Raw genomic sequence first — 230686 nt, 5'->3', positions numbered from 1 at the left:
GGGTGCACCTACCGCGAGGAGTTTGAGCAGGAGCTTCGCGTCTGCGGGGTCAGCCCCGAGGTCGACCTGGAGTTCTTCAGCATCGAGGCGATCAAAAACTGCGTCATGCTGGGCCTCGGCCTCTCGCTCGTCCCCCTTGTCTCCGTTCAGCGCGAGCTGGCGGAGGGCAAGCTTTGTTGTCTGCAATGGGACGACCGCTCGCAGCGGATGACGACCCAAGTTGTCTATCATCGCAAAAAATGGGCGACTCCCGCGCTCAAGGAATGGCTCGCTCTACTCAGCCGCTATGCGGAAGGATGGAGGGAAGAAGGCCAGCGGGAAGAAAGGTGGTTGGAAGAAGCGAGGAACGGACGCAACAGCAGCCTTGCATAACCAGCTAAAAAAGAGGAGACATCGCCATCCATCGGCAATGTCTCCTTCGCTTATGGGGTATCTTTTGCGATGCGGACGCGACCCCCTTCATTACCGGGACTTCCTTCTGGGGACCGCGCGGAATCTGGCCTCAATCTCCCGCATTTGTGGCGTCACCCGATAGACATCCTCCAGGTCTGACTCTTCCAGGACCGACCAGTATTTCACCGTATTGCGATGGATCTTGTACTCATGCTCCAGATGGGCGACGATTCTTGGCCACTCGTCCTTTTCTTTATCTGTTTTCTTCATCCGCAGCCATTCCTCGTAGGAAGAAACGATGATGATCATCAAGGTGAATTTTTCGTCGACGGTCAGCTCTTCTTGCTCGTACACTCGTAAGAACTCATCCAGGCGGTTCTCATCTGCGGCGACATACTCCCAATCCGCTCCGATCTGGTTGGCGATGTCAGAAAACACGATCAGCCGCTCCAGTCCTAAGCGGGCCTCGTAGCTTGTGTAACGGGGATATTTCATCCGGGACCTCACCTTCACCTTTTCGGCACTTCATTCTTCTAGATTATAACAACCGCCCCGCTAACGGAAGACGTTCCCACTCTTTCGAAAGAAGAGACGTTCCTTTACCCTCGTTCCGGTCGCTCTTCTCGCCAGATCAACCCGCACAGCAGCTCGAACAGATCGAGAAAATGGCGGGGGTTTTTGCCGGTAAGCTGCTCGATGCGGTTCAAGCGGTAATTCAAGGTATTGCGATGGATATTCAACCGCTGTACCGTGCGGTTGTGATCGCCGTTCTCTGTGAGATAGGCGCGGAGGGTGTCAACGAGCCCTGCCTTCTCTCCTGCTTGCTCCAGTAGTGCGATCAGCCCGGAGGAAGCATCCTGGCTCTTCGAGGTGAGGTGCACCAGAAACTTGAGCGATTCATAGGCATACACCCGCGCATCCGGGTCAAGCCCCGATCCGGTCGCGATGGCCAGCTCGGCGTGATGAAGCGATGCGGCGGCCATTTCTTCTTCAGAGCCGATGCCCAAGCGCAGCACATCGGGGCATTCGATCAGCCGCTCGACCAGTTTACGACTGACCGAGGGGTCCGTGAGGAACAGAAACGCTCTCTGTTCCATGAGAACCCACCATTGGGATAGCACACCGACGATGCGCTGCAAGTCCTTCCCGCCCAGGTTCCCTTCCACCGCAATCACTTGCACGGTCCGTGTCAGGTCGATGTGGTAGCGCAGCGCTCGTTGGCGGAACTCTTCGTCATATGGGGTGCTTCGCGCCGACAGCTCCTGGAAGAAGAGCGCCCGCTGCGCTCGCTCGTCCTGGTCCCGCTGGTTCTGCTTTTCCTGCTCGATCAGCAGCACCGCCGCAGCCCGGACAAGCTTGCTGAACGGCCGTACCACCTCAGGGTCTCCGGTAATGCCGACTACCCCGATCACCCGTTCTCCGAACCGGATCGGCTCATTCACCCCCGGCTTCATGCCCTCCGCTTCGGCTCCCACCTCGAAAAGGGTTCCCGATTCAATCGCCTTCTGCGCTCCTCGATGCAAGGTGCCGATCCGGCCGGAATCCCCGCTGCCGATGATCACACCGCGCTCATCCATCACGTTGATATTGAAGGGGATGACCTTCATCATCTCCTCCGCAATCCGTCTTCCCAGTGCCCTCGACAGCTTCATGGCAATGCCTCCTCCATCCGAATAGCCAAAACAGGGCGGCCGGATCGGCTCGCCCCTGTTTGGTTTCCTTCCTATTGCTCTACTCTTCGTTCCAAGCCTTTCACGCTATCCATACGATGGATCGCTTGCAGATAACGGACGGCATTTTCTGCCGTGCGCTCCAGGTTCAGCGCTCCGTTCTTAAGTGCATCCTCCAGCGGGCTGGCTCCTTGCAGAATGCCGAAGATGGCATCGATACCAAGCGGGTACAGCACATCCGTCTGCTCCCCGATCCGGCCGGCAAAGGCGATGACGGGTTTTCCGTGTTTCTTCGCAACCTGGGCAACCCCCAGCGGCGTCTTGCCGTATTGGGTTTGGAAGTCGATGCTGCCCTCCCCGGTCCAGACGAGGTCCGCCTGCTTCACCTTTTCCTCCAAGCCGGCATAACGAATGACCAGCTCAATCCCCTTGCTGAGTGTTCCGTTCAGGAAAACCAGAAGGCCCGCACCGAGTCCGCCTGCGGCGCCTGCACCCGGATAATCCGCAATGTCGCGGCCTAGCGTACGGCGAATGACATCCGCATAATGCCGCAGGTTCTCATCCAACTGCTTGACCATCTCCGGGGTCGCTCCTTTTTGCGGGCCGAAGACGGAGGAAGCCCCGGTGGGACCGACGAGCGGATTGGTCACGTCGCAGGCGACCTCCACTTGCACCTCCGCAAGCCGCGGATCAAGCCCGCTGAGATCGAGCCTAGCCAGCCGATGCAGCTCGCCGCCGCCGAAGCCGAGCTCACGTCCGTTCTCATCGAGCAGCTTTCCGCCGAGTGCTTGCAGCATCCCCGCCCCGCCATCGTTGGTCGCGCTGCCGCCTATGCCGATGAGGAGCTTTTGGACTCCTCGGTCGAGGCAGGCTGCGATCAACTGGCCGGTGCCGTACGTCGTGGTGATGAGCGGGTTGCGTTCCTCGCGGCTGACAAGCTGAATGCCGCTGGCACTCGCCATTTCGAGCACGCCGGTCAGGCCGTCTCCCGTTACTCCATATTGGGCGGTAACGGTGTTGCCAAGCGGGCCGAGAACCTCGACGGAATAAACCTGGCCGTCTGTTGCGTCCACGATGGACTGCATGGTGCCTTCTCCTCCGTCTGCCATGGGGACATGGAGACAGCGGATCTCGGCGTTGGTTTTATGAATTCCCCGCTCCATCGCGTTGCATGCTTCTTTGGCCGTCATGCTTTCCTTGAAGGAATCCGGCGCGAGCAGGATTGTCAGTGGCTGGTTCATGTGAATCCTTCCTTCCGTATCGCTATCTCATTTGAACTAGAGAATCTCACAGAGAACGCACTGCGAGAAGAGTTTGAACCTCCGGTCGCTGTTGTTTTTCAATTTCTGGATTGTATTTTTCTTAGTAGGGTTGAAATTGAAAAACAAAGGTGAACGCTATCGCTCCTCCAGTTTCAACCTTTCTCTTCGTGCTTCTCTGTTGTTCTTTCGTTCAACTTATATAAATCATTTCTGAGGCTTTAGAACAGGTATCCGTAAAAGATCGTGGCGGCAATCGCCATCGACAGGCCGACGATGCTCTCGTAGGGAATGAGGCTCATCCGGTTTTTGATGTTCATCTTAACGGATTCCGCCGTTACATGGAAGAAGTTACCGTGCGGCAGGTGGTCGATGACCACCGCACCTGTGTGGACCATGACGGCCGCATTCAAGGGAGCCGTGCCCATGGAGAGAATGGCAGGACCGAAGGACCCGGCCGCGACGATAGAAGCCGTCGAGGTCGAAGCGGTAGCCGCCCCCATCAGTATCCCGGCAATCGGCGCAAGCAGCGTACCCGATATTCCAGCCGATTGAATGACGTCGACGACCGCAGTGCTGAGGTCCGACTTGGAGATGATGCCGGCGATGGCGCCTGCTCCGATCAGGATGATGGCCGTGCTGGTCATCTTGTTCAAGCCCGAGGTCGTATACGGGATGATCTTCTTCGCCTGCTTCATGGCAATCAAGCCAACGATCCCGGCAAGCGGCAGGATGATCATCGAGTCAATCTTGAATTTCATCAGCAGCGGAATGTTCAGAATGTTGCCAATTGGGTTGATGGCCAACAGCACGACGGCAACGATCGGGGCCACCATGGACCGGGCGAAGCTGGGGTTCTCCTTCGTCGACCCTCCGCCTGCAGGGACATCGCCCTCTTCAATCTTCACGCCGCGGTGGCTGAGCATCCGGGCGACGATGACGGTTACGATCAACCCGACAATGGCGGGAAGGAAGCCGGCGATCATGACTTGCGCCAGATCCACGTCAAAGCCCTTGGCTACCGCAATGGTATTGGGGTTCGGAGACATGACGTTCCCCGCTTTGCCGCCGCCAACCAGCGCGAGCAGGAGCGCGGTCTTGGACAGTCCGATCTTCTTCCCGACCGACAACGCGATCGGGGCAACAATGATGATGGCAACGGTGATAAACACGCCGACCGCCGTAATGATCATCGTAGCCAGGGCGATGGAGAAGAGCGCCATCCGGTCCCCCAGCTTTTTGACGATGGTCTCGGCGATGCGCTCGGCGGCTCCCGACTCGATCAGGATCCCGGCGAGCACCCCGGCCGCCAGCACGCGCACGACCGCGCCCATGACGCTGTTCGTGCCTTGAATGATATACTGGACGGTCGTATCGAGCGAAGCTCCTCCGAGCAGTCCACCGATGATAGCGCCTCCAAACAGAGCATAAACCGGGTTGACTTTACGAAAGATCAATACAATCGCGACGATGAGGCCGATGACGGCGCCAATCCAGTGAATGACAGGTCCTTCCATGGTGCATCCTCCTAAGGGTGTTTGAGCAAGATGTGGTTTTGATAACGCTTCCATCCTTAGTATAGCGGACGTCCCCAGCTGCTCCTATTGACGAGGTAACGGATTGTTTTGTTCATTCGCACAAGAGGAAGCTCTTCTTTTCCGCATTCTTCTACTATGTCCATTCCTCCCCGTTCTTCCCATTCCAACATTTCACACTTCGATTCGTTCCCTCGACAACCCTCCACTAGAACACCAGCCTTTTATAGGAAGGTACTATGATAAAATGAACGATATGGGCGGTGAAAATATGAGGACCTACAGGACCTCTCAGGTGGCGAAGAAGATTCAAGTTCATCCGAACACGGTACGGCTATATGAGGAGCTTGGGCTTATTCCGAAGCCGGAGCGAAGGGCAAATGGGTATCGCGTGTTTACCGATTTTCATGTGGAGCAAATCCGGCTTGTGAGAATGGCGTTGAAGGTGGAGGTTCTGCAGAGTGGTCTGCGAAAACATGCAATATCCATCAGTAAAACCGCGGCCGCCGGAAAATTCGACGAGGCGATCCGCCTGACCGAATCCTATTTGCAGCAGATTCGAAAGGAGCAGAGAAACGCCGAAGAAGCCCTCGGCATTGCCGAAAGGCTGCTAGCTGGCGAACCTCAAGAAGGGGGAGCAGCCGTCTTCACCCGAAAGGAAGCAGCCGATTCTCTACAGGTCACGATGGATGCTTTACGAAATTGGGAAATGAACGGCCTGATCACCTTGAAACGAAGGCTAAACGGCTACCGGGTTTATACCGATCCCGATATGCAACGGCTGAAAATCATCCGCTCCCTGCGTTGCGCGAATTACTCCCTTTCCGCCATTTTGCGAATGCTGATTGCTTCCTCTGCCAACCCTGACGCGAACATCCGGCAAGTGATCGACACGCCAAAAGAAGGCGACGATATCATTTCCGTCTGCGATCAGCTCCTTACCTCTCTGCGGGAAGCCGAAGAAAATGCGAAGGCCATGCTCGTCCAGTTGGAGAACATGGTGGAGCAATTTGCCCCGAACCCTCAGGTGGGGTACTGAACTGCATAGCTCACCTTTCATTGCTTCATGCCGCTTTACTGATCGCCCAAAAAAAGGGCTATCCTATCCTTTATTGCTTTATCAATGGTATTTCTAGTTCTTATCTCCATTAATAAATCAAGATAGGAATCTTTATTCACTAACTTGGGGTCATTCATTATCCTATTCATCAACCAAACGGTGTGCAAAGTTGGCTTTCTTTTAACGGATTGAACCAATCGTTCCTCATACCCATTCTTATAAAACGTCTCCAAGAAATGCGTTAATGGGCCCGGTTGTCCAAAATCAGCCTCTGGACATTCTTCCATCAATTGAAGAATGGGCTCAACAAAATAAAAGGGAGTCTTGGATTCCTTTATCCTATCCACTACATCATACGCAACACGAATAAAATGATCTTCGCCAACTGCTTCCTTTAACGTCTCGATAACTTCCCGTTCCTTCTTCATCATAACCTTCATTCCCTCTCATTTTTGTGTGTTACACCGAAAACAATTGAGGAACGCCAGTCCAAGTTAACTCTGGCATCTCAAGAAGTCGATTCAGGAAAAGATAGATCTGCTGATGATCTCCCCAGGTTCCAGACTCAGGCATACCCGTAGAAATCGTTACATGATAAATGCCATCCTCTAGTAAAAGCTGCTGCTCGATCGGAATATCATTACTCCATTCCATCAGCCAAAATAAATCAATGACGGATAGCTTGCCTCCCTGAACAACAATCGCCAACCTTATCGAAATGGGATACTCCCGTTCAATAGCTTCACTTGGATAACCTGACCTAAACTTGAGAGAATAACTTCCGCTAGATCCCGTATTAAACCCTATTACATCTCCCTTTTTTATGTGTTTTGCTACTTGTTCGGGTGATGAAAATTCCTTGCTATAATAATCCTCTCCCTCTTCTATGTCTTGTACAGCACCATCGGAATAAAGAACAATTCCCATTCCGTCAATAACCAAATCCATATCATGGCTTATCTCGTTTTGCTTCTTCATACTCATCCTTTCCTTTCTCTTGGGGGATGTATGGGTCATCCTATTTCCTTCCGAACCCTCCACTATGACACCAGACTTTGTGCGGGTGTTATTCTTTTTTTGACTTGAACAAGGGAGGGGCTCCACTGCGTGGAAACGACCATTAAGGTAGAAAACCTATGCAAAACCTATGGCCCCCTGAGTGCGGTTGAGAATGTAACGTTCTCCATTCGCCGCGGGGAAGTATTTGGACTGTTGGGCGCAAACGGTGCGGGCAAGAGTACCACGATCGAATGCATCCTGGGCACCGCCAGGCAAGACAGCGGAACGGTGTCCCTGTTGGGGATGAACCCCCAGACAGATCGAAAAAGGCTCTTTGAGCGGGTTGGGGTTCAATTTCAGGAAGCCAGCTATCAGGACAAAATCAAGGTGGCGGAGCTTTGTGAGGCAACGGCGTCGCTCTACAAAACGTGTCTGGACCCCCGCACTCTTCTTGACCAATTTGGTCTTTCCGATAAGGGGAAGAGCCTGGTCAGCGAGCTGTCCGGCGGCCAAAAGCAGCGGCTTTTTATCGTGCTGGCTCTGATTCCCGATCCTGAGGTTGTCTTTCTCGATGAACTGACCACCGGGTTGGATGCGAAGGCAAGACGAGAGGTATGGAAAATCCTTTCCGAATTAAAGGCAAACGGAAAGACCATCCTGATGACCTCTCATTTTATGGACGAGGTGGAGGTTCTCTGTGACAACATCATGATCTTGAAGAATGGAAAAAGCATCTTTAGCGGAACTGTACAAGCCGCGATTGCAGCCAGCCCTTATGAAAAGCTGGAGGATGCCTATCTTTGGTACACCGAGGAGGAGAACGTGCATGAGCATGCGAGCCTTTAAAACGTTGCTGAAAACCGAAAGCAAGCTGTCACTTCGCGGCATGGATATGTTCATCTTCGCCATCTGCATGCCGATTGTGGTCATTGTCATTGTAGGGGCTATTTATGGGACGAAGCCTGCCTTCGAGGGTGCCGAATACAGCTTCCTGGACCAGTCCTTCGGCGCCATAGCAACCATCGCCATTTGCGCCGGAGGGGTGATGGGACTCCCCTTGGTGGTGTCCGATTATCGTAGCCGAAAAATTCTGAAGCGGTTTAAGGTAACCCCTACCAGTCCAGCCTTGATTCTCGCGGTACAGGTTGTCATCTACGCCTTGTATTCGCTGGTTTCCCTTCTGTTAGTGTACACGACAGCTGCCCTCTTTTTTGATTATCACATGCAGGGCTCCTGGTTCTCCTTCTTAGGGGCATACCTGCTGGTCATGCTGTCCATGTTCAGCATAGGGATCTTGGTGGGAGGACTGGCGCCAAACACGAAAATGGCAAGTGCCTGGGCCAGCTTGCTGTACTTTCCGATGCTATTATTCTCGGGCGCTACTCTTCCCTATGAAGTCATGCCCGTTGCCCTGCAACAAGCAGCGAATGTTCTGCCTCTGACCCAAGGGATAAAACTGTTGAAAGCAGCCACGCTCGGCTTGCCATTAGACTCCGTTTTTGTTGCGGTTATCGTCACCGTCGCCATCGCGGCGGTTGGAATCGGGATTTCCCTTCGTTATTTCAAATGGGAATAGCCCTGCAACGTCCGTCTTTATTCGCTTAGCGCGTGAAGCGCATCCAGCGCCTCTGCTTCCGTGGCGTAAAAGAAAACCTGCTTGCCCTTATTGGATTCATACAAAAAGTCGCGCAGGCTCTTGCTGTCGTAGTGGTGATATTCGCCCACGACGGCGGCGCGCATGTGATAGGTGACGAACTTCTGCAGAATCTCACCGGCGATCCCGGTCTTGAGCTCAAAGAAGTCTTCGGTCAGCTGCTCCTTACGCAGCAGCAGCTTGCTGAAGCCCTGAAAACGAACGTTTGCGATCAGATCGAGCGCATCTCGTACCGTCTCGATGCGGGCATCGGTTGAGGAGACGAGAGCAACTCGGGAAGCTTGCCTTTCATTTACGGGAAACGACAAGGAGAACACAATCCTTTCTTGACTTTCTATTTCTAGGATAATCAGCATTGCTGCAGATGTCGAACGGTTTCTTCGTCATGGCCGGCCGCTAGCTGCGGCTCCCCACGGTAAAGGAGATGGCGGTCCCTGCCCCCGGCCGGCTGACGATGTGGAGCCCTTTCCCCCAACGCTTCTTCAGCCTTCGGTCTGTGTTCAACAGCCCCACCCCTCCGGTGCTTCGGCCCGGCTTGCCCTCGAGCAAGCGTTGAATGACCGCCTCTTCCATGCCGAGTCCATTGTCTTCGATGGTGATCTCCAACCCCTCTCCTCGACGGGCGGTGCGGACGCGTACCATCCCGCCCCGGGTTCGCTGGGCGGCACCGTGCCGAACCGCATTTTCAACGAGCGGCTGAATGCTGAGCAGAGGAACCAGAACCCCGCCGTCCTCCTCCAGCTCCCACACTACCTGGAGCCGGTCCTCGAATCTCTCCTGCTCGATGGCCAGGTAGGTGCGCACCATGCTCAGCTCCTCCTCCAGAGGAATCAGCTCGTCTTTGCCCTGGTAGCGAAAGCGATCGTGTAAGTAGTCGCTGAATGAGCCGAGCAGACGACGCATGCGTTCCGGGTCCACTTCGCTCAGAATGGAGATGGCACTCAAGGTATTGAAGAGGAAGTGCGGCTGAATCTGCGCCTGCAACCAAGCGGCCTCCAGGCGCAGCTGCTCCTGGGCCGACTGCTTTACCTCGGTCAACGCTCGAACCCGGGAACGCAGCTCCTGAGGTTCAACCGGCTTCGTGACGTAATCATTGGCTCCTGCGCGGAAGCCGGTTGCGCGGTCCTCCGCTCGACTTCTCGCCGTTAAGAGAAGGATGGGAAGCACCGCCATGGGGTACTGCTCTCGTACGATTCGGGTTAGCTCGTATCCCGACATTTGCGGCATCATGACATCGCTCAGAAGGAGATCAAACTCGTGTCCAGCAAGCTCGGCAAGCGCTTGCTCTCCGCTTGTCACCAACGTGACCTCATAGCCCTCACCTGCCAGAATAGTCTCGAGTACCGACAAATTCACAGGGTCGTCGTCTACCACCAGGAGACGAGGGGGCGTTGTCCCTTTAAGAACCTCCGTTATCGGCGGTTCCTCTTCACGTTCCCTTGAGGACACTGCCGTAAGGCTGCCGGGTACCTTCTCATGGAAAGGCACCTCCTCCTCCGCACGTGCCTCCGGCTGCACAGGACTCTCCGCAACGACAGACACCGGAAGCGAAAAGCGGAACTCGCTGCCTTGCCCTACAGAGGAGCGGGCTTCCAGCTTCCCGTCATGCAGCTTCACCAGCATGTCGCAGATGCCCAGCCCGAGGCCAAGCCCCCCTTCGGTCCGATACCCATTTGCCTGTCCTTGCTCGTAGGGGGCAAACACCCGCTGGAGTGTCTCTTCCTCCATTCCGATCCCGGTGTCGGCAATCGCGATCCACACCCGATCCTCCTCCTGCTTGGCACGCAGGGTGATCGTTCCTTCATCGGTAAATTTGATCGCATTGTGGACCAGATTGAAGAGAATCTGAGTAAGACGTTCTTCATCCGCGTAGACAGCCGGCAAATCCTCCGGCAGGTCAAACACGATGCGAACCGGCTTCCCTGCGACCAGGAAGCGGAGCATGTCGACGACTCCCGCCGCAATCGGTGCGATCCGAACAGGCCTGCGCTGCAGCCGTGGGATTCCCTCCCGGAGGCTCATCAGGTCGAGCAGGTCATTCAGAAGCAGCGTCATCCGGCGTCCAATGGCCAATACCGTCTGCATATCCTGCTCGCTCTGATGGGTCAGCCCCTGCTCGCGTTCAAGGACCGCTTGCGACAAGCTGAGCATGCTGTGCAGAGGGTTCCTCAGCTCGTGTGAGGTGTTGGCGAGAAACTCATCTTTCCTCCGGTCTTCCTGCTTCATCTTTTCCAAGAGGCTCCGATTGTTCAGATGCACCTGCAGGTAATGCCAGAACCAGAGGGCGGAGAGACAGCCCGTAGCCAGAACAAGGTCGAACGGGTAATAAGGGGTCTTCCATCCTTCCACCAACCCAATGGCCCACCAGATAAAATGGTTCAACAGCGCAATGCAGGCAAACCCGAGCAGGAGGTTTTCACGCACGTTCGACCTGACGGTGCGGATCATCGATCCCATTAAGGAAAACACAGCGATCATGAGCGGGAGGACCATCCCTGCCATCAACCGGATCACCGATTCCACCGGTACAAAAATCAATACGATTCCAAATACCGAACAAGCGACTTGAATGAACAAGAACGCCTTCCTTTTCCAGCCGGTCGTCTGTCCGACAATCACTTGAAGCAAAGAAACGGTAACCGCCACAAGCGACAGGTTGACAACGCGAAATCCCGCTGTATACGTAAGAGGAATCCACTCATTCAACAGCTTCTCATCGCTTCCCATAAGGTTCGCAGCGGTTGCCGTCAGAGCGATCAAGGAAAAGTTGAGCAAGCGCTTGTCTCGATTGCCGATGGCGTACAAGATGACCGCATAGATTGCCTGTAAGAGAAACAGGATGGCGATAAATTGCTGAAGATTGTTGGACAGCAGGGTCTCTCGATAGACCGCCTGCTCCGAACCAAACTTTAGGGACCGGATGATTCCTCCACCCCGAATGTCGGTAAAGTTCGCCGCTTGAACGATAATGTCGATCTCGCCGTTCTCATCTGCGGCAAACGAAACGGTACGAGGCAGGTTAGCGGGCCGGGTTGTTTCTTTCGTCTCACCGGGCTGTCCCAGCTTCGCCAAGAGCCGTCCGTTGACATAGACCTCGTAGGAACTGCGAATACTCGCGATTCGCATGGAATAGGTAAGCTCCTGCTTCGGGTCCACAAGCACCTTGAGTCGGTAGGAGCCGTATCCCATCACGCCTTCCCCATCCCCCAGCCCCTTCATCCCGCTCCCCGGCACCTGTTGAAACAGCACCTCAGCAGAAGGTACTGACACAGCCGCCCTCGGCCCTGTAATCCACTTGCTTGGATAAGCGGCCCATTCACCGTCCAAAACGAGAGGGCGCCCTTTGGCCAGATCCATTCCTCTCAAATCCAACGTCCCTTGAACAGCAAAGGGCTGGCTTGGATTCCGAAAGACGTCCAACCACAACAACCGGAAGCCTGCAAGGGCCCCAGCAAACACAAGAAAGAGAATGAGATTTTTCCAACTCGTCTTGCCTTTAAAGGAAGGGACCCGCCGGGTCCGTACGTGTTCTTGCTTATTCGGTTGTAGAACTCGATCCATACGTTTCATTGATTCTCCCACGTGCGCGATTCTTCTTTTTCTCTCACTCTATCACATGATTGGTTCCATTTTCCATGCCCGACCTTGATGAAAAAGGATGCTGCTCCATCAAATGGACACAGCCCATCAGAATAAATTCATATACAGAAATTTGCCGTTGGATGTGATGAGGATTATGGTATAATGCCTCGTAGCAATTCACTTTAGGAAGAAGGCATGCCTATTTCGCAAGTACCCCTTCCCTATTAATGAAGGAACCTACACCGCCGCTTCGAACCATCTAACGAGCTGGCACTTCGACGCCGAGACAGACTGTTCATTCCAGAGTTTGATGACTCCCGTACCAACTTAACAAGAAGCAGGTGACAACATGTTTCAATTTAAATGGCTTTGGCAAAACCTGAAGGGGGACCGGTTCCGCTATGTTCTGGCCCTCGTCCTCTCTGTGGTGTGCTCCGCGCTCACCATCGTCAACCCTTATATCGGCCAACGCATCGTCGATACGTTCATTACAGGCAAGGACGCCGCTGTCAACTTGGCCACCGATCGCAACCTGTTGATCTGGCTTTGTTTAGCCATGGTCGGTTTTTCGCTTTTCCGTACAGGGTTGTCCTATTTGACTTCCATGCAATATGAAATTTCCTCGCAAAACATGCTCTATCGTGTCCGTGTATTCTTGTACAACAAGATTCAAGGGCAAGACATGCATTATTACGATCATAACCGTACCGGTGACTTGATGACCAAGATGACCGGGGACCTGGATATGGTCCGCCACTCGCTTGCGTGGATTATCAAGACGATCATCGAATCGCTTGTTGTGTTCATCGCATCGGTGGTCTACTTCTTTACCATTGACGTGAAGCTGACGCTGTGGCTGCTCATCCTGTCGCCGCCGATCTTTATCGTCGCTTTCATCTTCGCGCGTCGCGTCCGCCCGATGTACATCGACTTGCGGGAGCGGCTGTCTCAGCTCAACACGATTACCCAGGAGAACATCGCCGGTAACCGTGTGGTCAAGGCCTTTGCTCGTGAGGATTTCGAAATCGAGAAGTTTGGCGAGAAGAATGTCAACTATTCGAAGGCCAACAAAACCGCCGCGCTCGTCTGGCTTGATTACTTTCCTTATCTGGAAACGTTTGCTCAGGCGTTCGGCGTGATTCTCCTGCTCGTCGGCGGCTTCTATGTGATGGACGGCCGGATCACGTTCGGGGAGTTCTCCGCCTTCTCCGCCTTGATCTGGGGCCTCGCGAACCCGATGCGGAACATCGGGATCATCATCAACGACCTGCAGCGCTTCTTCGCCAGCCTGACGAAGATCGTGGAAGTCTATTACGCTCAGCCTGAAATCGTCAATGAGCACAACCCGATCGTAAAGCGCCGTTACCAAGGTGAAATCGAGTTCGATCATGTCAGCTTCAAGTACGACAACGTGACCGTGCTCGAAGACATTCACTTCAAGGTTCGTCCGGGTGAAACGATCGCCATCATGGGCTCGACCGGCTCTGGCAAGACGACGCTGATCAACCTGATCCCGCGCTTCTACGACGTCTCCAAGGGCCGCGTACTGGTCGACGGCAAGGATGTCCGCAAGCTGGAGCTTGACGAACTGCGCGGCAACATCGGCATCGCGACCCAGGACGTGCTCCTCTTCTCGGACACCATCGACGGCAACATCGCCTTCGGCGATCCGGAGATGCCTGAGGAGGAAGCGGTTAAATTCGCCGAGCTGGCGGCCGCTCACGACTTCATCAGCAAGATGCCGGAAGGCTACAACACCATCGTCGGGGAACGCGGAGTCGGCCTGTCCGGCGGCCAGAAGCAGCGGATCGCGCTCGCTCGGGCGATGGCAATTCAGCCGCCCATCCTCATTCTCGATGACACGACCTCTGCGGTCGACCTGGAGACCGAGGAGCACATTCAGAAGAGCCTGCGCGAGCTCGACTTCGCTTGCACGAAGATCATCATCGCCCAGCGCGTCTCCACGACGGCTCAAGCGGACCGCATCCTCATTCTGGAGGACGGCAAGGTGATCGAGGAAGGCACTCACGCCGAGCTTCTGGCACGCCGAGGCTACTACTATGACGTCTTCATGCTGCAAAATGAAGGCATTGGAAGGCAGGTGAGCGCCCATGGCCCGCAATAAATTCGACGTCGACGAGAACCTGGAATCGCCGTTTGACATTACCCACTTCAGACGGGCGCTGGTTTACATTCGCAAGCAAAAGAATCCGATGATTCTCGCCTTCGTGCTCAGCGCACTGTCGGCGGGCATCGGCCTGACGGCTCCGCTCATCATGCAGCATGTGGTGGACATCACGATTCCGGCCAAGGATCGAGGATCTCTCGTCTTCTGGTCTGGACTCATGCTCGTCACCATCGTGGTGAGTGTTATTCTGGCAACCATCCGCTCGCGAATCATGACCCGGGTCGGGCAGGATATCATCTTTGAAATTCGAACCGACCTGTTCAAGCATCTGCAACAGCTGCCGTTCCAGTATTACGATGATCGCCCGCAAGGGAAAATCCTCATCCGGGTTGTCAACTACGTAAACTCGGTATCGGATGTACTTTCGAACGGGATCATCAACTTCATCCTGGAAATTCTCAACCTGATCTTCATCGCGGCGTTCATGTTCGCCTTGAATGTGAAGCTCTCCTTGCTCATCCTGGCAGGCTTGCCGGTCTTCCTCGGCATCATGCTGCTGATTAAGACCAAGCAGCGCCGTGCCTGGCAGGCGGTATCGAACAAGAACTCGAACCTGAATGCCTACCTGCAGGAAAGCATCAGCGGCATCCGGGTTACTCAGATCTTCACGAGCGAGAAGCGGAATGAAGGGATCTTTACGCGTCTCTCCACGAATTTCCGCCAAGAGTGGCTGCGTGCGGTCAACCTCAACCTGCTCATTCCGTTCTCGGTCGACAACCTGGCAACGATGGTCACCACGTCCATCTACCTGGTTGGTCTCCTCGCTCTCGGGCCGGAGACCGTTACCTTCGGGGTCATCCTCGCGATGAGCGGATATGCCTGGCGGTTCTGGCAGCCGATTCTCAACCTGTCGAACCTGTACAACAGCTTCATCAACTCGGTCGCGTACCTGGAGCGGATCTTCGAAACCCTCGACGAGCCGGTCACGGTCAGCGATAAGCCGAATGCCAAGGAGCTGCCGCCCATTGAAGGAAAGGTCAAGTTTGACGACGTGACCTTCGCTTATGACCCGGGTGTCAACATCCTGGAAAACCTGTCCTTCGACGTGAAGGCCGGGGAAAGCATCGCCCTCGTCGGCCCGACCGGCGCCGGGAAGACGACCGTTGTCAACCTGATCTCCCGCTTCTACAACATCACCGGCGGGCAGATCACCATCGACGGCCACGACATCTCGGACGTCACGCTTCGTTCCTTGCGCAGTCAAATGGGGATCATGCTGCAGGACAGCTTCATCTTCTCCGGCACGATTCTGGATAACATCCGCTACGGCAAGCTCGACGCTACCGAAGAGGAGATCATCGCCGCCGCGAAGACCGTATGCGCCGATGAATTCATCCGGGAATTCGAGGACGGGTACCTGACCGAGGTCAACGAACGCGGCTCCAAGCTGTCGCAAGGCCAGCGGCAGCTCATCTCGTTCGCCCGGACTCTGCTCGCCAATCCGCGCATCCTCATTCTCGATGAGGCGACCTCGTCGATTGATGCGAAGACGGAGCGTCTCCTCCAGCAAGGGCTCAACGAGCTGCTGAAGGGCCGTACCTCGTTCATCATCGCTCACCGTCTGTCGACGGTGAAAAACTGCGACCGCATCATGTACGTCTCCAACAAGGGCGTAGCCGAGAGCGGCTCCCATGACGAGCTCATGGCGCAGAAGGGCCTGTATTACCGCCTCTATTCGGCACAGAAGATGGAGGCGTAATCCAGCCGCCTGTTTAACGGAGAAGCCGTCAGTCCCGATCATCGGGCTGACGGCTTCTTTTTTGTAGGATGGCAGACGGTACGCCCCGTTAGGCATGAATTGACAGCGTTCTCCTCTCCATAGATAATGAAAGAACCAAAGACGAGAGTCCCTACCCAAAGGAGGAGTGCGCATGGCAGGCTTTTTCAGCAAGCTGAAGGACGGAGTAGCCAAGACCGCCGACAAAGCCCAACTCACCCTGGAGGTGACCAAGCTGTCATCCCAGATCAATGGCATAAAGAAAGACATCGACGCCCTCTATACCCAGATCGGAGAGCAGGTCTACCAGGCCTATGCCCAAGGAGATTTATCCTTGGCAGAAGCGGAGATCGTCCGACACGGACAAGCGATCGGGCAGCATCAGGACACGATCACCGAGCTGGAAGCCAAGATCCGCGAGCTGCGCAACGAGAAAACCTGTCCCGACTGCTCGACCGTGGTCGCGGCCGACATCCGCTTCTGCTCCTCCTGCGGACACAAGTTTGATTTTACTCCTCCGCCAGCGGCGGTCGAACCGGGAGCCGAAGCCCCAGTTGAGGGAAGTCAGGAGCAGGTGCTGATCCTGGAGCCGGAGTTGGAGGCGGAGCTGGCGTCTGAGGAAGAACGGATTAGGGCAGACGAGCCCTGTGCCTCCTGCGGGGAGCCGGTTGCCCCAGGCGTTCGCTACTGCACCCATTGCGGTCATGACCAGCAAGCTGTTGAATAACAAAAACAACCGGAGCGCGTCCCGCTGACGCTGCTCCGGTTTTCCTATGACAGGCACCTTACAGCCTCAACCACAAAGCGGGACGGACACCGCCTGTACATTTGCCATCGCTGAGGTTGCCTTTCAAAATATTGTTGCCTTGGATGCCGATATTCCCATCCGTCCCGAAGATGTACACGGCTTTTACATTAACGCGGCCGGGAGACCGAAGCCACCACCACCAGCACCACTCTTTACCCAGAAGCTTTGCTAGTCGCTTGCTGTTGTTTTCATCTTTGCGTTCAAACCAATATCTTTGATTTTTTCCTGGGTTGTGCAGTTTTGAACGGCTGTCACCGAAATAGGTGCATACTTCCTCAAGGCTTAATAAAAAGACACGGTCCTGCGTATCGGCTCCGCCCTTTGAACCATACCATGGGTTGTCCGAATTCTGATTTACTACCGGATTGATTCTTGATTGATCCGCTGCGTTGAATTTGTCGTAAAATTCACCATTAAGATATTTTCTTAACGCGCAGTCGGCCCATGTTATCTCTTTATAGGCATCATGATAAGGGCGCTGTTCGATAATTTCTTCGGTTATAATCAAAGCCGTATTGTTTTGTATGGCAAGCACACGCCAATCATAACCGCCGAATGATAATAGAGAGTCGATCTTACTATCTTCCATGTAAGCCCCTCTTTCTATAAAATTACCCATGGATCTATTTTACCATTTGGAATACCTATTTAAAAGAACATTTGTTTGCATTTCTATCCACTTACATCCCGATCTGTTACTCTCCCTGTCATTAACAGGAGCTTTCGTCGCGGGCTTCTACAAAACAAAAGAAGACCTCAACCCCCACATTATCGTGAAGGTTGAGGCCTTTTTACGAACCTTATAGATTTGTCATCCTTGTAAGCTTCCGCAATTCTCGTTAGCCGTTTACCGGGTCTCCGTACACGAGGCCGCGTGTTCCCGTAGCGACATAAATGCGCCCAAACACGCGAGGGTCGCCCGAAATAGAGCGGATGTCTCCGTACTGGTGCTGGTCGTCGTTGATGCGAATCCAGTTCACGCCGCCGTCATGCGAGCGGAAGAAGCCGTATTCACCCTGGATCGTTCCACTCGTGAACAGCGTCTGCACGTCGCTGCCGTCCTGCGGCTTGCCGAGGCCGACGCGCTTGATGAAGTCGCCCGGCTTGGATACCCGTTCGCCTGCCAGCGCATTCTGGCTGACGTCATACGTTACCCGCCAGAGGCCGCCCTCCTGCATCGCGAACCAGATGACGCCTTCCCTGCCCGGCTCGACGCGAATCTCATAATGCTGCTCGCTGTCGATCCCCGCGAGGTCAACCTTCGGGAAGCCCTCCGGCGCCTCGATGGCGTGGAAGGTTTCGCCCCGGTCCACGCTCACATAGAAGCCTTGGCCCTCGGTATAGTCGCTGAAGCCGTAAAACACGTTCGGGTTTACGCGGTCCGCCATCACCTTGAACGGCAGTGTCGGGAGCGCGTCTTCTGGAAGACGTTCCCCGTTTCGGTCGTGCAGGAGAGAACGTCCCCACGTCTTGCCCTCATCGTGCGTATAAACCGCACGGGATGCATAGACGGGCAGGCCAAGCACCCACAGAATCGTCTTGCCGTCGGCGGATACCGCCGTCCAGCCAGACGTTACGTTCGGGCGATCCATCTCCTTCAGCCATTCGTCGACGGATGCGCTCAGCCCGGTCGGGTCCGGGAGCTTCGTCCAGGTGCGCCCCTGATCCCGGGACAGGATCAGTCCGCCCTTGGTGAAGCCTCTCCAGTTGCCGCGAGGCGTGGTGACGAGCAGATTCGGATCGCTGTCCGGATAATCCGCATTCATGCAGGTGATCCAGCGGTCGCCTCTCTCGTTGGCGAAGCTGTTTTCCACCGGCTGATCCAGATCCGTGAAGACGATGCCGCCGTAATCGCCGATGATGTCGATCACCTTCACATCGCCTGCGGGCGGCGAGTAGACGTTCAAGTGAACCGTCTCCTCGACTCCCTCATTGAAGTTGGTCCAGGTGACCGGCTCGCCTTGATCGGCACGAGTGAGGTCGCGGCTGACGAAGATGCCTGCCCCCGTGTTGAAGATCGCCATATCGCGATTGAAAGGGTTGATCTTCAGGTCGGACATCCAGTGGATGAGGGAGTCCCGGCCGTTGTACTCGGGCTTCTGGAAGGCAGTGGTCCAGTCGATGTTGCCGATGGAGAGACCCGACATAATCGGCTGCCACGTCACTCCGTAGTCCGTCGAGCGGTAGATCGTATCCGGCGCGGCCGTGATCGTCGAACAGATCAACGTCCCCGGCACCTGCGGATCGATCCCGATTCCGCTGATGCCATACCCCAGGCGGCGCCCGGGTGCTTCGGCATCATGGAAGCTCGGGTTGATGATGTTCGGCGGCGTGATATCGAGGGCTTCGGTCACACGACCGCTCTCGTCCAGCTCGTAGCGGATGAGCGCTCCATCATAGCACAGGCCGGTGTCGCAGCCGTACGTGTGCCAACCGGACCAGCCGATGTTGTACGCGGCGTAGGAAATGAACAGGTACCGGCCGACGAAGGCTGCACGCTGCCCGACATAGCCGGGATAATCCTTCGAGCCGCCGATGATCGGAGCCGGCTCGCCTTCAATCGGAGCAAAGGTCGTACCGGCATCATGGCTGATGTAGACGCTTGGACCGCGGACATCATCGCCTGGAGAGCCTTCGCGGCCGCTCGTGGCGACAACGATACGCTGAGCAGGACGTCCCGGTCCGCCGCTTGCCGGATCGATCTCGACGAAGGAGATGTTCGTCTCGTTCGACTTGCCGGGAGCCGCGACGGTCAATCGGGTCCAGGTACGGCATTGATCCTCCGTCTTCCAAAGCCCGTCCTCCATCGTTCCCATGTAGAGCGTGTTCGAATCGTACGGGTCCACCACCAGACGTTCCCCTGTCGAACGACCTGCCGCATTGCCGTGCATCGTAGCCGTATAACCCAACTCATCGATAACAGGCGGATCGAAATAAACATACGTCTTGCCGTAATCGTCCGAGAAGGCGATCTTATGGTCCGGGTATAGCCCGACCATCGTATAGAGGTAGCTGGGATGATTCGGATCGAGCGCGATGGACAGGGGGTAGGTTTCCCATACCCCCGGGTCCGTCACGTGATCGACCAGAGACACCCAGCGTTCCTCAGCAAAATCATACCGGTACGTTCCTCCGATGTCGGTCCGGCAGTACAGAACGTCCGGAGCGGACGGGTGAAACAGGAAGCCGGTGACGAAGCCGCCTCCCGGCACCGAGAGGGATTGAAAGCGATAAGGTTCGCGTGGATTGCTCATGGTTGCCTCCTGACTTGCGTTCTTCTTAATAGATCGGCAGGTTCTTGTCCGCTCTTACGAACAGCGGGATTTCATGCAGCGGGGCTTCGACCGTAATCGTCTGTCCACCCTCCAGCACTTCGTTCGTCTTGGCGTTCTTCCAGGTCTCGCCCGCCGGCAGATAAACCTCCCGGCTGCGTTGACCGAGCTCGAAGATCGGAGCGACCAGAATATCGGGTCCGAACATGTATTGGGTTTCCGTTTTCCAGCATGCAGCATCCTGCGGGAATTCGTAGAACATCGTCCGCATGACCGGCGTGCCCTTCTCATGGGCTTCTGCCATGCAGGCACGCACATAGGGGCGCAAGCGCTCGCGCATGAGGATGAAGGACTTCATTACTTCGTAGTTTTCTTCGCCATAGCTCCAAATTTCGTTGTCGCTGCCCGTGAACATTTGGGTGATGCCATCGATCACGGCTTGCTCCGGTTGGATATGCGGAACGCGTTCGCCGTGCAGACGGAGAACCGGCGTGAAGACGCCGAAGGCGAACCAGCGAACCAGCAGCTCCTGGAAGTTCGCATCATGGACGTTACCGCCGAGGAAGCCGCCGATGTCGGTCGTCCACCACGGAATGCCGGCGATGCCCATGTTCAGCCCGATCTGGAGCTGCTCGCGCATGCCGCGGAATGTCGAGGAGATATCTCCCGACCAGATCAATGCGCCATAGCGCTGGCTGCCTGCCCAAGCGGCACGAACGAGGTTACAGATGCCGTCTTGGCCTTCCGCTGTCATGCCGTCATAGTAGCCGCGGGCATATTCAAGCGGGTAGATGTTCGTACATTGCAGGGCTGGACCTTGATAGTATCGGTAGTTGTCGAAATCGTACGGCCCGTATTCCGGCTCGGCTTCGTCCAGCCAGAAGATGCGGACGCCCTTGTCGTAATAGTTCTTCTTGCTAGCCTGCCAAACGTATTCACGGGCGCCCGGATGCGTCGCATCGAAGAAGACGGTCTCGCCCATCCAGTTCATGTTGATGTTCATGCCCCGGTCGGCGTTGACGAGGAAGCCTTGCTCGGCCATCGGACCGTAGTTCTCGGAGCGGCTGTCAATCGTCGGCCATACCGAAACCATAACCTCGATGCCCAGCTCGCGGAGCTCGGTGATCATGGCTTCGGGGTCCGGCCAGTCCCGCGGCTCGAACTTGAAATCGCCTTGCTTCGTCCAGTGGAAGAAGTCGATGACGATTACGTCCAGCGGAATGCCGCGGCGCTTGTATTCGCGCGCCACCGTGAGCAGCTCCTCCTGCGTGCGGTAGCGGAGCTTGCACTGCCAGAAGCCGAGACCGAATTCCGGCATCATCGGCGCTTTGCCGACAGCATTCGCGTATTGCTCTTCAATTTGAGCCGGCGTCTTGCCTGCCGTGATGAAATAGTCGAGCTTCTTCGTGCTCTCGGCTACCCATTCCGTGCGGTTCGTACCGAAGGTGACCGTACCGATCGCCGGGTTGTTCCAGAGCAAGCCGTATCCGCGGCTCGACAGCATGAATGGAACACTCGTCTGCGAGTTACGGTGGGCGAGTTCCAGCACGGAGCCCTTCTTGTCCAAAATGCCTTCCTGATATTGCCCGAGCCCGAAGATCTGCTCGCCTTCGAACGCTTCAAAGCGCAGGGTGAGGCGATAATCGCTCGTACCGGTAAGCGGTTTCATTTCGCGCCCTTCTACGCGAATCGGCACGCAATAGCGGTCGATCCGGTTCCGATCGCGCCAATATTCTTCGGTAAGCAGCTCTCCGTCGCTATTCTTGAAGGATAACCAGCCCTCTGCGTTGAAAGAGGCAATGATCTCCCCGTTCTGGATCGATGCGATCTGAGCCTTCTTCAAGTATTGCTCGCGTTCCGCTTCGGAAATCCACGGCTCGATCAGCTCGACATCCTCAATCGTGATCTTCGCTTCCGTTGCTTGCGGTGCATCCTGGAGCGCCCAGTCGTTTGCATCCATGTGTGCTTCCTTGGTCATGCGGACACGCAGGGAGTTATCGCCCCACGGCTCGATCCAGATGGTCTCAACGCCCGCTCTTGCGATCAGGCGGCTGCCTTCTTGTGAAAATTTCATTTGTGCTCCTCCTCTTTTTCCATAGGGTCTAAAATTGGTATAATCGAAGGGATCTACTTGTATTATATTTTTTAAAACCCTTGGTTTCTTTAAGTAAATTGCCGATGACTAACACAATATTCCCCTTATGGAGCAAGAGGCGACCGCTATGAAGCCGAAGCATCACCTGAAAGAAAAAGCCGTGCACGGAACCGCCCTGCTGCCTGTCGCCATCCACCGTCTGAGCTACCCCTCGCAGGTGGATACGTTCTTTTACCTTCATTGGCATTATGAATTCGAATTCGTCTTCGTGCTGGAGGGAGGAATCGTCTACACCTTGGACGAGGAAGAAATCGCAGTGCGCGCCGGCGAAGGCCTATTCATCCCCTCCAATCGGCTACATGCCGCCCGCTCCCTGGACGGTTTGCCGTGTGAGGCGTGCGTTGTGGTGTTTCATCCGAATCTGTTCGGCGATCCCAAGCAAGGGACAGCGTTCTCCCGGTTTGTTCAGCCGGTGCTGTCGGGCGAGTTGGAGCTCCCCAAGCGGATCACGGGGGAAGAGGAGTGGCAGCGCATCGTGTATGCCCGTTTGCTGGAGCTGGACGCTCTCCGGGATCAGCCTCTATCGGAGGTGGAGCTGCTCATCCGCGGCAAGCTGTTTGATCTGTGGCATCACAGCTTTCAGCATGCCGTCCCCGCTCTCACGAAGGGGCGGGACAGCCTGCCTTACAAAACGAGGAGAATGCAGCCTGTCCTGACGTACATTCAGGCCAACTACCGGGAGGAAATTACCCTCAAGGCGCTGGCAGACCTGCTCCCGATGAGCGTAGGCCAATTCTGCAACGCCTTCAAGGAAGTCATGAACCTGACGCCCATCGCCTATGTCATTCGATACCGCATCCTCCAAAGCTGCTCGCTCCTGATCGAAACCGACTGGAAAATTGCCGACATCGCCCGAAACGTGGGCTTCAACAACATCAGCTATTTCAACCGGGAGTTCGCCAAGGCCATCGGCTGTTCTCCGGGAAAGTACCGTAGCGAAGCGTAACCCTCGCCATTGCCCCAGATCGACAACGGGAAAGGAGACCGAACCCATGAAGCTGCAGCAGTTGAAGTATTTCATCGAAGTCGTGAACGCCGGTTCGATCAATGAGGCCGCGAAGCGCCTCTACATCACCCAGCCCAGCCTGTCGAATGCCATGAAGGAGTTGGAAAAGGAGGTCGGCATCGAGCTGTTTCTCCGAACGCCGAAGGGCATCACCCTCTCCGTCGACGGAGCCGAGTTTCTGGGGTATGCCCGTCAAGTCGTGGAGCAGGCGGCTCTTCTGGAGCAGCGCTACCTGAACAAGAAGCCTTCCCGGCAGCTGTGCTCCATCTCCACCCAGCACTATGCCTTCGCCGTGAATGCCTTCGTCAACCTCATCAAGCAGAGCGGTGCGGAGGAATACGAGTTTACCCTGCGCGAGACGCGTACACACGAGATCATCGAGGACGTCCGCAATCTGCGGAGCGAGATCGGTGTGCTGTACCTGAACCCTTTTAACCGCAAAGTGATCGAGAAGCTGTTTCGGGAAAATCACCTGGATTTTCACCCGCTCTTCACGGCGAGCCCGCATATCTTCATCAGCGCAAGCAACCCGCTCGCGAAGCGAAAGTCCGTTTCACTGGAGGATTTGGAGGACTATCCGTACCTTTCCTTCGAGCAGGGGGAGCACAATTCGTTTTACTTTTCCGAGGAAATATTAAGCACCGTGTTTCGCAAAAAGAGCATCCACGTCAGCGACCGCGCCACCCTCTTTAACCTGCTGATCGGGCTGAACGGCTACACGATCTCCACGGGCATATTGAGCTCCGATCTGAACGGAGACCAGATCATTCCCGTTCCGCTCGATGTAGACGAGCCCATTGAGGTCGGTTGGATCGCCAACCATCAGGTCCAGCTCAGCCAGCAAGCGGCCCGCTACGTAGAGGAATTGAAGGCGGTTATTCAGGAGTACGGCTTGTAAATGAGGCCTGCGAGCGCAGCCGAAAGCTTACCTTCCCCATCGATATAGTCAAAGTCTATATCTCTCTATAAGAGATAAGTGTTACTCTATATGATAAATCTCACGTTATACTGATCCTACCTGAAAGAGACCGAAGGAGGATCATCCCATGAGCAACCAAGCGCAAACAAGCAACACCCCAAAACCATTCAAAAAAGCTCCCTTCCGCTACGACGTGGTCGGAAGCTACCTTCGCCCGCAAGCCCTCAAGGAAGCACGGGAGGCTTTTACCGCCGGGAATTTATCACAAGATGAGCTGACGAAGATCGAGGACACGGAAATTCGCAAGCTCGTCGAGAAGCAAAAGAAAATCGGCCTGAAGGCCATTACGGACGGCGAGTTCCGCCGCAGCTACTGGCATCTGGACTTCTTCTGGGGCTTTGAGGGCATCGAGCATGTGCTGATGGACCGGGGCTACCTCTTTCACGGAGAAGAAACGCGAGCTGACTCGGCCCGACTCTCCGGGAAGATTCGTGTCGGAAGCGAGCACCCATTCCTCGCTCACTACCGCTTCCTGAAGGAGGCGGCGGGAGACGATGTGCTCGCGAAGCAGACGATTCCTGCGCCAGCCCAACTGCTCGCCGAGCTCGTCCGCGACGTGAATGCCAAGGAAGTCGAGCGTCTCTATCCCGACCGCGAGGAGCTGTACCGCGACATCGCCGCCGCCTATCGCAGCGTCATCCTCTCCTTCTACGAAGCAGGCTGCCGCAACGTCCAGTTGGACGATTGCACGTGGGGGATGCTGTGCGACGAGTCCTTCTGGTCCGCGATGGCGGGCGAGGGCTACGATCCCGCGCAGCTTCAAACGCTGTACCTGCGCCTGAACAATGACGCCATCGCCGATCTTCCCGAAGACCTGGTTGTGACCACCCACGTATGCCGAGGCAATTACCATTCGACCTGGGCCACTTCCGGCGGTTATCAGCCGGTAGCCGAAACGCTTCTGGGCAAGGAGAACGTATCCGCCTACTTCCTCGAGTACGATACGGATCGTGCCGGCGACTTCACCCCGCTCGCCAAGGTGTCCGGGGACAAGCAGGTGGTGCTTGGTCTCATCTCCTCCAAAACCGGGGAGCTGGAAAGCAAGGAGCAGATCATCGCCCGCATCAAGGAAGCGGAGCAGTACGTTCCGGCAGATCGGCTCTGCTTGAGCCCGCAATGCGGATTCGCCTCTACGGAGGAAGGGAATATCCTGACCGAGGAAGAGCAGTGGAAGAAGATCGCCCTCGTCAAAGAAATCGCTGAAGAGGTTTGGGGTGAAGAATCTTAACAAAGCGGGCAAACCTGTTTGCTTCCTGAAAACGGCGTCCCATTCTTGACCCAATAACAGACTCCAACCTATTGATCCATACGGGCTTTCTTCACTAATGAGAGTGGGCCTGGTGGGCAAATGAGTTGGAGTCTTTTTGTTGGTTACCTCATTCGAATAGAACCCCCGTGATAACATACATATGTGTCTGCGTCATAAGCCAACAGCCTCGCAAGCGATTCCTCGGCCTTCGGCAAATCAAGGGCAAATTGCGGATTCGCTACGGCAAGCTCGCCGTTCTCAATGACGGCGGCATCTCCCGTGAGGAGGACTCGCTGCTCCGTCAAATACAAAGAGAAATGCCCGGGCGTATGGCCGGGAGTGGCGATCACTTCACAGCCGCCGCCCCAGGACAATCGTTCCCCACCGCGTAGAATCCGATCGACAGGAACAGCCTCCATCCCTCTCAGCATCTCAATAAAAGCCAGCCCTCCCTCTTGCTCGGAAGCGGGCAGGCGATGCTGCATCTCCAAAGCCTGAACGAGGCGCGCCGAAGGCTGCTCGCCCGTCACATAAGGAGTCTCTCCCTCGCTTGTTACGACCAGAAGGGAGGGGTATTTCCGTTTAAACGAAGCGGCCGCTCCCATGTGATCGTAGTCGTGGTGAGTAAGGACGAGCTGCGTGAGCTGGTCACCGGTGAAGCCGATCACCGCCATCGCTGCTTCGATTCGCTCCAGATCACCGGGATAGCCGCAATCCACGAGCACCAGATCCCGCTCATCCTTAAGCAAAACCGGATGAAGAACCGTTATGCTGTCTCCATACGGAATTTCAATAGATAATACGTAATAGGCGTGCATCTCTTATCCCTCCAATACCCACCATTATAGTCGATGGAGCCCAGTCGAACGATGGGCTGGTTTCCGTTCAACCATTCTTTCCCTTGTCGGTTCCGCTTCCAAGGCGTATTCTGCAGGAGGAACAGGGAAGGTTCCGAACAACTTTTCCCTTGCCCGACAACAATCCGCTTAAGGTGGTAAAACCATGAATCCTCTTTTATCCGAACGCCTTGTTATCCGCCGCTTCGAACCAACCGATTGGCGTGACTTATATGAGTATCTATCCGACCCGGAGGTTCTCCTCTACGAGCCCTATGAAGTGTTTACAGAAGAGCAGGCCAAGGAAGAAGCCATTCGCCGTTCTCAACTCGACACCTTTCCTGCGGTATGCCTCAAGGAAAGCGGCAAGGTCATCGGCAACCTGTATTTCGCGAAGGGTGAGTTTGGCACTTGGGAAGTGGGCTACGTCTTCAATCGCTTCTATCAGGGGAAAGGGTATGCAACCGAAAGTGCGAGGATGCTTGTCGACTATGTGTTCACCGAATTTGGGGCACGCCGAATCGTCGCGAAGTGCGACCCGTTAAATGAACGTTCCTGGAGATTGCTCGAGCGCTTGAAGATGAGGAGAGAAGGACATCATTTGCAAAACGTATCTTTCAAAACGGACGCTGAGGGAACCCCCATCTGGAAGGACACCTTCGTATACGCCATTTTGCAAACGGAATGGTCTGCTGAGCACGAATCCACTTCGGGCTCTCTGTAAGACCCATTCGAGCGAGCTCGATCTGCTACCGCTGCAAGTCCGTCAGCTGCTTCCACTTCACTCCTAATGCGGGGGGCTGGTAATGGATCATCTGGGCGATCAGTTCGTCGGGGTTGTCCGCTACACAGAAGAGCTTCAGATGGCTTTCCTTCATAAAACCCTCCTGCACCGTATGCGTAAGCATCGTGATCAGCGGAGTAAAGAAGCCGCTCACGTTCAGGAGGCCCACCGGCTTCGCATGGATGCCGAGCTGGGCCCAGCTCAGCATTTCAAACAGTTCCTCGTAGGTTCCCACTCCGCCGGGAAGGGCGATGAAGCCGTCTGCCAATTCGGCCATCCGCTTTTTGCGGGAAGGCATGTCTTCGGTTTCGTGGAACGTGCTCAGACCGGGATGTGCTGCTTCCTTTGGAAACAACCCTTTCGGCATGACACCGATAACGTCTCCCTTTCCATCCAATACGGCATTCGCAACTTCCCCCATCAAGCCCAGTCGGGACCCTCCGTAGACCAGCCCGATCCCCCGCGTGGCGAGCGCTCGTCCAAGCCGGTTGGCTCCTTCTTGATAATCGGTCCGATTCCCATAATTGGAACCGGAATATACAGCAATTCGATTCATGTTGTTCCTCCTGTTCGTTTCATCATCCCGGTTATTTGTTTTGACCCGAATCCCATTTCTCATCATAATGAAAGGACAGCTATAAGAAAACAAAGGATTCGGCATAGGGGGTATATTGAATTTTCATATGTCCATTCATTTAGAGCTCTATCGGATTTTCTATCTGACGGCCAAATCGGGCAGCCTGTCCAAAGCCGCCAAGCTGCTTTATACCTCTCAGCCGTCGGTCAGCCACTCCATCAAGCTTCTGGAGGAGAAGCTTGGCGGCCAGTTGTTCTATCGATTGGCACGCGGTGTGTCGCTAACTCCGGAAGGACGAGTCCTGTATGAATACATTGAACAAGGCTACGGCCTGATGATGACCGGCGAACAGCGATTCTCCGAGTTGAAGCAGATGAGCGCAGGACAGCTTCGCATCTCCGTCTGCGGTGCCGTATGCAAGTACGACCTGCTCGAAGGAATCCGCCGCTATGCGGAGCTCTACCCCGGCGTTCGACTCAACATCAAGGACGAATCGAGCACCGAGATCGCTCGCCTGCTGGCGGTAGGCGAGAGCGACATCGGCGTAGTCAACCTGCATCAGCTCGACGAAGATTCTTTCACTTTATGGAGACAGCTGACGCTTCAGGATTGCTTCGTTGTCGGAGAACGGTATCGCGACAGCATCAAGGCCCCTTTATCACCACAGAAATTGACGACTCAGTACCCCCTCATCCTCCTGCAAAAAGGAGGGAGCACCCGAGACTACATCGACCGCTACTTTCACTCTCATCAGGTAGAGCTCATCCCTCATCTGGAAGTGAGTCATCTCGATCTCATGGTCGAGTTAGCGGTTCAGGGACTCGGAGCGGCATGCGTGGCTAGGAGCTATGTGGAACGCGAGCTCCAAAGTGGACAACTCCACGAGCTTCCCCTTCAAGCCCCCATTCCCGTGAGGCACCTTGGCCTTGTCACGAAGAACGGAATGCCCTTATCCACTGCCGCACAACGATTTCTAGACTTATTTGAAAGGTGAACCCCCATGAAGCGAATCGAAATCTCCTTCCCGTCCGATAGGGTTCCGTCGGCAATTCGTCCCTTTTTCCATCAGGCCCTCGTGTATGACAGCAGTTGCTCCGAAGCGGCCCGAACCCTCTACCTGGCGGGACGGGAGAAGGCATTCCTCAAGATCGCAAGCAAAGGGTCTCTGGAACGCGAAAGCAAGATGACTGCTTTTCTCCATAAACATACCCTCGCTCCGCAGGTTCTTGCTTATTTGTCGGAGGGAGACCATGATTATCTGGTTACCGAAGCCATCGAGGGAGAAGACGGCACCGCTCCTCACCATTTGGCTGAGCCGCATAAGCTGGCAAGCACCTTCGGGGAGAGCTTGCGCAGGCTTCATTCGCTCCCGGTGGCCGGATGCCCTTACCCGGATCGATCCCGGGAGCTTGCGCAGGAGGACATGAAAAAAGGCGTGGACCTTTCTCCCCTGCAGGAGCTTGGTTACACGCCCGTCGATTCGGTTGTTCTGCATGGAGATTACTGCTTGCCCAATCTGCTCATGAATCATTTTACGCTGCAAGGATTCATTGACGTAGGGGACGGAGGAATTGGAGATCAGCACTACGATCTATACTCGGGGATTTGGACACTCCAATACAATTTGCACACCGATGCTTATCGGGATCACTTCCTGGATGCTTATGGGCGAGATGCAATCTCTGAGAGAGGGCTGTCGTATTTCACTGACTGGGCAGCGTTGCTTTCTTCCTAGAAGCTGCGCTTCCTCAATTCGTCTTTTTCGCTGCGGTTTTGCGGGTTCCTTTTCCACGGGATGCCGCAGGGGGCTTCTGCTCTTCTTCCCTCCGCAGCTCTTGTTGTCGCAGCTTCTCCACCTCTTTCTCCTCGTGTTTCCGACGAAGGAGAGTGTTGGCATATTCGGAGGCAAGCGGATCATCCAAGCGAAGATAATGCTCGAAGGCATCGGGATAAACGAACGCCTTCTGCCCGACTGGAGCCGCAAATTCAATGACCATACGCGCATCTTCAACCGTTATAATCTGACCGTTCCCAAATGCAGGGTGCTCCACCTTTTGATTGATCAGCTTCATCCTGATGACCATCCCTTCGATGAGGTTTACCTATTCAATGTCATATATAGGTATTGATATTTCCTCCCTACTATATCATATGCTTGTCAACCCCCTGCATACTTGGAAGGGCTAGTCAACTTTATTATTTGAACGAAGAGGTAAGCTAAAGAAAAGGAATGGGGGACAGAGTCGCACAGGCTCCCTCCACCCGCTACCTTGTGGAGATCGCCTTCTTCCACTTTCTCAGCTTGGCGCGAAAGTTCTTGAACGGGGCGACGGAGTTGATGTGAATCCACCTCGCCATCGGCCAGTTCTCCTTCGTTCCAGTCCACTGGCGGTGGCCTTGCCGGAACAGTTCATCCTCGCTCAAGGTGTCGATCCACTCGCACCACCGTTGCTCTGCCTCGCGAAATTGCGCTCTCAGCTCATCCAGGGAGAATGCAGCGTATCGTTCGGTAAAGGACTGCGTGAGCGCCCCGAGCTGGTTCCACTTGAAGCCGGGAGCGGGCATCACCACCGGGCTCCCGGCCTGCTCGTCGGCGTCCCAGCCCTGAACAAGGGCAAGCCAGCCGAGCTGGTAGCTAATGATCTCAGCCGGGGTTTTATCCACCTCCGGCACCTGCAGGTCCTTCTGCTCATTGTCGATCCCCTCAAACTCGGCATCCAGAAGACGGTACTGCTCGTGAATGGCCTCCAGCAGTTCTTTTTTGGACGAATACTCATAACTGGCCATGGGTTCCCTCTCTTTCGAATTTGCTGTACGCTCTCTTTGTACCTTTGTACCACAAATCAGGGACAACCGCTTGTCCGGTTTGGAAAAAGAAAGAAGGCACGAATCCTTATCGATTCGTACCTGTTTCCCGGTTCTATACACTTGCTCCCGTCCTGTTACTCCGCCGCGCTTCCCTTGCCCGGGATAATCTTCACGGCATCGTACATGTGAACACTCACGCTCAGGATGGAATCATCCGCCGGCTTTTCCTTCTTCTCACGGTGCCCCTGGATATGGACATCGCTCTTCTCCCAATTCTTCCACGCCTCAATCGATTCCCAGCGGATCATCATCACCACTTCTTCTTCGTCCTTCTTCTTCCGGTTGACGAGAATCGTACGGTCAATCAGTCCTTCCATTCCATCGACGGCCATGCTGCCGGAAAACCTCTCGATGACCTTCTCGGCGTAGCCGGCCTTTACAGTAACGGTTCTCGTTTGAATCATCATGCGATTGTCCTCCTACTCGGAACTTTGTGTGATAACTATTCTCATTCCAATAATACCCGTTGGGAGGGCCTGTCTTCAAGCTTCCGGTCGCCCCATCGCCTCAGGCTTCCGGCTCAGCTCATCCTCTCAAACTTCTGGCTCATCCGCTGAGGGCTTCGGGTCAACCATTCCTTGCAGGTCGCTGCGGAGACGGTCCATCAGGTCGCGGAACTGCACTGCTTGCTCCGAATCTGCCTGCTGCTGCGACACCTTGGCTGCCTTCGCCAGCAGGAAGACCACGTCTTGCCATTCGTGCATCAGCTCCCGCAGCTCCCGCTTGCCGCCATGACCGCCCGGAGGGCGCTCGCCGTGCCGATGCTCCCCGTGTCCCTCTCCTCTGCTGGGAAATGGCCTCCGGTTCTCCTGGAGATACCGCCGTCCTTCTTCGGTAATGGAGTACAGCTTCTTGCCATCTTCCTCTTCCGAGACGATCAGGTTGGTTTCTTCGAGAAACTGCAAGTTCGGGTAGACGGAGCCTGGACTTGGCGTATAGAGTCCTCCGGTACTCTCCTCCATCGCCTTGATCAACTGGTAGCCATGCATGGACGAGCCGTTCAACAGCTCCAGCAGGGCAAACTTAAACTCTCCCCGTCCAAAGAAACGCTGCCGACCGCCTCCATGTCTTCCTCCTCCATGTCCCTCTCCTCCATGCTGACCGCCTCCATGACCGTGGGGCATTTCATGCATGTGGTGGAAAAAGCGATGCTGACCGTGAATCCCTCTGCACGGCTCATGAAAATAACCATTTTGTGAATCCTTCATCTGGCTTCACTCCTTATTACGATATATCGTTAACGATACAATCACTATAATACGATATATCGTTATCGTCAAGCCGCTTCCTCAACCGCCCAAAACAAAAAGAGCGCCGGACCAAAAGGCCCAGCGCCCTCATCTGCTTCTTCCTGATTACGGCTTAAAGATTTTGATGCTCTTCAGAATGTCGCGGAACGTGTCCTGGTTCTTCTCGAACAGGTCGGCATCCTCGAAGCGTACCGTCGCCCCGTAGAAGCCGGGAGCGATGGATTGGTCCAGGATGAGCTGCCAGGTATGGTTCGCCGCATCCTTGTAGAGCGTCCCTTTGATGCCCTGGGCAGTCGTGAACGCTTCTTTCTCCAGCGTCTCCTCTGGAGGAGAAAGTGTGCTGTATTGATTAAATACATACACCTTGTTCTGTTCACTGCCCTTCAATCTCAGCTCAACCCCCTCATCCGGGGTAGCTTCTCGATCCGCAGTAGCGGCTACTCTAGGCTGCTCCACTGCCTTCCAGTCCTCGGGGACGTTGACCTCAAATTTCGATTCCTTGGTGGTAAACTTCGCAGTTTCTCCCTTATCTCTCGGATAAAAGACCACCACCAGGATGGCAATGAGCGCCACAGCAACCGCCGTAAACAATACTCTTTTTCCGGTTAACGACATTCGAGTTCCCTCCTTGTTGTCCCTTTCGCTTCGTACCTCTTATTTCTTCGTATACGGCATGTATCCGTCCGACCCCATCGATTCGTAGGTCCAGGTGGTGTAAACCGCCAGATTCGGGGTTTGCTCATAGGCGTATACCTTCGAGTTCGTGGTGTCGTTGGAGGCGATCAGGAAGGTATGCCCGCTCTTCACCACGGCATCGCCGGCAGCCAACTTCTTGTAGGCAGCCTTCAGATCAGCCTTCGTCGGGGTCGAGCTGTTGTAGGTGCCAACCTTCGCATAGGTACCATCCTGAATCCCGCTTACGAAACCCGAGGTGGTCTGACGGGAGATGCCCCAAGCAAAGCTCACAAAGCCAGAGCAATCATTCCCATACCGGGGCATGATGATATCGAAGCGGGTATAATTCGTGTAAAAGTCCGTAGCCGACATGGCCTTGGTGAAGCCGTCCTTATCCTTCTGGTTCTCGGTTTGGGAATACGGCATCCCGGTGTATTTCGTATTGGCTTTGAAGGTGGTATTGTTTTTCCACCCGCGCACGTCCTTGGTCGGCGTCCATGTCATGTTGACCATGCCTTTGGCTTTGTCGACGACCGTCGTGCGATCGCTTGCGGAGAAGCCGAACGGGGAGATCGTGCCCACCTTCGTTGCTTCCAGCGTTTCCACTTCCTTCTGGAGATCCAGCGTCTTCGCTACCGACACCTCAATGACTTCCTTGATGCCGCCGTATTCGACCGTTACCGTCGCCTTACCTGCGCCTATGGCAAGGAGCCGGCCGGCATCAGCGAAAACCACATCAGTGTTATCGCTCGACCATACAGCCTTTTGACCCAGGTTGATGAAACTGCCCTCCGCGAGTTCTCCTACTGCATCCACAAAGACGGATTCGCCGTTATGCTCCAGGGCCACTTCCTTTTGCGACAGGACGAGGGAGTTGATCTTCTCGGGCACCGTGATTTCGGGCAGTCCGTAAGCTTCGGTATTGTAATCCCGGGAAGAGCTGCCGAACAACTCCTCCGCACTGCTCTTCGTGACCGGATCAGCAGCCAGTACTTGACCGGAAGTCGAAAACAAAGCCGCTACCAGTACGACGCTCAACATCGAACCCCAACGTTTTTTCATAGTAAAATCCCTCTCTCCATAAATGGTATGATTCCTAGTACTTCGTTTCGGATGATGTTGCCGTCACCGTTTCGATCACCCGTCCGCCGCTCTTGACGGCCACGGTTGTGACCACTCGGTACGTGTAGCCGGAGCTCACATAGGTCTCCTTCTCGAAGCTGTGCGATCCTTTGCCGGTGAAATCCTTGCTCCAGCTCTTCACCGCCGACCAGCCCTTCCCGGATGAACGCTGAAGCTCGATGGTCATCTGAGAGTCATAAGCGCCCGAGACATACACGTCCCCGCTCGCATAGGTTTGACCCCCGCTGCCCACTAAGAGAGATGCCCCTACAATCGAAACATACTGATAGCAAGGTGACACCTTGCCGTTGTCAGCCGAAGCTGCATGGCCAATTCCAGGAAAGGCAGCAGATATTGTGAATAAAAGCACAAGTACAAACAGCCATGAAGTCCGCTTCGGTTTGCTCAACCCGAATCCTCCCTTCCTCCCGTTTTGGGCTTTCTCACTGTATAAGACGATGATCCATTCCATTTACAACATGTTCTGGAAAAATTATTCGATTTTCTCAACACTCTCTGCTAGTTGGACGAACTCTTCCTCCGATAAACCCGTTTCCTCGCCCATAAGCAGAAACAGCTGGTCCCGCTTCTGCCAGACGACCGTGAGCTTCTCCCCTTTGCGCACGAACATGCCCTTCTCCCCCTGTACGAGAATAGCGGCAACGTCATCTGCATCCTCCGAATCAACGTGAACACCGCTCGTTCCGAGTTTCTGCTGGAACAGCAAGGAGCCCCCGTCGTCCCGGGTATATTCGATCTCCTTCATCGTCTGGTAATGAGTAACCCGGACCATTCGGTACCCGGTCGGCACCTCAGTCGGGACATACGCGTCCGTCCCCGCAAGCGATTGAAGGGAGGCCGTCTGCGGTTCTGCCGTCTGCTGCTCCAAACGAAATTCGGTATAGCTCTCCTTCATCTGTACAAAAAAGGCATACATGCGCACCCGGACCGCTTCCACGCTAACGGCGGATACGGTCAGGAGCACGAGGAGGAGAGGCAATGCCAGCGCCGCCTTTCGGGGCTTGATCCGCAGCATGCCCATCCATCCCAGCACCCGATAACCCCAAATGCGGCGCTGAAGGCGAAGCTGGAACCGTTTCATCTCTTCCTCGGTTGGCTGATACAGCGGATTGTCCCGCAGTTCCTCGTTCTCTTTCCGAAAGGCACGGCCCTCCTGCTCCAGATAAGAAGACAACGCCAGCTTCAACTGGATCTCCTCATACTCCTCCTTGAGAGACTTTGGATCCATGGGATGATGCGGCTTGCTCACGATGTTCTCTCCTCTCCCCCGATAATAGAACGCAGGCCCGGCGTTTGGCCCGCGTCAAATAAGACGGGACATGCCGGACCGGAATATCCAGGTACCGGGCAATCTCCCGATCCTTCCATTCCAGATGGTACTTGCAGATCAGCAGTTGCCGGTCTCGATCCGACAGGAGGCGCAACGCCTGCCCGAGCTCCTCTCCGTTCTCCTTGTTCAAGATACTCGGTTCCGGCAGCGCCCACGCGGTCTCAAGCCGAGCGGCTGCTGTCTCCTCCTGAACGGTTGGTAGCTTTCGTCTGTCCCGGATCCGTTTGCGGAGGGAATCCACGCAAGTGTTCCTCACGGTGTAGACGACGTAGGCCGTCCGTCTACCGTCATCCAAAGAGCGCAGAAGGGGAATCTTGGGGATCAGCTTCATGCAGGCATCCTGAATCAGGTCATCCACAATCCGATAATCCTGCGTCACTTCATAGGCTTTCTTTTTCATTAACGGATAATAGTCTTGGTACAAGTCGGCCATAAAGCGCCGATCCTCCTCATCACCGATGAGGGATAGGATGATCACGAGCATGGCGAACCTCCATTTGTGCCAGAGGAAGCACGAATCCCCTGTAAGTGGGAAACTGATTATGGATAATTATAGTGGAAATGTTATTATCCTTGCTATGAGAAAAGGTTCAAATTTGAAATTCGTGAGGGGGTTCTTCGGTAGGAGTATAGCTTTTTCCTATACTTCACTATATTTATTAAGTGTTACTCTATAGATTTGAGGCCGTGCTATAGTGAGAAAAACTTACCTGCTCAGGAGGAATCCATGAAGACTTCCGTAATTGGTTATCCCCGAATCGGTGCCGCGCGCGAATTGAAGTTCTGGACGGAGGCCTACTTCAAAGGCCAGCTGACGGAGCCCGAGCTGAAGGAGAATGCCCGTCTTCTTCGGCGCACACACTGGAAAAGGCTGCAAGAAGCCGGCATCGAGCTCATTCCTTCTCATGACTTTTCTTTCTACGACGGCATGCTCGATACCGCTGTGCTTCTCGGTGCCGTTCCTTCGCGTTATCGGGAGCTGGGACAGGGCGAGCTGGCTACCTATTTTGCGATGGCAAGAGGCTATCAGGGAGCACAAGGGGATGTTCGGGCGCTGTCCATGCGCAAATGGTTCAATACCAACTACCATTACATCGTGCCCGAGCTGACAGACGACCTCACCCTCGCGTTAAGCGGAAGCAAGCCCTTCGACGATTTCCTGGAAGCTCAGGCGGAGGGAGTCCTGACGAAGCCGGTTGTGATCGGTCCGTTTACATTCTTGAAGCTGTCGACGTTCAAGGGCAGCAAGAAGCCGGAAGACTATACTTCCGAGCTGATCGAAGCCTACGCTCAGTTGCTCAGCCGGTTCGGCGAGATCGGCGCAGAGTGGCTTCAGTTGGACGAGCCCTCCCTCGTGACCGACCTGACTGAGTCGGATCTCGCCTTGTTTACGAAGCTGTACTCCTCTCTATTAAGCCGAAAAGGCTCGGTAAAGGTGCTGCTGCAAACGTATTTTGGCGACATTCGGGATGGCTACACGGAAGTGGTGTCCCTGCCTTTTGACGGAATCGGGCTGGATTTTGTTGAGGGGAAGGAAACCGCCGCTCTTGTCAAAAAGCACGGATTCCCGAGGAGCAAAGTTTTGTTCGCTGGTGTTGTGAATGGCAAGAACATCTGGCGCAACGATTATTCACATACCTTGCAAGTCTTGTCCTCTCTGCGAGAGGCTGCGGATCAGATCGTGATCAGCACCTCGTGCTCTCTGCTCCACGTTCCTTACACGGTGCAGGCGGAACCGCAGCTAGAGGAGGACGCTCGGCGCCTTCTGGCGTTTGCGGATGAGAAGCTGCAGGAGCTGTCCGAACTGCGTGTGTTGGGAGAAGACGCTGACCATTCGCAAAATCCGCTTCTTTTGGCCAACGTTCGTCTTCATCAGGAGAAGAAAAACAAGACAAAGGACCGGGTTCAAGCGCGGGTTCGCGACTTGTCGCCGGGCGACTTCACTCGATCCCCGTCGTTTGAAGAACGGTCGAAGGTTCAGAAGAAGCACTTGCAGCTCCCTCTGCTGCCGACTACAACCATCGGCTCTTTCCCTCAAACAAGAGAGGTGAAGCTCAACCGCTCCCGATGGAAAAAAGGCGAGCTCACCACAGAGCAGTATCAGGCGAACCTGCGAGCCATGATCGCAGACTGCATCCGTCAGCAGGAGCGATTGGGCCTGGATGTATTGGTACACGGGGAGTATGAGCGAAACGACATGGTGGAGTATTTCGGGGAAAACCTGTCCGGCTTTCTCTTCACGAAGCAAGCCTGGGTGCAATCGTATGGGACTCGCTGTGTTAAGCCGCCTATCCTTTATGCCGATATCGAACGCACCGCTCGCATCTCCGTCGACATCTCCGCCTACGCTCAAAGCCTGACCGAGAAGCCGGTGAAGGGAATGCTTACCGGTCCGGTCACGATCCTGAATTGGTCCTTCCCGCGGGAGGACATCAGCACCAGGGAGATCGCTCTGCAAATCGCCCTCGCCATCCGCGATGAAGTGCTCGATCTGGAGGCCGCCGGGCTTCGGATGATTCAAGTGGACGAAGCCGCACTCAAGGAGAAGCTCCCCTTGCGCAAGTCGGATTGGCACGAGGATTACCTCGATTGGGCCATTCCTGCCTTCCGCTTGGTGCACAGCGGGGTAAAGCCCGAGACGCAAATCCACACCCACATGTGCTACAGCGAATTTCAGGAGATGCTGGCGAGCATTGATGCAATGGATGCGGATGTGATTTCGTTTGAGGCTTCCCGCTCCCACCTGGCGATTGTCGACGCCATCCAGGACAACGGCTTCCGGACGGCGGTCGGTCCGGGTGTCTACGACATTCACTCCCCGCGAATCCCTTCTCAGGAAGAGATCGTGTCGACTCTCCAGTCCATGCTGGAGAAGATCGCTCCCGACAAATGCTGGGTCAACCCGGATTGCGGACTCAAGACGCGCAATCCGGAAGAGGTGGAACAAAGCCTTACCGTTCTCGTGCAAGCCGCCAAGCAAGTTCGAGCCGAACTGCACTAGAACATATCTTCAAGCCTATGTATGGCCGAGTTGCTTTCATGCAAAAACCCGCAAGCAGGGGACAGCCCCAATGCTTGTGGGTTTCCTTTATGTTATATCCTTTTCCATGTCTCGGAGGTCGAGTTCTCATTGGGCAGCCATGCCTGGAATTCCCGCTCCCCTTCCGGTTCGTTCACCTCAAAGGTATACCAAGCGTTCCTGACCGGGGAACCAAAGCAAACCTGCAGCTTGAGGTCCGTCACATCGAACAGAATGGACCACAGCGTGCCGAGTCCGTCCTCGTAATGATGACAGGTTAACCCATTGGGCATCGGCGATGCCAACAGCTGGATCAGCTCCGGCTTCCCGGCACGGCCGGTGTTGAGAAGCCGGGTGATCGCATTCAGGCGATCCACCGATTGCTTCATCCGATTCTTCACATGAGCCTGCATCTCCGGCAGCGTGTAATGGTTGGTAGAGGCAACGAAGCCTCGCCCTGTTCCGGAAGAAATCACCTGAATCCCCTTTGCCTCATTGCAAATCTCCAGGAGAGCCGCCTCCCCGCTCCGGTCCGCCACGATCAGATTGCAATTGGAGGAGAGCGGAAGCTCGCGAACAAGGTCGACGGCCTCCCGAACCGACTGGCAACGATCCAGCAAGAACCGAATCACGATCCAGAACTTCAGTCCGTCTGCCTTCGACCATTCAAGGGGAGTGCCGTTCGACATGGTCACGGTAAGTCCCTTCTCGTTCATCCCGTCATACCGGCCGAAGAGAAACATGCCGAAGCCGGTATGAGCGTAGGCCCCGTCAGCCTTCACCGTGAAGAGGTCCTTCTCTTCCTTCACGTCGTATTCATAGTTGCGTCCAACATAGAGATGACCATCGGCCGTCTGCGAAGGAAGCACGGCAAAATGCCCGCAGCCGCCGTTCTTCGCATGGGAGAGCAGGTAATAGCCTAACTCTTCCGGCGAACGGCGGAAATACTCTGCAAAGCCCCGCAGCTCTTCGTTCAAACTCGGGGAGTAACGATCGATAAGTGCCATCGTCTCTCGAATCGCTTCTCGATCTGCCGGGTCCCCCTCCTCTTTGCGAAAGATCATATGGATTTCATCGGAGTAATGGGTCTCGGCAAACCGGGCAAGCTTTTGGCCTACCTCATAGGCCGATCCGGCGAAGGAAGCGTGTCGATAGGTCGCCATCTGCTCATTTTGCTGCATACAAAAGCCCCTTTCGTGATGGGTGATTTCCCCATTATAGGTTCACGAGAGAGGCTCTGTATTGACGTTCCTTGCGATATTTTCACAGCCGCCCAGACCATAGAAGTCATGGGGTACGGGCTCTATCCGATGCGAACAGGATGGCGCAGGATCGTCTTCATCTTGGCCCTGTCCGCCTTGCGCGGATCCGATAAGTAGAGCTCATGATGCCGCCGCGTATCCGATAGATCGGACAGCAGTCCCTGTTCCTCGGCATAGCGATTCATCTTCTCCTGCGTTTCAGGCTCCTCGTCGAAGCTGCCGATATGAAGGCATTGGACACACAAGCCCTCGGTAAAGGTGACTAACCTGGCCTTTGCTCCATCCAGCTCCGGCTTCTTCTTCTGCGCCAGTTGGACCGCACGATCAAAGACCTCTTCATTCACGAAGTCCGGCTGGCGGATCATGGAGGTCCAGCAATACTTGGACTTGTCCGTGAAATCCAAACTCGTGCTATCCTCCAGCCACCACAGCCCTTCCAGCGGCGGGACGACATAATCAAAGTACCCAAGGGGGGCCGTTCCATGCCTGGGAGCCATTTTAATGGAATAGGACAGGGTATACAAAAGCTCTACCGCCTTCGAATACTCCCCATCCGGATCATTGGGATTGCCGTGTCCGTCGATTTGAATAAACTTCATCGGAGGCACGTGAATTCGATGCGGTCCCGCCTTCGGCTGGTACAAGTCCTTGAACACCTTTTTGTAATCGAGCTTCTCCATGCTAGGGATCTCCTCTCCTGAACTCTGCGAGGTCAGTATAGCATGAGGAATATGCCAACTGAATGTCCTATTTGACGGGCTCGTTTCAACAAAAAGGGGGAAAGGGACTAGAGCGTTTCTTTAAAGACATACTCAATCGGCTGGTCTTGCAGCTCCATGCTCATCGACTCCGGAATGGCCTGCCGATAAGCGGGATCATTCGTGTAGAAGGTATACCCGTTTCCGGTGATCCCCAAATCCAGAAAGTAGATGAATTCCCCTTGGGTACGCAGCATGATTTCCGCGCCTGTATCTGACATATACCCGCAGAAGTTTTGCTGTCCGTCGACATAGGTTTTCCCCATATCGATCACGAACCCCATCTCGTTGTAAACACTCTCTCCCAGCAGGCTGAGCATTCTCGCTTCCTGCTCCTTGGACCCCAGCACCTCTTCCTTGGACGGACCTCCAATGAACACGGGATCTCCCGTGACATAGGTTCCGGCAAGGGTCACATCCGCTCCAAGCCCAAGAGAATGGGAATCCCCCTCCGTCACCAGCTCAATGCTTTGATCTTCCTGGAGCAGAAAACGAACCGTTGCCCCCTCGTTGGAGTCGGATGGCGCGATGACATACTCCCCGACCTTATCGGACAGGAGCTTAGCCGTCCCCTCCAAGGTCCCGGAGTTCGCATGATAGGAAGACGATATCTTAAAATCAAAGGAATCTGCCTGCTGGTTCGTGATGGTCAGCCCTGCATTCTCGGCCCGCGTGACCTTGGTCCGGTCTCGCTCACCCTCAAAGGAAAGCTTCTTCTCTTCCTTCGGAGAGGGACTGGGAGAAGCTTCCGCTCCCGTATCGGTCGAGGGTCCCCCGCTCGGGGCTACGGAAGAAGCTTCCGTCGGGCTTTCCTTCGGTGACACCGACTCGGCGCTCTTCTTCTGACAGGCCGTAGTCATCACCAGGGCTGTCACAATCGTCAAAACGAATAAACTTTTCTTAAAAGGTTTCAATCCAAGAACTCTCCTTCGCGAAATGTCGTTTCTTTCCACGAAAGAAGAAGTTCGACAAGAATATTCAATTTCCTCCATTTTCCTTGGCGTGCACCCCGAAGAGCAAGAATAATCAAATGGACACGCTGCCAACTGAGCTATAATAGCGGTGACAGGAGGTGAGGAACCCCTTGATGGAGAATCCGCGCGGACGAACCATTCATATGGCCCTGCAATATATTGAAGATCACTTGCATGAGGAGTTGAGCGTGGAGGCCGTTGCAAGCGCCGTCTCTACGTCCAAATATCATTTTCACCGTTTGTTCCATGCCTCCATTGGAACACCGCTCGGGACCTATATCCGAAATCGGAGATTAGCGAATGCCGCGAGCGAGTTGATTACAACCGAACGAAGAATTCTGGAGATCGCGTTGGAGCACCAATTTGACTCTCAGGAAGCCTTCACCCGGGCTTTCCGCAAGCAATACCACATGACGCCGGGCCTTTATCGATCCTTCATGACCACACTCATACAGAAGAGGGAGCTGACTCGCCACATGGACAAGATGACAAAAGAACCAAAAGGCTGGATGCTGACTGGAACTCATCCATCGGATTACGAGATGGGCATCGATATGAAGATCACCCACCAAGGCAAGGCCTCGGGAACCTTGCGCGGGACGAAGGACCATGCCGGAGGGTTTGCCACCATGATGCAGATCATCCAGGCCAGCCGCTATCGAGGACAACGCCTGCAGTATTCCGGCTTCCTGAAAACCGAGGACGTCGAGCACATGTGCGGCCTGTGGATGCGGGTGGATGGCAAGGACCAGGAGATTCTGCAGTTCGACAACATGAGCAATCGCCCGGTTTCGGGAACGACACCGTGGCGTCACTACCAGGTGGTGCTGGACGTGCCGCATCATGGGGAAGCCATCTCCTTCGGGGTGCTGCTGGCCGGCAAGGGGCAGGTGTGGGCGGACAGCCTTCGCTTCGATGTCGTGGATGACAAGGTTCCGACCACGAATCTGGATGACACCGTGAACCTCCCGGAATTCCCTGTCAACCTCAGCTTTGACGAACTGGAATAACCCGCCAGGTACAGACAATAGAAAAAGCAGCCGACGATATCGGCTGCTGAGGAGGGCTTCTCGGTGTTTCTCATTCTGAAAGAAATCATCATGACCGCCGTACAATTCATCACCGACTTTGTTTCCCTTCGCCTGGATGCCTATCTCTATCTGTGGTTTGCCGCACTGTTCGCAGCGAGCTTCGTCACCACCTTGATCCAGAGAAAGGAAGGGTCGGTCTCCTATCGTCCGGTTGAATGCGTGGGAATCAACCTGCTGGCCATCGTGCTCTATCTGGTCCTTGGAACGCTGCTGGCGAAATCGGTTGCACGCTTGGAGGACACGCTCTCAGGGAACGAGGACAACCTCATGTTCTACCGAATCTCGTTCCTGCTCTCATCGGTTGCAATAGGCGTTGACATTGTTCTTGACCGCTTGAAAAAGAAGCGCTCCTTCTCCTACACGCTGGAGTTTTTTGCAGGAAGCACCGTTTGCTTTCTCGCCTTTCAAATCATGAAGCTGGCGGCCTTCCTCGACCCCTCCCTGCCTCTCTCCTATGTAGTTCTGCTGTCGATCTCGGCCGGCATTTACACCATCAGCATGAAGTATTTACTGGAACACGGGGTGAAAGAGGAGCACGAACATCGCAGGGAGCAACGGGAAAATCCAGCCCGTTAGTAGAAGCGGCCCTGCCGCACGAAGCTATTCAACGGACAGAAGAATCTCCCGCATGGATGCTCCCAAGATCGGACTTTCAACAGCCGGAACTTCCGCTCTAGGCGAGCTGTCCGCCTAAGAATCGCAATCTGCCCTAAATACAAAGGAGAAGGCCGATATGTTCAAAGCAACAAAAAAAGGTGAGACTCTCGTCTACTGACGGAAAGTCTCACCGTTTTGTTTCTTAGCCTTCCACGATCGCTTCGATGGCCGATCGAAGCCCGCTTGCGATGTCGTCCAGCGCCATGCTCGCCTTGCCCGGCTTGTCCACCACCTGCTGCGGGATGAACGGGACATGGATGAACCCGCCCCGTACATCGGGATACCGTTTCTCGATGTGATAGAGAAGGCCATACATCGTGTTGTTGCAGACGTAGGTTCCAGCGCTGTTCGAGAGGAACGCCGGCAAGCCGTTATCTTTGATGCGCTGAACCATCTTCTTCACAGGCAAGTTGGAAAAGTAAGCCGCTGCGCCGTCTTCATAGATCGGAACATCCTCCGGACGGTTGCCTTCATTGTCAGCAATGGAGGCATCCAACAAGTTGATCGCCACCCTCTCAATCGCAATGCCATTGTAGCCGCCCGCTTGCCCGACGCAGATCACCACATCCGGCTGTTCCTCTTCCACATGCTGGATCAGCTTCACGACCGACTTGTGAAACACGACGGGGAGGGGCAGCTTTCGGATCTCCGCACCGGCAATCGAGTCATCCAAGCGCTTGACCGCTTCCAGCGAAGGGTTGATGCCTTCTCCGTTAAAGGGTTCAAATCCGGTGACCAGAATCTTCATGAGCTTGTTTCCTCTTCTTCCTCCCAAATGGCAAACTCTCCATACCCGAGGAACTCGCGAGTCTCCAAAATCTCACTGCCTCTGATGACGATCTCGATCCCATCCTCATAATCCCAGTCCATTCCGGCGTATAAGGCAGCGCCGAGAACAGGGTCTTGTCGGTTGTAAGGATTCCGATAAAGGTAGATATCGCTAATGGAGAGAAACGGCAGAATTGCTCTTCCCTTCGCTTCGGCGATCCCCTCCGCCCGCCTCATTTCCGGGTAAATCTCGTTTACAATCTCGTCCTTCCAGGTGCAAAGCTTTCCGCACAAGTCGTCGATCGCTTCCGCTGGCAATTGGTTTAATCCCGACCCAATATAGGCCTCTGCTTCTTCCAGGGTCATTTCTTCCTCGCGGAAATGGTACTGCACCCGATCCCCCGTTGGGGCAAATGGACCAAAGCCCAAAGTGGCTTCGCCGTTTGAAGCGTATCCGTCCTCTTCCTTCCCTACCTGTTCCAGTCGAAACGATCCGTTCATGCAGTCAGCTCCTCTATCGTTCCCTTATTCGCAGTACTCATTGATTGGATCAGCTCGATTTATCCCTAGAGTACGAGTTTTCTCGCTGCCTGTCGATCATTATCTTCCGACTCCAAGGGGTGATGATCAGCTCCGGCGGCCCTCTACCTCGTAGACCTTCGTGGCAATGTTGGCGCTGAACTCACTGTCATGCTCCACAAAGAGAATCGTCGGCGCATACTCCAGCAGAAGCTCCTCGATCTGCATGCGGGAAATGACATCGATGAAATTAAGCGGTTCGTCCCAGATGTACAGATGGGCCTTCTCGCAGAGGCTTCTGGCGATCAGGACCTTTTTCTTTTGGCCGCCGCTGTACGCCGCCATATCCTTCTCGAATTGAGTTCGGGAGAAATCCAGCTTCCGAAGGATCGTTTTGAACAAGCTTTCGTCTATTCCGCACTCGGCCGCGTATTCGGTCAGGCTTCCCTGCAAATGCGAGGTATCCTGGGATACGTACGAGATTTGAAGCTGGCTGCCCTTCCGGAAGGTGCCCGTATAGGTGATCTCCTCGCCGAGAATCAGCTTCAGGATGCTGGATTTGCCTGAACCGTTTCGGCCCAGAAGCGCCACCCGTTCCCCCTGCTCAATCGCAAAGCTGACCTTCTCGCAAACCGTGGTGCCCCCATAGGAGATCGCAACATCTTCGAGCTCCACGAGAGCGCTTTTGTGATAGGGGAGCGGGGAAAGGCTCAGGCTTTCGGAGGTCTCGATATTTTTGAGCAGCTTGCTCTTCTCCTCAATCGCCGATTGCTGCCTTCGCTCCAGCGACTTGGACCGCTTCATCATTTTCGCTGCCTTGTGACCAACATAGCCTTTGTCGAGCTTGCTTCCCGAGTTTGTCGTACCGTTCTTCGTTCTCTCTACCTCATGCGACCAGGCGCCTGTTCGTTTGGCGGATTCAGACAAGCGAGAGATGTCCTTCTTGAGCTTCTCGTTCTCTGCCAGCTCGAAGCGGTCCTGCCTCGACTTGTTCTCCCACCAATCGGAGAAATTCCCCTTCGTGACCTCAATCGTGGTCTTGTTGATGGAGAGCACGTGATCCACGCAGCGGTCGAGGAACGAGCGGTCGTGCGACACGAGAATGTAGCCGCTCTTGGAGCGGAGATAGGTGCTGACCAGCTTGCGCGCTTCCATATCGAGGTGGTTGGTCGGCTCGTCAATCAGCAGAAACCGGTTTTCCTTCAAAAACAAGGCGGCCAGCAGCACCTTCGTCTGCTCTCCATTGGACAGCGTCGAGAAGGGCCGCTCCAGTACCTCCTCGGGCACCCGCAGGTAGGAAAGCTCGCGCACCAGCTCCCAATCCACAATATCCGGGTCAATGTCGCGAATGATCGCCAGGGTGTCCCGGTCCTTGTCCTCCACCTGGAATGGAAAATAGTCAAAGCCCACATTGGCGGAGATGGTTCCGCTGTATTCGTAGCGGCCGAGCAGCAGCCGAAGAAAGGTCGTCTTTCCTCTGCCGTTCCTCCCCGTGAAGCCCAGCTTCCAATCGGTATCCAACTGAAAGCTGACGTTCTCGAAGATCGGATCGTAGCTGCCGTCATAGCTGAAGGTCAGGTTGTTTACGCTTATCATAGCCATGAGAATTCCCTCCTAAAAAAGGGAAGGAGCCGCAAGAAGGACTTCTTCTCGCAGCTCCTGAATACGCCGAAGCCAGACCCGTGAAGGGCATGACCCAGGCTGTCCGTTTGGGCTGAAAAGAGAATCCATAACCTTCTTGCTTGCATAATAAAACAGGCGGCTCCATCCGCTTTTGTTGTCTTATTAAGCTAGAGCGCGGGTTTGAAAACACGCGCACCTACATCAGCAAGAACGTTACTTCTTCATCTTTCCAACTCCCATCAAATTCGTTGTTAGCACTATACCATAAGGCGATTCCAAACTCAACGTAAGGAATCGTTATAACCATTGTGGCCGACTGCGCCCTCGCCTCAATCCTTGTTGAATTCATGCTCCAGCCATCACACTTGTGCAAGCTAGATCTGGAGTCTTTCCAGACCTTCCTGCAAATGCTCCAAAAAACGGCTCAGGGCAGGCGAAGGCAGCTTGCCCGTCTTCATCGCAATGCCTAGTCTTCGGTAGGCGGGAACGCTAAGCTCCTTTCGAATGACGCGGTAAGGCGTGCGGTGCAGAAGAAGCTCGGGCAGGATGCTGATCCCGAGGCCGCTTTCGACCATGGAGATGATCGCATAGTCGTCCTTAGCGCTAAACCGCACCTTGGGCTGAATGCGATGCAGCTCGAACAGATCGGTAATCTCGTTCGTTGTTCCCTCATCCAGCAGGATGAACGGCTCTTCGGCAAGCTTTTCCACCGGGAAGAAGTTGCAGTCAGCCAGCGGATGATCCTCCGGCAGGATAACGAGCAGCCGATCCTGCTTCAGATAGCGGGTATCCAAACCCGGCCTAGCCGGAAGCCGGAGAAACCCGCAATCCGCCAGCCCCTCCTCGATCCAGTTTTCAATCTGGTCATAATCTCCGTGCAGCAGCTTGAATTCGATGTTCGGATACTCCGCGTGGAACGTCTTGATCAGCGTCGGCAGCCAGTGCACCGCTACGCTCGTGAACATGCCGATGCGGATCAGTCCGGCCTGCAGCCCATGCAGCCGCCGGATCTCTTCCTCCAGTTCGCGTTCCGCATTGCACACGCGGCGAATAGAAGGCAATAGCTGCATCCCGTCCGAGGTGAGGCGAATGCCGGAGCGATCGCGAACGAGCAACTGCAGCTGCCACTCCTTCTCCAGCGCATTGAGCATATGGCTGATGCCCGATTGCGTATAGCCGAGCGCCGCCGCTGCTTTGGTAAGACTGCCCAGCTCTACGGTTCTCAGCAGGGCTTCATACTTGGGATTGGACATATGGACTCCCTTTCGTTCATGACCCCATCTGCATGAGAATTTATCATGTTGATCATGAAAAACATGCGCTTTTCGAATTGATGCTTTTATTGTTTACTATTCTGGTGCACTTGGCAAGACCTGCCTGCAACCGACGAATGAATGGAGCCGCCTGTCATGTCTCAGAAGAAAGCTGATATCCTCCTTGCCTTGATCTCCATGGCCTGGGGCTCGTCCTATCTCCTCATGAAGCTCGGCCTCGGCCACATGGGGCCGTTCACCCTCATCGCGCTCCGCTTCGGGATCGCCTTCCTCCTGACGGCGCTGCTCTTTCGAAGGCGCGTCATGCATGCCGATTGGCGGACGATTCGCTATGGAGCCTTGCTAGGCCTGCTCCTGTTCGGCCTCTTCGCCTTCCTGATGTTCGGCCTGCGTTCGACCTCCGCCTCCATGGCGGGCTTCCTCACCAGCGCCACCGTTGTCTTTGTCCCCCTGCTCCAGACGCTGATCACCCGCCGCAAGCCCGAGCTCCCCGTTGCGGGGGGAGCCACCCTGGCTCTCGTCGGAATCGGGCTGCTCTCGCTGAATGGACGCCTGACGCTTACAGGCGGCGCTGTGTTGTGCTTGGCCGGCGCCTTCGCTTACGCCTGGCAAATCATCGTCACCAACCGCTTGACTCATAAAGCCGACGGGCTGCTCCTCGGCATCTTCCAGCTCGGCTTTGCTGCGCTGTATGGATGGATCGGTAGCCTGCTCTTTGAGCATCCCGCTCTCCCCGCAAGCCGCGAGGAATGGCTGGCTGTGCTGGGGCTGGCCATCATCTGCAGCGCCTTCGGCTTCGTGCTTCAGCCGGTCGCACAGAAGCACACCACGCCCGAACGCACCAGCCTGCTGTTTGCGCTGGAGCCGGTGTTCACCGCCCTGTTCGCCTGGTTCTTCCTGCAGGAGAGGCTGCAGGGGAGGGGCTATCTGGGCGCCGCGCTCATTCTGGCCGGAGTGGTCATCTCCGGCATCAAGCGGAAGCCGCAGGCCGCGTTCGATGGCCCCACGCCAAAGTCTCACCTGCCTTTTCTCACGCGGGTGGCCTCTCCTCGGCACAAGCCGTTCGTTCCCGCAGCCGCACAAGGAAAGAAGCCCTGAGCGCACCGCCCAGGGCTTAAGGTTTCGTGAACCGGACAGAATGCTGTCCGGTTCTTTGGTTTATGCTGATCGAGTAAGGAGGAATGCTCGATGAGCGACGCCATGAAGGACATCTACACCCCTGCATTTATCCAAGGCTTTGGGAAACAGGTACACACTGCGTACCCCAGCTTCTCTGTCGATGCCTTTACCGCCGATGTATTTGCGCCCCCCTGGGACGAGCTCCCGCTGCGTGCCCGCATGCACCGGATTGCCGAGCAACTGAAAGCTCACTTGCCCGGTCCGTATGAGGAAGCGCTGACTGTTTTGATTTCGCTTGAGGAAGCCTGCACCGGGTTTCCCTATTTGTTCTTTCCCGACTTTGTTGCAACGTACGGCAGAAGCGAGGAGCATTGGGAGCTCTCCATGCACGCATTGGAGCGATTCACCCAGCGATCCTCGGCAGAGTTCGCCATCCGCCCCTTCTTGCTTCAGGACCCGGAGCGTGTCATGAGCCGAATGCAGCAATGGGCGATCCATCCGAATGAGCACGTCCGGCGCTTGGCCAGCGAGGGCTGCCGCCCGCGACTGCCGTGGGGAGTCTCCCTGCCGTTGTTCAAGAAGGACCCCGCTCCGGTTCTCTGCGTGCTGGAGCACCTCAAGGCGGATCCCTCTCTCTATGTTCGCAAGAGTGTCGCCAATAACCTGAACGACATCGCCAAGGATCATCCCGCCCTCGTGTTGTCCGTGGCCAAGGAGTGGAAGGGCCAGCATCCCCATACAAACTGGATCATCCGGCACGGCTGCCGCTCCCTTATTCGCAAAGCAATCCCGGAAGCGCTGGCTCTCTTCGGCTATACGGAGACAACACCGGGGGAGAGCCTGGTGCGAAACGCCTCCCTCACGGTGCAACCGGAGCAGCTGCACATAGGAGACCGCTGCGAGCTGCACTATTTCCTCAACCTGAATAAGGCCGATGCCGTCCAAATGCGGCTGGAGTATGGCATCGACTTTATCAAGCACAACGGCAAGCCCTCCCGCAAGCTTTTCCTGCTCTCGGATCGAACCGCAGCAGGAGACGCGCATGTATCCGGGAAGCGAGCCCACAGCTTTGCCGATCTGACGACCCGCAAGCACTATCCGGGCCTGCACCGTATCGTTCTTCTGCTGAACGGCCAGGAAATCGCCCACACGCAGCTAACCCTTTTGAAGCCCTAAAGATCACGAAAGCCTCCTCTCCGATAGGTGTATCCAGCACGGACTTTTCCGCAGGTTGGATCGCACATGCTTGCCGGATGTAGGAGGCTTTGGTTTGTTTCCCGGTGCGAAGGCTAGAGCCGCCGCGAATAGATAACCCAGGAGATGAAGTAGGTCAGCACCATCAGGATCAGAACCGCAAAGAGAGTAAAGGCCACGGCTGCATGGAAAAAGACGGCGATCCCTCCGGCAAGCCCGACCATCCCCAGGATCAAGGAAAAAGAGAAGGATAGGGATCGAAAGGAAATCAGTCGGCTGCGTTCGTCATTTTCTTCAATGTAGAGCTTCTTTAATGCCGCCTCATTCTTTAATGCTTTGGCATATTGGACAATGAAACCGAGCATAGCGGCGAATATACCGAGAAAGACACCGATTTGCATCCCCTTGATCATGCCTTTGAAAAAACTCCCCATTTCATCTGTACCGCTCACTTCGCCGACCGAATGCTGCCACAGCGCAATAGATACGGTCAGAAGGGCGGACACCACCAGCAAAATCGAAAAAGCCTTCATTCGAAATCGAATCCGTTTTTCAAAGCTTTCCATGTTTAAAACGCCTCCTCCGATAAGTCAAACACCTCTTCAATCGTCAGGTGAAAATACTTGGCTATGCGGTAAGCTAGCACAAGCGAGGCCGTATACTTGCCCGTCTCAATGGAAGTGATGGTCTGCCGCGTAACCCCAACGGCCTGGGCCAACTCCTCTTGCGACAGCTTGTTGGCTTTTCGCAGCTCGGGTATTCGGGTATTCACTCGTTCTCCCCCTTCGAAAGCAAAGTTAACTTTGCAATTTTAGTATAGTATGCTTTGCAAAAAATGTAAAGCTTACTTAGCAAAAAAGCGACTGTCAAATAGGATCATTGTCATTAACAAAACAAAAACCCTTTCCTGAAGGAGAGGGTTTCGGTCTATTCAAGATTGTCTTTGATTAGGATGAGGCCGCTATTCCTCCCAGGTCTGTGACCACCCGCAGGAACTCAGCTTGCAGTACGTTTCAATCTCTGCGATAACCCGTTCCGCTTCTTCCTCCGACCGGGGATTCGTTAGGTGGACACTCTTCACGCTGCTGTTCTCCAGGTCCTTCACGTTCGTCAAATTGACGACATCAATGTTTACTTCCTTCACCTGAGCACATCGCTTGACCAACGCCATATCGCCCATGGGATAGGTAAGCTCCTGCAGCTTGCTCAGGCCGCAAACCAGCTCAAGCTGGGATTCATCCACCGCTTTGCGATCCGTGGAGAAGACCCTCAATTTGGTCAGGCTGCGCAGGAACCCCAAATGGGAGATCGGGACATTTTTAAGCTCCAGCTCGGTTAACTTGGTGAGACGAGAGAGGTAATCGAGGGTTCCCACTTCCATTTTGTCCAGACTCAGCTCGGTCAAGTTCGTCAGGTTTCCGATGGAGTCGAGGTTCTGTATGGACCCTTTGTACAACCGAAGCTTCTTTAATGATTTGAGCTTCTCTAGAGCCTCGACATCCTGAAGAGAAAGACCAACCAGTGTCAGCTCCTTCACGCTTCCCGCTTCTTGCAAATAAGGCAGATCCGTCTCCTGGAAGGCTTTGCTTCCAATAATGACCTTAGCCAAGGAGGAGACTTCCCTCAGTGGTTCAAAGCTGGCAATATTGTTCGCATGAATGATCAGTTCCTTGAGATTCCCCATGTGCTTCAGCGGCTCAAGGGAAACCTCATCGAACTTTTCCCCCTCATTAGCCTTGATGAAGACCATTCTGGTTTTGGCTAAGGTTTGGGTCGAGATTCGGTCCTCTACCAGCTCATCCTTGAAGTATTCCGCCCAGAATCCATGGAGAGCAATAGAATCGGCGTACGCATCACCAGCTGTTCCGGTCAAGGCAAGGACATCACCGAATAAGTGCCCGCTCTTCCAGCTGATTACCCGTTCCCCTTCCTCTGCATCCTCTTCCTCATCCAGCACGAGCTGTCCCTTCGCAAACCCGTTCACAACAAAGTCCAAGAACCCGCTAAGACTTTCAGCAAGGACATAGGAAATGTCGGAGTCGTGGTCAATGGTAATGATTTGCCCGTAGCTTCCTGCCGGCCCTGGCATCAAATCCATGACCAGGAAGGATCCTCCACCATCATCTGCAAAGGGAATCCATCCACTGCGGTAAGGCCCTTCGAGAATCTGATCCTTCTGGTTGGATAGGATGGAATAGGCCGAGCTTTGCAGCCCCTTCCAATTGCGATGAATGGATTCGAGTGTCATCCATCCGAAGCCCGCCATAACACCGCAGAGTGAATCCCCTTCGCCATTATGCGCCAGATACAAGGTTCGGAACTCCTCCGGGAGCTTCACCCCGGCTTGTCTCTCCCATTCATCCAGCTCCTTGGCTTCGACGCCTGGAGGGAGCAACTCTTCGATATCCGGAACATAAGCCTTTAAATGGTTGATCCATGTGCTTGCGGCATCCATCACGTTATCCTCCTTGTCTTCTTCCTGGCTCCTTCTTCATTTAGGAAAGAGGCCCTTCCTCGTTGATTATCCCCCCGAAAAAATCACTCGTGTCTACCTTTTTTTACAAGGGATTACATCTCTCTTTGGTAGAAAAAGAGCATCATTTCTGAAAAGAAGGGGCCACGGATCAGAGAACCAGGGAAGTCAGCCGAGACCCCCTCGTTGATCGAGCGGGTCTCTTAGCGCTTGGTATATCGCATGATGACAATTCCATCCTGCACGAAAACCTCTTCCGTCCGCAAGGGGATCGTGGGGTTGCCCCCGAGGAACAACGGCCTTCCCTGCCCGAGCACAATGGGAATGAAGCCGATGATGTATTCGTCGATCGCATTCGCTTTGACAAATGCATCAATGACCACTCCGCCGCCAAACAGGTAGATTGTTCGGCCCTGCTGCTTCTCTTCCTGGATGAGACGGACGATATCGCCTTGAATGAACGTCAGGTTTCCTTTGCTCTCCAATGCTTCCGAAGTGGCGACATAAACCTTCTTGTGCGCGTACTCCTTGTGCATTCCCTGCTCATAGCAGCGCTTGCCCATCACCACAACATCCACGCTGTCCACAAATTGCTCAAACACGAGCTGCTTCTCTGTGTCCAGGCTCGAATCGCCATGGCCGACGATCCACTCGTAGCTTCCATCCTCGCTTGCGATGTACCCGTCCAGGCTGACCGCCAAATTCAAAATGATTTTCCCGCTCATTCGCTCTTCTCCTTTCAACGTTCTAATGCCAAATGAAGAATTGGATAAGGCCGTCCCGCACCGTCGGTCGGTGATTCCCTGACGATGGCAAAGCCGTTTTTTTGGTAAAAGGCCAACGCCTTCGGATTGTCCTTGTTCACATCCACGCTCTTCACCCCGAATGTAGCCAGGAGCTGTTGCATGATCTGCTTGCCGTACCCTTTGCCAATGGATTCGGGGTCAAGGAACAGCATCTCCAGGTGTCCTTCGTGTATGGCGGAAAAGCCTAGCATGGCCCCGTGGAGATACCAGAGCTGAACCTCCAGCTGCGGGAAGTAGGAGGGGATTTCGAGGCGGATGGCCTCCCGAGCTTCCGCGCTCAGAAAGGAATGAGTCGCGATCACCGAGCGCTCCCAGAGCTGGAGCATCTCGTCGTAGTCGCTCGGAGCTGCCTGCCTGCATTCAATAGGGAATGTCTGGGTCATGAGTCTCCTCCTTCTCATTCCTGCGTTGGGGCCAGGGACGGAAACCCGGCTCGGCTCCACAGCCATAACGGAGTATGTACATCAATTGGAGCAAGTCCGGTGCCGCTGAGGGCATGCGCCCATGCTTCCGCTGCCCTCCTGCGGTCATCTGCCGAGCCATTCAGGACATCGGCGGTGCAGAGTCCCAATTGGACGGTGGCTTTCAGAATGTGCGTATCGGGAGCAACGGTGATCAGCTCGCGCGACTTCCACTTCACCCCGGCATAGGTCTCCATGACATATAGCCAGTAGTTAAAGATCTTCGGCCCGGATAGATAGGGGAAGCTTGCTTTCTGCGAACCCTGCATTCGGTCCTTCAAAACGGCAATGTCCCCATCCGCCGCTTCCAGCATTCCCGCCACATCGCCAGCCGCAGAAGCCTGGACAATCCCCTCGGCGACCCTTCTCCAACTATCCGGGTGGCGATTGGGCTGCAGCGCAACCCGATGCCGGAGCAAAGACGACCGCAGCTCCTCTAGTCCTGCTGCGGATGCCGTTCTCGGTGTGAATACCCAGCGAATCTCCTCGTCCTGATAGGCTTGAGCCACCGCCCTCCACAAAGCATAGGCGTCTCTTTGATAGTTTAAAGCCATAGCCAACGTCAGCACATTCGACAGGTCCTTCTCCGGGACAATCCCTCGAAGAGCATCCTCGGGCATGACTTCTCCCCCAAGGTACCCCTGCTTGTGCAAGTGAAGCAATGCCTGGACCTTATCTAAAAAAATCGTACTTGCCATACGTTCCCCTCTGCTTCAGACGGATGCTGAGTCCAGCATCCATTTTGATGATATCAACGTATCATCCAGCTTTCGTCATAGCAAGCAAGAACGATTTTTCAACATATTTCTCCAATATCTGACATATTTTCGACTTTTTTCGTTGATTCTGTAGACCAATTGGTATATTGTAGGAGTTGCAATATACAAACTTATCCAGAATGGAGAGATCATTGATGTCTGCACAGCATTACAAAGTTACACTGAATTCTTCCGAAAAAGTGATTATTTCCTATGCTTCCGGTTTTATCAAGGTGGAGGACGCCCAGGATATCATCGATCAACTGAAGGCTGCATTCAAGAAAGTGAACACGAACGAGTATGCCCTCATCATAAACGGCAAGGATGCCAAGACGGTTTCGGCTGATGTTGTTCCGTTGATGCAAGAGGTGCTGGAGCTTTACTCCAATACCCCATTTAAAGCAAAGTACATGGTAGAGCTGAATTCCGGTATTCAAGCCAATCAAGTAAAGCGCGTCGGCGGGGAAATGACGAACGGCATGATCTCGATCGGTTCCGAAGAAGAAGCCATTGCTGATTTCAAAAAAATGTAATCTCTAGCTTTACTGGCCGCTGACGGTTTTCTGACAGCGGCTTTTCCTTGTTCGGCGCATGTTTCATGCAATGACACCCCCTGGTCATGAGCTGGAGTCCCATACGGGCTCTGCTATCATTTCCAAGGGGTGTCTTTTTCGCTCACTCTTTTATTTTCCTAGAAGCTTTCCATCGAACTTATACAGGAAGGTCGAGATGATGTAGCCGGCTCCTGCAGAGCAGAACACGACCGTGTCCCCGTCTTTGATTTTGCCGTCTGCAATTGCATGCTGGAGACCAAAGAGCGGGCTGGTATGACCGGTATAGCCATACTTGTTGCCGACAAACGTATACAACCGGGGATCGTCCTCCAGCCCCAGGTTCGCCATTACTTCACGAATGGCTGTGATGGAGAACTGGGAGAAGATGAAATGATCGACCTGATGTTGAGTGATGCCGTTGCGCTGGGTCATTTCCCGAATAAGGATGTTCCACTTCTCCGGAAGGAAACCGAAATCAACCGGTTCCCAGCCGCCTTTTCGCTTCGGTAAAGGCAGGGATTCGTCATGAATGCGAGATAAGCCGCTGTCCGGCATCGTCGTCATGCGATAGAAGCTGGTATCGGAGTAATACTCCGAGTCTAGCACGCCTACCGGGGTTTCGGACTCGACCAGCTCCAAAACAACGGCTGCGCTGGAATCTCCCCAAGCTCCATAATACAATTCGTCATCCTTGTTGCTCCAAGGAGAGATCAGAATGCTGCTCACCAGCAGGGCGTAACGGACTTTCTTATGTACCATATAGCGATAGATCTGATCAATCGCCGTGATGATGCCGGTGCAGTTGGCGTTAAAATCATAGACAATGTGTGCGTTGTTCGTTCCTACTTCCCGACTGATCAAGAGAGCGTTCGTCGGAATCAAATATTCCGGCGTGTCTGATGCGAACACAATCATTCCTACTTGCAAGGGATCCAGATTCGCGTGCTCCAAGGCCCGCTTGGCGGCAATGGCACCCATGGTAATGCCCGTCTCTTCCGGATCGGCATAGTAGCGCTCTTCTCTGCCCAAATGAGCATACAAGCTCTCTACATCCTTGCCATGCTTCCGGAAATGCTCGAAAATCACATCGTTGTTCAGCTTGTTCTTCGGGTGGTAATTGCCAAGTCCAGAGATTCTCACATACGATTGCCGCATCTGCATTCTCCCTCCACGTCATCCTGCTGTTCCTCATTTCGGCATTTGCGAAATGATTACCAGCAGTGTAGCAAGAATTTACTGGAAAACGTAGAGTAACAATTTGTAATTATAGTAATGTTTGCACATTATCGAAAATTAATTCCCTAAAAGGGCCGTTTTCGGTCTCGAACCTTGCTTTTCCCATTACAGAGGTCCTGCTTCCAGAGTCCCTTATCTTTCTATTTCTCATCTCCTCCAGAGGCTTTTGTCCGATATATAGCCGAAACTTTCCTGATTATTCGACATTATCCATACGGTTCAGGCTTATTCTAGCTTCTCTGTGAACATGGTAAACTAATGGAAGAATACGGGTAAGAAGATATCAAGCCCAACGAAATCATCCCGGAATGGAAGGGTCCCTCTATGCGCGACAAAGTTATGATCATTGAGGATGAACGAAAAATTGCCGAAGCCATCGCGTATGCCTTAACGAGAGAAGGCTACCAGGTCGAGGTCGTCACACATGGGGAATCGGCGATCAAGCGAATAGCGGAATTCATTCCCCATGCCATCATTCTGGATGTGATGCTTCCCGGCATGGATGGGTATGAAATTCTGAAGCGGCTTCAAGACAAAAAACGAACCGGCGTCATCATGCTGACCGCCAAAGAGGACATCGTCAACAAGGTACTGGGGCTTGAGCTTGGCGCGGATGATTACATGACCAAGCCCTTTGACATGAGGGAGCTGCTGGCGCGCCTAAAGTCGCTTCTACGAAGGATGCAAGCGGCCGGCGAGCAGGAAGAGCCGAAGGAACTGGTTTTCGGTGATCTTGTCATGCAGGTTAGCAGGAGGACGGCTTATGCCGGGGACCGAAGGCTGGAGCTGACCAACAAAGAATATGACCTGCTGGTCCAACTGCTGTCCAGCCCGGACCGGGTGTATACACGGGACCAGCTGCTCAATCTCGTGTGGGGAATGGATTACATCGGGGGAACGCGCACCGTCGACATCCACATCCAACGGGTACGCAAAAAACTGGGGGATGACTACAGCGAGCTCATTCAGACCGTTCACGGGGTCGGCTACAAGGTCCTGGGAGGCTACCGTGAAAATCAGTATTAAACTGAAGTTCAGTATCTTCCTCGGGCTTCTGCTGCTCTTGACGGTCTATCTCCTGAGTTTGCTCGTCTTGGAGGGCATTCGGAAGAATCAGGACGAGCAGCTGGAGCAGGAGTTCGCCCAGCAGGCCGCCACCGCCAATACCTACTTTATTCAGACGCTGCTCAGCGAGCCCAACAAGGTGCCGGAGAGTTTTCTCCTGTCCAAGGGCAAGGAGTTCGCGCAGCAACTGGAGCTCATTACCGGCCAATCCATTGTTCTGTATGATCGGCAGGGAACCGTCCTTACCAAGGACGCCTCTTACACTGTATCGGACGGCATGAAGAAGACACTGCCCTTCGCCCAGCAGAACCAAGAGGCCTATCTAACCGAAAAGGATTCCTTGTATTACATGGCCCCCTTGCGAACCGGAACCGAGCAGGTCGGTGTCATCCAGTTCTACTCCTCCCTTGCAGCCGACCAAGCCTTTTATAATCAGATCAAGCAAGGCTTTCTCACCGTAGGTGCCGGCATCTTCGTGATTAGCTTTCTACTGGCCTACGCTTATTTCCATTCCTTCGCTCGCGGGGTCATCCGCCTGAAGGAAGCAGCGGAGCGAATTCGACAAGGGAATTACGCGAGAACAGCCCCGCTCTCTCGAAGGGATGAGCTTGGCGAGCTGAGTGCAGGAATTGAAGCCATGCGGGAACAAATCAGAGAAACGATCCAGCAGCAGAAGGAATTCATCGGCAATGTCTCCCACGAATTTAAAACACCGTTAACCTCGATCCGGGCTTATCTGGATTTACTGGAGATGTATCCGGATGACAACACATTGCTGGAGACGGCAAAAGGGACGATCGCCAGCGAAACGCAACGGCTCTATGAAATGGTCGAGAAGGTGTTGAGCTTGTCTGCCCTGGAGAAATACGAGTTTGAGCTCATCAAGGAGACGGTAGAGGTCCGGCAAGTCCTTCTCCCGGTGCTTGCCAGTCTGCAAGGAAAGCTGGAGAAGTTCGGGCTTCGCCTGAACACGGACCTGATGGAAGCCTATGTTGAAGCAGATAAGGACTCGCTGACCATAGTCTTCGTCAATCTATTGGATAACGCGATCAAATACAACACTCCGCAGGGGCATATCACCGTCACCTGCTCCATCCAAGAGAACTGCGTCTGGATCGACGTTGCCAATACCGGTACTCCCATCCCGGAGGAGGTTCAAGCGCACATCTTCGATCCCTTCTACACCGGAGACAAAAATCGGGCTCGGGAACATGGCGGCACGGGGCTCGGGTTGGCCCTGGCCCGGAAGTATATCGAGGTGCAAGGAGGAAGCCTATCGCTCGTGAAATCCGATGCCTGGGGCTCTCTCTTCCGAATCTCGATGCCTGCCTCCCCCGCCCCTTCCAACCGTCAAGCCGATTTATCGAGAGATAAGAATTTACATTTTTGAAACATGAGTTTGCAGCTTGGGAACAAAACCTTGCTATCGTTAGGGAAGAAACCAAGGAGGCGATTCGAATGAGAGTCAAACGCACCATGAGTCTGGCAGCCATTCCCGTGCTCGTCCTCTCCCTTAGCGCATGCAATCCGGCGCAGGAAAACCGAACCGTCATCAAGGACTCCGGGGGCACGATAACGGTCGTGGAGAGTCCTGCCCCGAAGGCAGGCAGTCCCGAGTTATCGGTGGAGAGAATGGAACGGCTGGATCAGGTCGAAATCACCGATTGGCTGGATGAGGACACGGTCATAGTCTCGAAGGAAAATGACGCGCTGGAGAAAATCAGCTTGGCCGAATTGTCGGAATTCCACCCAAAAAGCTTGTATTCCTACAACCTGTCGACCAAGCAATACAGGCTGCTGAAGGAAAAGAAAGGTACCTTCTTGGGCGGGGCGGTTCTATCCCCGGATAAGAAGCACCTGCTGTATCACGATTACACGTTAGGAGATCCAATCTATTCCGTGCTCAATCTGAACGACCTCACTTCCTTTGCTATCACAGGCGAGCCGGTCGCCGGGGCGATCAGTGCACATTGGGCGGACAGCAAGACGGTGATCGGCGTGGCGTACAGCCAAGGAGCCTACCTCGCGCAAACATCAGGCGAGCTCAGCCTGTTGCCGGAGCTGAATGAGGAAGGTTTGTTCATCGTTCGCAAGGGGAAGGAGAACGTCTATTACAACACCACTTCCGACGAGACCCTGCGAAGGGTTAACCTGGCTACAGGGCAAAAGACCAGCTTGAACATCGGGCAAGTGAGAAACGCAATCCCCTCGCCGGATGGAACGCAGCTGCTGGTCCTTCAATATGAGGGGTCCCAGGCCACCTTGACACTTATGGACGAGAATGGACAGAACCATAAGAAGATTGCCCAAGGCACCGAGCTGGACGGAGCCGCCTGGTCGCCGGATCAACGATTGGTCGCCTATACACGAAGTTCCGATTCAGGCGGCACCTCTGGAAAGGGCTTATACGTCTATGACAGGCTGACCGCCAAATCAATTCAAATCGCCGTCGGCCTCGATCATGCCCTGACCGCCTGGAGCCCCTCCAGCAAAGCCCTCGTCTATACGGAGAGCAAGGACAATCGCTCCAGCAGTACGCTTGTCTATTTGAAGGATTCCCTGAAAAAGTAGTCTCGATCTAAATCTCATAGTCTCGCATGGTGGCGGCCACTAGTTCAACCCTGTCTTCAATACCGGTTCCTGTATATTTAGCAAGCCGCCTCTCGTCTCGTATGTTGCCGTCGCGCATGAACAGAATCCGCTCCGCCCGGGCGGCCACCTTGGCATCGTGAGTCACGAGCAGGATGGCCGTCCCTTCTTCGTTGATCGCGGTCAGCATGTCCATAATCTCCTGTGCGGCTTTCGAGTTCAAGGCTCCCGTCGGCTCATCCCCGAAGATGATCTTCGGATCGCACATTAAAGCGCGGCAGATTCCCACTCGCTGGAGCTGGCCGCCCGATGCTTGTGTAACATCCCGCTTTTCCAGCTCCGCGATGCCCGCCCGCTTCATGAGTCCTTTCGCTTTTTCCGCAATTTGCGCGGCATGCTTTCGGTTATCTCTCATCGAGGGAAGCATGATGTTATCCAGGAGATTCAGATTCTTCAGCAGCGTGGGCTGTTGGAAGACAAAGCCCATGCTCGTTCTTCGCAGATCGGACAGCTCCTGCTCCTTGAGCGTTGACAAGTTCCTGCCGGTAAAGACAACTCTCCCGCCGTCAACCCCGTCCATTCCGCTCAGAGCAAACAATAGGGTCGACTTTCCCGAGCCCGAAGGTCCCATGATAGCGACAAATTCGCCCTCACCGATCTGAACAGACACTCCGTCAAGAACCTTGACCTGCTCGCTCCCATTCCCGAAGGATTTCATTATCTTTTCACCGATCACGATCTTCTCCATGGGTGGTTACTCCTTTATCGCTTCTGCTATTTTCGTATGACTCACGTTCGAGGTACCGATTCGGGTCGCAAGCAGGACTGTGCCGATCATTAGCAACGGATAGAGCCCATACGCCGTTAGCGGATGAATGGCGAATGCAAATGACGTCGCTCCAAAGGAGGAGATCATGGCTCCGGCAAGTCCCTCTCCGAGCGTATTGGCGAGAAGGGTCCCCAGCACAATCCCCACCAGCAGAACGAAGATCGACCGGCTTGCATACTGAACCCGAATATCCGAGCTGGTAAACCCGAGTGCCTTCATAACGGCGATAGAGGTTCGGTCCTTGGCCACAAGCATATTCATGAACAACACGGTAATTAGAGCCATCACAGCGAGCGCAACGGCAAGCGCGACACGGGAAGCCAAGTCGATCGCATTCATGGTGGAGCCGAAGGTTTGGGTCTTGTATTCTTCAACCGGAGAGACCTTCACGAATGGATAGGTCGCGGCATAAGCGGAAACCTTGCTCTCCGCAAGCGTAGGGTCCGCAAGCTCCGCGTAAACCACGCTCCACATCGTATCCGCGGAAGGAGCAGGGAATGCTGCCTTCGCCGTCTTGCCTCCGTTGGTGATGTCGGAATAGATCCCGCAGACCGTGAAGATGCTCTCCTTATCATCGATTAGGAGGGTCATGGAATCTCCGACTTTCTTCTCCAACTCCTGGGCATTCATCGCGGAAAGGGCCACTTCGTTGCCTGCCGCAGGCGCTCTCCCCCCGGAGTAGGCGACAGGGAACACCGAGTGATCGCCCAGCTCGATTTTGATGCGCTCCTCGGAGCCATCTTCCTTCACGGTTAAAAATGATTTCGTCGTAAGCACGGCATGTCGGGTGACCGAGCGGTCGCTCTCCAGCGCCTTCGCGAGGACAGCGGCCTTCTCGGAAATATGATCCGTCTGCTGAATATCGAAACGAAGGTCACTCATTCCTATTCCCATGTAAGAGATAAAGCTCTTGGAGGAAATGGTGTTCGAGAGGTTATGCGGAACCAGCATGATGAATGTCGAAAGGACCAGCACGGCCAACAAGGTCGTATATAGTCGCTTCCTTGCGAGAACCTCCTTGATTCCGAGAAACACATTGGTGTTGATAGACTTGCTCCGGCTAAGGCGAACTTGCTTGGCGCCTGCCGACTTCTCCTGTCTCTCTCCAAACCGGACGGCCTCCGCCGCAGATATCTTCCGAAAGCGGTTCAGCACATGGCGAACATAAGCCATCATCATAAGGAAAACGAGCAGAACACCCAGCACCCCGACCAGCAGGGCCAAGGAAGTGTTCTCGCCTTCTCCCATGGAAAGCCGGATGTTTTCGAGCAGCGCCCCTCTGAATGCGAAGGAGAGAGCGAACCCGACAAGGCTGCCTGCCCCGGCAAGCACCGCGTATTTGGCCAGATACAAGGCTTTGATATCCGACACCCGAAGCCCGATGGCCTTCATCACGCCGATCTCCCGATAATCTTCTTCGATTCTGGCGAGGAGTGTCAGGCGGATGCACAGAAAGGCGATGGAGACGACAAGCACGCTGATGAGCAGGATCACCGCGATCATGAGCCCATCGGAGATGGCGTTAAGCATTCGGAAGAGGGGATAGGTGACGGCGGGGCCGCCCGCTTCCAGTCCCGCCGAAGTATATGCCGCCTGGAAGGCACTGAGCCGGGACAAGTCCTTCAATCGGAATTCGATCAGATATTCGGTGCTTCCGAATGCCTGCATCTTGGCGTAGTCTTGCTCGTTCACCAGAAATCTCTTGGACGAGGCGAGCAGGGAGTTCATCTGGGCATCGCGAAGGAATCCGGCCACTCGGAATTCGTTACCGGCGATCACCGCCAGGTCCCCAACCTGTACCCGCCCATCCTTTCGATAACTCACGGGAACATAGAGTTCCCCCTTAGCCGGTTCAATCACTTGCCCATTCAGATCAAGGAGAAAGTCGAATTGCTTATTCTGCGTGCTCAACCCGTTGTCCTGAACGCTGTCCGCATACGACCTTCCGTTGATAATGAGCTGCGACCCATCCAGGTTTAAAAAGTCCACCACTTGCATCGCTTCAACATCGCCTTGCTGCCGGGCAAAGGCTTCGAGCCTTGCCCGATCCACCGTACCCGAATGCATCTGCATAAAATGGGGAGCCTTCGCCTTCGTCATCAACGTCTCAATCGAGCCCGCCAGGTTCACCATAAGCAGGGCCGCGAGGGAGAGGAGCAGGGCGGCAGCGGCCACAAAGAACAGAGTGGTGAACGAGACGGCCTTGCTCTTCCGAATGTCATTGCGGATGATTCGATATCGCATAAGCGCCCCCTTTGGTTTCCAACTGTCGGACCGACTTCGCCATCGAGAGCACGACGGCTGTCACGCAGATCATGAGGCCCATGAGGAAGATGAGGAAGCCTGTTCCTCTGCCGCTGCCGGTGCCGATGATCCGCCCCACGCTGTCCGCGAAGGCCCCGCCCGTAACCAATAACGGAGTAAAGACGTAATCGGCAAGCACCCCGGATAGGGCATAGGCGGCCACAAAGCCCAACTGCGAGAGGACCCCGATGAGCCCCCAAGCCCTCCCCTGAACCGAATTGTCGATGTTGGTGCGAATCAGGTAATCCAGACAGGTGTTGGTGATGGGAAGCATGGCGAAGAACAGGAAGCCCGATGCGGCGATCATGACCATATTTTCACGGAGTCCGAACAGCGCCATGAAAATCCCGATGAAGAACATGGAGAGGGACAGCAGCTTCACATAGCCCCTTTTGATGGGGATCATGCCCATCAGCATGCTGGTGACCAGCATCCCCGATGCGGAGATGGTTTCAATCATGCCCAAACCCGCACTATCCGAAAAGGCGAGGATCAGCGGGGTGCACAAGGTCTCAATGAAGCCGAGGAAAAAGGTCAGAACCGATGTCAGGATAACCAGAACCAGCACGCCCCGTTTCCCCGAAATAGAAGCCCAGCCTTCCTTGAATTCATGGTGAAACGATTTTGTCTGTTCAACCTTCTTGGACGCCAGCCCTTTTCTCACCGCGAGGGTGGAGGCCAGGGTTACCACCAGCGTTCCGATATCGAGCAGCAGGAGCAGCTTCACATCCGAAACCGTTAGCAGGAAGCCAGCGATAATCGGCGAGATCAAAAATTTGGCGGACCCGGCGATCTGAACAAATCCGCTTGCTTTCGTATATTGCTCCTCGGTCAGCAAATCCGTAATCGTGGCTTTGTAGGCGGGGTCCAGGAGCGACGAGAACACCGAGCTGATGGCTACGCCTGCGCAGATCTGCCACAGCTGCGCCTCTCCGCGAAGCATGCAGAACAGGATGAAGACGAGCCCGACCGCCGACAGGCTGTCACCCAGGATCATGAGCAGCCTGCGGTCATAGCGGTCTGCCAGCACTCCGGAGACGGCGCTCAGAAGGAGGCCCGGCATGAAGGCAAGCAGGGTGACGAGCGCCATAGCTGAAGCCTTCCCCGTCTGTTGAAACACATAGATTCCGAGTCCAAACGAGGTGAGTCCGCTACCGATGGCGGAGATGAACTGACCGGACCACAGGAGCATAAATTTCGAGAAGGAATTCCCGGGCTTATTCATGGTGTTCCCCGTTTCCGCCGTCAAACATCTGCATTAGGTGGAGCAAGCTCCCGCTTTCGACGCCGAGCAGCCTTTCGATGTTGAAGGCAAACGCCTGCAAGCGGGATAGGCGTCCCTCTTCGGTCATCTCGATCATGTCCTGATCGAAGATCGTATTCAGGTAGATCACCACCATCTCCATCACTTCAAACGGATACGGGGTATGGAACAGTCCCTCCTCGATTCCTTCGCGAATGATTTCTCCCAGGATCGGGGGAACCCCTCTCACAATGACCTTCTGAATCTTCTGATGCATGAGCGCGTTCTGCGGCTTGTGAATGTGATCCATGACCTCCTGAGAGCCTTCCCCGCTGATGTTCAAGGCCATGACAACCCGCATGATGCGCTCGTAGACGGGAATGCTCTTATCGGCGGCAACCTCCTGCGCTGCACCAAGGAGACGGACGTTGTATCGCTCGATCAGCGCGTCCATAATGTCTTCCTTCGATTTGAAGTGATAGTACAGCGTGCCCCGGGCAATCCCGACCTTCTCCAGAATGTCGTTGGTGCTGGTGCCGTCAAAGCCCTTTTGGCCGAACAATTGATCCGCCGCATCCAGAATTTCGTTTCGACGCTCTTCCGCTTCTTTTACAATTCTCATAGGGGTCATCCTTTGTTTTGTTATAGACCGACTGTCTGTCGGTAAGATCATAGCACACCGTTGCGTGGTTCGCAATAGTCCCCCCTTCCGTTCGTTTTCCTTGTTCACTCGTAAAAAAATCCCCCAGACCGTAGTCTGAGGGATTGGCGGTTATGGATGACGATGCGGACACTCTCGTTTTCCCGAAGCGCTAGAGGTACCGGCTTCTCTTGGAGAGATACTTCTCTACGTCATCGTAGAGGCCGGTCTGATTGGAGTATTTCAGGTAGTTCTTGATCGTCTTCAACCACTCGATCGTAGACGGTCGGGTGGCTTCGACGGCGCGAAGCAGGTCCTTTGTGCTGATCGGCCGCTCGATCTCCGTCTTCATGATTTCCGTAATCACGTATTCCGTAGCGGTCTCGATCAGGTTCTCCAGATCCGCTCCCGAGTACAGCTCCGTCTTTTCGGCAATGGTGTCGTAATCGATGGTCTCTTGAGGCCGACCCGCCATCTTCAACTGCAGAATGGCAACACGAGCCTTTTTGTCTGGGGGAGGAACAAACAGCACCTTGTCAAATCTCCCCGGGCGTTTAAAGGCCGGGTCCACATCCCACGGCATGTTGGTCGCCCCGATGATGAGCATGTTTTGCGTATTGGTATCGATGCCTTCAATCTCCGTCAAGAACTGATCGATAATGGGACGCATATGCTCCGATGCGAGCTTGGCCCGGTTAAATCCGATCGTGTCGATCTCATCGAAAAAAAGCACACAGGGGCTCTTGGCTCGGGCATTCTGGAAAATGTCCTTGATGTTCTGGGAGCTCACCCCGAGGTAAGGGTCCAGGATATCGGTGATATGAACGGCCTGAAACCTCGCCCTGCACTCGCCTGCCGTAGCCTTGGCCATGAAGGTTTTACCGCATCCCGGAGGCCCGTACATGAGGATGCCTCCACCCGTCTTTTTCTTGAACTTGCTGAACAAGCTTTGGCTGCTGAAGGGCTTGATGATCTTCATTCGGATGACATCCTTCAAGTCCTCATAGCCGCCAACCTGCTCGAAGGTGACCGTCTGCTGCTCGCGGGTCTCGGACAGAACATCGGCTCCCCCCTTACCCCCATGCACAACGCGAAGACGGACGACCTTCTCCTCATCGTCCTCATCGTCTGCCGGCTCCTCATCTTCCTCGCACTCTTCATACTCTTCTTCGTACTCTTCTTCTTCGTACTCTTCTTCTTCGTCCATCAACTCTTCTTCCGTCAGCTCGTTCTCCGGCAGCTCTTCTTCGGTCTTCGCCTTGTTCGGCGGGCTTCCTTTCCCCTGCGTTAGCCGAGACAGCTGTTCAAACACCTTCTCTTTAAAATCGCTTCCGCAGTGAGTCAAGGCGTTGGAAAAAGCATACAGGGCATCGCTGTCGCGGCCCGCCTCAACATATTCCACTCCGAGCAGGTACCACGCCAGCCCATTTTCCGGATCATTCTTGAGCATCGCTTGCATGACTTCGATTTTGTCCATAGCGCACTCCATCTCGTTAAAATCAAAGGATGAGGATCAGAACAGCTGCGAGAAGCAGCAGGAAGGCCAGCGGCACCGTGAAGAGGACGCTCGTTTCCCTTGTAAGTCCGGCCCCTTTAAACAAGACCCATTTCAGCTTAATCGCACTCCGAACCCCGAACAGCCTCACCTGCAGCTGGCGCCGGATGATCCTCTTCCAACGATAGTAGAAGCGCGGCTTTCGAGTGATTCTGTCCAGCATCTTCAAGATATACTTGTTGGTCGGATCGAGCTGGAAGGCCTGCCTCAGATTCTCCTCCGCGCTTTTGTAATCATACTTGTAGTAATCCAGCATCCCTGCCTTGAGAAAACGGTCCGTCTCATCGTTGGATTTGGAGAAATAGGCATCCACCACCTTGGAGCGAATCCCGTTCGAATCATCCATCCCCAGGTAGTAATAGAACTTATAGTGCAAGGCGTTGAGGTTCTCCGGATCGAATACCAATGCCTGGTTGATGAGTTCAAGCGCACGGTGGTTGTTGCCGGTAAGCATATGATAATATCCGTAAAAGGCCAGGAATTCCGCATTCTGCGGATCGAGATCGAGTGCTGCGAGAAGCGCTGCTTCTGCCGCCTCGAACCGGTCCATCTGCAGCTGGATTTGCCCGAGCAGGAAATAACATTCGTCGGGGCGGTAACCGCCAGCCAGGGCGGTTTTGCACGCATCGAGTGCCTCTTCGCCCTGATCCAATTCATAGTGGCAGAGAGCCGCCAGATAGATCAGGTAGGCATCGGAGGGGGTCTTCTCTAACGCTTTGAACAGAAGCTCAAGCGCATGCGAGTACCGCTCCATCTCGATATAATTATTAATAATCAAGAGTTCTCTTTGATACTCCATTGAGCTCATGAACGCACACCTTCTACAACAAGATCAGGAAACCAGCTTGTTCGCTTTTTTAACAAATCGGCCCTGCGGGTAAAGGTTCACATATCTCTCCATCCATTGCTTGGAGCCGTCCTTCTTGAAGAGAATCTCGCACACTTCCCAGATGTTGTCCTCTGTCATATCGTGGTCCTCGTCGTTTTCCTTGGCCTGAGTGTACCGTTCAAGGGCTGTTTCATAATGGCCCAGAAAAAATTCGGACACCCCGATATGCCAGTAGCAGTTGCCTACGTTTTCTGGGTAGTTCACCATGATCTCTTCATAGGCGCGAATGCTTCCTTCAAAATCCTTGTTTAAGAACAAATCCATGGCTTTGCGAGTCTCCAGACTGAAATCATCCAGCTTTATCCCCTTCATCATTTCATCGCGCACCCGCTTGGTCTCTTCAAAGTTCAGATCCCCATCTTCGGTAATAAGGCCGTAAACCGCATTGTCTCTTATCTCCAGAACGTTCTTGCTAGGCTCGTTGTCCTTCTCGGCCATACCGAGCACGATCAAGCCGATCAGCAAGACGGCGGCCAACAAGACAATCCCAAGCACCATTTTGCCTTGGTACAAGGAATAACCAGCGAATAACGAGATAGCCAACAAGACAAGACCGATTGCTTTTTTCTTCATTTCTGACTCCTCCAACCTTATGTAATTTCTCCCAAACGTAAGACATAATAAGAGTAAATCCTATAAAATTCGTCACATTCTTCACTCCTTTACATAAAAAAGAAACCTGGAACCAGTAGGTCCCAGGGATTTAGTGGAAGGAATCTCGTTTCACTCGCTTACGAGAGCATAAGCCGATATTTTACGGATGCGATACGTGATCAGCATCGAGGTGAAATAGGATAGAAGAATAAGTGCTGCGCCAAACAAGGCAACCCAGGAGGGCAGGATGACGTAATTCGCCTTCATGATCCCCATGGCTCGCTGTGCAACAGACATCACGGCGTTGGTCTGGGTAATCCCAATCGCGCTGCCGACCAGGACCCCGATCAGAATCGGCGGCAGGAAGCCGAGCGAAAGCTGGTTCATCAGCTGAAGGGTGGTAAACCCGATGGCCTTCTGGATGCCGAGCTCTCGTTTCTTGCGAATAATCGAAGAGTGGATCACGAAGTACAGAACCAGCATGACCACCACGATGGTGATAACCAGCATGGCCGTCCCAACCTTGGAGACAATCGAGACATACATCCCCATGCCCTGCTCCATCGATTTATCCATATCCACGGCCTGGACGAGGGAACTGCCATACTCATGCTCCAGCTTGCTCACAAATTGATCCGCAGGGCTTCCCGGCTTCAAATAGATTTGCAGGCTCTGCTGTTTGTAATCGGCATGGAGCGGGAGCAAGCCGTCTGTCCGGAGCGAGGCGTTCATCCCCCCCATATTCGATCCCTGCGACAAGCCGGTGACCCGATACTCACCTTGCTTGTCGCCCATCCGGATCATCACCCGATCTCCAATCGTCTTGTCCAGCTTCTCCGCGAGCACGCCGGCCAGAACAACTTCATTGCCATGAAGCGGGTAGCGTCCCTTGTAGACGGTATTGGTCTCTTTTGCAGAATAATCATCCATGACAAAAGTCGCGACATCCGTATCCTCGATTTTTATCGTGGTCTGGTCAATAAACTGCGCCTTGCGAACCTCGCTCATGCTCCTGACGCTCTCCACAAAGCTGGAGTGATCTCCATCCGGCTTCAGGACCGCAACCGCATTTGAAATCTCGATTCCGGGAGTCTCGGCGAATGCCTTCGTATCCACCGTCGTGTTGTAAAACATCACAAGACCGAAGGTGCTGGCGAACGAAACCGCCGCTACGATAACCCCGATCATGAGGCTCTGCTTGCTGTTCTGCAGCATGGATTTCAACCCGAGCACGAAAGGCAGCCGACCGCGAGTGCGATGAAGCGGCATATGATTGCGTTTGAAGCTGTGGGTCACGATCCCGCCCCTTAAGGCAACAATGGGGCTCAGCCGGCGAAGCTGCCTGGACGTCAGGAAGGAAACCAGCATCACCACCATCAGCAAGCCGCACAGAACGATACTGCTAACCCCGCTGTCAAAGCCTTGTACCCACACCAGGCCGGATTGATGGGCAAACACATTGGAGATCATGGGCGTAGCGGCATAGGAAATCGAGATGCCGACTACACTTCCGACAAGAGCAATGAGCGAGTACTGCATAACAATCGACCCCATGATTTGTCGGCTGGTATAACCAACGGCCTTTAAGGACCCGATCTTGGTCATGTCCTCTTCGATACTGTTCCCGATGCGGAATCGAACCACGATCAGGCATACCAAGGCGATAATCGCAGCAAATGCCATCATCATGACCGAAACCATGCTGGACATAAGCGTGCGGGACAATTGAACCAGCTTTAACTCCATGCTGAACAAGGTACCGGTTCCGTCTCGTTGGGAAGAAGCTGCCGAATCATCCTTCGGAAGGAGTTCCCGGATCCCTGCCTCCACGTCGTTATCGGACTTTGCCAGATTGACGAAAAGGACGGTCGCCCCATAGGAAGCCCCCAGCTGCTTTTTTAAGCTCTCGTAGGTTTCATGAGGCAGATAAGCCCCCAAATTTCCGGTATCCAACGAGCTGAAGAAGGCATCCTCCGTGAACCCTTTTATCGTAAAGGTAAAGCGCGTATCCTTGATGGTCAGCTCAAAGGGATCGTTTAGCTTATAGCCGCCATCTACATTCATTACATAAGGCAGGTAGATCGACATGGAATCAGGCGGCAGCTGTTCTCCGATCCATTTCCATTTCGAATGCTCTCGCGGGCTATCCGCATCGTAGAGAAGAAAACGAGCCTCCCGCTTTTCCTCATGATAGGGCATAGACCCATTGGCCCACAGCGCCTCTGCCTTTTGCACATTCTGCACGTTCGGGTTCGTCTTCAGGTACGAGTCAATCTCTTCGCTGTACATCCGGTTCGGAATAATATAGTAAGCATCAGAGGTTTGAAGCTCTCGGGTGATCTTATCAAAAAAGCCTCCAAAGTTCGCAAACACCAAGGACCCCGCGTTCAAGAGCAGCGCAGCGATGAGAAACATGAGGAACAGGGAGACCGTATGCCCTTTGCTTTTTCGGATATTGGCAAAGCTGAGCATGGTTAGCTTCCGCATCCTTACCACCCCATTTCCATGAGGAACGCCTGCAGCTTGCCGTGCCGTTCCCGGTCCCCGCTTACGTAGGGACCCAATTCACAAACCCCATGAATGACACCGTCCCGCATATACAAAATCCGGTTCCCCCTTCTGGCCGACTTCAAATCGTGGGTAACCATGACGATGCTTTGCCCCTTGTTGTTCAGCTCGGTCAGAACATCCAGAACCGCTTTCCCTGCCGCGGAATTAAGAGCACCTGTCGGCTCGTCGGCAAACACTACCTTCGGCTGGTTGATTAAGGCACGCACAATCGCCGCACGCTGCGCTTCCCCGCCGGATAGCTGGGTGGGAAACTTGGACCAGATCTCCTCGGTTAATCCGACCTGCGTCAGCAGCTCTTTGGCCCGTGCCGTGATGGCTTTTCGGTCCTTGCTGATGAGGAGCCCTGCTGCGAGTATGTTATCCAGGATGCTCATATTATCGAGCAAGAACATTTGCTGAAACACGAACCCGCAATTCAATCGGCGAAAGACCGCCAGTTTGTCGTTGGACAGCTTGGAGATTTCCTGCTCGAAAAAGGCAATGGAGCCCAGCGTCGGTTTGTCCATGCCGGACAAGGCGTACAAGAGCGTCGATTTTCCCGCACCGGACGAACCCATGATGATGGTGAAATCCCCGGCTCCAATCTCCATATCCAGGTTTTTGAGAACATGCTGCTGAACGCCTCCACTGGAGAACGATTTGCTGAGCTTGTTGGTTTTGATGATCACTTTCCTCATCACGAGGCCCCCTCATTAATCAAAAATAAGACTGCTCTGCCCTCCTGCCGTGCTGCAGGCTTACCAGGCTTTTCACAGTCTTATCGTACCTTACCGATTCTTAACGGGTCCTTAATCCATTCTTAGCTAACTCTTAAATCTTTACGCGAGCAGCAAGCGGACCGTCACCACAAAACCACCCTCGACATTCCTGCAGTCGATCTCCCCGGCCATTTTGCTCATCAGGTAATGGGAGATGTGCAGGCCAAGGCCGGTCCCGCTCTTCCCCGCAGCGTTCTGAGCGCGGTAGTATTTGTGAAAGAGAAGCGGAAGCTCATCCGAGGAGACCCCCTGCCCCTGATCTTCAAACGCCAGCTCCAAATAAGGCCCTATGATGCACGCAGATACGGTAATGGGAGTCCCCGCGTATTTATAGGAATTGCTGATGACATTGTCCACAACCTGGAGAAAACGCAGCCGATCGATCCGTACCACGCATTCCGGAATGCGGGCGATCACGGCCTTGTTCTGGTAATCCACTTGCTGGATGACGTGGGCTACGACCGCGCTCGACTCTTCCGTTACGGTGACGGTCAATTGCTGCAGCTCTTCCAGGGTAGCCGTAAAGAGATTGGTAACCAGCGAGTTGATTTGATCGGCCTTGGAATTGATCACCGCCAACTGGTTCTTGTCCTCTTCCACGGCATGGATCATCATCACCTCTGAGACGGCTTTGATGGAGGCAATCGGTGTTTTGATGTCGTGGCTGAGCGAGGCGACCAGTTCCTTCTTGCTCTGATTGGCCATTCGCTCGCTCTCGCGCGCTTTCGCCAGTTCTTCCCTCATGAGGTCAAAGCTTTCGGCAAACGCGCCAAACCCGTTGCCCTTGTCCATTTCCAGCGGCATGTCCAGCTTCCCCTCTGCAACATGACGGGCGAACGCCTGCAGGTTGCGAAAGGGGCGAAAGATGGAGCGGTCGATATAGAGCGCATAAAGCAGACAGAACATCGTAATCGAAATGAGGCTGACCCCCAAAAACAGGAGAAAGTCGCTGCGGTATTGACCCCAAAGCTCACGCGTATGGTTGAAGAGAATCAACTTTCCAAGAACCTTCCCGTCCAGCGTGATGTCTACCATCGTATCCCGATTGCGGATAGCGGAATCCATGTCCTCGTTTAAGCCCTTCCGGGTTGCCGCAAGAAATTGCTCCCCGCTGTCCAAGACCACATAATCCAACCCATATTGCCCGCCGGGCAGCTGACCTGGATCGAGATGATCCCACTGCTTGATCAGCGATTGGGTAATATCATTCACGGCAACCAAGTCCATTCCGGCCTCTTCCGTGCCGCGAAACGCGTAGAGGATCACCCCAATGCCCAGAAAAAGAAGAACGATCGCCCCAATCGCGCCTTTCTTGATCTTCATCGGCTCTCCTTAGTCGGCTTCGAAGACATAGCCGGTTCCCCATAGGGTCTTGATAAAGCGCGGTTCATTCGGCTGTTCTTCAATCTTCTCTCGCAGCTTGCGAATGTGGACATTCAAGGTTCCATCCGTCGTAATGGCATCCTTCCATACGTTGGCGAACAATTCCTCTTTGGGCAGGGGGCGATTCTTGTTTTGGATGAGATAGGCCAGCAGCTTGTATTCCATTGCCTTGAGCTTGATTTCGCTGCCGTCGTTCATCAGCTTCTCCGTGACGAGGTCCAGCCTGAAGCTTCCAAACCGCAGCGCTTCCTCATCGCCTCGATATCGCTTTAAGACTGCTTTGACTTTGGCCAAAAGAATGCTAAGGGCGTACGGCTTCTGGATATAGTCATCTCCCCCGATAGTGAGGGCAAGCAGCACGTCATCGTCGCTCGTTCGCGCGCTGATAAACAGGATCGGAATATTGGTCGTCTTTCTCAGCCGTTTGCAGATCTCAAAGCCGGAGGATTGCTGCCCCAGGTTGATGTCGAGCAGGATCAGATCCGCTTTGTTCTGGGCAAGAAAGTCGAAGCAAGCTTGTTCATCGGCAGCCCAATGGGTTTTTAGCCCGAACATATGAAAATACTTACAAGTGCTTTGTGATAGCGCTTCTTCATCATCCACGATCAAGCAATCATAGGTTGCCATTGATTTTCCTCCACTACCAACTTCAGGATCAGACCTATTATAGCATGTAGAACATAGCGAATAGACCCGATCAAAAGAAAGAGCATCCCTCCGAGCGGAAAGCGCTCGAAAGAGATGCTCGATTGAGGAATCGTCATGCTTCTTCACGTAACGATCTTCTCTTACGTTGCAGTCAATGCGTCAACATCATCTTTAAAGGCCTCTTGGTATTGCTTAAATGCCCCGGTTTCAAAGGTATAGTTCTCGTCATCCGCCTTCGGAGGATTATCCTGCAATTGCTTATACAGAGTATCGATTTCGCTTGAGAGCTTGCTCCAAACCTTCTTCAAATCGTCGTACTTGGCATCCAGTCCCTCGATATAGGCCGTATACTCGGCTTTTTTCTCTACCGATTTACCCAGACGCTCCATCATGAAATTGAAATCAAGCTTCTCCCCTGTGCTGTCATTGCCGCTTCCGGCATACCAGCCGACATTGACGAAGCCGTCATTCCAAATTTCCCCCGTGACATAATTGCTGATATCGTGGAGCTTGGATTCAACGGAATCTTTCTCTCCCTGCTTGGAATCCGTCCCCTGGTTCAAGGATTCGGCAATCGAATTGGCAAGAGCTTCTTTGATTTTTTCCTCATCGCTCTTTTCTTTGCCCCCGCAGCCTGACAGAACAACCAATACCCCCAACACTACCGCTAACATGGAAACCAGTTTCTTGCGATTCAACATTCCAGAACTCTCCTTTAGTAGGGTTTCATTGCCTTTTCAATTATAGACACAAATCCTACCATTTTGAAGAACTAATTTGTTTTTCATTTCACTCCTGACCATCCATTCTTCAGATTGGTCTGGTACGGCGGAGACTTATCCGCTTGCGTCATCTTCAACAAAAGTGTTTCCAGACTCTCTTCGCTAAACGATGCCAGGTGCACCGCAAGGATGGATTCCTCGCAATCGGGATCCGCTAATTCAAAGACTATCAGAATATCACGGTTCAGGTAAATCTTCCAGGCTAGAATGGTTGCCTCCTCCACCACTTCCTCAAAATCCTCACGAAGGCTCCAAACCCGACTATAGTCCGATCGATTCCAATCGCTTTCCTCAACGAAAGCCCAATAAGGAAGCTTGCCTTCCAGTGCAATCTGGATGAACACCTTGCTTTGAAGGAAATTGCGAAGCGAGCGGTTTTCCAAGTGCCAGCCAGGAGTCCCCCATACCCATATAAAGACAGGCGGATCTTCCTGCGTTAGGTCACGCAGACGAATCCCGCAATAGATCACAGATTCTGCACATTGATAAAAGACAAGATACTCTTTCTCGTCCTCCGCAAAGTCTTCATCTGGAAGAAAGAGGTCAGCCAGCATGAGCGGTTCATATTGATTACGACCATCTGGCGTAAGGTAGGGACATTGGCCGAAGGATCGATAATAGCTTCTAAGCGAAGGCGGAAAGGAAACCCCCAGCCTCCTTTCGTGTATCACAATGTCCTCCTCGGAATATCCGGAAGTCTCTCGATCCCTTCCTAATAAGAAGCTGGCAAGTGCATGGAATTCATTCAAATGAAACACTCCCGACCTATGCATTCTCAACCAACGTTTTTAGCACCGCACATACTTGCGCTTAAAGCCGATCCGCCCTTTGTCTACCGCATTACGAATGGTCTCCTTTGCTTGCAGAGGCTTCGCTTTGGGCTTGTCCCGCTGGACTTCCACCGGCCCTACCTCCTCCGCCGTTCTCACCGCCTGCTCATGCAGCGGCATATAGGAGATGGCGACGGTGTAGAGGAATTGGTTCATGGCGATCTTGGCGCGTTCCGGAGCAGAGTGGATCGTCTGCTTGACCTTCTCCAGCATACCGGTAAGCTTGTCCGAGGAAAATTCGATGTCCGGGCGGCTTCCCAACAACCAGCAATAACAGCTCCACCCCGCCGACATTCTGAGCTCTTCGCCGCTCGCGATCCATTTATCGGCTACAGCCTGCGCAATATCCGTCTCGGCCAACGTTACGGCGACAACAAAATCGGAGACCATATAGAAATAAGCGGCGTCCATCCATCGATCAAAATCGGCCTCTGTCATCGCCTTGGGGTCCGCGATCACTCCAGCAAAGTACATCGCATCGTAATTTCCGGTGTTGTATAGCTGCTCGGCGAGAGATTGGTCCTTCTTGATCTTCCGGGCGATCGGCTTCATCTCCCCGGTTGCCACGCCAAATAGAGGCTCGTGCGCCCCGTTGGACAAATACATCTTCTTCAGCCGTTCTTTGCCGAGCGCCTCCAACTGCTGCATAACCTCTTCGAAATTCATGGAGTCCCTCCCTCGATGCATGGTAATTGCCATCATTTTATCACATTATGTTCTGCGGCATACCCGAAGAGCCCATGGCAGAGGAAAACCCCTCCTGTCGAGAGGAAGGGCTTTAAGTGTTTCAGACAGTTGATTCCTCAGCGAGCTTCTTCAAAGAAACGGAGGATACATCCGTCTATCGTGATCACCTGACATTCCTTGGCTCCCCAATGTTGGGTCTCGATGTTGGAGATTTGACTCCAGCGACTTTTGACATAGTCGTGAAACGCCTCGATCCCATCAATCATGATAAACCCCACAACTCCCTGCCGCGGTTCGCCCGTGAACAAATGAAAGCCTCGGAATGGGGTCAAATGGGCAACAGCCACTTCATCGGGATAATCAAACACACACCCGTAATCTCCGCTTCCGTCAGCGTTTCGGGATACAACATCTCCGTACCATCCGAGAACTTCCTCAAACCAATGCACAGTCGCGTCCATGTCCAATGTGAAATAGACCGCACCGTTCTCTCTTACCACATAACCTCGTTCACTGAATTTGCTCATTCGACTCAACGCCTCTTTCGTCCAGGATTCGAAGGTCATTCGCGGGTAGACAGCAAGGGGAACGCCCGCTTCCCGGGCAGACGAAGGAGACAAGCCATACTGTTTGCCGAAGGCACGTGAAAATGCGGCGGGAGATTCATATCCATATTTCATAGCAATGTCGATCACTTTTATGGGAGTAGCAAGTAGATCGTGTGCTGCGCAAGAAAGCCTTCGCTTTCGGATATATTCGCCGAGTGAAACGTGAGTGAGAAAGGAGAACATTCGTTGAAACTCCCAAGACGAACATTCTGCATGCTGCGCCACCTTAGCAAAATCCATCGACTCCATCAAATGGGCCTCGATATATTCGACGGCTTGCTCCATCCCTCTTTGCCAATCCATCTCATCACCTCCTGAACCCATTATAGGAAGAGCACGTAAATCTCTCGCTTCATCTTGTGCATTTTTCTGCAAAGGATTCTATCAATAGAACAACTCCATGCTATTCTTGTATAGCGCCAGTTCCTCTATCTCGGGATTCAGCCGTTCGGCTGCCAGGAGGATCTGTTCCAACTGATCATTGTCCCGTGTATAGTATTGGAGAAGAACCGACCCCAGGTTGTTCGCCTCCAAAAGACCCTCTTCGCGAATATCCTCCAGACATTGCAAAGCCATCTCCTGGACTTGATCCCCATAATCATCTTGATCATACGGCAGCTTTTTCAAGAGGGAATTGAGCAAGGAAAAGGCATCCTCCGCAAGATTCCATATCCCGCATTCCTCCACGATGTATCGCCCGCTTTCTTCCCCTCCGGTTTTGGCATAGTCCTCTTCGGTTGAGAGCACAGTCCAAAAGCAAGAAGAAGCTCCATCCTGTTCGAAGGCCAGCGTGAACTGGTAGGCGGTTTCGTTGGCGTAATGCTTCCTTGCATATTCCAAGGCCACGCGCAGCGCTGCCCGAAGATTCAGAGCAAATGCGGCATATTTGGGCTTCAGCTTTTGTCTCTTCCCGGGTTTTGCCACCAACGTTTTCTGATCCTTCTGTAGCGAATAATCTTCTGAGTACCTTTGGTAGGTGGCCATTTCGGCTTGATCGGGTACTCGAAGGTCGTAATCCTTCATGTCGAGTCCCTGCTGCTCGGCAACCTTCGTCAGATAGTCAGCCACATCCGGCTTATTCTGTTTTTCCGCCAGCGAGTGGGGATGGACGCTCGTCTTCCACCCTTGGTACTCGTAGTAAACATCGATCCGCGCACCGGCATTCACCAATGCTTTTACCAACTCACAGGTAATCGCGTCTTTGCTGAATCGAATGGCCGTCTCCAACAGGCACCCTTTTTTATCACGAACAACGGCTTCGGGATACTGCCTCAATAGATAATCGGCGACCTCAACATTGCTACCCGCAATCGCGATTCCTACCGCCGGGAGTTTCATGTCGTTGTAAGAGGTCTTTACATACCTCAAGGGGTCTGCGCCCGCTCGGATCATCGCTTGGATCATCTCGACCGATCCTTTTTCACATGCATAATGAAGAGCCGTTCCATTTCCAAACAGCCTTTCCTGAAGGGCAGAGCGGGCATGGCTCGCGAAATACGTCACCATCGCCACGTTCTTTTTACGTAGAGCTTGGATGATCACGTTGCTAAAGAACCACAATTCGCCTTTCGATAAGGGGCGGTTCTTCTCCTCTTCGGAGACTGATGCAGGGGGAATCGAGATTCCTTGTTGACGGCTTGCTCGCGCAATCTCGGCATAGATCCGATCGGCTTCTTCTTGCCAGGGGCTACCCGTAAAGAAATCGCGAACCAATTCCGCATATGACAAAGCATTTTGCACCTTCTCAAAAAACGGAGATTCATACGGAACAGACAGATCCAATCCCTTTTCGGTCAAAACCTGAACCAGCTCCGCATTCAGCGTGAGGATGGCATAGAAATAAGGATTGGTAAGAAAGGAGTCCGTCCGGAAATACGACATCCGCTTTGCCATTTCCACCGGCAGGTTTTCCCGCCCCGGATTCAGGATCGCATAGCAAAAAGCCGGCACCTGCACCGTTTCATCCAGGTCATTGAAGTCCGCGCCCTTCTCAATCGCATAGCCGATCATATCCGGACTCACTCCATAAATGTCGACCAGCTTGCCGATTACATTCTTATCCCTCTCTGACTTGGGCTTCGAATAATAGGGCAGTTTGAATAGCTCGGGGCATTTCTTCAACAGCTCATCCAAATCATCTTTCTTCTTCTCATCGACCGCATCCCAGGCGGCGTAATAGAAATCCTTTAGCTCTTTCTTGGTGTAGGGAAGCGTTGTTAGATTCAGGTCTTTGGCCACGAAACGACTCTCCTTTGACTACCATTTCATTCCTAATTATGAATATAGCACAAAAAAACCCGATTGCATCTTTTCCCTCAAAGGGAGAAAGGAGACAACCGAGTCCATGTTCGGCAAGACCATGCTATTGCCATGAAACAGAATTTTTAATAAATTTCTTAACCGCTTCACCTGCTGCATGCGGAAGCTGCATCCATACATAGGCGTGGATGGAGTTCGGAATCGGCTCTACTTCAAAGGAATCCAGTAGACGGGTGAATGCAGCAAAACTCGTTTTCACTCTCTCATCGTTTCGCTCTTCTTCGCTTGGGAGAAATAGAATGGGACAGGTGATTTTCTTATAATAGTCTTCAAATTTCACATCCCAGTATTGCTGAATGTATTCCGTCCGGACACGGTTTAAATAGCAGTAGGTATACGTGCCGTCCGTCTGCTGTTGAAGATTGTTTTCAAAGAAGGCATGGAAAGAGTCGTTCCATATTCCCAATTGTGTCAACTTTTCACGTTCTTCTTCGATATACGCTTCTCTCTTCGTGTAAATGCGTTCTTCTCTCTTTGCCAGCTCCGTACGCATGGCTTCTTTTTTGTGCTCGATTTCTTCCTCCGAGCCATTAAATAAGCCGTACTCTCCAAACTCATTATAGAGAGCTCCTTCACATACCAGCGATTCAACGAGCTCTGGATGAGCGGCTGCTAAACTTAGCCCAATCTCAGCCCCCATCGAGCTGCCTACGATATGACATTCCTTTATGTCGAAGTGCTTCAACAATAGGAAAAGATCATTTGCCATCTCGTCGATATGATAGCCGGTTAAAGGCTTATCCGATTTGCCGTGCCCTCTGAGATCCGGAACAATGAGGCTGTATTCCTTCTCGAATTGGGGTAAAATGCCCTCCCACATCTTCATGTTTCCTCCACTAAAGTGAAGAAAGAGGACAACGGGGTTATCGTTTAGTAAATAGCGTACATTCATCCTCATATTGCCTAGCTGAATCATCTTCTCGATCATAATGCCCCTCCATTCCAACTTCTTGATTCCTAAAGAGTAGAGGTAGCGCCTGACCTTTACAATGGTGAGTATGGGTATAATCATGAATTCTGTAGGATGCGTTATAAAGCTTTGATAATGGGCCGCTCCTCATTCAAGAAACCTTAGCTTCGTTCACGAAACTCTTGCGGGGTCATGTTCGAGAAGGCTTTGAATCGCTTGATGAAATGCGGCACCGCTTGATAACCGACAATCTGGGCGATCTCATAGATCCTCTTATCGCTGTTGCGGAGTAGATACGAAGCCATCTCCATCTTATACCGCAGGATGTAGTCGCTCAGATTGCTTCCTGTTCCCGCCCGGTATACCCTCGACAGGTAGGCAGGATGCAAACCAATATGCGCGGCGATTGTCTGCAGCGACAGCTGGTCGTTCATGTTCGCTTCGATGTATTTCTGAACCCGGTCGACCAACCCGGTACGCTTCTCGGAGGATTCCTCCGTTTGCTCCCGAAGGCTTCGGAGCATGAAGAAGGCCCACTTCTCCAATTGCTTGAGGCAAGGGGCCGCCGGCATCAGACCGAACGAAGGCGCGCCGAACTCGCTGAGCAGCTTCCCTCTCTTATGCGCCATATACTGATAGGCACCCGCTATGGCGAAATACGCTTCATTCGCATGCTCGGGGGGGTAGTTTACGCTTTTCAGTTCCGCAAAGATCTCGTTCAGCTTCTCCTCCGCTTGCGTCCAGTTGCCCGTATCGAGCAAATGAATCAAGAGCGGCGGCCGGTACAAGGACGTCAGCGTCCCAACCCGAACCGGTTCCGGTTTCCCTGCGATCCGCAAAAAGGTACCCTGCTGCGCCTCTTCGATCCCCCTCATACCGTCGATGACGGATCGATATAAGGCGGGAACGCCTTCCGGGAAGTACGCCCCGTTCTCAGCCAGTGCGATGGATACTTTGCCGTTCAATAGGGACTCTGCCTTCCTCTTTAACGCCGCTGCGCGGACTTCCAATGCATTCTGGAGGGTCGGCCCGTTCTCATCGGCTTCCTCCTTCGAGGAGACAAGAAAGACCAGATATTCATTATGATCGCGGCAGAACCATACATGAAAAGCGTCCCGAAGCCACTCCTCCGCCATATTCGTAACCGCGTATTCGACCAGCTCTTTATCCAATTTCTCATAGTCTTGAAGCTTGCCCTCCAGCCGCACGAGGAACAAGCCCACCTCCTGTTGGGGGGAGAATGGCAGGCCGAGCAGAAACAGCTTGCGCTCCAACTCCGTATTCGAGATTCCTTTCCCGTACAGCAGACGGTTCAGCAGCTCCCCTTGCAGGGCAGGCAGGCTTTCCCGGAAGGCGTATCCGTCTCGCTGCTGCTGTTGCTGCTGTTTTTTCTCCGCTGCGATTTCTTCCACAAGCTTGCCCAATGTCTCCCGCATCTGATCCGGGTTGACCGGCTTCATCAAATAGCCGGATGTATTGTAAGGGACGACGCTCTTCGCGTATTCAAAATCAGCGTAGCCCGAAATGACGACGATTTTGACCTGGCGCCCCAGATCGCGGATGGCTCGAATCAGCTCAATGCCGCTCATCTCGGGCATGCGGATATCTGTGATGACGATGTGAATGGTCTGTTCCTCGTAGAGCTGCAACGCTTCCTTGCCGGAATAGGCTTTATGAATGCGGCCGATCCCGAGCTCCTCCTTCGGAATCGTCGCGGCGAAGCTGTCCACCTGGGAGGGGATATCATCCACGATCAGAACATCCAACATCGTCCATCGCCTCCATCTCCATGATCAAGCCCACGCGAAGTCCACCCAAAGCGGAAGGGTCCACGACAAGTCCCGAGGACGACCCAAAGTAATGCTTAAGTCGCTGATGGACGTTTCGCATCCCGAGGCTGCGGTTTACCGTGCCCTGCGCCTCCAAGGAATGCCTCAGGTCATCTAATTCATCCTCGTGCATCCCGACGCCATTATCATCAATGAAGAGCTCCCAGCCCGCCTCCGTCCGCCTGCCGGTGATGACGATTTCAAACCTGCCCATCTTGCCTTCCATCCCATGGACGATTGCATTCTCGACGAGCGGCTGGATCAGCAGCCGCGGCAGAACCATCGCCATCAGGTCGTCATCGATCTGTTCGCGAAACGACAGGCGTTCCGATTGCATTCGGTGAATCTCCAGGTAGTTGCGAATCAGTTCCATCTCTTCGGACAAGGAGGTCAATTGCTGCTCCGTCCGGGTTGTATACCGATAGTAGTAGCTTAAGTGCTGGGTAAAGGCGACGATCACTTCGGTCCGCTCCAACTGCGCCATGCTTTGGATAAAAGCGAAATTGTTATAGAGGAAATGCGGGTTGATCTGCGCCTGCAAGTGCTTGAGCGAGGATTCTTTGGCATGCAGCTGCTCGGCGTAGACCTTGTTGATCAAGGTTTGGATATCCTCGGACATCAGGTTGAACTGCTCGATCAAATAATGAAACTCGTTGTGCGGTCCGCGTTTGATCCGATGGTCGTACACGCCTCGCCGCAGCAGCCTTACCGCCCGGATGAGGTCGTTGATCGGTTTCTGCACATTGCGGTACAGCAGGCCTGCCGAGGCAATCCCCATCAACAGCAGCAGCAAGCTGGCAGCATAGAACTTCCGCTTGCTGTGCTCGATCGGCTCCAGCACCTTTTTCATGGGCTGGAAGTCAATCAAGTACCATCCGAGGGAGGTGGACTTCACATAATTGACGAGATACGGTTCATTTTGAAAGGTGATCTTGACCGCGCCTTCGCTCTTGTCCTGCGTCTTGATGAGGTCGAATTGCTCCGTCATCTCCCGCACCTGCTCCAAATCGAGCCCCCGCGGCAGGATGGGCTCATCGCCCGGATGATAGAGGAAGGGCTGCCCCACGCTGCCGTTCATGAGCCTCTCCAACATTTTCTCAAGATTATGAGAGGAGAACGAGACTTCCACAAATAAGTTCGGGTCCGCCTCTTTCAAAGGCAGCTCGAAGGGCATGGTTAAATCCCGTACGAATGCCTTCTCCGGTCCCCGGTCAGATACGATCATGCGGTAATCCCAAACCCGCTGGCTCGCATTCCGAAAGTAGTCGGCATCGTATACTTGCTTCAAGTTTGTTGAGACGGCAACCCCTGAATGCGGCGAATAGATGGTAAAATCGTTCACCCATTCGAAGGAGGTGGATTGCATGCTTACCTTTTGCAGCAGAAGCCTCTTGGACGACAGCAAGGCATAATCCGGTTCGGATGATGGCCGAAGCTGCAGCTGCAGGGCATCCGGATCGGTGGCAATGACGAAGGCGGCTCTCCACAGCCGGTCCGCCTCGACATCCACCTGCTCCACAAAAAACCGGAGCCGATTCAAGTTGATCTGAAGCAATTCCTGCTCCACCACCGCCGTGCTGGTCTTATTGGAGGAATTGTATACCACGATAATCGGAATGAGCATGAGGACGATGACGATCATGACCTTGGTGAAGATGTTGAGTTTGCCAGCCGTTCCTCGTCTGACGATAACCATTCGAGCTCACCCGTTCGATCCGTGATTGATGCCGAGTGAATTCCGTTAGCGCCTATTTGCAAACCCGCTTTAGGTTTTCACCGAGCCGAGAACAATTCCTTTTACGAAATACTTTTGCAGGAAGGGATAGACGAACAGTATGGGCAAGGCTCCAATAAAGATTTGAGCAGACTTGACTGTGCGATTAGAAAAATTATCTATGCTTTCCAATGTTACACCGATTCTGGACAGATTGTCACTCACAATCATCGAATGCAAATAGGTAGCGAGCGGGTACTTGTTCGGATTGGACATGTAGATCATGCCGTCAAACCAAGAATTCCAATGGAACACCATCGTAAACAGCGACAGTGTCGCAATAGACGGCATTGATACGGGCAGGTAGACACTCCATAGCACCCTCAGATGGCCCGCCCCGTCGATAAGAGCCGCCTCCTCCAGTTCCAGCGGAACCGTCCGAAAGAAATTGAGCATCAGGATCATGTTCCATACACTAACGGCTGGAGGCAAAATCAAGGCCCACATCGTATCGATCATGTGCAGCTTGCTTATCAGAATATACGAGGGAATGAGCCCCCCTGAGAACAGCATCGTAAAGACGAAGACCCAAATGTAGATTTGACGCCCCGGAAACCGGTGGCTCGTCTTCGATAGGCTGTAAGCGGCCATCGTGATGACCGCCATGGAGATCACCGTACCGAGCACCGTCCGCTCTGCGCCAAGCCTCAAGGAATGCAGGAATGCGGTGTTGCCGATCGTCTTCGCATATGCATCTGTCGTAAAGCCGACCGGCCAGAAATTGACGAGATTGGCCGTAGCCGCCGCACGCGAGCTGAAGGACAGCGCAAGCACGTGAAGAAGAGGAAGAATGCAGACAAGCGACAGGACAGTAAGAAAGATCGTGTTCCCAAACGTAAAGATGGTATAGCCCTTCGAACGATAGCGCATGGTCGACCCCCCTTAAAAAATCCGGTAATTCGCAAGCTTGAACGCCATTCGGTAACTGATCACGATCAAGACAAAGCCGATCGCTGATTTGAACAGCCCGACCGCCGTTCCGAAGCTGAATTGTCCGCTGTTCAAGCCAACCCGATAGACAAAGGTATCGATGATATCCCCATGCGAGTACACCAGCGGATTGTACAAGTTCAGGATTTGGTCGAAGCCGGCGTCCAGGATTCGTCCGAGAGACAGCGTAGCGACAACGATGACGATGGGCATCATGAGGGGAATGGAGATCGAGATCACCTGCTGCCAGCGGGAAGCCCCGTCGATTTCAGCCGCTTCGTATAAGGCCGGGTTGATTCCCACCAGCGTGGCCAGGAAGATGATCGCGGAGAAGCCAAATTCCTTCCACACGTCGCTCAGAACGACCGTAATTCGGAACCATTGGCCGTCCCCCAGGAAGAAGATGCTGGGGATGCCGAACCCATTTAGAGCCCGGTTGACGATTCCGCCTTCCGTTGACAAGATATCGATCAGGATGCCGCCCAGGATGACCCATGACAGAAAGTGCGGCAAATAGACAAGCGTCTGTACCACTCTCTTGAAATACGTTTTGTGCACTTCATTCAGGAGCAGAGCGAATACGATCGGGATCACCAGGTTCATGATCAGTTTGAATCCGGCAATGATCAGCGTGTTCCAGATGACCTGCTTGCCGTCCGGGTAAGTGAACAAATACCGGAAATGATCGAACCCGACCCAAGGCGACCCCTTGATCCCGAGCCACGGCTCATAATCTTGAAACGCAATGACAGCCCCGAACATCGGAATATATTGAAACACGATGCTAAAGAGCAAAGCCGGCAGCAGCAACACATGAAACGGCCACGTTTTTCGCCAATAGGCGGCCATGAGCGCTCCCTTCCTTTCCTTGGAAAAATAGAGGAGGAGCAAGCCAAGGCTGCGCTCCTCCGTTTGCATGTTCATTCTTCTTCAACTGCAGCTGTTAATGGCAAGCGTTATTGGTTCTTCGCATACCAGTCGTTGACTTCGTCTGTGATCTTCTGGCCGCCGTTATCCAGCCATTGCTTGACGAACTCGTCGAAGTATTCGATTGGCTTCTCCCCGTAGATGATCTTCAGGTAGCTCTCGGTAGCGAGCTTCTTCAGCAGCTCACCCTTCGATTTCATCGTCGGTGTCATCGGACCGGTGTAATAGTTTTTGCCTTCGTTGACGGTTTGATTGATTCGGACACCTGCCGCATCGAGCTGCCTCTTCTTCATCTGTTTGACATCCGTTTCAATGGAGGTAACCGGTTCCGCATTCGGATCGGCCAGGAACTTTTTGACCGCTTCCACGTTGGAATGCGGAATGCTCGTAAAGTTGCCGAGAATATTCGTCATCATGAAGCGAATGTCCAGGGTAGCGCCGTCCTTAAGCGGCCATTGATCGGCCGGAACGCCTGCTGCCTCGAAGTTGCTCTTGATGATTTTTCCATCCTGTTTCACGTAATCGTAGCCTTCATGATACCCGTCCTTCCAACGCGGATCGAAGTAGGGGTCTCCGGCTTGCTCCAATTTCTTGGCGAAAATCTTGTTAAAGTAGGCGAACCAGGCTTCGATCTGATCGAAGTCCTTGTTGAATACCGTGAAGCCTTGAACAATGGGCTTCTCTGCACGGCCCACCAATCCGGTCGGACCGGTCGGAAGCGGATACGGCTCAAAATCGGCCTTCGGGTTATTCTTGGTCGCATCGCCTAGCGGCCAGTCGCCCATCCAGAACGGGCCGAACATGATGCCGGCTTTGCCGCTCGCCGTCAGCTCGGCGGCTTTGGCGGGGTCCTTAATGCCGGCTTCCGTATCGATGTAGCCCTTGCTCATCCAGTCCCTCATCTTTTGCAAATACAGCTTCGCATCCGGATGGATAGCGCCATAGCTGAGCTTGCCGTCCGCTCCCTTGTTCCAGAACAGGCTCACGTCATACGTATTGATCATTTGATCCGTAAGAGCGGAGACGATGGCATCCGTCTGCCCCATCCAGGTCCACGGGCCTTCCTTAAGCGGCACAGCCAGGCCAATCGTGTCCTTTACCCCGTTCTGATCGGGATCGTTATCCGTGAACTGCTTGAGAACGTTTTCAAATTCGTCCAGTGTCTTCGGCGGCTGAAGGTTCAGATTGTCCAGCCAGTCCTTACGAATCCACATCACGGTGCCTTCGTCACCCATGAAGAAGGCCGGCACACCGTAGATCTTGCCGTCTTTTTTGACTTCGCCCAGCGCATACCCGTACTTCTCCAGGAGCTTCTTGTACTCGGGATGCGCATACTTCTCGATGGCTTCGTCGAGCGGCATCAGCTTGTTGGCGGCGAGCAGGCTTTGCAGCGGGTCCCCGCTTGCTGCGAAGGCATCCGGCAGCTTCGCCCCGCTGGAGAGCAGGAGGCGCAGCTTCGTTTGGTAATCCTCCGGTTTGGTCACAATGAAATCGAATTTCACGTTGATGCCCATGTTTTCTTTCATCCAGCGGGTGTTCGCGTTGTCCTCCATCGATTCCCCGGCCTTAAACGCGTTGCCGCGGGAGGTCCCATCGTCGACAATAGCCGTCGTAATGGTAACGGGAGGATCAAACTTCTTGTTCCACAGCTCTGTTGCTTCTCCCGTCTTTTGGGTTTCGGATGGGCTGCTGCTGGTTGTAGCGGCCGGGCTTGCTTTCTGATCATTGCTCTTGTTGCAAGCGCTTAACGTCGGCAGCGCTCCAATAACAATGCAAAGTGTTAGTAATCTTGCAGCCTTCGCATAACGACTCATAAAATACCCCTCTCTTTGGCATTGGCGGTACAATCAAAATTATAGAAACTCCGAGGGAGTGCGTATATATTCCATTTTTAACGTCATATCGCAAAACGCACATTTGCTTCCACGAACCAGGCAAATGAAAGAACGCAAAAAGCCCGAGCTCAGAAAGCTCAGGCTTTTGCACTGCTGATCGGATTTCGACTGCAGCTCATCGTTTCTGCAAATACTCATCTGTTATCATCCGGCAGGGATCCTTGGCGTCATACTCCGTATTGATCAAATACTCAATAAACAAATCCTCCACTTCCATGCTGTCTATGGATGCGTAATAGCCAAATACCTCCTCAATCAACCCTCTCCAATTCGGATCGTGCAGGATTCGTCTGGCCAGCTTGAGCGCTCTCTCCGGCTCTTGCAGCTGCAGCTTCTTAAAAATCATCTCCAGCTCGAATTCGGCATCCTCGTCCCGCCTGCCCATCACATCCTCAATTTGTTCATTCGAGGTATCATCTGCCATATCCGAAAACGCAATGGATAGATAGTCCGGGTAGTTTCGTCTGCCGAAATCATAAGGTGGGGGAGTCGCCTCCTGCTGCCATGCCTTCTTGCAATCACGAAGGAAATCCTCCACCTCCTGAGCCTCAAGCTGGGGTTTGACGGAGTTGCTCGTCTTCTCCAAATAAGCCGCAATCCTCTCCGGTCTTTGAAACAGGTCGAGGGAGTAGAGTTTTCCGCCGGCATAGAGTCTGTTCGGTCTCTTGTCCAGGTCATAGCCCAAGCCCGTCACTTTAATAATCGTTAAGCAGTCGATTGTCTTGTTTTCCAGATAGGCGGCTGTTGCTCGGTGATGTCCGTCCAGCAGGGTACTCATGAATCCATCGTAGTAATAGGCGAGTCCGGTCATGACTTTTCCATTCCGAATCAACTCTCGGTAATAGGCAACTCGATCTTGATTCAAGCCTTGAAGGCTCTGGGAGGGAAGCAGAAATCGAGGTGTACCGGGATAAGAATGAAGCTTGTAATAAACTTCGGCTGCTGCTATATACGGCTTCTTGGAACTCGTTAAGTTCCAGAAAAACCGATCTGTTCCATCCGTTGGAATCGTCTCGATGCGGGTTAACAAGTAGTACCCGTCTTCCAGGATCGACAGCATCGGCTTCATCGGGTCAAAAGCTTCCCGAATGTCGCTCCCCAGATCTTGTGTGCCTTTGATGGTGTCGATCAGGCTCCGGGTAACGTTCTCCTTGCCCAACCCGATACTTAGAACCTTGGCACAGGTGGGGCAGTACATTTCATCTCCATAGCTGTTGATTAACGGCTTGTTATCCAATAGCAGAAATTCGCAGGGCTCCCCGTTCTTGTCCCTCCCATAACGAATGGACAACTTTCCCAATCCTTTATTCACACGGAATAAAAGAGCGTCCTTCCCCCATGGTTGGTTTACGCCAGGAATGAAATCTTCGTACTCGATCGGTTCTGCAAAAAAATTGAGTTTCATAAGATCCCTCCTCCAGTTGGTCTTATTATCTCGAATGAAGCAGCTCCTGAGAAGGGCACAAGTATGGCGAGGAAGGGCTGTATACCAACGAACGCTCTGGTGAAGTGTTCGACCTTCCACGAATAAGAGGCGCAGCCATTCGTTCGGCTGCGCCCCCCCTTTCCACCCTCATTCCGTCGCTGTCCAAAGGTCCAGCGCCAAGGAACGAATCACTCCATGCGGATGATTCCGATAAGCTCGGAGCCGATTTGCGCACTCGGCATTCCAGCCTCGTTCTTCTCCGGCCGCTTGAAGCACAGTAAGCCCGATGGCTGTCGCCTCGTAACTCTCGCTGGCTTCCAATGTGTCCACAACAATCAACAGGTTGTTCGGCTCCCAATAGCCCTTGCTGTTCCTCAGATTGTCCATCACTTGTCTGGAGGCAGCGGACAGAAGATAAGGCTGCTGCTTCAAGCATCGGGCCACACGGGTCAAATCATCAGCAGCGGCTCCTGGGTGATTCCAATCGATAATAGCGATCTGCAAGGAGATGACCAGTTGCTGCAAGGTCTCCTGAGGAGCAAGAACGTCCATTAGCTCCCGGAACAAGGGAGCGAGAGGGAGCCGCGTGGTCAGGGGAAGCGAGGCCAGTCGCCCAATCAGCACCGCCAACCGCTGCCGGTGCGGTAGATCCCGCTCAGGGGAAGCATTCCATTCTGCTTTTATGGAGGCGTCCGCCAAATCACGGACGATATCCACAACCCGTGCACTTCCCTTGCCATCTCGTACCGCTTCGAGAAGTGCGTTCATGGCGCTACGCCAGCGGACACCGTCCTCCAGATTTAGAATCGCCTCTCCGGCTGCGGCCGCCACGATCTCCTCCTGTCCCACCGTCCATTGACCCAGTGATTGGAAAGCGGTGTGTCCCACTGTCGCGTCTGCATGGCCGGCGACGGCAAGAAGGAGGGTCAGATAGCGAGCTCGAAACTCCATGGGAAGCTCTGCTGGCCGTTGAGCCAGCAAGCTGACGGCGATATCGCGCTGCGGAGAAGCGGCCATGGCACTCAAGATCATCCAACTGCGTTCATCGTTCAGCAGTTGCTTCGCGGCATGTCCGATGGCGATGACGACGTCCTTATGGGCTTGCGGCTTCTCAAACTCCTTCAACAGAAGCTCCATGCTCTGAGGGCTTCGATAAGCTCCCAGAAGCCGAATGGCTTCCTTGCGCACCGTGATCTTTAGCTTGTCCCGAGATAGAAGCGTCTGAAGCTGGTTGACCACTAGGAGCGGACTTATCCTGCGGATACAGCGCGGAACCGAGTACATGGCTACACGAGCCCGGTCGCCCTCCACATGCTCCAGAAGAAGGGGAAGTGCCTTCTCCGGCGATTCGGTTAACGACAGAGCATGCAGCGCAGCTTCGGCCATATACACATCCTTATCGCCAAGCAACTCCGTCACCCGTTCCGGCCAAAACTCAGGCATTCGTGCCATCGCACGAATCGCCATGGAACGTTCATGCTGGCTGCGCTTGGCGTCAAAGGCGACCCGTTCCAGCAAAGCGCGAAATGCCTTTTGCTGACGCGGCAGCCAGCGGTGAAACCCATCCAAAGCCGGAAGGAGATAGATGGTTTTGCCCGACAGGAATTTGCCTTTGATCACAGTGCCTGCCAGGAAGGGATCCAAGTCTTCCTGCCGTTTTCGGTGCAGATGATCAAACACTTCCCTTACGGTAATAAACGACTTATCTTGAGACAGCAATTCGCGTACTCTAGCGTCGCGTGTCTGAGGCGAAGCAAGCCAGTATCGAGCAGCCTGAGCAGCGGTAGAAGCGGACTTCACCTCTGTTGCCTCCTGCAGCATGCTTTGCAGCTTCCTCAGCGAGTACCCCCGTTTGCCGAACCAGGCTGCGAATTGCAGCATGAGGTTGTAATTCTCTCTTTTTGCTTCTTCTTTCAGAAAGGGAGCCAGCCTATCAAATAGCAGCGCTTCCATTCCAGAAGGCAGATGCAGGCTAGAGAAAGACGGCAGCACCAGTTGGCCGTTCTGCTTCATCAGCTTTGTGAGCGTGCGCAGAGCAAAGGCAAAGAGCTCGTCCTGGGGCTGGGAAGCATGCTCGCGCATCAAGCCGAAGGCCCATCGTTCGACTTGCATTCGAGTCGAATAAGAAGTGTCCCGCGCTTCTACTACGCTGTCTATCAGCAGTTCCAGATCGGAAAGCTGCTCCGCCTGGTAGAGGAAGGCCGGGCTATTGGCCAATTCGGTGAACACGGCACACCGTACCGGGTCCTGATCGTTCTTGATCCTCTTCAAGAACGCGACGGTCGTCTGCATTCCCCGCCTTGACAGTGCCGTACACTTCACCAGCTGGGCCAAAGCCGCAGCCCGTTCATCCGCAATGGAAGCAGCGGTCGCCTGCTCCAATGGCTCTCGGGCATGCTCGACCAGCCGACGCGCGGTGATGCGGAGTGTCCTCTCCCGACTATCCTTGATTTCGCGAAGGCCCAGCATCCGGTTCGCTTCCTTGTCGCGCAAGGCATGGGGCAGCTCATCAAGCAACTGCTCAGGGAAGACGCGTGCGGCGCGGGCATCCTCATCGTAAGCGGCTTCAAACAATTCGCATCGTTGGGAAGGTGCCAAGCGATGAAGCATCTTGGCGAGGTGATGCGGCTGATCGGCAAGCAGGACCGCTATAGCGGTCCACTGCTCCAGGGTGAAATAGCGTCTCTTCTTCAGAACACTTTCCGGCACGCCCTGCTGGATCAAGTCCCCCCGCGCTTCTTCCCGCGTAAGCAACCGATAGACGGCATTCGCATCGAAGCGGATTAAGCAGCCCAAGTTCTGCCTCAGCACAGGATGCAGGTAATCCTTCGGGCCGTGCTGCAAGGCGCAGGTGAGCACCACCTCTGGCTTCAGTCGGCTAAGCGCATCCATAGCAGACGAGAAGCGCCACCATACCCGATTCTTCTCGCGAATAGGTTCATTCTCCAGGGCCGTTTGGAAATAGGCGCCCATCACCTCCGGATGACGTTTGGCGACGTCGTTCCAATTGGAGACCGCGTAGCCGATCACCTCCAGCCACTCTCGAACCATCGCTTCCCCGCAGGCAGATAGAAGAATAGCGGCTTCTTTCGCTCCCCATCGGGTGTACACCGTAGGCAGCAGGCGCTCTGCCACTTCTTGGCGATTGTGAATGGACAGGCTGCGAAGGAAGTGAACCCGCCCCTCCGGTGATAGGCTCTCCCGTTGCAGCTCTTTCTCGATTACTTCAGTGGAAGCGGCCCCGGCGAGCAGACCCGCCGCCCGCTTCCGAACACCAACAGCCGAATGCTGGAGTGCCGCCTGTATCAGAGGCACGTCGCGAGTCGCCTCCGCACCGGTCAACGCCAGCTGCGCTTCATAGGAGCCGCCCTCCAGCAAGGAGGAGAGCAGGCGGGAATACGCGGCGGCATCCTTGTTTTCCCGGCCCAGCAGGGCGACTTCCTTCATCCGATCGGAGTAACCTAGTGAATCCAATGCTTTCAGCAGTTGAGTTTTATCCAGATGTTTCGGATGGAACATGACAAACAAGCTCCCCTTCCCATGATCACTCTTGAATGAAGACATACGTGTGATCCGTGGACCGTTCTTCATCAAAGCGGAAATTCAACCGATGAAACGCCTGAATCCCCTCTACAAAGTCGATTTGGTGCTCCGCCATGAAGCGGACCATCTCGCCTCGGGCCATCTTGGCTAAGGTTCCTTTTTCTACAACCTTGCCGTCCACATCCTGCCCGAACACGCATGTGACAAAGCGAGTCTCCTTACTCAGGTAAGGAGAAATGCTCTTACTGTATTCCTTGGAGGCTAAATTCAGAATGCAGCGGCTCTCCGACTCCAGCTGATCCGTAAGCTTCCGGTTCCAGAACGGATAGAGCGAACAGAAATCTGGCCCCTCCAGCTTCGCCTGCATCTCCAGCCGGTAGGGGACAACGCCGTCAAAAGGCCGCAGCATCCCGTAAAATCCAGACAAGATGCGCAAATGCTCCTCAAGGTACTCCAGCTCCTGCTGTTCAAACACGCCTGGCGCTAGGTGCTGGTATTGAAGACCTTCATAGGCAAAGAGAGCCGGTGTGACTTGGCGGGTTAAGTTCATCTTCCGAAACCGCTCCACGTTCAGCGTGGCGATGGCATCGTTGCACTTCCATAACGACTTGGCTTCCTCATAGCTTAGCTTTTGGATTAGGGCCAAGAGCGTTTCCGACTCGCGGATAAATTGCGGCAATTGGCGGCTGCCCAAAAAATCGTTGTCGGACTTCATTTTTTTGGCAGGTGAAATCAGTACCCTCATGATCTTCCTCTTCCTCAATCAACCTGTTCGCGTTAGACGCGGAGCATACCGCGGAAACCTCTCGCCCCATAGTAAGATTCCGCCCCGTTGTGATACAGGAAGACGGTATCGTAGCGTCGATCGCAAAAGAGAGCTCCCCCAAGCTCCCGAATGCGGGCAGGCGTCTGCACCCAACTGGAGGTCTTCAGATCGAATGCTCCGATGGCTTGCAGGCTCCGGTATTGCTCTTCCGTTAGGAGCTCCACGCCCATGGCTTCTGCCATCCCGACGGCGCTATTTTGCGGCTTGTGTTCCTTGCGGGACTCCAATGCTTCCGGGTCGTAGCACACGCTCCTTCGCCCCTTCGGACTCTCCGCTGAGCAGTCACAGAAGAGATACTCGCCCGTCTCCGCGTTCAAATCCACCACGTCCGGTTCGCCGCCTGTTCGCTCCATCTCCTGCAGCGACCACAGCTTCTCGTCATGTGCCTCGAGCCTTGCTTGTACGTCCGTCCAGTTCAGCTCTGGATGACGCGGCTGGTTTTTCTCGAATCGAGTTTTTAACGTGGCAAGGAGTTCTTCCCGCTGGTCCGGCAGAAGAGCTTTTGAAGGTTCGATGTTAGCGTTTGTCATGGTCCACGGCTCCCTTTTCGTAATTTTTAGGTGTCAAAATGATTAAATGTAGTGGAGTCCAGCACTTTATGCTGGACAAACCCTCGTCGATCCTTGAAGTAGGAGTAGGTTTGTTCCTATTGTACCATAGAGGCAGGAAGCAGAAGGAATTCACCCATGGCTGCATCACGCCCGGATCAGTTCTGCCGAGAGGTCATGATACCTTTTGTTTGAAGGAGTGGGCGTAGCCTGAATGACCGTGACGATCTTTTGCTGCGGATAGACGTTCAGCTCCTGCCCGCCACATAGAGGCAGTCTTTGGCATTTACCCCTTTGGCCAGCTCCTTCGCCAGCTTGATGCGTTGGCTTTCCCCGCCCGAAATGGTGGGGGTTTTTTGACCCAGCGTAAGATACCCCATCCCCACGCGCTGCAAGGTGGTCAGCATGGAACCAATCTGCTTGTCCTTTCCTTGGAAAAAGGCAGTCGCCTCGTCTACGGTCATGGCAAGAATATCTCGAATGGTTTGGCCGTCTACCTTCACCTGCATCGCTTCCGCTGTAAATCCGGAACCGCCGCAGCTGTCGCATTCCACATCCACATATTGGCCGAAGCCAACCGGATAATGGACGACTCCTTCTCCTTTACAGAAGATGCAGCCGCCTTCTGCGTTCACCGAGAATCGCCCGGCGGGAAGCCCGCTTTCTTTGGCGTAGAGCGCGCGGACTCGGTCAAACATGCCCGTATACGTAGCCGGACAGGACAATCGGCTGCCGCCGATCGGTTTTTGGTCGATAACCAGGCACTTGTTCAGGTACTCCGTACCATAAAGCCGGACACCCGAATCCTCCTCATCATCCCCATCCTCCTCGTCGTCCTTCTCTTTGGGGTGGAGCACTTCCTTTAGCTTCGGGACAAGCGTGTCCGAAAGGAGGCTGGATTTCCCACTGCCCGAAACTCCGGCAATCCCAACCATGACACCTAAAGGAAATTCAACGGTTACCTGTTGAAGGTTGTGCCGGGTCGCATTCTCGATTCGAAGCTTCTTCGCATTCACGACCGGTCGAAATTCTGTGCGAATGTCCCGTTCGCTCTCACTTGTTAAATAGGGTGCCGTCTTGGAAGCTCGACACCCCAAAAACTCTTCCGGTCCCAAATCAATGAGATAGTCCGCACAGCGCATGAAGGTGGCATCATGCTCAACCGCCACAACCGTGTTTCCGCGTTTCACAAGACCTTTTATGATATCCATTAGCTTTTGCTTTTCGATTTCATGCAAGCCGATAGTAGGCTCATCAAACACAAAAATCATGGAATCCATATCGGCAATAATGGTGCTGGCGAGAAAAAGACGCTGCAGTTCACCACCGGACAAGGTGGGAATGGGGCGGGCCAAAGCCAAATGATGCAGCCCCACATCCATCAGACAGTCCAGCTTCGTCATGACTTCGGTAAGCAGTTGGGAAGGCTTTATCTCAGCACTCTTCAAAAACTCGCCCAACTCGCTGATGGGCATCTGCTCCAGCTCAGAGATGGTTCTCCCTGCGATCCAGGTATGGGCTGCCTGTTCCCCAAGCCCGCTCCCGTTGCATTTCGGGCAAGATCCCTTATGCAGGATCCCCGCTTGGGACAACAGCCAACGCTGCCTGCCGCTGATATCCTTGTTCTTCCCGATGGATAACAGCCAGGGAACGATCCCGCCCAATCACCGAAACCCCGCTCCCCAGGCATTGGACGCACATGCCCTTGGCCGAATTTCTCTGAAACATTTCCATCGCGAGCGGAATGCCGTCCTCATACTCGGGAGCACGTTCTCCATACTGTGCAAACAAGATAGCCAGCAAGCTCCCGAGTTTGGTGCGAGTGCCCACGGTGCTGCGCGGATTGGACTGCCGAATCATTCGCTGTTCCACCGCTACCGTTGGGGAAAGCCCCGTCATCCTGTCGAAGGTCGGGATGCTGTCCACCAGAAACGACGTGCCGGAAAACATGAGATAGCGGCGTTTGCCCTCCTCATACAGGGTGTCAAAGGCAAGGCTGGACTTCCCGCTTCCGGACACACCGGTAATAACCGTCAGTTTGTTTCTCGGTATTTTTACATTGATTTCTTTCAAATTATGGATTCGAGCGCCATGGATTTCGATAAACTCAAGGAGGGGAGCGAACCATTCAAAGGTGCAAAAAACGCCGTCATATAAGCGTGTATCGATCTTTTCGAGAAAGAGATCCTCGTTGATGGAATATAATTTCGAACTAGCTTGAAACGCACGAATCGCTTTATATAGATCACGGGCCACCTCCGCGTTGATCTCCCGGTAATGATGTCGCCCGATGTAATGAAATCGGATGCAGAGAGGTAACTCCAGCTTTTCTTCAACAAATCCATCTTGTTCCCCTCTATTTTATGGGTCAGCCCATAAAAGACTCCATCGTCCTTGGCATGAAGAAGTTGGGGACGGTGAGTATCCCAAAATTCCAAGGCTGCTGCCGGAGCAAGCCTTCGCGCATTCCGATAGGGGATCGCATATTGCCTTCCCGCCAGAAATAACGGCGGCATGTACACAACCTCCGGCTCAAACAGCAAGCCGTTCGAATAACAGCCCAATCCCTTCACGTTCAACGCAGGAATGATTTGAGGGGCACCGGATTTTTTCGGTAATCACCGGGGGTGAGGCCAAATTCATTCTTAAACGCTCTGCTAAAGCTCTGCTCGTGCTCAAACTGACAGCGCAGCGCGATCAGCAAAATGCTGCTGTCCGAGTTTAGTATCTGCTCAGCCGCATAAGCTAATCGTCTGGAGCGAATGTAGGTCGCGAGAGGCAAATCAAACGCAAATTTAAAGAGCCTTTGCGGGTGGGCTTTCGACAGGCCCAGGCAGGCGGATAGGGAAGCAATGGAGCTCTCGGAGTCGGCCGAGATGTCGATTTCGATCTTCTGGATCAGGTTGTGAAGGAACTCAGCATCCATCGGGTTATCATTCCTAATCAGGAAGTAGGTTTGCTCACAGCTTCTCTACGGTTTCCTTAAAGCACGCGAGTCTGTTTTCATAGAGAAGCGGATCTGTTTCATAATTCAAATGATCCAGACCGATCCATACATGAAAGGTGTTTTCGAATGTGTGGAAATCGCCAATGGAATGATCGGTTCGGTAGTGCTCCATAAATGCATTCTTGAACGCTGTATACTCTGCATCGTTGTAGTAAAATTTCATCCAGTACGTCATTCTGGATAGATCCGCAATCCAGTTATAAGACATGGCGTCATCCCAATCAATTAGCGTAAGGCCTCCCTGAGGATCAATCATGACGTTCTTGGTGGACAAGTCGCCATGATTTAATACGGCGGGAAGGCTTTCGCATAACCGAAGCCGGTCCATAACCGGTTTCTTGATCTCCTGCAAGTGGCTCTCTTCAAACAGCCTCTTGCTGATCAAATCACTCGAAATTTCGTCGTATTTCTCCTCCATAAATTCAATGAAGGAGCCGCAGCTTGCAATGCCACTGCCTATGTAGCCATAGTTTTCGATTGGGATCCGATGTACCCTTGAAACCAAGCGTGCGAACTGCTTATAAAATTCCTTTCCCGATTCCAAGTCAAAGTTCCGATGATCCGCTGTAACGCCTGGCAGACATTCCTCGAGCAAATATCCGTTCTCAAAATAAGGATCGCATCGATCAAAGGTGATCAGCTTGGCGCAATCGATCTGATGCTCAATCAGCTTCCGATTGACGAAAAGAAGCTTTTCATCCTCGGGCCACGATCTTTGCTTGTATTGTTTGAAAATATACGGCTTGGTTCCCACGAGGAGCTTATAGACGTAGTTATTCGGGACGTTTTCCATTTTTTCGATCTTATCCACTTTGGCATGCAAGAGTTCCTCCACTTTCTCTCTGATGCGAGTGGTCCGTTGTTCTTCCATATTCCTCCTTGTCCTCCCTTATCATTGACGTTACTGAATGATGATTCCCATAAGCCCTACAAAAACGGGAGCTTGATGACTAGCAATCAGACAACCATCTAAATCCTCCGCATCCACACTCAACGTATCAAAGTGACAATCGCTCAGATCGACTCCCTTTAGCTTCGCCCCGTTTAGAAAAGCTTGATCCAGATTACAACGGGTAAAGGCTATCTTTTGAAAAGCAGCCGTGTAAAAGTCAGCGCTGATGAAAGAGCAATCTTCAAAGCTTGCCTGCTTAAAAGACGCGTAACGAAAATTCGAATAATCCGCGATACAAGTTAGAAAGCGGACATGTTGGAATCTGCTTTTGGAGAAGTCGGTTCCAATGAGTTTGCAGTTTCTAAATTCAACACGATGAATAAAGGAAGAGGAAAAGGTTACATTTGAAAAATCGCACTTCTCGAAAACAACATCGGTACACTCCATTTGCTCCAACGAGGATTCCGAAATGGTTACATTTCGAAATACCATTTTCTCAAAGGAAACCCTGACCGCTTCCTGATACTCCAGTGCACAATGTTCCATGACCCCATTGCTGATTTCATCTTTGGATTCCAAGGAGTCAATCGTCGTTGCTTCTAACAGCTCAACTGAACATTTAGGCTGTTCTATTTTCAAGTCCATCGTTTCCTCCAGGTTACGGGTATCTCGTATTCTAATTATACGACAAAGCAGGGTCTGATGTTTTTAAGGCCGTGAAGAGGGTTTTGGAAGGTTTTGCCGAATCCTTCTCTCTACCTATAAAATCACAGCAGGAGGGAATTCATAAACGTGCAACGAGATACTAGAACGACTGGCAATCCGCCCAACAGAGCAACGTCAGTCAATCCGTCCAATAGGGCAACACCTGCTCAAGCGGCAAACCGAACCGCGAACAGTCCATCCCGAGTAGGGAGCCCTGTCAGCCCTTCAGGCGGGACAGGACGTCCGTCGAATCCTGCAGGCCATCCCAATACGGTGGTTTGCCGAAAATGCAAATCCCCGCAGATTGTTGCCAATAAAAGAGGGTACAGCTTTGCGAAAATGTTCAAAACGCTGGGTTGGATGGCCTTATTTCCTATCCTTCTATTGGTGGGCGGGGTGCTTGTGACTTCACTTTTCTTGACGAATGTGAAAGTGGGCAGCGGCGGAAGTGGCATGAGTGGTAATTCGCTTGATGGTCTGGTCGCTATCATTGGAGTCATTTGTTGGATTTCCATCAGTTTGTCATTGCCCGTGAGTATTCTGGTCGGCTTTGCCGGGAGAAGTGAACTCGTCAACGGTTGCATGAACTGCGGTTTCAAATGGAGACCCGGAAAACGAAAGTAAATAGAGCAGGCCTTCTACGAAAGGGTAGAAGGCCTTTTTTATCATCACGCTTGGGGATGGGTCAATTGGAAATGGTCGGCTAGAGCTTGCAAGACCTCCTCACGAGTATCAGAGATCGTATCTTGGCGAACAAATGTAAAGAATCCGCTCTCGGTAAACTCGTCGATCTGATTGCCTTGAGAACTCTATTTGCACATTGCCACTCTCCGTTTCCAACGAATCATTCCAGTTTTTTTCTCATCACGATTTGACCGTCCTGCTTGGTCACCTCGATAAATCCAGCCTTCTCATACAGCCGAATCGGGCCATTGAAATCGTAATCCACCCGTTCCTCTTGCACCTGGGCATACGCTTCCACCGCTGTAAAGCCCTCCGCTCTTGCATCAGCGCAAACCTTCTCCAGGAAAGCAGCAGCGACACCCTTCCCGCGATAATCCGGTGCGATGGCAAAACAAACGATCGACACGGTCTTGCCACCATTGCTTTGGCGAGCCGACTCAGGAATCCAGTTGGCATAGCGGTCCCTGTCTCCCGCATTGCACCATCCGATGGCTTCATCTCCGTCAAACGCCAAGTAGCCGTGTATCTTCCCTTCGGCTAATAAGTCTACCGCGTACCGACGGAGGGTTCCCTTCACATCGTTTCCAAACTCACTTATCATCTGCTGCTCGGTCGAAGGGTCCATACTCGGCCCTGTGCAGTAGCAGGGGCCGCAAGGGTTGTTGTCTTCAAACGCACGATGGTCAAAGAAATCGAGATAGTCCGATGTTAAGTCAGCCGTTAAAGGCTTGATAACCAAATTCATAGCGAATCGTCCCTTCCACATTTTATGCCAAATCTATCACAGATCCTGCGACAACCCTATGGCATTGTTCACATAAAATATGTTGATAATAGAAAAAGAAAGCGATATTCATAGAAAGTAGCAGGTCATTTTTCTAAGATCGGAGGAAACGGAAATGTACGCAGAAACAGAACGTTTGCTCGTCCGCGACTTTGGTTTAGAGGACGTGGAAGCTTTGGCCAAAATCAAATACGATCCGCAGGTGGTGGAGTATCTCCCGGGCTTCATTAAGCGAGACGCGAGTCATCAAGAGATTAAGGAAGCCATTGCGTACTATGATCGCGTAAAGGGGACAGGGAATTACGAGGAGGAGGTTCTTTATGCGATCGTTCTTAAGGAAAGCCAGGAGATCATCGGCGTGATCACGATATCCGACTCTTCCTTCTTGTATGAACTCCAGGTTGGGTGGGTGGTACGAGGGGAACACTGCGGAAGAGGCTACGCTTCAGAGGCAACGATCGCGTTGACCGACTATCTGTTCCATTCCGGTCACTATGACTATCTCATTGCCGTTATGGATGTCGACAATCCGGCATCCTATCAAACCGCTTTGAAAAGCGGATTTTTGCTGTTCGAGAAAAGAACGGTGTATGATTACAAATACGGAAGATACTGCGACGACTATTATTACTTTCGAAAATTCAATCCGAACTCAAAGGTAAAATATCGATTTTATGGTGAATTAGAGTATGATGGTCGACACTCATAAATGGAGGTACTCCTTTTGGAGCACCTCTCATTTTCACAATGTACTGCGTCGTAGTTCATAGAAGTACTGCACGATGGGATGCTTTCCTTTCATCTTCTCGGACATGTTTAAAATTCGTTTTTTTCCCATTCTCCTGTCCACGATAGCGAGAATATTCAATAAGATCTCCTTGCTCTCGAAGTTTTCCTCCAAAGACGTAGATAAAAACTTAGTTGCGACAACGGTAAAATTGGATCTGCTTAAGGATGCCTGTGCGGACAAGAGTTCCTTCGCAAGCTCGGTTATCTTCCTATTTCTTGCAATCACGGATAACCGATCTTCCGGTACGGTTCCCTTGGTCTCTTTTCGGATCGCTTCCAGTTCCTCCTTGCTGATGGGGACCTGGATATCCGGGTCATTCTTAACTTCCTGTTCCGTCTGATACCAGCGGATGGGGTTCGTTCGATCATTCATATTGAGTATGTTCTTCTTATCTACAACAAGATAACAATTCCCTGCTTTATCGGATAAATAGCGGTAGCTGGTTGCTCCGTATTCGACTCTACCCTGTAAGGAAGGACTGAGAAAACTCTCCAGCTGCTGCTTCAATTTGCTCCAAGACATGGTTCCTCCTACTTCTCAAGGCCTTCTCCCGAATTGACGGCTGTCAGGCCTTCCATACTAATTATTTTTATTCTGTCTTAGTGTTTCCAATCTTTTTGCCCGCCTAACCGCTTCTTGTAAAAACTCCTTCGCCGTTAAAGCCTCGTAATCCCAATTCATGGCTTCTATCGCGGTTGCTCCCGTGTAATTCGTTGCTGCAATGTTCTTCATGGTGGTAGACCAATCAATCGATCCGTCGAAGGGTAATCCGTGTTGAGCATGGCTTCCGTTATCATCATGCAAATGCAGGGCCATCAAACGGGACCCGTACAGGGATAACAAATCTTGGTCCGGATAGTAGTGGTCGTGATGTCCACTATCGTAACAGAACCCGATCCGCTTGGAATCTACTTGCTCCAGTACATAGGCCAAATTGGTGAGGTTCCATAAGTTCTCCAGCGCGACCTTCACGCCAAGTCGCTCCGCCATATCCGCCATTGTCTTGATACGGTCTAGCCCTATTGCCGTATGCGGATGGTTCTCATCGGGCAGATGCACCACCATCGTCGAAATCTCAAATTCCGCGCAATCTGCAATACCTTGCAGATAACAATCGGCTAAGGCTTCCCCGTCCAGATTGTCCAGCCAGAGGTCATTTTGGTTCTGGACCGGCGCATGGATATTCTCAATAAAGAGCCCCGCTTCTCGCGCCATTTGCGGCCCGTTGCGGTAATCGCCTCGACCGGAATGGTCACGACCGAAGCCATCGCTCCACCACAGCATAACACCATCAAATCCGACTTCTTTTATTGCTTGGTAACGCTCCTTTATGGGTAGTTCATAGCCAAACCAATCATAAATGGTAATCATAGTCCGCTCCCATTCGCCCTATTGAAATTTTTGAGATACCATGTGGGTACAGGGTTATGCATATTGTTAAACCATTTCAATACTTCCTGGGTAAGCTTCAAAGTAACCGTACGTCCAAAATCTGAGTTGGCCGCCCAAGATGAAAGTAAAGCATTGTGGACGATCCTTCAAGAAATGGCGGCTTTCCTCGACATAAGCGAAAAAATGAGCGTCGCCGTCAATACGCAAGCCACACTTGTTATATTCCCATAGTTTCCTATCTATTTCACGGTTAAATTTTTCTGCCCATTCCTCTTGTGGTTCTGCTACGGGAATCGTATGTATCTTTTTCGCAATTTCACCTGACTGCAGCCCCAACGTATATTGCTCCGTTTTAGAAAGCAAGGTTTCCGACGACAAGGGCAATATGGTTTCTAAATCTACACCGTCAATCCAGCTTTGGATGGAATAAACGCCATCTTCGCAAGTACCGAACTCTATAGGAAGGCACATGGGAATATCCAATGCGGCAATCTGTTCCATTACAGAGAAGAGCCTTCTTTTGGTTTCATACTGAGAAGAAGGCGAAATACGGAGCAGATAATTTGTTCCGCCCGTTGTTGTGACGCAATATTTTGATCTTCCGACCAGCCTTTTGTGATCGGTTCCTTTTTCATAATAGATTCGTATACGATTCCAGTCGACATAGCCTTCTCCTCCAGAATGTGGCGCTGAACGGCCGTCCCGCATTGAAACTCACCTACATCTTTCACGTATATCCCTAATATTACTAGCGAAGAGGTCACGTATATGTCCGTTTTGAAAAAACGAAAGTGGATGTTAGGGTTGTCTGCCTTAGTCCTTATCGTTGTCGTTGCCATTACCATTTTCCTGAATATCATCATTCATTCGAATGTACCCAAACTTGCAGATGGAAGCATTGAGCAGCGGTATGCACAGCAAGGAAGGTATCCGGTAAAAATTGAAGAGGTTAAGGGCACGCACGGAGAAGCGTTATTTCGAATATACTACCCAGCCTTTCAAGGAGACGAGTCCTATCCTATTATATCTTGGGGAAATGGAACAGGGGCCACGCCGGATCGATATCATGAGCTCCTCACTCATCTTGCTAGCTGGGGATTCATTGTTATTGATTCCTATAGCACGACAACAGGAACAGGCCAAGAAATCGTGGATGCGATTGAGTATTTGAATAATGAAAACCAACTGGCAAATAGCTTGTTTTATCAAAAGGTGCAAATGGAGCAAATTGGAGTAGCCGGACATTCACAGGGGTCTACCGGGGTTATTAATGCTCATACCAACTATACAAGCGGATCGTTGATAAAAACCATTGTATCCATCGCTCTCCCGGATTTGAAGTATGCGGATCCAGAAGATGTGTATGATACAGCACGTATTGCCGTTCCTTTCCTTATTATGGGCGGTACACGGGATTTTCTAATCTCGCCGGTCTCAACGAATAAAGTAGCCTTGCACAATACGAACGCAAGTACGCCCGTAATGATGGGGATGGCAAAAGGGGCGGCTCATACAGCGATTGAAGGCAATGGAGGCAATCATAGAGGGTATTTGACAGCTTGGATGAGGTACTGGCTGTTGGATGATCAGGAAGCCATGAAGGCCTTTCATGGGGATGCTTCCGAAATGATGCATAATCCAAATTGGGTGGATGTTATCCAAGCAAATATGGATAGGTAATAAATCGTTTACTCCGTGACTCTCTTCAACTCAAATTGCGTTGCTTCCAGCATCAAGATCAGTCTATCATGATTCACATCCATGAAGCTCACAGGGATCGCAAGTCCGGTAGAAGAGTCGGAGACGCCTAGTATTCTTACCTCATCATTCATGCTTAGACTTGGCATATCGATTTTGTCGACTCGATAAAAGGAGTCCTTGTTATAATGGATTTCTCTAATGGAATAGAGCGGAGCTTTTAATTCATATTGATAAACCGGATAGTGTTCAAATCCTTTTGATGAATAAGAGTCTTTCGTGATTACAATTTCATTCCCAATGACGTTCTGTCCGGTTGGATATTCAGACGCATCATTATAAGAGTTTGCAAAGCCTAACAGCTTCTCAACCTTCCAGGTTCCATAGAAAAACGACTCCGTGTCCTTATCCAAATCCATGCTCCCTACATAAGGTTCCGTCGTATTCCTCGGAATAAGATCCTCTTCTATTCCGGCCTCCATGGATGGTTCAACCGTAGGGGGACTCGTTGAAGCTGCAGCATCTTGATGCTTTGATCCCGATGCAGGACTACACCCAACCAAACTGACGCACAAGATCGAAATGATCAAAATTGTTTTGATCTTCATGATTCACCCTCCAAGAAGAAGTCAATTTCCGGTATTTGCTAACACAAGAATGGACGGATTCCCCGTCTCTTTCGTTGCAAGAAAAAAGATGACTCCTGTGTATACAGGGATCATCTTCTCACCATTCCTTATTCTTCCACACCATCATTTCCCGAAGACAACTGGGCAATTATTTCACGGGATACCAACACGAGACGATGCTATTCATTTCCGCTTCGACCTTCGGGTCCGGCTTCCCGATTTTGCCGTCCGGCGAAACCTCGAATTCCCCGGAAATGGCTCCGTTCCATGTGTATCCTAGTTTCATCCCTATCCGGTGGCTGTCAAATGCTTCTCCCCTCGTATGCTCTAAAATCAACCATTTTGCCGTGTCTATCGTTCTTATGTACAGATCATGTTTCATAAATGCCTGTAGATCCGTTATATCGGATTCCATAAGGCAAAACGAACGCCGCCAGCCGCCTCTTATCTGGGAATCCATATCCATCGAACCAAAACACAGAATCGGCGCTCCGCACTTTCTATATTTATTCAGAATAGCCAGACGCCCGTCGGTCTTTAGCTCGTTCTCAAATTCTTCAGGGTTGTTATCCTGAGTCATAATTTTCGTAAATCCTAAGATCTTGAACTTGTTTTTGGTCACAATGCTCGCATGATACCCGCATTTCTCTTTACTTCCGGGAATTTCAACGGGTATATCTTCCGAAGGCACATAGGGTTTAATCGGCGTCAAATAATCAATCTGTATTTCAAAGCCGGGGTTCTGGAAATTGTAGAAGTTCAGTACCTCTTCCAAGTCGAGCCACATGCCGCCGAAGCTGTCGATTTCATTCATTGGCGGTTCACAACGCGCCAAGTTCCCCTCATAATCGACTTGATAGTTGTGGCTCTCATTGACCCAATCCTGCAGGCCAAGCACTTCGTATCCGTGATCCCCAAGAACATAAGCGGCGTATTGCCCTCCATGGAACTTTTTCTTGACGAGCGGATCGGGGAGCACCCATTCATCCGGAATGGATACCCATATCTCATAGCCAAAGCTTGTCCCCGTCGCGTTACTGTAGTCGATCTTGAAAAGCCGCAAATCGGGCTTATGCCTTACCAAATCGCTTTTCTTCACGAAATCGGTTATCGCCTGCCATGCCTTTTCTTCCGCTTTCTCTCCGGAAAAATAAGCGGATGCTACAGTCATCGGCGGAAGATACACGACCCGTACATCTTTCAGCTTGTTTAATACCTCCGTTGCTTTGTTCAAATCGTTCAGGGTCATGCTTTCTTTTACGTTTCTTTGGATCAAGGAGAGGGATCCAGCCAAATGAGCAATCGAATCATCACCTAAAAAATCAAGCTTCAGGTGAAGATCGGCGGCATGTTCAAGCTCTCGAATAAATTCGGCCAATATCTTTCTAATGGTCGATAGAGCGGTCAATTCGCTGTCCAGCTCCGATATATTTTTCTTAAAAATATCAATGACGGTTACCGCATCCAGGCTGTTCATAATCACGCAGATCTGCTTGACCGGAATTTGCAATTTTCGCAGAATGACAATCTGCTGCACGCGTTTTAGTGCAGCCTCATCGTAAAGCCTGTAAGCGTTATCCTTCTTTCTGATGCTTTGGATAAGTCCGACTTGTTCGTAATAACGCAGCATCCTTGGGGAAATATCATACCCTTTTGATACTTGACTGATCGTTTGTAATTCCATGTACAACCTCCTTTTTCCAACACTTTACAACGACTATAACAGTTGCCATCGTGTCAATGTCAAGAAGGACTATAGAAAAAATACTCTCTCTCGTTATTTTCTTCATCCAGGCAGCTCAAGAAATGGGGTCAATCTTCCCAGTAGAATAACGCATCGAATACCCGATACCCCTCATTAGTTACTACCGTTCTAATTTTCGTTTCAAATGATAATGGTTCCTTTACGAACCTCTTAGTCAACACCTCAATCTTATACTTTGCAAGCTTCTCCTTAATAAATGTTAATTCTTCCTCCCATCTTCCTGATGGGGGATCACCAACTGAAGATGCACTTAACATGCCATAGCTTCCATGTCCGTTACCTATCGTTTTTTGATTTGGCCCGACGATAGCAACGGGAGCGTGCTTGCATAAGTCGCAGTAATTCACGACTTGCTTATTGATCATCTGAAAGTATCATAGCGATCCCTTCTTTTTTAGTATTTTGTTCAGGAGTTATCCTCCAATAAGAGGATGGCTTCTCCTTGCTGTTGCCTTATTCGAATGTTTTCTCTGCCCCAAGCGCACATCACATCAACGATCTGATTGGCCGTAATTCCATACTCGGTAAGGCTGTATTCGACCTTCGGCGGCATCTGCTGATGGACGTAACGCCTAACGAGCCCATCCTTTTCAAGCTCGCGAAGCTGCTGGATCAAGACCTTCTGGGAAATCCCCTGGATGCTGTGCTGCAATTCGCTTGTCCTCTTCGTACCGGTCATCAACATGCATATGATCAGCGCCTTCCACTTTCCACCGATGATCTCCAGAGTCGCCTCAATACCGAGATTATAGTGCTTCATAAGGATTCACCTCGTCCCCAATGATCTCGTCAAAACATCCTAATTCTTCATTGTGGCATGGAATTCGATGCCAATCCAGTACGCACTTTGAAGTAACCTTCTGACTTATTTGTGTGTATTTTCATTCCTTCCAGCCTACAGCATAATAAGGAGCGGAGGAGAACCATGGCTCTCCCATTGAAGATACACGTTAGCTATTGGGTTTGGGAAGGGAGATTTCTAATGAAAACACTTGTGATTCTGGCACACCCGCATCTGGATGCTTCGAGAGTAAACCGGAGATGGAAAGAGGAGCTCCTGAACTATCCAGACGAGATTACCCTGCATGAGCTTTACCATGAGTATCCTACTTGGACGATTGATGTTTCGAAAGAGCAAGCCTTAGTTGAAGCCTACGACCATGTGATCTTTCAATTCCCGTTGTATTGGTACAGTTATCCGCCTTTGTTGAAAAAGTGGTTTGACGATGTCTTTGCTTACGGATGGGCTTATGGGTCAACTGGTGACAAGCTAAAAGGGAAGAAGATGGGACTGGCGATGTCCATCGGCGACAAGAAAGAAAATTATCAGCCCGAGGGCTCGGTTTCTTTTACGGTGGAGGAAGTGATCGCGCCTTTCAAGGCGAGCCTGAGGCACGTGGGCGCTGAGGCACTCCCCTATTTTGCAGTCTTTGGGGCCTCCTTTCAGGCCAGCGATGAGAAGATTGATCAAAGTGCGATCTCTTATATTGACCATCTCTTTAGGTACAAAAAGTAACAGGGCTTTCTTGCAGCAATTAACCGGTTCTGCAAGGTATTTTGGAGCAAGCGGTGCTATACTTCCTTTGAGGTGGTAGAAATGGAATGGTTGGACAAAATGAACGAGGCGATCACCTACATAGAGGACCACATAAAGGAAAAGGTAGACCTTTCGAGAGCCGCGCAGATTGCTTGCTGCTCCTTATCCCGCTTTCAACGAATGTTTACGTTTGTAACCGATGTCTCAATTGCCGAGTACATCCGATGCAGAAAAATGTCATTAGCAGCAGGAGATCTGCTGGGTAGTGACATCAAAGTTATGGAGCTTTCCATGAAATACGGCTATGAATCCCCGGAGGCTTTTACCCGTGCATTCCAAGCGTTTCATGGTTTCTCGCCTACAACCGTTCGGAAGCTTGGTACTTATACCCACTACCCGCGCCTTTCTTTCAAGATCACGATAAATGGGGGAAATGTTCAAATGGGGACCAAACCGTTGGTACGGATGGAGGAGCATAGCGGGGGCCGCGTTGTCTCTTTTTTTGTTGACTGTCGTGGGCCTGAGGAAGCGGCTTGGAATTTGCTTCGGGAGTGGGCCGTTGCTCAATTAAGCGATTATCCAGCACGGAGATACATGGGATGTGCACCTAAGGGACATCACCCCAAAGGGCAAGAACATCGGTCCGATGAAGGTCCCGGATCTCACGAGTATATGGCGCAGATGTTCCTATTGGAGGATGAGGGGAAAAGCGATACCTTCTTGGGAGCCCCTGTATGCGATGCACCGAAAGGACTATTTCTCGTGGGTGATGTGGTAATGAATGAATTCCAACCTGACGGTTCGATCGACATTGGGGCATCCATGCAGAGAGCCTTTGGGGTAATGGCGGAATGCCTAACCGATATGGGCGGGTACGAATTTGACCTAAAGGAAAGGCCCTACTTCGAGGAGCATGTGTTTTCAAAGGAATGGTTCAGCGGGGAAGGCGATTTGGCTGGATTCAAGCTGTGGCTGCCAATCAAGAAGGATCTTCAAAGAAATGATTAACCCAGGTATAGCACTCCTCTAGTTCTTCGTCCGAAACGAGATCAGACCGATGCTCGAACATGATCTTTACGCTCTTATTCTCTTGGATGATAATGTGCAAATACTCTTCAATGGGTGCCCAACCCTCACTTGGCGTTTGACTGGGCAGCACGGGATATCGACTTTTTACAATATGATTACCCTCCGTTATTTGGACGTTGGACAAGTGAATCGTATCTGCAAACCTTGCATATTTCTTGATTGCGAATTTGGAATCAAAGGATGGATCCACTTGATCCTGCAAAAACAACCTCGCTGTATCAAGGCAAAGCCTAATGTCGCTGTATTTCTCCAGCAATTGTTCAAGGAAATCATCGTTGTAGAGATACCGATTCAAGGCATCTAACTCTAAGATAGGGGTAAAATGGTACTCTCGCCCTTTTTGGGAAAGCCACGCAAATAAGCGTTCACTGGCTTCCTTGAAGTCCTGGAAGGAACATGACGATTCATACTCATACTCACTTCTATCTTCAAAACGCCAACTGCTCCAATCAACCCGAAATAATCTAACTCCTGTTGAATAAGATCATAGGCTTGCAATCTGACCGCACGATCACTGGACAGAAAAAGCGCATCCCTAATCCTTGAAATTCCGGCTCGTAAAGGGAAATGCACTCCTATTTGAAAACCTACTTGTGTTGCTTCTTGTACCAAATTCGCAAGATCCTGCTCATGACGAAACAAGCAGGCTTCAATCCCATAAAACCCTTCCCTGAAGTCTCTGTTGTACTTCTTATAGTCGAAGCTTCCGTATTGACCGATGATAAATCGATTCATAGGTAACCCCAACTCCTTTGCTTCATCCAGTCCTCGAAAAGGTCCTCTTTCATTATCAAAACACCGTGTTTCAACTTCGTTGTAGAAAACGCACTGCCAATTTTACTTTCAAATCGACGAAACGCTTCAGATCCTACAATGCTAAATGGTTCCGTCGATGGCTGCTGGCCATTCGACACGATCTTTAAAGGCACAGCTTCCCCTAACTCATGATAGGTTTGAACGGTGTTAACCACAAATGAGTCCGCGAGCTTCACAGAAAGGTTCAGGAGAGGGAGTACCTTCGAATTGTCGTATTTCAATAATTTACGATCCAAGAAAAGATCAGCTTCCGGGACAATCAAATGCAAACCAATTTCGTCGGATTGATACATCCAAAATAGGCGGAGATGACGGTATAAATCAGAATCCAGAAGAACCTGCTTATAATCATGCTTGACATGCTGGTCATATCCTAGTTCGAATTTCTTAGCAAGGAGAGAGGCATTCCAACGAATGATCTCTTCTAACGTATTCTTTTCCGACATCCAATAACCTGTTTTAAAAGGGAAGCAGCTAAATACGACGCTATAGATCTCGCTTACAAAGTCCTGTGTGAACGTCGAATAGGGAAAAGAAAACTCAACTGAAAGATATGCTGGCATCGAAGGCCCTCCTTTTGCAAACTTGCTCATCTCGCAAATTGGTTCCAATAAAACTTCGATTAAACTCTATTATCAATTAAATTGCAGACATCATCGCTGCCCACTTATTACGAAATATTGAAAATTATATGAATTGCCACATTAAGTAGAAATACATAAGAAAAAGCCCACACGATATCCTCGTATGAGCCCTCTGACAATGTAAATAAATGTGGCTCTAAATCACTTATACTGTCATTGGACTGAATTCATTAACTCGTAGAAGTATTTAGGTTCATGCGTTTTATTAAGACGATACCAAGCATCTAATGTTTTGGGAGAACCCACATCTAGCGCTTTTAAAACATGAACAGAAAATTCTAATGGAGCTACTCCGGATGCGGTGATCAAATTCCCATCGGTGACAGCAGATTCCACTTTGTAATAGTCTTCGCCCGTGTAAGAAGGGCAAATCATTTTCAGGTAGGCCAGATCATTGCTTGTGTGCCAACGTGAATCTAACAATCCTGCTTGAGCAAGTCCCAAGGTAGCACCGCAAATGGCTCCAACGACGATCCCTTCCTTTACATACCTCTCGGCCATTTTTAATATGGGCACGTGAACAGCTTCTGTCCATGTAGTTCCACCAGGTAAAATCAGTGCATCTACGCCTTCCATGCTACACTCATCCACTTTCTGGTCAGGCATGATTTTCAATCCGCCCATAGTCGTGACTGGGGACTTTTCTAGTCCAACGGTGACGATTTTTACTGGAGCCAACCCCGGTCTAAAGTATCTTCCAGAGTTCAATTCGGCGGTTACATAACCGATCTCCCAATCGGACATGGTATCAAACACATAAAGATAGACGGTACTATTCATGTTTAGGTCTCCTCATCAAGTTCATTAAGTATTAGCAACCCTTTATCTGTCTGTCATGAGTAGCTATTCGTATAATAAAACAACTTTACTGACAACGGCTGTCAGTGAAGTTGTTACCCTTGATAATATTCCATTAACTCTGAGGCAACCTCCACAAGTTTAAGCTTTAGATTCTGTGGCTCTATCACTTGAATGGATTTCCCATAGGGAAGGATTATATTCGGAACATATGTATACAAGGATTCTTCCTCAAGTAAAAAAACAGCTTGCGTCGATGTCCGCTCCTGCAAATGATGTTCCAAAAACCAGTGGATGCATAAATCATCCAACGCCTCTGCCCTGCCACCAACAATGAAAGAAATGAATCCGGATTTATCTACTGCATCTGGTAACAGATTATTCATAAAGAACGCACGCGCTGAAAATTCATGGGGACGCCTAAATGAGAATGGCGTGCGTGTGATGGTCAGAATTCGTTCTACCCGAAAGCTGCGGATCTCATTCCGCAGGTGGCAATATGCAATCGTGTACCACTTGTTGTTCCAATTAACCACGCCATAGGGGTCTATTACCCTATTGGGGGACTGCTCTTCATGACGGGTACGATATGAAATTTCGACAGACCCTTCATTTGCTACCGCGTGCTCCAATTCCTGCAATACCGGCTGAACCGCGGGGTATCCCCTGCGGTTTATTACTTCAAATCCGGCTAACTGATGGCTTAGTATCCGTTCCTGCTCCTGATTTGAATACATTTTCAACTTGGATGTTGCCTTCTCTAATGCCTCACTCAAAGGATATCCGGCTTCTTGTGCAAATCGGGCAGCATGAAGCAGTGTCTTTTTTTCATCCATACTAAATAGCAGAGGAGATTTGATAAAATGGTGCAGCAGGCTATACCCGCCATTGTGCCCTGTGTCGGATATGATCGGGACACCACTGGCACATAATGCATCCATATACCGATAAACGGTTCTTATATTGATCTCTAACTTTTCCGATAGTTGCTTCGCAGTCCATTTCTCCCCCGAATTCAACATCCATAGAATAGTTAGTAGATTATCATTTTTTGACATACCATAACCCTCACGTTACTTAGATTCATAATACTCGGCTTTCATGCGAAGCCATTTCATGATTACCTTCTTAAATACATCTGTCTCCACCACACATTCTGAATCTGCACTGTGTGGATCTATAATCCTCACGGATTCCTTTTGGTAATGAAATAACAGGGGCACCCTTCCCATCTACTCGTTAAAAGTTCAAAACGGATTCATCTGGAATCATTTCATGATCCCTCCTTACAGTAACAATCAAACACTGGAATAATGGATTAAATCAAGTTCTAGATCGTTTCGCTTAAATCCATTTTCCTCTATATGGGTTTGGTTCAATCCAAGTTTCATCAATACAGCTGCACTTGCTGGATTTTCAGCTACAGCTTCTGCTTTAATAATAGCATTAGGGTATTCATTCAAGACATAATGCATGATTGCACTCGCTGCTTCGCTTGCATAACCACAGCCCCAGTGAACTCGAGATATTTGATAATAGAGCCCATAAACAAAATTACTTTTATCCATACAAATGCAACCAACCATACCAATCGCTTTTTTATTTTGCAGAATAACAAATCGGTCCATGAAATCTTTGTCTGTCCGATTTATCTGATGTTCAATGAAGTTAATACATTCGTCAATAGTGGTCAATAGAGGTGTAAATGTGTATTTTATTACTTCAAAATCGCTCCATAGTTCAAAGAAATCGTTTGCATAGTTAACATCAAACCCAACCAACTCAAGCCGTTTTGTTTTCAGCATACTACACCTCCAATACTGTGTATTCCTGTTGAAGATAAAAATAAGCGGTGCGTACTTAGAATTGTACACAACCGCTTATCCTTAAGTGTCTTGATAGATATGGATGTTTCAGTTCTTCAACCTTGGGAAACTCTAGTGCGGAAAACATCTAAAGGTTATGGAATTACCATCTGGATCAATAAATGTCATATTCTTTGCTCCCCATGGTCTGAGCGTTGGTGGCTCTGCTATCCTTATCCCAAGTTTCTTTAATCGTTCAAACTCCACATCCACATCATCGACGGTAAAGGCTAGACAGATATTCTGAAAATTTTCTCTTCTTTCTTTTCCGTCATTGTATATTGTTAAAGTCGTCTCTTCGGAAATGATGAATTGGTGTATCTCGTCATCACTACCATTATCAATTTCAAATAGTTCCTTATAAAACTTTGCCAATCGAAGAACATCATTGGTCATCAAACATACTTCACCTATTTTCAATTTTTCACCTTCGAACTAAATAGTTGATTACCCTTACCATCTTTCCTCGCCATCAAGATGACACACTCTCTTAAACGCCTGTATACGCTACTCCATCAATCATCAGAAGGCAATCAGAGTCATAAAACTCGGTTGTTGTTGTCATTCTAGCTGGAAAAGAATCTGTAGCAAAGTAATCTGAAAAGACCTTCTCCATTTCGGGTAAGTCCTTAATGTTTTTTAAGTATACGTGTACCTTTACAACCCTTTCCAACGAAACATCACATTTTTGAAGAGTTTCTTTTAGTCCTGAGAAGGTACTATGTATTTGTTCAGTAAACGTTTTGCCAAACCCACGGTGTAGACCAAGGAATATGTAATCACCTGCTGCAACTGCTTGGGAATAGCTATATTGGGTAGGGATTCTCTTTACCATTTTGTAGTCTCCTTTTCATATAATTTTCTACTACTAGTATAGAACAATTGTTCCCATATGTAAAGTTTCCCATAATTGTTAGCGCACCATTCCCGCTACATAACTCACATGTGGCTATAGAATCAGTTCTTATGGATACAGACCAACCTCTTCGACAGGGATATGGTCTTGAATGCCCCCGAGTGTCCGATCCCTCCAAATCCCGCTCCCTTGTGAAGACAAAAAAATACCCTCTCGATGAAGAGAGGGCAATCCCACATTAACTTCTCATTCGTTATTTCCGTTCTGGAGTTGTCAAGAAAAGTGAAGCTTTCCATTCTTGCGTTGTCATAGCAGCGCCCGGTGCCGCTCATACTCTGAATGGCACCGCGTTTAGCCAGACATGCTCGGAATGCCTGACTTGTGAATTGGCTGCCACGATCGCTGTGATAAATCATGCCGCGCGCGTCTCTTGCCTTGCACGCGTTCTCAAAGGCTTGGATCCAGAGCTCCTTGCGCATGTTGTCGTCCATGGCAAGGCCGACGATCTCTCCGTTGTAACAATCCAGCACCGCGGACAGATAGAGCTTGCCGTCTAAGCAAGGGATCTCCGTGATATCCGATAGCCACTTCTGGTTCGGTGCAGAGGCGCTAAAGTCTCGTTGGATCAGGTTCTCGCTCTTTTGAGCTGCAGCATCCTCGCGTGTAATACCGTTTGAATGCCGGTTCACTTTCTTCAGCAGGCCGTGCTTCTTCATGATGCGGTAGACGGTGCTGTAGCTGGTCGTAATCTTTATTTGTGACAGCGCCAGCAAAATACGCTGGACACCGTAGTTGTTGTTGTCTTCATATTCTTCAATAATTTCTTTGATTTTGACCAGAAGGCGTTGTTTCCGCTCCCCTTTGGGTGTGGGCTTCAAGCTACGATAGTAGCCTGATTCGCTGACAGCAAGTACTTCGCACATCTCCTTGACGGTCCATCGATCCCGTCGTTCACCGATGTAAGCATAGAGATGGCATGCCTTTACCGCTTCCGGTCTTTTGCGAAAAAACCGAGTGCGTCCTTGAGAATTTCATTTGCGCGCCGCAATTCGTTGTTCTCTCTTTCCAATTCGATTTCACGCGCAGTCTTATTGGCAGATGCATAAGCGTATCCGCTTCCGATATGTGCTCCCTCGCCGTGCAGAGTTCTGCGTCTCCTCCAGTCCTGCAAGGTATGGTAGGCTACGCCTAACTGGACGGCGGCTTTCTTTGGTCCCATCTCATCGCTCAATCTTACTGCTTCTTCTTTAAATGATTTGTCATACCGATTCATTGTCTCCCGTCCCCTCGTTTGAATTCATTTTATTTCATACGAGGGTGTTTTTCGACTGTATTTTTATCGTAGCACTCCAGGTGAACCTTTTGCTTTTACTTTCCATTCACAGTAGGATTTCTCATCCAATCTTCAATTGTATCCCTTATCTCATACCGATTTTTGGAATATATCTCTCGAATAACTTCCCAAGACTCATTAACTTGTACCAGTCTATATTGACCAGTGATTTGACCGTCTGGATACCAGCCTAAGTCAATAATAATTTTTTCACTCTTTGGTATTACCCAACCCCCATCTACAATATTCATCATTTCGATTTGTAAAATATCTTCGGTGAAATACTGCCAGTTTTCAATAAATCCATCTCCTGTCTTACAGACTATTGGTTCTACATCTACAAATTTATTGAAGCAAATAGCAAATCCCATTGGTATTCTGAGTGGTATTAGAGACATTTCATTACCTACCTCAATTCTGGATAATAGGTTTCTATGGCTAAAAACCCCTGCTCATATTAAGCCATTCTTCGTTATTCCAAAGTACAGACAGTGCACCCACAGGTTGTATTTGTAACTGAGGGTCACTAGAATGCAAAAAAGCCATCAGCTTCTTTTGATTTTCAACAAGTAATCACCAAGAATTATTTTGGATAATGTCCAGCACGTGGAACGCTATATCTTTATCCCGTTCATTGAATTTATCGAAGTTCTTGAAGACAAGTACCAAGCCTTCGCCACTAGGAACTATATCGGAAAGACAATCGTTAAAAGCATCTAGGCTTTTCCCGTAGAAATCTGGGAACTCTAGAGTATTACCTATTTCCAAAAGACAGTTGTTCTTATCCCAAGATTCACAGTCAAGGAGATATACGTCAAAACCTTCTGCTCTTATATTTTCAATGTATTTTTCTTATATGCTTTGTCTCCAAAACATAACGATAGAACCATTCATCATCAACGTCTTCCATAATACTTCTCGTTCCATCTCTCTCCTCCCAAACAGCTTTCGTCAGAACAATGACCTAAACCCATTGTACCATATGTTGGTATTTCGCTTTTCGTATCGATAATATTTTATGTCTAGCTGTAAACCACCCCCGAGTGTCCTATGGCATCCAACTCCCGCTCCCTTGTGAAGACAAAAAAATACCCTCTCGATGAAGAGAGGGCAATCCCACATTAACTTCTCATTCGTTATTTCCGTTCCAAACTAACAGTGACCAGTACTCCACATGACTGATCTAAGGGGACATATTTTCATCAATGGTTAATTTGATTTAGAAGAAGATTGACGAAAAGGGGTAAGAAACGCCTTGGGAATATCGGTTTCGAAACGCAATGTCTGACCTGTTGTAGGATGGATAAAAGCTAACACTTGAGCATGAAGACCAAGTCGTTTCATTGCATTTGACTTCGAGCCATATTTTTTATCCCCTACAATGGGATGTCCTATGTCTTGCATGTGGACTCGTATTTGATTTTTTCGCCCGGTTTCAAGTCGGACCTCCGATAAGGTAAAGTTGCTATTGGATTGTATGACTTTATAATGCGTCACAGCGTGTTGACCGTCATTCGGACGATGACTGGAATACATTTTCAGGGTGCTGCTTTCTTTCAGCCAAGAAGAAATGGTGCCTTCCGTTTTCTTGATCTTTCCTTCAACCAATGCAACGTATGTACGTTCCTTTACGGTGTCGTGCCAGGAATTCTGAAGCAATTGCTGAATCCTCTCGCTCTTGGCGAACATCATCACACCGGAAGTATCTCGATCCAGACGATGGACGACAAAAACCCTGCTTCTAGGATCTTTAGCTCGAACATGAGCCATTAGCTGCCGGTAGGCTGTCAGATCGTTTTCTTGAGGGGAAGCGATCGACAGCAAACCGGCATTCTTGTGAATGACGATGATATCCTCGTCCTCATGCAGGATAGATAGCCCGACGAACGGAGATTCTTCAACAGCCTTATCCTTTCGAATGGTAACCGTTTGTCCAGGAACAAGGGGACAATTGTATTCTGTCACTACCCGATCGTTGACCGTTACTTGCCCGCGGGCTAATATGGCCTTAACGGAGTTTCGACCGAGTTTGGATTGTTTCTGCAATAAAAAAAGCAGCAGTTCCGTCGGTTCTTTGACCGTATATTGACTGATATTGGGACGATTGACTTTCGAGTTGTTCGTTTTTTTCTTATGCATCATCAGGACCTCCTGCTTCAGTTGACTAGTGAACAGTACTCAACCTGGCTCGTTTGCGGGAACATATCCACGGGCTGCACCGACTCGATCCGGTACCCGCTCGGCCGCCTCCGCCTTCACTTCCTCCGGCAGCGCCCGCAGGCTTCTGTTCGTGCCGTTCGTTCATGATCATGCTCCGCCTGTTTGGTGTCGAATTTACTATAGCACGTGCGTATCCGGGATGCCAGAATGGAGGAGCCCTCTCGGAATGGATGAACCAAGAGAACACACTTCAATAATCTAGTCCAAATTCCCCACGTCCAAACGAAATGACTAAAATCGTCAGTTGTTCCTGCCGATAACCATACTAGAGTCTAGCTTGCCTTGAGAAGCGCATCACATACGGATCCGGAAGAGGAGGAATCCTGCGGGGGAAGCCAATCCCGCTCCATACCCAATTCTCTCTTAGTAGGGCCTAATGCCCATAACGTCGAAAGGATGCCGCCCATGTCGCAGAAAACCACCTTCAACTTCACCCGCGTCACCACCATCAATTACTTTATCCTTCTCGGATGCTCCCTGTTCTTTGCCCTGGAAGCCCCCTTCATGCACGGACGAGAAGTCGGACTTCGCATCTCGATGATCATGGCGCTCACCTGCTTGATCGGGACGCTTGTCTACTTTGGCTTCCGCTTTAAGCTATTGCCGGATGTCGTGGCCGGGACGCTCATTCCCCTTGCACCCACAGCCATTGCCATCGTACTGCTCTTCGTCGAGCAAGGAACCCCGCGCTATTACCTCGCCTTCCCCGCCGCCCTTGTTTCATCGGCGCTTTACTTCCGACGGGACATTTTGTTCGCTTATACCGTATGCTTGAATGCCGCGCTCATCGCCTGCTATGTCATCGATCCGACCGCCATGATGGGACCGGACCATGCCACCACCGATTTCGTGATGCGGCTTGCCCTCCTGAACGGAACCGCTGTCTACTTGACCTACCTGACCCAATCCGGGAAGCGGTTAATTGAGGAGAGCAAAAAACGGGAAGAGGAAGCCGGCAAGCTCTACGCTTCTCTTGAACAAGCCATGGACGAAATCCGTACGCGCACCGACCAATTGAACGCCAGTGTCAGCACCAGCAACGCGAACATTACTGGAACGAGAGAGGTCAGCGAATCCGTTGTCGTTGCCGTTCAAGAGATTGCCCGCGGCGTCGAACAGGAAGCGGGAAGCCTGAACCACATCAACGCCTCCATCGTCGAGGTGGATCAACTCGTGCGAGGCATCCACGACTCCTCTCAATTAACCCGCAACGATTCGCAAAAGATGAACGACCTCGTCGGGCAAGGAACCGTCGCCGCATCGAGCCTGTCGGAACAGATCACGGTGGTGCAGGGGGCTATTGAATCCGCTCTGAATACGGTGACCCAGTTGAATAATCGCATGAACGAGATCACGACGATCCTGCTCTCCATCTCCTCCATCTCCAACCAGACGAATCTCCTCTCGTTGAACGCTGCGATTGAGTCCGCTCGCGCCGGAGAGGCTGGAAAAGGCTTTGCCGTCGTCGCTTCGGAGATTCGCAAGCTCGCGAATCAAACGGGCGAAATGACCGAGCGGATTCAGGACATCGTCCGCGAAATGGTAACCGTCAGCCAGGATGCCCTCACCGATGTGCAAAAGGGCTACGCCGCCTCGGAGCAAGGAGCCGCCCTTACCGTCAACTTCCGTGATGGCTTCCGCGTCATCGAAACGAACTTCACGGAGATTTATGGGCGCATCCGCAAGGAGGCGGAGCTGATCGACGAGATGAACCGCCAGTTCGTCACCATTCGCGACCAGGTAGGCGAGATCGCCAGCATTACCGAGGAGCATTCCGCGACCACCGAGGAAGTGCTCTCGTCCATCGAGGAGCAGAATAGCCGCATCATCAGCTTGGACCGTGAAATGGCCGAGATCCGCGTTGTCTCCGAGAAGCTGGGAGACATGGCGCGTCTGGCAGGCTGATCCGAGCAATGCGAGTTTCGCGGACCGGCTGCCGTCCGGTCCGTCTCGAAAGCCGCGGCTGCACCCGGTGCATCGCCGCCAGCATCCAACGCAAAGGAAGCCGTTGCCCCTCCTTGGGAGGAGAGCAACGGCTTCTTTGTGCGTATGCGGCGGCTGACCGCCAGCAGCGCGCAAGATATGCGGCCGCGGTTAGCGCTTCGCCTGTGGACGCGGGCCGCGCGAAGCGCCGGGCGCAGTCGGCTTCGGGTCCGGCCAGATCGACGACCGATCGCGAGCCGGGGCGGCGTCACCGCGGGGCCGCTCACGGCGCGGCTGCTCGCTTTGCGCGCGTCCCGCGCCAGCGGGCCGGTCAGGCCGCGACGTGCCGCCGGATGGCCGCTTGTTCGCGGAAGCGCCGCCGGGCGCTCCTGCGGGCCGGCCGCTCCGGGCGGACGCCGGCTTTCCGGCTGCCTGCCGGGGGGCGCCTTGTCCACCGCGACCGCCTCGGCCGCCGCCCTTCGGAGCCTCCGCCGGAGCAGGCGTCAGGTTCACCATCGGGTACGGATGATCCGTTACCTCGGGGATCACCTTGCCAATCAGCTTTTGAATATCCTTCACGTAGGGAATTTCCTCCGCCTCGCAGAAGGAAATCGCCACGCCGCTGTTCCCTGCGCGTCCCGTCCGTCCAATGCGGTGGACATACGTCTCGGGGATGTTCGGCAGGTTGTAGTTGATAACATACGCCAGCTCTTCGATGTCGATGCCGCGGGCAGCGATGTCGGTCGCGACCAGCACCCGCGTGGCGCCGTTCTTAAAGTTCTGAAGCGCCGCCTGGCGGGCGTTCTGCGACTTGTTGCCGTGAATGGCTTGGGCGGTGATGCCCGCTTTTCCAAGATCGCGGGCAACCCGATCCGCTCCATGCTTCGTACGCGTGAAGACGAGCACCGAATTTATGGAGCGATCATCAAGCAGGAGCTTCAACAGCTTGGTTTTGTTCTCCTTGTCGACGCGGTAGAGCCGCTGCTCAATCACGTCCACTGTCGAGGAGACTGGGTGAATTTCAATCTTCACCGGGTTCACGAGCAGCGATTTGACCAGATTCGAGATCTCCAGCGGCATCGTAGCCGAGAAGAACAGCGTCTGCCGCTTTGCCGGAAGCTTTGCGATGACCCGCTTCACGTCATGGATGAAGCCCATGTCGAGCATGCGATCCGCTTCATCGAGCACGAGAATCTCAATGTGCGACAGGTCCACATGCTTTTGGTTGACGAGATCGAGGAGCCGTCCCGGCGTAGCGATCAGGATGTCGGTTCCGCGCTTCAAGGCGTCCTCTTGCGGCTTTTGGGATACCCCTCCGACCACGACGACGGATTTCAGCCGCAGGTGCTTCGAATACACCTTCACGTTGTCGGCGATCTGGATCGCCAGTTCCCGTGTAGGGGTCAGAATAAGAGAGCGGATCCGTCGGGTCGGCCCATGGCCTCCCGTGGAACGCTCGCTTAACAGATGGAGAATCGGCAGCGCGAACGCAGCGGTCTTCCCGGTGCCGGTTTGAGCGCAGCCGAGCAGATCGCGGCCTGCGAGGACGGCCGGAATGGCTTGTTCTTGAATAGGCGTCGGCGCGGTGTAGCCCGCGTGATCCAGTGCCTTGAGGATGGGCGATAGAAGGTGCAGGTCTTGAAACGTCATGAGTCTCTCCTTTTTGTAAACCACACATTCCCCTGCCGTCATGGACAAGGGACATATAAGGATACCACACTTCCCCCGGCGGATGGAAGAAGCTTGAAGCCGAACCGGCCCCTGTCCGCAAAAAAAGACCAACCAAACCCGAAACGCGCAAGCCTTGCACGCTCCCGATTCAATCGGTCTTTCTCCATTCATGGGGCAAGCTTTAGACGACTAGCGCGTCCGGACTTCCTTCCAGGTAGCCTCAAGCCAGCTGTCAAACTCCTCGCCCTTTTCCCCTTCATAGGCGTCGTACAGGTCGATCCGCATGCCCTTGAGCTTCGTCTTGAAGTCCTCGTAGCTGTGGCCTTCCGGCAAGCTCTTCTTGATGCGAACCAGGGTCTTCATCAGCCCGTCGATCAGATCGCCCTTATGGGGCTCCGGCGGGGTGACCTCTTGACCCAGCTTCTTCAACGAGAAGTAAGCCGCTTCGCGAACCTTATATACAACGTCGTTCTTCATCCGGTACGTCAACAAGCCGATGACCTTCGGGTGAGGGTGGTTTGCCAGCTCCTCCACCGTGCTCAGCCGTTCTCTCCAGCTTGATGTCCGTCCGGCTGCCGCCTTCAGCTTCTCAAATTGTTCGGGCAGTGCTTTGTTCCCTTCTTGCTCCAAACCTGACCCACTCCGTTCTGCATTAGTCCGTTAGAAAGAAGAAAGCCATCCGCAGACGGCGCTCCTTACCGGGTATTCCCTAAATAGGGTAATCCCAACTCGTTCTCACTATACCATGGAAAAGAACATTTGGTAAGATCCCCTACCGCGTGTTTGCAACCACGCTTTATCGGAACGTCTCCCGAGGCAATGCTTCTTTCTCCTCTTCCTTTTCCTCATCCTTCTCCGGGAGGATCGGGGCATTTAGAAAGCGATACGTCTTGTCGTAGACGTCCCCCGTTCCAACGATGACGATGCGGTCTCCTGCTTGCAGTTGGGCATACGGGCCGGGGGAAATGATCACCCCGTTGTCTCGACGAAGCGCGATGATCGTCGCTCCCGTGCTCTGCCAGAGGCGAATATCAGCAATGGTCTTACCGATAACGTGGGACCCTTGCTCCACCTCAACCTCCACCGGGTTATACGGGGTAAGGTTTCGCAACCGATCCGAATAGTTGATTACCTGTGCGATGAGCGTGTCGAACTTGGCATCCGTCTCTTTCTTTTCCCGCAGCAGCTGTTCCAGCTCCTGCTTCAACGAGTAAGCCGAGCCCACGTAAGCGTTGTACTGATTAAGATACTGGACAGCCTTTTCCCGGGATTCAATGGTGATCTCCTTGCCTTGGGAGACGTTCAGAATCCCTGCGTCACGGAGCAGCGAGACGGACTTGCGGATCGTCTCCGACGAAACGTGATATTGGCTGGTCAGCAGGCTACGGCCGGACAGCTTGGCCTTCTCCGGAAACTCCTGATTGGCGATGCGCTGGGCCAAATCAAGCGCGATCGATTGGTAGATGGGCAGGTCACTCATGAAGATGTCTCCTCCAGGGAAGCCGGTTTCGTGAGTTCGCCAGCGGCTTCTCCATCCGGTTTATGGTTCCATTGTAAACCATTCGGCCCCCGAAGGTCATCCACTCGTAAAGTTACAGACTGGCCGCTTCCGCAGGATGCTGACCCTGCTTCATCTGCCGATAGGCGCGAACGATGTCGGCATGCAGCGGGTGCTCCTTGGCAATACCGGTTACCTCGGTCAGCACGCGCTCCACTCCTTTTGCGGCAAGCTGAGTTTGCAACTGGACCGCTTCGTGGTCGTCCTGGGCGTCAAAGCACAGCGCAGCAGCGATGGTGCGGACAAGGCCGGGCACGGCATACCCGCTTCGATAGGCTTGAACAGCCGGATACGTGAGGCGGTCGCGCGGAGCCAGCTTACGAAGGGGAGATCGGCCGACGCGAAGGGTCGAGTCCGTCAGCTCGGGGTTGCGGAAGCGCTCCAGCACCTTCTTGATGTAAGTCTCGTGCTTTTGCGCATTCCATCCGTATTTGGCAGTCAAGTACCGGCCGGTTTCCTGCAGCGTCTCATAGACCTGCAAAAGGATTTCGGGCTGGGCCATCGCTTCCTGAATGGTGCGGCAGCCTCGTTGGTACCCGAGATAAGCGGCGCAGGCATGACCCGTATTGACCGTGAAGAGCTTGCGCTCCAGATAGGGCTCCAGCGATTCCGCATAAACGGCTCCGTCGATACGAGGGAAATCATCCAGAAGGGCGGATGAATCGATCACCCATTCGAAGAAGGGCTCAACTGTGACCGCCAGCGAGTTGCCGGGATGGCTTTGGCGAGGCACGATCCGGTCCACCGCCGTGTTCGGAAAGGCTACATACCGGTTCGCTTTGGCATGAAGGCCCGGGCGCAGGTGATCGAAGACAAGCCCCCGGAGTCGAGAGCTGGCGCCCTCCCCGTTCTCGCAGGCCATAATATGCAGCGGTCGAGGATGGGCAGCCAGACGAAGCTCGATTCCTTGGGCGATGGAGGACGCGATCTCCTCCAGAGCACGGAGTCCGACAGCCGTGGTGACAAGGTCTGCCTGGGCGATCGCTCCGGCGACCTTTTGCGGCTCCATGTTGTTGACGGCGGTCACCTTGCTTACCATCGATTTCTCCTGCTTCCGGTTTGCCAAGACGACGGGGTACGCTCCATTTTTGCGGAGCAGCGACTCCTTCCTGACGTTCCGAACGACAAAGCATACCTCGTATCCCGACGCGGACAGCATCGGCCCGATGAACCCTCGCCCGATATTTCCCGCTCCAAAATGCACAGCTTTCATCCAAACTCCTCCTCTCCCTGCTTGCGTGTTAATCAGGTTGAACGAAGACTCCCATCAGATCGAGCGTTGGATCGGCTCGGCCATGCTCTTCACGACATCGGCAAAAGGAAGCTTACCCAGGTCTTCCACTCGCCAGCGCGAATCCTCAAATTCGAGCAGCGACGTGATGCGGTTCGGGGTGATAACACAATCGATGCCCGCCGCGACTGCCGCACGCATGCCGTTGGGGGAATCCTCGATGGCGACGGCCTCCTTGGCGGTTACACCCAATCCCTCCAGTGCTTTCAGGTAGAGAGCCGGGTCCGGCTTCACCTGATCCACATCGTTTGCCGTGCGAATGCAATCGAAGAACTCGTAGAGGCCAAGCTGCTTCAGATGCCGCTCCACCCATTCGCGGTCCGAGCTCGAAGCGAGTCCCAGCTTCAGCCCCGCTTCCCGCGCCTGCTTCAGGTATTCCCGCACGCCGGGACGAAGCTGTTCTTCCTTCATCAATTCTGTATGGCGGGCTCGAACAGCCTTTCTCAGCTCATCACTATCCACGCTCAGGTTATGGTGAGTGTTCAAGTGGGTGTACGGATTGAAGGTGTGCAGGCTTGTGCCGATGCAGCCCGAGTACAGCTCTACGCTGAGGTCTACCCCATGGGCCTTGTAGCTATCTCGAAAAGCAATGTACCAAGCCGTCTCCGTATCGATAATCGTTCCGTCAAAATCGAAAATGATCGCCTTCAGCATGTTCATTCTCCTCTCCCGTTTTCGGTTATGAAATCCATTATATGCATTTCAAAGTCAACTAACAACCCGAAAAATATGACATGTTGTTAGTTAAGGCGCTTACACCCGGTATGTAACCGTTCGCAGTTTGAGAACAGGCAAGGGATTTCGGTTTTTTAATAAAAAAACTCAACCCGAGCCATGAGCAGCTACAAGTTGAGCAAGTAAAAGTGATCTATTCGATGGTGTGTGTTTGCGCGGCCAGCAGCGTTTCCACTTGTTCGGAGGGAAGAGGGCGGCTGAACAGATAGCCCTGGATCGTCTCACAGCCGAGTTCGCTCAGACGATCCCCTTGTTCCTTCCACTCGACACCTTCGGCCACCAGCCCCATGCCGATCCGTTTGCCGATCTGGATGATCTGCTCGACCAGAATGGATTGATTTCGATCGGTCAAGAGGGTGTCGATGAAGGATTTGTCGATCTTTAGTGTGGTGATCGGCAGATGAGTCAGGTAGCTTAACGAGGAATACCCGGTTCCGAAATCATCAAGCGCAATCCGGATGTTGGCCTTACGCAGCACGTTCAGCTTCGCGACGACCGCATCGTAGGATTCCATGAAGAGGGACTCGGTCAGCTCCAGCTCCAAGCATTCTGGAGGTAGCCGATATTCGAGCAAGGTCTCCATCACCTGCTGGCAAAAGTCAGGCTGCATGAGCTGCAGGAGGGAGATGTTCACCGACATGGTGACGTCCACATGTCCGAGATCGCGGAGCCGTTTCAGCTCCCGGCAGGCTCCCCGCAATACCCAAGCCCCGAGGGGGATGATGAGATGGGAGTCTTCGGCGATTTCGATGAACTTTCCCGGCGAGATTTCTCCAAGTGCGGCGCTCTTCCAGCGCATCAACGCTTCCAGACCGGTCACCCGGTTGGCCTTCATATTGAACTGCGGCTGGTAGACGAGGTAGAACTCATCCTTGTCCTTCGCCTCATGCAGGTGTTTCTCGATGATCATTCGCTCCCGGTAGCGCCGAGTCATGCCCTCATCATAGAGTACATAGGTCCCTTTTCCCGATTCCTTCGCCCGGTACATGGCGATCTCCGAGAGCTGAACCAGCTCCATGACGTCCCGTTCATGAGAGGGGTAGAGGCTGATGCCGATGCTGAACCCGATATGGTATTCGCTCCTATCGAGCGGAAGCGCCTTGCGAAATTCCAGCAGGATCATGTTGGCCAGCCGCTCCGCCTCATCGGCATAACCGAGGTCGGAGAACAGGAAGACAAATTCGTCCCCGCCAAATTGGTACAGCTCCCCGCGGTGCCCGATCAATTGCTGCAGCCTCTCACTTGCGCCAACGATGAGCGCGTTGCCGATTTCATGTCCCATGGTGTCGTTTATGTATTTGAAATTGTCGATATCCAGAAAGAGCAAAGCCCCGTAGCAGCCTTCCGCAAGCCCTTGCTTGGAGCGATCGAACAGCGCCTGCTTGTTCGGAAGTCCAGTCATGGAGTCGTGGTAGGCCAGAAATTCCAGCTTGTTCTCATTCTCGTGAATCCGATGCTGCTGGTCCTCCAACTGCTCGTACTGGATGCGCAGCTCCTCTTCGGTCGCGATGATCTCCTCATACGCCTGCTCCAATTCCTCATGGGCGAGGACCGCTGAACGATAGGCAGCCAGCCGCTGCTCATCTGTCTTCTTGATGCCGTTCAGCGTTCGGCGAATGAGCACGAAGAGCAGCCCGGCTGTCAAAAAGACAAAGAGCCAGCCCTTGGCGACACTTAGAAATTGAAGCCTTCGTTTGTCATCGACCAACATCACCAGAAATCGATCCGATAATAAAATCCAAAGCACGCCGATGATCGAATAGACCCCCGCGATGCGGAGCGCGCTGATATTGGGGTTAACCGATTGAACGTAATCCTCCTGATTCGGAAGGTGTTTCAAGATGCCGGTGCGGCCGAACATCGTTCGTGATGGTGAAAAATCGTTCCTCTTGCTTCTGTGCCGCATATGCCATCTCCTCATTAGGCCGTACCTGTCTATGTCTTCCTTCCTATCTTAGCCTGCCGGCAAGAGGACTGACAACCAAACTTTTCATAACAGTTTTCACAAAAATAATGGCGATGTTCGAACTCGATTCAAGAAAAGAAGCGACCTCCTCCGGAATGAGTCCGGTAGAGATCGCATCTTGTCATCCGGGTGTCCTTTGTCGGCGAACCGTCCATGGATTCCTCCGCCCACGCCATTTTAATCCGGGTGTGTCTCCTGAAACCAGCCCTTGCGGCCGCAGTGCGGACAAGAGAGCCGCTTCCCTTTCTTCCCTCCATTTAAAGAGAACAGGTCTCGCCGGAAGCCAATCTCAAATTTACAGCCGCAGGCAGGGCAGCGGTAGGCGTTCACCGCGGAGTGATAATAGGCAAGGCCGACGACCATGCCAATCCCAACGGCCAGCAGAAGATAAGGAAGACTCCCTCCATAGGAAACGGCCATGGGGAAGACCCCTGCTGCAAAGAGAAGAAAGCCCCCCAGGAACAAGAGTGTCATTCGGTCTGTCCTGCGATGCCGTTCCTTCCTCTTGATGAGTGCTTCCAGCTCTTCGAGAGTGTCCACCTCGATGCGTCCGGACTCCTCATGTGCTTGCAGAATCGCTTCGATCCGTTCGCGTTTGATTCGGATGTCCTCCTGCTCCTCCTCCAACCGCCCCAGTTGCCGCCGAAGCAGCTCTTGAAGCGGCCCCTGCCCGTTCCCGTCATTCGCCGGCATCAGCTTTCGAATCTCCTCCAGCGACAGCCCAAGCACCCGGTAGAGTCCGATCGTTCGAAGACGAAGCAGGTCCTCCTCCGAGTACATTCTCCTTCCACCTTCGGTTCGTCCGGATGCCTGCAGGATTCCTTCCTTGTCGTAATACTGGACGGTGCGAATGCTTACGTTGGCGCCTTTGGCCAGCTCACCGGTGGAATATGTGGTTCCCATCCCCATCACCTCGGCTCCATTGTGCCTGATGACGCTGCGTCACGAGCAAGCCCTTTTCAATAAAAAATGGCAGGCATGTACGCAATCTCTTCCGATACCGGAGACGTCTGCCCCCGCCGAAGAGCATACAGCCGCTCGTTAGCCCGCTTCCATTCATCGGTAACCTCAGCATACTCTTTGCTGCAAATATCCACCAGGCCGATGTTGTAATTCTCCCCGTCGAATCGCCCCAGGTACGGCTGGTCGTGGTACTGGAAGTAGTGGACGCCTACGCAGCAAGGAAGCGCAGCGGCTTCTTCGACATAACGGCGGATCGCGCGCCCGCGGTTCACCTGGTCGGCTGCGCCTCGAATCCCTGTGGCGGGAAGCCCGCGGTCGATGGCGCCAAAGTGAAACTCTCCGACCATCACGGGGAGGCCGACTTGATCGTAGACCTTTTGCACGGAGGAGACACAGGTTTTCTCGTAGCAGTTGATCGAGAAGATATCGAAATACGAGCTCCCGCTATAGAGAGCCGGACTGGAGATGTAGGCATACCGGATCCCGAGATTCAGGTGATGCGGATCAACCTTGCGCAGGGCGAGCGCCGGAATCTTGATGTACTCCTCGATCATCCGATGGGAGAACGCCTCCAAATCCGCCATGGCCTGCTCGGACACCTCCGGGAATTGCCCCAGCTCGAACAGCTCCTCCAACCGAGAAACGCCCGTGCCCCACGCCTCATTCAACAATGCCGGAGTCGGGTAGCGCTCCTTCAAGAAGTCGAGCAGGACGGTACGGGAGACTAGCTCGGCGGGGTTCCGCAGCAGCTCATAGCCCAGGTTCAGCCCGTCTACGAAAGCCCAGTTGGGTTCATTGGACATGAAATAGCCTATCAGGTAGCGATCATCGCAGTGCGGCTCCAACTGACAGGCGTAGGCTTCCGCTTGCTCGGCGTACTCCGCGGCAAATACATCGGGAAAATCCCGATAAATCCGATGAGAGGTGGTTGGATAGTCATCCAGCATGGCGACATACGGAAGCTTGGCTTGGCGGGCAAAGGTCAGGTCGCTCCACGCTGCCACCGTGTTCACCCTCCAATCCAGCAGGCGATGCTTGGTTATCGTGGACCAGGCCTCGTACCAGTCGTCTCCGAAAGCATGCATCAGGTTCTCCACGAGGAAGTCGCGCATTTGCCCGTCTCCGTCGGTTGGGCCCTTCGCGTTTGGATTCACGCAGTCCACCCCGCTGCTGAAGAAGGCATGGCCGTCCGGCGTTACCAGGATGTGCGCCCCGCGCTCGTCCCGATCAAGCCGGAAGAAGCCCGTCGCTTCATAGTCCTGCTCAGGTGCTCCCTGATAGGAATCCATAGCCGCCGCAAGCGCTCGTTCCGCTTCCTCGCGAAGGGACAACAGCATCCGGCTGCATTCCTCGCGGCTTGCTGTTTTGCCGAGCCAGTTCCTGCGTGCATCCTGACCGAGCTCATCGAGCAGCGATGCCGTATGGAGCTCAACGTTCGGCTCCTCATTCGCCAGTCGGACATCCCGGATGAAGAGTCGGGTTTTCTTGTGGGAAGGCGGCAAGCTGATACCCATCGCCTTCAAGCGATCGAGGTTGACGGCGTTTCCCTTGATGACCGTCTTCAAAATCCCGGGGCGACGCGGGCCGAACAAGGTTTGCCCGTCCAGGAACCGGATCGGCACACACACCGTGGTGGACACCCGGGGAAGGATGCCGACGGCGACGAACAGATCGCTTTTCTTCTCCGTATGCTCCTGCCAAAATCCCACTTCCAGACAGACCGAGTACTCTTCCCGATTCTCCACCTCGATGAGCAGATAGGTGTGCTTCCTCCATTCCTCACTGCCCTTCAACGGATACAACAGACTGCCTCCGCCTTCGGCGAATTCCACTTCGGTTCCGGTAAGCACACAGCCCTTCGGCTGCGGATTCTCCAAACGGATTCCCATGCTTCGCTTCCCCTCTCTTTTGGTGGCTTGTAAGGTAACCGGTCCCTGGATTGCATTCTCTCTTCCACTCGTCGCTCACTCTTTTGTAACCGGTTACATTTAAGTATAAAATGATTTCTTCCCTTGTCAACGAGAGATGTCTGCTCAAGTACCCGCCAAGGTGTCTACCCCGCTCGCGCTTGACGAGGACTCAAGCTTAGCGGCATCATGGAGGAAACAACCCAAAGATGAGGTGCTAGTCATGAGACAACCCCGCATCGCCGTCGTCGGCAGCCTGAACATGGACCTGGTGGTCACCGCTCCGCGGATGCCCCAGGCAGGCGAAACCTTAACCGGCGAGTCGATTCATACCATATCCGGCGGAAAAGGCGCCAATCAAGCAGTTGCCTGCGCGCGCCTCGGAGCCCAGGTCGACATGATCGGCGCGGTGGGCGATGACGCCTTCGGCCGCTCCCTCCTAAGCGAGCTCGAAGCGAACGGCGTTTCGACCGAAGCGGTAGCCCGCTTGTCGAATACCCCCACCGGCATCGCCTCGATCTTGCATACGGCAGAAGACAACAGCATCGTCATCGTGCCCGGAGCAAATGGCTGCGTCACGGCCAGTCTGGTCGAAGCGGCGGCGGAACGCATCCGCCAAGCAGACGTCCTGCTCGTCCAACTGGAAATTCCGCTGGATGCGGTTGAGGCCAGCCTTCGTATCGCCCGCGCGAACTGGGTGCGTACGATCCTGAATCCTGCGCCAGCCCGCAGCCTGCCGGACTCCATCCTTTACCTCGCCGATTATTTCACACCGAACGAGACCGAGTTCGCCTTTTTCCGTGAAGCAAGCGGCCTTGCGCCTGCATCCGACAGCGACTGGGAGCAGGCTCTAGCCGGTTGGTGGCAGCGTTATGGTCACCAGGTCATCCTCACGCGCGGCCGGGAAGGAGCCTCTACCCTCATCGGCGATCAGCCGGTGACGGTAGCAGCACCTGCCGTCCAAGCCGTGGACACGACTGGCGCGGGCGATTGCCTGAACGGCGCCTTCGGCTTCGGCCTCGCATCCGGCTGGAGCCTCGAACAGGCTCTCGCCTTTGCTGTGAAGTCCGCGTCCCTCTCCGTCACCCGCTTCGGCGCCCAAGCGGGCATGCCCACCTTGCGGGAAGTAGAGGAGGCGTAATTCCCTCTTCCTGAGACGATCCGCCACCGGAGCCGTATCCGGCAGCGGATCGTTTTGGGTTATGGAGATTTCCTTTCCGGTAGCGCTTCCATTCTTCGAAGATAAGTTCCGCTCCATCTGCTATAATGGCTATACCACCCATTATGAGGACAGCGAGAGGAGCAAGCCCATGCAGCTATCCGTGTTTTACCACCATCTGCAAGAAGCCGCCGAACAAACCGGGAGCCCCCTGGCGGACATCCTCGATCAGGCCGCAGGCTTCGGCATCTCTGCGGTTGAGCTTGACTGGGCGGACATTCGCCAAGATGCGGCCGGTCTGAGAAGCCTGCTAGCCCAGCATGGATTCACTGCTTCCAGCGTCTATGGATTCTTCGAATTCGGCCAAAAGCGCCAAGAAGAGGAAGCGGCACAATTTCTCGCAGATGCCGTCGCCGTCGGAGCAAGCAAGGTGCTTGTGATTCCGGGCTTTCTGTCTCCTGAGCAAACCGAGGAAGAGCAGGAGGCGCAGGTTGCCGCTATGATCGAAGCCGTTCAACGGCTGTGCGATGCCGCAGAGCCGCTGGGCATTACCGTGACCATGGAGGATTTCGATGACCGCCAGGCTCCGTTCGCCCGTTCGGAAGACTTGCTGAAGTTTCTGAGCGCCGTTCCCCAGCTTGGCTGCACCTTCGATACAGGCAATTTCATCTACTCGGGGGAAGACGAGCTGCGCGCCTTGGACAAGCTTGCCCCTCATGTTGTTCACGTCCACTGCAAGGATCGTTCACTGGAGCCCAATTCGGGTGAAGGGAAGCTCACCCTGACGGACAAGATGCTCTATCCAAGTCCAGTCGGTGGGGGCTGCATCGCCATTCGCGAATCCCTGCGCCGCCTGCGGGAGGCCGGTTACACCGGTACGCTCGCCATCGAGCATTTTGGCGCTCCGGATCAGCTCGCCTATATGCGCCAATCGGCTGACTGGCTGCGCAAGGCATGGAAGTAGAATAGTCAAGCTTATATTCCACCAGAAATGAGGGTGTGTCATGACCGAAACCTATCAATCCTTCCAACTGGCGCTTTATTGCACCGCCGGGTGCCTGAACAAGAGCGAGGAACAGCTCGCGGAAGAGATGGCATTCTTTTTCCGGCATCTGAAGGTGGGCAAAGTCTACATAGAAAACCATCGGGGAGACACCAGCCTCAGCCGGGAACGCCTGGAGGAGCTAAAAGCGTTCTTCCTCTCGTTGGGTCTTGAGGTAGCGGGCGGCATTACGCCTACCTTGGGAACGTCCTACCGCCCCGGCTATGAGCGGATTCTCGGAGGAATCTGCTACACGGATGAAGCCTCGCGCGCCCGCCTTCGGGAAGCGGCGGAGACGGCCGCTGCCGTCTTTGATGAAGTGATTCTGGACGATTTCTTTTTCACCAATTGCACCTGTGATGACTGTCGTACCCGCAAAGGGGAGCGCAGCTGGGAGGAGTTCCGGCTTGCCCTGATGGCGGAAGTCTCCGAGAACGTCATCATTCGGCCTGCTAAAGCGGTTAACCCAAATGTAAAGGTCATCATCAAATACCCGAACTGGAACGAGTCGTTTGCTTCCGCCGGCTACAACACGGAGCAGCAGCCCACTCTCTTCGACGGAATCTATACGGGCACCGAGACCCGAGACCCGGCCATCAGCCAACAGCACATTCCTCGGTACGCCTCCTACTCGCTCATGCGCTGGATGGAGAACCTGGACCCGGGGCGCAACGGAGGCGGGTGGTTTGATGCCTACGACTGCACCTACACCGACTATTACCTCGAGCAGGCCAACCTGACTGCGTTCAGCAAAGCGCGCGAGCTGACGCTGTTCTGCTACCACCTCCTGCTGGATCACCCTTACGTGCCGGCACTCGGCTTCCAACTGGACAAGCTGGACGACGTGACCGCTCGTCTCGGAGAGCCCATCGGGGCGCTTGTGTACAAGCCTCACCACGCGCGGGGAGAAGATCACCTGTACGACCTGCTCGGCATGGCAGGCATCCCGCTGGAGCTGACCCCGTTCTTCCCGGACGCCAGCAAATCCGCGAGGACGCTCCTCCTGTCCGCTCCAGCAGCTGCAGACGAGGCCATTCTCGAGAAGCTCAAAGGATACCTGCAAGAAGGCGGCCATGCCGTCATGACCTCCGGCTTCGTCTCGGCCATGGCGGAGCGCGGCATCACGGAGCTGGTTCCAATCCAGCTCACCGGCGCCAGCCTGACAGCAGAGCAGTACGCATTGGAGACGGGCATCTGCTCCTTCCAGGAATTCTACCCGGCGAGTCGGAGTATCCGTTACCCCGTGTTGGACTTCGGGACGAATGCCACCTGGCAGGAGATTGTCGCTTGGCAAGGACCGACGAACTTCCCGATCCTGCTGTCCAATCCGTATGGCCGAGGTAAGATCTACACGCTCGTTATTCCAGAGCACCCGGCTGATCTTCTCCACCTGCCGGAGGCGGTTATCACCCGCATTCGCTCCGTGTTCACGGAAGGACTCCTTCCGTTCCGACTGATCGGGCCGGGGGACGCCGGAGTCTTCGCCTATGACAACAGCCGCTTCGTGCTGGAGTCATTCGCTCCGCATACCTCCACCTGGAAGGTGCAAGTCCCGCCCGGTACTGAGCTTCACCAGCTCACGCCGGTGAAGAACGCCCCTCCTCTGCGGGAAACGGCGGTCCTCGCGGACGGCTTACGCGAGTATGCGATCCAGCTTCCTCCTTCCACCTACGCCGTTTATGAGTGGGCCGATTCCTCAAGCCGTTCCACGAAATAGAACGAGAACAGCCGCACCGGGCTTGTCGGTGCGGCTTTGTTTTTCGTCTCGGTGACCTTCCTCCGAAAACACAATCCGTTTTTAAAGAAAAAGCGCAAATCAGCGTTTACAGAGACCTTCTCCTGCTATAAAATTATACTAATCCAATCGGAATTATTCATAAGGAGGCAGGGTCATGACAGCTCGCAAAATTCCCGTTCCTTACGTCAAAGCCAATCAGACCGGAATCGTCTTGTTCGTGATCGGCGCGTTTGCTTTCCAACAGCCCTGGGTGCTGGCTGCACTCTGGCTTATTCAGGTAATCGGCCTCGCCAGTGCAGGCAAAGCCAATCTGTTCGTGCGTCTCGCCAAGCCGTGGCTTTCCATCAAGGGCTCCCGTACGGAAGCTTACGAGCTCCAGCGATTCAACAACACGCTGGCTGTTCTCTTCCTCACCCTGTCGCTCCTGTCCTTCTCCTTCGGCTTGACCCTCGCCGGTTATCTCTTTGCCACGATGCTGCTTGCCGCAGCTGGGGCGGCCCTCGCCGGCTATTGCATCGGCTGCACGATCTATTTCCAATATAAGAGGTGGAAGGCGCTGCGCAAGGTTCGTCGCCCGGCGGCCTGACGATCCAAGAGAAAAGGATGGCTCCGTTCCCCTGACAAAGGGGAAAACGGAGCCATCCTTTTTCATTTGCTGACGCAGTTGCGCCCCTTCTTCTTGGCGCGGTAGAGGGCTTTGTCCGCTTCCTTCATCACGGCGTCGGGTGTCTTCGCTGTCTCGCTGCGGTTCGAGACGCCGATGCTTACCGTAACGAAGAGCTCACGCGCCGCACGAGCCGCTCCCGAGCGTCCTTTGCGCTTGCGGGTTGAGCGAGGCTTGCTCCGCACCGTGAAGCCCCGCTTCGAGACCGTTTCGCGGAGCTCCTCCAGGTGCGGGATAGCTTCCGCCGCACTTTTGTTTTTGAACACCACGGTGAATTCTTCACCGCCATAACGGTAAGCCTTGCCCCCGCCCGGAACGTGGCGGATCACGGAGGCGACCAGCTTCAGCACATCATCCCCGGTATCGTGTCCGTGGGTATCGTTGAACTTTTTGAAAAAATCGATGTCCAGCATCGCGATGCTGTAGGAGAAGCCCAGCTTCAGCAAGTCCTGCTTGAGCGCGCGGCGCGAGGGAAGGCCGGTCAACTCGTCGGTGAACGCCATCGAGTAGGAATCCTGCAGGATCGAAGCGATGAGGAGCAGGCCGCTCAAGCCGAACCCTACCGCAAGCAGCAGGGAATCCTCATTGCCGGAACGCAAGGTATAGAGCAGTGCGGCGAGAAGCGCCAAATGGGCAAACTCCGCCGGACTCTTCCGGCTTCGGAACCGGAGCAGGAGCACCAGCGCGGCCAGCCCGAATGCCGCCAGAGCGGCTTGAGAGAAGGCCGTTGATCCCGTCAGCTTCTCTCCGAAAGGATGAAGGCGCTCCTGCCAGCGCTCCAACCACTCGGTATGATGGGCGCGGCTCAGCCAGATTATCGCTCCGGCTTGAGCAGCCAGCAGCGTGAGGCGGGAAAGGCCCCACACGCTGCCGATTCCGCGTTCACGGAAGAGGGAGAACAGCGCCGCGTTAAGCGGGATCGCCAGGCTCACGAGCAGAAACACGGCGCGAGGGTCCGGCTTCCAGTCCGGCTGACGGGAGGCTAACCAGCCGCCACCTGACAACAGGAACAGGCATGCGCCAAGCAGCAGCAGGATGAAGAATTCCCGGCTGTGATGAAACTTCCAGGCGATTATACAGCCGATGGCCAGGACGGCGTAGGGCGCTGCCTGAAGAAGATCAAGCTGCGGTTCGGTCAGGGTGTCGCTTTTTTGCAAGAACGCATAAGCAGCGAGAAGAAATAGCAAGGGAATCAGGGCCGGCAGAGCGGCTTTCAAGGTTCGTTTCACGTGGGGCTATTCCCTTCCAGGCAAAGTCGGCAGCATGCCTTCCGGCATGATGCGCACTCTCTAGTTATCGGCGCAAGCCCCTCTTGCGCTTAATGCTTATCGCTCGCGCAGGATCAAATGAGCGGCCAACTGCCGCAGGAAACTGATCCGGCGGGGAATCCGTCCGATCTCATCCATGGCGAACGCATAATGACTCCACATCTGCTGTCGTGCTTTCGGAGAGCCGAGCAAGGTGACGAAGGTCGTTCGCCCGTTCGCAGCATCCTGCCCCACCGGCTTGCCCAGAACTCCGGCGTCGCCTTCGGCATCAAGCAGATCATCCTTGATCTGAAAGGCGATGCCGATGTGATAGGCGAACTGGGTGAGCGCCTCGATTTCGGTCGGGTTCGCACGAGCGAGGATCGCTGGCATGACGAGGCAGGCTTCAAAGGCGATGCCTGTTTTGTAGAAGCAGATTCGGTTCAACTCATCGTAGGACAGGCTTCGCCCGCTCATTCGCAAATCCAGCGCCTGGCCCATGCACATCTCCTGAGCTTTGCGGGAGGAGTAGTTCATGAGCTCCAGCACCGCCGCAGGATCGAAGCTGCTGAGCGAGGATTGGTCCTGGACCGCCTTTTGCAGCAGGAAGAGTCCGGTCAGCTCTGCCGTCGAGCTGTCATATTGCTCGTGCAGGGCAGCCCTCCCACGGCGCATGGAGGAGTTGTCCTGCGAGGGCAAGTCGTCGAAGATCAGAGAGGCTGTGTGCATGTATTCGAGCGAACGCAGCAGCGGCAGCAGCGCCTGCTCCGAAAGGCCGTATTCCCGGACCCCCATGAACCAGGCCAGAATCGGCCGGAGCCGCTTGCCGTCCCCTTGGAGGCTGTAGTTTGCCGCTTCTCGCAGCGGTTCCTGTTCACCGCTGAACGCGGCATGAGGCGGAATCGGCAGGATGGCATCGATTCGCTCGCGTACCGTGCGAAGCGTCTCGTGAAAGTCCTCCTGCTCCAGCTTGCTGCTGCGAAGCTGACCGACCATCCGGTCGCGCACGAGCTTATCCAGAAAGTCGACATCTCCAGCCTCGCGCACCATACGTTGAAGCAACGGGGCGAAGTCCTCCATTCCTCCCGTCAGCTCTTCCATTAAAGCGCGGTACCCCTCTTCGCCCAGACGAACCTTGCAGCGCTTGAGCCCGTTGATCGCCCGATCGAGCAGCACCTCCCGCGTCATCGCATCGGAGCGATAGACCTCATGAAGCAGGTAAGCGATGACCGTCCAATACAGCTCAAACGGGTTCAAGAGGTCCGGTCTCTTGTCTTTGTAAGTCAAATAGTACGTATAGGGGGTCACCGCTCCCGCCGCCAAATCCTCATACAGGTCGGCAAAATCATCCGAGAGCTGGTTGTAGATGCCGTAATAGAAGGTTCTCTCCTCCACTACTTCGCTCGTAGCAGTGTGCAGCACGGAGCGAACGATGGACCGGGAAGAGGCGGACTTGGTCATGATCGGAAGATACAGATCTTCATTTGTATAACCCGGATAAGAAAGAGATTTGGTTCGATCCACTTCCTGTGCCTGATAGAACACGTACGCCTGCTCGAAAAAGTACTGCTGCGTCTCCTCCCGCTGCTGATCGCGGATGAATTCGAACGCTTCCTTCAGCTCCGCATAGACATAGCGCATCAAGAAGAGGTTCTCCTCCCGCCAATCCCCCCAGAGGGTCCAATCCGGGACTTGCCCGGTTACCAGCGACTCGCGCAGGATGCTGGATACCTGCTCCTTCTCCCGGGCGTCCAGCACCTGTGCGTCGAGGAGGTCATCCACGAACGGGTAGGTGAGCCCGTACGAATAGCCGATGCGAATGGCTTCATCCAGGCGAGCGGAGCGTTCGGCCGGGGGCGTCCCTTCTTCCAGCTCGTCGAAGACATGCAAGAGCACCCCCAGGATGATCTTGATCAGCTTCCGCTGGGCATGCTCGGGATTCATTCCCTCCGGAATGTGCTCCCCTGCCCTTTTTAGCTTGCCGATCACCCAGATGACCGCATCCTCGACTCCTTCCTTCTGCCCCCAACGGTACAAGCCGTCCAGGTCCATCATCGAAGAGAGATTGTTACTTTCCTTAGGTGAAGTCGAAAGGAGGTGCGTCTTGATGTCCTCCACCGCTCTTCTCGTCTGAAGACGGGTGGCGGGATCGTCGAGGGCTTTGCCAAGATCCCTCAAATAAATATAAGAGATGCTCCGGTCCAGGTAAGCATCCAGCTTGTCGTGTCGCTTAAGCCAATCGAGATAGAGGCCCACGTTGCCGGTATCCGGGGTCCTCATCCTGCGAATCCAGCGGAGGAGTCTTGGTGTTCGGCGCACATGTTCCTTCTGCCACAATCGAAAATCATGGGTTAAATGCGGAATATAAGCCTTTTTCGTTACGTTATCGGATAACAGAGACAAATAGCGGGCAGCCCTCTCCTCCGCTTGCTTCCAGCATCGGTCAGGCTCAACGAGATTGAGGTTCGGGGGGGTGGGCATGCGTTCTCTAGTCCTCTCCTGTTGCTTGTTCAATTCTCATCGTGTAATGAAAGGTGCTGAGCTACTAGTACGGGGAAAGCGTCTTTTGGTTGCGGGCTGCAAATCCAAGATTCTTCTCCTGAGGCATAAAAAAAGGAGCCCGTCTCATCGAGCTCCTCCAGGCATCCGGTTACTTCAGGACAGCGTTCGCGAGCAGTCGGTCCAGCTTGCGGATGTCGACGCCTTTTTGCAGCTTGATCTTGATGTGCCCCGCACGGGTCCACATTTCAAGCTCGGAGGTGAAGTCCAAGAGCCGTCCGGCATTTTCACTCGACCACATGTTGATGACAGAGTACGGCAAGGAGTAAACCTCCACCTTTTTCCCGGTCAGGCCTTGAGCATCGCGGACAATCAACCGCTTGTTGGTAAAGATAGCGCTGTCCCGGAAGGTTTTATAGGCCGCTACCGCCACCTCTCCCTCCACCAGCAATTCAGTCACATCATTAGGAATTGGACATTCTGACACCAGCACCCATTCGAGAATCGCGTTCGTATCCGCCATTACCCTTGCCTCCTAAGAGATAGATTCCTCGAATGAATTCTACGTCTGTCAAAATAATCCTTCTTTCTGCATTTTTTTCATTTCATGTGTGCTCAAAGGAAAGCCATGACCAGGAGAAGAGGCACCAGGAAGGCAACGTTGATCAGGGTAAAAACCGCTAAATAGCGGCCTGGAGGATACTCCCGACTGTAGAGCCGGTAGGAGATGAGGCTCGCGAGCGAAGCGACAACCGTACCGAGCCCGCCGACCGACACCCCGATCAGCAGCTCCCGGTAATGCGGCGTAAAGCTAGCAAGCAGCACGGCGGCGGGAACGTTGCTGATGATTTGGGACAAGCCGACAGAGGTGAAGAGCACCGCCTTCGGGGTTCCGAGCAAGGCAACCAGTGCTTCCCGAACGACCGGGATGCCGGTCAGGCTGTCAGTGAACAGAAAGAACAGCACGAAGGTTCCGAGCAGTAGATAATCCGCCCGGCGAAACAGCTTCGGCGCAAGGAACGCGAGGAGGAGGACCGTAACGCCGGCGGCTAGCCACACGCTCAACACGCGGAAGACCGCGAGCAGCGTCAGGACAAAGGCTGCGGTAGCGGCCGTTAGGAGCAGCGGACGGCGAACGGCCGTCTTCTCTCGCTGCACGGGATACGGCTCCCCGCGATTAAGCAGATGATTCGCCGCGACAAGCAGGACGATGGAGCCTGCGCCGAGCGGCGCCATGATGATGAAAAATTCCGCGGGGCTCATCGAATAGTACGCATACAGGAACAGGTTCTGCGGGTTGCCGAACGGCGTGAGCGCCGAGAAGAGGTTCGCGGCCAGCGTCTCCAGAATCACGAGAAGAAAGGGATCTCGGCCGCTCATCCGAGCCATGAGGAGGGTCAGCGGAACGACGGTGAGCAGCGCCACATCGTTCGTGACGAACATGGCCAGTACTCCCGTCGCGGCGATCATGGCGAGTCCCAGCTTGCGCGGAGTGGCAAAGGCGCTGAGCGCTGCCCCCGCAACCGCCTGCAAAACGTTGCATTCCTCGTACGCCAGGCAGACGAGCATGAGCGAGAAGAGCGTGCCGATCACGCTCCAGTGAATGGCCTCCACATGAGGAGGCGAACAAAAGCCCGCAACCGCCGCCGCAAGAAAGGAGATGACGAAGACCGGTTCCTTGCGGCAGAAGGAGACGGAACGCTTAAGCAAGGCAGAGAACGTTGTCATGATGATGGCGGCTCCTCGGAAATAGTCGTGTTCTATTATAGCGAAAACCGGGGATCGCCACGACGGTTTTTTTGTGGTCGTTTCCTGGGATGATGCACCCTTCGCATAAGATTCGAATTACGGATTTGAATAGGCGGAACAAGGGACACTATTCCTAGAGCGAGTTTGCAAGCACTCTCTAAGTCGCGACATATGGTTTTACGATAATTAACTTTCGAGTATAATTAGTTGATGAACACCAAGACCCGCTACCGGAAGGAGTATACATCATGAAAGAAGGTATTGTCGAAGCCCGTCCCAAACCCAAACGTTCCCGGGCGAAAAAGATTCTTCTCGCTCTTGTGATCGTCCTTGTCGCTGTCGCCGTCGGTCTCGCTATCGCTTATCAGAATCTGACCTACGAGCCGCTGCCGGAAGCGAAGGCCGCCATGCAGAGCGATAATCGCGTCACCGTTCAGAGCGTGAAGGGAGGCCTCCTCTTTGAGCCGGCCACAGGCGACGTCCTCCAGCCAAACGTCATTTTCTACCCCGGCGGCTTCGTGAAGCCGGAGAGCTACGCCCCTTTTGCCAGAGGAATTGCTGAGACCGGTCATCGCGTATTCATCGCCAGGATGCCTTTCGAGCTTGCATTCTTCGGCCAGAACAAGGCCGACGCCTTCCTCAAGCAATACCCCGAGGATGGCTTCGTGATCGGCGGGCACTCCCTCGGCGGCGTCTTCGCTTCCCGCTATGCCGCCAAACACCTCGATTCCATATCGGGTGTCTATTTCATGGCCTCCTATGCTGATGACGGCGGCAGCTTGAGCGGCATGAACCTGAGCGCGCTGCAGATGACCGCGACAAAGGATGCCATCCTCCAGCAAGATAAGTGGGAAGCCGCCAAAACCAATCTGCCGGCGGATACAACCTATGTCTCCATCGAGGGAGGCAATCACGGTCAGTTCGGCACCTACGGGAAGCAAAAGGGGGACAACGATCCCTCTATTACAGCCGAGCAGCAACGAGAAGAAGTCATTCAGGCGATGACGGCCTGGTTGAAGGGGATTCAGTAATGCATCCATGCGTTGAATAAAACCTTGCTTTGATCAAAAAGGGAGAGGGACCCAGAGTCCCTCTCCCTTCTAGTTTTTCCTGGACGAAGTCGGTTTCAGCAAGCCCAGGAGGAGGATGTCGCCCATTGCCTGAATGCCCGACTCAAAGGTGATCTGATTCTTCGTCATGTATTCGTAATCCAAAAGCCGGTTCAGCGTCTCCTTCACCATGAGCCGGAGGATGACCGGGTTTACCTCTCTCAGCTCTCCAGCCTGTACGCCTTCTTCAACCAACTGGATCAGGGGATTCCAGAGCGAATCCAGGTTACGCTCCACCTTCGCCCACAAGTCCGGGTAATGGCGCCGAAGGTCAACCGCATGACGAGTGATGGAGCCGATGCTGTAGGCATCCGGAGCTCCGCAGAGGATTTTTTTCAGCTTTTCCGCGATAGGCAGGTTCGGGTTCTGAAGGATTTCCTCGTCCGCCTTCATCATGTCGGCAAACACATAATCGATCGTTTGGTCGATCATGTCCTCCTTCCCGGTAAAATGGGTATAGATCGTCCTCTTGCTGGTTGCCAGCTCTCTTGCCAGATCCTCTGTCGTGAATCGCGTCCCCTTGCTCTCGAACAAGGTCAAGAGCGTGAGGTACACGTGATCGTCGCGATTTGCTGTCATCTTCTTTTCCTTCCTTTAGGGAATGCCCCAGGCTCTCTTCGTTCATGATTTCCCTGCATTTCCTTGCTCAAAGGGGCAGCGGCTTCACCATTCGGAACAGGTGATACGGCTTTTTCTTGATGACCTGAACCACTCGATACCCCATCCGCTCGTAGAGCTTTACCGCCTGATCATTCTCACTCCGTACCGACAGGGAGGTCTTCTTGAATTGCTTCGATCGGGCCAGTTCCTCGGCATGGTGCAGGAGCTTCGTGCCAATCCCGAAGCCTCTCGCCTCGGGAAGAGCCGCCAAGGCAGCGATATGAAACTCCCCCTCAAAAGCATCCTTGATCGACAGCAACGCCAGCGATTCACGCAGGTTCCGGAGGGAATACTGCACGAATGACCACCCGTTCAGCTTGAGCAATTCCTGGACTACCTTCCACGTTAACCGGTCGACTTCCTCCGCCGGCATGCAAATCATCATCCCCGCCGTCTGCCCGTCCAACCGGGCTTCAAACGCATACCGATGGCTGAATCGATTGAATTTGTGCCTCCAGAGATGCTGCAGGGTGCGCTCGACGACAGACGGCTCCTTCGAGCCCGCCACCGGGTAAGCCATGTAATCGAGCGCCATGGCAGCCAGCTTGCCTCCGACAGAAGACTCCGCACTTGCTTGGTGGATCATTACAGCCTTCATAGGAATCCCTCCAGTTTGGTACTAGTATAGTATTTATAGTACCATCATGAAGGCTGGATTTCCCTGTGTCAAGTCAATCTGCTGCATGACGAAACCTCGTTCTTCTGGATTATCTCGGCCCCAATCGCTAAAATAGGAGAATCGCAGAAATGAAGGCAGGAGGTGAAACTCATGATCACACTGGATTCCATTAAGGACAAGGTGGAATGCTTCCAAGCTTATGACTTGAAGACATTGGAGAGAAGCATCGAGGAACGGATGGAGGTGAATAAGGCCCTCTTGCTTGGCCTTCATTCGGTTCAGCATCACGTTGTGTTTGATCCGGTTCGCAATCAGATGCAGTACAGCGCTGTGGTGCACTTCAAGGCTTAACCCATGTTTTTCAGGAATGAGGTGCCTCATGGCAAAGGAAAGCTTTGATAAAGAGATTCAGTTCCTGCGGATGCTCGTGCTAACCAGCGGCGCTTTCAATCGCCAGCAATTCGCGGAACGGCTCGGCATCTCCGTACATACATTTGATAAAACCACCCGGAAGCTGAAGGATGTGGCGAACTCCCTTCAAGCAAATCTACCGCAGGAGCAAGACCGGGAGCTGTCCGAGGCCATCCGCTTCCGGTATCAGGATTCAGCAGACCCTCTGCTCTTGTTCCTGTTCCGGGCGAAATCCGTCAAGGAAACGGAGAGCGAGCGCCTCTCGCTGGTCATTGCCAGCCTGCACGAGCAGACCATGACTGCCAAGGAGCTTCTGGATCACTGCTGCAGCAGCCTGTCAATGGAAATGCCGATGCCGGACGAAAAGACAATCCGCTCGGATCTGAAGTATTTGGAAGAGGTTGGGGTTATCGTCAGGGAGCCTGGACCACGACCCTATCGGTATCGCGTTCAGAACGACCTGATCCGCCAATTGACGGAAGAGGAGCTGCTCGACCTATTCGATTTTGTGGATGTGATGGCGAATACCCAGGTCCCGTCCGTACAGGGCTATCTGCTCCGGGACGGTCTGAAAAAGCAGCTCCTGCGAGATGGGCGTTCTCCTGCGGAGCTTGAGCCGTTTCTCTATAAATATCACTACTATTCCCGCATCGTGGATGAAGCACATCTGTTTCCCCTGCTTGATGCCATCCGCCGCCGGTGCAAGGTAAGGTTCGTCTACTTCTCGCCAAAGTCGGAGAAGAGCTATGCCTCCAAAAACACAAACCCTTCCTTTCCTCGCGAGGCAGGAGGACGAATCGAGCAGCTTGTTCCGATTAAGGTGGTATACGATCACCAATATGGCAGGTGGTACCTGCTGGGCTTCGGAAGACAGGGCTTGCGCAAATACCGCATCGAAGGCATCACCCAGATGGAAGAGCTCGAAACGGTTTCAGAGGAACGCTATCGAGCGCAGACAGAAGAATTGATGAAACGGATCCAGACGAGCTGGCTCGTGGATACCGGCCGTCCGATTCAAATTCGTGTTCGATTCTTCAATCCTCCGACGTCCGAGAGCAATTTCATCAAGGAGCGAGTCCTGCTGCAGGGACAGTGGGGGCAAGTTGTAGAGGAATCATTAGATTCCTTCCTGTATGAAATCACGGTGAACGGCACCACCGAGATCAGGCCTTGGCTTCGCAGCTTCGGATCAAGCTGCGAGGTAGTAGCCCCTCCCTCCCTGCGGCGGGAAATGATCGCGGAATGGAAGGAGATTCGAGCGTACTATGAATCTGTTTGAGAAGGTCTTCAATCACCAAATCCTCTCCCGCTTGGAGGATTCCGGAACGTTCATGGTAACCTCGCATGAACGAGCGTGGTTGAAGACCATGCTGGCCCACCCGGCCGCCCAGGATGCCTTCCTGCCGGAAACCTTGTCGAAGCTGGGCGGCATACTGGAGAAAGATCAGGTCATGGACACGACCGAGCATCTGCTCGAAAAAGCTCGCAGCCGGGAGAAGCACGTGTACCACCCGCTGCTGCGCCCCCTGCGGCAATCGATCCTTGCGAGGAAAGGCTTGCGACTCAGCTACGAAGGGAAAAGCGGCTATGTAAACGTCGACCATCTCGGCGTTCCCCTCAAGCTGGAATATTCCATGATCAAACGGGAGTGGTACCTCCACTGGATCAATCTCCCGCGCTATACGGTCATGTGTACACGTGTGAAGAAGATTCATTCGGCTACCGAAGCTGAGGTCGATCCGGCGGAGCAGGAGCGCGCAGCGCTGCAGTTGGCCCAGAAGCTGCACGCTCGAAGAAGGCGAGTGGTCATCGAGATTGTCCCCCTGTACAATGAGGAGCTGTCGCGAATCCTGTACGCCTTTTCCAGCTTTGAGAAGACGGTGGCCTATGACGCCGAGACCGACGCGTATCGGGTGACGGTCTATCTCCTCGGCAATGAATTCGAATACCTACTGTCCAAGCTGCGCTTTCTCGGGAAGCGGGTTCGCGTCGTCCAGGGGCAATACCTTATCAACCGGATGCTGGAATCCTCTACGAAAGCACTGAGCCGTTATGCCGAGGCGGACACTGTATCGGAAGGAACCCCCATTACAACCACTCCTCCTGGCTCAGCCGCCGGTGGAAATAGGCCATGATCTGCTGGGGGATGGAGTCGGGATACGCAATCCCCTTGCTCCGACAGACGGCCCTTGCATCCTCATAGAAGGCCGCCATGGCCGCCTTCACCGCCGCTTCCAGCTCCGGGAAGTCCGCTTTTGCCCCGTATAGGCGCAGATGCTCCTGCAGCTCCTGCGGGACGCCATGCTTCACCTTACTCTCCCAAGCCCCCCAATCCAGCGTGTCGTACTCACTCAGCAGCAGGTCCACATGGGCATGGAAAAGAACGTCCAGATTCTTAAGAATCTTGAACAGATCTTTTCGTTTGAAGTATTTAATCAGCATTTCGATGTGAAGCCAATAGGTATCCATCGCCCTTACCGGGTCCGGGATGGAGTTGTCCGTGCGATAGCCGCGGTCCAGAAACGCTCCAACTTCTCCTGTCCGGTCAAAGATGATGTGCTCTCGGGTACATCCCTTGCAGTGCTGTCGGCACATCCATTCCTCCGGGTAATCCGCATTAAGGAGGAAGAGATCGAGCTGATGCAGGTTGTCCCCGAGCCGGATGACACTGCAGTAATTCTTGAAGTGGTCGTCATTAAAGCTCTCTCCCCAGAAGAGGAGCAGCTCATCGGCCGCCTCGGCCAGCAGCTTCGGCGCATCCGCTGCCAAAGCCTCGAAATCCTGATCCGCCACCAAAAAGACCGGGTCATAATCCGAATACATGTCCTGTTCTCCCCGGCTGATCGAGCCGTAATGCCAACCGCCCTTGCACCGTTCGTCCTGCTGCATGATCGCGACCAATCGACCGAAGGCCGCTTCCAACTCTTTGTGCATACCAAAAGACTTCCTTTCCTGGAGGAGTTACCGTCATCGTAGCTCATCCCGTTCGGGAAGTATTGGTCGCAATCAACCTGTTTTTGTCAAATGTTATCTTCTTCCCCCATGATGGTCCTTCCGATATTGCGCCGGCGTGGCGTGATATCCCTTCTTGAAGGCTTCGATGAAAGCTTTCACATTCGCAAAGCCGTTCGCAAGGGCAATGTCCGTAATGGAAGCATCCCGATTCAGCAGATCCTTGTGGGCGTGATAAAGGCGAATGCTCGTCAAGTAGCTGTGGTAGGTCTCCCCGGTCGTTTTCTTGAAAAAGCGGGAGAAGTACGTCGGCGCCATCCCGATCTCGCTTGCCGTGCGAGCCAGGGAGAGGTCTTGCTCATAATGTTCCTCCAGGAAGGCGATGGCCCGCTTTACGTTCCTCCGGCTTTCCTGTTCATAGCGGCTGTACGGCAACGACTCGCAAAGCACCCGGCAATCCCTCAGCAAGATCAGGCACAGCTTCCTCAGCGCGATGGATAGCTCCAGCTCATAGAAAGGTCCCTGCTCCTCTTGCAGCTTGGCACAGAGCAGCATGAGCTCTTTCACCTGTTCGCTCGCTTCTCGGTTCCCCGTAAAATCGAAGGAGCTTCCCTCCACATCCGGGCAATACTCCTTCAAAAGAGCAGAAGAGAGAAGAATCGTGACGGTCCTCATCCGATCGCGGTACTTTCGCTTCGTCTCATGCAGCTCCCCGCTGTTCACAAATAGAAAATCGCCCGCGCCGACTTCGACGGGGCGACCGTTAACCCTCCCGATGATGGCCCCCTCCAGCACGAGATCGAATTCCAAATGCTGATGCCAATGAAGCGGATAGTCGCCATCGCCTTCCTGCTCCGTTCCGATGTAAATCTTGGCAGGCAGCTTTGTGTTTGTTTCGATCTTTTCCAAGTAATACTTCATCGCCTCCGCATGCCTCCTAAGGGAATGATCTGGCTCGCCATCACCATCGTCCTGGATTACATAGGATGGGTGAAGATCAAGCACCCGTGGAGCTTGACCTCACACCAATTTTAAGTAGAGTACCAGCCGTGGATTACCTTGATCTATGTATCCATTGCCGTCTCTCCTATGCTTGCATTCGGAGTCATGCAATGAAGTGCGCATTACCCTATGATTACCGCTTGTTGCTCCGCTAAGGATGCCAAAACGGCGTCCTTGACCTTGATCGCCTGAAGCGCAGCTGACAAATCGATGAGCGGGCTCGCATGATTGCCTTCGAGGCATTCCAGCACATGGCGCAGGGCTTGCTCATAATCGTCCTTCATAACCGGGCGAAGTACTTCCTTCGTTCCATCCGCATGGAAGAAAGCGAACTCTTCCTTGGATTCCATGCCATACTCCGCATCGAATTTCAGGAGGCCCTTCTCCCCATGGATTTCGAAGCCCACATAAAACGGCGAGTTCTTTGGCAAATTGGACCAGCTCTCCACAACAGCAAAGGCTTCATCAAACGAGAGGGTGGTCACCGCGACAGACTGCTCGCCAAAGTCGATCCCGTTCGCCAATACCCGCTTGGGCATTCCCATAAGCTCCAACAGAAAATCGAAGTTATGGAGATGGAAGTCGGTCACATTCTTCGATAGGCCGAGGTTGCCCCAATTCGGAGCAGTTTTGTTATGAGAACGAGCAGACTTTACCGTTCCCAGCTCTCCGTTCTTTACTTTCTCAATAGCGATCTGGTGCGGGGTCGAAAATTTGTAAAAGAGGTCCACAAACACATGGCGTCCCGCTTGCTCCGCAGCCCTCCGGATTTCCTCCGCCTCTTCCTGCTTATAGGTCAGCGGGGTTTCGCAGAAGACATGCTTGCCGTGCTTGAGCGCTTCGATCGCCCACTTCGCATGGAGGTCTGTCGGCAAGCAGATGTCCACCACATCAATTTCTTCATTGGTTAAGATGTCTTGGATGTCTGCCGTAACGGGGGTACTCAGCTCTTCCTGTATTTCCTTCCGCTTCTGTTCATTTCGGCCGTAGACGGCCACCACCTCAACCCCATCCAAGCGCTTGTACAGCTCGACATGCTGTCTTCCAAATCCCGTTCCCAATACCCCAACCTTGATCACTGGAACACCCTCCAATTCTTTGCAAAAAAAGATTCTGTCTCATCTTAGAACAAGCGTTCTTATCGGTCAATTGGCTATATCTTCAATTCATGACAACTTTTCGAACATCCATTCTCCTCAACTTTGGATAAGCCTGTTGATTTTCGGTAGAATACTAGTTGCAAGATCAGAAGGAATCCATTATCATAGCTTAAAACCGACTGGAATAATCGGTTTAATAAACGAAACCGTCACAATGAGACTTAATGGGGGGAATCATGGAACATGGCAAACAGAAGTAGACAGCAAAAGAAATCAGTTCTGGTCATCTCTCTCTTCTTGATTTTGGTACTCGCCCTCGCAGGCTGCTCCACCTCCAAGCCGGATGCATCCGCAAGCGGAAGCCCAAGTCAAAGCGAGCCCGCCAGCACCGAGGGCGCTTCGACCCAACCGGCGGCAGGCGGAACGTTTACCTACGCCCGTGCCGCTTCGGTAACCTCGTTTGACCTGCACAACCAGATTACCGCCAATAATGCCTTTGCTATCGATAAAGTATTTGAACCGTTGGTCGCCTTCGACAACGAAGGAAAGCTCGTCGACTGGCTGGCTGCCTCGCATGAAATCAGCTCAGACGGCTTGACCTACACGTTCGTTCTTCGCGACGGTCTGAAGTTCTCCAATGGCACGGATGTAACCGCACAGGACGCAGTCTTCTCCCTGCAGCGCCATCTGGATGTCGGCGGTCCTCTGGCGATCTCCGCCAAGGTCGATTCGCTTACGGCCCAGGACAACAAGACGCTCGTCATCAAGCTGCAGACGCCTTATACCCCGTTCATCACGGAGTTGTCCAACTTCTCCAACGGGATTCTTCCCAAAGACTTCGGAGGGAAAACCGAAGAGGAATTCTTCAAGAATCCGATCGGCACCGGCCCCTTCGTTGTGAAGAGTTGGGACCCGGCAGGCGACCTGACGTTTGAGAAGAACACCCACTACTGGCAGCAAGGCAAGCCCTATCTCGACGAGTTGGTCTACAAGCTGGTCAACGACGACAGCCAAGCCATCAATCAGTTGAAGGCCGGCGAAGTCGATGCGATTGAAACCGTCGCGCTGCAAAATGCCAGCGAGCTGAAGCAAGGGTCGGACACGACGGTTGCGACGAACGGCAGCTGGGTAACCGAGCAACTGTTCCTCAATACGCTGGATGAGCACTTCTCGGACGTACACGTTCGTCGGGCGCTGGCTCTCTCCATCGACCGGGAAGGGTTAACCAATGCCGTAACCTTCGGGTTGGCCAAAGCTGCCACATCGCTCTTGCCACCAGCCATTCCTTACAATGCCAACGACACGGTCAAGTCGCTCACCTTCAATACAGAGGAAGCGAAAGCCGAGCTCGCCAAATCGAAATTCCCGAACGGCTTCTCCACCACCCTGCTGATCGCATCCGGGAATAGCTCAAGGGCCCAGGAAGCACAGATCATCCAGGCAGCCGGCAAAGCCATCGGCATCGACATCAAGATTGAATCGGTTGAGCTTGCCGCTTTCCGGGAACGATTCTTCAAGTATAATTTCTCTGCCATGATCAACAGCGGCCAGGCGGATTCGCCGGAAGCCAACTCGATCTTGGCGTTCCAAACCGATCCGGACGGGTTCAGCAAATCGTATTGGACCCACTATACCAATGATGAAGTAACGAAGCTTCTGCGGGAAGGGCAGCAAACGCCTGACGGAGATGGACGCGCTCAGATCTACACCAAGCTTCAACAGATCCTTGCCGATGAAGTTCCATACATTCCGCTGTTCTACCCGGAAATTCTGATCGGTGTTCGCTCGAACGTTCAAGGTCTCGTGGTCCTTCCCAACAACAGCGTACGCTTCCAAGACGTTCAGCTGAAAGGTGAATGACCTTGACTTCGAACTCCGTTTTTCACAAAATCATCCGTTCCACCGCGACGATCGCCTCGCCGCGCAGATGGCTGGTGCGTGCCCTTCTTAGGGCCGCATCGGTTATCGTCTGCGTGGTGACGGCTGTCTTTTTTCTAATTCGGCTTGTTCCGGGAGACCCCGTCAAGATGATCCTGGGCGAGTATGCCACTGCCGCAGCCATCGAGAAGATGCAGCATAAGCTCGGTCTCGATCTTACTCCTTGGGAGCAGTTCCTCCGGTTTCTGAACAACCTGCTGGTCCACGGAGATACTGGTTCTTCGATCGTCTACGAGGCATCCTCGCGCCAATTGATCTTCGATCGCATTCCCGTCACGCTCCTGCTGATTGCCATGGCCTGTATCCTCTCCATCGTCATCTCCATGGTGCTGGCCATTCTCGCCGCCACCCACAAGAATGGGATCCTTGATCATCTGATTCGCATTCTGCCGGCGGTGACGCTCGGGATGCCGGTCTTCTGGGTGGGGCTTCTGCTCATCCTGATCTTCAGCGTCCACCTGGGCTGGTTCCCTGTCGGGGGAGTGACAGGCAAGGGATTTGAGAAAACCCTGTACAGCCTTACGCTGCCTGCTATCACGGTAGCCTTTTCGCAGATTCCATCGCTGGTTCGTTCCTTGAGGGCACAGATGCTGGAGGTGCTGGAATCGGACTTTGTCGTCACCTTGAAGGCCGCAGGCATTCCTCGCCGTGTCGTTCTGGTCAAGCATGTTCTGCGGAACTCCGCTCTTCCCGCCCTCATGCTTCTGGGCGTCAACATGGCCTACATGATGGGAGGAACCCTCGTTGTCGAAAAAGCCTTCGGGCTGAGAGGCATCGGGAGCTTGCTGTTCCAATCCATCTCCAATCGCGATTTCCCGGTCATTCAGGGCATCGCCTTTTATTCCGCGCTGTTTGTCGTCATCGTCGGTCTCCTTGTCGAGATAATAGCGGGGGTTCTCGATCCCCGGACGAAAGGAGAATCGTGATGCGCCGCATTTGGACTGCAATGCGCAACACCCCCTCCCTGCTGGCGGGGACCCTTATGCTGGTTCTGATGGTTGGGGTCGCGCTGCTGGCACCGCTGATCAGCTCCTTTTCCCCGACAGAGCCGAACATGGGAGCGATCCTGCTTCCTCCCTCCTCCGAGCACTGGCTTGGGACCGACCAGTTGGGACGGGACCTGTTTACCCGTCTGATCTACGCTGCTCGAACCGACCTGAAGATCATGGTGCTCGCGCAGATTATCCCGTTCTGCACGGGGATTCTTCTCGGGATGATGGCCGGCTACTACGGCAAGTGGGTCAACACGCTCATCACCCTGCTGACTGACACGTTTATCGCATTTCCCTTCTATCTGATCGTCATCATCGTCGCCTTTGTAAGCGGGGCAGGAGAGAAAGGGATCTACATCACATTCATGCTGGTCGGGTGGATCGTATACGCACGGGTGGTCAAAGGACTCAGCGCTTCCTACCGCAGCCAGGAATGGATCGCTTCCGCGCAAACCTTGGGGCTGCCGAACCGCACGATCCTGCTGCGTCATTTGCTGCCCAACGTCCTGCCGCAGGCGGTGATTGTGCTCATGACGGACATGGCCGTCCTGTTGGTCGCCATCGTCACCTTGGGCTACCTCGGCATTGGCATCGCCCCCCCGACCCCGGACTGGGGAACGATGATTTCCGAGGGGCAGCCGTTCCTTGCGACCAAGTGGTGGCTCTCGGCTACACCTGGATTGGCCGTCGTCTACACGGGGATCGCGTTGTCACTCGTGGGCGACGGATTAGCAGATGTTTGGAGACGAAAATAATGGCGAATCATCCTCTACTTCATTTAGAAAACGTCACGTTGGCTTCGCGCTTCAATCCGTCGCTGGTAAGCGATGTCAGCTTCCAGGTTCATGCCGGGGAAAGCATCGGCCTCATCGGGGAGTCCGGTTCGGGCAAATCGTTAACGCTGCGCTCCATCCTGGGCCTTCTTCCGTCAGGTATTGAGCAGACGGACGGAAGGATACAGCTGAACGGTCGCGGCGCCATGATCTTTCAAGACCCGATTCGTGCGCTCGACCCGCTCTATCCGGTCGTTAAACAGCTGGCCGAGGTTGTCCATTACCGGCAGCAGGTGAGCCGCAAAGCCTCGCACGTCATCGCGCTGGAGCTGCTGGAGCTGCTTGGTCTTCCCGATTCCTTGCGCCAAAAGGATCGGTATCCTCATCAGCTGTCTGGCGGACAGTGCCAGCGGATCGTCATCGCGCTGGCTCTCGCCTGCAAGCCCGATGTCCTGCTCTGCGATGAACCGACAACGGCGCTCGACGTAACCGTTCAACGGCAGATCCTCGAGCTCATCGTTCGCCTTCAAAAGGAGCTGGGGTACGCGATGGTGTTCGTAACCCACAACCTGGCCGTCACCTCCTCCCTCTGCTCCCGGTTGTATGTCATGAAAGAGGGAAGACTGGTCGAGGAAGGCGAGACCTTGCCGCTTCTGCAAAATCCGCAGCATCCCTACACGCGGATGCTCATCGATTCCGTACTCCCTCTTCCAGAGCTATCGGAGTTATCGGAGCCGAACGAGCTGAAAAGGGGGGCTGACGCATGACAGCCGCATTGAAGGTAGACAACTTGACGGTGGAGTATGGGGGCTTCACCGCATTGGATCAGGTGAGCCTGGAGCTTGCGCCTAACACGACACTCGGCCTCGTGGGGGAGTCCGGCTCGGGCAAATCCACGCTGGCTCGCGTGATTGCCGGCCTGGTATCTCCCACGAAAGGCCAAATCTTGCTTGGATCGGACGTTCTGGGCAAGCGCCGGACCCGCGAGCAGCGCAAGAGCATTCAGATGGTCGCCCAAAACCCGGACGCATCGCTAAATCCCAAGCACACCATTCAACAAATCTTGGCTGAAGCGCTTCTCTTCCATAAGATCGTCGATCGCTCCCAGGTGAGAGAAAAGTGCAAGGAGCTTCTCGCCCGTGTTCGAATCGACGAGACAGCGCTCGGCAAGTACCCTCACCAATTCTCCGGGGGCCAGCGGCAACGGATTGCGATTGCCCGAGCCATCAGTGTAGAGCCTCGCATCCTGATTGCCGATGAGCCGACAAGCGCCCTTGACGTCTCGGTCCAGTTGAGCGTCATCGAGCTTCTGAAGCAGCTCAAATCCGAGCTTTCGCTTACCGTCCTCTTCATCTCCCATGACCTCGGTGTCATTCACGCGCTGAGCGACACGATTGCGGTGATGAAGAAAGGGCAGCTCGTCGAAGTGAACAACCGGGAGAGCTTTTTTGCCCGTCCTCAAACGGCTTACGGTTATGAATTGTTAACTGCGGTTCCCAAGATGCCGCCACTTCCAACCAGATAGAAGGTGCTTAAGCAAATGCCCCAATACAAACCCCTGACCCTCGAAGAATACGAGACGCTTCATGAGCAGTTCTCCCGTCTCTTATCCACCCGTACCATTCCTGTCCTCATTCCCGGCGAGGCCATTCTCGGGATCGAGGCTATCGCTGCCGGAATTGCGGCGCCTGGACGCAAAATTCTAAATGTCGTCACCGGTCCCTATGGAACGCTCTTCGGTCAATGGCTCGAACGCGGAGGCGCAGAGGTCTTCACCGTCGAATCGTCCTTCGATGAAGTCATCACGGTCGAAGCCGTCGCAGCTGCCATCGAGCAGTCCAAGCCTTCCGTCCTATCCTTCGTCCAGGCCGAATCCATCACCGGCGGCACCAACCCCACCCGCCGCATTCTGGAGTTGGCCCGGCAAGCCGGTCTCATCACGGTCGTCGATGCCGTCTCGGCCATCGGGGCCGAACCCGTGCTCATGGACGAGTGGGGCATCGACTTCGTCACCATCGGCGCACAAAAAGGGCTCGCCGGTCCGAACGGCATCAGCGCCGTCGGCATTTCGGATCGCGGTTGGGACTTCCTTGAGCAGAACCCCAACGCGCCGAGAAATTCGATTCTCTCCCTGTTGGACCTGAAACGAACGAAGGAGGGCACTCCTCCGCGAATCCCCGGGAGCATTCCCGCGCTGGAAGCGAGAGCACTCCTTCATGCCTTGGAACAAGTTGAGCATGAGGGCTTGGAGAACGTTAACAAGCGGCACCGCCAAGCCTCATTTGCGGCTGTTGCAGGCATAAAGGTCTTGGGCCTGGAGCCGTGGCAGCGCCAGGAGCAAAACGGCTCCCCGCTTGTCACCACGGTTCGACTCCCCCAGGACAGCCGGCTTCAGGTGGAGCAGCCGATCGGCATCGTCGCACCGGGGGACGGCGCGCTTTATGGACATCTGCTTCGACTCAACCACTTTGGAGAAAATGCCCGGCTGGACAGCGTAGAACAAGCCGTCCGAACGCTTGCGGAGCTTCTCGGGCAGGATTCTGCGCAAGCCCTTGCTGCCGCTAGAGATACATGGAGGGCTGGCCATGACCGCTAACTCCTCGAAGGATGTGACCTACCGATCGGTATACCTGGCCGGAGTGGAAGGGGAACGTTTCGATGTGCGAGTCGCGGATGGGCGATTTGTCTCCATCGAGAAAACATCTGCTCCGACGGAGGAACCGGGGGAACGTCTGTGGCTTAGTCCAGGCGTGATCGATCTTCACACGCATCTGGCCTGGACGGACTTCCACCACGACGACCAGTTGAAGCGAAGCACGGACGAAATCGAAGCCATGCAGGTGCAAGCCTTCGAGGCCACTCTCCGCACCGGCGTAACGAGTGCGCGAGATGCCGGCGGTTTGCTGGCGAGCACCGCACGGCGGCTCAGAGAGCAATATGGGCAAGAATTGAAGGTTTTTGCGAGCGGGGACGCTCTTGGGGGACAGGATTCCGCCAAGGGATCAAGCCATCTGGAGCAGCGTGTTGCCGAGAACGTGAAGGATGGGGCAAACTGGATTAAAATCTTCGCAACCGGAGGGCTCGGTTCTCCTCCAGACAAGGTGCTGAATCCGTTGCTCTCCAAGGAGGAATTCTTCACCATCGTCCGTACCGCTCACACTGCGCGCACGAAGGTGCTGGTTCATGTCTGGGGCGGCCTGGCCCTCGACTGGGCCATCGAAGCTCGTGTCGATTCGGTGGAGCATGGAATCTACATGACCGAGGAGCAAGCCTCGCGTCTGGCTAAAGCCGGTGTTTCCTATATCCCGACCGCAGCCATCTACCGCATCGCCGCTGATCCGGCAGGCGCGCTCGCTTTGAAGCCGCCCTTCCTCGACCACGCAGCTCGCGCCGCCGAAGCCCATCCGGATGCCATTCGCTATGCCCAAAGGGAAGGCGTACGCATCGGCTTCGGCACGGATTTTGCCACCCCCGAGCTGAACGGGCACAACCTCGAAGAGCTGTACACGCTCATCAACTGCGGACTGACCCGTGAGGAAGCCTGGCGCGCCGCCACCGAAGTCGCGGCTGATATCCTCGGGCACGGAGACCAGCTTGGCCGAATCCGACCCGGCTACACCGCCGATGCCATTCTCTTCAACGCCGATCCCCATCAGGCGAAGAATGAGGAGGAGCTGCGGAGCAGCATCGTGTCGGTTATCACGGGAAGACTCCGCTAACAGCAATTCAAGCAGCCTTTTCAAGCGCACCGATCCATTCGGCTCCCGCATCAAAAAAAGCACTCTCGCATCTGTCTGCGGGGGTGCATTTTTCTGCCCTCTTCCCAAATAAGAAAAGATCGCTTATACTACATATGAATACTTGCTCATATATAAATATATAATCGTAATTCGCATGAAGGAGGCGTCTCTATGGATTGGATTCAAGCAGTCGGACTTCTCGCGCTCCTGTTGTTCTATGGCAGCTACTTCACCAAACAGCTTCATCTCAGGAGGCAAGGCATCTCCACGAACCTTCTGGGCCGAGGGACAAAGCCAATGCGGACCTACGTCATTGAAGTTCTGCTAAAAACCCTCACCTATGTTCATGCAGGCGTGCAGTTGGCCAGCCTGTTCTTCCTCCAGTCAGAGTATGGACCGCTCACTTCTCCCACGGTCCGATCCATTGGGCTTGGCCTCTCGTTTGCGGGAATCGGGGTTTTCATCATGGCTATGGTGACGATGAAGACAAGTTGGCGCGCCGGGGTCGACGCATCCCAGCAAACGAAGCTGATTCGTGGAGGCATCTACCGATACAGCCGCAACCCGGCTTTCGTCGGCTTTGATCTGTTCTACCTGGGATTCGCGCTCGCCTTTTTCAATCCGGTCACGTTGATCTTCCTGGTCCTGTGCGCGGGAACCCTGCATCTGCAAATTTTGGAGGAAGAGAAGTTCCTTCCCACCCTCTTCAGCCAAGAATACACGGACTATATGCGGTCCACCGCCCGGTACCTCGGGATGAGAAAGTCCTAGATCGTGTTTGCAAACCCGATTTGCGGTCGACTTTCCAATACCTCCTGAAGCTTCCGATACACAAACGAGATCTCGTCGGTACCTGCACCGCGCAGCTCGACGCGCGTGATCTTAGAGTAACGCAAAAAAAGCAGGTACCTCACCGAGAGATACCTGCTAAAAACTTATCTAGAGTATCATTACTTTATTTCCATCGGGGTCACAAAAAACGATTCTTGTCCACCCCAATCCGTTGTTCGTGGTGGGTCAATCTTAAGACCTTTCGTCCCAAACGCAAACGCTGCCACTGTTTTCAGGGTTTCCTAAATTCCAACCATCATAATCATCATTTTGAATGAATACAGGAATGCCTATCGTTCTATAAAAGTCTGCCAATCCTCTTGGGTCTTTTGAAGTGATGTTGACGCATGATAATTTTGATATCATCTGAAACCCACCTATTCGTTTCCTTATTCGATTTATTTAATCTGTACAAAACCAAGTTCATTACCGTCAGGGTCGGCAATCGTAAACTTCCGAGTACCATAAGGCATTGTTTCGATTGCCTCAACAACAGTAACTTTGTCTTTTAGTTTCTCCCATAATTCATCAACATCATCGACATCAAAATTAAATCTTGCACTGTTTGCTCCCTTGTCACTTACTGCAATTGCAAAAGTAGCACCTGCACCAAATTCAAAATCAGCATATGACCATCTTTCCGTACGATCTGCACCTGTACATTCAAATCCCAGTATAGTTTCATACCATTCTATGGATTTATTCAAATCAGAAACATTCGCTCTTACATGCATCAGTCTTGTTTTCATAGCAAATCTCCTTCCTTCTGCACCGAGCGTTATCTTCACCCTGCTCCAACCTTGGCAAGGCTCACATACCAATACGGAACAGCCAGAAAAAGCGAACCGCCAATCATGTTTCCCAGCGTCACCCATCCCATGTTCTGCACAACCTGGAGCAAAGGAATCCCCCCGGAATGGGGCAGCAGAAGCGCAATCGCGAAGAGACCCATGTTGGCGATGGAATGCTCCAGCCCCGAAGTGGTAAAGGCAAACACGCAGTAAAGGAGCATGAACAGCTGCGCCGTTTCTTCCTTCATTTTGTAGAATACCCAGACCGCGAGACATACGACGAAGTTGCAGAGAATCCCCTTCAAAAGAAGATCGTCCGCCGGGATGGCGAGCTTGCTCTCCACTGTCTTCAAGATAAAGTGGGCGGTGCGACCGAGCGGCGCGCCGCTTTCTACATAGAGATAAGCCAGGAGGACGGAACCAGCCAGGTTGCCCATGTAGCTGACGAGGAGCAAAGATAATGTTCGCGTCCAACTGATGCTTCTCTGAAGTAGACCGATGGTCAGAATGAAACAGTTGCCCGTAAACAGCTCCCCGCCCGCAAAGTGCAGGAGCGCGAGGGAGATGGGGAACGTCAACCCAACCGCAATTTTTCCGTATAACTTGCCTTCCACGTCGATGATACCGGCAGTTGAGCAGGACAGGGCGAGCCCGACGATCACGAAGAAACCTGCCAGCGCAGACAGCACGAAATACTTCCCCGCGTTGCGATGAACAAACTCGCCCTTTTCCTTCGCTGAAAGAGCAACCCGCTTGACTTCATCGTTGTACTTGGTCAGTGGTCACACTTCCCGTCCTCCAGATTAGCCCTTATTGTGCGCGAAGGCACAGCAGCCAATTCCGGAAGTTTCCAGACGATAAAGTATGGGCGGCTAGACAAAAGCCTTTACACAAACCGATCCACGTATTGCCCCTTCTCCTTTCGCTTGGACGATGGAGGGGCATCCGGACTAAGCCGGCTCTTCTCGCGCAAAGCGTCAAGGGGCCCTTCCTCCAGCGGAGATACGCCGCTGGCTTGAACTTCTTTCTCTTCCTCGGCCTTCTCGGTCTTGTCAACCTGCTTGGCGTCTTCCGAATCCGATTCACGTACCTCTTTCAGCTTCTTGTTGACTTTGGAGACGTCGCCCATCAGGTCCATCGTGACCTCATCGATCTGGCTGTTCAACTCTCCCAGCTTGTCTTCCTTTCCGGCGACCAGGAGGCCTCTCCCCCGATCCGTCTTCACCTCCGCCCCCAACACACGCGCTTCGCCTTCCAGGCGTGTCTTGACCGTCTGCCTCGTCTTCATCTGCTGCATCGAGGTGCTTATCCCAACGGCATTGTGAACGGAAGCGAGCAACTCTTCGCGGTCCTGCTCCTCCTGGGTCTTCGGTTGAGCCGACTCCCGCCTTTGGGCGGCTTCGGCGACCTTTTGACGCTGTTCTTCCCGGATCTCCGCCCTTCGCTGCATCAGTTGCTTATTCAGCTCCTGGATCTGCTGCTGGAGCTCCTTCCGGCGAGCATCCTTGGCTTCCTTGGACATCTCTTTGTTCGCCGACAAGCTCTCGAGCTTCTGTTTCAGATCCGCGATCTGGCTCTGAATGGCTTTCAGCGCGCTGTCCGAATTTCCTCCGTTCACCTGTTGGGTCCTCGCAGGACTAGCCGATGCCGATTGAATGTTCACGATCCATCTCTCCCTAGTTCTAGCATCCAATATGTTCCTCTTCTTCTTATATCGGATTGTAGGAGAAAATGTGAATCATTTCCTTTACCTTTCCAGAATCGAGATCGCCTCCTGGATGGCCGCAAACACCTGCTCGTCATTGTCCCGAATGGATTCGAGGATCATCATCGCCGTGGCGCACATGCCCCATTCCAGCTCTTCATCGCGACGCTTACTCCAATCCCGGCAGCCGTGAAGGCTGATGAGCTGCCACGCCCTCGTGTGGGTAAGATCATACGCCAGACTAATCCGATCAAAGGCAGGAGCCAGTCGTTCATTCTGCATCCCGGGCCACATGGATTGTCGGAAGGTCTCCGCAAAGTTATGGGTGTTGAAGGTAACCCACATCGTGTCTGAAACCCGTTGAAAGCGCTCTCGAAGTTGCTCAAGCTCCAATCCACCCAACTTTTCATTCCAATAATCAAACCGCTCAATATAGCCGTCCCATAAGCGGGCTTCCTGGTTGAACGCCATTACCCTCTCGATGCGCTTCAATCCATCCAGCAACCGGTAGACCGGCTTTCCCTTCTCTCCCATTACATAGAGGCAATCAATCTCCTCATACGTTGGGGCACAATCCGGTTCCTTTTGAGCGTCAGCTGCCTTGGGGCAGATCAAGCCAGTCTCGTCATATCCCGTGATGACGCGAAAGCTCCCGCGATCCGAATCCTTCATGCGGACGAGCACCGGTTTGTCCGTATGAATGGAGCGGATGATCGCATCTTTAAAGTTGTCCGTTACCTTGCGGTAGGCGTAACCGACAAATTTCATAATAAATTCAATCTGCTCATCGGTGTCGCAGATCTCATCCTGGAGCGGGATTCTTTCGGAATAACCCTCACGTAGAGCGGTATCCCCCGACATCGTACCGAAGAGAAAGAAGAGCGCCTCCTGCTTGCTGGCTGCGGAATCCTCGCAATGTTCACAGCCGATGCAATTCCCTCCCTCACGGGAGGAGCAATCGTAATCGTCTTCCTCCTCATAACCCTCCAAATACAGGTAAACGCTTGCAAAGCAATTGACAAAGTTGAGTGTGCTAAAAGCCGAGAACGGATAGAGAAACGACAATTCTTTACTCGATGGAGCCTCATAGGCTGGCACAATCCGGTTACTCGTCATCGAAATCCTCCTCGCGGGTTCTCCAATTGTTTGCAACAGCAACTCTATCATACCTGCTTGGGAGAGGATTTCCTGTGCTTTTTCTTTCAGTTCCATCGTTCTTGAGAAAAGAATTTCCATTTCCGTTCTCTCAGCGAGAGCGTGTTTGCAAACACACTCTAAGACTCGCTCGGCCTCTCTTCTATCCAACAACAGGGGTCGGAGCATCGATCTCATACCCCATGGTAAAGCGAGATCCATAAAATTCATACCCGACCTGAGTATAGAGGCGGATCGCCTTCCGATTGGTTCCTTGAGTCCCCAAAGTGGCAATGGTTTTTCCCTGCTGCTTCAAGGATTGAAGAGCGGTGCTGAGGAGTCCTCGGGCAATCCCATGCTTTTGCCATTCCGGGACGACGAATACATTTTCCGTGGCACTTCTCTCATCGGTTATTTTCCAGGTGGAGGTGTTGCCGATCAAGTGATCACCATGGAAGGCGCAGAAATTAACCACTTCCGGAGCACCCTGCATCCAGCCCAGGTGGTTCAGGCTCCAAGCCACTCCGTCGAAGGAGGCCAGCTCCGCTTGATGGTAGCTATTCAAAGCCTCCGGGTGATCCAATGCATAGGGGACGATCCGAACCCCTTCCGGGAGCGGGTAGCTGGGAATATCCGCGCTCAGGTCATATTTGAAGACCGCAATCGTATCGAATACCGTGAATCCCCGTCTGAAAAAGAAATCCAGTTCCGTGAGATCGTCCGTATCGATATACTGCGCCAACACGATGCGCTTGTCGGGATACTTTTCTTTGATTTCCCGGGCTCTCTGGATCATCTGATCGACCAAGGCGCTTTTCAGCTCGTTGTCGTCCTTTACCTGCTCCGCAAGGGTTATCTCAACCATCAAATGCCGGACAAAGGCGGGGTCCCCCTCATGGCCAACAGCATGAAAGGTATCGTGCTCCGTCAAGCTGGCGACAGCCAAAAGCTCCTCCTTTTCCGAAAAGGCACAGACCATATTCTGCCGATCAAAATCGCCATGATAGAGCATGTGCAGCTTCAAGACAAAATCCAGCTCTCCTACCTGATCCACATCTTCTTCTTTCGGATTGCGAAGCAACACGTTTTTCAAACCCTCCATGTTCATACATCCTCTCGATTCATTCGATTTGTGCTAATCCTGCTTCAACCTCTTAATCATGAACAAAAGGAACTGGAAACGGAAGGGAGAACATGACTATAAAACGATTTTCCAAACATGCGGATATGCAAACTCAAAAAGCACCCCTCCTCCCCATAGAGGAGCGGAGTGCTTTTCCCTTGATCCGAGAACCTATTTTTCGCCGCAGCTTACAAATCCATCGCTTCCACTCTCTCCGCGAGAGAATCGTAGCCTTGCACCGTTTGGGCGATATAGGACAGAACCGTGTCACTCCATCCAACGGGCTTCGGATGCGCCGTCGCGATGGCATCGCCCAGGCTGTAGCCGCGTCCGCGCCCATTGTACTTGATGGCCCAGTATTCCGAGATGCCGGATAAGAAACGGCCCACCTGCCGCTTGACCGCACGGCCGCCTTCTCCGCGTCCAAGCCCCTTCAGGATGGTAAGGAAATCGGAGAGATCGGACGGAATGCGCACGACCTCGAGGAATACCTTCGCGAATAGGTCCGGGCGGTGGATCGACAGAACCGCAAGTCCGAATAACGGCTGGAGCCGCATGAGGCCTTCCTTGCGGGCAAACACAAGCGCCTTGGCCATGAAGCTCGGATGCTTCTCCGCCATCTCCTCATGAAGGGCGGCCGCCTCTTGCATCAGCTCCCGTTGACTGGAGTAAAAGGTATTGCTCATCGTATTGGTCAGCAGCGTCTGAATGTAACGCTCCTGGAGAGATCGGGTATAGGCCGGATAGCGATCTTGGTTGAGAACATCCGGACGAAGGCTGTGAAACAGCTTTTGCGTGGCTCCCATCGGGATTGCCTCCTTCATATAGGAAAACCGGTGACGCTCTGGCTCGAAGGAACCCATCCCAGCGCTTCACCAGCTGCCCCATTGTTCGTAAAATGGAAAGATCATCGAAGAAAAATGATTTGAAAAGGTACATGCTGCTCTACCAACTGAGCTACTCCTCCGTTAGGAGAAGGTTGGATTCGAACCAACGGCCTGCCGATTACAAGTCGAAGTAACCCTTCCCTGCGCCTCGATGATCTTGATCCGCCTTCGCGGTTCGCGTCGGCTATGCCCCTATCTTCGCTCATTTTCCCAGCCGCGAACAGGGCGAAAGTATGACGAAGGTGAAAAAGCACCGAAAAACTGGCCTCAAGGCAGTCCTTCGATGCTTTCTCATTTGAATTAGCGAATCCTTGTACATGAGGTTCAAGTGAGGCTGATTCTGCGGCCATCCTTAATCCTTCGGTAGGTAGCCTCATCCGCAACGACATAGAGCCGGGCATCGGCTGGAATCCGCTCGCCGAGCCTGCGATTGATGCCGAGATCGCCGCGATCGGAGAGCAAGGTTGCACCCTGCTGCAGCAACCCCTGAAACGCATCCGCATAGGTGCTCCATGCCGGATCGGCGGGAACCTCATAGAGATCGTCTCCATGCTGGCGGCTGATGAGCTGCTGGAGCACCTCCGGATTTCCTTCCTGCAGGGCAGCCCGGACGGCAAGACGCGAGATCGCATCATGCGACAAAATGAATTCGTTCACCTGCACATGACGGAAGTTCTGGATGTTCTTCTCCAGCAGGATCTCCACGGTCGTATGTACGTGAGAAGCGATCCGCTCGATGCTGGAGACGATGAGCAGCGTCTTGCCATCAGCAAGCGCCGTCTCGTCGATCCGGAGATCCGCAAAGACGATGGCAGCCTGTGCGCTCGTGATGCCCGCTTTGAGCAGCACCTCCTCATCAGAGGGATCGCCTTTGACAAAGTGGACGTTCGGCCATGACTCAAGCGGATGTTGACCGATTTCATCAATCAACACGATGGGCAGATCCGCCCGGTACGCGGCAACTTCCTCGATGGCCGCTTGCGCTTTTCGATTCCAGTGGATAATGACGATGTGATCCTTGCCTCGAAAGGTCAACTCTCCTGCTCTCCTCTGCCGGTGAACCGCTCCGAACCCGTCGATGACCTTCCCGATGACGAGGCTGAGCAGACCGATTCCGAAAATGTACAAAAAAATCGTAAAGCCTTTGCCGATCGCCGTATGGGCAAAGTAATCGCCATAGCCTACCGTGGCCATGGTCGTCAGCACCCAGTAGAAAGCATTAAACCAATTGCCGAACGTAGTCGGCTCCAGCCAATAGGCGAGGCTGGCACTCACCAGCACGAACGAAACGATGAGAATGCCGAGATGCTTTTTGCTGATTCGAAGCATGCTTCTCGTCAGACGCAAGAGAATAGGCACACCGCTTCCCGCTTTCCTTAAATAATCAGGCTGCTCACCGCAAAGGCGCTTCCGATGAAGACCAGGCACAGCATAATCCCGACGGCGACATTCCCCTTCTCCAGCTCCTTGGAGACGTTAAACCCGAGCGTGACCAGTTCAAATATCCAATAGGCTGCGATCAGACAAACGTACCCGATGGCGAACCAGAGCATCATGAACCAGATGGAGGTGTTGGTGAAGGCGGCAACGCCCAGAATGATCGCCGTTGCCAGGAATTTTCCGCCTAGCGCGAGCCCTACGGCAACATTCCCTTTCTTCAATTCTTCCATATCATTGAAAGGAGTCATCCAATGGAAGATGGCCATTCCCAGCAATTGCAGCACAGTAATGACCACTACGCTAATGACGATATTCATCACGACGATCAATTCGCCCACCCCCGAAATTTGGCATACGCCGCATCATAGTCCGTAAAGTCATGTACCTGCTCGAGAACGACCTCGGCCGTCTTCGCCTTTTCCAGCTGCTTGTAGCGGGCATCATCAATCGGCTGCTTGATCCGATTGCCTGACGGCAGCTCCAGCACAGCAAAGTTACGGGTCTTCTCCTTGTATTTCGTTTTGTAGACTCCGACGACTCCGACATCAGTCTTTACCGTGACCTTCAAATTGTTCAAGTCTTCCTCGGCTTTGGCCTTCTCCTTATAAGACTTGATCGTATTCCAGGCCGACAGCTTGATGTCGGTCCGCTGCTCTTCATTGGCGCTCATCTGGGCATCCATGTATTGCAGCGTCCAAATCTTGTCTCCGGTCGCGTAGTTATCGTCGTTGGGCAGCATCTCGTTATCGGGAAGAACGGTCATGTCACTGCCGATCAGATCCCCAACGGTATTCTCGACAATTCGGTAATCCCAGGGCACGCTCTCCACGTCGGCGGTAGAGGTTGTGTCCTCACTCTCCACGGTATGGAAGACACTGTTGGTATTCGATGTACACGCCGTCAGCCCGGCAGCAAGAAGCAAAACTGCCAGTCCCCATGCGGTTCGGCTCAAGCGGGAGCGGCGCTTTCTCGAGGAGGCGTCCGCTTCCGTTATCCCACTTGTTACTTGCATGATGATCTCACCCCTATAGGAATAAAATGACTCGTATTGCCGGTGATCGGACCCCCTGCACGACCGAGAAGCCCGCACGGCTTCCCGTTCAGCATGAACAGCCCCGTCAAGAGGTGAAGCTCTCCCTCCGCCGACTCAATGCGGGCAAGCTCGGCCCGTTTCTGATAAATTGTCGGGAACAAGGTGCTGGTATCAAAGCCATCCTGATCCTCGATCTCCAGGTTTCCCTGCCGATCGTACATGCGGACAGAGCCGCCTTCACGGCCAAACATGGATTTGGAGACGAAGCTGCCGGAGAAGACCGCCTTGTTATACGTTGGCAGCAGGTAGCGTTCGATAGCGGAGCGTTCTTCTGGCGTAAACAGAAGGCCAAGCTCAAATAAACCCCAAGCCGCTGCAACAAGCCCTTTCGTTTGCAGCAGAATGCTGTGCGGCGGGTTGAACAAGGCGATGCGGCCGGTTTCAATCCCATAGGCGAGCGCATCTCCCCCCTCATCAACCGCCATCCATTCCTTCGGATACAGGGCGAACATCCGCTCGATCACTCGACCGGTCCCATCCTTCACCAGCCCTTTGTCGATGGAGAGCTCAAGACAGTCGGCAAACTGCACCTCCAGCCCGCTGTGGCGGGCCAGCGCCTCGACCGTACCGGTGTCCTCCAGGTGACTTCCATAATCGACGCAGGCGACCGTATCGGGACGGTAGTGTGCCCATGCTTCACGGACAGCTTCCGCCATCCCTTCATTCACGCAATCGATACCAGCCTGTCGGCAGAGCCAGGGGGTCGCGATGGAGGCTTCGACATATCCCGTTGGAGTATCCGCGTTCAGCTCCAGCAGCTTGATCTCCCCGGCCTCACTAACCGCAAAGTCGAACCGTGCGTACCGGCTGATCATGCCGGGAGGAGGAAGCGGACTCACATCGAGCATTTTCCAGAGAACCTGCGGAATGCCGATCAACTCATAGAAAACGTGATTGCGATGCACGTAACGAGCAGTTTTGTCCAATACAATCCAGAGAGCGGCAGCTGCAGCTTCCAGTTCCTCATAGACCGACCGATCCAGGACCGCAATCTGATCGATCCAGTACGCCTCATCCTCCAAGTCAGCCCAGGTAAAACCGAGCTCAGCTAACTCGCGAACGACCCGCTCTCGGTCCGTTCGGGGCTCTCCCATCACGGTAAATACCGAGTTTCCCTCTGCCTTTGTCATCCGCCGAAGCTCCCCTTGCTGGAAAAGCTGGATTTGGACGATTTGGTATAGGATTTCGATGAGCTCGAGCCGCTGCTCGATTTGCTGCTGGAGCTGGACGAGCTAAGCACGCTCGAGGTTCCTCCAATGCTTCCCGATTTCGATGACGTGGATCGGGATTTGAAGGTACCGCTTTTGGAAGACGTCTTCGGCTTTACGGCCGAACCCGCCACCGCCTTGTTCTGGAATTTGTCGCTGGTGAAGCTTGTCGGTTTGTAAGCCCGGTTGCTGCCGGCATAATAGCCCCTGTGGTCGGCGTAATAGTTCGTCGTCGAATAACGGGAGCCGCTGTTGAACAGCATGTGGTACAGGAGTACATCATCCCAGCCGAATCCAGAATGGTAGCCCCCGTAATGATTAATTACGGTTGTGCTTCCTGTCCCCGCACCGGCACTCGATCCACCTGCCGCTCCCGCGTTTTCTTGCTCCTTCTCTAATTCCTCCAAGGGAAGGCTCCAATCGGCATTCTTGTCGAAGTACGCCTTCACTTCTTCCGTCGACCAGGATACGAGCTGCGGCTCATCTGCCGATGCTGCCGAGCTGTTCGCTTCCGCTACCGCCGCGCCCGTTCCAAGAAATGCATTCGCAAACAGGGCAATGCCAAGCGAAGTGGACAATACCTTTAACGGCTTGCCCTCCGCCGACCCGCTTGCAGGCGTTACCGCCCTGATCTCATCGTTCATTGCGCTCTTTCCCCCTCGTTATGCCTCAATCATGCCTTACCGCCACCAGAAGCAGCTCCAGCTTGTTCGTGTCCACGTTCAGCCGCCCTTCCAGCGTTTCGTATTCCTGGCCGCCCACAATCAGGTAATTGATGTGCTCCAACGCAGAAACCATGTTCATGTTCCAGGTTCGCTCCTCCAACAAAAACAGCTCTCCGGTCTCCAGCTTCTGATACAAAATAACATCGATTCCATTGTCCACCCCTCCACCCTCCTTTCAATTCCTCTCATCCACCAAGCATCCGGATGATTCTCGATTGATTGATACGGGGTACGAAGGGAATCGTTTCGATTTTTGCTAGTTTCCACCATTCTGCCTTTTTCCTGATTTCACCAAAGGAAATCATATAGGAGCAACCCGGTTTCGTCCATAGCATTTCGCACGATATCGCTCCCCAAAAAAAAGAACCTTCGGCGCTTCGGCAGCCGATGTTCCTCTCAGTGAATGTATTCCTAAGGCTCCGCACTCCCCAAGGGACAACAGTCGGCGGCCAAAAAAGTCAGATGGCCCGGTCAGGAAAACCGAGCCTGTGGCAAATCCACTATCCCAAAAAACGCCTTTGCTGTCGCCGTCGTCGCGTGAGCAACCTCTTCCGGCGATTGGCCTACACAGCGTGCAACGGTGTTCAGCACATGCGGCAGGAATGCAGGCTCGTTTCGCCCATCGGTTGGCTTGGGCCTCAAATCCCGCGGGGTCAAGAACGGCGCATCCGTCTCGATCATGAGTCGATCGAGCGGAATCCGGCGGACGAGCTCCTGCAGGTGCCGCCCTCTCCGCTCATCGCAGATCCAGCCGGTGATGCCGATGTGATAGCCGAGCGTAAGGTACGTGTTCAGCTCCGCCAGCGTACCGGTGAAGCAATGCACCACCGCTCGGGTAACGGCTTGCTCCTTCAAGATGGCGACGAAGTCCGATGACGCTTCCCGCTCATGCAAGAACAACGGCATGTCGAGCTGAACGGCCAGCTTTACTTGTTCGGCAAACCAACGGCGCTGGACGTCACGCGGCGAGAAGTCACGGTTGTAGTCCAGGCCGCATTCTCCGATGGCCACGACTTGCGGCAGGACCGCCAGCTCCTCCAGCTTCTGAATCGTCTCCGCGGTACAACTCTTCGCATCATGGGGGTGAATCCCCGCCGTCGAATACAATTGCCCGGAATAGCGTTCCGCATAACGTGCAGCCTCGCTGCTGTTGCGCAGGCTCGTTCCGGTCAGGACAAGCGGTGCGACACCGTTCGCAATCGCCCGCTCCACCACCTGTTCCCGGTCCTGCTGAAACGAGCGGTGCATCAGGTTGACGCCAATGTCGATGATCGGCTGCTTCATGAACGGTCCCCTCCCTTTTGGCCAGCATCCGTGACCGTACAGCATTCCGGCGGAATCCGGTCCGCCAGCCATACTTCATTGCCCGCATAGTAGAAGGAGACACCCGATTCCTTAGCCCCGTCTGTGTTCACCTCGAGGATGACCAGTTCTCCTCTGCGGCTTCCCGCCAGCGTGGCAAAATGCGTCCCTTCCGATAAGTGAACATACTGACGCCCCATCGGAAGAAGCCCTTTCTTCCAAATCGCTGCGAGGGCTCCTTTGTTCGTTCCGTGATAGAGAAGCGCAGGAGGCTCGGCTGCCTTGTATTGAATTTTGCTAAAGCTGTGGCCGTATCGGGCCCGTATGCGGTCTTGGATGAGCTCAAATCGTTGTTTGTCCGAGTTTCGGACAACCTGCTCGACATCCTCCTGCTTGATCCCGGACCAGCGCGGCTGCGCTTGAACAGCTCGAAGGAGTTCGTCAATCGGACAGGAGCCATCCTCCGGGTCCAGGACGATCCCAAATGATACCGGGTCATGCCGGAGGATGAGGGTCATGAGCTTGCTCACGCTTTTTTCTTGCGCTTGGGTTAACATGATGATCTTCACTTCCTAAATGTGATCGCTTTTCTTTTCATTATAAGCAACGGGAGAAGGGAAGCTAGGGAATCCTTGGATAGAGCCAAACGTTCCGTTAGCAAGCTTCTGTTCATTTCGCTGTCGAATCTACCTGCTTTTTTCGTGATCAGGCTCTTGACTGCGCCCTTGGGGAACGTATTATAGTTAGCCAGAGGTGAGAGAATTGCGCTACACGATCGGACAATTCGCGGGACTGCATCACGTATCCAAAAAGACACTTCGGTACTACAAGGACATCGGGCTGCTGGAACCGGCGGCCATCGACTCGGAGAATGGCTATGCCTTCTATGAGCAAGAGCAATGCCATCGCATGCAGCACATTCAGTATCTTCGGAGGCTGCGATTCCCCCTTGAGGAGATTCGCACCTTACTCAAGACTGGCCCAGAGTCGTGGATCGATCCCATTCAAGCCCGTCTCGCCGCCGTTCGGTCGGAGGGTCGCCTCCTGTCCATCATTGAGCAGGAGCTACTTGCTCTGGAGAAACGGATCGGAGAGCAAAAGGACCCCCTGAAACCGGTAGAGCTTGTGACCGATTACAAAGTCGATACGTTCGAGCTCAAGACCCCCATCTATGTGATTGGACTAGCAGACCGGGTCCCCTACAATCGAATGGAAGAAAAGCAGCAAATCATTGATCGGCTGATCAGTACCTTCTTCGGAAATGAGGAGTCCGAACGAATTCCCCATCGAGGGGTTCCTTCCACCCAATTTGGACTGGTATGCGAATGTGAGCAGGAGATGAGCGAGGGGACTTACATGATCGGGGCTCAGGTTACCCGTCTGGAGGAAATCCCCGATGGGATGCGCAGCTTTACTCTGCCCTCCGGGCTATACGCACGGGTTACTTTTCAGGCAAGGGATAAAGAGACTCTGACCAACTCCGCACTGGAAGGGGCCTATCATCATCTATTCAACAAATGGCTGCCCGAATCGGAATACAGCATGAACGATATGCTGGTCGCAGAGGTATATCGAGAGGATCGGATGGAAGTACCGATTCAACCTGAGATGGAGCTGTGGCAACGAATCGTGCCAAACTAACACATGGAGGTTTCCCTAATGATCGCCAATGATCCAATCACAAGCGAACGACTGCTCTATCGCCCCTTTCGAATGGAGGATTTAGAGCCTTACGTAGCCTTTTGCAACGAGCCTTCCCGAAGGCGTTGGTTTTACTTTCAGGAGCCGCATTGCCTAGAGGCTTCTTTTTGGAAGAAGGGAATCGAGAACAATATTGCGGCATGGTCGCAAAAAATCAATCTGCTCACCGAGACAGCCGGATGCGATTTAGCCATCGTTTTAAAAGAAACCAACCAGTTGATCGGCTCGATCAGTCTCTCCAAATTTCATGGACCCGAGGAGGAGCTTGATCACGTCGAAATCGGCTATCACCTGGGCGAGGCCTATCAAGGCAAAGGATATGCAACCGAAGCCGCCATTGCATTCGTGGAATGGGGACTCGCTCAACTCCGGGAACTCGGAACGGAACCGAAAATTGTTGGGAAAGCGGAGCATGAGAACGGGCCTTCTCGCAGAGTGCTTGAGAAAGCGGGGTTTCACTTTACTCATGCTGAGCAATATGTAAGTGTCTATGAGATCACCGGTTAGGAAGGCTTGGAAGGTTCAGACGCTGCGCTGCCCCTCGTCGTATTCCTTCACTTTCGGCGGGATCGGCAGCTTCTCCTTCTTCAGAAGGGCCACCATTTCATCGCAAAGATCCAAGTAGCCGTACTTCAAGCCAACCTCCGCAAAATCAGCCACATAGCCAAGATAGCCCGGAAACTCGCAAGTTACCTCTTTGAGGAGCGGATCTGCTTTTGCCGCTTCCCAATGCGCTCGAAAGGCATGTCGGTCCTCTTTATGAAAGTCCATTCGATCTGCATGAATGCCCAGCATAACCCAGCCCTTACTTGGGTAGACCTCCGTCCTGAACAGCTCCTCAATCCTCTCGTACACTTCCAGCGCCTGCTTCTTCCCTCCCGAACCATAAAGCGTTGATGCATAATTGCAAAAAAGATGGAGGTCGTTCGTCTCCTGGTACAGCCTCAGAAAATACTGAGCGCCGAGGGCTTTGTGTTCCGGTTTCTTGGAATCTGCTAACTCGTAGGCGACGTCCTTCTTTTCGCTTAGCTGAAGTGCATCGAAATCCATAGCAAGCAGCTTGTCCAGCCGATTCCTTCTTCGCTTTTTCAGGCTTTCGAGTTTCTTCAGCTCTCTGAGAAAAGAGACAACGGGAGGAGCCTCGGGAAACCGTTCCAGCCTGGCCCGGACCTTTTTCAAGACATCTCCGACTTCATCCACGTAGATCGTGGTTGCGCATTCGACCTCCAGGAAGCTGATATAAAGCGCGAGCTGCACATCCTCCACCTGTTCCTCCTGATACTGTTCCTTTACATAAGCTAAGAGGTTTGAAGGATCCTTCTTGTGCTCCTTGTAGTGCTTTCTAACATTGAGAGGCAATGCTTTTTCGTCAAAAGGCTTTTTCAAAAGAGAGACCCCCGTCCGTCAAGTTTCGATCTTTCCTCTATTATACAGGTTTGGTCCCAAACGGGTCTTTCTATTATGGAAAATGGCCCGCATGAAGAGACCATAAAAAAGAGGCGCGAGTCCTGCTCGCTCCTCTTTCTTGTTCTACGTTCCTCTATCGCTGTCCGACCTCTGTTCGCTGCGAGTACCGGTTGGCGGGAATCGGTATTCCCAGATTCCCGCGGAGCGTGTCGCTCTCGTATTCCGTGCGGAACAAACCGCGCTCCTGCAGGATCGGCACGACCTGCTCGATGAAGTCCTCCAGCCCGTTCGGCACGGACGAGCCGATCATGAAGCCGTCGGCGCCCCCGCGCTCGAACCATTCTTGAATGCGATCCGCCACTTGCGCCGGGGTGCCGATGAACGTCGGTCGCGGCGTTGCTACCGAGAGGGCGACCTGTCGAAGTGTCAGGCGATGTGTCTTGGCATCGGCTTTGATTTTATCCGTTCCGCTCTGGAAGCTGTTGCGGCCAAGCTCACCCAATTCGGGGAACGGAGCATCCAATTCATATTGGGAAAAGTCATGATGCTCGAAGAAGCGGCCCAGGTAGAGGAGCGCGTCTTCCGCAGACACCAGCTCCAGCACCTCTTGATACTTGCGCTCGGCTTCCTCCGGTGTGCTCCCGATGACCGGGCCAATGCCGGGGAAGATCAGCACATGCTCCGGGTTCCGCCCGAATGCGGCTGCTCGCCGCTTCACGTCCTGGTAATACGAGATGGCGTCCTCGATCGTGTCCGGACCTGTGAAGACGGCGTCCGCTTCTCTTGCCGCATAGTCCTTGCCGACCTCCGAGGCTCCCGCCTGGAAGATGACCGGATGACCCTGCTTCGATCGGGCGATGTTCAGAGGCCCCTTCACGGAGAAGAACTCTCCCGTGTGGTCCAGCGTGTGCAGCTTGGAGCGGTCGAAGAAGACCCCGGAGGCTTTGTCGCGCACGAACGCGTCATCCTCCCACGAATCCCACAGCCCCCGGACCACCTCCAGGAACTCCTTGGCGATCCGATAGCGCTTGCTGTGGTCGGGGTGATCCTTCTTGCCAAAGTTGAGCGCGGTTCCCTCTAGCGGGGACGTAACAATATTCCAGCCGGCGCGGCCGCCGCTGATGACATCAAGCGATCCGAATTGCCGCGCAACAGTAAAGGGCTCGCTGTACGATGTGGAGAGTGTGCCGACCAGCCCGATGCGCTCACTGACGGCAGCCAGTGCGCTCAGTATCGTGAGGGGCTCGAACCGATTCAAAAAATGCGGAATCGACTTCTCGTTGATGTAAAGGCCGTCCGCGACAAAAGCCAAATCAAACTTTGCCGCCTCCGCCTTCTCGACCCAACGCTTGTACACGCTGAGGTTCACACTGGCATCTGACGGAATAGCCGGGTGCCTCCAGAGAGAGGTGCTGCTGCCGACCCCGTGCAGCATGGCACCCAGCTTAAGTTTTCTGCGTTCTGCCATTGGTGGTTCCCCCTTTACACCGGCTCGTTGCCGACTGTCGACAATCGGCTGCCGTAGGCTTGTTTGATTCGGTTGATCTGGGCCAGGTGAACGTGCACATGCTTTGTAAATCCTGCGATGATATCGCGAACTCGCACGGGTTCCCCTTTGAAGTTGATGCCGCTCTTGTCCAGCTCGGCATCGCTCAATCGTGCCAAGAGCAGGCTGTTGTAGACGAGCAGCGCCTGATAGACGTTCAGAATGTCTTCCACGCTGCTCTCATTGGCATTCTGTCCTGACACCCATTTGTCTTGGTTGAATGCAGGGAGAGTGACCGTCGTATCCGCCAGAATATCGCGAATCCGAAACGAAATGACGATGCTGTGATCGGCCAGATGGGCGAGCACCTCGGTAACACTCCATATGGCGGAGCTCTCCTTCCACTTCCGTTCTTCCTCGCTCAGTCCGGCAACGGCCTCAACCAGCAGGCGATGCGTATCCCGATAGGCTTGAATGTCGATAGCGCTCATCCCGTCTTCCCTCCCGATTTGTTGGATGCTTACGTGTTTTCCCTGCGCCTATTCCTTGGTTGCTTCCTCCAGCACGCGAAGCGCAAGGGAAGCAAAGTAGTTCGCCGCAAGGCGGAGCGCGCGCTCATCCACGTCGAATGCCGGATGGTGCCACTCCTCGGGCCCGGAAGTTCCGAAGAAGGCGAACCATCCCGGCACCTGCTTCTGATAGACCGCAAAGTCCTCTCCCGCGAGCGAAGGCACGGGAACGGCCGGGGTGAGCCCCTGCTCATTCGCCACTTCCCAAGCCAGTCCCGCCAATGCTTCATCGTTGATCACGGGAGGCGGTCCTTCGATCCAACGTACGCTCGCTTTCGTTCCAAACGCGTCCGCAACGCGGACCGCTAGCTGCTCGAAGCGCTCCAGCACACGAGCACGGACGCCTTCATCGAAGGTGCGGATCGTCCCTTCCAGCACCGCCGTCTCCGGGATGACGTTCCATACCGTCCCGCTGTTCAGCTTGGTCACGCTGACGACGGCACCGTCGAGTGCGCCGACATTGCGGCTCACAATCGATTGCACCGCCGTGACAATGTGGGCCGCGGCTACGATCGGGTCGAGCGAGGCTTCGGGAACCGCGGCATGCGAGCCCTTGCCCTTCACCTCGACCCGGAAGCCGTCGGCCGCCGCCATAAGCGGTCCTCCCTTGATGCCGACGGTACCCACCGGCAAGTCGGGCTTGTTGTGCAGGCCGAGCACGGCATGCACGCCCTCGAGCGCGCCGCTCTCCACGACCTGCCGCGCGCCGCCCGCCTTCTCCTCCGCTGGCTGGAAGAGGAGGCGAACGGTTCCCGGCAACTCCTCCTCCTGATCCTTCAGCAGGAAGGCGGCCCCGAGGATCGCGGCGGTGTGAAAGTCATGGCCGCAGGCGTGCATCTTGCCCTCTACAGCCGAGGCGAACGGCAAGCCCGTCGCCTCCTGCACGGGAAGGGCGTCGATATCCGCCCGCAGGGCGACGATGGGGCCGGGCCTGTTGCCTCCTAGCTCCGCGACAACTCCCGTGCGGAGCGGGAAAGGGGCGATGGCAATACCCGCTTCCTCCAGCCACCGCTTGATTCGCTTCGTCGTCTCGTATTCTTCATTGGACAGCTCCGGGTACTGATGCAACTCCCGGCGAATCCGGGTTAGGCGCTCGGCCAACCCATCGGCTGTCTTAAAGTTCGTCTCCTGGCTCATGCTTTCATCTCCTTGAATCCCCTAAACTCCGGGCGCATCCATCACCCTCAACCTCAAGCCGTCCCCTCGGCTGCTTTCACTTCCGCGAACGCTTCGCTCAGCAGCTCATAAGAGCGAATTCGCTTCTCGAAGGGGGTGATGTTCGTCGTGATGATGAACTCGCTGACTCCGGTTGCCTCTTGCAGCGCAAGAAGCTTGCGACGAACCGTTTCCTTGGAGCCGGCCGTGATGAGCGGTGCCTTCTCTTCGATGGTGTACGGTTCTCCCGCTTGCTTGGCAAACTCCTCCGCCTGCTCTACGCTGGCCAGGGTAAGCGTCTTGCCGCTCCCCAAGCGCACCTTAACCAACCGGTGCGGCGGAATCAGGCTGACGGCCTCTTCGTCGGTATCGGCCACGATTGCCGACAACGCTAGAATAACCTCAGGCTGCACTCCTTCCGCCCCCTGGAACGTCTCGCGGTATTGTTGGATCGCCTTGGTCGCCTCTTCCTCGTCTCCTCCAATAAAGAGGGAGAACACATAAGGAAGACCGAGTTCAGCCGCCAGTTGGCTGCTTGAAGCACTTGCCCCGAGCAGGAACAGCTCGGGAGCGAGTGGTGGAATCGGCGTCGCCTGCAGTCCCGCAAGCGGCCCTTCCGTATCGGACTCGCGATTCACATAGCGGCGCAGCTCCACGAGCTTTTCCGTGAGCGAGCTGGCCGAGGCGACCTCCTTCTGCAGCGCCTGCGTGCTGCGAGGCAATCCGCCGGGAGCGCGGCCCACCCCCAGATCCACCCGGCCCGGGGCGAGTGAGGAGAGCACATGGAAATTCTCCGCGACCTTATACGGGCTGTAATGCTGCAGCATGACGCCGCCGGAGCCGATGCGGATGCGTGAAGTTTTCGCCAGCAGGTGCGAGATGAGCACCTCCGGCGATGAGCCCGCCAGAAACTCGGTGTCGTGGTGCTCTGCTACCCAGAAGCGGCGGTAGCCCAGCTCTTCCGCTCTCTGAGCGAGGGAGAGGGTATGAGCCAGTGCTTCCGCGGCCGTTTCCCCCGGATAGATCGGGCTTTGATCCAATATGCTGAACGAGATGGACATCGGGTTCCCCTCCTAGATCGAATAACTGAGCTCCGGTGTAATGCGCTTCAGAAACTGCTTTGTCCGTTCTTCCTTCGGACGGGTGAACAGCTCGGACGGCGCTCCCTCCTCGACGACGACTCCGCCGTCCATAAACACAACATGACTGGCGACATCCTGCGCGAAGCCCATTTCATGCGTGACGATGATCATCGTGATGCCTTCTCGTGCGATTTTGCGGATGACCGCCAGCACTTCACCGACCAACTCAGGGTCGAGCGCGGAGGTCGGCTCATCCAGCAAAAGCACCTCCGGCTCCATGGCCAGCGCCCGCGCAATTCCGACCCGCTGCTGCTGACCGCCCGAGAGCTGGCTCGGGTACGCGTTCAGCTTGGAGCCGAGGCCGACTTTTTCCAGCAGCTCCGTTCCCCGCCTCTGCGCCTCCTCCTTGCAGATCTTCTTGACCACGGTCAGCCCTTCGATCACATTTTCCAATGCGGTCTTATGGGCAAACAGGTTGTACTGTTGAAAGACCATGGCCGAGCGCTGCCGCAGCGCGTGGATCTCCTTCTTGCCGGGCCGTCTGGCATCGAAGACGAAATCCCCAATGCGGATTTCCCCAACGCCAGGCTTCTCCAGGTAGTTGATGCAGCGGAGGAGCGTGGTCTTACCCGAGCCGCTTGGCCCGAGAATCGCCACGACCTCGCCCTTCGCTACCTGCAGATCGATCCCCTTCAGCACCTCCTGCTTGCCGAATGTTTTGCGAATGCCGGTCAGTTGGATCATGCGACGCCCCCCTTGCGGTAAACGTGGATTTTGCGTTCGATGAGCGCCGTGATGCGCTCGATGAGGATCGTCAGCCCCCAGAAGATGAGGGCAGCCGCCAAGTAAGCCTCGAAGAACTTCCAGTTGGTGGAGGCCACGATTTGGGCCTTTGCGTTCAAGTCTACGACCGAGACGGTAAAGGCCAGCGTCGAGCCGTGCAAAAGGCCGATCACCGAGCCGGACAGATTGGGCAAGCTCGCGGCCAGCGCTTGGGGGAACACGATCCTCCTCAGCGCCTGCGGTGTGGTCATGCCGATCGACCAGGCGGCCTCGATCTGTCCGCGATCCACTGCTTGTAAGCCCGAGCGTACGACCTCCGACAAGTAAGCACCTGCTGTGATCGAGAAGGAGAGGTACGCGAAGGCAATCATCGGAATCTTCGCTGAATTCCAGCCGAGCCCGAGCTCCGCAGACAATCCATCGACAACCACCGGCAAGCCGAAATAGATGAGCAGCAGATGGGTCAGCATCGGCGTGCCCCGGATGACCGTTACATAGCCGGCGGACAGTTGGGCTAGCACGGGAATGCGATACAACCGAAAGAGGGCCGTTGCCGTTCCGATAACGAAGCCGCACAGAACGGATACCCCGGTTATGGCCAGTGTCGTCGGAACAGCGGAGAGCAATTGGACGAAGGCGGTCCAGATAAAGGCAGGATCCAGCTTCAACCCCATGCACCTCCCTTGGAGCCTGCAACTGCTTCACGGGTCAACTGACCGAGCGTGGCATGCTTGCGGCGGAGTAGCCAGCCCCGGCGGCTCTTCGTCTCCCGCTGCTTATGCCGCTGAAGCCTCCGCTCCACGAGGAGCAGAACCCGTTCCAACACCGAGCAGATAACGAGATAGATGAGCGCCAGCGCGAGGTAGGTTTCGAGAAAGTGCTGGGTCAGCGTGCCGAGCGTCTGCGCCTTACCGGTCATCTCCATGACGCCTAGAGTGAAGGCGAGCGAGGTGTCCTTTACCATCGCCAGCACCAGGTTTGAGAAGACCGGAACGGCAATCGCGAGCGCTTGCGGCAGCACGATTCGCACAAAGGCTTGGAAGCCGGTCATTCCGATCGAGTATGCCGCCTCAACCTGACCTCGGTCTACGGCTAGGACCGCCGCTCGGATATTTTCCGAGAGATACGCCCCGGCGTTCAGACCGAAGGTCAGCATGACGAAGTACAAAGCCGGGAGTCTGGATACATCCACGGAGACCAGCTTTAGAATTTCCGGCAAGCCGTAATAGAACAGGAACAGCTGAATTAGCACCGGCGTGCCCCGAAAGAAGGAGACATAGACCATCGATAAATGCTCGAGCACCGGAACTTTATACAGACGGGGCAGAGCGGCGAGCAGCCCGACCGCGATTCCGAGTACAAGCGCTCCTGCCACGATCAGCAAGGTGAGATTCAAGGTTTGCAGCAGCTTGGGAATAAACTCGAACACATACGAGAGATCGAAGCCGTATTCCATCTTGCGGTCACCCCTTCCTTGCGTTCATGCCGCAAGACGTTTCTATTTGGTGCTGTCCTGCGTAAAGTCGTCGCCCAGCCACTCCTTGCTCAGCCTGCTGAGCGTGCCGTCTTCCTTGATGGCCTTGATCGCGCCGTCGATGGCGTCCGCCAACTTCTGCGAATCGGCATCGCCTTTGCGGAAGACGAAGAGAATGTCTGCCTCGGACAGGCTGTCGCCCGTTGTCTTCAGCTTGCTTTGCGGGTCAATCAGCGACAGCGTGAAGTCTGCTGCGAGCGTGGCGTCCACGCGTCCACTCGTAATCTGGGTGACTACATCATTCGCCGTCCCGCTCTGGTAGACGATCTCGATCTTCTTGTCATGCTCCTTGTTATAGTTCTCCAGAATTTGCGCCTGTGCGCTGGTGGCGCTTGTCAGCACCTTCTTGCCGGCCAGGTCGTCCAGCGACTGGATGGCGTTGTTGTCCTTCGCAACGACGATCTTATTTCTCCAGTGGGCATACGGCTCCTTGTTGAACAGATACTTCTGCTCGCGCTCCGGGTTCTTCTCCATCTCGTGAGCGACAAAATCGATCTTCTTCGTCTCCAGGCTGAGCAGCAGGTTCGAGAAATCCATCGTCTGAAGCTCGAATTCGTATTCGGGAAGGCGCTTGTCGATCTCACGAACCAGCTCCACGTCGTAGCCGGTCAGCTTGCCGCTCTCATCGAGAAACGCGACCTTCGGGAACCCGGTTCCGGTTCCGACAATGATCTTCTTGATGTCGCTTGAGCCGCTCGCTGCGGAAGCCGCTGGACTGCTTGAACCATCTGTGCTGCTGCCGGATGTCGAGCTGCAGCCTGCCGTCACCAATACCAATGCCAGCAGTGTCGACGAAATCCAGGTTTTCTTTTTCATAGTCCGTTCCTCCATATCTCGATGGGATGATGAGTCAAATCATGCTTTCATACACGTTCGGATTCACAATCTTGCGGAGCAGGTGCATCGGGCCTTCCCCGCTGCCCGAATCGAACGAGTGAATGCTCTCGTAGCCTCTTCGCTTATACATGGCGAGCAGCCAGGGATGCTTCTCCGCCGTCCCGAGGGTAACCGCCGGTGCCCCGACTCGGTCGCGTATAATCGCGGTTTCGACCCAAGCCAGCAGCTTGTCGCCATAGCCTCTGCCCTGCTCGGACGGGTCCACGGCAAACCACTTGATGAACGGCAGATCGGTGACGGCCTTCACTTCGTCCGCTTTGGACAGCGTGATCGTGGCCACAATCCGCCCGTCTGCTTCCAGCACGTAACATTCGTTCTGCTCCACATTCTCCTGAACCTGGGCCACGTCGGCCGTTGCCGCCGGCCAGTTCAGCTTCAATTCGCGGATCAGCGCATACGCTTCATGAAGAATCGCCTGCAGCCGCTCTGCATCTTTCAGTTCAGCCAGACGGAATTGTTCGCTCACCATCGCCACTCCTTTTTCTAAATATTATAATTCCTATCTGTTTGCTCAGGTTTTATTCGTTATTACTGTAACATTTGTCACAGTTTTTCTCTAATAGACTTTCTCTATCGATCCATTGATCCTCCCTAACTGGCTTTCCGGCAACTGGTTCTTCCATTGCAGCAGGGCTTCCAATAGCTCGCTGTTCTCTCCTGTGCGCGCGATGATGCAGGTTTGCAGGGAGATGCCGTTCGTCTCCTCGATCTCAATGGGCACGAGGCTCCCGGCCTCGACTTCTTCCCGAGCGCACAGACCGGGCAGGAAGGCGATCCCCGCCTGACGCAGCACCAGCTTCTTCGCTGTCTCGCTGTTGTCCGCATGGAATTTGATCCGAGGGGAGAAATCCAAATTCTCAAACACGCGATGCAGACGGATCCAATCCAGCGAGCCGCATTCGAAGAAGACCAGCGTCTCCTGCCGGAGGTCCTGAATGGAAACCTTGCCTATCGCCGCAAAGGAGTGATCCCGGTATACGTACAGCCGAATAGGGTCCTCATAGAATGGATAAGCCTGCACGGAGGGATGCGTCAGACGGCGAACAAAGGCGATGTCGATCTCGCGCTCCAGGAGCCGGTTGACCAGCTCATCGGAAGCGGCCGTCGTCTGCTTGAAGCTAAGCTCCGGGAAGAGCGGAGCGAGTCGAGGCAGCACGTCGGCCAGCACGTAATTCGAGACGGACAGCGTGCTGCCGATGCGAAGCTCGCCGGACCGGGCCTGCTGATTTTGCAAGCGATGCTTGCCCTTCTGCAGCGTCTGCAGAATCTGCTGGGCATACGGAAGAAACTGCTTCCCCTTGTCCGTCAGCTCAATCTGCTTGCCCAAGCGGTCGAACAACCGGCAATCCAGCTCCCGCTCCAGCGTCTGAATGCGGGCCGTCACTGAGGGCTGGGACAAGAACAACACCTCCGCCGCCTTATTAAAACTGCCATAGTGATGGATATAGACGAAAGCCTCCAGATTCTCGATGTTCATGCTGATCAACCTCCTTTTGAAGATACCGTGCTCCTTCTGCTTCAACCGCTGCTTATAGAAAAACCGCCGAAGGCTCCATGCCTCAGACGGTTGGGTCTCTCCGGTCACCAGAGAGGTTTTTAACAATACTTTGTATTCATATAAAGTTAATAAGAATTTCATTTAGCATAGAGCCCTCTCCCATCGGTGTCAAGAGATTTCACGCTCGGCCATGGCTTCAGGCATTCCGGCATGCACACGAAATTTCTAGTCAAATTTCGACAAGGGGGCTTCTAGGATTGACTCATGAAGCTGTTCTCCTCACCATTTTTATCCGATCCTAGTTCGCAGGGCTTAGAAATAAAATGGAAAAAATATCAATGCAGGCGTATTTACTAATTCTGGAACATATGTTATCTTTGTAAATGAAAACGCTATCATTTTATTATGTATTTTGTTATGTTTTGCCTAACAAAAACGGAAAGGGATGAAAAAATGAAACACTGGTTGAAGAAAACAAGCGCAATCCTGTTAGCCCTTACCCTGTTACTCGGAATGGTCACCGCACCTGCACCTGCACAAGCAAGTACCCCCCTGTTCACGATTGAGGCCGAGAATGCGCAGCTCTCCTCCGAGCTTCAAGTAGCGACTCAGATCTATGGACAACCCAAGCCTGGATACTCGGGCAGCGGATTCGTCTGGATGCAGGGCTCTGGCACCATCACCCTGACCGTAACCGTCCCGGAAACGGGCATGTATTCGATCTCCACACGATACATGCAGGAGCTGAGTGCAGACGGAAGGCTTCAATATTTGGCCGTTAACGGGGTTTCCAAGGGCTCGTATATGCTGCCCTATACGACCACGTGGAAGACTTTCGATTTCGGCTTTCAAAAGCTGACGAAAGGGGCCAACACCATCCAACTGAAGTCCGGTTGGGGTTACGCTTACTTTGACACGTTCACGGTGGATCATGCTGCTCTTGATCCGTTGAATGTGGCTCCCGTCCTCACGGATTCGAAGGCTACGCCCGACACCCAAATCTTGATGAATTATTTGACGTCGGTATACGGCAAGAACATTATCTCCGGCCAGCAAGAAATCTACGGCGGCGGGAATGATGGCAATACCGAGTTGGAATTTGATTGGATCTACAATTTGTCCGGGAAGTATCCGGCCATCCGCGGCTTCGATTTAATGAACTACAACCCGTTGTACGGGTGGGAAGACGGCACCACCAACCGAATGATTGATTGGGTCAACAACCGAGGCGGGATTGCAACGGCTTCCTGGCACATCAACGTGCCTCGCGATTTCACCACCTATAAGCTCGGGGATTTTGTAGACTGGAAGAAAGCCACCTACAAGCCGACGGAAACCAATTTCAATACCGCCAATGCTGTCATTCCCGGTACGAAAGAATACCAATACGTGCAGCTAACCATTCAAGATTTGGCTGAACAACTGCTGATTCTGCAAGAGAACAATGTACCGGTTCTGTTCCGTCCTTATCATGAAGCCGAAGGCAACGGCGGGCTGAATGGAGAAGGCGCATGGTTCTGGTGGGCTTCGGCAGGTGCTGAAGTGTATAAGCAGCTGTGGAATATGCTCTACACCGAACTTACGCAAACCTACGGCTTGCACAACCTGATCTGGACCTACAACAGCTATGTCTACAGCACTTCCCCCGCATGGTATCCCGGCGACGCGAAAGTAGATATTGTCGGCTATGACAAATACAATACGGTCTACAACCGCTATGACGGGCTGTCCGGCGTACCCAACGAGGACGCCATTACCTCGATCTTTTACCAACTGGTTAAGCTGACGAACGGCAAGAAAATGGTGGCCATGACCGAGAACGACACCATTCCGAGCTTGGCGAATCTGACCGAGGAAAAAGCAGGATGGCTCTACTTCTGCCCCTGGTATGGCGAACATTTGATGAGCACCGCCTTTAATTATCCCGCTACTATGAAAACGCTTTATCAAAGCAGTTACGTGATCACGTTGGATGAGCTGCCCAATCTGAAGGCGAACCATCCGACCACGAGCCCATCGAGCACACCAACGCCGACGGCTACCCCGACGGCAACACCAACACCTACGCCTACTGCAACACCGACGCCAACGCCGACTCCGACGGCAACGCCTACTGCAACGCCGACTCCGACGCCGACGGCAACGCCAACCGCAACACCGACTCCGACGCCGACCTTGACGCCAACGCCAACCCCGACGTCGAACGCGGTTCTTACCGTCCAAGCCTTTAACGGGAATACGAGTGCCTCCACCAACGGGATTTCGCCCAAGTTTAAGGTGGTCAATTCGGGCACGACAGCGATTCAGCTGAGTGATGTGAAGATCCGCTATTACTACACCATCGATGGGGACAGCACGCAAAGCTTCTGGTCCGATTGGGCCAGTGTCGGAAGCGCGAATGTAACCAGCAAATTCGTGAAGCTGGCAACTCCGGTTAACGGAGCCGATTATTATCTGGAGATTGGCTTTACGAGTGCCGCCGGAACGCTGAATGCCGGTCAGAGCGCCGAAGTTCAAGCCCGCTTCTCCAAGTCCGACTGGTCCAATTACACCCAAACCAACGATTACTCGTTCCTGGCATCCGGCAATCAGTATGCCAACCATAACAAGGTAACCGGGTATTTGAACGGCCAACTTAAATGGGGAATCGAACCGTAAGACGACCGATTATATTGAAAGGGCTGGATCGGGGAACTCCCCTGCTCCAGCCCTTTTTGTTATTCGTTGTTAGGTAGAATCGCTGTCCATTCTCATCCTGCAAGCACGTACAGCACTTCACCCATTAGGGACGCAGGTCAATGCTCACATAATAATTATAGTAATTAGACACCGTATTTACACTGACCTTCTTCTGTTCGTCTGCCGTCCCCTTTTTATTGGCGTGCACCACGACCGAGCTGTTCATGTAGGAGTACCCGCTTGAATTGTACACATAAGCATCATAGATGTGCCCATTTAACAGATACGAACCGTCGGAAAGGGATTTGACGTTCTTGTAGGCCATGGAGAAGCCGGTTGCCATCTCAACATTACTGCCATCTGCCTTCAAATAGATATCGGGAAAATAGTAAGAAATCGAGGTTATGTAATTGTAGTTGGCATCCGAAGCGATGATCTGTACCTGATTGTTAGCCGAGACACTGTAGTTCAAATAGAGAGTCCCGCCCGGCAAAGTAGCCGTCGAAGATGTCCAATAGTTCGCGGTGTTTCCCTGATTCTTGCCGTTGATGGCCAGCCGCCACACTCCAGCTTCATAAAAAGCTCCCACATCGACCCCGCCATAATACTGCGAATTGGTAGAGTTGGTCACGTAAGCTCCGCCCAGGACATAGGGAATAATCCCGCTCGGGGTCTTGCTGAGGACAGATGGCAGATCAACCCGATGCGTAACTTGTCGGTAACCCACCTTCGCATCAACGTTGTAGTACGGACCATGTGCCAAGGTGACATCCGAGGCAAGACCTTGGCTCGCTTTTCCTGCTTCGGGAACGGGGATGGTTGAACCGTTCTGAAGCGTAACTTGCCCGTCCTTCACCTCTCTGGTGATTTGAACGCTTTCGTCGACCACGCCCTTTATTCGGTTCGCTTCGATCTTTTGAGTTTGCTCATTTGCTTTCAGAATGCCATCCACATAATGCTGGACCTGCTCCTTGGTCAGCCCTTTGGTAGAGATTTCCTGAATCAGAGGGGCTGCCTGATAATCCAACTGCTTCAGTGTTTGATCCGACAGGCCGTATTCCTCAAGCAGCTTTGCCTTCTCTTGTGCGGTGATGGATCCCGATGAAGAGGGTTCTGGCGAAGGCTCCGCCATCGCCGTCGATCCCAGAACGACTGTCGCCATGAGCAAAAGCAACCCGATTCTCTTTCCTCTCATGCTCTCAACCTCCACGAATGGTATTTGGGTACAAATTCTACATTTATCCTCCTTTTCAAGTTTTTGATTAATCTTGCCGTACGAACCATATCTATTGGCTACTGGATGCTTTTATGTGCAGTCATGTGAATTTTTTCCCATGATCGTATTCCCTGCCTAACTCTGCTTGGATTGCTCAGTCTCTGCTCGCAATGAAAAACCGCTCGTTCGGGGGAGGGACTTCTCCACCAGCACGAGCAGTTCGTTTGTTTACCCTACTATTCGTTCAAGGCTTTCTTTAAGGCTTCCAGGTTGTTCGTCATGATCCCGATGTAATCGAGCCCCTTCTGGGCATCCTCGTCCGTCAGCCCCTCAATGGGATTCAACACCGCGGTTCCGGCTCCAACCTCCTCCGCAATCGTCTTGGCAATCTTAGGGTCAACCAGCGTTTCGAAGAAGATCGTCTTCACGTTGTTTTCCTTGGCGAACTTGATGATGTCCGCCATCTTCTCCGGAGAGGGCTCCTGTTCCGGCGACAGACCGGCAATCGGCACCTGCTTCAAGCCATACTCCTCGGCCAAATAAGCAAAAGCCGCATGCTGGGTGATGAAGTCCTTGCGTTTGACGTTCTGAAGCCCCGCCTTGAAGGCGGAATCCAGCTCCTTCAGCTTGGTGATATAGGCATCCGCATTCTTCTGATAGGCTTCCTTGTTCGCAGGATCGGCTTTCATGAACGCATCGGCGATCGTCTGCACTTCCTTCTGAGCCAGGACCGGACTCAGCCATACATGAGGATCAATGCCGCCGTGATCATGGTCATGATCATGGGCATGCTCTTCTTCATGAGCGTGCTCGTCCGTGTGCTCATCCTCGTGAGCAGGATCATGGTCGTGGGCCGCTTCGCCCTCATGCGCGTGATCATGCTCTGCGCCTTCCTCCTCGGCCGCCTCCGTGAGCAGCGTGATTCCCGCATTGGCTTGAACCACGACACGTTCTGCGTTCGGGGTGCTCTCCAGCACCTTCTCCACCCAGCTCTCAACTCCGCCGTTGTAGACGAACAGATCGGCATCCTGAATGGCGGTGATATCCTTCGGGGTCGGCTCCCAGTCATGGGGCTCTACACCTCCGCCGATCAGCGCTGTCACCTCGGCATAATCCCCGCCCACTTGGCGGGCAAATTCGTACATCGGGTAGAAGCTGGCCACCACCTTCAGCTTCTTATCTGCCGCGGGCGAGGACGAAGCCGCTGCCGATGAGGAGACCGTTGGCGAGGGACTGTCCGAAGCAGCTGGAGTGGCTGCTTTGCCGCAGCCGGTCAGAATGAGGGCGGAAGCCGCGAGAATGGAGAATGCCCCCTTTAGGGCAGGTCGGAAGATGTTCATCATGAATAGCTCCTTTTTCGATAAAATTTGATTGATGATTCCTGGAGTGACACCTGGTCAAGCGTTAAGCGAGACGGGATTCCGTTTGGCACGAAGGCTCCCGAGCTTCTTCCAACCGCGATGAAGCGTCGTGCCCAGCAGCCAGATCAAGAGCAGAATAAGGGCAATCGTTCCCCCCGGAGGGGTGCTGAAATGGTATGAGGCCGTCAGGCCGGCAAAGACACCAGTAATCCCAAACGCAATCGCCAGGCCAATGGCCCAGGCAAAGGAAGGCGAAAGGCGGTTCGCCAGAGCGGCAGGAAGCACGATCAGGGACGATACCAAGAGGACACCGACAATCGGCATGGCAGCAGCCACAACCATTCCGGTCAGGACGCTGAACGCGAAGTTCAAACGGGTGACCGGAACCCTCTGCGTCCTCGCGGTCTCCTCATCGAAGGTCAACAGGTACAAGGGACGGCGGAACAGGAAGAAGAACAAGCAGCCCGTGAAGGTTACGAATGCCAGCAAAAGCAACTCCGTCTTGTTCACCGCGACGACCGTCCCGAAGAGATACGAGGAGAAGCTGCGCGTCAGGTGCTGGTTCAGGCTCATGAGTACGACCGCGAGCGACAAGCCGCCGATCATGATGATGGCAATGGACACCTCGCTGTAGGCGCGATAGCTCCTTCTGACAAACTCGACCGCCATCGCCCCAAGCACGGCTGTGAGAAAGCCCGCCAGGGTCGGATTGAAGCCCAGCAACGCGCCGGCTGCCACCCCCGCGAGCGAGACATGAGACAGCATATCCGCCATGAGCGCTTGCCTTCTGAGCATCAGGTAAACCCCCAGGCACGAGGCGATTACCGCGATCAGTCCCCCTGCGAAAAATGCCCTTTGCATAAAGTCGTAGTGCAGCATTTCCATCCTCCATCTTCTGTTCGCGTGAGTTCGATCCCGCGATCCAGCTTCTCGCTGACCTCTTCTAGGTTGTGTGTCACCATCAGAACGGTACGGTTGTGGATACGAACCTGCTCCTCCAACAGCTCGTAGAAGTGCAGGCGACTTTCCCGGTCCATGCCCGTGACCGGCTCATCCAGGACGAACCAATCCGGCTCTTGCACGAGGGTTCGAGCGATGCAGACGCGCTGCTTCTGCCCCCCCGAAAGCTCCCCGATGCGCTGACGGCGGTACTCCCACATGCTCACTCGGTTCAGCGCTTCCTCTACAAGGGCAAAGTCTTCCGGCCTTCGCCTCTTCAGCCAGCCGCCTCGCGAATTCCGCCCGGAGAGAACAAATTCTTCGACCGTGCTGGGGAATCCGCTGTTGAAGGCGGCTGCCTGTTGAGGAACATAGCCCACTTCCAGCCGCTTCCCGTCAGGCAGCTTGTCGGCCAAGGCAACCGAGCCGCTCCAGGGCTTCAGCAGGCCCAGCATCAGCTTCAGCGTCGTAGACTTCGAAGCGCCGTTAGGCCCGGTCAAAGCAACAAACTCTCCTTGCTGAATAGCAAGATTCAGGTTTACTAGAGAAGGAGCATCCCCATAACCGAAGGAAACCTCCTTCATCGTCACGATCTCCATCTGATCCTCCTTTCCTTATCCGAAACGGGTGAATCCGTTTGGTTCCCTTGGCATTGACCGCAGTATCCTACCAACTCCACGTGAACTTCCACCACCTGAAATCGTTCCGGTGAAACGGGGATCGGCAGCATGAGCTCCTCCATCCGAATCGTCTCTCCGCAGCCGAGGCATATCGCCTCCAGGCTCTCGCTCTGACGATAGAGTCGGTAGCGGTCTCCTCCATCCAGCCGCAGCCTCGTGATGAGTCCCATCTTCTCCAGGAGCTTCAGGTTGCGATAAATGGTGTCATAGCTCATTCCGGGAAAAATCAGATGCAGCTCTTGGTACATCTGCAACGGGGTCAACGTATCGGCCTCCGTCAGCATTTGCGCGAGCCTTTTCCGCTGCTCCGTGATCTTGTAGCCCTGCTCCGCCAAGCAATGCAAAATCTCTTCCTTGGTAACCATCGATAGCTCCTCCCGCTCATAGAAGCAGAGGTTGTTGTATATCGTAAATATTACGATTTTGGAACAGGATAAATCGAATCGATGTCATTGGACGGAGTATTCATGAAGAGGGGCACGACATCAAACGATCCTCACTAATAGTAATAATTACGATTAGCAAAGTCAAGTGAAAACATCAAAAAGAACCCTATCGGCTCATGATCGAAGGCCAGGTTTACTAACATACTCAAGACGTTCTCCTCCGTGCGTAGATCCCCCTAGAGCCAGATTTCCACGCTTGGTTATCGCAAATCCGAATCTATCGAAATAGGATAAGAGCGTTAGAGAGCTTTTCTATCATCTAAGGGGTGTGAGGGTATGGTTTACTATGTATTCGATACAACCGATGCGTATGTCTCAGGAATCGGGTATATCCGACTGAAATGGATCAAGACCTCTCCAAGAAACATCAAGCTGACGCCGATCACCAGCACCGTACCTGCCTCGAAGCTGCTTGGAATGAACGCCGGATTCTTCGATGACGCCACGCAGGATGTCTATTCCATCTGCATTCAGAATTCGAAGACGGTGACCCATGGCCGCACGTACAACGGCTACTACAACGTGACGTCGGCGGGCACCAAAGCTCGGGGAACCGTAGTGTGGGACGATCCCTTTCGAACGTACCGCCTGCAGACGATTGAGGCTGCTAACGAATTATCAATCGGCGATCCCGATCATTACTGGGCCCAAGGCGGGGTTAACCTGTTTCTCTCCAGCAATTCGTCCTGGAGCAATCTGATCCATTCCCCCAAGAAGGGCGAGTATATCAGCGATCAGTCCCCAACTGATGCTTATAACCGCTCCGCTCTCCTCTATGGCAGCTCCTTGAATGTGTACCTGGTGATCTCCGAAACCAAATGCACGCTGGACCAATTCCGAACGGCCATTCAGCTGGGAGTGGAGCCGTCCAATGGAATGAACGGGATCGCTTTGGATGGGGCTAACGCCACCCAAATGAACGTGCCCGATTCGAACTATTCCTTCCTCGGTGGATCGAGCCGCAAGCTTCCGGCGATGCTTCAAGTGGTCAATAACGTTTCGTTATAGGCACAAGGGTCGGCCCTGAATGATCCCTCGCTCTCTGATGTTTAGGGCCTACCCGCTATCTGACGCTGAAAATACCCGTTCTCCATGCAGGACGCTTACGCTTCTTCCTCGAGGTTTCTCAGCTCCGTTGCCCAAAACGCTCCCTTTCGGCACGCGGCAGGGTCAATGCGCTCAAACTCCTCTGCAATCCACTTCATCAAGCGCTCTGGGATGTTGTTGTCCATATAGGCATCCTCCCCGTTCTCGTCCAGGGTTTCCTTGATAAACTGGCGGTAGCTGAGCAGAAACTCAGCAAATTGGAGCAGGGAGGAGTTGATAAAGGTCCTTCTCTTGCCATCCTTCTCGTGGTCCAAATGCACAACCGAGCCATCGGTTTCATCGAGGCAGATCGGATCCCCCCAGCCCGTACTCCCAAAGCGATGGTAGTGATGAAGGCTTTCGTCCCATCCCCCCCACTCCGCAACGGATTCAAAAAACGTGTTGAAGTCAAGACCGGGGGCTGCGCTGCCCGGCAGTCCCGCCTCCGTCAGAAAACGCTTGGTCTCCTGATCAAGGGTCACGTCCTGAAGAGAATCCTCATGAAACCTCATAAGCTCCTCACCCTGCATTTCCTTCCACTTGCTCACATATTGCTCAGGCCCCATCCTTCGATCTACTCCTATCCATGAATGACATTCTCATACAGGAAAAGAGTACCATCCCCGCTTCAACCTGTCTATATTCGACAATCATCGATAGCGCACTTGCCCAGCAACAAAAAGACGCCGACCCTTGAGAAAGGATCGGCGTCTTCATGTGAAGACGTTCACTTACCTATGGTCGAAAAAACGATTACTTAGTACTTGATCGTTCCCGTCTTCAGGGTAGTAAAGGTTTCCCACTTCTGACCCACATAAATCTGAACTTCCCCTACCGCATAGAAAGTCCCTCTATTCCCGGAATTGGTTGAGGCGGAGAGCGCTGTAGCGCGAACCGAATTTTCAGCCGTAGCAGTTTTCTTAATCAAATTATTATTGGCGTCGTACAAGGAGACATTTACTCTCATCGTATTAGGGCTGACATAATTGCCATTCTTTGTTTTGAGAGTCGCTTTGGCATAAATTCCGGTTTCGTTGTACGTGTACGCTTCTGCATAGTAAACATACTCCATCCCATTGCGAGTTACCGTTGATTCACCAGACTTCACCGTTTCATTACCGGCTGCTGAGGCGATGGAACCGAGCATCAGAATGAAGAAAAGCAACAGGCTGGTCGACTTGAACAGTTTCTTCAACATAGAAATCTCCTCCTTATTATTGAAATAATTGGTAGTTTACCAGCAATGTCGGATTACCATTATATAGTAATAACATCAACTGTTTCTTTTTCCAGCCGATCCCTTGCGAGAGTCACTGTTTTACGAAAGAAAAAGAGGACACCCGCTTGGCTAGGCATCCTCGCTACTCGATTCGTTATTCATCCCTGAAGCTAATCTGTTGGAGGGCAGGCCATCTGGCCCTTCGCCTGCTTCTCCCGATACATCACCATATCCGCCGCATGAAACAGGCTGTCCGGGGCAACGCCGTCGTTGGGATAGGTGGCGAAGCCCGCCGAAACCGTCACCCCTGCAGAAGACTCCCGAATCAGGGCTTGCAGCTGGCTGCACAGCTGGCTGGCTTTCGCTTTATCCGTGTTTGGCATAAGAATTACAAATTCATCCCCGCCATACCTCGCGGCGATGTCCCCGGCCCGAGCTTGGCCGCGAATAACAGCCCCGACTTGAACCAGAATCCGATCTCCTTGAAGGTGACCGTGCCGATCGTTCATCTGCTTGAAATCATTGACGTCCAGCACGATCAGGGACAGGTTTCGTTGGTTCTTTTCCGCGAAGGCCAGCTTGTTCTGTAATTCCCCGTAAAAATACTGCCGATTGTAGAGTGACGTCAGCTGATCATAGATCGCCATCTTCATCGTATACTGGCTGATGCGTTGGTTGATGGAGCCGATAAAGATCGCAAACGAGAACAGGAAAATCAGCTCAATCACCACATGATAGGTGAGCCCTTCCCCCAGCACCAGAACCATTCCCGCATAACAGAGGGCACATAATCCGCCCATGAGCAAGGACGCCTTCAAATTGTGAACGATGGCAAAAAACGCGATCACCAGGAGATAGATCAGATGAAAGGGGCCGTGCGAGCCTCCCGTGTACCCGACTCCAATGGTCAAGAGCACCGTCTCAAAGCTGCCAATGAGAAACGGATGCCGGAGTACCAGGTACGCCCGCACCTTCTTGAAGACTAGCAGAGCCGTTGCATAGCCCAGGTAGAGAGCAAAAAAGCCCAGGCTGCCGGGGTGGGGTCTCAGCTCGTCCCGGTAAACCATCACCAAGAGCATGAGAACAACGTAGACCAATCGAAAGAGCGGGACAATGGCGTCATAAAGCCGATAGTGGGATTTGCTGATGAACGATTGGTTGGGCATACCTTACTCCTTGGTACGGGATCCCTTACATGGGCAATCCAAATAAGAGAAACCGAATGCAGTCTACGGTGCCGTGTGCAATCATGGCCGAGGTCACATCTCGCTTCTTCTGCAGCCAAGCGAAGGGAAGACCGAAGATCACGACATACAGAATGACGCTGACCACGCCGCCCACCACCCCTTTCTCGATGAAGGCGTTCGGGGTGTGGATCAGCACGTGCGGAACCACCATCATAAACCAGCAGGTGAACCGCTGTCCTCGCTTGTGGATGCCCCCTTTCAGCAGGTGGAGGCAGAAGGCAAAGAACAGCGCCCGCATGGCGAGCTCTTCCAGAATGGCCGGGCTCAGCGAGACCACGAAGCTGGAGAGGGTCAATTTGAATTGAGCCTCGTTACCGGACGCCAGCATCAAGCCAACGTTTAGAGCGCCCCAGAGCACACCAACACCAAGCCCGAGCGCGATGCTGCCGAGGACGCCGCCTTTCCCCGAGCTATGAAGCATATGAAGGCGGTTTTCCCGGTAGACTTCAAAGGTCCGGAACACCGCAAGGGCCGAGACCGTTGTCACCACAAACCCGGATATCAGGGAAAACCAACCATTTTCGATAAAGGGGAGATAAGCCGACGCGACCAGAACCCCGAGGAGAAGGGAGAGCGCCCTATGTTTCTTCGTCGGGAGCTTATAACGAAGGAGGAGCAGAACGGATAACACAAGCGCCCAACCATCGAGCACCAGCCAGATCCGCGGGGCAGCCGATTCATGCGGGGTCATCCCCAGATTGAAGATGAATAGCAGGATAAAGAGGCCGAACATGAGCCAAATGGACTTGAGGGACGGGTTCTTCATAGCGTCTCCTTGAGTGTCTAGTTACCGGACCGTTCCCGGGCTTTTTCGTTCTTTTTTTACTTCATACATCGTCTTGTCCGCTTTCTCAATCAACACCTCCAGCTCAATGCCGTCTTCGCTAAAGAGCGCATAGCCCATGCTGGCCTTGAGGGGGATGGCCTGTCCCTCGAACGCGAATGGCTTGGAGAGCTCGAGATCGACTCGATGGATTAAGGAGCGAATGTCCTCCCGATCCACGACGGTCGCCGCAATGATGCCGAATTCATCCCCGCCCAGTCGGGAGACGGTATCCGATTCCCGCAAGGAGCTCTTGATGCGCATCGCCATCTCCTGGAGCGCCGCATCTCCCGCTCGGTGCCCCAACTGATCGTTGATCTCCTTCAGCCCGTCCATGTCCAGCGTGATGATCCCGAAATTGTCTTGCTTTCTCATCGCCTTGGCCAATTGCTGCCGCAGCCGATCGTAGAACAAGGACCGATTCGAGATGCCTGTCAGGCTGTCATGGGTTGCCTTGTGGAACAGCTCGCTCTCCTCGTTGCGCATGGCGTTGAACATCTCGGCGGCAATGAGCCCGGACATGAGCTCCAGCACCTGAATGCTGTCCTCGTCGAAATGATTGGCCTTCTTCGACAATACCTTCAGGACGCCCACGACATCGTTTCGGAAGACGAGAGGAAGGACGATCATGGAGTTCAAGCCGATCTGCCGACATGCTTCTTTGTTCACACGGTCATCCAATTCAATGTCGTGGCTGAGTAAAGCCACTCTCTTCTGAATGCACTCGCCCGAGAGGCTGTTCGCGATATGCAGACGAAGACCCAGAAATTTCTCAGCCATTCCCGATGCAGCACTGTACACGAGCTCCGTCTTCTCGATCAACTCGATAGAAGCCCCGTCTGCATTCGTGATCTGCTGAGTTCTCTGGGTCACCAAATCCATAATGCCGCTCAAATCCAGGCCCTGTTGAGCCACTTCCGTCTGCACACCAATGATTTCTAGCAATTTATCGTTGCTTACCTTATTGAGGTTCATCAATCCAGCCACCCATTCTAAGATGCTCATATCCTGAGGTGTGTTCCATACGAGCTCGATTTCCCTCATTATAACATGCTTAGCGGGGAACAACTTAGCGGGATTTGGATATCTTTTGGATGGAAATGATAGGAAGGATTTGAGGAAGAACATCCCGAATATAGAAAGCACCCTCCCAACGCAGCTCATGGAAAAGAAGGTGATTCGTCTGTTACCTGCACAGGAAGAAGCGATTATTCAGGCTTTCTTTGACTACCATCGAACCCCTATATGGATCTTTCATCACTCGCTAGAGTTGCGGCATTCCTTTTTTTATGACATGCCCGAGCCCTTGAAAGGGTCGTTGGCAGCCCATATCCAGAGTTTGATCTCCAAGAGCCCCGATCCCACCTTCGATATCCTGTGTTATGAAAAGGAGCTGTACTACCTCTTCACGTTTGAGCGAATGAACGAGCCTCATTATCTGGTCGGCGGCCCTATGCTTCTATCCAGCATTTATCAAACTGCCGAAATGAAGACGCTGTCCTTTTCTTCGACTATGAATGGAAGGGACTTGAACCTGCTCGTTGACAATCTGCCAGTCGTCTCCTTGAATTCCTTTAGCGCATGCTTGCGAATCATGCTACTGCTCATGAGGAACTCCACCCTTAGCTATGAAGAAATCTGCAGCTACAAGCTATCAGACCTGACCGATTCCTTCCGCAATGCCCTTATCATCGACCTGTTTGACCATCAGGAAGAGTACAGGGCCCACACCCCTTACAGTCATGAAATCGCTTTGTTGACTTGCATCAAAGAGGGCGACCTGACGATGCTGGAATCCCTCTACCGAACCCTTCCCGACATCAAGTACGGCAACATGTCCAACCATTCGAATCCTGTACGTCAACTGTTCTATGGGTGCATCTCGAACACAACACTGGCAACGAGATATGCCATAGAAGGCGGGTTGGACGAAGAGACCGCTTTTACGTTAAGCGACCTTTATATAAAAAGAATGGAAGCTTGCCGTACGCTCTATGAATTACATGCCGTCAATGAAAAAATGGCGATGGACTTTACCCGGCATGTCTCCGAGGCAAAAGCGTTAATCCATCCGAAGTATTCCGCAGCCATAAGGAAATGCATCGAGTCCATCACCGGGAACCGTCAAGAAAAAGTCAGCCTGGTTGCTCTTGCCAAGGAAGTGAACCTGACGCCTCATTACCTTTCCTTCCTCTTTCAAAAAGAAACCGGGCAGACGATCCGCTCCTTTGTGGAGGAAACGAGAATCAACAAGGCAAAGGAGCTGCTTATCTACTCGCAATTGTCCTACAGCGATATCAGCCAATCTTTGTTCTTCTCCTCGCAAAGCTACTTTATCTCCGTCTTCAAGAGGCGGGTGGGGCTAACCCCAAAAAAGTATCGGGACCTTCATTCCAAATCAAACCGATAGGGCTCCAGGAAACTTATTTTCCGAGTAATCTCCGGATTCCTCTTCCATACTGGCCGTTCAGCAGATCGATAACTCCGTGCATCATACGCTCCGATATCATTCCTTCCCCCGAGGATACCATAGCAAAAAACGGCATCTCCATGAACATGGCTAACATCATGCCCTTCTGTTCAGGGGAGTCCTTGGTCACCTGGGCCGCCATTCGGTTTGCATAAGCGATCACCAGCTTCCCAATGAACGTATGCCGGATATCTTCCAATGTGTTGTGCTCCGTAAAGGGTCTCGTAGCCCGGCTATCGCTAACCGGCAGCTTCTTTGCATACAAAGCTTCAAACTCCTTATGGCTTACTTCAAACGGTTTATTCTCCGGAGCAAAGTAAGAAGGAACTGCACCCTTAAGGTCTGGCTGCGGTTTCATCGGACTTGTCAGATGCAGAGAAGTCTGTAACACCGTCTTATCCAAGGCTCCTCCAACCAGCAGAAGATAGTCCCCGCTTTCCGCATACCAATCGTTTATCTTCGTATTGTAGTATCCGAAGGAATGGGTATCCACCGTTACCGAAAGCTCTTTGGTTTCCCAAGGCTGAAGCTCTACCTTACCAAACTCAATAAGCTCCTTCTTCGGTAAAAAGACGTTGTCGTTCTCGTGGGCCACGAAGAGGAAGGCCGTTTCCTTTGCCGCAACCCCTCCGACATTGGTAACCTGAAAGGTCAGCTTCAGCTTCTCTCCATAGCGGCATTCGGAGCGGTCTATTCGAAGATTCGAATAGCGGAATTCGGTATAGGATAGACCATGTCCAAACGGGAACTGTACCGGTTTTCCCGCCTTCTCATAATAGCGGTAGCCCACATAAATGCTCTCTCTGTGTTCAACAGTAAGCCTTCCTCCGGGAAAATAACGATCGCATGGAACATCCTCTTGCTTCATCGGCCAGGTCTCGGCCAACTTTCCGCAAGGAACGGAAATACCGAGCAAGAGGTGAGCTATGGCCTTCCCGCCGCCTTCTCCATTTAGATAACCCAGTAAGACCGCTCTAACCTTGCTCAGCCAGGGAAGCTCCATAGGGGCACCTCCTGATAGAATCACCACTACATTGGGATTGCAGGCGCAGACCGCTTCGACCAGTCGATTATGCTCCTCGGGCATGGACATCGTCGTTCGGTCAAAGCCCTCTGATTCGTAGCCTTCGGTAAGCCCGACAAACAGATAGACAATGTCCTTATCCTTGGCCGTCTCGCAGGCTTCCCTGATCCATTGGTCCTGTTCAACCGTTGCCTTGCCGCCCTTGCCGATTGCTTCCACGCTGTATCCCTGTGCATAGTCGGCCTCCAGCCCCAATGCCGTCAGCTCATCCCATGCCGTATCCACCTGGATCGGATGCAGCCTGGAGCTGCCGGCTCCTTGGTATCTTGGCTTCTTGGCAAAGAGCCCGATAACGGCGGCCTTCTGCTTTGGATTTCCAGGCAGCAGGTTCCCTTTATTTTTCAGCAAGACCGCGGACTCCGCCGCCGCCTTCACGGCCAGCTCATGATGCTTGTCGACATCATACCGGTATCCTTCCTTACGATTTTCCATCCCCTTTAAAATCAGTTCCGTGACCCGGCAAGCCGTCTGGTCAAGAGCTTCAATGGCAAGCGTCCCATTCCTTACGGCTTCCACTACCTTCGCATCGTTGTATCCGTCATTCCCCGGCATCTCAAGGTCAAGCCCGGCCTGAACGCCCAAGGCCCGGTTATGGACAGCCCCCCAGTCCGAGATAACCGCCCCTTCAAACCCCCATTCCTCTCTGAGAATATCCGTTAACAGGTACTTATTTTCGCTGCAGTACTCGCCATTCAGCTTGTTGTAGGAACACATGACCGTATCCGGCTTTCCTTTTTTTACGGCAATCTCAAAGGCCTTGAGATAGGTTTCCCGTAAGGTTCGTTCATCGACGACCGCACTAACCGACATTCTACGTTTCTCCTGATTGTTGACGGCAAAATGCTTCAAGGAGGCCCCTGTTCCCGTGCTCTGGATGCCCTGGATCATACTGGCCGCAAGCTCCCCGGAAACAAGCGAATCTTCGCTGAAATATTCGAAGTTGCGCCCGCACAGGGGGCTTCTCTTTTGATTGACTCCCGGTCCCAAGAGAATAGAAACCCCTTCCTGTACACATTCCTCTCCCATGGCTTCTCCGAGCTCATGCAACAACTCTCGGTCAAAGCTACAGGCTGTCGCACTTGCGGTTGGGAAGCAAACAGAAGGAACGCTGTCCCCGATGCCAAGGTTATCTCCCTCGCCAATCTGCTTTCTCAAGCCATGAGGACCATCCATCATCACAATGGATTCAAGGCCCAACCGTTCCATAGGCTTGAGTGTCCAGCAATCCCGTCCCGAGCATAAGCTCGCTTTTTCCTCCAGGGTCATACTCTCAACCAGCTCTTTGGCCCTTTGCTTCAAGTGATGCTGATTCATCCCTCTCACCTCTCCTAGATGACTCCTAGCTTTGGCATTCCTTCTTATCGGTAACGGATTGCTTGATTTGATCAAAGGCAGCTTTGCCAGAGGGAAGTTTCCTCACAAAGAGTGCGGACAACACAAAGCACAATGCCGGTACGCCGCTAATCAACAGGCGGATTCCCCAAACGGCACTGGAGGGTTGCGATTCGATAGCGTCTCCGGCACTTTCCACATAGCCAAACAACCCCATGGAATACATGACAACGGCGACCATGACGGCCGAGCTAATTTTGTAGAAAAACATGGTGGAACCATAAATCATTCCTTCTCGCCTTACTCCGTTCTTGAGCTCATCCACCTCGACCACATCGGGCAGGATGGAGAAGGTCAACACCTGGGAAGCCGATAGCCCAACCCCGATGAACACAATCACCATGATGATGAGGACCATATTTCCTTCCGGCAGGAACAAACAGCTTATTAGGGGGATTAAGAAATAGAGAGCGGAGAGAATGTAGGTTTTCTGTTTCCCCATTTTGTTGCTCAACTGGACCCACAGGGGCGTTACGGCAACCGCCACGACAAGCGGGATCGCCATAAAGATGTAGCTGATGTCACTCGATACCTTCAGTGCATATTTCATAAAGTAGATGTAGAGCGCCATAATGACATCGAAGCCTAGCATATTGCCGATAAACACACCCAACACCAGCCTGTATTCCTTCAACTTAAACAGAGAAAGGATCGTCTTCCAGAAGCCGTTATCGGCAACAGGTGGTTTCGGCTCTACCCGCTCTTGAGTACCCGCAAAAGCCAACAAAACACATACGGCGATTACCGCTCCCAGCACCAGCCCCATAACCGGATAGCTGACCGCATACATGGCTTTTCCGGGATAGATCGTATCCACAATCAGCGTTACGCCCATGGCGGACACTAACGAACCGATAAAGGAAAGGGCCATCTTATAGCCAGAAATGCTGGTTCGTTCGTCATAGTCCTGGGACATCTCTGGTAGTAACGAATTGTAAGGGATGGAGACCAGGGAATACATAATGCTAAACAAGATTCCGGTTAGGGTATAGTAAAGTATCATGTGATTCGTCTCTTTGAAAAAGAGCTGCCAGAGAAGGGCAAAGCTCAGGCTTAACGGGATGGCTCCATAAAGCAAATAGGGCCTTCTTCTTCCATAGCGCGTCCTCGTGCGATCAGATAAGGCTCCGCTGATTAGATCAAACACCGCGTTCCACATTCGAACGATCATGAAGATCGCTCCTGCCCATAAGGGCGAGAGCCCGGCAACATCCGTGAGAAAGAAGACCAAATAAAACCCCATAGCGCCATAGGCCACATTGTTCCCCAGGTCACCTAAGCCATACGCTAGCTTTTCCCGTTTCTTAACCTTCTCCATAGCCCCATCCCTCTGCACTCATATTTCCTTCCTATGCGTTCACCATAGCATAGGAAGCGGTTGCAAAATATCAGGTTTTCCCTATTTGTATCAGGGTTTCCCGTTCTTGGGCAAAAGAAAAAGAGATGATGCTTGGAGCCATCATCTCTTCGTCCTTACCCGTACTATACTCCCTGTGAAGGCGCTTATCTCTTCCCCGCCATCTGTTTCTCGAAATGCTCCAGCAAATTTTTCAACCGCTCCTGATGCCGCTCGTCCTCGATTCCTTTCAGAAATTGGAGGGTCTCTCCCCGAACCGCAGGGAACCGGAAGAAGCTCCAGAGGATCGAATCTTGTTCCTCTTCCGCTGCTTCTCGGTACGCTACGATCAGTTCGTCCTCCGACCCCAGTCGGACGTACCCATACGAGCTCAAGCGATGGCCCGCTATCAATTCCTGAAAGAAGCCCTCATACCAGTCCAGGAAGCCCATTCCGGTGAAAAAGGGACCGTATTCGGGCTCCAGGTTCCAATCGATGTACACCATCTTTCCCTTCCAGGAGCCGGTGTTCATCAGCAGGTTGTCATAGGTGCAGCCCTGCGTACCGATCAGATTGAGGCCGCCAAAAACCTCATCATGCAGACGATCATAGGTATCGTCATCTGCATCTTCCATGAGATTCATTTTCTCGGCCCAGCTTTCCTTGGTCATCGCCTCGTTGATCCAGGCCGGCTGCCCGCATATTCTCGTGTATTCCTCATTGCTCCCCGTCCTCTCCAGCGAGTAGATCCCATAATAAGGACCCGCTCCGCCATTGCCCACCTGGGTCAGGAAGAAGACATACTCCTCCGGCAGTTGGACTTGATGGCGCTCTTCATACTTCCTCACCTCATCCAACGGGAGAACCGGATTCAACTGGTACTGATGCTTGGCGGAGCCGAATACCTCCCGGTTTGGATCAAGCATACCGGCTCGTTGCACCAGTTGGCGGAGGTAGGTTGCATGCTCCGGGGATAAGGGAGCGAAGCTCGGGCGAGTGATTGGGTGTTCTTTTTTCTTTCTCCAGCGGGTGAAAAAGGACATGGGTGGGGGGCCTCCGATTGGGTTAGTCTCGTTTACAAGCATGATAGCGGTTTTCCTGTCGTTTGGATACCCAAGAATTGTCTAGCTTTGACTCAGCCGGATGGGATGAACCGATAGGAAAAGCTCTTAAGATGAAAATAAGCTCAAGCATCGGTCAGGGAATCCGACGCCTGAGCTTTTCTATGAGAGGAGGGCGAATTAGAGCAGTCGCGTGACAAACCAGTACAGCCCGGTCAGCCCGATGACTGTCGACAGGACATAGCTGATCCTTTTGTAAGATTTGAATCTCGCAGCCCACAGTAGCAGCGGCAACAGAACGGCCAGAACAGCCAACTGCCCGAGCTCTACTCCGACATTGAAGGAAAACAGCGAAAGCAAATAGCGATCACCGAGCGCGCCTCGCAGCACCTGGGCGAAGCCGAATCCGTGGATCAGCCCGAAACAGAGGGCTACAATCCAGCGCCAACGCACTTCCTTGAGCCAAATATTCTCGAAGGCCACGTAGGCGATGCTCAGCGCAATGACCGGCTCGACGAACGAGGCGGGTAGATTGAAGATATCCAGTGCCGCAAGAACGATGGTGATGCTGTGTCCGACCGTGAAGGCCGTCAGCACCTTGACGTATCCCCATTTGCGCTGCCGAACCAGCACAAGCGCCGTGATGAAGAGCAGATGATCGATGCCGGTCCAAATATGCTCCACGCCAAGCTTCGTATAATCCCACAGGGTGACGAGCCAGTTTGGCACCGTTAGCGTCGTATGGTTACCTTCGGCATCCTTGCCAGACAATGCGAGCTGCCCCGCGGCCTCGTGATTCCCCTTCGTGAAGATCATGTCCTTCGATCCGCCTTCGGCCGTACGGATCGTTGCATAATTCTGATGACCGGGGTCCTCATTGAAAAAGATCCGGTAATCGATGTCATAATCCGAGGCCTCAGAAGGCCACGCATAACGCAAGCTCATCTTCAGATAAGAGGCTCCTCCGCGCGCTTCGATGCTCGTCGCATCGATGATGGGAGCAACCGCCTCACCGGATGCCTTCACCGATAAGGATTCTTCCAGAAGGGGCATCAGTTCGTCATTCGTCCATACCACCTTCTCAGGATCAGCCGGTTCATTCGATGAAGCGTTGGGATCGAGGACGAAGATGCCGTCTGAGCGCAGGTCCATCCACTGGGATACTTCACGCGGATCGAGGTACAGATCGTAAGTGAGTTGTCCGCTGCCGATCTTGATATCGGAGTAGCCGTAGGTATTCAGATGTGCCATGGCCGGCTTGACCTCCGTCAACAAGCAGCCGATCAGCGTCAGCAGAAGCACCACCGTGTAGAGGTGTCGTCTGAACGAGAGCATGGGAGTGTGCGTATTTCTCATATCGTTTGCAACCGCCTTGTGTCCATAATGGGATAGAAGCGCCGCCGGAGCCCCGGGGCGCTTCCACCTATGATCCCTGTATTCGTTTAGGAATTGTCATCGGCCAATCCGAGCAGAAGATAGAGTACCTTGGCCGTCTCCGACCGGGTCGCCGCCTTCTGAGGCGCGAACTTGCCGTTGCCTTGCCCATTCAGCAAACCGAGCGCGGTAGCTTGAGCGACCGCCTCCTTCGCCCAACTGCTGATTGAGCCGCTGTCCGAGTAGGAGGATGCCGAGCCGTTTGTCGACTGCTGCACCGTCCCTTGGAGATGAGTCAACGCACGTATCATCATCACAGCCATCTGCTCGCGGGTGATCTCGCGATTCGGCGCAAAGCTATGTTCGTCTACACCGTTGACGATGCCTGCTTGAACAGCTGCTGCCACGGCCTCCGAATACCAAGCATCCGGCTTCACATCATCAAAGCGAGCGGTATTCGAAGTCGGCACAAGGTTCAGCGCTCTTGCGAGCAGCGTGACGAACTCCGCTCTCGTGGTCGGTTTGGCAGCACCAAAGGTATCTGCGCTGATTCCCTTCACGATGTTCTTGAAGGCCAACTCTTGAACGTAGTCATAAGCCCAGTTGCCCAGTAACAGATCGTGAAAAGGCTTCGTGTACTCCATCACGAGGAATGCTCCGGAGCTATCGACAGTAAGGGTGTAGCTGCCGTTCGCGTATTGGCCGCCGATCCACTCGGCTCCGCCATCTGCAGACAGGTGGTAGATTCCCGCCAGCTTGGCGTTGCGGATACCCTCCGCCTTGATCGTCAGAGTGACCGGTTTGGCGAACTTCGAGATCGCCTCCGTCTTGCCCGCCGAATCCTTCTTGGCAACCGTCAGGTTTACGGTTCCCTTCACGTCGAGTTTCGCTTCCAGCTTAGAGCCCGCGCTCGCTTTGGCTTGCGCGGCTGCTGCTGCGGACACGGCTTCTGCCGAGAGAAGCAGCGCTTCTCCCTTGCCGACTTGTCCGGCAAGAGCGGTCACGGCCGCCGCGGGGATTGTAATGCTCGCTCCGAATGAAGTGCGGAGCACGATGTCCCGCTCTCCGACCTTCGCGAGCACATCGCTCGACAAGCTCACGCCCGTCTCGCCTTGTTCGAGCTTCAGCTCTACGGGCGCCGCACCTGCCGGGATCGAACCAGGGTCTACCGTGCGAATGCCTTCAACCGTCCCACTACCATTTCCAGTATTGCCGGTCCCAGTCCCGGTCCCATTACCGTTTCCGTTTCCGTTTCCGTTTCCATTTCCGTTTCCATTTCCGTTTCCATTACCATTCCCGTTCCCGTTATCGACGGTTCCGGTCGTGAAGCTCCAGATGTCTGATACGGTCCGACCGCCTGCCGGGTCGGTTGCCGCCGCATACCACTGGTAGCTGGTATTGGCAGCCAAACCGCTCCAGGCCGCGCTTGCCTTCTCCCCGCTCTTCACACCCTTCTCCGTGCCGATAACCGTGCTGCCATACACATTTACGCCGATGTAGTCGGTCGCCACTCGCTTGGCAGGATTTTGTGCCTTATACGGCAGGTCGAAATCATCCTTGCCGTCCTCAAAATAATTCCAATCGTCCATATAGGCGGAATACGTGCTGACATGAATCTTGCCCTCTGCCACGTTGAAGCTGAGGAAACGCATGTAGCCTTGCCCGCCTTGCGGACCGGACTGGTAGTCTGCCAGCATCTCGACGACGGTGCGCTCCCCGACGTGCTTCACGTTATAGGCGACCCCATGCAAGTGTCCACACAGCACCATCTGCACGTTGTCGTTCAACGCTACGATCTTGTTCCAGATCATCTCGCCTTGGCCCGAATAAGCGCCTGTCGGGGAAATGTATTCATGCGTGGCGATGATGGCGTAGCGATTCGGGTACTTCTTCAGCACCTCGTTTGCCCACTCCACCGTGCCGTCCTGCACATTCCAGCCGAGGTATAGGATCAGGAAGTCTTGTCCCTTGGCCGATACGAGATCGTAATGGTCCCGGTTATTGTTCAGGTCGCCGCCGTAGGTCGGCTGCTTCTCGAAGCGGTCGCGACCGAAGTATTTCCAATACTCGGTGTAGTCGCCTGCGGCATGATTGACATCGTGGTTACCCGCAACAACGCCGTACGGGATTCCCGCATCCTCAAGGCGCTTCAAGCTGTTACTGGCAACCGCCCATTCATCCGGACGATCCCAATCGTCCACGAGGTCGCCGGTATGGATTCCGTAGACGATGTTCTTCTCATCCTTGCTATCGGCTACATACTTCATTTCCTTATCGAAGATCTCTGGGTAAGAATCGGCGTAATACTGCGTGTCGCTGGCCCAGGCAAACGTAAAGTCATTGCCGTCTGCCGTGCTCGGGATCAGGTCTTGGATGAGCACATGAATCGTCTTGTCCTTGACCATATCGGCTACGGCAACGTTCGCCGCCAAGCGGAAGTCAAGCTCACCCTGGCCGGAAGCCGCCGCTACCCATTTGCCCGTGTTGAAGTTCCAGGTGTACATCGTCACCTGACGATCCGGCAAGGAATGCCCTTCCCATACTACCTCGATCTGCGAGATGGCATCCGGCTCCTGATTCAGCTTGAAGTCGTAGCGTTGATAGGGGAACTTGCCATCTGCATCCGTGATGAAATAGGAGCCGTCCTTCGCAGACACCTGCTTCACCGCTTCAGCCGTGAAGGCGGTCTCGCCTTCCGGATTCAACTCCAGCGGCGGCTCGCGATCCGTTGCGTTGGAGAACGCATCGATCTTCGATTGGCTCGCAAAGTCATAGCGGTAAGCGGGGCCGAAGGAAACGTCAAGCGCATCCCCATCCGGATCGCTCACCTTCACGCTCAGATTGGCGGTACCGCCCACCTGACTCTTCCCGTCAGCCGGACTCGGCTCGATCGGCTTCTCGGGATTGCCGTTCTTCGCGGTGAAGGCGGCCGTCTTCTCGGCGGTATTGCCCGCCTTATCCTTTGCCGTCACCGTGAACGTGTGCGCTCCATCCGATAGCGTTGCGGAATTGATCCGCCAGGGCAGGGAAATCTCCTTGCCATCCAGCGTTGCAACGACTGACTCCAGACCAGAGGTCGCATCCTCAGCAGCGGCGTTCAATTCGATGAGGCCGCTGTAGGTTTTTCCTTCTTCAACCGTGAACGAGGTGAAGACGGGCGCCGTGTTGTCCACGATCGTAGGCAGCGTCTTCGTCAGTCCGCCCGTGCCGCTCAATTCGAACGCATGCTCTCCGTCCGTCAGCTTGGTCGTGTCGACATCGGCGGTGATGCCTTGGAATGCGCTCTCCGGCAATGTGATCGTCAATTCCAAGTATTCGAAGTACCCGGAGCTGTCACCTACCTTTTGCCGGTCGAGCGGGTTGAGGTTCTCCGTGAACGTATCTTTGTCGAGCGTCTTGCCGCGCATCGAGGCGATCGGCTGCTCCACTCCGCTGCCCAGTACAACATGGATGTCCTCGATCCGGAAGTCGTCATTGTTGCCTTCCGTCTCCATCGGTGACTTGCCATTTCCCGCTGTGATCCAGATTTTGTTGTCGCCCGGGTTCAAGAGATGCTTCGGAATCTGAATCGATTTCAAATCGAGATTCGAACTGTTTGGCAGCAGCACCGCGAGGGTTCCATTGACATACAGCCCATCCTTGAAGGAAGCCTGCAAATCATCCGCCCGGTAGGTGAGATAAGCCTCCTGGCTGACATCCGGTTTCCCGGACAGCGCCTTGCCGTCCAGCTTCAGAGCAAGCGGCAGCGAGAATGCCGCGGCAGCATTGCCTTGCACGACTGCCTGGTCGCGAAGCAGCGCTCCGTCCGCCAAATCGAACCAGAGGTCGCCCGGCGTGGTGAAGGTCAGCCTTGTCGGTGCCGCGCCTCCGTCTGTCGTACGAGCAACATTTACGCCATCGGTAGCTTCAACGTAATAATCCACATACGAAGCGCCCAGCAGCAGCTCTTGAGGGATCGTGCCGACGAAAGTGCTGCTTCCGGCAGATGCCGGCACCATGCGCATTTCCGTGTAGCTCGCATCCTGGCTCCGCTTGAACATCACTGAAACGCGCTTCAAGCCTTGGTCGTCAGTTACAAGCGCCGTAACCGGCACAGCTCCCATGGGATGGGCGGCAGACGGCTGCAGCGCGATAACCGGAGCGGTTGTGTCCTCTTTCTTCCCAATCGGCTGCTCCGGTACTTGGCCCGGAATCAGCGTGCCCGGTGTTGCAGGCTGGCGGATGGCACGCTTGTACATCTTGTTCGTGCCGTCCTTCGGGTACTCGTAGACGACGCTCGTGCCCGTGTCGTCTACCTCATCTACGCCGACGCTATACCAGGCTTGGACGATGGCATTGCGTTGATGATCGACCGGATTGGCCGCGTCCGACGCGATCAGAATCCGGCCCTCGTCGCTGTTGTGCATGCCGATCGCATACAGCGAGGTCACTTGAGCATCAGTCAGACTGGTCTTCCAATGCGCATTGAAGTCGGACACCGACTTCCCTCTGCTCAAATTGGATTGGACCCAGATGAGTGCCGTCTGCTGCCCTTCAATCGGGAAGTCTTGCGTCAGATCCCAGCGGATCGTCGAACCGTGATAGAACTCGTATACCACCTGGTAATCCTTCAAGTTCACCGTGCGGTCGGTATTGTTGTAAACTTCGATGTATTCATAAGCGTCGCTGCCCTTGTTGTCCGGCACGAGCTCAGTAATCAGCAGCTCGGGAATATCCCCGCTTTCCGAATCGAAGATGCGAATTTCATAGGGCGCTTGATCGGAGGCCGGATAACGGACGGTATTTACGCCGTCGGTCGCCTCGAAGGAGTAGTAAAGATGAGTCGCCCCTTCGAGTACAGCCTTCGGAACGATCGCCTCATACGCATTTCCTGTACTGCGGATCATATCCATAGGGCTGTAGTCGACCTGCTTGTCGGTGCGATAGTACAGCCTAGCGCCTTGTACCGCTTGATCATCGGTGATCTCAGCAGAAAGCTTGATGTCCTTGGCCGTTGTGGAGCCGACTGTCGGGTGGTGCACGATGATCGGCTTCAAAAAGTCATTCGGCAGATGCACGGGCTCCGCCGGTGCCTGCCCGTTCACGAGCTTGCCCGGGGTAGGCGGAACTTTGCTGCCGATCTTTTTCATCAGGAGCGAGCCATCATCGGGTGCTCCATACAGGACAGCCGTTGCGTTGAGATTGTCTGCTCCCGAGGAGGCCTCATTGTATTGCGCAGAGACGATTCGATCGCCTGATTGCGTCAAGATCGTGATCCTGCGCGCCGCATCGTTGACCAGGTTGCCCGACCCGACAAACTGAACAACGTCCGCCTCGGTCAATCCAGGAGAAAGCTTGTACCCTTCATTGAACCGTTCCAGCGTACCGTCCGAATTCTCGGTTACGCCGCGAACCACGATCGTCTGGCCGGGGGCCAGCGACTTGTTCTCGCTGAACGTCCAGGCATTCACGAGCTTATCCTGAAGATCCGTGTATTCGATCCGATAATTGCTGAGCTGCAGCATCTTGTCGCTGTTGTTGTACAGCTCGAAATATTCCCAGGCGGTCACGTCGCCGCCATTAATGTTCGGGCTGTTGAACACAACCTCCGTGAGGAGCAGGTACGGCAGCTTGTCCGAAGCCCCCTCCGGCAAAATCTGCAGCTCATAAGCCGAGCCCGCAACTGCTGGACTGCGCGTTGTTCCGCTCGGGCTGCTCGCGTCCAGATAGTAGAACAGCTTGTCTGTCCCTGTCATCGCAGACTTCGGGATCGTCGCGGTCAGCGGCGAATTCCCTTCGACCGTCGTGCCGATGGCCATGGACACCGAGGTGAAGTCGGCATCTCCGCTCTTCTTGTAATGCAGCGCAGCCGCATCCAGATAGGTCGCGCTGTATACCGATGCCGTGACCGACAAATCCTTCGGCACCGTGGACGTTACTGCTGGCGTATAGCTCATCAGAGGTTTGTCTGGCACTTGCCCGGGGACCAAGCTGCCCGGCGTCGGCGTCGCCTTGGATGCAAGCTTCACCATCGCCGTTCCGCCAGCCGGATCGTACGAGTAGGTGACACTTTTGCCATTGGCGTCGTCTCCGTTATCCTTCGAAGCATCCGCGTTGCCCGTGCTGTTGTATCGAGCGGACACGACTGTCGGATCGATCGCCGGATTCGAGACGGCATCCGTCTTCTTCTTGATGGAGACGGTATATGTACCCGTATTGGGCAGATTGCCGCCTCCGCTCTGGTTCAGGAAGGCAACCTGATCCTCGTTCAGCTCCGGCAGAAGATTGTATGCTTTATTGAAAGCAGCCAACTGCCCGTTCGCGCCATCCGTTATCCCGCGCAGCACCATCGTCGCGCCCGGCTGCAGCACCTGGCCGCTCTCGATCGGCCATTGATAATTGGTGCCGGAGTTGTAATTTTCACGAAAAACATAATAATCGCTCAAAGCGATCGGATCGACGCTGCTGTTGTAGATCTCAACGTATTCCCAAGCATTCACGTCCGCTGAGTTTACGTTAGGCGAATTGAATACGATTTCTGTGATCAACAGGGTTGGGATCGAACCCGCGCCTGTTGCCGCCGCTTTGGCTTCGCTTGAGCCATGGGCGGTCAAGCCGCTTGTGCCCAGCGCAACCGCCAGCAATCCGGCGATGAACCGGTTCGCCTGCCGTGTCTTCCTCTTCATCTGTCCCCTCATCTCCCGCTCCGAATGATTGAAATTCATAGCCTTTGCCACAAACAATCATAGAGGGAAGGGTCCACCCTGCCTATTGACACCTGATTGGATTGCTGTCCTTTTTTTCGTTTGGAACAGCTTGTCCCTCGATTTCATAAAAAAAGGCATAAATCCAATCGAAAGACAGCGGCCGCTTAACATTGCCCTAACAGCTTGTTGATTCCAATTTGACATTGCAGAGGTACGCTGTTCAGGAATGCCCAAATGTTAGCATTTCAAGAACAAACCTGAACCATGTGTTTGTGATCGATGGCGAGTTGGCGAATGGAGGACAGACAGCATGAAGCTTCCCTTTTCGAAACGGCTTTTCCAATCACGGGAAACAATCGCCCGTCGGGTTTTCCTATGCTTTCTCACCATCACCGCACTATTCTCCCTCTACTATCTGACCCTCATGTCGCTCTACCATTCCTCGATGGAGAAGCAAACCGATCGTGCCAATAAAGCCGCTCTGCAGCATGCAGCAGACCAGTTCGCGGAGCGTCTCGTTCAGGTTCAGGCGCTTCTGACGGAGCTCAGTCAGGAAGCTGACCTCATCGCTTGGCAAGACAAGGCAGCAAATACCACGGATCGGGTCCCCGAATCTTCGGTCGATCAAGCTGCCGTCAACCGGATCGAATCCGATTTGCAGCTGGCTCAAGCCGAGGTGGACGATGTTTGGGTCCTTTTGCCTGACCCCTCGCTTGCCATGACCTCTCAAGGAATCTTCGACGCACGCGACCTGAGCGAACGGCTCTATGCGAATGAAACGTATACCTACGATTATTGGAAAAGGGTAATCGACGAACCCGGAGTATGGTCCATCTTGCCCACTGCCCTCTTTCAAACAGACGATCACAGCCGCATGCTGCTCCCGGTTGCCTATGAGGTGCAGGAGAGCGGCAGTCTCATCGTTGCTTTGCTGGACATGGATCAAATCGGGGAGCAATTAGCAGATACGGGGATCATGGGGTCCTTATCGATATGGGATGAAGGGGGCACCCTGCTCTATCAGACAGTGGAGGGAAGCGATGCGATCAAGCCGGCTGAGGTTCCGTCAAATGGGTACGGCAAGATTGATGGTCGTTTTGTCTATCGTCATATCGACTCACTCGGCAACACGTACCTCTCGACACTGTCCAGCCGAGAGCTGTACCAAGAGGCCTATCACGCTCATCGGACCGCGATCGCCTTGCTGGCTGCCGCATTCGTAACGGCACTGGCCGCTGCTATCTGGTTCAGCCTTCGCCTTCAGGCTCCCGTTCGTGCCCTGCTGGCCTCCATGCATCGCATGCTTCCGGCTCCTGCCAAGGGCAAGGTCCGGGAATATCGGCTCATGCAGAATCAATTGAATGAATGGTACAGCTTGCGCGAGCATGCCGAGCATCAATTTCAACAGCAACAATCCGCCCTTCTTGACTACCGCTATATGAGCCTCCTGAGGGGAACGGCCCCTGAAGAGAGCACTCCATTGCCGCATTCTCCGCTAGAGGATCGCTCATTTCTGCTCATCCTGTATTCCCTGAGACTCCTATCTTCAATGGAAGCAAAAAATGCCGAGGACAAGTCGTTACTAACCCGACAGCTCCTCGACACCCTTCAAGACCGACTCTCACAAAGATTCTCGGAATCTCGAACTTTTCAAATGGAACACAACCAGATGATCTCGATTGTTTCGGACGAAGAACGCAGCAATGTTCTAACCATGCTGCAGGATGAACTATTGGCCGACATTCATTCCGAGCGGTGCGGCTGCATCGTGACCGTCTCCGTCAGCAAGTGCTATAGCGGAGCAAACCACTACCACGAAGCCTATCTTGAGGTGCTTGAGATTAACCGGACGGCTCCACTCACGGACGAGAGCAGCCTCGTATCGGAGCGTCATGCGCCTCGTCCCCTTCGGCTCACCCCTCGGCAGGAGCAAGAGCTGCATGCCGCTCTGCGATCTGGCCATACAGACAACGCGCTTCGCATCGCCGATCATGCTCTCGTCCAGCTTGCTCGGGCTCAGGCAGGGGCCGCTCACTACAGCGAGCTATCCATCCAACTGTTGGGAAGGTTTCGCACCTCCTTCGCTTCCCAGCCACATGATGAGCAGGAGGCCTCTCGATTCGCCCAGTTGGAAGCCCAACTGAACCAGTGCCGGGAGCCAGCCGCTCACCAGGAAGCCATCGCCGCATTGATCCGCTTCCTTTGCGACCGAAGGCCGCACGAAACAATCAATCAAGACCCCGTCGCGGCCCTTGTCCTCGACATCTTGAATACCAAATACGATCAAGACCTGTCGCTCACCAAGCTTGCTGACAAGCTGAACATGTCCAGCACTTATCTATCCGTCTACATTAAGGAAAAGACAGGCTCCACCTTCAGCGATCACTTGAATGATATCCGCCTGCGTAAAGCGATGGAGCTTCTGGTCTGTACCGACCAGAGCGTCACCGCTGTGAGCAAGCAGGTCGGCTACGCGAACTTTACGTCCTTCAACCGGATGTTCAAGAAGCAAACGGGTATGTCCCCGAGTGAATATCGCAAAAGCCAGATCATGCAGATTCATGGGGCTAGGTGAGGTGTCCAAAAAGCGAACCCTTCCTGGGTTGTTCAGGAAGGGTTCGCTTTTTTATGGTTTGGACTGGTGTTTGTTAGAAGGGATTGGTGGTCAGTATGCTCCGGTTCCCTTTATCACGTTATTGAACATTGATTCATGCAGCTTATAAGCCTTGTCAGACTCTTCCCTCAAATCCTTTACTGAATAATACAATAACTCAGACAGTATTCTGACTTCTACATGATCATCTTGGTTAAATATTCTCTGCTCTCCTCGATATTGAGCTGTATCAATAGAATCCCTTAATTGGCCAAACCTCCTTTCTATATCATAAATTGTTTCCACTCTCGAACTAATAGCCCCTAATGTTGAGTCCATTTCAAAAATCAATGATCGTAAACCATCCATTTCCGTTACGCCCTCCATTAATGGACCGTCTTAAGAAAAAATGCAGCCAAAGTTCTTCTTTAGCTGCATTTTTCTGAGTTTAGGTTTTCATAAATGCACAATTTTATGCAACAGCGCTACGCAGTTAACATGTACCGTATGCGGGAACATAGGCTATTTGGTTTCCATATACTACGGCACGATAAAGCCTTGATTTATAAGGCTTTTCCCGAACACCATATGGTTCTGTTTAGTTGCCGTTTACCCGGAAATGACAACTTTCGTCCCCAAATCGTCCCCATAGTCATATCTAATAATCTATGCCTTCAATTGATAATCTTTTGATATAAATCATCAAAAATATTTTGTTGTACGATGAGTAATCTTATTGAGTCTTATTGCCCATTCTTTCTTACAACTGCATTATTCTCAAATATATTACCAGGGTACATTAGATCCTTGATTGTGCTGATATCCACCTCATTGGTATCTCTATTAATAAAAACTGATGGTATACCTGCACCATACGCCCTAACATTTTCAATGCCAAATATATCAATTGCCGACTTTATTGCTCTAACAAAAGAATGATCGCCGATCTTTTCTATAAAATTTTCTAAATCGCAATCTTTAGTATACCATTTATTCTCAGCATCCTTATGAAATCCAATTACTGTACAATATAATCTTCCATCTTGTATTTCTCGATTCTTTCTGGCAGCTAATAAACTTCTATAAATTACGTCATCAGGTGGCAAGGAATAGCCCATTAATATTATATGTCGTGCCCCTTCTAATGAAACTCTCATATCGCGTTGAATTTCTTCTACAAAAGAAGGATGTTCGCCTTTAAAATTACTTTGCATAACAAGTGGGGTATGCTTTATTTCAGTTATTGTACCGCAAAAAGCACATTGCAAAGCATCATAAATCCCATTATTAAACGCTTCGGCCTCTTCAATTGATTTCTTCTCAAATCCAAAATTGAACAATTCGAGAATATGTGGTGGAAATAAACTTTTTTCATCAATTCCCCATTTACTCCCCAAATACATAGTAAGCTTTCCACAATTAGGACATTCCCTCCAGCCAGAACAACCATGTGGAAAATAAAACTTTCCCACTCTTACAATTCTCGTTTTACGGTGCTCCTTATCATTAACTCGCTGAACCACGGTTTCGTTAAAAGGATACCACACACTTGGTGAATCCCCAGAAATATGTCTAACCCCCATAAAATGGCCCATATCATGGAACATTTTAATAGGTACTTCATTACTATCTATCAGTTCATTTTTTTCATTGGTTTCTTTATGAACATTAAAAAGTATCCATAACAATATGGGATCCCAATTCATCGATATAAAAGAATGACTGAAAAGATAAAAGCCTCGCTCTGTTTTTTCAGGGAATTCCTTATAAAAAGTTCTCCCTTCCTCTATCATTAACTCACAAATTTTTTGAGCAAACTTCTTGTAATGTTCTAACGTTTCCGAGTTCTTCTCTATTGCAATTTGATAATCAAGTGTATGTATTAGCGTAATCAACATTTTTAATGCATTTTTAGCAGGGATTAAATTTTCAACTGAAATAAACAGGTTTTTATCAATATAAAACCCTTGTCTATTTTGCAAGTGCATATCAATAATATTAAAAAGATCTTGTAATTGAAAATTCCCAGTTGAGCCCCCAGGGCATATATTAATAATATAGTATAATGTTTTCCAATCATAAGTTTTTTGAAGTTCCACTATTCTTATTGCTTGAGAATCACTAAATTGTCTATTACTCGCATTTGTAATATCTTCATCTGTTGCTCCTGGATCACCCAAAATACACAATAAATCGAAAATAGGGTTTCCCCACTTTTTTCCGTATTTTTTTGTCGCTTCGTAAACTCTTTTCGAGAGATCTGTTTCCTCTTTATTTGCTAATAAGGATATGACTTTAGCTAATTCAGCTGTTGTACTCATACCAATCTGAGCAGTCGCTCCTGCACCCCAGAAAACAGCCGTCTCAGGCCACACTGGTTGATAATGTGTAAGCATTTTTCACCTCATATTTATTTGAATAATATTAAGTTCCATTTGAACTTTCACTTTCACCATAATCAGGTCTTTTTGCAAACCACTCCAGTCTAAAAAAGACGGCTTCATAGAAGATCGACCCTTAATGTTGTTAGTCCTAGAATAATAATGTACTAAGTTTCTTTTTCAAGCTGCCACCATTTCAAACTTAATGCCACTTATCGATATTCTGGAAATATTAAAGCTTCAATATTAAAATGGGTTAATAGAGGATTAATAATGTCACGAAACTGTCCAATAGATAAAATTCCAACCTGACTTAGTAAACCAAATACATTAATCTCTTTGACATCTAAGATAAATCGAGAAAGTTTCACCACTTCAAGACAAGCATCTAATCGGTCCTCTGGTACTAGTAATATTGGATATCTACTTAGCATGAGACTATTAATGAAGTCTCCCAAGAGATGTTTATTATTAGGTTGATTTTCAATTTCTATTGCTACTAAGCTTAACGGTCTTTTATTAGTATATCGCCAGAAAAAAGGTAAATTTAATCTTCCATAATTTTCACGAGCAACTTCTTCGACTCCTCCCATTAAGCGTTGAATTAATGAAAAACAACTAAAATAGTAAAAAATATGACTGCCATTTAAGAGAGGATATACCGCTAAAGAATGGTGTTTCTCGTTCCTTCGTAGTTGAACAGAAGGAGCAAGCCCTATATCAACGATCGGGCTATATATCTTATCCTCGGGCACATAGGGACCGATATGCTCGGGTCGATCGTTGTTATAGTATTTACTTACTGATTCAGCTAAGCACTCTAATAATAACTTGGGTTTGGGCTTTATTTTTCGTTTAGGAATCATACTATGAATATTAATAATTTCAGCTTCGCAAAGTTTTGAAACAAGTAGTAGAGTTTTTGCATCATCGTTTTCTTCATCTTGTATATTTAGTTGAAATTCTAGCTCATCTATTGATTCAAACTTAACAGGAGGTACATCTAGTTCTCGGTACTTTCTATTTAAACGATTCCACGAATCACCCTCCTTGACGGTTTGGAAAAAATTTTCAACCATCAATGTTACCTTTTGTGCAAGATCATCTTGAAATAATTTCGTTTTATTCATAACTCCCCCAATTATTATAACAATAACTAGTGTGTTGTTTTATTTAATGAGGACAAAACGAATAAACGATGTTTTCTTAAATAAGAAGGCAGATATGTCTTCTCTTGTTAAAAGAGTCTTACTAACCGATTGAATGCACGATATTAAACGGGTGTAATTTTGCCGGTTGCACACTATGCTTTGAGGAAATAAAATTTAACTCAGGGGCAGAAAATCTTTTCCTAGTACAAATAATATTAACATATATTATTTATCCGTTCTTCTAATTGGTTATAAGATATAATTAATGCACCTTTCGTATTTACTTCAGATTCTTGGGATCGGGTTTAAATTAAGCAGAGTAGAAATGCAAAAAAAATATAAAAAGTCTTGAGAGATAACCTCCCAAGACCTTTAGACCGATGCTTTCGGATCTAGAAATATTTTACTCGGTAAAATTTGGGGTGTCAATACCCTGCCCGTCAACCTGAAATTAGGTACCATGATTTCACATGTGATGAAAAATAAAGTTATTCTAATGAAAAAAAGAGCTCTTCTTTCTTATCTAGTCAGTTGGATTCTTCATGGTTCTTATCTGGTAAGTCTGTCTCGTTATGATATCCAGTATCTTGGATTCATCTAAAATTATCTCTTGTAGCTCATTACCATTTATAAAAAATATATTAAGATTTGTATTCTTCATGTACTCAATTGCTGATCTAGCTGCAGTTGCTGAAATATTTCCCGAGGTGATAAAAAGAATAACATTAGATTTTAATTTTAGGGAAACTCCAACTTCCCGATCTACATGTTCAATTGCAATATCACTTACCTTACACTGAAGTTGATATTTAATATAAGCCATATTTGAAGGGGACTCTGCTATTAAATCAACTTCTGAGTAACCAGTATCAGCGCTTCTTTTCCTCCATCCCATTACACGAAGATTTAACAAACGGCATACATGAAATGCTACTCCCTCAAGTGCAAAGCCACGTTCCTGAATACTCTGGCTAGCGTCTGTAACAACCTCTATAAATTCCGATAAGGGCCGTTTAAAATATTCTGTAATCTCGATCCCCTTAGCTTGCAAGGTCCTTTCAATCTGTGAAGAAAGGCTTTCATCTAGGTTTGGTCCCTTTTTAACTAGATATGGCTTTGCCCCCCTCCCTACCGTTGTTTTAACTATTTCAACAAATCCCTTATCAACCAAAGGAGATAATATTTGTTTCGGTATTTGTTTCCAATCATATTTAACTTCATGCAGTTTTTCAGCGGCCTCCGCGACCGTGTTATGAGGTACATTATCTCGTGCTTCAAAGCTTTTTACATATGTTTGTAAGAAAGCAGCTTGTGCTCTGTTAAGGGTTCTTAAAGCTTCAATTTGTTCAACCCCAACTCCAAGGACTTCTTCAAGCCTGCGAGGGTCATAGCCCCAACTTCTCCCTTCTAAAAAAACACCTGCCTTCTCAAGCCATAATTTTATCGGGTTTAGTTTCTCACCATTATTCCCACCAGCATCATAACCCTTCATAGTCATGACTTCTGCAATAGATGAGGCAGTTATTTTTTCACCCATCTTGTTAAGATCTTCTATACTTTCGATCATAACGATCCCGTGAAGCTCGTTTAAAATATGCTTAGCCAAAGTGTTATAAAAATCCACTTCTGTTGCTGAGCTCTTAATACTTGCACCAATGTCTGTAAGGAATACTGCTTTTCTATTCCCACCCTCTTCTACAATTTCTCTTTCTTCTGCAATTTTATAGTCCCTTAGTGCGATATATGTATTGAGTGCCTTTGTTCTATGTGAACCACCAAAGAAAGTTTCTAACACGTATTCTTTAAACTCATCTGGTGTTGGCTCATTATCCGCAATAAAATCTAGAATAGGCTTGAGTTCAATTTGAGAAGGGCTAAATTGTTTACCAAATGGTAATTTCACTAATTCTTCTGTATTTGACAAGTGTAATCGCCTTCTTTTCCTAGAGAGTCTATAACGATTGAGACCATGAATCGATAAATATATAGGGCTATATCTCAACTTGCAGGTTTTTTTTTATGGTAATTTCATTATTCTCATATTTTAATGATACTGCCACTAGTCTAAGACCCAATTTAACACATTCTTTTAATAATTTAGAATATTCATCAAATCTCTCATCTATCTTTATCATTTCAACAAATGGGCTTAGTGAAACAAAAACATAGTACATCTTACAACCTTGATCAAGCATGATTTTTATTTTATGAAGTTGATTTATCCCCCTTTCTGAGAAAACATTCGGGAAAAGAACATTCTTTCTTTTGGATATAATACCTTTTGCCTCAATGATCAGCCTCTCTCCAGGGTCCTTAGGATTAATTAATACAAGGTCTGCTTTATATCCATTAATCGTCTTTTCTCTATAAACAATATAATTACTCGGGAGTAACAATAATTCATTTAGAGGTCCCGATTGCAATATTGTATTGACTAAGTTTAAATTTAACAGAATAAATTTGTTTTTATGTTTTACAGCAAATAATGAGTATTGTGTTCTACCACCAGTCTTTTGATTCCTGCTTAATAATACCTGCTTTCTTTCCAAGTTTAAATAATTTCCCATTCTAGACGAATTTGGTACATAACACTCAACAACACTGTCTCCAATTCTGACCGTACATATAAATCTATTCTTGCTTTCCTTTACAAAGGTACCTTCAACTAAGGTATCATCAATTAACACTTTTAACTTCCTCTCAAATAGCTAAAGGTAGATCACAGCTAGTGATCTACCTTCTACTTTCTAACTATGATTATATAATATCGGGCCACTCCTCTGCCATATACATCCCTTATATTCCTTCATACTTATCAATGATATGGTGTAAATTGCGCTGTCTCAATCCAATGATCAACTAGCATCGTAAGTGAAATCGTATGTTCTTTTGAGAGAGCCACCCCTATCTCGAACTGGTGCTGCAATCCACGGCGACTAAAGTTGGCTGAACCTAAGTACCCCTTCTCCTCATCTGAGAGTAGTAGCTTAGCATGAAGAACGAGTCCCTGAGCAAGGTTATTGTCCGGATGAAAAATACGGATTCGACCAGGTACGTCTATTTCCCTTAACAAATAATTAAACGCTTTTCGATTTTCCATGTTGTCTGTTTCACCGATTATCCAATCGATTCTTACATCCTCATTATATTTTAGTAGAGTCTCTAGACTTACCGATAAATGCTGCATCCCTGCCACCGAATAATAAGGAGCTATAAAGATAAGCCGCTTTTTAGTTGTTTGTATTAAGTGTAAGATCCAAGAATTTAGATATTGGAAACGTTCTGCAATCCGAATAGGCATTTGAACATTTGAAGACAACAAGGTCCAAAGCAATTTTTCGCTGGACTGTAGGAACTTTTCCGCTGGAATAACCTCAGTAATTTTATAAACTGTTTCTAAGAGTCTTTGTAGTTCGGTGTCTTTTACAATTCGATATGACTGCGGGGTCGAGGTAACAAGCCCTAACTCTCCAAGAATACGAAACAAGCTTTGAATAATGCTATCATGAACATGTGCACGTTTTAATTTCTTCCACTCTTCAAAAGTAAACCCCTCGGCTTTTGTTCCTAGATACCGAAAGATCCCGGCCCACTCTAATAGGTGCCCTCGAAGTTCGTATCGATAGATAAGCTGTAATAAAGCGTCAATGTCCATCACTTCCCCATTTTTTTAGTTGCTCATCTACCAACGGTGAGAAATATCCAATAATCGGCCGATTCAAATCGTAATCGGGATCTACTCCGTCTATTAATAAATTCCGTGTCAAACCGTGGTTAAAATGCGTACAAGAAAACTTTAAGTACATACAAGCATGACATGCTCCAGTATGCTCATGACAAACGGGATCATAGAGGCAGGTGTTTACTTTCTCATAAACTCCTCTTATCCACCGGGATAAATCATTGTCGAACGCGGCTGTTAGGGCCCCCATACCTCCACCTTCTAATTTTGTTACATAGATCGCCGCGGCTAAGGAAGAGGGAAATAAGTACTCTGACAAGCTATCAATATCAAGCCCAAGGATAGCCTTACCTGCTTGGAAAAGTCCATGGGAAAAGGAGTGAAGCAATCGGAATGTCATGACTGTGGCCAATAATGCAGGATCTTCAAGACAATCCTTCGGCTTAAATTGTGCTAGTTCCTCTTGATTAATTATCGAAAATTTACATGCCTTGTAGATTTGAGCATGGGCCGATTGTACAGTTACTTTATTACTCTCTGGTGCGTTTACCCAATTATTTAGTACTAACCAGGCCAAAACTCGCCGACTATCCATTTTAAAGATGACGGCTTCATTTTCATTTTTTAATACAGGAATGATGATTTTATCTCGCTCTTTAACTTTTTGGCGAATCGGATTTAAAATCGCCTTTTGTCTATCAAACGATTTACGCGTATATCCCATTGCCATCATCAATACAGGAAAGTTTTCAACCAATGCAGCAGTTTCTACGCCAAAGTTCTGCAACTCTCGCATCGCGTCTAAGAATGAGGTTTCGCTGATAATATCGTTTAAGCTCTGCGCTTCAACTATGCGATCACTAACCGATATGGCGTCATTCTCTAACCAAGTGTGAATAAATTCATGAAGTGAACGGTCCTTTTTGATCTCCTCGATTGGTGTTTCCCCCCCAAAAAGGGTATCTACTTCTTGGACGACAACATCATCATGGGAATCCAGTGGTATATTTTGCTGTTTTGCCATTTCCATCAGCATTTGCTTTTGAATTTCGCTAGCTCCTGCCAAAAGCTTTAAAAGCTGATTTTCCTTCTTATCAAAATTCGAAGCATACGATTCGCAATTTACCGAAGGAACTTGGAGTAAGGCTCCAATTTGGTAGTAAGCAAAGTAGTCATGTTCTTTTCTCTTTTGAAGGACATCCTGGTTTAGGTTAACAAATGAACGAAGGGCCGGGTAATAAACATCCCCTTCAGACAAGTGAGTTCCGCCCATAAAGGCATTTCGCATAGATTTCGCAATAGGCATTCTACTATTTCTCGAGCCTAAATTACCGATGTGACGCCTTTTCTTATATTGATACCAAGTGGCCGTAGCAAAGCTCCGTGTATCGTACATACGTATACCATCATACTTAGCCTTCCATGTAGTGGCACCAGTATTGGTAGGAACGTTCAGTGGTTGAATATCACCGTTCATATGTACGAGTGCGTAAGGATACTGTCTCAATTTTCCCTTTTGACAAAATTCACAAACCAATCTTGTGTTTTGACGTTGCATCTGCTTTAGATCATAATATGGATGGACATTCCAACATTTTGTGCAATAGAAGACAAGTGGGTATACATCGAAATGTACCTCCTCAATTTCTGCAAAATAGTATAGATGATCTTGTTTAGGATATAGATCTACATTTACATCCTCATTAATTGACCATTTACTAACAAAATCCCTTACATTTTGAAGAAGCAAATCTGTATTCGCCGACAACTCACGTAATGTTAAGTGGTTGACCAGAAACCATGTTCCCTTTTCGGAAAAAACAGTTCCTGGTAAATATTTAAACAGGACCTGGCTTCGTCCCCTCATCATATCTGCCATAGTACACCCCCCCTTAGAACAAATCTGAAACGCCAAGTACGCGCGCTGTTTCTCTTCCACTGTTTAGCGGTATTCCTGCCTCTATATCTCTAAAGCTAGTTATAGGGTTTAGTACATCTTCATCTTTAATTTTTCCCGTGGAATTATTGAGCGTGTTTTCTAGCTCATAGAAATAATTAGTTATGAATCTTTCAGCCTTCTCAATAGCTGTTAAAGGAAAAATGGTACGATCTGGACCGATAATAATTCGATGTAGCTGATCAATAATTTCTGTCTGTATGGCTCCCTTTTTTACATTCTTCTTCGCTATATAGCTGCGATACTCCGGAGCACTAAAAATAGTTTTGTCGTGATGCTGGGAGTGAAGGTTGAACAAGAGTCCAGATAGAATTCCTGGCATTGATCGTTGAATTGCTTTAATTGACATACGGTTAATCGGTACTGGGTCCACCAATCGATCCATGAACACATGATTCTGTATAAAATATTGGAACTGAGATCGCTCTCTTAAGTCATTTGGCCGGAAACTTACAAACACTAGTCCAGCATGATTACGTGCAGACCGGCTGCTTGCCTGGATATATTCCGCTTGCTTAGAAGGCATGCCGGCCATAAAGAAAGCATTTATGCGTTCCAAATCGACACCGTGACTAATTAAGCTGGTTGCAATTAAAGTGTGTAGCTTACTGTGATAATCGGTAACAGAACGCACTACCCCTTCAGATTCTATGCGATCGATAACCTCTACGATTTTATCCATTTCATTTTCGCCTATCAATATCTCATTGTATAGCTCGAAGGCTTGCCCAAGGTCACGGGTTAAATCAGGAGTTATCGTCTCAAGTATACGGCGTCGAATATCATGCGCCATAGTTTTTTGATTTACATAAATCACCGATAAATCATATTGTGCAAGTAACTTCAGAAAACCTGCTTCATCTTTGATGCTTTCAAAATCAAAGGCACTCCAAGCCGTTTCGGCGTTCTGGTAGAGTCGATAAATCTCTTTATGATACAAATATAGCGCTCGCCCTATAACCTCATCTTGAGATTTTGAATGTGTTAACACCCCCATATACAAACGACGGTCTATATGAGGAGTACTGGTTGCGTAAAACGATTCCGCCTTCTTAAAGCCCATAGAGGGATACTTTCGCGGTTTTCTTAGGTACAAATGCTTAATATGGTGCTCGTATGCTTCTATAGTTGCTGTTGCTGCAATAACCTTCGGTAAGTGATAAGGTTTTCGGCCAAAATTTCTAGATAGCTCATTTAAAACGCCTTCATAGTGACCGTTTAATACACCGAGTTCTTCTTTAAGAAGATGTAGCTCGTCTTGAATCAAGAAAGAAGGTACAGGATCATAAAAGGATGCTTTCATCTCTTGAGTCTTCACCCTATCTGCTGTCGCAACGCTTTCCTCACAAGAGTTGTACTCATCTCCCCGACCTACAATACAGTGATCTGAAAAAAAGCCATGCTTACTGCAAATGCCACCAACTTGTCCAAACAAATGGGAAAACTCACGGTACCTACCAAGTATCGCCAATTTATCGACTGTCCCACATAAAACACTGGGAATGAAACGATATACCTCAGAGTCCGTAACGTATACAGGTAATATCCCACGTAAAATTGGGCTATTCACAACAAAGCAGGATTCGTTTGTGCACCGATGTAGAATGCGCCAGCTTTGTTCGTCAAAGTCAAGTGTTGTGGAACCAGAACAACTTGGGCAACGATGGAGGATCATGGCTTTTCGCCTTGTGACCTCTGATGAGAACATGCTCGTTTTTGCTTTTTGATTCACAAAGTTAGGTGTATTCCGTGACCCTGCAAAGAAACCAATTGAAAATGGAGCCCCTTTTCCCTTACATTCGGGGGCTAATTGACGAACCTCTTCAGCGTAAATAATGATCTTCGCTAACCGGTCCAGCTGATTTTTTGATAGCATACGCAAAGGGAAACGAATCCAAGTTGAGCACCCCCGCTTTTTACCGCGAAGTCGATCATAAAACAACCCTGTTACAATCAGCCCTAGATAAGCCTCCGTTTTACCGCCGCCTGTCGGAAACCATAACACATCTGCAAATTGAGCTGATTCTACAATTTCTCCATAATGCGGGTCTGTTTCGGTGATTTCACGGGAGAAGAGGCTTGGCAGTAGCCGCACAATAAAGATGATTTGAAACAAACGCCACGAATTGTATTTTCCATTTCCCGCATTAAGGAATACGCGGTTCATCAGGTTAAATGCATTCATTAGCCGTTTATCGTTCTTGTGAGATAGTACATAAAGTCCTAACTCAAAGGAGCGAATTTCAGCCTCATATTCCTCATATTCCAACTCACATTGTTTTTTTTCGGTTTCGTTTTGTAACGGCTGTTTCTGGTCCCCCATTTGATTAATGTAGCTTTTCCATTCCGCTAAATACTTTCTCATGCTTAAGGAAATTTCCGTTAGCTTTTGAAGTGTTTTATCTGGATCCATCAAATCTTCAAAATATGCTTTCAAGTCCTCCTTGGTTCGGTAAAGGGGCTGGAAATAATCTGGTACCGTTTCCGTTGCGAGAGATATCTGATCACCCTCTATACTTGAAAGCCCCACACAATTTATGCCTTTTACTGAGTAACGCTTATCGTACTTATAATCTCGCGGCGCACCATCAAATTCATATTGCTTGTGAAGATTTGCCTCACATTGGACCTTTATTGCTACATCAAAAAACTCCAACGGATGGCCGGAGGGTTTCTCTTTCAATTCTTTAGATGGCACATACGTTTTATTAACTAACGAAACGACAACTCTGTACATGCGCTCCCCATCCCTATCTAAGTAGGGGCGAGCCTCAACATTAATTTCACCATCCCAAAGAGGGAGTCTTATGTTAGCACTCCTTATCTTTTCTAGGTTTTTTTGAAATTCCGCTTTATTAGTTGGTCTCTTCTCGATTGGAACAGCACCAGTTTTCTCTAAAAACTCCTCCGAGACTGAAAAGATATCCGGCCATGTTGAAATTTGATTAATAGCCTGATGAATATACGGTTGGATATTTATTTCTTGATTCTGCCTTAGATCCTCGATATCAATTGTGAACTCGATCGGCTCAATAACTACAGGCAATGCTTTATACTTCTCAAGCAGCTTTAGCCCCCGGTCTGCTGCTTTTGCTGCTGCAGAATTAGCTTCTACCGTTACCTCTGTTTCTTCTAGCTCGACCGGCTCTAGTGACTCACTTATATTATCTTTACCTTCATCATCCAAACCGCTATCGAAGATCGCTTGATCAAAGCTCTCACCTTCAGCTTCAGACTCCTTTTGAATCAGAGCCTTCCCCGATTCCAAGAAAGAAAGAAAGGCATCCTGCTCCTCGAACTCCGGAAACAGACGGGGGTACAGCTTAAAGGAGGATTGGATCTGAAGCCTAATCTCCCCATTAACTGGGCGTGCTAAAAATTCAAGTCCCAGATTGCAGTTTTTTGCTAAACTTCGATACTGAGGTTGAGGATCCCCAGCGTCATTTTGATTTACTTGGCTAGAAAAAGACTCGTAATCGGGAAAAAGAACACCAGAAAAAAAACGGCGTGTAGGCGCTGAGCCAAGAACGATATCCTCCCCCCTTCCGAGCATGCCATTCTTGAGCACTTTTTGCATGTGTCTTACAAACGTAACCTCATCCCTAGGCTCGATTTTTTTACTCAAGTGTTATCAATCCTTTCTCTATCATGGCATCCACCATATGCTCAGTAATTGGCTTCTCAGCATAGACATAAGGTACAAAATAATCCTGTTCCGTATCAACCGTAAGCACTTCAACTAACTCAATCGAAGCCATGATGTCATCAAGGGGTAACTTAATATCTAGACCTATATCCACCCACTCGGATGCAAAATCTTCAACAGCTTTTGCCGCGGACTCAGAAATGATAGCTCCCAGCACTCTTCCTAGCTTGATATGAATGTTCCATAACCGTCGCATTGCATTATATATCGTGTTCCATTTTTCTAAATAGCTACTTTCACCAATAATTTTCGCGACTGCACGAACGTTATTTGGATTTTTCACAGAGGATACATCGCCATTGATCCAATTCGCAATGGTATAGGTGGTTTCTACATTCCCTCCATGCTCTTGAATTGCCCTTCTTATTTTTTCGTAAGTATGCTTCTTATAAGAATTTGGTTTATGAAACTGACGCCACAGCAGCTCAAGCATATCGCGCCACTCCATAACATTAAACTCTATCCATTTCATGACCATAGTGTTCGAGGATAGCTTTAATATCGTTTCAAACAATTCCCGTCTTTGGTTCTCTTTGAGTAGTACCCATGTGTCACCTGGCTTTACAGCCAAGGCACTGAGGTTAGTTAACGTTTTATCTTTTACAACCTTAATGAGTGCCTCTACAGGAACAAACCATATGACCGGCGAGTCTTGATGGTGTATTTTCCCTGTAATTTTTACACAGGCTGTCCTATCATCGATAATTGTCTCTTCGAACGTAATATCGTTATATTCGCGGATAATATTTGAATCAAGCTCTTCGATGTCCGAATCTTCTTGCTGTCCAAACATACTTAATAACACCTTTTCATCGAATAAGGATTCAATAGATGCTGCTGGCACAGACTCTATTGAATCTGTTAGAGCAATAGGCTTAACCTTGACCTCATGTATATCGATTCTTGGTTTTTTAGCAGTAGTCGGTTGTACAGATGACAGATCTACCTTCGGAATACTTGAAAAACCAGCAATTAGCTCCTGGGTATAGTCAGCATTTTGACTGTATACTTTGTTGATTTGATATCGATATAGATTTTGCTCATGTGCATAGGCTATGCAGGAAACTTTACTTTTAGCGTGAGTGAAGAAGGAACTTAAATACTTCAGCTTCCACGGACTAGTCAAAATAACATGGTCAGGTACGGAGTTTTCATCCATATAGATCTCATTTAATTGGCTCTTTGCCCATTGCTCTTGAGTTACAACACGGATGTTCTCCGTCTCCTTCGCAGTCCACTTCGTTTGCATACGAAGCCATAGCTTTAACTCCTGTGATGCAAAGGAGTTCGCAACGACAATGGTTACCTGTAGATGTTTTTCTAATGGTAGTATCTGAAGTAGTAGTTCACCTTTAGGAGAACTCGGGTGCCTATACATGAGCTCATAAAAAGCCGTGATATCACGAATAAGCTGAGGAAGTAAATGCTCAAACAGCTTTCTATCCTCATCACCACCCGGAAGAACGTTCAGTGAGTTCTTAATTAACTCAATTAACTTTGGTTTTCCATTTAGTTCACGTGCGCGTTCATAGATTTCTAATGGAATTGGCAGGCTTAGCATTTCGTTCATGAAACTCTTAAGCCTCTTAAAAATAGGATGTTGATGACCAGCTTTATTTGTTGTAAGTGATAGGGAATGCTCAATTTCCTCAAAAAGGTCAATAAGAGATGCTACACCCTGAATACAGTATAGATCAAACTTTTCTTTTGGAAGGAGATAAGCTTGGGACGACAATAAACTCCAGGAAGCCGTAATCGGATCTAGCTCCCTTTGCTCCGATAAATAAAAAAACTCTTGAAGGTACTGTATAGTGAAAGCATCCAGTGGAATTTGTAAATCCAAATGACCTTTTATATTTTGATATAGACTTTCATCGTATAAAGGAGCCGTAACAATAACATGCTGTGAAAATTGCTTAGCCCATTCCAACAACTCAGATGCCCGACTACGATGTCGAAAAGGAAGCAAATCAAGTATAATGACCTGAGGTATCATATCTAATTTTTCAGGCAATTGATGACGTACAGCCCGAAACATTGAAATCCATGGAAGTGTGCCATCAGGCTTTGGTTTCAATTTAGGATCGCTAGAGAAAGAAAAGGGTCTAAAACGATTTGCCTTTACTTCATATGTATTGATATAATGCCATAGGTGATTGTTCTGGATACTTGTGCGACCGATATGTGAATACAGTTCTACGTTATCACTTATAATGAGGATTCCGGTTCCTGCAGGAAACTTGGCGTTCAACTCAGGAGAAAGGGACTCCGCAACATGCTGAAGAATAAGATGATACGACAATAATAATGGAAAGCTGTATGAGAACGGTGGAGTAAAAAAAGCAAGGTTGCACTTATGCCTTGTTTTTTTTGACTTCAAAAAAGCTTTTAATGAGAGAGTAAGCATTAAATTATCTAGCTTTGATGTATGTACTTTTGCTGTAAATATTTCTTCGAGATCATCTTCACATTTAAATAATGCTTCAACTAAACAAAAAAGATCATGATTTAACATACCTCTCCCAAAATCTTTGGTTGAGAAGTCATTAACAAACGCACTAAGTCCGGGCAAAGAAATAATACTTTCTTGTTTATTTCCTAAAAGCTCTAATTTTTCCGGTTTAATTGCAGATATTATATGCCTTCTATCTAGTGGTTTGCTCATGTCCAGTACCTCTAACTTAGGTAGTCAATATACTTTTCAAATAATATATTCTCCAAGGTCCTACCAAGTCCTCCCTTCCTATTACTTAAGTCCTTTTATTTTCAAATTACCTAGTAGATAAGATTCTGAATAATTTAACCACGAGAATACATTTGCTACACTTAATTAAGTTTATTAGAAATGAGAACTGGCAATATTACTAGCTCCTCAAGGTTACGCATTGATTTCTTAAAGCGTATTTCGTGAAGTGACAATTCTATATTATATTCTTGAGTTAGAAGCAGTCGATTGCACTATTATAGGTGCTAGGCCCATCAGAAAGTAATGCTTGCATTTCGGGAGCATTTATGAAGAATCTGTGGTAGAACGATATTGCGACTCATCTAGTGGGGGGAATAAATTGTGAATATTGAAACCTTGCTTTCAGAACACCTAAAAAAATTCGAATCGGCTCCATTTCTATTCGTTGGTTCTGGTTTTTCAAGAAGATATCTTGGACTAGAGGATTGGCATGGCCTACTAAGGAGGTTTGCCTCCTTTAGTGAAAGACCATATGAGTACTTTGTATCCTCTACCGAAAGTGGCGCTGCAGAACAAGTTGCCTCTTTATTAGCTAATGAATTTCATCCTCACTGGTTTCAAAGCGATAGTTATAAAGTAAGCCGGGATAAAAACATCTCCAAAGTGATCGACCGAAGTTCGCCCTTGAAAATTGAAATTGCTAATTACTTAAATGATAAAGCTTATATTCAAGGCCATTCCACTTCGTTAGATGCTGAAATTCAGAGCTTGTTAGAGGTTAGCAAGAATAATAGTATTGACGGAATTATTACGACAAATTGGGATACCCTCCTTGAGCAACTTTTTACGGAATCAGGCTTCAAAAAATACGTTGGTCAAAAGGAACTCTTATTTACCAGTTCTCAAGAGATTGCTGAAATATATAAGATTCATGGGTGTTGCACTGAACCAAATTCTCTTGTATTAACAGAAGAAGACTATAGACACTTTAACGAGCGTAATCCTTATTTGGCAGCAAAATTATTAACAATCTTTATTGAGCATCCTGTCCTTTTTGTAGGCTACTCCATTTCAGACGAGAATATTCAATCCATACTTGGTTCAATTACCGCTTGCTTAACTAACGAGAATATTGGAAAACTACGTGATCGTTTAATATTTTTGGAACGGGCAAAAGAAGGAGAAGAAGATGCTTTCTATGATGCACCTATGGTTATAAACACCACTAATCTCCCTATCACTCGAATTAGAGCTAATAGTTTCGAGCCAGTCTATAATGCCCTAGCTCAATATAAAAGGAAATACCCCGCAAAAGTAATGCGAAAGATGAAGAGTCAAATATATGAAATGATCTTAAATAATGATCCGCGTGGTCAATTACATGCGATCATTGACTTGGACAGGGATGATATTGATTTAAGTACCGTTGAATTTGTTGTGGGGGTCGGAATTACTCAACAGTTATCTACAAAGGGTTACGAAAGCATTTCCCCAAAAGAACTTTTTGAAGGCATTATCTTTGATAATCATCTTGATCCAGTACAGGTCGTCAAAAAAACGATTCCTCAAGTACTTAAAAATGACGGGTTTATTCCTGTGTTTAAGTATGTTGCCGATAGTCAGCTTATTAAAACAGATTTAGATGATAAGATACAGACCCGACTAGAAATTGATTTTGATCATTTTTTAACACAAACTGTTAGATCAAAGGGTGCCCACGTTTCTATGCATTACAATACAATCGAGGAATTGCAAAAGAACTATCCGCTTCATATGACAATTGAATTAATCCCTATGCTTGGTGAGAACGGAATTGACAAAAAAGAACTACTCTCCTTCATCACCGAGAACTTTAAGTTAATCGAATCAAAAGATACATTAATACGCTCTAATTTCAGAAAGTTAATACGTGTATATGATTACTTAGAAAATGCCGCGAGGATATCCTACGCTGACGATAAATAGTAGAACTTTTCTGTGAAATGCGTAACCTTCCGGTTATTTGCATTTTGAAAGGTGCCATTTTTCAGCAAGCAGAGATGCTCGCCATCCAAAGTATTCACAAATCGTTTAGAACATTTGTTTGCATCGACCTTGAACCATTTTCAAGGTCGATGTATAATTAAACGTATTACAAAAATGAGACTGAAAAACGTAAAACGGAGGATATACACATGGCAAGAAATATATCAAATAATCCAAGAGAGAACACTGTTAGTATCAGGCTAACATCTGAAGAAAGACAGGATATGGAGACTCTCGCAAAGGATTTGGGCTTCCGAACGATCAGTGACTATCTTCGACACCTACATACTTCACAAACTCGTCAGAACATTAATAAAGTTGAGGATGCCATTCCAAAGGAATCCACAATTCAGGAGTTCTACCGTACGAACTTAGGGAAGATGTATTGTGGGAACAGTCTGGATTTCTTATTTAATGTTGCAGAAAAAGACTCTGTCGATCTGATCATGACCTCCCCCCCCTTTGGCCTAGTCAGAAAAAAACAATATGGCAATGAAGATGCTGATAAATATTGTGATTGGTTCCGACCATTTGCTGAGGGATTCAAGCGAGTACTAAAAGATACAGGAAGCTTAGTCATTGATATCGGAGGTGCATGGATACCGGGATCACCTACACGTTCATTGTACCACTTCGAGCTTTTATCAATGCTTGTTAAAGAATATGGATTTCATCTTTGTCAAGAACATTACTGGTGGAACCCATCAAAGTTACCTACTCCAGCAGAGTGGGTAAATGTGCGTCGAGTTAGGGTTAAGGATGCGGTAAATACTGTCTGGTGGTTATCTAAGACACCTTTTCCTAAAGCAAACAACCGCAGGATATTGTCACCTTACAGCGACAGCATGCTCGAGTTACTAGAAAATGGTTACCAAGCAAAGGAGAGACCTTCAGGTCATGTTATATCGGACAAATTCTCAAAAAACAATGGAGGGGCCGTCCCCCCTAATCTCCTAGCCATTGCAAATACAGAATCGTCTGGTCAGTATCAAGATTATTGTCGTGAACATGGATATCCGATTCACCCAGCACGTTTCCCGGATCAACTACCTGAATATTTCATTAGATTTTTAACTGATCCGGGAGATATTGTTCTTGATCCATTTGGGGGTTCTTGTGTAACCGGAAAAGTCGCAGAACAACTTGGTCGTCACTGGAACTGCATCGAATTAAATGCTGGCTATTTACAAGGAGCTATTTCCCGGTTTGAAACTGCCACGGCTACTGATCAGAAGGATGGGAAGAAAAGTAAAAAAGCCAAAACTAAATCAAAATCAGTTAAGTATGAAATTTGGGCACCTTGCTCACTTCCGCTAAACGATAACGAAGAACCATTAATTGCAGATGGCGGTCAAAAACGTCCAGAACCAAAAACCATTCAAGAAGAATCCAAAGATTCTCAAGAAGTGGAACAATTAGTGTTTAGTAGCTCAGACCAGTGAAGCAGTTTGTTATTCTTTAACCCATTGATATCTGTAAAGTAAATAAACCTTTTATCAAATGTTTGAGTAGCAGGGTCATCGTGGTCTAATAATTCGTTATATGTCCCACGATGAGCTACGATAATGCAGCTTTGGTTAAGTAACTGAACTGCATTCGGGTCAGATTCAGGATGCAAGTCTCGGGCGTATCGCACAATCTGGCCACTTGCATCAAGCACTGCTTGTGGCAACGATGAATACGACTCAAAATACTTACATTCAAATAGTGTTACGACTTTCCGATTACAGCACACTGCAACATCCGCTCGACTATCACCAGACTTCACCCCAATACTGGTGGCAATTTGCCTTGACCAAAGTTCAGTTGGGTCCAATTGCTCACGAGAACGTTGAGGAATGGTATACTGCCAGTAAACTTCAAATGGACCAATAACGGCTACTGGTCTACCGGACACAATTGGAAATGACAAATTCACAGAATGCCCTGAAGCTGTGCTCAGTGCATCAGCCGCAGCAATGGCTGTTGCTAGTTCGAGACGTTGCCAATATTCAAGATTTGCAATGAGGGTTTGGGAGAGGCAGGAGATAATTGCTTCTTCCTGCCCTCTTTCAATTCCCTCTAGTAAATCGTAAACTTTAATTGCTTCTTGATAGATCGGAACCCTCGCTTTTGAGGCTGCTCTTAAAACTGAGCCATTTGGCCGCTTCTTCCCTGAAGGTGTTAACAATATGTCATGAAGAGCTTCATTCCTTAAAGCTTGTTCGATCAAATTGATTTTTTTATTAAACCAATCGAACTTTTCGAGTTGTTTATATGATCGTCGAGCTGAGAGCAAAATATGAAATGCCTCGGACAAAAGCCATGCAACTAATTGATTAGGTTGTGAGTTGGATGTTAAGTTGGGTTCAAGCACCACGAATAAAGTAGGGTTTAGCGTACGAATTTGAGCCAGCATTGTTGCCCCTGCATTAATTGACCCGGTTATCTCCCCTATACGCTCAAATTCTTCATAAGTAATTGTAGTCGTAAGACGGCGCGGTGAATGAACAACGACATTCGCCACTTCCTCTATACCACTGGATAACGCCCAATAATATCGAAGCATCTCCAGATTCATGGTATCAGTACTAAAATAACTTGAAAAGTTGTCTCCCGTCGCAGTGGCTGATCTTAGACATCTTACAATTCCCGTAATGCATAATTGCGTAACCTCGTCATGTAGAACATCACTATTCATGCGACAATATCAGCCATTTCAACTTCTAATGCTTGACGCCTGGCTGCTCCTAAACTCCAGTTATGGCTGATTTCGGTTATAAAGGTTTCAGCTTCAAATCGCCTGATACCATCAAGCAGCGGCAGGATGTACATACCTAATGCTGCAAGAAGTAAATCCTGCATCTCCTCGTTTGGAACGGTAAGAAGATCAATACCAGGCTTCATTTCATTGAGTGTGCGTATAATGTCAATAATAGGTGCTCCACCAATTTGACGGACTTTATTGACCGCAGCCCACATATCTGCAATTGGATTTGGAACTGTTCCGGCATCTTCTCGGTTCAAGATGCTTTTCGTGAATTGGTCAAGATTTTCGGGTACACCTATTTTTATCCAAGCAAAACGTCTAGATAATGCGTAACTAATCTGCCCAAGTTGAGATTTATCTACTGTGTTAAGAGTAGCGATAAGGCGCCACTCTTGTCCAGGACACCATTCATGGGCTTCAGGTTCCTCTTTTGAGCCGGGGTAAATGACATGAAATGGGCTATCATCACGTTGAATGTCTAATTTATATGGCAATGTAGAAGCCTGCCCACTCAAAACAGAAAACAGTGGGCCAATAACCTTATCAATAGGGCACCGGTTAAGTTCATCTATTACGATGGGGCGATCAAAATTTCGGAGAATTGCTCCTGGTACAAAGCCTATCTTTCCATCTCCTATCGGCTGATACCCTCCAATTAGTTCCTGGCTTGTCCAAGATGAGGAAGCTGTAAGCATCTCGTAAGTAGCTGTACTGGACAGTTCTTGGGCTATATACTGAGCCAACGTAGTTTTACCTGTTCCCGGCGGGCCATAAAAGATGATATGTCGCTTGCCAGATCGCAATGCTGCTCTTATTTGTGCATATATAGTTTCAGAAATACCTTGTAAATCAGATTTCGGTTCGATTTCTGGAATAGTATAAACAGTTTCGACTTGCGGGCTGCCGACGATAAGCCGTACATCATCACCTATTTGATTTAGAGCGTCATCCGAACTTTCATATAGTGTAGTTGTCATAAGTTCTCCACCTCAGTACCGTTCTCTAATAACTTCTTAAGTGCTTCTGATGCTTCCAAATAGGTTATAGCTTCTCCATTGCTTAATAAAATAGAGTCGTTTTCGACATCCGTTTTTACTATTCCAAGTAAGGAAAACTTAAAAGTCCTCCGTTGGTAAAGAATTGATTGGTCATTTGGATCGAAATTTGCTATAGTCTCAGAAGAATTCCCCGAAGGTAATGGACGAGGAAAAATTAGGAACATTACCCACTCCCATTCAGGAAATTCGTATTGTTCTTCGCCTGTTTTAATCGCTGCAATGATGCGGAACATCATTGCTGAGCAATTGCCTTCACGGTTATTTATGTATCCTATAGTTTTTGCGGAAGGAAAAAGAGCGCCGTCTTGCTTTTTAGCAAAATTCGCGGTCACCTCTTCATCGTTCTTCTCGAATTGTATAATCCAGCGCGGAGGTTTCGATGTTACCCTTTGAGGCTCTTCCCAAAACCCTGTACTGTTGCTTAATGTCTCAGCTAATCCGTCTTGTTTGAATCCTGCAGTCTTTACAGTTAATTCGCGAACCCTGAATTCATTCTCAATCTTCCTTTTAACCGCCCTATAAACGTCCAAGGTGTTACCAGCCATTTATTTATTCCTCCAGTGCTACATGGCATGTATATAAAATCAATGTTCTTTATGACATTTAGACTAGTATTTCGACTCATTTAGTCAAACTACCTGCAATTATGTAGAAATTGATCGGAGATTTTATTCTATCTTCGATTCAATCCTCCTTCTTAGCTACCCAGCAATGGCCATCTTGGTCAACATACAAATCGTATTCTTCGGAGTTATATTCCACCCTATTCTTATGAACCTTTAAAAACTTTATAGCCGCCTCCGCCATTTGCTCGTACTCAGTACAAAGTTGTTGAAAATCATTCATCAGGTTCTCAATCTGTCCCCTTTTAATATCCATCATGTGAATCGTGATACGTATTGATTGGGTTTTTGTTTTAGTAAGAACGCCAATATACCTTCCTTTTTCTTCAATTAATTGGGCGTTTTCTTCATAAGAATTCTGCACTAATTTCCTTAAGTTTCTACGACTAAAGAAATCGTATATATCAGTCATCTTAAGCCTCCATAATTTATTTTTCTCCCATAATACACTGGCCATTTGTAAAATTCTCAGTTTACCCGCTGCTTCAAACTGCTAAGTTTTTTCCATCAACATTACTAATGTCGTATAGCGGCATAAATCAATTCTATATTATTACATTGAGACAGCCAGATAGACTTATAAGCATGTCTATAGAGCTTCCGTTTACGTTCCTGCTTTCCTTTGAACATAAGCGGACAATCGGCTGTAATAAAAGATATAGGAGATGATTCAAATGCCAGCCAACATCGAAACCATGTTCTACGTAAGGCAAGCTCCATGGCATGGACTTGGAAATCTTGTCGAGCACGCACTCAGTTCAGAAGAAGCACTTCTAGCCGCCGGACTGGATTGGGAAGTTATCCAGAAATCCATCCAAACCGAGGATTACACCGAAATCCCCGGCTACAAAGCAAACATCCGAGCAACCGATCAGCGGTTGCTCGGTGTCGTTTCGGACAGGTACAAAATCGTTCAGAACCATGAGGCGTTTGCTTTTACCGATGAATTGCTTGGTGAAGGAGTACGCTTCGAGACTGCAGGAAGTTTGCAAAACGGCAGGAAAGTATGGCTACTTGCACGCCTGCCGGAAAACTACATCATTGCTGGAGATTGCATCAATCCCTACCTGATATTCTCCAACAGCCATGACGGCAGTGGAAGTATCAAGGTGGCGATGACGCCGATTCGTGTCGTTTGCCAAAACACCTTGAATCTGGCTCTTCAAAATGCCAAGCGAATTTGGACAACCATTCATACCGGAGATATTCATGCGAAGCTGGACGAAGCACGGAAGACGCTGCTTTATGCCGAATTGTACATGGACAGGCTAGGAGC

208 protein-coding genes, 1 tRNA gene and 2 pseudogenes (2 of these 211 only partly in view) are annotated in these 230686 nt (G+C 52.1%); 52 read left to right on the top strand and 159 right to left on the bottom strand.

The genetic code is table 11. The annotated features are described in order from the left end of the window. A protein-coding gene (locus AAFN83_RS13250; protein WP_347770088.1) for a LysR family transcriptional regulator crosses the window boundary here: on the top strand, positions 1-372 show its final stretch. The gene continues 588 nt to the left of window position 1, outside the view; 372 of the gene's 960 nt are visible here — the last part of the coding sequence; its start codon lies beyond the left edge, outside the window; it ends in the stop codon at positions 370-372. Positions 373-462: 90 nt separating this feature from the next. On the opposite strand, the gene AAFN83_RS13245 is transcribed toward AAFN83_RS13250, so the two are convergent. From AAFN83_RS13245 to AAFN83_RS13230, 4 genes are all read right to left on the bottom strand, one after another. Next, positions 463-888, bottom strand: coding sequence for a hypothetical protein (locus AAFN83_RS13245; protein ID WP_347770086.1), 426 nt, complete (start codon positions 886-888; stop codon positions 463-465). Positions 889-992: 104 nt separating this feature from the next. Next, complete coding sequence (locus AAFN83_RS13240; protein WP_347770084.1) at positions 993-2045, bottom strand: CdaR family transcriptional regulator; 1053 nt, start codon at positions 2043-2045, stop codon at positions 993-995. 71 nt (positions 2046-2116) lie between these two features. Further along, positions 2117-3304, bottom strand: coding sequence for a glycerate kinase (locus AAFN83_RS13235; protein WP_347770082.1), 1188 nt, complete (start codon positions 3302-3304; stop codon positions 2117-2119). A 239-nt stretch (positions 3305-3543) separates the two neighbouring features. Then, positions 3544-4839 carry a GntP family permease gene (locus AAFN83_RS13230; RefSeq protein WP_347770080.1) on the bottom strand — a complete coding sequence of 432 codons (1296 nt, stop codon included), beginning with the start codon at positions 4837-4839 and terminating at the stop codon, positions 3544-3546. Between the two features lie 289 nt (positions 4840-5128). Between AAFN83_RS13230 and AAFN83_RS13225 the strand changes: the two genes are divergently transcribed. Then, positions 5129-5896, top strand: a complete 768-nt coding sequence (locus AAFN83_RS13225; protein WP_347770078.1) for a MerR family transcriptional regulator — start codon at positions 5129-5131, stop codon at positions 5894-5896. A gap of 35 nt (positions 5897-5931) precedes the next feature. Here AAFN83_RS13225 and AAFN83_RS13220 read toward each other — a convergent pair whose 3' ends face one another. After that, a complete protein-coding gene (locus tag AAFN83_RS13220) occupies positions 5932-6348 on the bottom strand; it encodes a hypothetical protein (protein WP_347770076.1) in 417 nt (138 codons plus the stop codon). Positions 6349-6376: 28 nt separating this feature from the next. Beyond that, entirely contained in the window at positions 6377-6895 is a 519-nt protein-coding gene (locus AAFN83_RS13215; protein WP_347770072.1) for a hypothetical protein, read from the bottom strand. A gap of 129 nt (positions 6896-7024) precedes the next feature. Here AAFN83_RS13215 and AAFN83_RS13210 point away from each other — a divergent pair, with 129 nt between their 5' ends. Together AAFN83_RS13210 and AAFN83_RS13205 are read left to right on the top strand one after the other, a co-directional pair. Beyond that, a complete protein-coding gene (locus AAFN83_RS13210; protein ID WP_347770070.1) occupies positions 7025-7762 on the top strand; it encodes an ABC transporter ATP-binding protein in 738 nt (245 codons plus the stop codon). Next, positions 7743-8492, top strand: a complete 750-nt coding sequence (locus tag AAFN83_RS13205; RefSeq protein ID WP_347770068.1) for an ABC transporter permease — start codon at positions 7743-7745, stop codon at positions 8490-8492. The genes AAFN83_RS13210 and AAFN83_RS13205 overlap by 20 nt, the downstream gene beginning before the upstream one ends. Positions 8493-8509: 17 nt before the next feature. Here AAFN83_RS13205 and AAFN83_RS13200 read toward each other — a convergent pair whose 3' ends face one another. Next, positions 8510-8878, bottom strand: a complete 369-nt coding sequence (locus AAFN83_RS13200) for a DUF4180 domain-containing protein (RefSeq protein WP_347770066.1) — start codon at positions 8876-8878, stop codon at positions 8510-8512. Between the two features lie 88 nt (positions 8879-8966). Next, positions 8967-11927 (bottom strand): hybrid sensor histidine kinase/response regulator, encoded by a 2961-nt coding sequence (locus AAFN83_RS13195; RefSeq protein WP_347770064.1) that lies wholly within the window; start codon positions 11925-11927, stop codon positions 8967-8969. A gap of 574 nt (positions 11928-12501) precedes the next feature. On the opposite strand from AAFN83_RS13195, the gene AAFN83_RS13190 reads away from it, so the two are divergent. The 3 genes from AAFN83_RS13190 (at position 12502) to AAFN83_RS13180 (ending at position 16784) form a co-directional block, all read left to right on the top strand. Next, a complete protein-coding gene (locus AAFN83_RS13190; protein WP_347770062.1) occupies positions 12502-14277 on the top strand; it encodes an ABC transporter ATP-binding protein in 1776 nt (591 codons plus the stop codon). Next, positions 14264-16039, top strand: a complete 1776-nt coding sequence (locus AAFN83_RS13185) for an ABC transporter ATP-binding protein (RefSeq protein WP_347770060.1) — start codon at positions 14264-14266, stop codon at positions 16037-16039. Before AAFN83_RS13190 ends, AAFN83_RS13185 begins: the two co-directional genes overlap by 14 nt. A 172-nt stretch (positions 16040-16211) precedes the next feature. Continuing rightward, a complete protein-coding gene (locus tag AAFN83_RS13180) occupies positions 16212-16784 on the top strand; it encodes a zinc ribbon domain-containing protein (protein WP_347770058.1) in 573 nt (190 codons plus the stop codon). Positions 16785-16842: 58 nt separating this feature from the next. Here AAFN83_RS13180 and AAFN83_RS13175 read toward each other — a convergent pair whose 3' ends face one another. The 3 genes from AAFN83_RS13175 to AAFN83_RS13165 all read right to left on the bottom strand — a co-directional run bounded on the left by AAFN83_RS13175 (position 16843) and on the right by AAFN83_RS13165 (position 22211). After that, positions 16843-17454 (bottom strand): DUF6273 domain-containing protein, encoded by a 612-nt coding sequence (locus tag AAFN83_RS13175; protein WP_347770056.1) that lies wholly within the window; start codon positions 17452-17454, stop codon positions 16843-16845. A gap of 250 nt (positions 17455-17704) precedes the next feature. Continuing rightward, entirely contained in the window at positions 17705-20119 is a 2415-nt protein-coding gene (locus tag AAFN83_RS13170; RefSeq protein WP_347770054.1) for a hypothetical protein, read from the bottom strand. Positions 20120-20144: 25 nt separating this feature from the next. Further along, positions 20145-22211: a glycoside hydrolase family 31 protein gene (locus tag AAFN83_RS13165; RefSeq protein WP_347770052.1), complete on the bottom strand. Its 2067-nt coding sequence runs from the start codon at positions 22209-22211 to the stop codon at positions 20145-20147. Positions 22212-22359: 148 nt separating this feature from the next. Here AAFN83_RS13165 and AAFN83_RS13160 point away from each other — a divergent pair, with 148 nt between their 5' ends. The 3 genes from AAFN83_RS13160 to AAFN83_RS13150 all read left to right on the top strand — a co-directional run bounded on the left by AAFN83_RS13160 (position 22360) and on the right by AAFN83_RS13150 (position 25505). Further along, on the top strand, positions 22360-23238 hold the full coding sequence (locus AAFN83_RS13160) for an AraC family transcriptional regulator (protein WP_347770050.1): 879 nt from the start codon (positions 22360-22362) through the stop codon (positions 23236-23238). 46 nt (positions 23239-23284) lie between these two features. Continuing rightward, positions 23285-24196 (top strand): LysR family transcriptional regulator, encoded by a 912-nt coding sequence (locus tag AAFN83_RS13155; protein WP_347770048.1) that lies wholly within the window; start codon positions 23285-23287, stop codon positions 24194-24196. A gap of 148 nt (positions 24197-24344) precedes the next feature. Continuing rightward, positions 24345-25505, top strand: coding sequence for a 5-methyltetrahydropteroyltriglutamate--homocysteine S-methyltransferase (locus AAFN83_RS13150; RefSeq protein ID WP_347770046.1), 1161 nt, complete (start codon positions 24345-24347; stop codon positions 25503-25505). 143 nt (positions 25506-25648) lie between these two features. Here AAFN83_RS13150 and AAFN83_RS13145 read toward each other — a convergent pair whose 3' ends face one another. Further along, positions 25649-26344 (bottom strand): MBL fold metallo-hydrolase, encoded by a 696-nt coding sequence (locus tag AAFN83_RS13145; RefSeq protein WP_347770044.1) that lies wholly within the window; start codon positions 26342-26344, stop codon positions 25649-25651. A 184-nt stretch (positions 26345-26528) separates the two neighbouring features. Here AAFN83_RS13145 and AAFN83_RS13140 point away from each other — a divergent pair, with 184 nt between their 5' ends. Continuing rightward, on the top strand, positions 26529-27086 hold the full coding sequence (locus AAFN83_RS13140) for a GNAT family N-acetyltransferase (protein WP_347770042.1): 558 nt from the start codon (positions 26529-26531) through the stop codon (positions 27084-27086). Between the two features lie 25 nt (positions 27087-27111). On the opposite strand, the gene AAFN83_RS13135 is transcribed toward AAFN83_RS13140, so the two are convergent. Next, entirely contained in the window at positions 27112-27702 is a 591-nt protein-coding gene (locus AAFN83_RS13135) for an LOG family protein (RefSeq protein ID WP_347770040.1), read from the bottom strand. A 115-nt stretch (positions 27703-27817) separates the two neighbouring features. Between AAFN83_RS13135 and AAFN83_RS13130 the strand changes: the two genes are divergently transcribed. Then, positions 27818-28717: a LysR family transcriptional regulator gene (locus AAFN83_RS13130; RefSeq protein ID WP_347770038.1), complete on the top strand. Its 900-nt coding sequence runs from the start codon at positions 27818-27820 to the stop codon at positions 28715-28717. Positions 28718-28723: 6 nt separating this feature from the next. Next, on the top strand, positions 28724-29458 hold the full coding sequence (locus AAFN83_RS13125) for an aminoglycoside 3'-phosphotransferase (RefSeq protein ID WP_347770036.1): 735 nt from the start codon (positions 28724-28726) through the stop codon (positions 29456-29458). A gap of 13 nt (positions 29459-29471) precedes the next feature. On the opposite strand, the gene AAFN83_RS13120 is transcribed toward AAFN83_RS13125, so the two are convergent. The 9 genes from AAFN83_RS13120 to AAFN83_RS13080 form a co-directional block, all read right to left on the bottom strand. Continuing rightward, positions 29472-29795, bottom strand: coding sequence for a hypothetical protein (locus AAFN83_RS13120; RefSeq protein WP_347770034.1), 324 nt, complete (start codon positions 29793-29795; stop codon positions 29472-29474). Positions 29796-29988: 193 nt separating this feature from the next. Next, a complete protein-coding gene (locus tag AAFN83_RS13115; protein ID WP_347770032.1) occupies positions 29989-30510 on the bottom strand; it encodes a ClbS/DfsB family four-helix bundle protein in 522 nt (173 codons plus the stop codon). A 155-nt stretch (positions 30511-30665) separates the two neighbouring features. Then, entirely contained in the window at positions 30666-30998 is a 333-nt protein-coding gene (locus AAFN83_RS13110) for an antibiotic biosynthesis monooxygenase (protein WP_347770030.1), read from the bottom strand. Positions 30999-31124: 126 nt separating this feature from the next. Beyond that, positions 31125-31799 (bottom strand): PadR family transcriptional regulator, encoded by a 675-nt coding sequence (locus AAFN83_RS13105; protein WP_347770028.1) that lies wholly within the window; start codon positions 31797-31799, stop codon positions 31125-31127. A gap of 147 nt (positions 31800-31946) precedes the next feature. Further along, positions 31947-32456: a hypothetical protein gene (locus AAFN83_RS13100; RefSeq protein ID WP_347770026.1), complete on the bottom strand. Its 510-nt coding sequence runs from the start codon at positions 32454-32456 to the stop codon at positions 31947-31949. Positions 32457-32495: 39 nt separating this feature from the next. After that, on the bottom strand, positions 32496-33578 hold the full coding sequence (locus AAFN83_RS13095) for a hypothetical protein (RefSeq protein WP_347770024.1): 1083 nt from the start codon (positions 33576-33578) through the stop codon (positions 32496-32498). Positions 33579-33612: 34 nt separating this feature from the next. Then, a complete protein-coding gene (locus AAFN83_RS13090) occupies positions 33613-34047 on the bottom strand; it encodes a hypothetical protein (protein ID WP_347770022.1) in 435 nt (144 codons plus the stop codon). Between the two features lie 84 nt (positions 34048-34131). Beyond that, a complete protein-coding gene (locus tag AAFN83_RS13085; protein WP_347770020.1) occupies positions 34132-34908 on the bottom strand; it encodes a DUF4367 domain-containing protein in 777 nt (258 codons plus the stop codon). Then, positions 34856-35473 carry an RNA polymerase sigma factor gene (locus tag AAFN83_RS13080; RefSeq protein ID WP_347770018.1) on the bottom strand — a complete coding sequence of 206 codons (618 nt, stop codon included), beginning with the start codon at positions 35471-35473 and terminating at the stop codon, positions 34856-34858. The genes AAFN83_RS13085 and AAFN83_RS13080 overlap by 53 nt, the downstream gene beginning before the upstream one ends. Before the next feature lie 243 nt (positions 35474-35716). On the opposite strand from AAFN83_RS13080, the gene metE reads away from it, so the two are divergent. Further along, positions 35717-37990, top strand: coding sequence for a 5-methyltetrahydropteroyltriglutamate--homocysteine S-methyltransferase (gene metE / locus AAFN83_RS13075; protein WP_347770016.1), 2274 nt, complete (start codon positions 35717-35719; stop codon positions 37988-37990). A 92-nt stretch (positions 37991-38082) separates the two neighbouring features. Here the strand turns inward: metE and AAFN83_RS13070 are convergent, their stop codons facing one another. The 3 genes from AAFN83_RS13070 to AAFN83_RS13060 form a co-directional block, all read right to left on the bottom strand. Then, positions 38083-39189, bottom strand: coding sequence for a C45 family autoproteolytic acyltransferase/hydrolase (locus AAFN83_RS13070; protein ID WP_347770014.1), 1107 nt, complete (start codon positions 39187-39189; stop codon positions 38083-38085). A gap of 122 nt (positions 39190-39311) precedes the next feature. After that, positions 39312-39950 carry a GyrI-like domain-containing protein gene (locus tag AAFN83_RS13065; RefSeq protein ID WP_347770012.1) on the bottom strand — a complete coding sequence of 213 codons (639 nt, stop codon included), beginning with the start codon at positions 39948-39950 and terminating at the stop codon, positions 39312-39314. A gap of 107 nt (positions 39951-40057) precedes the next feature. Continuing rightward, positions 40058-40942, bottom strand: a complete 885-nt coding sequence (locus AAFN83_RS13060) for a hypothetical protein (protein WP_347770010.1) — start codon at positions 40940-40942, stop codon at positions 40058-40060. Positions 40943-41115: 173 nt separating this feature from the next. On the opposite strand from AAFN83_RS13060, the gene AAFN83_RS13055 reads away from it, so the two are divergent. After that, complete coding sequence (locus AAFN83_RS13055) at positions 41116-42012, top strand: helix-turn-helix domain-containing protein (protein ID WP_347770214.1); 897 nt, start codon at positions 41116-41118, stop codon at positions 42010-42012. 63 nt (positions 42013-42075) lie between these two features. Further along, positions 42076-42669, top strand: a complete 594-nt coding sequence (locus AAFN83_RS13050; RefSeq protein ID WP_347770008.1) for a DUF5823 family protein — start codon at positions 42076-42078, stop codon at positions 42667-42669. A 223-nt stretch (positions 42670-42892) separates the two neighbouring features. On the opposite strand, the gene pcp is transcribed toward AAFN83_RS13050, so the two are convergent. The 4 genes from pcp to AAFN83_RS13030 all read right to left on the bottom strand — a co-directional run bounded on the left by pcp (position 42893) and on the right by AAFN83_RS13030 (position 46913). Beyond that, on the bottom strand, positions 42893-43498 hold the full coding sequence (gene pcp, locus AAFN83_RS13045; protein ID WP_347770006.1) for a pyroglutamyl-peptidase I: 606 nt from the start codon (positions 43496-43498) through the stop codon (positions 42893-42895). Continuing rightward, complete coding sequence (locus tag AAFN83_RS13040; protein WP_347770004.1) at positions 43495-44019, bottom strand: hypothetical protein; 525 nt, start codon at positions 44017-44019, stop codon at positions 43495-43497. The genes pcp and AAFN83_RS13040 overlap by 4 nt, the downstream gene beginning before the upstream one ends. A 126-nt stretch (positions 44020-44145) precedes the next feature. Next, positions 44146-45639: an Lsa family ABC-F type ribosomal protection protein gene (locus tag AAFN83_RS13035; protein WP_347770002.1), complete on the bottom strand. Its 1494-nt coding sequence runs from the start codon at positions 45637-45639 to the stop codon at positions 44146-44148. Between the two features lie 395 nt (positions 45640-46034). Then, positions 46035-46913, bottom strand: coding sequence for a LysR family transcriptional regulator (locus tag AAFN83_RS13030; protein ID WP_347770000.1), 879 nt, complete (start codon positions 46911-46913; stop codon positions 46035-46037). Between the two features lie 156 nt (positions 46914-47069). Between AAFN83_RS13030 and AAFN83_RS13025 the strand changes: the two genes are divergently transcribed. Then, entirely contained in the window at positions 47070-48032 is a 963-nt protein-coding gene (locus AAFN83_RS13025) for a DMT family transporter (protein ID WP_347769998.1), read from the top strand. 90 nt (positions 48033-48122) lie between these two features. Beyond that, complete coding sequence (locus AAFN83_RS13020; protein ID WP_347769996.1) at positions 48123-49229, top strand: DNA alkylation repair protein; 1107 nt, start codon at positions 48123-48125, stop codon at positions 49227-49229. A 113-nt stretch (positions 49230-49342) separates the two neighbouring features. On the opposite strand, the gene AAFN83_RS13015 is transcribed toward AAFN83_RS13020, so the two are convergent. The 6 genes from AAFN83_RS13015 to AAFN83_RS12990 all read right to left on the bottom strand — a co-directional run bounded on the left by AAFN83_RS13015 (position 49343) and on the right by AAFN83_RS12990 (position 53685). Continuing rightward, positions 49343-49813, bottom strand: a complete 471-nt coding sequence (locus tag AAFN83_RS13015; protein ID WP_347769994.1) for a hypothetical protein — start codon at positions 49811-49813, stop codon at positions 49343-49345. Between the two features lie 2 nt (positions 49814-49815). Beyond that, a complete protein-coding gene (locus tag AAFN83_RS13010) occupies positions 49816-50019 on the bottom strand; it encodes a helix-turn-helix transcriptional regulator (protein ID WP_347769992.1) in 204 nt (67 codons plus the stop codon). A 189-nt stretch (positions 50020-50208) separates the two neighbouring features. Continuing rightward, positions 50209-51702, bottom strand: a complete 1494-nt coding sequence (locus AAFN83_RS13005) for an SMI1/KNR4 family protein (protein ID WP_347769990.1) — start codon at positions 51700-51702, stop codon at positions 50209-50211. Between the two features lie 221 nt (positions 51703-51923). Beyond that, on the bottom strand, positions 51924-52445 hold the full coding sequence (locus AAFN83_RS13000) for a dihydrofolate reductase family protein (RefSeq protein WP_347769988.1): 522 nt from the start codon (positions 52443-52445) through the stop codon (positions 51924-51926). A 14-nt stretch (positions 52446-52459) separates the two neighbouring features. Then, on the bottom strand, positions 52460-52909 hold the full coding sequence (locus tag AAFN83_RS12995) for a GNAT family N-acetyltransferase (RefSeq protein ID WP_347769986.1): 450 nt from the start codon (positions 52907-52909) through the stop codon (positions 52460-52462). A gap of 14 nt (positions 52910-52923) precedes the next feature. Then, on the bottom strand, positions 52924-53685 hold the full coding sequence (locus AAFN83_RS12990; RefSeq protein WP_347769984.1) for a hypothetical protein: 762 nt from the start codon (positions 53683-53685) through the stop codon (positions 52924-52926). A gap of 215 nt (positions 53686-53900) precedes the next feature. Here AAFN83_RS12990 and AAFN83_RS12985 point away from each other — a divergent pair, with 215 nt between their 5' ends. Continuing rightward, complete coding sequence (locus tag AAFN83_RS12985) at positions 53901-54278, top strand: hypothetical protein (RefSeq protein ID WP_347769982.1); 378 nt, start codon at positions 53901-53903, stop codon at positions 54276-54278. Between the two features lie 150 nt (positions 54279-54428). Here AAFN83_RS12985 and AAFN83_RS12980 read toward each other — a convergent pair whose 3' ends face one another. Beyond that, entirely contained in the window at positions 54429-55454 is a 1026-nt protein-coding gene (locus tag AAFN83_RS12980) for a 3-oxoacyl-[acyl-carrier-protein] synthase III C-terminal domain-containing protein (RefSeq protein ID WP_347769980.1), read from the bottom strand. Positions 55455-55859: 405 nt separating this feature from the next. Here AAFN83_RS12980 and AAFN83_RS12975 point away from each other — a divergent pair, with 405 nt between their 5' ends. The 3 genes from AAFN83_RS12975 to AAFN83_RS12965 all read left to right on the top strand — a co-directional run bounded on the left by AAFN83_RS12975 (position 55860) and on the right by AAFN83_RS12965 (position 59171). Beyond that, on the top strand, positions 55860-56561 hold the full coding sequence (locus AAFN83_RS12975) for a response regulator transcription factor (protein WP_347769978.1): 702 nt from the start codon (positions 55860-55862) through the stop codon (positions 56559-56561). After that, positions 56545-57990 (top strand): sensor histidine kinase, encoded by a 1446-nt coding sequence (locus tag AAFN83_RS12970; protein ID WP_347769976.1) that lies wholly within the window; start codon positions 56545-56547, stop codon positions 57988-57990. Before AAFN83_RS12975 ends, AAFN83_RS12970 begins: the two co-directional genes overlap by 17 nt. A 68-nt stretch (positions 57991-58058) precedes the next feature. Next, positions 58059-59171 (top strand): TolB family protein, encoded by a 1113-nt coding sequence (locus AAFN83_RS12965; RefSeq protein ID WP_347769974.1) that lies wholly within the window; start codon positions 58059-58061, stop codon positions 59169-59171. Between the two features lie 7 nt (positions 59172-59178). On the opposite strand, the gene AAFN83_RS12960 is transcribed toward AAFN83_RS12965, so the two are convergent. The 32 genes from AAFN83_RS12960 to AAFN83_RS12805 form a co-directional block, all read right to left on the bottom strand. Next, positions 59179-59937 (bottom strand): ABC transporter ATP-binding protein, encoded by a 759-nt coding sequence (locus tag AAFN83_RS12960; RefSeq protein ID WP_347769972.1) that lies wholly within the window; start codon positions 59935-59937, stop codon positions 59179-59181. 6 nt (positions 59938-59943) lie between these two features. After that, positions 59944-62262, bottom strand: a complete 2319-nt coding sequence (locus AAFN83_RS12955; protein ID WP_347769970.1) for an ABC transporter permease — start codon at positions 62260-62262, stop codon at positions 59944-59946. After that, positions 62237-63547: an MFS transporter gene (locus AAFN83_RS12950; RefSeq protein ID WP_347769968.1), complete on the bottom strand. Its 1311-nt coding sequence runs from the start codon at positions 63545-63547 to the stop codon at positions 62237-62239. The genes AAFN83_RS12955 and AAFN83_RS12950 overlap by 26 nt, the downstream gene beginning before the upstream one ends. Then, a complete protein-coding gene (locus AAFN83_RS12945) occupies positions 63540-64187 on the bottom strand; it encodes a TetR/AcrR family transcriptional regulator (protein WP_347769966.1) in 648 nt (215 codons plus the stop codon). Before AAFN83_RS12945 ends, AAFN83_RS12950 begins: the two co-directional genes overlap by 8 nt. Positions 64188-64377: 190 nt before the next feature. Next, positions 64378-65682: an AAA family ATPase gene (locus AAFN83_RS12940; protein ID WP_347769964.1), complete on the bottom strand. Its 1305-nt coding sequence runs from the start codon at positions 65680-65682 to the stop codon at positions 64378-64380. A 22-nt stretch (positions 65683-65704) separates the two neighbouring features. After that, complete coding sequence (locus tag AAFN83_RS12935; RefSeq protein ID WP_347769962.1) at positions 65705-66568, bottom strand: tetratricopeptide repeat protein; 864 nt, start codon at positions 66566-66568, stop codon at positions 65705-65707. A 24-nt stretch (positions 66569-66592) separates the two neighbouring features. Further along, positions 66593-67222, bottom strand: coding sequence for a tetratricopeptide repeat protein (locus AAFN83_RS12930; protein WP_347769960.1), 630 nt, complete (start codon positions 67220-67222; stop codon positions 66593-66595). A gap of 150 nt (positions 67223-67372) precedes the next feature. Further along, a complete protein-coding gene (locus AAFN83_RS12925) occupies positions 67373-69730 on the bottom strand; it encodes an ABC transporter permease (protein WP_347769958.1) in 2358 nt (785 codons plus the stop codon). A 2-nt stretch (positions 69731-69732) separates the two neighbouring features. Beyond that, complete coding sequence (locus tag AAFN83_RS12920; RefSeq protein WP_347769956.1) at positions 69733-70491, bottom strand: ABC transporter ATP-binding protein; 759 nt, start codon at positions 70489-70491, stop codon at positions 69733-69735. A 141-nt stretch (positions 70492-70632) separates the two neighbouring features. Continuing rightward, positions 70633-71895, bottom strand: a complete 1263-nt coding sequence (locus AAFN83_RS12915; protein ID WP_347769954.1) for a HAMP domain-containing sensor histidine kinase — start codon at positions 71893-71895, stop codon at positions 70633-70635. 9 nt (positions 71896-71904) lie between these two features. Continuing rightward, positions 71905-72582 (bottom strand): response regulator transcription factor, encoded by a 678-nt coding sequence (locus tag AAFN83_RS12910; protein ID WP_347769952.1) that lies wholly within the window; start codon positions 72580-72582, stop codon positions 71905-71907. Between the two features lie 161 nt (positions 72583-72743). Then, entirely contained in the window at positions 72744-73304 is a 561-nt protein-coding gene (locus tag AAFN83_RS12905; RefSeq protein ID WP_347769950.1) for a hypothetical protein, read from the bottom strand. Between the two features lie 83 nt (positions 73305-73387). Further along, complete coding sequence (locus AAFN83_RS12900; protein WP_481810509.1) at positions 73388-74143, bottom strand: SMI1/KNR4 family protein; 756 nt, start codon at positions 74141-74143, stop codon at positions 73388-73390. Positions 74144-74173: 30 nt separating this feature from the next. Continuing rightward, the gene (locus AAFN83_RS12895) at positions 74174-74881 is read right to left on the bottom strand and encodes a DNA alkylation repair protein (protein WP_347769946.1); all 708 of its coding nucleotides are present in this window, start codon (positions 74879-74881) and stop codon (positions 74174-74176) included. Positions 74882-75018: 137 nt separating this feature from the next. Beyond that, positions 75019-75813: a helix-turn-helix domain-containing protein gene (locus AAFN83_RS12890; protein ID WP_347769944.1), complete on the bottom strand. Its 795-nt coding sequence runs from the start codon at positions 75811-75813 to the stop codon at positions 75019-75021. Positions 75814-75894: 81 nt separating this feature from the next. Then, positions 75895-77748 carry a DUF4303 domain-containing protein gene (locus AAFN83_RS12885; RefSeq protein WP_347769942.1) on the bottom strand — a complete coding sequence of 618 codons (1854 nt, stop codon included), beginning with the start codon at positions 77746-77748 and terminating at the stop codon, positions 75895-75897. Positions 77749-77872: 124 nt separating this feature from the next. Next, entirely contained in the window at positions 77873-78757 is an 885-nt protein-coding gene (locus AAFN83_RS12880) for an alpha/beta fold hydrolase (protein ID WP_347769940.1), read from the bottom strand. 143 nt (positions 78758-78900) lie between these two features. Beyond that, entirely contained in the window at positions 78901-80508 is a 1608-nt protein-coding gene (locus AAFN83_RS12875) for a response regulator transcription factor (RefSeq protein WP_347769938.1), read from the bottom strand. Then, the gene (locus AAFN83_RS12870) at positions 80483-82264 is read right to left on the bottom strand and encodes a sensor histidine kinase (RefSeq protein ID WP_347769936.1); all 1782 of its coding nucleotides are present in this window, start codon (positions 82262-82264) and stop codon (positions 80483-80485) included. Before AAFN83_RS12870 ends, AAFN83_RS12875 begins: the two co-directional genes overlap by 26 nt. 69 nt (positions 82265-82333) lie before the next feature. Continuing rightward, the gene (locus tag AAFN83_RS12865; RefSeq protein WP_347769934.1) at positions 82334-83212 is read right to left on the bottom strand and encodes a carbohydrate ABC transporter permease; all 879 of its coding nucleotides are present in this window, start codon (positions 83210-83212) and stop codon (positions 82334-82336) included. 12 nt (positions 83213-83224) lie between these two features. Then, positions 83225-84121 (bottom strand): ABC transporter permease, encoded by an 897-nt coding sequence (locus AAFN83_RS12860; RefSeq protein WP_347770213.1) that lies wholly within the window; start codon positions 84119-84121, stop codon positions 83225-83227. A 107-nt stretch (positions 84122-84228) separates the two neighbouring features. Further along, positions 84229-86013, bottom strand: a complete 1785-nt coding sequence (locus AAFN83_RS12855) for an extracellular solute-binding protein (RefSeq protein WP_347769932.1) — start codon at positions 86011-86013, stop codon at positions 84229-84231. A 196-nt stretch (positions 86014-86209) separates the two neighbouring features. Next, positions 86210-87499, bottom strand: coding sequence for a hypothetical protein (locus AAFN83_RS12850; RefSeq protein ID WP_347769930.1), 1290 nt, complete (start codon positions 87497-87499; stop codon positions 86210-86212). Between the two features lie 168 nt (positions 87500-87667). Next, entirely contained in the window at positions 87668-91039 is a 3372-nt protein-coding gene (locus AAFN83_RS12845; protein ID WP_347769928.1) for a HEAT repeat domain-containing protein, read from the bottom strand. Between the two features lie 25 nt (positions 91040-91064). Next, a complete protein-coding gene (yaaA, locus tag AAFN83_RS12840) occupies positions 91065-91808 on the bottom strand; it encodes a peroxide stress protein YaaA (RefSeq protein WP_347769927.1) in 744 nt (247 codons plus the stop codon). Between the two features lie 32 nt (positions 91809-91840). Next, positions 91841-92419 (bottom strand): DUF4256 domain-containing protein, encoded by a 579-nt coding sequence (locus AAFN83_RS12835; RefSeq protein WP_347769925.1) that lies wholly within the window; start codon positions 92417-92419, stop codon positions 91841-91843. A gap of 266 nt (positions 92420-92685) precedes the next feature. Then, a complete protein-coding gene (locus AAFN83_RS12830; RefSeq protein ID WP_347769923.1) occupies positions 92686-94101 on the bottom strand; it encodes an excinuclease ABC subunit UvrA in 1416 nt (471 codons plus the stop codon). Continuing rightward, positions 94004-94693 carry a P-loop NTPase family protein gene (locus AAFN83_RS12825; protein WP_347769921.1) on the bottom strand — a complete coding sequence of 230 codons (690 nt, stop codon included), beginning with the start codon at positions 94691-94693 and terminating at the stop codon, positions 94004-94006. The genes AAFN83_RS12830 and AAFN83_RS12825 overlap by 98 nt, the downstream gene beginning before the upstream one ends. A 319-nt stretch (positions 94694-95012) precedes the next feature. Further along, positions 95013-95363, bottom strand: coding sequence for a helix-turn-helix transcriptional regulator (locus tag AAFN83_RS12820; protein WP_347769919.1), 351 nt, complete (start codon positions 95361-95363; stop codon positions 95013-95015). A 34-nt stretch (positions 95364-95397) separates the two neighbouring features. Continuing rightward, entirely contained in the window at positions 95398-96315 is a 918-nt protein-coding gene (locus AAFN83_RS12815; RefSeq protein ID WP_347769917.1) for an aminoglycoside phosphotransferase family protein, read from the bottom strand. A gap of 30 nt (positions 96316-96345) precedes the next feature. Continuing rightward, a complete protein-coding gene (locus AAFN83_RS12810) occupies positions 96346-96981 on the bottom strand; it encodes a pentapeptide repeat-containing protein (RefSeq protein ID WP_347769915.1) in 636 nt (211 codons plus the stop codon). Positions 96982-97885: 904 nt separating this feature from the next. Then, a complete protein-coding gene (locus AAFN83_RS12805) occupies positions 97886-98470 on the bottom strand; it encodes a GNAT family N-acetyltransferase (protein WP_347769913.1) in 585 nt (194 codons plus the stop codon). A 154-nt stretch (positions 98471-98624) separates the two neighbouring features. Here AAFN83_RS12805 and AAFN83_RS12800 point away from each other — a divergent pair, with 154 nt between their 5' ends. Further along, positions 98625-99218 carry a GNAT family N-acetyltransferase gene (locus AAFN83_RS12800; protein ID WP_347769911.1) on the top strand — a complete coding sequence of 198 codons (594 nt, stop codon included), beginning with the start codon at positions 98625-98627 and terminating at the stop codon, positions 99216-99218. Positions 99219-99251: 33 nt separating this feature from the next. On the opposite strand, the gene AAFN83_RS12795 is transcribed toward AAFN83_RS12800, so the two are convergent. From AAFN83_RS12795 to AAFN83_RS12785, 3 genes are all read right to left on the bottom strand, one after another. After that, positions 99252-99821, bottom strand: coding sequence for an SF0329 family protein (locus tag AAFN83_RS12795; RefSeq protein ID WP_347769909.1), 570 nt, complete (start codon positions 99819-99821; stop codon positions 99252-99254). Positions 99822-99878: 57 nt separating this feature from the next. After that, the gene (locus tag AAFN83_RS12790; RefSeq protein ID WP_347769907.1) at positions 99879-100670 is read right to left on the bottom strand and encodes a sugar phosphate isomerase/epimerase family protein; all 792 of its coding nucleotides are present in this window, start codon (positions 100668-100670) and stop codon (positions 99879-99881) included. Between the two features lie 66 nt (positions 100671-100736). Then, on the bottom strand, positions 100737-101399 hold the full coding sequence (locus tag AAFN83_RS12785; RefSeq protein WP_347769905.1) for a phosphotransferase: 663 nt from the start codon (positions 101397-101399) through the stop codon (positions 100737-100739). Between the two features lie 60 nt (positions 101400-101459). Between AAFN83_RS12785 and AAFN83_RS12780 the strand changes: the two genes are divergently transcribed. Beyond that, positions 101460-102371: a poly(ethylene terephthalate) hydrolase family protein gene (locus AAFN83_RS12780; RefSeq protein ID WP_347769903.1), complete on the top strand. Its 912-nt coding sequence runs from the start codon at positions 101460-101462 to the stop codon at positions 102369-102371. Positions 102372-102379: 8 nt separating this feature from the next. Here AAFN83_RS12780 and AAFN83_RS12775 read toward each other — a convergent pair whose 3' ends face one another. The 4 genes from AAFN83_RS12775 to AAFN83_RS12760 form a co-directional block, all read right to left on the bottom strand. Further along, positions 102380-102997 carry a hypothetical protein gene (locus AAFN83_RS12775; RefSeq protein ID WP_347769901.1) on the bottom strand — a complete coding sequence of 206 codons (618 nt, stop codon included), beginning with the start codon at positions 102995-102997 and terminating at the stop codon, positions 102380-102382. 169 nt (positions 102998-103166) lie between these two features. Continuing rightward, positions 103167-104702, bottom strand: a complete 1536-nt coding sequence (locus AAFN83_RS12770) for an effector binding domain-containing protein (protein WP_347769899.1) — start codon at positions 104700-104702, stop codon at positions 103167-103169. 128 nt (positions 104703-104830) lie between these two features. Further along, positions 104831-105148, bottom strand: coding sequence for a hypothetical protein (locus AAFN83_RS12765; protein WP_347769897.1), 318 nt, complete (start codon positions 105146-105148; stop codon positions 104831-104833). Between the two features lie 41 nt (positions 105149-105189). Continuing rightward, on the bottom strand, positions 105190-105543 hold the full coding sequence (locus tag AAFN83_RS12760; protein ID WP_347769895.1) for a winged helix-turn-helix transcriptional regulator: 354 nt from the start codon (positions 105541-105543) through the stop codon (positions 105190-105192). Positions 105544-105765: 222 nt separating this feature from the next. On the opposite strand from AAFN83_RS12760, the gene AAFN83_RS12755 reads away from it, so the two are divergent. Continuing rightward, on the top strand, positions 105766-106299 hold the full coding sequence (locus tag AAFN83_RS12755; protein WP_347769893.1) for an NAD(P)H-dependent oxidoreductase: 534 nt from the start codon (positions 105766-105768) through the stop codon (positions 106297-106299). An 81-nt stretch (positions 106300-106380) separates the two neighbouring features. Continuing rightward, positions 106381-107328, top strand: coding sequence for a helix-turn-helix transcriptional regulator (locus tag AAFN83_RS12750; RefSeq protein ID WP_347769891.1), 948 nt, complete (start codon positions 106381-106383; stop codon positions 107326-107328). A gap of 387 nt (positions 107329-107715) precedes the next feature. Here AAFN83_RS12750 and AAFN83_RS12745 read toward each other — a convergent pair whose 3' ends face one another. The 12 genes and pseudogenes from AAFN83_RS12745 to AAFN83_RS12690 all read right to left on the bottom strand — a co-directional run bounded on the left by AAFN83_RS12745 (position 107716) and on the right by AAFN83_RS12690 (position 115863). Continuing rightward, positions 107716-108144: a hypothetical protein gene (locus AAFN83_RS12745; RefSeq protein ID WP_347769889.1), complete on the bottom strand. Its 429-nt coding sequence runs from the start codon at positions 108142-108144 to the stop codon at positions 107716-107718. Beyond that, complete coding sequence (locus AAFN83_RS12740; protein ID WP_347769887.1) at positions 108141-108788, bottom strand: hypothetical protein; 648 nt, start codon at positions 108786-108788, stop codon at positions 108141-108143. The genes AAFN83_RS12745 and AAFN83_RS12740 overlap by 4 nt, the downstream gene beginning before the upstream one ends. A gap of 234 nt (positions 108789-109022) precedes the next feature. Beyond that, complete coding sequence (locus AAFN83_RS12735; RefSeq protein WP_347769885.1) at positions 109023-109649, bottom strand: type 1 glutamine amidotransferase family protein; 627 nt, start codon at positions 109647-109649, stop codon at positions 109023-109025. 113 nt (positions 109650-109762) lie between these two features. Next, positions 109763-110725 (bottom strand): helix-turn-helix transcriptional regulator, encoded by a 963-nt coding sequence (locus AAFN83_RS12730; RefSeq protein ID WP_347769883.1) that lies wholly within the window; start codon positions 110723-110725, stop codon positions 109763-109765. Positions 110726-110965: 240 nt separating this feature from the next. Continuing rightward, a complete protein-coding gene (locus tag AAFN83_RS12725; protein ID WP_347769881.1) occupies positions 110966-111472 on the bottom strand; it encodes a GNAT family N-acetyltransferase in 507 nt (168 codons plus the stop codon). Between the two features lie 132 nt (positions 111473-111604). Beyond that, on the bottom strand, positions 111605-111952 hold the full coding sequence (locus AAFN83_RS12720) for a VOC family protein (RefSeq protein WP_347769879.1): 348 nt from the start codon (positions 111950-111952) through the stop codon (positions 111605-111607). A gap of 70 nt (positions 111953-112022) precedes the next feature. Further along, a complete protein-coding gene (locus AAFN83_RS12715; RefSeq protein ID WP_347769877.1) occupies positions 112023-112367 on the bottom strand; it encodes a RidA family protein in 345 nt (114 codons plus the stop codon). Between the two features lie 122 nt (positions 112368-112489). Next, a pseudogene (locus AAFN83_RS12710) lies at positions 112490-113359 on the bottom strand (IS3 family transposase); the annotation flags it as partial. Between the two features lie 11 nt (positions 113360-113370). Further along, positions 113371-113661, bottom strand: a complete 291-nt coding sequence (locus AAFN83_RS12705; protein WP_347769875.1) for a transposase — start codon at positions 113659-113661, stop codon at positions 113371-113373. A 95-nt stretch (positions 113662-113756) separates the two neighbouring features. Beyond that, positions 113757-114119: a hypothetical protein gene (locus AAFN83_RS12700; protein ID WP_347769873.1), complete on the bottom strand. Its 363-nt coding sequence runs from the start codon at positions 114117-114119 to the stop codon at positions 113757-113759. Between the two features lie 175 nt (positions 114120-114294). Further along, positions 114295-114555 carry a barstar family protein gene (locus tag AAFN83_RS12695; protein WP_347770212.1) on the bottom strand — a complete coding sequence of 87 codons (261 nt, stop codon included), beginning with the start codon at positions 114553-114555 and terminating at the stop codon, positions 114295-114297. Between the two features lie 375 nt (positions 114556-114930). Next, positions 114931-115863, bottom strand: coding sequence for an RluA family pseudouridine synthase (locus AAFN83_RS12690; RefSeq protein ID WP_481810508.1), 933 nt, complete (start codon positions 115861-115863; stop codon positions 114931-114933). Positions 115864-116346: 483 nt separating this feature from the next. Here AAFN83_RS12690 and AAFN83_RS12685 point away from each other — a divergent pair, with 483 nt between their 5' ends. Further along, positions 116347-117846 carry a methyl-accepting chemotaxis protein gene (locus tag AAFN83_RS12685; protein ID WP_347769869.1) on the top strand — a complete coding sequence of 500 codons (1500 nt, stop codon included), beginning with the start codon at positions 116347-116349 and terminating at the stop codon, positions 117844-117846. 189 nt (positions 117847-118035) lie between these two features. On the opposite strand, the gene AAFN83_RS12680 is transcribed toward AAFN83_RS12685, so the two are convergent. The 8 genes from AAFN83_RS12680 to AAFN83_RS12645 form a co-directional block, all read right to left on the bottom strand. Continuing rightward, positions 118036-119514 carry a DEAD/DEAH box helicase gene (locus AAFN83_RS12680; RefSeq protein ID WP_347769867.1) on the bottom strand — a complete coding sequence of 493 codons (1479 nt, stop codon included), beginning with the start codon at positions 119512-119514 and terminating at the stop codon, positions 118036-118038. 210 nt (positions 119515-119724) lie between these two features. Further along, positions 119725-120165, bottom strand: coding sequence for a HEAT repeat domain-containing protein (locus AAFN83_RS12675; RefSeq protein WP_347769865.1), 441 nt, complete (start codon positions 120163-120165; stop codon positions 119725-119727). A gap of 166 nt (positions 120166-120331) precedes the next feature. Then, positions 120332-121015 (bottom strand): GntR family transcriptional regulator, encoded by a 684-nt coding sequence (locus AAFN83_RS12670; RefSeq protein ID WP_347769863.1) that lies wholly within the window; start codon positions 121013-121015, stop codon positions 120332-120334. A gap of 112 nt (positions 121016-121127) precedes the next feature. After that, positions 121128-122306: a mannitol-1-phosphate 5-dehydrogenase gene (locus AAFN83_RS12665; protein ID WP_347769861.1), complete on the bottom strand. Its 1179-nt coding sequence runs from the start codon at positions 122304-122306 to the stop codon at positions 121128-121130. A 54-nt stretch (positions 122307-122360) separates the two neighbouring features. After that, complete coding sequence (locus tag AAFN83_RS12660; protein ID WP_347769859.1) at positions 122361-123038, bottom strand: HAD family hydrolase; 678 nt, start codon at positions 123036-123038, stop codon at positions 122361-122363. A 214-nt stretch (positions 123039-123252) separates the two neighbouring features. Beyond that, positions 123253-125025 carry a putative bifunctional diguanylate cyclase/phosphodiesterase gene (locus AAFN83_RS12655; RefSeq protein ID WP_347769857.1) on the bottom strand — a complete coding sequence of 591 codons (1773 nt, stop codon included), beginning with the start codon at positions 125023-125025 and terminating at the stop codon, positions 123253-123255. Between the two features lie 237 nt (positions 125026-125262). After that, entirely contained in the window at positions 125263-125988 is a 726-nt protein-coding gene (locus tag AAFN83_RS12650; protein ID WP_347769855.1) for a MerR family transcriptional regulator, read from the bottom strand. A gap of 56 nt (positions 125989-126044) precedes the next feature. Continuing rightward, positions 126045-127937 (bottom strand): hypothetical protein, encoded by a 1893-nt coding sequence (locus AAFN83_RS12645; protein ID WP_347769853.1) that lies wholly within the window; start codon positions 127935-127937, stop codon positions 126045-126047. 241 nt (positions 127938-128178) lie between these two features. Here AAFN83_RS12645 and rbsK point away from each other — a divergent pair, with 241 nt between their 5' ends. The 4 genes from rbsK to AAFN83_RS12625 all read left to right on the top strand — a co-directional run bounded on the left by rbsK (position 128179) and on the right by AAFN83_RS12625 (position 132480). Further along, complete coding sequence (gene rbsK / locus AAFN83_RS12640) at positions 128179-129096, top strand: ribokinase (RefSeq protein WP_347769851.1); 918 nt, start codon at positions 128179-128181, stop codon at positions 129094-129096. A gap of 169 nt (positions 129097-129265) precedes the next feature. After that, positions 129266-130078 (top strand): sugar phosphate isomerase/epimerase family protein, encoded by an 813-nt coding sequence (locus AAFN83_RS12635; RefSeq protein WP_347769849.1) that lies wholly within the window; start codon positions 129266-129268, stop codon positions 130076-130078. Between the two features lie 40 nt (positions 130079-130118). After that, complete coding sequence (locus AAFN83_RS12630) at positions 130119-131873, top strand: permease (protein ID WP_347769847.1); 1755 nt, start codon at positions 130119-130121, stop codon at positions 131871-131873. 175 nt (positions 131874-132048) lie between these two features. Continuing rightward, complete coding sequence (locus AAFN83_RS12625) at positions 132049-132480, top strand: DUF4395 domain-containing protein (RefSeq protein WP_347769845.1); 432 nt, start codon at positions 132049-132051, stop codon at positions 132478-132480. Between the two features lie 62 nt (positions 132481-132542). Here the strand turns inward: AAFN83_RS12625 and AAFN83_RS12620 are convergent, their stop codons facing one another. The 4 genes from AAFN83_RS12620 to AAFN83_RS12605 all read right to left on the bottom strand — a co-directional run bounded on the left by AAFN83_RS12620 (position 132543) and on the right by AAFN83_RS12605 (position 138032). After that, positions 132543-133787 (bottom strand): GGDEF domain-containing protein, encoded by a 1245-nt coding sequence (locus tag AAFN83_RS12620; RefSeq protein WP_347769843.1) that lies wholly within the window; start codon positions 133785-133787, stop codon positions 132543-132545. 96 nt (positions 133788-133883) lie between these two features. Then, positions 133884-136286, bottom strand: coding sequence for a polyprenyl synthetase family protein (locus tag AAFN83_RS12615; protein WP_347769841.1), 2403 nt, complete (start codon positions 136284-136286; stop codon positions 133884-133886). Positions 136287-136455: 169 nt separating this feature from the next. Continuing rightward, entirely contained in the window at positions 136456-136827 is a 372-nt protein-coding gene (locus AAFN83_RS12610; RefSeq protein ID WP_347769839.1) for a PH domain-containing protein, read from the bottom strand. Positions 136828-136919: 92 nt separating this feature from the next. Then, positions 136920-138032, bottom strand: a complete 1113-nt coding sequence (locus AAFN83_RS12605; RefSeq protein WP_347769837.1) for an SLC13 family permease — start codon at positions 138030-138032, stop codon at positions 136920-136922. A gap of 269 nt (positions 138033-138301) precedes the next feature. On the opposite strand from AAFN83_RS12605, the gene AAFN83_RS12600 reads away from it, so the two are divergent. Beyond that, complete coding sequence (locus AAFN83_RS12600) at positions 138302-139084, top strand: alpha/beta fold hydrolase (RefSeq protein ID WP_347769835.1); 783 nt, start codon at positions 138302-138304, stop codon at positions 139082-139084. Positions 139085-139153: 69 nt separating this feature from the next. On the opposite strand, the gene AAFN83_RS12595 is transcribed toward AAFN83_RS12600, so the two are convergent. After that, the gene (locus AAFN83_RS12595; protein WP_347769833.1) at positions 139154-139741 is read right to left on the bottom strand and encodes a TetR/AcrR family transcriptional regulator; all 588 of its coding nucleotides are present in this window, start codon (positions 139739-139741) and stop codon (positions 139154-139156) included. A gap of 67 nt (positions 139742-139808) precedes the next feature. After that, positions 139809-140420: a GNAT family N-acetyltransferase gene (locus AAFN83_RS12590; RefSeq protein WP_347769831.1), complete on the bottom strand. Its 612-nt coding sequence runs from the start codon at positions 140418-140420 to the stop codon at positions 139809-139811. Positions 140421-140591: 171 nt separating this feature from the next. Here AAFN83_RS12590 and AAFN83_RS12585 point away from each other — a divergent pair, with 171 nt between their 5' ends. The 3 genes from AAFN83_RS12585 to AAFN83_RS12575 are packed head-to-tail and all read left to right on the top strand — an operon-like array spanning position 140592 to position 142987. Then, on the top strand, positions 140592-140792 hold the full coding sequence (locus AAFN83_RS12585; RefSeq protein ID WP_347769829.1) for a DUF2536 family protein: 201 nt from the start codon (positions 140592-140594) through the stop codon (positions 140790-140792). A 28-nt stretch (positions 140793-140820) separates the two neighbouring features. Further along, positions 140821-142131 (top strand): helix-turn-helix transcriptional regulator, encoded by a 1311-nt coding sequence (locus AAFN83_RS12580; RefSeq protein ID WP_347769827.1) that lies wholly within the window; start codon positions 140821-140823, stop codon positions 142129-142131. Further along, the gene (locus AAFN83_RS12575) at positions 142118-142987 is read left to right on the top strand and encodes a WYL domain-containing protein (protein WP_347769825.1); all 870 of its coding nucleotides are present in this window, start codon (positions 142118-142120) and stop codon (positions 142985-142987) included. The genes AAFN83_RS12580 and AAFN83_RS12575 overlap by 14 nt, the downstream gene beginning before the upstream one ends. On the opposite strand, the gene AAFN83_RS12570 is transcribed toward AAFN83_RS12575, so the two are convergent. The 3 genes from AAFN83_RS12570 to AAFN83_RS12560 form a co-directional block, all read right to left on the bottom strand. Further along, positions 142941-143786 carry an adenylyltransferase gene (locus AAFN83_RS12570; RefSeq protein ID WP_347769823.1) on the bottom strand — a complete coding sequence of 282 codons (846 nt, stop codon included), beginning with the start codon at positions 143784-143786 and terminating at the stop codon, positions 142941-142943. The genes AAFN83_RS12575 and AAFN83_RS12570 overlap by 47 nt on opposite strands. A 93-nt stretch (positions 143787-143879) precedes the next feature. Continuing rightward, on the bottom strand, positions 143880-144725 hold the full coding sequence (locus AAFN83_RS12565) for a helix-turn-helix transcriptional regulator (RefSeq protein ID WP_347769821.1): 846 nt from the start codon (positions 144723-144725) through the stop codon (positions 143880-143882). Positions 144726-144928: 203 nt separating this feature from the next. Further along, on the bottom strand, positions 144929-145885 hold the full coding sequence (locus AAFN83_RS12560) for a Gfo/Idh/MocA family protein (RefSeq protein ID WP_347769819.1): 957 nt from the start codon (positions 145883-145885) through the stop codon (positions 144929-144931). A gap of 264 nt (positions 145886-146149) precedes the next feature. Here AAFN83_RS12560 and AAFN83_RS12555 point away from each other — a divergent pair, with 264 nt between their 5' ends. From AAFN83_RS12555 to AAFN83_RS12520, 8 genes are all read left to right on the top strand, one after another. Further along, positions 146150-147766: an ABC transporter substrate-binding protein gene (locus AAFN83_RS12555; protein ID WP_347769817.1), complete on the top strand. Its 1617-nt coding sequence runs from the start codon at positions 146150-146152 to the stop codon at positions 147764-147766. Between the two features lie 2 nt (positions 147767-147768). Beyond that, complete coding sequence (locus AAFN83_RS12550) at positions 147769-148770, top strand: ABC transporter permease (protein WP_347769815.1); 1002 nt, start codon at positions 147769-147771, stop codon at positions 148768-148770. Continuing rightward, positions 148770-149591: an ABC transporter permease gene (locus AAFN83_RS12545; RefSeq protein WP_347769813.1), complete on the top strand. Its 822-nt coding sequence runs from the start codon at positions 148770-148772 to the stop codon at positions 149589-149591. Before AAFN83_RS12550 ends, AAFN83_RS12545 begins: the two co-directional genes overlap by 1 nt. Further along, on the top strand, positions 149591-150376 hold the full coding sequence (locus AAFN83_RS12540) for an ABC transporter ATP-binding protein (protein ID WP_347769811.1): 786 nt from the start codon (positions 149591-149593) through the stop codon (positions 150374-150376). Before AAFN83_RS12545 ends, AAFN83_RS12540 begins: the two co-directional genes overlap by 1 nt. Beyond that, positions 150373-151134, top strand: a complete 762-nt coding sequence (locus AAFN83_RS12535) for an ABC transporter ATP-binding protein (RefSeq protein WP_347769809.1) — start codon at positions 150373-150375, stop codon at positions 151132-151134. The genes AAFN83_RS12540 and AAFN83_RS12535 overlap by 4 nt, the downstream gene beginning before the upstream one ends. A gap of 15 nt (positions 151135-151149) precedes the next feature. Then, positions 151150-152205, top strand: coding sequence for an aminotransferase class V-fold PLP-dependent enzyme (locus AAFN83_RS12530; RefSeq protein WP_347769807.1), 1056 nt, complete (start codon positions 151150-151152; stop codon positions 152203-152205). Beyond that, positions 152195-153328 carry an amidohydrolase family protein gene (locus AAFN83_RS12525; RefSeq protein ID WP_347769805.1) on the top strand — a complete coding sequence of 378 codons (1134 nt, stop codon included), beginning with the start codon at positions 152195-152197 and terminating at the stop codon, positions 153326-153328. The genes AAFN83_RS12530 and AAFN83_RS12525 overlap by 11 nt, the downstream gene beginning before the upstream one ends. Before the next feature lie 192 nt (positions 153329-153520). Then, positions 153521-154120, top strand: a complete 600-nt coding sequence (locus tag AAFN83_RS12520; protein WP_347769803.1) for a methyltransferase family protein — start codon at positions 153521-153523, stop codon at positions 154118-154120. Between the two features lie 458 nt (positions 154121-154578). Here AAFN83_RS12520 and AAFN83_RS12515 read toward each other — a convergent pair whose 3' ends face one another. The 15 genes and pseudogenes from AAFN83_RS12515 to AAFN83_RS12445 all read right to left on the bottom strand — a co-directional run bounded on the left by AAFN83_RS12515 (position 154579) and on the right by AAFN83_RS12445 (position 166145). Then, on the bottom strand, positions 154579-154929 hold the full coding sequence (locus AAFN83_RS12515; protein WP_347769801.1) for a VOC family protein: 351 nt from the start codon (positions 154927-154929) through the stop codon (positions 154579-154581). A gap of 35 nt (positions 154930-154964) precedes the next feature. Then, on the bottom strand, positions 154965-155750 hold the full coding sequence (locus AAFN83_RS12510; protein WP_347770211.1) for a formate/nitrite transporter family protein: 786 nt from the start codon (positions 155748-155750) through the stop codon (positions 154965-154967). A gap of 107 nt (positions 155751-155857) precedes the next feature. Continuing rightward, entirely contained in the window at positions 155858-156634 is a 777-nt protein-coding gene (locus AAFN83_RS12505; protein ID WP_347769799.1) for a FlxA-like family protein, read from the bottom strand. Positions 156635-156718: 84 nt separating this feature from the next. Next, positions 156719-157792, bottom strand: coding sequence for a hypothetical protein (locus tag AAFN83_RS12500; RefSeq protein WP_347769797.1), 1074 nt, complete (start codon positions 157790-157792; stop codon positions 156719-156721). Between the two features lie 181 nt (positions 157793-157973). Further along, a complete protein-coding gene (locus AAFN83_RS12495) occupies positions 157974-158912 on the bottom strand; it encodes a GNAT family N-acetyltransferase (RefSeq protein ID WP_347769795.1) in 939 nt (312 codons plus the stop codon). Between the two features lie 302 nt (positions 158913-159214). After that, a pseudogene (locus AAFN83_RS12490) lies at positions 159215-159739 on the bottom strand (TROVE domain-containing protein); the annotation flags it as partial. Between the two features lie 164 nt (positions 159740-159903). Then, a tRNA-Ser gene (locus AAFN83_RS12485) sits at positions 159904-159961 on the bottom strand. Positions 159962-160144: 183 nt separating this feature from the next. Continuing rightward, positions 160145-161179 carry a potassium channel family protein gene (locus AAFN83_RS12480; RefSeq protein ID WP_347769793.1) on the bottom strand — a complete coding sequence of 345 codons (1035 nt, stop codon included), beginning with the start codon at positions 161177-161179 and terminating at the stop codon, positions 160145-160147. Positions 161180-161196: 17 nt separating this feature from the next. After that, positions 161197-161589, bottom strand: coding sequence for a DUF350 domain-containing protein (locus tag AAFN83_RS12475; RefSeq protein ID WP_347769791.1), 393 nt, complete (start codon positions 161587-161589; stop codon positions 161197-161199). Then, positions 161586-162272 carry a signal peptide protein gene (locus tag AAFN83_RS12470; RefSeq protein WP_347769789.1) on the bottom strand — a complete coding sequence of 229 codons (687 nt, stop codon included), beginning with the start codon at positions 162270-162272 and terminating at the stop codon, positions 161586-161588. Before AAFN83_RS12470 ends, AAFN83_RS12475 begins: the two co-directional genes overlap by 4 nt. Next, entirely contained in the window at positions 162263-163483 is a 1221-nt protein-coding gene (locus AAFN83_RS12465) for a glutathionylspermidine synthase family protein (RefSeq protein ID WP_347769787.1), read from the bottom strand. The genes AAFN83_RS12470 and AAFN83_RS12465 overlap by 10 nt, the downstream gene beginning before the upstream one ends. Then, positions 163480-164205 (bottom strand): hypothetical protein, encoded by a 726-nt coding sequence (locus AAFN83_RS12460; protein WP_347769785.1) that lies wholly within the window; start codon positions 164203-164205, stop codon positions 163480-163482. Before AAFN83_RS12460 ends, AAFN83_RS12465 begins: the two co-directional genes overlap by 4 nt. Before the next feature lie 25 nt (positions 164206-164230). Then, the gene (locus AAFN83_RS12455) at positions 164231-164446 is read right to left on the bottom strand and encodes a hypothetical protein (protein WP_347769783.1); all 216 of its coding nucleotides are present in this window, start codon (positions 164444-164446) and stop codon (positions 164231-164233) included. Positions 164447-164757: 311 nt separating this feature from the next. Further along, complete coding sequence (locus AAFN83_RS12450; RefSeq protein WP_347769781.1) at positions 164758-165570, bottom strand: TatD family hydrolase; 813 nt, start codon at positions 165568-165570, stop codon at positions 164758-164760. Then, positions 165567-166145 carry an RNA 2'-phosphotransferase gene (locus AAFN83_RS12445; RefSeq protein WP_347769779.1) on the bottom strand — a complete coding sequence of 193 codons (579 nt, stop codon included), beginning with the start codon at positions 166143-166145 and terminating at the stop codon, positions 165567-165569. Before AAFN83_RS12445 ends, AAFN83_RS12450 begins: the two co-directional genes overlap by 4 nt. A gap of 205 nt (positions 166146-166350) precedes the next feature. Between AAFN83_RS12445 and AAFN83_RS12440 the strand changes: the two genes are divergently transcribed. Both AAFN83_RS12440 and AAFN83_RS12435 read left to right on the top strand, forming a co-directional pair. Next, positions 166351-167229, top strand: a complete 879-nt coding sequence (locus tag AAFN83_RS12440; RefSeq protein WP_347769777.1) for an effector binding domain-containing protein — start codon at positions 166351-166353, stop codon at positions 167227-167229. Between the two features lie 18 nt (positions 167230-167247). Beyond that, positions 167248-167796: a GNAT family N-acetyltransferase gene (locus AAFN83_RS12435; RefSeq protein WP_347769775.1), complete on the top strand. Its 549-nt coding sequence runs from the start codon at positions 167248-167250 to the stop codon at positions 167794-167796. Positions 167797-167811: 15 nt separating this feature from the next. Here AAFN83_RS12435 and AAFN83_RS12430 read toward each other — a convergent pair whose 3' ends face one another. From AAFN83_RS12430 to AAFN83_RS12380, 11 genes are all read right to left on the bottom strand, one after another. Beyond that, positions 167812-168555 carry a hypothetical protein gene (locus AAFN83_RS12430; RefSeq protein WP_347769773.1) on the bottom strand — a complete coding sequence of 248 codons (744 nt, stop codon included), beginning with the start codon at positions 168553-168555 and terminating at the stop codon, positions 167812-167814. A gap of 274 nt (positions 168556-168829) precedes the next feature. Continuing rightward, positions 168830-170164, bottom strand: a complete 1335-nt coding sequence (locus AAFN83_RS12425) for an LLM class flavin-dependent oxidoreductase (RefSeq protein ID WP_347769771.1) — start codon at positions 170162-170164, stop codon at positions 168830-168832. A gap of 14 nt (positions 170165-170178) precedes the next feature. Next, positions 170179-170673 (bottom strand): DinB family protein, encoded by a 495-nt coding sequence (locus AAFN83_RS12420; RefSeq protein ID WP_347769769.1) that lies wholly within the window; start codon positions 170671-170673, stop codon positions 170179-170181. Between the two features lie 48 nt (positions 170674-170721). Continuing rightward, positions 170722-171888, bottom strand: coding sequence for an amidohydrolase (locus AAFN83_RS12415; RefSeq protein ID WP_347769767.1), 1167 nt, complete (start codon positions 171886-171888; stop codon positions 170722-170724). Between the two features lie 53 nt (positions 171889-171941). After that, complete coding sequence (locus AAFN83_RS12410) at positions 171942-172967, bottom strand: LLM class flavin-dependent oxidoreductase (protein ID WP_347769765.1); 1026 nt, start codon at positions 172965-172967, stop codon at positions 171942-171944. Between the two features lie 12 nt (positions 172968-172979). Then, entirely contained in the window at positions 172980-173732 is a 753-nt protein-coding gene (locus AAFN83_RS12405) for an amino acid ABC transporter ATP-binding protein (protein ID WP_347769763.1), read from the bottom strand. Next, positions 173729-174439 (bottom strand): amino acid ABC transporter permease, encoded by a 711-nt coding sequence (locus AAFN83_RS12400; protein ID WP_347769761.1) that lies wholly within the window; start codon positions 174437-174439, stop codon positions 173729-173731. Before AAFN83_RS12400 ends, AAFN83_RS12405 begins: the two co-directional genes overlap by 4 nt. Then, the gene (locus AAFN83_RS12395; protein WP_347769759.1) at positions 174436-175227 is read right to left on the bottom strand and encodes an amino acid ABC transporter permease; all 792 of its coding nucleotides are present in this window, start codon (positions 175225-175227) and stop codon (positions 174436-174438) included. Before AAFN83_RS12395 ends, AAFN83_RS12400 begins: the two co-directional genes overlap by 4 nt. Before the next feature lie 42 nt (positions 175228-175269). Next, the gene (locus AAFN83_RS12390) at positions 175270-176121 is read right to left on the bottom strand and encodes a transporter substrate-binding domain-containing protein (RefSeq protein ID WP_347769757.1); all 852 of its coding nucleotides are present in this window, start codon (positions 176119-176121) and stop codon (positions 175270-175272) included. Between the two features lie 34 nt (positions 176122-176155). Beyond that, the gene (locus AAFN83_RS12385; protein ID WP_347769755.1) at positions 176156-176668 is read right to left on the bottom strand and encodes a GNAT family N-acetyltransferase; all 513 of its coding nucleotides are present in this window, start codon (positions 176666-176668) and stop codon (positions 176156-176158) included. A gap of 90 nt (positions 176669-176758) precedes the next feature. After that, complete coding sequence (locus tag AAFN83_RS12380; protein WP_347769753.1) at positions 176759-177679, bottom strand: LysR family transcriptional regulator; 921 nt, start codon at positions 177677-177679, stop codon at positions 176759-176761. Positions 177680-178153: 474 nt separating this feature from the next. On the opposite strand from AAFN83_RS12380, the gene AAFN83_RS12375 reads away from it, so the two are divergent. Further along, positions 178154-180358 (top strand): glycosyl hydrolase, encoded by a 2205-nt coding sequence (locus tag AAFN83_RS12375; RefSeq protein WP_347769751.1) that lies wholly within the window; start codon positions 178154-178156, stop codon positions 180356-180358. Positions 180359-180482: 124 nt separating this feature from the next. Here the strand turns inward: AAFN83_RS12375 and AAFN83_RS12370 are convergent, their stop codons facing one another. The 5 genes from AAFN83_RS12370 to AAFN83_RS12350 all read right to left on the bottom strand — a co-directional run bounded on the left by AAFN83_RS12370 (position 180483) and on the right by AAFN83_RS12350 (position 184940). Continuing rightward, the gene (locus tag AAFN83_RS12370) at positions 180483-181574 is read right to left on the bottom strand and encodes a hypothetical protein (protein WP_347769749.1); all 1092 of its coding nucleotides are present in this window, start codon (positions 181572-181574) and stop codon (positions 180483-180485) included. 257 nt (positions 181575-181831) lie between these two features. Further along, entirely contained in the window at positions 181832-182935 is a 1104-nt protein-coding gene (locus AAFN83_RS12365) for a metal ABC transporter substrate-binding protein (RefSeq protein ID WP_347769747.1), read from the bottom strand. Positions 182936-182992: 57 nt separating this feature from the next. Then, positions 182993-183841: a metal ABC transporter permease gene (locus tag AAFN83_RS12360; protein ID WP_347769745.1), complete on the bottom strand. Its 849-nt coding sequence runs from the start codon at positions 183839-183841 to the stop codon at positions 182993-182995. Next, positions 183787-184494, bottom strand: a complete 708-nt coding sequence (locus AAFN83_RS12355) for a metal ABC transporter ATP-binding protein (protein WP_347769743.1) — start codon at positions 184492-184494, stop codon at positions 183787-183789. The genes AAFN83_RS12360 and AAFN83_RS12355 overlap by 55 nt, the downstream gene beginning before the upstream one ends. Continuing rightward, a complete protein-coding gene (locus AAFN83_RS12350; protein WP_347769741.1) occupies positions 184482-184940 on the bottom strand; it encodes a Fur family transcriptional regulator in 459 nt (152 codons plus the stop codon). The genes AAFN83_RS12355 and AAFN83_RS12350 overlap by 13 nt, the downstream gene beginning before the upstream one ends. A 357-nt stretch (positions 184941-185297) precedes the next feature. Here AAFN83_RS12350 and AAFN83_RS12345 point away from each other — a divergent pair, with 357 nt between their 5' ends. Continuing rightward, positions 185298-186029, top strand: coding sequence for a hypothetical protein (locus AAFN83_RS12345; protein WP_347769739.1), 732 nt, complete (start codon positions 185298-185300; stop codon positions 186027-186029). A gap of 95 nt (positions 186030-186124) precedes the next feature. Here AAFN83_RS12345 and AAFN83_RS12340 read toward each other — a convergent pair whose 3' ends face one another. From AAFN83_RS12340 to AAFN83_RS12320, 6 genes are all read right to left on the bottom strand, one after another. Next, a complete protein-coding gene (locus tag AAFN83_RS12340; RefSeq protein WP_347769737.1) occupies positions 186125-186673 on the bottom strand; it encodes an SUKH-4 family immunity protein in 549 nt (182 codons plus the stop codon). Then, a complete protein-coding gene (locus tag AAFN83_RS22125) occupies positions 186663-186824 on the bottom strand; it encodes a papain-like cysteine protease family protein (protein WP_481810507.1) in 162 nt (53 codons plus the stop codon). Before AAFN83_RS22125 ends, AAFN83_RS12340 begins: the two co-directional genes overlap by 11 nt. A 40-nt stretch (positions 186825-186864) precedes the next feature. After that, entirely contained in the window at positions 186865-187305 is a 441-nt protein-coding gene (locus tag AAFN83_RS12335) for a hypothetical protein (protein ID WP_347769735.1), read from the bottom strand. A gap of 191 nt (positions 187306-187496) precedes the next feature. After that, positions 187497-188492 carry a GGDEF domain-containing protein gene (locus tag AAFN83_RS12330; protein WP_347769733.1) on the bottom strand — a complete coding sequence of 332 codons (996 nt, stop codon included), beginning with the start codon at positions 188490-188492 and terminating at the stop codon, positions 187497-187499. 25 nt (positions 188493-188517) lie between these two features. Then, complete coding sequence (locus AAFN83_RS12325) at positions 188518-189339, bottom strand: hypothetical protein (protein ID WP_347769731.1); 822 nt, start codon at positions 189337-189339, stop codon at positions 188518-188520. 21 nt (positions 189340-189360) lie between these two features. After that, on the bottom strand, positions 189361-190371 hold the full coding sequence (locus tag AAFN83_RS12320) for a diguanylate cyclase domain-containing protein (RefSeq protein ID WP_347769729.1): 1011 nt from the start codon (positions 190369-190371) through the stop codon (positions 189361-189363). 343 nt (positions 190372-190714) lie between these two features. On the opposite strand from AAFN83_RS12320, the gene AAFN83_RS12315 reads away from it, so the two are divergent. Beyond that, a complete protein-coding gene (locus AAFN83_RS12315) occupies positions 190715-191806 on the top strand; it encodes a helix-turn-helix transcriptional regulator (protein WP_347769727.1) in 1092 nt (363 codons plus the stop codon). Positions 191807-191819: 13 nt separating this feature from the next. On the opposite strand, the gene AAFN83_RS12310 is transcribed toward AAFN83_RS12315, so the two are convergent. From AAFN83_RS12310 to AAFN83_RS12290, 5 genes are all read right to left on the bottom strand, one after another. After that, positions 191820-194264 (bottom strand): glycoside hydrolase family 3 C-terminal domain-containing protein, encoded by a 2445-nt coding sequence (locus AAFN83_RS12310; RefSeq protein WP_347769725.1) that lies wholly within the window; start codon positions 194262-194264, stop codon positions 191820-191822. A 25-nt stretch (positions 194265-194289) separates the two neighbouring features. Continuing rightward, positions 194290-195660 (bottom strand): MFS transporter, encoded by a 1371-nt coding sequence (locus AAFN83_RS12305; RefSeq protein WP_347769723.1) that lies wholly within the window; start codon positions 195658-195660, stop codon positions 194290-194292. Positions 195661-195845: 185 nt separating this feature from the next. Beyond that, positions 195846-196721 carry an SMI1/KNR4 family protein gene (locus AAFN83_RS12300; protein ID WP_347769721.1) on the bottom strand — a complete coding sequence of 292 codons (876 nt, stop codon included), beginning with the start codon at positions 196719-196721 and terminating at the stop codon, positions 195846-195848. Positions 196722-196919: 198 nt separating this feature from the next. Next, positions 196920-198095 carry a HupE/UreJ family protein gene (locus AAFN83_RS12295; protein ID WP_347769719.1) on the bottom strand — a complete coding sequence of 392 codons (1176 nt, stop codon included), beginning with the start codon at positions 198093-198095 and terminating at the stop codon, positions 196920-196922. Between the two features lie 86 nt (positions 198096-198181). After that, positions 198182-204778 carry an S-layer homology domain-containing protein gene (locus tag AAFN83_RS12290; RefSeq protein ID WP_347769717.1) on the bottom strand — a complete coding sequence of 2199 codons (6597 nt, stop codon included), beginning with the start codon at positions 204776-204778 and terminating at the stop codon, positions 198182-198184. 331 nt (positions 204779-205109) lie between these two features. Between AAFN83_RS12290 and AAFN83_RS12285 the strand changes: the two genes are divergently transcribed. Beyond that, positions 205110-207374, top strand: a complete 2265-nt coding sequence (locus AAFN83_RS12285) for a helix-turn-helix domain-containing protein (RefSeq protein WP_347769715.1) — start codon at positions 205110-205112, stop codon at positions 207372-207374. A 90-nt stretch (positions 207375-207464) separates the two neighbouring features. On the opposite strand, the gene AAFN83_RS12280 is transcribed toward AAFN83_RS12285, so the two are convergent. From AAFN83_RS12280 to AAFN83_RS12240, 9 genes are all read right to left on the bottom strand, one after another. Then, positions 207465-207761, bottom strand: coding sequence for a hypothetical protein (locus AAFN83_RS12280; RefSeq protein ID WP_347769713.1), 297 nt, complete (start codon positions 207759-207761; stop codon positions 207465-207467). A gap of 374 nt (positions 207762-208135) precedes the next feature. Beyond that, entirely contained in the window at positions 208136-209788 is a 1653-nt protein-coding gene (locus tag AAFN83_RS12275; RefSeq protein ID WP_347769711.1) for a hypothetical protein, read from the bottom strand. 197 nt (positions 209789-209985) lie between these two features. Beyond that, entirely contained in the window at positions 209986-210903 is a 918-nt protein-coding gene (locus tag AAFN83_RS12270; protein ID WP_347769709.1) for a hypothetical protein, read from the bottom strand. Positions 210904-211447: 544 nt separating this feature from the next. After that, the gene (locus AAFN83_RS12265) at positions 211448-212848 is read right to left on the bottom strand and encodes a restriction endonuclease (protein ID WP_347769707.1); all 1401 of its coding nucleotides are present in this window, start codon (positions 212846-212848) and stop codon (positions 211448-211450) included. Positions 212849-212915: 67 nt separating this feature from the next. Beyond that, on the bottom strand, positions 212916-213611 hold the full coding sequence (locus tag AAFN83_RS12260) for a DNA/RNA nuclease SfsA (protein ID WP_347769705.1): 696 nt from the start codon (positions 213609-213611) through the stop codon (positions 212916-212918). Between the two features lie 128 nt (positions 213612-213739). Beyond that, complete coding sequence (locus tag AAFN83_RS12255) at positions 213740-214579, bottom strand: phospholipase D-like domain-containing protein (protein ID WP_347769703.1); 840 nt, start codon at positions 214577-214579, stop codon at positions 213740-213742. After that, positions 214569-216485 (bottom strand): hypothetical protein, encoded by a 1917-nt coding sequence (locus AAFN83_RS12250; protein ID WP_347769701.1) that lies wholly within the window; start codon positions 216483-216485, stop codon positions 214569-214571. Before AAFN83_RS12250 ends, AAFN83_RS12255 begins: the two co-directional genes overlap by 11 nt. Before the next feature lie 13 nt (positions 216486-216498). Beyond that, complete coding sequence (locus AAFN83_RS12245; protein WP_347769699.1) at positions 216499-220188, bottom strand: helicase-related protein; 3690 nt, start codon at positions 220186-220188, stop codon at positions 216499-216501. After that, positions 220181-222934 carry a DrmE family protein gene (locus tag AAFN83_RS12240; RefSeq protein ID WP_347769697.1) on the bottom strand — a complete coding sequence of 918 codons (2754 nt, stop codon included), beginning with the start codon at positions 222932-222934 and terminating at the stop codon, positions 220181-220183. Before AAFN83_RS12240 ends, AAFN83_RS12245 begins: the two co-directional genes overlap by 8 nt. 402 nt (positions 222935-223336) lie before the next feature. Here AAFN83_RS12240 and AAFN83_RS12235 point away from each other — a divergent pair, with 402 nt between their 5' ends. Continuing rightward, positions 223337-224920: an SIR2 family protein gene (locus tag AAFN83_RS12235; protein ID WP_347769695.1), complete on the top strand. Its 1584-nt coding sequence runs from the start codon at positions 223337-223339 to the stop codon at positions 224918-224920. A 209-nt stretch (positions 224921-225129) separates the two neighbouring features. Beyond that, positions 225130-226422 carry a DNA-methyltransferase gene (locus AAFN83_RS12230; RefSeq protein WP_347769693.1) on the top strand — a complete coding sequence of 431 codons (1293 nt, stop codon included), beginning with the start codon at positions 225130-225132 and terminating at the stop codon, positions 226420-226422. Here the strand turns inward: AAFN83_RS12230 and AAFN83_RS12225 are convergent. From AAFN83_RS12225 to AAFN83_RS12210, 4 genes are all read right to left on the bottom strand, one after another. Further along, positions 226380-227540 carry a hypothetical protein gene (locus tag AAFN83_RS12225; RefSeq protein ID WP_347769691.1) on the bottom strand — a complete coding sequence of 387 codons (1161 nt, stop codon included), beginning with the start codon at positions 227538-227540 and terminating at the stop codon, positions 226380-226382. The two genes, AAFN83_RS12230 and AAFN83_RS12225, sit on opposite strands and share 43 nt — an antisense overlap. Before the next feature lie 116 nt (positions 227541-227656). Next, positions 227657-228706 carry an AAA family ATPase gene (locus AAFN83_RS12220; RefSeq protein ID WP_347769689.1) on the bottom strand — a complete coding sequence of 350 codons (1050 nt, stop codon included), beginning with the start codon at positions 228704-228706 and terminating at the stop codon, positions 227657-227659. Continuing rightward, positions 228703-229332, bottom strand: a complete 630-nt coding sequence (locus AAFN83_RS12215; protein ID WP_347769687.1) for a hypothetical protein — start codon at positions 229330-229332, stop codon at positions 228703-228705. The genes AAFN83_RS12220 and AAFN83_RS12215 overlap by 4 nt, the downstream gene beginning before the upstream one ends. Before the next feature lie 139 nt (positions 229333-229471). Continuing rightward, positions 229472-229822, bottom strand: coding sequence for a hypothetical protein (locus tag AAFN83_RS12210; protein ID WP_347769685.1), 351 nt, complete (start codon positions 229820-229822; stop codon positions 229472-229474). Positions 229823-230084: 262 nt separating this feature from the next. Between AAFN83_RS12210 and AAFN83_RS12205 the strand changes: the two genes are divergently transcribed. After that, positions 230085-230686, top strand: partial view of a DUF932 domain-containing protein gene (locus AAFN83_RS12205; protein WP_347769683.1) — the 5' portion only. 334 nt of this gene lie beyond the right edge of the window; the window shows 602 of its 936 coding nt (coding positions 1-602); it begins with the start codon at positions 230085-230087; its stop codon lies beyond the right edge, outside the window.

The sequence above is a fragment of the Gorillibacterium sp. CAU 1737 genome (assembly GCF_039888655.1).
Lineage (GTDB): Bacteria > Bacillota > Bacilli > Paenibacillales > NBRC-103111 > Gorillibacterium.
This window is presented reverse-complemented; position numbering and strand designations above follow the sequence as displayed.

What these genes read in the sequence shown, in the direction of transcription:
- AAFN83_RS13245 (WP_347770086.1), bottom strand. Translation starts at nt 888, where the DNA reads ATGAAATATCCCCGTTACACAAGCTACGAGGCCCGCTTAGGACTGGAG.
- AAFN83_RS13240 (WP_347770084.1), bottom strand. Translation starts at nt 2,045, where the DNA reads ATGAAGCTGTCGAGGGCACTGGGAAGACGGATTGCGGAGGAGATGATG.
- AAFN83_RS13235 (WP_347770082.1), bottom strand. Translation starts at nt 3,304, where the DNA reads ATGAACCAGCCACTGACAATCCTGCTCGCGCCGGATTCCTTCAAGGAA.
- AAFN83_RS13230 (WP_347770080.1), bottom strand. Translation starts at nt 4,839, where the DNA reads ATGGAAGGACCTGTCATTCACTGGATTGGCGCCGTCATCGGCCTCATC.
- AAFN83_RS13225 (WP_347770078.1), top strand. Translation starts at nt 5,129, where the DNA reads ATGAGGACCTACAGGACCTCTCAGGTGGCGAAGAAGATTCAAGTTCAT.
- AAFN83_RS13220 (WP_347770076.1), bottom strand. Translation starts at nt 6,348, where the DNA reads ATGATGAAGAAGGAACGGGAAGTTATCGAGACGTTAAAGGAAGCAGTT.
- AAFN83_RS13215 (WP_347770072.1), bottom strand. Translation starts at nt 6,895, where the DNA reads ATGAAGAAGCAAAACGAGATAAGCCATGATATGGATTTGGTTATTGAC.
- AAFN83_RS13205 (WP_347770068.1), top strand. Translation starts at nt 7,743, where the DNA reads ATGAGCATGCGAGCCTTTAAAACGTTGCTGAAAACCGAAAGCAAGCTG.
- AAFN83_RS13195 (WP_347770064.1), bottom strand. Translation starts at nt 11,927, where the DNA reads ATGGATCTGGCCAAAGGGCGCCCTCTCGTTTTGGACGGTGAATGGGCC.
- AAFN83_RS13190 (WP_347770062.1), top strand. Translation starts at nt 12,502, where the DNA reads ATGTTTCAATTTAAATGGCTTTGGCAAAACCTGAAGGGGGACCGGTTC.
- AAFN83_RS13185 (WP_347770060.1), top strand. Translation starts at nt 14,264, where the DNA reads ATGGCCCGCAATAAATTCGACGTCGACGAGAACCTGGAATCGCCGTTT.
- AAFN83_RS13180 (WP_347770058.1), top strand. Translation starts at nt 16,212, where the DNA reads ATGGCAGGCTTTTTCAGCAAGCTGAAGGACGGAGTAGCCAAGACCGCC.
- AAFN83_RS13175 (WP_347770056.1), bottom strand. Translation starts at nt 17,454, where the DNA reads ATGGAAGATAGTAAGATCGACTCTCTATTATCATTCGGCGGTTATGAT.
- AAFN83_RS13170 (WP_347770054.1), bottom strand. Translation starts at nt 20,119, where the DNA reads ATGAGCAATCCACGCGAACCTTATCGCTTTCAATCCCTCTCGGTGCCG.
- AAFN83_RS13165 (WP_347770052.1), bottom strand. Translation starts at nt 22,211, where the DNA reads ATGAAATTTTCACAAGAAGGCAGCCGCCTGATCGCAAGAGCGGGCGTT.
- AAFN83_RS13160 (WP_347770050.1), top strand. Translation starts at nt 22,360, where the DNA reads ATGAAGCCGAAGCATCACCTGAAAGAAAAAGCCGTGCACGGAACCGCC.
- AAFN83_RS13155 (WP_347770048.1), top strand. Translation starts at nt 23,285, where the DNA reads ATGAAGCTGCAGCAGTTGAAGTATTTCATCGAAGTCGTGAACGCCGGT.
- AAFN83_RS13150 (WP_347770046.1), top strand. Translation starts at nt 24,345, where the DNA reads ATGAGCAACCAAGCGCAAACAAGCAACACCCCAAAACCATTCAAAAAA.
- AAFN83_RS13145 (WP_347770044.1), bottom strand. Translation starts at nt 26,344, where the DNA reads ATGCACGCCTATTACGTATTATCTATTGAAATTCCGTATGGAGACAGC.
- AAFN83_RS13140 (WP_347770042.1), top strand. Translation starts at nt 26,529, where the DNA reads ATGAATCCTCTTTTATCCGAACGCCTTGTTATCCGCCGCTTCGAACCA.
- AAFN83_RS13135 (WP_347770040.1), bottom strand. Translation starts at nt 27,702, where the DNA reads ATGAATCGAATTGCTGTATATTCCGGTTCCAATTATGGGAATCGGACC.
- AAFN83_RS13125 (WP_347770036.1), top strand. Translation starts at nt 28,724, where the DNA reads ATGAAGCGAATCGAAATCTCCTTCCCGTCCGATAGGGTTCCGTCGGCA.
- AAFN83_RS13120 (WP_347770034.1), bottom strand. Translation starts at nt 29,795, where the DNA reads ATGAAGCTGATCAATCAAAAGGTGGAGCACCCTGCATTTGGGAACGGT.
- AAFN83_RS13115 (WP_347770032.1), bottom strand. Translation starts at nt 30,510, where the DNA reads ATGGCCAGTTATGAGTATTCGTCCAAAAAAGAACTGCTGGAGGCCATT.
- AAFN83_RS13110 (WP_347770030.1), bottom strand. Translation starts at nt 30,998, where the DNA reads ATGATGATTCAAACGAGAACCGTTACTGTAAAGGCCGGCTACGCCGAG.
- AAFN83_RS13105 (WP_347770028.1), bottom strand. Translation starts at nt 31,799, where the DNA reads ATGAAGGATTCACAAAATGGTTATTTTCATGAGCCGTGCAGAGGGATT.
- AAFN83_RS13100 (WP_347770026.1), bottom strand. Translation starts at nt 32,456, where the DNA reads ATGTCGTTAACCGGAAAAAGAGTATTGTTTACGGCGGTTGCTGTGGCG.
- AAFN83_RS13095 (WP_347770024.1), bottom strand. Translation starts at nt 33,578, where the DNA reads ATGAAAAAACGTTGGGGTTCGATGTTGAGCGTCGTACTGGTAGCGGCT.
- AAFN83_RS13080 (WP_347770018.1), bottom strand. Translation starts at nt 35,473, where the DNA reads ATGCTCGTGATCATCCTATCCCTCATCGGTGATGAGGAGGATCGGCGC.
- metE (WP_347770016.1), top strand. Translation starts at nt 35,717, where the DNA reads ATGAAGACTTCCGTAATTGGTTATCCCCGAATCGGTGCCGCGCGCGAA.
- AAFN83_RS13070 (WP_347770014.1), bottom strand. Translation starts at nt 39,189, where the DNA reads ATGCAGCAAAATGAGCAGATGGCGACCTATCGACACGCTTCCTTCGCC.
- AAFN83_RS13065 (WP_347770012.1), bottom strand. Translation starts at nt 39,950, where the DNA reads ATGGAGAAGCTCGATTACAAAAAGGTGTTCAAGGACTTGTACCAGCCG.
- AAFN83_RS13055 (WP_347770214.1), top strand. Translation starts at nt 41,116, where the DNA reads ATGGAGAATCCGCGCGGACGAACCATTCATATGGCCCTGCAATATATT.
- pcp (WP_347770006.1), bottom strand. Translation starts at nt 43,498, where the DNA reads ATGAAGATTCTGGTCACCGGATTTGAACCCTTTAACGGAGAAGGCATC.
- AAFN83_RS13040 (WP_347770004.1), bottom strand. Translation starts at nt 44,019, where the DNA reads ATGAACGGATCGTTTCGACTGGAACAGGTAGGGAAGGAAGAGGACGGA.
- AAFN83_RS13035 (WP_347770002.1), bottom strand. Translation starts at nt 45,639, where the DNA reads ATGGCTATGATAAGCGTAAACAACCTGACCTTCAGCTATGACGGCAGC.
- AAFN83_RS13030 (WP_347770000.1), bottom strand. Translation starts at nt 46,913, where the DNA reads ATGTCCAATCCCAAGTATGAAGCCCTGCTGAGAACCGTAGAGCTGGGC.
- AAFN83_RS13025 (WP_347769998.1), top strand. Translation starts at nt 47,070, where the DNA reads ATGTCTCAGAAGAAAGCTGATATCCTCCTTGCCTTGATCTCCATGGCC.
- AAFN83_RS13020 (WP_347769996.1), top strand. Translation starts at nt 48,123, where the DNA reads ATGAGCGACGCCATGAAGGACATCTACACCCCTGCATTTATCCAAGGC.
- AAFN83_RS13015 (WP_347769994.1), bottom strand. Translation starts at nt 49,813, where the DNA reads ATGGAAAGCTTTGAAAAACGGATTCGATTTCGAATGAAGGCTTTTTCG.
- AAFN83_RS13005 (WP_347769990.1), bottom strand. Translation starts at nt 51,702, where the DNA reads ATGGATGCCGCAAGCACATGGATCAACCATTTAAAGGCTTATGTTCCG.
- AAFN83_RS13000 (WP_347769988.1), bottom strand. Translation starts at nt 52,445, where the DNA reads ATGAGCGGGAAAATCATTTTGAATTTGGCGGTCAGCCTGGACGGGTAC.
- AAFN83_RS12995 (WP_347769986.1), bottom strand. Translation starts at nt 52,909, where the DNA reads ATGACCCAGACATTCCCTATTGAATGCAGGCAGGCAGCTCCGAGCGAC.
- AAFN83_RS12990 (WP_347769984.1), bottom strand. Translation starts at nt 53,685, where the DNA reads ATGGCAAGTACGATTTTTTTAGATAAGGTCCAGGCATTGCTTCACTTG.
- AAFN83_RS12985 (WP_347769982.1), top strand. Translation starts at nt 53,901, where the DNA reads ATGTCTGCACAGCATTACAAAGTTACACTGAATTCTTCCGAAAAAGTG.
- AAFN83_RS12980 (WP_347769980.1), bottom strand. Translation starts at nt 55,454, where the DNA reads ATGCGGCAATCGTATGTGAGAATCTCTGGACTTGGCAATTACCACCCG.
- AAFN83_RS12975 (WP_347769978.1), top strand. Translation starts at nt 55,860, where the DNA reads ATGCGCGACAAAGTTATGATCATTGAGGATGAACGAAAAATTGCCGAA.
- AAFN83_RS12965 (WP_347769974.1), top strand. Translation starts at nt 58,059, where the DNA reads ATGAGAGTCAAACGCACCATGAGTCTGGCAGCCATTCCCGTGCTCGTC.
- AAFN83_RS12960 (WP_347769972.1), bottom strand. Translation starts at nt 59,937, where the DNA reads ATGGAGAAGATCGTGATCGGTGAAAAGATAATGAAATCCTTCGGGAAT.
- AAFN83_RS12955 (WP_347769970.1), bottom strand. Translation starts at nt 62,262, where the DNA reads ATGCGATATCGAATCATCCGCAATGACATTCGGAAGAGCAAGGCCGTC.
- AAFN83_RS12950 (WP_347769968.1), bottom strand. Translation starts at nt 63,547, where the DNA reads ATGAATAAGCCCGGGAATTCCTTCTCGAAATTTATGCTCCTGTGGTCC.
- AAFN83_RS12945 (WP_347769966.1), bottom strand. Translation starts at nt 64,187, where the DNA reads ATGAGAATTGTAAAAGAAGCGGAAGAGCGTCGAAACGAAATTCTGGAT.
- AAFN83_RS12940 (WP_347769964.1), bottom strand. Translation starts at nt 65,682, where the DNA reads ATGGACAAAATCGAAGTCATGCAAGCGATGCTCAAGAATGATCCGGAA.
- AAFN83_RS12935 (WP_347769962.1), bottom strand. Translation starts at nt 66,568, where the DNA reads ATGAGCTCAATGGAGTATCAAAGAGAACTCTTGATTATTAATAATTAT.
- AAFN83_RS12930 (WP_347769960.1), bottom strand. Translation starts at nt 67,222, where the DNA reads ATGAAGAAAAAAGCAATCGGTCTTGTCTTGTTGGCTATCTCGTTATTC.
- AAFN83_RS12925 (WP_347769958.1), bottom strand. Translation starts at nt 69,730, where the DNA reads ATGCGGAAGCTAACCATGCTCAGCTTTGCCAATATCCGAAAAAGCAAA.
- AAFN83_RS12920 (WP_347769956.1), bottom strand. Translation starts at nt 70,491, where the DNA reads ATGAGGAAAGTGATCATCAAAACCAACAAGCTCAGCAAATCGTTCTCC.
- AAFN83_RS12915 (WP_347769954.1), bottom strand. Translation starts at nt 71,895, where the DNA reads ATGAAGATCAAGAAAGGCGCGATTGGGGCGATCGTTCTTCTTTTTCTG.
- AAFN83_RS12910 (WP_347769952.1), bottom strand. Translation starts at nt 72,582, where the DNA reads ATGGCAACCTATGATTGCTTGATCGTGGATGATGAAGAAGCGCTATCA.
- AAFN83_RS12905 (WP_347769950.1), bottom strand. Translation starts at nt 73,304, where the DNA reads ATGTTGAATCGCAAGAAACTGGTTTCCATGTTAGCGGTAGTGTTGGGG.
- AAFN83_RS12895 (WP_347769946.1), bottom strand. Translation starts at nt 74,881, where the DNA reads ATGAATTTCGAAGAGGTTATGCAGCAGTTGGAGGCGCTCGGCAAAGAA.
- AAFN83_RS12890 (WP_347769944.1), bottom strand. Translation starts at nt 75,813, where the DNA reads ATGGATTGGCAAAGAGGGATGGAGCAAGCCGTCGAATATATCGAGGCC.
- AAFN83_RS12880 (WP_347769940.1), bottom strand. Translation starts at nt 78,757, where the DNA reads ATGATCGAGAAGATGATTCAGCTAGGCAATATGAGGATGAATGTACGC.
- AAFN83_RS12875 (WP_347769938.1), bottom strand. Translation starts at nt 80,508, where the DNA reads ATGTTGGATGTTCTGATCGTGGATGATATCCCCTCCCAGGTGGACAGC.
- AAFN83_RS12870 (WP_347769936.1), bottom strand. Translation starts at nt 82,264, where the DNA reads ATGGTTATCGTCAGACGAGGAACGGCTGGCAAACTCAACATCTTCACC.
- AAFN83_RS12865 (WP_347769934.1), bottom strand. Translation starts at nt 83,212, where the DNA reads ATGCGCTATCGTTCGAAGGGCTATACCATCTTTACGTTTGGGAACACG.
- AAFN83_RS12860 (WP_347770213.1), bottom strand. Translation starts at nt 84,121, where the DNA reads ATGGCCGCCTATTGGCGAAAAACGTGGCCGTTTCATGTGTTGCTGCTG.
- AAFN83_RS12855 (WP_347769932.1), bottom strand. Translation starts at nt 86,013, where the DNA reads ATGAGTCGTTATGCGAAGGCTGCAAGATTACTAACACTTTGCATTGTT.
- AAFN83_RS12850 (WP_347769930.1), bottom strand. Translation starts at nt 87,499, where the DNA reads ATGAAACTCAATTTTTTTGCAGAACCGATCGAGTACGAAGATTTCATT.
- AAFN83_RS12845 (WP_347769928.1), bottom strand. Translation starts at nt 91,039, where the DNA reads ATGTTCCATCCGAAACATCTGGATAAAACTCAACTGCTGAAAGCATTG.
- yaaA (WP_347769927.1), bottom strand. Translation starts at nt 91,808, where the DNA reads ATGAGGGTACTGATTTCACCTGCCAAAAAAATGAAGTCCGACAACGAT.
- AAFN83_RS12835 (WP_347769925.1), bottom strand. Translation starts at nt 92,419, where the DNA reads ATGACAAACGCTAACATCGAACCTTCAAAAGCTCTTCTGCCGGACCAG.
- AAFN83_RS12820 (WP_347769919.1), bottom strand. Translation starts at nt 95,363, where the DNA reads ATGGATGCTGAGTTCCTTCACAACCTGATCCAGAAGATCGAAATCGAC.
- AAFN83_RS12815 (WP_347769917.1), bottom strand. Translation starts at nt 96,315, where the DNA reads ATGGAAGAACAACGGACCACTCGCATCAGAGAGAAAGTGGAGGAACTC.
- AAFN83_RS12810 (WP_347769915.1), bottom strand. Translation starts at nt 96,981, where the DNA reads ATGGACTTGAAAATAGAACAGCCTAAATGTTCAGTTGAGCTGTTAGAA.
- AAFN83_RS12805 (WP_347769913.1), bottom strand. Translation starts at nt 98,470, where the DNA reads ATGAATTTGGTTATCAAGCCTTTAACGGCTGACTTAACATCGGACTAT.
- AAFN83_RS12800 (WP_347769911.1), top strand. Translation starts at nt 98,625, where the DNA reads ATGTACGCAGAAACAGAACGTTTGCTCGTCCGCGACTTTGGTTTAGAG.
- AAFN83_RS12795 (WP_347769909.1), bottom strand. Translation starts at nt 99,821, where the DNA reads ATGTCTTGGAGCAAATTGAAGCAGCAGCTGGAGAGTTTTCTCAGTCCT.
- AAFN83_RS12790 (WP_347769907.1), bottom strand. Translation starts at nt 100,670, where the DNA reads ATGATTACCATTTATGATTGGTTTGGCTATGAACTACCCATAAAGGAG.
- AAFN83_RS12785 (WP_347769905.1), bottom strand. Translation starts at nt 101,399, where the DNA reads ATGCGGGACGGCCGTTCAGCGCCACATTCTGGAGGAGAAGGCTATGTC.
- AAFN83_RS12780 (WP_347769903.1), top strand. Translation starts at nt 101,460, where the DNA reads ATGTCCGTTTTGAAAAAACGAAAGTGGATGTTAGGGTTGTCTGCCTTA.
- AAFN83_RS12775 (WP_347769901.1), bottom strand. Translation starts at nt 102,997, where the DNA reads ATGAAGATCAAAACAATTTTGATCATTTCGATCTTGTGCGTCAGTTTG.
- AAFN83_RS12770 (WP_347769899.1), bottom strand. Translation starts at nt 104,702, where the DNA reads ATGGAATTACAAACGATCAGTCAAGTATCAAAAGGGTATGATATTTCC.
- AAFN83_RS12765 (WP_347769897.1), bottom strand. Translation starts at nt 105,148, where the DNA reads ATGATCAATAAGCAAGTCGTGAATTACTGCGACTTATGCAAGCACGCT.
- AAFN83_RS12760 (WP_347769895.1), bottom strand. Translation starts at nt 105,543, where the DNA reads ATGAAGCACTATAATCTCGGTATTGAGGCGACTCTGGAGATCATCGGT.
- AAFN83_RS12755 (WP_347769893.1), top strand. Translation starts at nt 105,766, where the DNA reads ATGAAAACACTTGTGATTCTGGCACACCCGCATCTGGATGCTTCGAGA.
- AAFN83_RS12750 (WP_347769891.1), top strand. Translation starts at nt 106,381, where the DNA reads ATGGAATGGTTGGACAAAATGAACGAGGCGATCACCTACATAGAGGAC.
- AAFN83_RS12745 (WP_347769889.1), bottom strand. Translation starts at nt 108,144, where the DNA reads ATGAATCGATTTATCATCGGTCAATACGGAAGCTTCGACTATAAGAAG.
- AAFN83_RS12740 (WP_347769887.1), bottom strand. Translation starts at nt 108,788, where the DNA reads ATGCCAGCATATCTTTCAGTTGAGTTTTCTTTTCCCTATTCGACGTTC.
- AAFN83_RS12735 (WP_347769885.1), bottom strand. Translation starts at nt 109,649, where the DNA reads ATGAATAGTACCGTCTATCTTTATGTGTTTGATACCATGTCCGATTGG.
- AAFN83_RS12730 (WP_347769883.1), bottom strand. Translation starts at nt 110,725, where the DNA reads ATGTCAAAAAATGATAATCTACTAACTATTCTATGGATGTTGAATTCG.
- AAFN83_RS12725 (WP_347769881.1), bottom strand. Translation starts at nt 111,472, where the DNA reads ATGCTGAAAACAAAACGGCTTGAGTTGGTTGGGTTTGATGTTAACTAT.
- AAFN83_RS12715 (WP_347769877.1), bottom strand. Translation starts at nt 112,367, where the DNA reads ATGGTAAAGAGAATCCCTACCCAATATAGCTATTCCCAAGCAGTTGCA.
- AAFN83_RS12705 (WP_347769875.1), bottom strand. Translation starts at nt 113,661, where the DNA reads ATGAATCGGTATGACAAATCATTTAAAGAAGAAGCAGTAAGATTGAGC.
- AAFN83_RS12700 (WP_347769873.1), bottom strand. Translation starts at nt 114,119, where the DNA reads ATGTCTCTAATACCACTCAGAATACCAATGGGATTTGCTATTTGCTTC.
- AAFN83_RS12690 (WP_481810508.1), bottom strand. Translation starts at nt 115,863, where the DNA reads ATGATGCATAAGAAAAAAACGAACAACTCGAAAGTCAATCGTCCCAAT.
- AAFN83_RS12685 (WP_347769869.1), top strand. Translation starts at nt 116,347, where the DNA reads ATGTCGCAGAAAACCACCTTCAACTTCACCCGCGTCACCACCATCAAT.
- AAFN83_RS12680 (WP_347769867.1), bottom strand. Translation starts at nt 119,514, where the DNA reads ATGACGTTTCAAGACCTGCACCTTCTATCGCCCATCCTCAAGGCACTG.
- AAFN83_RS12670 (WP_347769863.1), bottom strand. Translation starts at nt 121,015, where the DNA reads ATGAGTGACCTGCCCATCTACCAATCGATCGCGCTTGATTTGGCCCAG.
- AAFN83_RS12665 (WP_347769861.1), bottom strand. Translation starts at nt 122,306, where the DNA reads ATGAAAGCTGTGCATTTTGGAGCGGGAAATATCGGGCGAGGGTTCATC.
- AAFN83_RS12660 (WP_347769859.1), bottom strand. Translation starts at nt 123,038, where the DNA reads ATGCTGAAGGCGATCATTTTCGATTTTGACGGAACGATTATCGATACG.
- AAFN83_RS12655 (WP_347769857.1), bottom strand. Translation starts at nt 125,025, where the DNA reads ATGCGGCACAGAAGCAAGAGGAACGATTTTTCACCATCACGAACGATG.
- AAFN83_RS12650 (WP_347769855.1), bottom strand. Translation starts at nt 125,988, where the DNA reads ATGGGAACCACATATTCCACCGGTGAGCTGGCCAAAGGCGCCAACGTA.
- AAFN83_RS12645 (WP_347769853.1), bottom strand. Translation starts at nt 127,937, where the DNA reads ATGGGAATCCGTTTGGAGAATCCGCAGCCGAAGGGCTGTGTGCTTACC.
- rbsK (WP_347769851.1), top strand. Translation starts at nt 128,179, where the DNA reads ATGAGACAACCCCGCATCGCCGTCGTCGGCAGCCTGAACATGGACCTG.
- AAFN83_RS12635 (WP_347769849.1), top strand. Translation starts at nt 129,266, where the DNA reads ATGCAGCTATCCGTGTTTTACCACCATCTGCAAGAAGCCGCCGAACAA.
- AAFN83_RS12630 (WP_347769847.1), top strand. Translation starts at nt 130,119, where the DNA reads ATGACCGAAACCTATCAATCCTTCCAACTGGCGCTTTATTGCACCGCC.
- AAFN83_RS12625 (WP_347769845.1), top strand. Translation starts at nt 132,049, where the DNA reads ATGACAGCTCGCAAAATTCCCGTTCCTTACGTCAAAGCCAATCAGACC.
- AAFN83_RS12615 (WP_347769841.1), bottom strand. Translation starts at nt 136,286, where the DNA reads ATGCCCACCCCCCCGAACCTCAATCTCGTTGAGCCTGACCGATGCTGG.
- AAFN83_RS12610 (WP_347769839.1), bottom strand. Translation starts at nt 136,827, where the DNA reads ATGGCGGATACGAACGCGATTCTCGAATGGGTGCTGGTGTCAGAATGT.
- AAFN83_RS12605 (WP_347769837.1), bottom strand. Translation starts at nt 138,032, where the DNA reads ATGACAACGTTCTCTGCCTTGCTTAAGCGTTCCGTCTCCTTCTGCCGC.
- AAFN83_RS12600 (WP_347769835.1), top strand. Translation starts at nt 138,302, where the DNA reads ATGAAAGAAGGTATTGTCGAAGCCCGTCCCAAACCCAAACGTTCCCGG.
- AAFN83_RS12595 (WP_347769833.1), bottom strand. Translation starts at nt 139,741, where the DNA reads ATGACAGCAAATCGCGACGATCACGTGTACCTCACGCTCTTGACCTTG.
- AAFN83_RS12590 (WP_347769831.1), bottom strand. Translation starts at nt 140,420, where the DNA reads ATGAAGGCTGTAATGATCCACCAAGCAAGTGCGGAGTCTTCTGTCGGA.
- AAFN83_RS12585 (WP_347769829.1), top strand. Translation starts at nt 140,592, where the DNA reads ATGATCACACTGGATTCCATTAAGGACAAGGTGGAATGCTTCCAAGCT.
- AAFN83_RS12580 (WP_347769827.1), top strand. Translation starts at nt 140,821, where the DNA reads ATGGCAAAGGAAAGCTTTGATAAAGAGATTCAGTTCCTGCGGATGCTC.
- AAFN83_RS12575 (WP_347769825.1), top strand. Translation starts at nt 142,118, where the DNA reads ATGAATCTGTTTGAGAAGGTCTTCAATCACCAAATCCTCTCCCGCTTG.
- AAFN83_RS12570 (WP_347769823.1), bottom strand. Translation starts at nt 143,786, where the DNA reads ATGCACAAAGAGTTGGAAGCGGCCTTCGGTCGATTGGTCGCGATCATG.
- AAFN83_RS12565 (WP_347769821.1), bottom strand. Translation starts at nt 144,725, where the DNA reads ATGAAGTATTACTTGGAAAAGATCGAAACAAACACAAAGCTGCCTGCC.
- AAFN83_RS12555 (WP_347769817.1), top strand. Translation starts at nt 146,150, where the DNA reads ATGGCAAACAGAAGTAGACAGCAAAAGAAATCAGTTCTGGTCATCTCT.
- AAFN83_RS12545 (WP_347769813.1), top strand. Translation starts at nt 148,770, where the DNA reads ATGCGCCGCATTTGGACTGCAATGCGCAACACCCCCTCCCTGCTGGCG.
- AAFN83_RS12540 (WP_347769811.1), top strand. Translation starts at nt 149,591, where the DNA reads ATGGCGAATCATCCTCTACTTCATTTAGAAAACGTCACGTTGGCTTCG.
- AAFN83_RS12535 (WP_347769809.1), top strand. Translation starts at nt 150,373, where the DNA reads ATGACAGCCGCATTGAAGGTAGACAACTTGACGGTGGAGTATGGGGGC.
- AAFN83_RS12530 (WP_347769807.1), top strand. Translation starts at nt 151,150, where the DNA reads ATGCCCCAATACAAACCCCTGACCCTCGAAGAATACGAGACGCTTCAT.
- AAFN83_RS12525 (WP_347769805.1), top strand. Translation starts at nt 152,195, where the DNA reads ATGACCGCTAACTCCTCGAAGGATGTGACCTACCGATCGGTATACCTG.
- AAFN83_RS12520 (WP_347769803.1), top strand. Translation starts at nt 153,521, where the DNA reads ATGGATTGGATTCAAGCAGTCGGACTTCTCGCGCTCCTGTTGTTCTAT.
- AAFN83_RS12515 (WP_347769801.1), bottom strand. Translation starts at nt 154,929, where the DNA reads ATGAAAACAAGACTGATGCATGTAAGAGCGAATGTTTCTGATTTGAAT.
- AAFN83_RS12500 (WP_347769797.1), bottom strand. Translation starts at nt 157,792, where the DNA reads ATGACGAGTAACCGGATTGTGCCAGCCTATGAGGCTCCATCGAGTAAA.
- AAFN83_RS12495 (WP_347769795.1), bottom strand. Translation starts at nt 158,912, where the DNA reads ATGGAGGGTTTGAAAAACGTGTTGCTTCGCAATCCGAAAGAAGAAGAT.
- AAFN83_RS12470 (WP_347769789.1), bottom strand. Translation starts at nt 162,272, where the DNA reads ATGCAAGTAACAAGTGGGATAACGGAAGCGGACGCCTCCTCGAGAAAG.
- AAFN83_RS12465 (WP_347769787.1), bottom strand. Translation starts at nt 163,483, where the DNA reads ATGACAAAGGCAGAGGGAAACTCGGTATTTACCGTGATGGGAGAGCCC.
- AAFN83_RS12460 (WP_347769785.1), bottom strand. Translation starts at nt 164,205, where the DNA reads ATGAACGATGAGATCAGGGCGGTAACGCCTGCAAGCGGGTCGGCGGAG.
- AAFN83_RS12450 (WP_347769781.1), bottom strand. Translation starts at nt 165,570, where the DNA reads ATGAAGCAGCCGATCATCGACATTGGCGTCAACCTGATGCACCGCTCG.
- AAFN83_RS12445 (WP_347769779.1), bottom strand. Translation starts at nt 166,145, where the DNA reads ATGTTAACCCAAGCGCAAGAAAAAAGCGTGAGCAAGCTCATGACCCTC.
- AAFN83_RS12435 (WP_347769775.1), top strand. Translation starts at nt 167,248, where the DNA reads ATGATCGCCAATGATCCAATCACAAGCGAACGACTGCTCTATCGCCCC.
- AAFN83_RS12425 (WP_347769771.1), bottom strand. Translation starts at nt 170,164, where the DNA reads ATGGCAGAACGCAGAAAACTTAAGCTGGGTGCCATGCTGCACGGGGTC.
- AAFN83_RS12420 (WP_347769769.1), bottom strand. Translation starts at nt 170,673, where the DNA reads ATGAGCGCTATCGACATTCAAGCCTATCGGGATACGCATCGCCTGCTG.
- AAFN83_RS12415 (WP_347769767.1), bottom strand. Translation starts at nt 171,888, where the DNA reads ATGAGCCAGGAGACGAACTTTAAGACAGCCGATGGGTTGGCCGAGCGC.
- AAFN83_RS12410 (WP_347769765.1), bottom strand. Translation starts at nt 172,967, where the DNA reads ATGTCCATCTCGTTCAGCATATTGGATCAAAGCCCGATCTATCCGGGG.
- AAFN83_RS12405 (WP_347769763.1), bottom strand. Translation starts at nt 173,732, where the DNA reads ATGATCCAACTGACCGGCATTCGCAAAACATTCGGCAAGCAGGAGGTG.
- AAFN83_RS12395 (WP_347769759.1), bottom strand. Translation starts at nt 175,227, where the DNA reads ATGGAATACGGCTTCGATCTCTCGTATGTGTTCGAGTTTATTCCCAAG.
- AAFN83_RS12390 (WP_347769757.1), bottom strand. Translation starts at nt 176,121, where the DNA reads ATGAAAAAGAAAACCTGGATTTCGTCGACACTGCTGGCATTGGTATTG.
- AAFN83_RS12380 (WP_347769753.1), bottom strand. Translation starts at nt 177,679, where the DNA reads ATGAACATCGAGAATCTGGAGGCTTTCGTCTATATCCATCACTATGGC.
- AAFN83_RS12375 (WP_347769751.1), top strand. Translation starts at nt 178,154, where the DNA reads ATGAAACACTGGTTGAAGAAAACAAGCGCAATCCTGTTAGCCCTTACC.
- AAFN83_RS12370 (WP_347769749.1), bottom strand. Translation starts at nt 181,574, where the DNA reads ATGAGAGGAAAGAGAATCGGGTTGCTTTTGCTCATGGCGACAGTCGTT.
- AAFN83_RS12365 (WP_347769747.1), bottom strand. Translation starts at nt 182,935, where the DNA reads ATGAACATCTTCCGACCTGCCCTAAAGGGGGCATTCTCCATTCTCGCG.
- AAFN83_RS12360 (WP_347769745.1), bottom strand. Translation starts at nt 183,841, where the DNA reads ATGGAAATGCTGCACTACGACTTTATGCAAAGGGCATTTTTCGCAGGG.
- AAFN83_RS12355 (WP_347769743.1), bottom strand. Translation starts at nt 184,494, where the DNA reads ATGGAGATCGTGACGATGAAGGAGGTTTCCTTCGGTTATGGGGATGCT.
- AAFN83_RS12350 (WP_347769741.1), bottom strand. Translation starts at nt 184,940, where the DNA reads ATGGTTACCAAGGAAGAGATTTTGCATTGCTTGGCGGAGCAGGGCTAC.
- AAFN83_RS12345 (WP_347769739.1), top strand. Translation starts at nt 185,298, where the DNA reads ATGGTTTACTATGTATTCGATACAACCGATGCGTATGTCTCAGGAATC.
- AAFN83_RS12340 (WP_347769737.1), bottom strand. Translation starts at nt 186,673, where the DNA reads ATGGGGCCTGAGCAATATGTGAGCAAGTGGAAGGAAATGCAGGGTGAG.
- AAFN83_RS22125 (WP_481810507.1), bottom strand. Translation starts at nt 186,824, where the DNA reads ATGAAGACGCCGATCCTTTCTCAAGGGTCGGCGTCTTTTTGTTGCTGG.
- AAFN83_RS12335 (WP_347769735.1), bottom strand. Translation starts at nt 187,305, where the DNA reads ATGTTGAAGAAACTGTTCAAGTCGACCAGCCTGTTGCTTTTCTTCATT.
- AAFN83_RS12330 (WP_347769733.1), bottom strand. Translation starts at nt 188,492, where the DNA reads ATGCCCAACCAATCGTTCATCAGCAAATCCCACTATCGGCTTTATGAC.
- AAFN83_RS12325 (WP_347769731.1), bottom strand. Translation starts at nt 189,339, where the DNA reads ATGAAGAACCCGTCCCTCAAGTCCATTTGGCTCATGTTCGGCCTCTTT.
- AAFN83_RS12320 (WP_347769729.1), bottom strand. Translation starts at nt 190,371, where the DNA reads ATGAACCTCAATAAGGTAAGCAACGATAAATTGCTAGAAATCATTGGT.
- AAFN83_RS12310 (WP_347769725.1), bottom strand. Translation starts at nt 194,264, where the DNA reads ATGAATCAGCATCACTTGAAGCAAAGGGCCAAAGAGCTGGTTGAGAGT.
- AAFN83_RS12305 (WP_347769723.1), bottom strand. Translation starts at nt 195,660, where the DNA reads ATGGAGAAGGTTAAGAAACGGGAAAAGCTAGCGTATGGCTTAGGTGAC.
- AAFN83_RS12300 (WP_347769721.1), bottom strand. Translation starts at nt 196,721, where the DNA reads ATGTCCTTTTTCACCCGCTGGAGAAAGAAAAAAGAACACCCAATCACT.
- AAFN83_RS12295 (WP_347769719.1), bottom strand. Translation starts at nt 198,095, where the DNA reads ATGAGAAATACGCACACTCCCATGCTCTCGTTCAGACGACACCTCTAC.
- AAFN83_RS12290 (WP_347769717.1), bottom strand. Translation starts at nt 204,778, where the DNA reads ATGAAGAGGAAGACACGGCAGGCGAACCGGTTCATCGCCGGATTGCTG.
- AAFN83_RS12285 (WP_347769715.1), top strand. Translation starts at nt 205,110, where the DNA reads ATGAAGCTTCCCTTTTCGAAACGGCTTTTCCAATCACGGGAAACAATC.
- AAFN83_RS12280 (WP_347769713.1), bottom strand. Translation starts at nt 207,761, where the DNA reads ATGGATGGTTTACGATCATTGATTTTTGAAATGGACTCAACATTAGGG.
- AAFN83_RS12275 (WP_347769711.1), bottom strand. Translation starts at nt 209,788, where the DNA reads ATGCTTACACATTATCAACCAGTGTGGCCTGAGACGGCTGTTTTCTGG.
- AAFN83_RS12270 (WP_347769709.1), bottom strand. Translation starts at nt 210,903, where the DNA reads ATGAATAAAACGAAATTATTTCAAGATGATCTTGCACAAAAGGTAACA.
- AAFN83_RS12255 (WP_347769703.1), bottom strand. Translation starts at nt 214,579, where the DNA reads ATGGACATTGACGCTTTATTACAGCTTATCTATCGATACGAACTTCGA.
- AAFN83_RS12250 (WP_347769701.1), bottom strand. Translation starts at nt 216,485, where the DNA reads ATGGCAGATATGATGAGGGGACGAAGCCAGGTCCTGTTTAAATATTTA.
- AAFN83_RS12240 (WP_347769697.1), bottom strand. Translation starts at nt 222,934, where the DNA reads ATGAGCAAACCACTAGATAGAAGGCATATAATATCTGCAATTAAACCG.
- AAFN83_RS12230 (WP_347769693.1), top strand. Translation starts at nt 225,130, where the DNA reads ATGGCAAGAAATATATCAAATAATCCAAGAGAGAACACTGTTAGTATC.
- AAFN83_RS12225 (WP_347769691.1), bottom strand. Translation starts at nt 227,540, where the DNA reads ATGAATCTGGAGATGCTTCGATATTATTGGGCGTTATCCAGTGGTATA.
- AAFN83_RS12220 (WP_347769689.1), bottom strand. Translation starts at nt 228,706, where the DNA reads ATGACAACTACACTATATGAAAGTTCGGATGACGCTCTAAATCAAATA.
- AAFN83_RS12215 (WP_347769687.1), bottom strand. Translation starts at nt 229,332, where the DNA reads ATGGCTGGTAACACCTTGGACGTTTATAGGGCGGTTAAAAGGAAGATT.
- AAFN83_RS12210 (WP_347769685.1), bottom strand. Translation starts at nt 229,822, where the DNA reads ATGACTGATATATACGATTTCTTTAGTCGTAGAAACTTAAGGAAATTA.